We start from the raw sequence: 230686 nt of genomic DNA on the forward strand, positions 1-230686 counted from the left end.
TGTCGCGCCGGCAGTTTTCCCCAAGATCGGTCGGCGCCAAATCGAAATAGCCGCCGCGATCGTTCAGCTCCATCGTCGGGTGTCCTTTTTCGTCCAGCTTGAAGAGGAAGAATTCCGGCTCAGCTCCTAAGTTAAAGGCGTTGAAGCCAAGCGCCTCCATCTCTTTCAGCATCCGCTTCAAGTTATAGCGCGGACAGCCTTCAAACGGCGTGCCGTCCGGGTTGTAAATGTCGCAGATAAAGCGGGCGACTTTTCCTTTTTCTGAAGTCCACGGGAAAATGACGAACGTATCCAAGTCCGGATACAAATACATATCTGACTCTTCGATGCGGACAAATCCTTCGATCGACGACCCGTCAAACATAATTTTGTTGTTAAGCGCTTTCTCCAGCTGGCTGATCGGAATTTCGACGTTTTTGATCGTGCCCAAAATATCGGTGAATTGCAGGCGGATGTACTTGACATTTTCCTCTTTGACGATGTGTAGAATGTCGTCACGCGTATATTTTGCCATGTCCAAACTCCTCCCCGGCTCGGAAATCATTTTCCGTCATTAATGAAAGAAGCGAGCGAGATCTCCTTGGCGAAGCGATGCGCGCTGGAACCGCCCGGCCTGCAGCAATTCATTCCGCAAAATTTCGCGCAGTTCTTCGTCCGACAGCTTCGGTTTTCCTACTTTTTCGACTTTCTCCGCCTGCTGGTGGCGTCCTTCCTCCCGCGCGGCAAAAATTTGCTTAATGCCCGCCAAGTTGACGCCTTGGTCGATCAAATCTTTAATTTCCAGCAAGCGGTCAATGTCATTGAGCGAAAACAGCCTCCGGTTGCCTTCAGTGCGCGCTGGCGAAACGAGGCCGTGCTCTTCATAATAGCGGATTTGCCGAGCCGACAAGTCGGTCAGCTGCATCACAATCCCAATCGGAAACAATGGCATGGAACGACGAATTTGGCTGCTCATGCCAATTCCTCCTCGCTTTTGATACCTTTATTTTACCATAATGTTAGGAAATGAGTCAATGAAACGTGATGTTTCCTCACAAACAAATCAACCGCTGTTCAAGCAAACGCTGAATGGCGGAACAGACGGCGATTTTCACATGCGAATACGTCAATCCGCCTTGCACATACGCGACATATGGGGGGCGCAACGGCCCGTCGGCCGTCAACTCAATGCTTGCCCCTTGGACGAACGTGCCGGCGGCCATGATCACTTTGTCTTCATAGCCGGGCATGTCGCTCGGATACGGAGTGAAATGAGCGTTGACCGGGGAGGAAGCCTGAATCGCTTGGCAAAACGCCACCATTTGTTCCGGATCGTCAAAACGGACGGACTGAACCAAATCCGTGCGCTTCGCCTTCCACGATGGCGAGGTTTTTAGTCCGATCCGCTCGAGCATCGCCGCCGTAAAAACCGCCCCCTTGAGCGCCTGACCCACGGTGTGCGGCGCAAGGAAAAAGCCTTGATACATATCCGGCAAGCTGTAAAGCGACGGACCGACTTCCGCTCCAATGCCCGGCGAGGTCATCCGATAGGCGCACGCCTCCACATATTCCCGCTTGCCGACAATGTAGCCGCCCGTTTTCGCCAAGCCCCCTCCCGGGTTTTTAATGAGCGAGCCGGCCATCAAATCGGCGCCGACATGGCATGGCTCTTTCTCCTCGACGAATTCTCCGTAGCAATTGTCGACAAACACGACGACATCCGGTTTGATCGACTTGACGAATGCAATCATGTCGCCGATCTCTTCGACAGTAAACGACGGCCGGTCCGCATAGCCGCGCGAACGTTGAATGCCGATCATTTTCGTCCGCTCATGGATCGCTTCGCGAACGGCCGGAAAATCGACCATCCCTTCCGCTGTGAGCGGCACGCTGCGATAACGAATGCCAAACTCTTTCAGCGAGCCGACGCCGCGGCCGCGGACGCCGACGATTTCCTCAAGCGTATCGTACGGAGCGCCCGTGATGTAAAGCAACTCATCGCCCGGGCGCAACACGCCAAACAGCGCGATCGCAATCGCATGCGTGCCGGAAATGATTTGCGGGCGCACAAGCCCCGCTTCCGCTCCAAACACATCAGCGAAAATGCGATCGAGCGTATCGCGGCCCGCATCGTCATACCCATAACCGGTTGACGGAATGAAGTGGGCGTCGCTCACTTGATGGCGACGGAAGCTCTCAAGCACGCGGTATTGGTTGACGTCGACCAGTTCATCGATGCGGCGGTGAATCGGCGCGATTTGTGCTTCGATTTCCTCGATGAGAAGAGCGATGGTTTCTCCGTGTCTCCATTGTGTCCAAAACATAGATGAACCCTTTCTACCGTTGGAATGATTGCAGCTCCCCATACAAGGGGTGCGTCGGCAGCACGTACCCTTGGCAGTCGTACGTGCCTCCCTGTTCATTATAATGCCATTCGTGCAAAATGGTGTCCGATTTTAACCGAGCGAGCAATTTTCCTTCACCGCTTGGGATCGACACGTCGTAACGGGCCATTTGCTGTTTCACCGCCTCTTCAAGAAAATAGCGGAGCCGGTCAATGTCGGCGGCGGAAAGCGCGCTGATCATGATGGAAGCAGTCGTTGTCGGAATGAATTCCGACGCTTTTTGATCGCTTTTATTGTACACCGTGACCATCGGAATGGAAGAAGCCCCTAATTCAGCGAGCAGCCGCGACACCGTTCGCTCGTGCGCAACGTAATCCGGATGAGACGAATCGACGACGTGAAGCAATAGATCGGCTTCCGTCACTTCCTCGAGCGTCGAGCGGAACGCGGCGACAAGTGTCGTCGGCAAATCTTGAATGAACCCGACCGTATCGGTGACAAGCACCGTGTAGCCGCATGGCAAGACACATTTGCGCGTCAACGGGTCGAGCGTGGCAAACAACAAGTTTTCTTCCAACGAATCGGCGGCGGTCAGCCGATTGAAAATCGTTGATTTGCCGGCGTTTGTATAGCCGACGAGCGCCACTTGAAACGCTTGGTTTTTTTGCCGGCGCTCGCGGTAGCGCCCTCGATGCTCAGCAATGCGCACAAGCTCAGCTTTAATGTCGTCAATGCGGCGGCGAATATGGCGGCGGTCGGTCTCGAGCTTCGTCTCCCCCGGGCCGCGCGTGCCGATGCCGCCGCCCAAGCGGGATAGCGCCTCTCCTTGACCGCTAAGGCGCGGCAACATATACTCCAGCTGGGCGAGCTCGACTTGCAGCTTTCCTTCTTTTGAGCGGGCGCGCCTTGCAAAAATGTCTAAAATCAGCTGCGTCCGGTCAATCACTTTCACCTCGCCAAGCATTTTCGTCAAATTGCGCGCTTGGCTTGGAGAGAGCTCGCTGTTGAAAATAACCACGTCCGGTTCCAGCTGCTTGACTATGGCGGCGAGCTCTTCCGTTTTCCCTTTGCCGATATACGTCGCCGGGTGCGGCGCTTCACGTTTTTGCGTCAACTCTGCCACAACCTCGCCGTTCGCCGTCGCAACGAGCGAAGCGAGCTCCTCCATCGAATAGCGAAACCGTTCATCATCGACACCAGCGAGCTGGCAGCCGACAAGGATCGCTTGTTCACGGCTCATGGCATCCCCCTTCCTTTCCCTCGCGGCGAACATGTTCTCTACGTTCATGATACCAAATCCCACCGTCGGTCTGCTAGTTCGTTCCAAAAAAACGATTGATTTTCCGCCGCTTTTGCCCCTACAATGATACAAGAACACCGTACGGAAAGGAACAGCACGAATGACGTGGGAAGTATTGAGCATCATCGGCACGATCGCCTTTGCCATTAGCGGGGCGATCGTCGCGATGGAAGAGGAGTACGATTTGCTTGGGGTGTACATTTTAGGGATTGTCACCGCTTTTGGCGGCGGGGCGGTGCGCAATTTGCTGATCGGGGTTCCCGTGTCGGCGTTATGGGAACAGCAGCCGCTCTTTCTTGTCGCTTTGGCGGCCATGACAGTTGTGTATTTGTTCCCAAAGCAAATGCTGCCGCCGTGGAAGCGGTGGGGCAACTTTTTTGACGCCCTTGGGTTGTCCGCGTTCGCCATTCAAGGAGCGCTGTACGCGGCAAACATGGGGCATCCATTAAGCGCGGTCATCGTCGCCGCGGTGTTGACCGGAAGCGGCGGCGGCATTATCCGTGACGTGTTGGCGGGAAGAAAGCCGCTCGTGTTGCGCGCAGAAATTTATGCCGCCTGGGCCATTCTCGCCGGCCTCGCCGTTGGGCTGAAATGGGCCGAATCGCCCATGGAGCTGTATGTGTTGTTGATTGTCGTCGCCGCTTTGCGCGTTTTGTCATACACGTACGGCTGGAAGCTGCCGCGGCGGGCGGTCGGAGAAAAAGCGGGCGAGCAATGATCAAACGGCAAAAGCAACAACTACTCATTGATTTATACGAAAAGATAGACTTTTGTATAAATCGTCCCATTCCGTTTGACAGCCGTTGTATGGCTCCTCTCTGCCCCTGCCTCTTGGTACGAAGGAAGCGAAAAGAAGCAAAACCGTAAGCACGGAAGCGAAGGCGCCCAACGCGGACTCCTCGCTTTTGGTTTGCTGACGCCTTCCTTACGCGCTTTGCTCGCTTCGCACCGCCACGGCCACGCCGGCAGCAATGAGCGCCCCGCCGAGCCAAAACGAGACATCGAGTTGCTCTTGTAAAAACAGCCGGCCAAAGAGCGAGCCGACGAGCGGCTGGAAAAAGAAAAAGAGCGAGCCGACGCCGGCATCGATCATTTCCATCCCTTTGTTCCAAAGAAAAAATGCTCCCGCTGTCGATACAACGCCAAGATACAACACCCCAAGGGCGACGGGAACACTCCAATGGCTCGCAGCAAGCCCCGGCCCTTCGGCGAGCATCATCGGCGTCATGCCAATGAGTGCCACAAAAATGGCATACGTGGTGATCGAAAACACGGACAAGCGGGCCGAAGCGATTTTCACGAGCACCGACAACAGCGCCCAAGTGACCGCCGCGCCGACTAAGCAAACGTTGCCAAGAAACGTTGATTCTTCTCCGCCTCCTAAGCCGACGATGACGATGACGCCGAATGTCGCCAATAGGAGCGCGCCAAGCTTCCGCCATGTGAGCGCCTCACCAATCAGCCAGCGGGCAAACAAAACGACAAACGCCGGCGTCGAGGCGGTGATGAGCGAAGCGGTATGGGCGTTCGACCATTTCGTGCCGACAAACTGCAAGGAAATGGAAACGACGTAGCCGATGATCCCGACCGTGATAATCATTCCCCAGTCACGCCCGTTCTTTGGGGGGCGCTCGCGTTTCGCCACGGCGACGGCGCCCAGCACGATCAAGGCGACGGCGTAGCGCAGCCAGACGAGCGTAAACGGCGGAATGTAGTCCAACACGTATTTGCTCACCACATACATCCCGCCCCAAATGCCAGCGGCAAGGGATAAATAGAAGGAAGCGAGAAAGGCTTGCTTCATGACATCGATCCCCTTTGCTTTCTTCTTTCTGCTGCTGACACCAAAAGCGAAGCCGTTATTTCCAGAGATGGCAGCCAAACAAGGTTGTTCTCCATCAGCTACACATCGCTTTCTTCCCGAGGAAACACGGGGGCGAGCGAAACCGTCAAATCCGGTTGCCAAAAAGAAACCAACTCATCGCTTGGCCCGAAAACCGCTCGCTGTTGAAATCGTCCATCTTGCCAGCTGAGCACTTCGATCGTTCGATTGCTGGGGTCTACAATCCAATATTCATGCACACCATATTTTTCGTATAAATAGTATTTCTGGTTTCGATCACGCAAGGCGGTGCTTGGTGACAGCACTTCCACAACGAGATCGGGAGCCCCTTTCATTCGCCGATTCCCGATTTGCTCAACCCGACAAACAACTGATAAATCCGGCTGAACAACCGTTTTCGCCATCCGTTCCGGCTCCTCAGGATCAAGCTGAACATCAAACGGGGCAAGAATGACATGACAGCCACGCGCCTGAAAATACGAAGCCAATGCAAGGTGCAGTTGTCCGACCACATACTGGTGCTCAAACGACGGAGACGCCAATAAATAGGGAACACCATCGATCAGTTCCCAATTTCCTTCCCAATGTTCAATGTCGCGATACGTGTAAAACGGCTTCTCCTTCTGCACTGCGCTTCCCCTTTCACTTGCTTTTCTTTCATCTTATCACATCGCTCCAGTTCCGTCCCATATTTTTATTTTCTCGTCATGACAGAAAAAACAGCGGCTGCCACCGCTGTCGAGTGTGTGTCAAACAAATGTTTTTTCCACGCGTTGCTCTTACTCCCGCTCGATGATCGTGGCCGTCGCCATCCCGTGGCCGATGCAAATCGTCAATAGCCCATAGCGGCCGCCGCGCCGTTCAAGTTCATGAACAAGCGACGTCATGAGCTTCGCACCGGTGGCGCCGAGCGGATGGCCAAGCGCAATGGCGCCGCCGTTGACATTCACCTTCTCAAGCGGAGCGCCGATTTCTTTTTGCCAGGCGAGCACGACCGGGGCGAACGCTTCGTTGATTTCAATGAGGTCGATGTCATCGATCGAGAGGCCGGCTTTTTTCAGCACTTGCCTCGTCGCCGGAATGACGCCATCGAGCATATACGTCGGGTCGGAGCCGACGACCGTTTGCGCGACAATGCGCGCTTTCGGCTTCAGTCCGAACCGCCTCGCCGCCTCCCGTTCCATCAAAAGCACAGCGGCCGCCCCGTCGCTCATTTGGCTCGCATTGCCAGCGGTGATGAGACCGTCTTCTTGAAACACCGGCTTGAGCGCGGCGAGCGCTTCCGGCGATGTGTCGGCCCGCGGCCCTTCATCATCGGTGACAAGGATTTCGCGGCCATCGCGGTCAAGCCCTTTCACCGGGACGATTTCCGCGCGAAACTTCCCTTCGCGCAAGGCCGCCAAGGCGCGTTGATGGCTTTCGTACGCGTAGGCGTCAAGCTCCTCGCGCGTTAGGCCGTATTTTTTGGCGATCCGCTCAGCCGAGACACCTTGGTGGATGAATTCGTATTTTTCATGAAGCGACGGCGGAATCGTCTGCTCGTTGCCATCGCTTAAAATCGGCACTTTCGTCATGCTTTCGACCCCGGCGGCGATCGTGACATCCATATCGCCGGAGCGGATTTCCTGGGCGGCGAAATGAATCGCCTGCTGCCCCGAGCCGCACATTCGGTTGATTTGCACTGCCGGCACTTCGATCGGGAATCCGGCCTCAAGCGCCGCCAGCCGGCCGATGTTGTACCCTTGTTCGGCGACCGGCGTCACGCAGCCCATGACGATGTCTTCCACCGCCCCTTTGTCCATGCCGGCCCGGCGCACGACTTCATCGAGCACCACCGCGGCCAAATGGACCGGATGAACGTCCCGGAAGACGCCGTTCCGCTTGCCGACCGGCGTCCTGACCGCTTCGACAATGACCGCTTCACGCACCATGCAACTTCCTCCTTTTGCTCTACTTTCGTGATTTCTTCGTTGCCTTGCCTATTCGGGCGCTTCCACACGGGCGAAAGCGGGCGCTCTTTAAGCGCTTGTTGGCGCGCGGCATCAGATGGACGGCGAGCGCTGCTCAATACGTGTAAAACCCTTTCCCCGTCTTCCGCCCTAAATGCCCGGCTTCAACGAGCTTGCGCAAAAGCTGCGGCGCCCGGAACCGGTCGCCGTATGCTTCCGTCATGTTTTCACTCACAAACAAGAGCGTATCAAGCCCGACCATGTCGGCCAGCTCCAGCGGCCCCATCGGATAATTGAGGCCAAGCCGCACCGCTTTGTCGATATCCTCAGCGGAAGCAACTCCTTCTTCGTACATGCGGATGCATTCAATCATATGGGCGGCAAGCGCCCGTGTCGTCACAAACCCTTGCCGGTCTTTCACGACGACCGTTTCTTTGCCAAGCTCCACAGACAGCCGACGGATGGCGTCGACTGTGTCGTCGGAAGTCGTCTCACCTTTCACAATTTCGATCAACTTCATCACTGGCGCCGGATTGAACCAATGCATGCCGATGACGTTCTCCGGCCGGTTGGTCGCGGCGGCAAGCGCCGTGACGCTCAGCTCGGATGTGTTGGTCGCTAAAATGGCGTCCGGCTTCGCCAATTGATCAAGCTGCTGAAACACGTCTTTTTTCAGCGCCAAGTTTTCCGGCACGGCTTCGATGACGACATCCGCCCCGCGCACCGCTTCGGCCAAATCGACGGTCGAGCGGATGCGCCCGAGCGCCGCTCGCGCTTCCGGCTCGGACAGCCCGCCGGTTTTGACAAAGCGGCGCAAGCTTTTTTCCGCCGAAGCGAGCCCATTTTGCAAGGCCGCTTCGGACACGTCATATAAATACACCGTTTTTCCCGCCATCGCCGCCGTTTGCGCGATGCCGCTTCCCATCACCCCGGCGCCGATGACCGCAATCGTTTCTGCCACGGTGTCCGCCTCCTTTACTCCTTCGCCGCATCGGCATAGCGCGCTGCCATCTCATCGCGCAGTTTCCGCTTCAAAAACTTGCCGACGCTCGTTTTCGGAATTTCATCGAGAAACACAATGTCATCCGGCAGCCACCATTTTGTAAATTGCGGGCGCAAAAAGTCGTACAGCTCTTCTTTCGTGACGCGTTTTCCTTCTTTCAGCACGACGCAGGCAATCGGGCGCTCTTGCCATTTCGGATGCGGCACAGCGACGACCGCCGCTTCGAACACCGCCTCATGGGCCATGAGCGCATTCTCCAAATCAACCGATGAAATCCATTCGCCGCCGCTTTTAATGACATCCTTCGTCCGGTCGACAATTTTCACAAACCCTTCTTCGTCCACGGTGACGACATCGCCGGTATGCAGCCAACCGTCGCGGAACGCGTCTTTCGTCCGGTCGTCGTTGTAGTATTCGGCAGCAATCCACGGACCGCGCAAGCAAAGCTCGCCCATTTCCTGCCCGTCCCAACGAACCGGCCCGTTTTGGCCGATCACTTTCATCTCAAGCCCTGGAGCAAGCAGCCCTTGCTTGGCGCGAATGTCCAGTTTCTCCTCGTACGACAGCCCGTCTTGATAACTTTTCGGGCGCGAGACGAGCACAAGCGGGCTCGTTTCCGTCATGCCGTACGCGTGAATGAACGGAATGCCGTATTTTTCTTCAAACGCGCGGATGATCCCTTTCGGCGCGGCTGAACCGCCGCAAATGACGCGCGTCAGGCTGCTGACGTCATAGTTTCCTTTCTCCAACTCTTGCAACAGCCCGAGCCAAATCGTCGGCACGCCAGCGGTGATCGTCACCCGTTCGGAGTCAATCAGCTCGGCAAGCACTTTCGGCGTAAACGCCGGTCCCGGCATGACGATCGTCGAACCGAACCAAGTGGCGGCAAACGGCAGCCCCCAGGCGTTGACATGGAACATCGGCACGACCGGCATGACGACATCGCGCTCGCACAGCCCTTGCGTGTCAGCCAGCCCGAGCGCCATCGCATGCAGAACGGTGCTCCGGTGCGTATAGACGACCCCTTTCGGACGGCCCGTTGTCGCCGACGTATAGCACATACCGGCCGGTTGGTATTCATCGAGATCTTTTAAAAACGGGAATGTTGGATCGCCGTCCGCGAGCAGCTTCTCGTAATGGTACACCGGCGACAGCGTCGTGTCCGGCAGCTCATCCTTATCAGTCATGATAATGAAAGCGCGCACGTTCGGGATCTCGTCTTTCACCGCTTCAATCGCCGGCAGCAAATCATCATCGATCAGCAGCACACGGTCATCGGCGTGGTTGATGATGTAAGAGATATGCTGCGGCGAGAGGCGGATGTTGATCGTATGGAGCACCGCCCCGATGCCGGGAATGGCAAAATACGCTTCCAAATGGCGGTGATGGTTCCAAGCGAACGTGCCAACGCGGTCGCCGACTTCCACCCCGAGCCGCTTCAACACGCTTGACAGCCTGCGCGTCCGCTCGCCGATCTCCTTGTATGTATGGCGGACGACGCCTTCTTTCATGCGCGAAACGACTTGCTTTTTTGGGAAAAACAACTCCGCCCGCTCAAGCATCATGGAAATGTTTAACGGTGTTTTCATCATCGGTCATTCCTCCCCCTTTACCAAATGCGCATGTTCATTGACTTTAGGCGGCTCCCCGCCGCCCCATTGGCCGTCCGGCCCATGTGCGGCCGTCCATGCGCCGCCCGGCTGCAGCCGAACGAGATGGCGGAGCCGGCTGTCAGCAAACAGCGCCTTCGCCTCACCCGTCTCCAGCACCGGGGCAAGGCAGACGTCGACCGCTTCGGCGAACGCGCTCCACTCATCCAATGTCTTTTCACGGAACAAGGCGGCGAGCTCGTCATATACGGCTTCCCCCGATCGCGCCGGCGCCCATTGCGCCTCCGTCCATTCCGGATGGCCGACCGCCTCGCAAAACCGCTGCCAAAAGTGCGGCTCGAGCGCCGCTAAACTCATATAACGGCCGTCTTTTGTCTCATACAGCTGGTAGCACACCACCTCCCCAGACAACTCGGAAAGACCGGTCTTCGGCCCACCGCCGTGTTCAATGGCAAAATGGCCAGCCATCATCGCTGCCAAGCCATCGACAAGCGAAACATCAAGATGGGCGCCTTTGCCGGTTCGCTCGCGTGCAAAGAGGGCAGCCAAAATGCGCTCGGCCGCCGCCATGCCGCCGATAAAATCGGCAAGCGTGATCTTCGGATGAACCGGGCGGCCGCGTTCATCGGCCAGCTGCGCAAGCAAGCCGGAGAGCGCCATATAGTTTAAATCATGGCTGCCAAGCAATGAGCGGCTGCTCTGTTGACCGAAGCCGCTGATCGAGCAATAGATGATTTGTTCGTTCATGCGGCACATATCGTCATAACCGAGCCCAAGCCGCGCCATCACCCCGGGGCGGAAGCTTTCGATCACTACATCGGCGCGGGCGGCGAGCCGCCGGGCTTGCTCGCGACCCGCGTCCGTTTTTAAATCCAACCCGATGCTTTTTTTGCCGGCGTTATAGGCGGCAAACAACCGGCCCTCGGCGAACGGGCGCAGCCGATCGCCGGATGGGGGCTCAATTTTGATGACTTCTGCTCCGAGCTGGGCGAGCCGCCAGCTGGCAAATGGGCCCGGCAAGTAATGGGAAAAATCAACGACTACAATGCCACGAAGCATATCTTTCCCTCTCTCTACAAATCTAGCTGCCGGGCGATGATTGTTTTCATCATCTCGTTCGTCCCAGCGTAAATGGCGCTTACGGGAATGTCGCGATAGCGCCGGGCGATCTCATATTCTTCCATATAACCATAACCGCCGTGCAGCTGCATCGCCTCGGCCGCGACACGTTTTGCCATCTCGGTAATCCACCATTTCGCCATCGACACTTCCGTGACGATCTGTTTTCCCGCCATATGCTCTTCAATGACGCGGTCGACAAACGTGCGGCCAAGGGCGATTTCCGTCGCCATCTCGGCAAGGCGGAACTGGACGGTCTGAAACTCGCTCACCCGTTTGCCGAACGCCGTGCGCTGTTTGACATATTGCTTCGTCAAGGAAAACATCACTTCCGCCGCCGTTTGTGCGGCAATGGCGACAACGAGCCGCTCCTGCTGGAGCTTTTCCATCAAATAGTAAAAACCTTTTCCTTCCTCGCCGAGCAAATTATATGCCGGCACTTTCGCATCTTGGAAAAACAGTTCGGCGGTATCTTGGGCGTGCAGCCCGACTTTCTCGAGCTTCCGACCGCGCGTAAACCCCGGCGTATCCCGCTCCACGACGAGCAGGCTGATGCCGCGGTGCGGCGGCTTTGCCTGCGGGTCGGTTTTGCAGGCGACGACGATCAAGTCGGCATGAATGCCGTTCGTGATAAACGTTTTTTGTCCGTTGACGATGTAGTAGTCACCGTCTTTTACTGCCGTTGTCGAAATGTTGGCCAAATCCGAACCCGCCCCCGGCTCGGTCATGGCGATCGCCGTGATGAGCTCGCCGGTGACGCATTTTGGCAGCCATTTTTGTTTTTGCTCCTCGGTTCCGTACGATGCGATATACGGCGTGACGATGTCGTTGTGCAGGCCGATGCCGACGAGGCTCGATCCGACTTTTTCCAGTTCTTCATTGATGACGACTGAGTAGGCAAAATCGGCGTTTAGACCCCCATACTTCTCATCGACCCACGGGCAAAGAAAGCCGTTCTCGCCCATCTTCGCCCAAAACGAACGCGGAATGATGCCGCGCTTCTCCCAATCGTTATAATGCGGGTACGCTTCTTTTTCCAAAAACTTGCGAAACGCCGCGCGGAACATATGGTGCTCCTCACGCAAATAGCGAGCCGTCACCCGTTCATCCCTCTCTTCTGTTCGGTCACTTTTTCTCTGTTCCGCCCGTCGCCTGTTTTTTCAGCTGTTCGCGCAGCAAAAACTTTTGGATTTTCCCGCTCGCGTTGCGCGGCAGGGCATCGATGAAATAGTAGGCGCGCGGACGTTTGTACGGAGCGAGGCGGTCGCTCGTTTTGCAAAACTGCTCGAGCTCATCGGCGGTCAGGAGGTCATCTTTTTTGACCACGAAGGCGACGACTTTTTCGCCCCACAACTCATCCGGCTCACCGAGCACAGCGACATCGAGCACTTTCGGATGCTCGTACAACACGTCCTCGACTTCGCGCGGATAGACGTTTTCCCCGCCGCTGATCACCATGTCATCGACCCGGTCGGCGACATACAAGTAGCCGTCTTCATCAAGGTAGCCGAGGTCGCCGGAATGATACCAACCTTTGTACAACGCTTTTTCCGTCGCTTCCTCGCGCTTGTAGTAGCCAGCCATCATGCACGGCCCGCGCATCACAATTTCACCGACTTCATATGGCGGCAGCACATCGTCTGGGTCGGACGGCCCGTCTTCACGCGCACGGACGACGCGGATCTCATGGTTCAGGCAGGCGCGTCCAGCGGAACCGGCTTTTTTCAGCTGCTCGTCTTCCAACAAAAACGTCACCGCCGGCCCCATTTCCGTCATGCCGTACGCTTGAATCAGCTCGATGCCGAGCTGCTCTTGGCATTGCCTGACAAGCGCTGGAGCCATCGGAGCGGCGCCGTATAGGCCGAGGCGAAGCGAAGATAAATCGTAACCGCTTACATTCTCCTGCAAGATCATGTTCCACATCGTCGGGGCTCCAAACATGATCGTAATCCGCTCCCGTTCGATCGTTTCAAGCACGAGCTTGGCGTCAAAATGGTGCAAAATGACGCTCGCCGCTCCGGCATGCACGCGCGGCAGCAAGCAGCAATGCAGCTCGGCGCAATGGAACAGCGGCGCTGCCGCCAGCCCGCGATCCGTCTCGCGGATGCGCATGACGCCATGGCAAATGACGCTTTGCTCGATCATGTCGCGGTGACGGTGCATCACTCCTTTTGGACGCCCAGTTGTGCCGCTTGTATACATAATGGCATAAAGATCGCTCTCATCCACATGAACACGCGGCGCTTCCCCTAGGGCCCGCGCGGCCTGCTCGTGAGCGTTTTTGGCAAACGGCGGCGGATCGCGGTCGATCGACCAAAATGACACGTGCGGGAAACGGCTGTGAATCGCGGCAAGTTCCGGTTCCACCGCCCGTTCAAACAGCACGATTTTCGGCTCGGCGTCCGTCAAAATATAGGCGATTTCTTCCGCCCTCAGCCGAAAGTTGATCGGATTGAACACCGCGCCGATTTTGGCGCAGGCAAACAAGGCGGTCGCGAGCTCAAGCGTATTGTACAGCACCGTCGAAACGCGATCTCCTTTGCGGACGCCCGCTTCCAAAAACGCGTTCGCCCACCGGTTCACTTCCCTCTCCCATTCGGCGTACGTATAGCGGCGTCCGGTCGCCGCGTCGACGACCGCCTCCCGGTTTGGAAACTTTCGCACTGTCTGGGAAAACATCTCCCCAATCGTCATGTACAAGCGCCTTTCCCCCTTTTCTCCGAATGGACGCAGGGCGTGCAGATCCACTAGACAGATCATTCAGATAAATAGGTGTATGATGCCCCCGCTGTTTATGTATTCGCTCTTTTTGATCGCATTCCTCTTTTTTGCGGCACAAAAAAGAAAGGAAGACCTCTTTCTTTCGACAAGAAAAAGAAAGAGGAGCCTCCTTGGCTTTTTTATCATCTCGCGCCGAGAAGACCCCCACTTCCACGCGTGAGCGTAGGTGGGAGAGCGTTCAAGCATGAATCACTAAATCGCGGTCACGGATCGTCATCAGCTCTTTTTTGTCGTAGCGCCCTTCATGAAGAAGGCGGACCGCCTGCTTGCGGATCGCTTTTTCGATTAAGTTGCGCACATAGCGGCCGTTGCTGAACTTGAGGCGGCCGGTCGCTTCCAGCGTCCCTTCGAGATGAATGTACAGTTTCCGCTCCGCTTCCGGCGTCATTTCATACTCGCGTTCGCGCAGCATTTGCTTGGCGATTTGCACAAGCTCCTCGACCGTATAATCGGGAAACTCGATCGTGAGAGGAAAGCGCGACGGCAAGCCGGGATTTAGCGACAAAAAGTAGTCCATTTCTTTCGGATAGCCGGCCAAAATCACAACCAAGTCGTCGCAATAGTCTTCCATCCCTTTGACAAGCGTGTCAATCGCTTCTTTGCCGAAATCTTTTTCGCCCCCGCGGGCGAGCGAATACGCTTCATCGATGAACAAAATTCCGCCGCGCGCTTTTTTGATCAAATCGCGCGTTTTGCTCGCCGTATGCCCGATGTACTCTCCGACCAAATCGGCCCGCTCCGCCTCGATGAAATGCCCTTTGGACAGCACGTTCATCTCAAAAAACAGCTTGCCGAGCAAGCGCGCCACCGTCGTTTTGCCGGTGCCGGGATTGCCTTTGAAAATCATATGGAGCGCCTGGCGGTTGGCCTTTAAGCCGTTCTCCTTGCGCAGCCGGTTGATGTACAGCCAGGCGTAAATTTCCTTGATGATTTTTTTGACATGATCAAGGCCGATCAGCTGATCAAGCTCCTTTTGAATATTGCGGAGCGCCTGATGCTCTTCGCCATCGAGCCAGTCGTTTCTCTCTTCTTTCACTAAATGGTTTACCGTTTTGGAGTTCAACACGATGTTGATTTGCCCTTTCGCCTTGTTCATCGTCAATTCTGACAAGGGGCGTCACCTCGCTTCCCGTTTTCTGCCATCCGCACCCGTTCCGACTTGGCTTTTGACGCCTTGCCTTTTCGTTACTAGTATACGTACGCCACCGCCGATCCGTGACAATCGCCCAAACGAACAGCGGGTCGGCTATAGCGGAAAAAGTTTGTATATGTTTATTCACAAAAGCGGCGGTTTACGCATCTGAATTCACCTCGTCCCTCACTTCCCTTCGGGTGACGCAGGAGCTTGTCGATCAAATAGCGGGCGCGGAAGGAAAACGGGAAATGGCAAAAGGCGCCCTCCGCGAAGGAAGGCGCCTTTTTTCGGCGGCGTATGTACCGTCGGTCTTACTGTTCGGTTTCAAAATGGATGTTCCGCTCCGGCGCAAACGTCGAAATGGCGTGCTTGTAAATGAGCTGTTGTTTTCCTTGCACTTCCAAAAGTACGGTGAAGTTGTCAAACCCTTTAATGTATCCGCGCAGTTGGAAGCCGTTCAATAAGAAGACGGTCACTTGAATGCCCTCTTTGCGCAGCTGGTTTAAAAACTGGTCTTGAATATTGATCGTATTTTTCATCAAACGTCCTCCTCTTTTCTCTCTAAGGATATAATTATATATTCGCTTCAAGTTGAAGCTTTCCTGCTACATAGCGAGAAATTTCCTCCACCTTGGCGGCGAACTGCCCAGCGTCGGTCATGTCAAACCATTTCACCGGCATTTGGTTGCGAAACCAAGTGAGCTGCCGTTTCGCATAGCGGCGCGAATTTTGTTTCAGCTGCTCGATCGCTTCATCAAGGGAAACGCGGCCGTCAAAATAGTCGTACAGCTCCTTGTAGCCGATGGCTTGCACCGCCTGGCAGTCGCGCAGGCCGCGGTCATAAAGCGCCCTCGCCTCTTCGATCAACCCTGCGGCGATCATCTCATCGACCCGCTCGTTGATGCGGCGGTAAAGCGCCTCCCGCTCCGCCGTCAAGCCAACGATGGCCGCCTCATACAAAAGCCGCTTTGACTGCCCTTGCTGCCACTCGCTGAACGGCTTTCCGGTGCAATGATACACTTCTAAGGCGCGGATGACGCGGCGGATGTTGTGCGGATGAATGCGGGCCGCACTTATTGGATCAACCGCCTCAAGCCGCCGGTGAAGCGCTTCGGCTCCTTGCTCGGCCGCCAGCTGTTTGAGCGCCCGGCGGTACGCTTCGTCGGAAGGGGCGGCGGAAAATTGGTAATCGTAAAGGGCTGCCTGAATGTACAGCCCGGTGCCGCCGACGATGATCGGCAGCCGGCCGCGCGCCGAAATCTCGGTGATGAGCGCACGGCAAAGCCGCTGAAATTCGACGACGGAAAACGGTTCGCACGGCTCTTTGATGTCCAGCAAATGATGCGGGATTCCTTCCATCTCATCGGGCTTCACTTTCGCCGTGCCAATGTCCATCCCTTTATAAATTTGCATCGAATCGCCGCTGATGACCTCTCCGCCCAGCTTTTTCGCCAACGCGATGCCGAGCTTCGTTTTGCCGACCGCCGTCGGCCCGACGATGACGGCGACTTTTTCAGCCATAGCGCGTCACTGCTTTCTGTTGTGGGACTTGTGTCAACCATCATTATACATAAAAACAGCTGTGCATGGAACCATTTCTTTCATACGTTTTCGCCATCCACAAATCGTTTTATACATGGCAGCGCGAAAAATCGCCTTTCTTCCCTTTCGCCATAACCATATGGAAAAAAATGAACGCCATAAAAGGCGCTCATCATAATGAAAACTTGTTGACAATCGCCTGCAAATCGTCCGCCATTTTCGAGAGCGACGCGGCCGAAGCTGAAATTTCCTCCATCGAGGCCAGCTGTTCCTCGGTCGCCGCCGACACCTCCTGCGCACCGGCCGATGTCGACTCGGCCACGTCGGCGACAAGCCGGACGGAGCGCACCATTTGCTCCGAAGAAGAGACCATGTCGCTGACCGCGGTGGATACGTCGCGGATTTGCGCCGCAACTTCGTCCACGGCGGCGCGAATGCGGGCGAACATTTCTCCCGAGGCGCGAATGACGTTCGTTCCGGCCGTCACTTCGTTGACGACCGACTCCATCGATTGGACGGCATGGACCGTTTCTTCTTGAATGGCAGCGATCAATTCCGCGATTTGCTGGGCCGATTGGGCCGATTGCTCGGCGAGCTTCCGCACTTCGTCAGCAACGACGGCAAAGCCGCGCCCGTGCTCGCCGGCGCGCGCCGCCTCAATGGCGGCGTTTAAGGCGAGCAAGTTCGTCTGCGCCGCGATGCTGCGGATTGCTTCGATGATCGAGCCGATTTGCTCGGAACGGTGGCCAAGCCCTTTAATGAGGTCAGCCAGCCGCTCGACCGTATCGTTGACTTTGTTCATTTGCGCAACGCCCGCCTCGATCGTTTGCCCTCCCTCAGCCGCTTGTCTTGACGCCTCAGCAGCGATGGCGGACACGCTTTGCGCCCGTCCGGAAATTTGCTCGATTCTCTCAGACATCGAATCGACGGCGGCGGACGTTTCTTCCACGCTTTGCATTTGCTTGTCCATGCCGGAAGCAACGCCCTGAATCGTCATGGCGATTTGCTCGGTCGCCTTGCTCGTCTGTTCGGCGCTCGCTGCCAGCTCCTCCGACGAAGCGGCGACTTGCTCGGCGTTTTGCGCCACTTCTTGGAGCACTTCGCGCAAGTTTTTCGCCATTTGCTCAAACGAAGCGGCGAGTGCGCCAATTTCATCGCGGTTGCGAACCGAGAGCCGCCCGTCCGTCAAATCGCCGGCGGCGATCCGCTTCGCCGCTTCCGACAGCGCCAATAGCGGGCGGGAAAGCGAGCGGCTGATGTAATAGCTGACGGTCGCTCCAGCCGCCGCCGTCAACAAGCCGACGATGATGATCAGCCGCTGGACCGCAGCCGCCGATGCGCTCGCATCATCATTAGCTTCCTTCATTTCCCGCTGCTGGAGAGCGACCAATTGATTCACCTTTTCATCAAATTGGGTTGTTAAGTCGCGCCCTGTTGTGGTCACAAGGGCGATGTACTGCTCCGGTTTGTTTTGCGCTTTTAGGTCGAACGTTTTTTGCCCAAGTTCGTAAAACTGCTGTTCAAGCAAATCGAGCTCGGCAAGCAGCTGTTTCGTTTCTTCCCGCGTCAGCTCCGCCGCAAGCTTTTCGCTTATTTTCTTGTACTCCCCATGCGCTTTTTCAAAATTTTTCCTTGACGTCTCATCGCCGGTCAACAAATAGCCGCGCATGCTGCCGACCTCGCGGCGGATCAATACTTCAAGCTCTTTGGCATTGACAAGCTTCGTCACCCGTTTGTCGATCACATCGGTGTATGTACGGTCAAGAGTCGAAATTTCGTAATAAGAAAACCCGACTAGCAGCGCGATCAACACGTAGACGAGGCCGAAGCCAGCCAGCAGTTTTTTGCGCACGGTCATTTTCATGTTCATTGGCAAGTCCTCCGTCTGTGAATCAGTATGTTGTTCCATCTACATTATCGGATGATAACAGCCAATGTTTAGTATTTTTTTTGGCTCTTTCGCCATCTTTGATGAAAAGGCCTGCTTCATTGAGAAAATCAACTGGATTTTCTCAATGAGCCTCCTCTTTCACCGTAAACTCGCAAGGAGAGCAAACCGGCCGCCCCCATGCCGCTTCCCCGCCTTACGCCGTTCCTTCCGGCTGCCACGTGTTTCGGCCGGTTTCGGCTTCATCATGAATGAAAAGCGAGGTGACAAGCGCGGCGATGCTGCCAATGAGGCCGAATAAAAACAAATGATGGATGCCGGTCATAAACGTCGGCGCCTTCGTCAAAAACGCTCCCATGACGGTCACGCCGATCGCCGTGCCGATATTGCGGCAAAACATAAAAAAGGACGTCGCGATTCCTTTTTCATGGACGTCCGCAAGCTGCTGCGAGCCGATGACGCCGACGGTCGAGGTCAACCCAAACGACAGCCCTTGGACAAACATGACGAAAAACACATACCAAAACCCGTGACTTTCGTTCAGTAGCGCCAGAAGCAAGCCGGACGCAACCAGCAGCACATTGCCGATGATGAGAAGCGGACGGTAGCCATAGCGCAAAATCCATTTCCCGGCCGGCACGGCGGCGATCATCCAACCAACGGACGAGCCGAGCAAAGCGACGCCGCTGATAAATACCGATAAATGAGCAACATTTTGCAAAAAGAGCGGAATGTAGCTTGACGTGCCAAACAGCGCGACGCAGCTGACAAAGCCGTTAATGTTCATCCATTTGAGCGTGCGGTGATGAACAAGTGAAAGCGGCACGAGCGGAGACGGCTGCCGTTTTTCGAAAAAGTAAAACGCAACAAGCAAGAGCGCACCGGCCGCCCCGTACCACCATTGTCCGCGCTTCGCAACAGTGACGAGCAAAAGCAGGCTGACTGCGGCGGCAAATAACACCGCCCCCATATAGTCAACCGCCGCCCGCTTCGGTTCATATACTTCTTTATATGGAAACAACGTCACAAGCGAGAGCAGGCAAATGGGAATGTTGACATAAAAAATCCAGCGCCATGTCGCGTATTCGACAAACAGCGAGCCTAAAAGCGGCGCCAAGACGGCGGAAATCCCCCACATGGCGGTAAAAAACGCCTGGATCTTTCCGCGCTTTTCCACCGGAAACAAATCGCCGGCGATAATGGCCGGAAACGGCATCATAAACCCGGCGCCGACCCCTTGTACGGCGCGGAACAGGACGAGTTGCACCATATTTTGCGACAAACCGCAAAGAAGCGAGCCAATCAAAAATAAAATGATGCCAAAGCTGAATACGTTTTTGCGGCCAAACAGGTCGGACAGACGGCCGGCAATCGGTGACAGGACGGTTGTCGTAATCATGTATGACGCAAACGCCCATGCATAAAGGGAGAATCCCCCAAGTTCTTTGGCGATGATCGGCATCGTCGTGTTCATGATCGTCGTATCCATCGAGGCGACGAGCATGGCCAGCACAATGCTCACCATCACGGACAGACGGCTGTTCATACCAATGCCCTCCTTTTTGATCATCTATGAATATCTTATTTTACATGATGAATCATCATGGCACCAAATGATACGCGCCAGAAAGCCGGACTATTTGTACTTGTTGCTGTTTTTTGTTGCCTTAAAAGCAGAAAGCCTCAAAACCGCTAACCCGTTTTTCCGCGGCATCATCCTGCATCTTTGTTGGATTCGGCTTTCACTCGCACGAACAACAAAAAAGCTGTTCACCGAAGCGCCTAAGGCTTCGCACGAACAGCTGCGTTAATCGTCTTTCATTTAGTTGATGACCCGAACCGCTTTTACATACCGCGTTTTCCAATAGGATGACGTCAGCGACGAATACGCAACACCCAACGAAACGGTCGCGTTGATCATTTGCCCGTTGCCAGCGTAAATGCCGACATGGTTGATCGTCCCATTTGAATCGGTGTCAAAAAAGACGAGATCGCCTTTTTGCAATTGGTTAAACGACACCGTTCTTCCGGCTTGCGCTTGAGCGGTGGATGTGCGCGGCAGCGAAATGCCGGCTTCGCTGAAGACGCGCATCGTAAACGATGAGCAGTCAAACACATCGGTGCGCGACGGGCTTGCTCCGTACAAATAACGCGCCCCTAAATATTTTTCCGCAATATCGATGATTCGGTCGGCAAGCGATGCGGACGACTCAGTGGCAGCCGAGTTGGCGGCCGATACTTGCTGCTTGGCCTCCCGGACATCAGTCGTTCCGCCCGCCACTTTAATGGCTTGGCCAATGCGGATGGTGTTCGGGTTTGTAATTTGCGGATTCAGTGCCAATAGACGGTCGACCGTCGTTTGAAACTTGTTCGCAATCTCAAGCAGCGTATCCCCCGCCTGCACGATATACCGGCCGCTTGTCGGCACGGCTGCCGGCTGCACATTGTATGTATTGGAACGTTCCTGTTCCCCTGCTACTTGCAGCTTCTGCCCGGCGCGAATGAAGTCTGGGTTCGTAATGCTTGGATTAAGCTTGAGCAACGCATCCACAGTCGTGCTAAACTTGCGGGCGATTCCGCTTAGCGTATCACCAGGCTCGACCGTATATGTATTCGAAGAAGTTTCGTTCGATTTATTTGGTTCATTGACGCGCAATACTTGTCCGGGAAAAATCAAATCCGAAGACAAACCGTTTTCTTGCTTTAACGCGGCGACCGTCGTGCCGGATTGCCGGGCAATCTTCCAAAGCGTATCGCCTTTTTGCACCGTATAGCTCGCCGCCGATGCCGCGTGGCCGGCCAACAGCGAGCCGATCAACGTGCTTGTCAATACAACCGTCTTTTTCATGCTGCATCCCCCTATGACGTCGATGTATCCATCTTTATGTATCCATGTTTATACAAAATTCGCTATCACTCTACAAAATTCACCACGTATTCCTACACATGAGCCATTATAGTAAAATCAAAGCAATCCGTCTGTAACAGAAAGAATAAAAGTAGATTACAAAACGATTACAAAAAAGCGCCCCCTTTGTCGCGCAAAGGGGGCGCAGGCTACATCACCCGTTTAAATAGTTTTTCAATTTCATATGTCGAAAAATGAACGATGATCGGCCGGCCGTGGGGACAAGTAAATGGGTCCGTTGTCTGCCGCAGCGCCTCAAGCAAAGCGAACAGTTCATCCTGGCGCAAATGTTGGTTTGCTTTAATGGCGCGCTTGCAACTCATTAAGATCGCCGCTTGTTCGCGCAATTGCTTGATGTCGACCGTTTTGGCCGCCAACACTTGTTCGATCATTTCCTCGATGATTTCCCTTTCTCTCCCTTTCGGAAACCACGTCGGATGGGAGCGAACGAGAAACGCCCGCGGCCCAAACGGCTCAAGAAACACGCCGCAGCGCGCCAGCTCATCGCGGCAGGCGGCGATCCGCTCGTACTCGTCGGCTGGATATTCAAACATCAACGGAACGAGCAGCTCCTGCACTTCCTTCGTGGCTTCGCCGAGTTTTTCCCGGAAATATTCATAGTTGATCCGCTCTTGAGCCGCATGCTGATCGATCATATACAGCCCATGTTCGTTCTCCGCCAAAATGTACGTCCCATGCAATTGTCCAATCGGATAAAGCGGCGGCAGGCGATCGGCCGCCGCTTTATCCTCCGCTTGCCCATCTGTCGGCAAGCGGGGAGAGCACCGCTCTTCTCCCACCTCTTCCTCCTGCTTTCGCTCAAAAGCGGGCCCATGTTCGTCCAGTATTCCACATTCATCCGTCTGCACAGCCGCGGATGGCCGCTCAGCCGGTGCGTCACCGGTTAGCGGCGCAAGAGGGGCGGTCGCATCTTCCCCGCCGCCGATGTCGCTCGATAAGACAGACGGCTCGCGGACGCGATGAGTGAACGTCCAAGCCGCCTGCTCCGCCTTTGGTTTTGCCATCTTGCTGTCGGCAGATACGGACGGAATGAGCGTCCGCTTGCGAAATGCCTGGCGGATGGCGTCTGTGACGAGCTCATTCAGCTCTGCTTCCTTGCTAAAGCGGACTTCGAGCTTTGCCGGATGGACGTTGACATCGACAAGCACCGGATCCATTTCAATGGATAAAAACACAATCGGATAGCGGCCGATCGGCAAGAGCGTATGGTAGCCGGCTTCAATCGCTTTCATGAGCGGCACGCTGCGCACATAGCGGCCGTTGACAACAAGCGAGATGTAGTTGCGCGAGGCGCGCGTCACGTCCGGCGGCGAAATGTAACCGCGAATAGTAAAATCGAGCGATTCCGCTTCAATGGGGATCATTTGCCTCGCCGTCTCGGCGCCGTAAATAGCGGCGAGCACGTGCCGAACATCGCCGCTGCCATTGGTGGCAAGCAATGTTTTGCCCTGGTGGCGGAGGCGAAATGATACGTCCGGATGGGCGAGCGCTAGCCGGTTGACGACGTCGGCCGCATGACCGAGCTCGGTGTGGATCGTTTTCATATATTTCAAGCGCGCTGGGGTGTTGAAAAACAAGTTCGATACGGTAATATCCGTTCCTTTGCGCCCCGCCGCCCGCTCGCGGGAGACGAGTGCGCCGCCTTGAAGCACAAGCTTCGTTCCCGGTCCGCTGCCCGTGCCGGTCGTCAGCTCCACTTCGGATACAGAAGCGATGCTCGGCAGCGCCTCACCGCGGAACCCGAGCGTGCGGATGCGGAACAAATCGTGCTCGTCATGAATTTTGCTTGTCGCATGGCGTTCAAAAGCGAGCAAGCAGTCGTCTTCCTCCATGCCGTCGCCGTTGTCGATGACGCGGATTTTCGCCATTCCCGCCTCTTCAAGCTCGATGTTGATGACCGTACTATGGGCATCAATGGCGTTTTCCACCAACTCCTTGACGACCGAAGCCGGCCGCTCGACGACCTCGCCGGCGGCGATTTTGTTTGCCAGCAGGTCATCGAGCTTGCGGATGCGTCCCATCGGGCCTCCCTCCTTTACTTGAGGAGCTTTTGCAGTTCATACAGTTTGTTGAGCGCCTCAAGCGGCGTCATCTCGAGCAAATTGATCTCTTTCAGCGCCGCGAGCGCCTTTTTCTCTTTGCTTGAAAGAGGCGGCTCCACAGGCGCCGGGGCAAGGTCAGGAAACATGCTCAGCTGCTCAAACGCCGCTTCCGCCAAAACGCCCTCCCGCGCCGCGCCGGCTGACGGACGGGAGGCCTTCTCGCGCTCAACCTTGCTGCCGACGTCTAACGCTTCGTTCCCCTGAAAAGCCAAACCCGCTTCCGCCAAAGCGCCATCGTCCATCCTGCCTGCGGCGGCTTCCTGTTTTCCCGCCGCTTTCTCCAGTTCCGCTAAAATGGCCCGCGCGCGTTCAATGAGCGAAGCCGGCAGCCCGGCCAGTTCGGCGACGTGAATGCCGTAGCTCTTGTCGGCCGGCCCGTCGGCGATTTGATGCAAAAAGACGACTTTGCCGTTTTCCTCGATGGCGCGGGCATGGACGTTCGAAAGCCGCGGGAGCGAACGCTCCAAGGCGGTGAGTTCATGGTAGTGGGTGCTAAATAGTGTTTTCGCGCCGATATGGTCGTGAATGTACTCAATGATCGCCTGGGCGAGCGCCATGCCGTCGTACGTCGATGTGCCGCGCCCGATTTCATCAAACAAAATGAGGCTGTTTTGTGTCGCATGAGCGATGGCGTGGCGCGCCTCCAACATTTCGACCATAAACGTGCTTTGTCCTGCCGACAGGTCGTCAGCAGCGCCGATGCGGGTGAACACTTGGTCAAAAATGGGCAGCACCGCCCGCTCGGCGGGAACGAAACAGCCGATTTGCGCCATGACGGCGGTGAGCGCCACTTGCCGCATGTACGTGCTTTTTCCAGCCATGTTCGGTCCAGTGATGAGCAGCATTTCCCGCTCGCGGTTCATGTAGCAGTCATTCGGCACGTACATTTGCGCGCCGAGCACTTTTTCGACAACCGGGTGGCGGCCGCCTTGAATCACCAAGACGCGCTCCGTGGAAAACTGCGGACGCACGTAGCGATACTCGTCGCTGATCGTTGCGAATGATTGAAGCACATCAAGCTCGGCAATGGCTTTCGCCAACGTCTGCAGGCGCGGGATGTATTGCTTCACCTGCTCGCGAATGGCGACAAACAGTTCATATTCGAGTTCGATGCTTTTTTCTTCCGCCTCCAAAATGAGCGCCTCTTTTTCCTTCAACTCCGGGGTGATAAACCGCTCGGCGTTGGCGAGCGTCTGCTTCCGCTCGTAACGTCCTTCCGGAACAAGGGGGAGATTGGGCTTTGTCACTTCAATATAGTAGCCAAACACTCGGTTGTAGCCGACTTTGAGCGATTTGATGCCGGTCGCTTCCCGCTCCTTCGCCTCAAGTTCAGCGATCCACGCCTTGCCGTTGCGGCTCGCATCGCGGTAGCGGTCGAGCTGCTTGTCATATCCGTCTTTGATGAGGTTCCCTTCTTTGACGGAAAGCGGCGGCTGTTCTTGAATCGAGCGCTCGAGCAAATCGACGAGCTCTTCGCACGGGTCAAGGCGCTCGCACAGCTTGTCCGCTTCAGCGAGCGGCAGTGCGCCGACCGTCTGGCGGAGCGCCGGCACTTGAAGAAGCGACTTTTTCAGCTGCACGAGATCGCGGGCATTGGCGTTGCCGTAGGAGACACGGCCGACAAGGCGCTCAATGTCGTAAACGCCGCGCAGCCTGTCGCGCAGCTCCTGCCGTTCAAAATAGCTCGTTTTCAACGTTTCCACAAAATCGAGGCGCCGTTCGATTTCGCGCCGATCAATGAGCGGCCGGTCCAGCCATTGTTTTAAGAGCCGCCCACCCATCGCTGTCACCGTTTCATCCAAAAGCCATAACAACGAGCCTTTCCTTCCTTTTGACCGCACCGTTTCGACCAATTCCAAATGCAGCTTGGAATGTCGGTCCATTTTCATATAGTGGTCAACTTGATACAACTCAGCCGGCTGCAAATGATCGAGCCGCCGCTTTTGCGTGCGGACGAGGTAATGAAGCAAGCGGGCTGCGGCCTGCCGCAGCTTTTCTTGCGCCACATGGCCGATGACGCCGTTCCATTCGTCGCATAGAGATGTGTCGTCCTCATAAGAGACCGCCGCCCCGTACCGCTCTTTCAGCTCGCGCACCCACTCTTCGCCGCTGTCTGTGGCAACGATGATCTCCCGCGCTCCAACGGCGTGCAATTCGTTTGCCGCTTCCTCCCACGAAGAAAGAAGCGTCAACCGGACCTCGCCGGTCGACAAATCGGCGTAAGCCAATCCGTATGTACCATCAGCAAACGGCGTGAGCGCCGCCAAGTAGTGGTTTTCCTTCTCGGTGAGCCCTTTGCCTTCCATGAGCGTCCCTGGGGTGATGAGCTGCACAACTTCGCGGCGAACGACGCCTTTGGCCGTTTTCGGGTCTTCGACTTGTTCGCAAATGGCGACTTTATATCCCTTTTCGATTAACTGCTCAATATATCCTTGCGCCGAATGGTACGGCACCCCGCACATCGGCACCCGTTCATCGCCGCCGTCGCGGCTTGTTAATGTAATTTCCAGCTCTTGCGCCGCCTTGATGGCGTCGTCAAAAAACAGTTCGTAAAAATCGCCAAGCCGGAAAAATAAAAACGCGTCCGGATATTGCGCTTTAATGTGCAAATATTGCTGGATCATCGGTGTGTACGATGGCATCGCTTCTCCCCAACCTTTTCGGCCCGAAGGCTCGTTGATTGCGCTACTATTATAACAAGCGGCAAAAGAAAAAACTAGGAAAGAAATTTCCTAGTTTTATTCTTCTTCGCCAAGCAGCAAATCTGGGCTTAAATCTTCTAATTCTTCATCAAGGTCATCCTCGTCGCAAAAATCGTCGTCCTTGCCGCATCCTTCCGGATTGATGGCAACGCACACCTTCGTTTCGCCGATCACTTCGGCGACAAACTCCCGCTCAACATCGACAACGATTTTATTGCCGTTTGGCGAAATCGTGCATTCGAGGCAGTTCGGCTGCTGGATGACGCGGACGATGACATCGGTGTCATCGCTGATTAAATTATCTTTGTCGCGATATTTTAATTTGACGACGTCCGTATACGACACCGTTTCGGTGACGACTTCGGTTTTTGTATTGTGGTTGTACGAATACCAGACGTTGATGTCATAATGGCCGTGAATTTCGACCGTTTTATCGCATTTTTTCGCTTCATAACGGTGGTTGATGATCCAGCAGCCAAGAATGCTTGACGGGCGGTTCGGCGCCGTCACCGTATGGGTCGATTGTGTAAACTTGCGGCCTTTGCCGACAACGGCTTTCGTAATAATTTCTCTGTATTCAGACATCGAACGGAACCCTCCTCAAATGAATCTTCATTTCATCCTATGCGCCATCTCCGCTAATGTGCACAGCAAATGAATCATTATTCCGTATAGTTCATTGTATGCGCCTGCTCCGTTCGATGTGCCTTCTTTTTTGCCGCCAGGCAGCCGCCCGCGGTTCGGGGAAAGGGAGAGCGCGCCCATAAGAAAAAAAGCGCCCCAAAGGACGCTTTTGAGCCGCATGCCATTAATGGCAGCCGCCGTGTTTGTTGTAGCGAAGCGCGGCGCCGGTTTCGCCGCGCAGCACATCGCCGCCCGTCGAAGCGAGAATTTCATCGGTCACCGTATTCGAAATCGTCGAGGCGACGAGCTGAAGCAGGTCGTTCACATCGGATTGGGACTGCTGGAATTCGCTGACGATCGGGATTTGCGACAACTCTTCGTAAATGGCGTCAATTTTGGCCTCAACCTGTTTCAGCGCTTCATGTTTTCCGTAATGCTGAAGGTTGACCGCTTGCTTTTGCAGCGATTTCAGCTCGTTGATCAACGTGCGCACTTTTTCGTTTTGGTGGATTTTTTCTTCCGCTCGTTTGAAAAAGTCGACTTCTTCCGTTTCGGCGATCATTTTCGCCAGCTGCTTCGCCTGGGCCAAGATATCATCCCGCGTATATTTTGCCATGTTCGTTCACCTCGATCGCTTCATTGACTAGCTCGCCCGTCAGCGTCCACGTCTTTGCCTGCGTAATGCGCACGTTGACCAATTGGCCAATGAGCGATTTGGGGCCGACGAAGTGGACGAGCTTGTTTTTGCGCGTATAACCCGCCAATACATCCGGATTCGTTTTGCTTTCGCCTTCCACAAGCACTTCGACGACTTGCCCTTCGTATTGCTTCATTTTCTTGGCCGCGATTTCTTGAACAAGGTCGTTGAGACGCTTGAGCCGCTCTTTTTTCACTTCCATCGGCACGTTGTCCTTCATGTTCGCCGCCGGCGTGCCTTCGCGCGGTGAATAGATGAACGTGTAGGCCGAGTCAAATTCGACTTCACGGTAAAGCGACAGCGTTTCTTCAAACTGCTCGTCCGTCTCGTTCGGGAAGCCGACGATAATATCCGTCGTCAACGCGACATCCGGAATGGCGGCTTTGATTTTGCGAACGAGCTCCAAGTACTCCTCGCGCGTATATTTGCGGCCCATCATTTTTAAAATTTCCGTGCTGCCCGATTGCACCGGCAAATGGATATGCTCAACCAAGTTGCCGCGTTTGGCGAGCACTTCGATGAGCCGGTCGTCAAAGTCGCGCGGATGGCTCGTTGTGAAGCGGATGCGCGCAATGTCAATTTTGCGCAGCTCATCCATTAAATCGCCAAGGCCGTACTGGATGTCGGTGAAATCTTTTCCGTAAGCGTTGACGTTTTGCCCAAGGAGCGTAATTTCTTTATAGCCTTGGGCGGCGAGCTGGCGCACTTCTTGGATGATGTCTTCCGGACGGCGGCTTCGCTCTTTGCCGCGCGTGTACGGAACGATGCAGTACGTGCAAAACTTGTCACAGCCGTACATAATGTTGACCCATGCTTTAATCTTCCCTTTGCGCACTTTCGGCAAGTTTTCAACAACGTCGCCCTCTTTCGACCATACTTCGACGACCATTTCTTTCGACATGTACGCCTCATGCAAAATGTACGGCAGGCGATGGATGTTGTGCGTGCCGAAAATAAGGTCGACGTATTGGTATTGCTTTAAAATTTTCTTGACAACCGATTCTTCTTGCGACATACAGCCGCACACGCCGAGCAATAAGTCCGGGTTCGTCGTTTTGAGCGGCTTTAAGTAGCCGAGCTCGCCAAACACTTTGTTTTCCGCGTTTTCACGGATCGCGCACGTGTTGAGCAAAATGACGTTTGCCTCTTCCGGACGGTCGGTCGGCTCATAGCCGAGCGCCATGAAAATGCCGGCCATCACTTCCGTATCGTGCTCGTTCATTTGACAGCCATACGTGCGGATGTAAAACTTCCGTCCGCGCCCCATGCCGCGAAACTCTTCAGGAATCGAAAAGTCTTTGACGTACTTGACTTCCTCTTTGCCGCGTTTCTTCGCCTCTTTTAAATTCGGCGGGAGAAACACGCTCGTGAAATATTTCTCATAGTCTTTCGTCGTTTTTTCTTTCAGCCGGTCCAAGGCGGATTTTCTGTCCGCTGGATGGCTTTCGGTTTTGATTTGTCCCGTTTGCTCCAAACGTTGTTTTTCGTTCATAGCAATCTCCTTTCTTCACAAAATCATTCGATCATCCGGGACGAGCGGCCGCCGTTTCCTGTGCAGCCGGCCTCGCCTCGGCAAATTTCTTCCAACCACACACTACCATAGTATATCGCGAGCGGCAAGGAAACACAATGGGGTTTGTTCCGGAGGACCGGAACATGTCATGATAACAAAAAACACCCAATGAGGCAAGCCTCCATCGGGTGCAAATTGTTTCCATTTTTACATAAACTCTGCTACGAGTTCGGCGAACTTTTCTTTGCTCATTTTCAGCTCCGCCTCGGCAAGCGGCGCCTCGCTGTAGCCTGGCACAAGCTCTTGGTACGACTTTTGTTCTTTGTTTTGATAAATGATCCCGGTGACGAGCCCATCGTATTTCATGACCGTCTGCATCGCCATCTCCCGGTCGGACGGGTCGTATCCTTCGATGTCGCTCACCTTGATGAGCCGCTCTTTGAACCACTCGTACGTATTCACTTTGTTGTACGTCACGCACGGGCTGAAGACGTTGATGAGCGCAAAGCCTTTATGCTTGACGCCTTCCTCAATCAAGCTCGTCAATTCTTTTAAATCGCTTGAGAAACCTTGCGCGACAAACGTCGCTCCGGCGCTTAACGCGATCTCGAGCGGCGACAAAGCCGGCTCGATCGACCCGTGCGGCGTGCTTTTTGTTTGGAAGCCGGCAGCACTGCGCGGCGATGTTTGTCCTTTCGTCAACCCGTAAATTTGGTTGTCCATGACGATGTATGTGATGTCGATGTTGCGGCGAATGGCATGAACCGTGTGCCCCATGCCGATCGCGAATCCGTCGCCATCCCCGCCGGCGGCGATGACCGTCAAATCGCGGTTCGCCATTTTCACTCCTTGCGCCAGCGGCAAAACGCGGCCGTGCGTGCCGTGAAAGCCGTAAGAGTGAATGTAGCCGGAAATGCGGCCCGAGCAGCCGATCCCGGAAATGACCGCGAGTTCGTGCGGCTCCAACCCGAGATTGGCGGCCGCGCGCTGGATGGCGGCCTGCACGGAAAAGTCGCCGCACCCCGGACACCAGTTCGGTTTCACATCATTGCGGAAATCTTTAAAGGTGGCCATTGCGCTAACAACTCCTTGCATTTAGTATAGACGTCGCCCGGCAAGAACGGATTGCCGTCGAATTTTAAGACGCTGGCGATTTTATCAGCGTGCCCGACGTTCATTTTCAACAAGTTCGCCAGCTGCCCGGTGGCGTTTTGCTCGACGACGACGACTCGTTTCGCTTTCTCGACAAGCGGCCGCACGTCGTCAACCGGGAACGGATGAAGCAGACGGATGTGCGCATGGTTGACTTTGACGCCATCTTGCTCGAGCCGCTCCATCGCTTCTTCAATGGCTCCGCGCGTCGATAAAAAGCCAACAAGGAGCAAATCCGGTTCTTCGTGGCGGAGTTGTTTGTGCACCGGCGTCGGGAAGTGGATGTGCTCGAGTTTGCGCATCCGTTTTTCCATTTGCGCCCGGCGGTTTGCCGCCGTCTCTGACGGGCGGCCTGTTTCGGCGTGTTCGACCCCGGTGACATGGTGGATGCCGTATTTTGTTCCCGGCAGCACCCGCGGCGAAACACCGTCCGGCGTGATTTCATACCGTTTGAAGTTGTCTTTGTCCGGAAGCGGCGGCAGCTCACCATTCATCAGCTTGCCGCGGCGGATCTCGATCCGATCGTAATCAAGCGGCTCAACCGTCTGCTTGCCGAGCGACAGCTGCAAATCCGACAGGAAAATGACCGGGCATTGGTATTCCTCAGCTAAGTTGAACGCTTCCGCCATATCGTAAAACGCTTCTTCGACCGTGCTTGGCGCCATGACAATTTTGGGAATTTCCCCGTGCGTGCCATAGATCATCGCGAGCAAATCCGACTGCTCTTGCTTTGTCGGCAAGCCGGTGCTTGGACCGCCTCGTTGCGTGTCAACCACAACAAGCGGTGTTTCCGTCATCCCAGCTAGTCCGATCGCTTCGGCCATAAGCGACAACCCGGGTCCGGCGGAAGCGGTGAACGCCCGCACGCCCGCATAGTTGGCGCCGATCGCCATCGTACAGGCTGCGATTTCATCTTCTGTCTGGATGACCGCGCCCCCAAAATCCGGCAGCTTTTTAATCAAATACTCCATAATCTCCGAAGCTGGGGTGATCGGATAGGCGGCCATAAAGCGCGCCCCGCCGGCAATGGCGCCCAAGGCGATGGCGTCGTTGCCAATCATGAACATTCGCCGTTTGCCGTCGGCTTTGGCTAGTTTCATCGTTTTCGTCGAACCATCGAGCTGCTCTTTCATATATTGCGCTCCAGCGCGAATCGCTTCCATGTTTTTCTCAACGACTTGCGCCCCTTTGCGCCCAAATGTATCCACAACAACACTTTCGAACACGGCGGCGTCCAAATCGAGCACCGCACTTGTCGCGCCGATGGCAACCATGTTTTTCATCAGCGGATTGCCAAGCTGTGTAGCGATATCGGTGAACGGAACGGCGTAAAGCGCCACTCCTTTTCCTTCCGGAATCACTGGATTGAATTTGGCGTCCGCAATGACGATGCCGCCGTCACGCAGCTCGTGGAAGTTGAAGTCGATTGTCTCTTGGTCGAACGCCACCAAGATGTCCAAATCATCAGCGACCGCCCGCACCGGTTTCGTGCTGACGCGAATTTTGTTGTTCGTATGACCCCCTTTGATGCGTGAAGAAAAATGGCGGTATCCATATAAGTAATATCCGAGGCGGTTCAGCGCTGTGGAAAAAATTTCCCCTGTACTTTCAATTCCTTCCCCTTGCTGGCCGCCTACCTTCCATGACAGCTGTTCGATCATGAATTACACCCCTTTATATTCACTCCAGCCTTTCGCTACTATTGTACCACTTTTCTGACAAGGAAACTACCATTTTGAACGCCTTTTTCAGCCGGCGCCGCGGATGCCCTGTCTTCTATTCTAGGATACGCAGAGCCGATACTCAGTGATATTCGTCACTCCGGCAAATGGGCGTAGAAGTTGCCGAATAAAAAGCGGGATACTTGCTCGGTGGAGTAATGCTTGTACAACTCGTTGACAAGCCGCGCATATTCCCTTACCGTTCCAAGGCCGGCGACCGTCTCCGTGATGCCATCGAAGTCGGAGCCAAACCCGACGTTGTTTTCCCCCCCGAGCGCGCATATATGGTCGAGATGGCGAAGCACATCAGCGATCATCGCCTCGTTTTTCTTCGCCGTCAAAAAATACGGAACGAAATTAATGCCGATCATGCCGTCTTTTTCGATCAACGCTTTGATCTGCTCGTCGGTTAAGTTGCGTGGATGTGGGCATAGACGATGCACGTTGGAATGGGAAGCGATGGGGAACCGAGCCATCTCGATGACATCCCAAAACGCTTTCTCCGATAAGTGGGACACATCGACCCATCGTTTTGCTTCATTAAGAAGTGCAACGACTTGCCGGCCAAACGCCGTCAGCCCGGCGCCGCGCTTCTCCCACGCTCCGTCAGCGACAGCGTTCGGGAAGTTCCATGTCAACCCTACGGAAGCGACGCCGAGGCGGAGGAGCGTCTTTAGCTTGACAAGGTTGACGCCGATGGCGTCGCACCCTTCCAGCGTCAACATGGCGCCGACTTCCTCTTTTTTAAGGGCGGCGATATCCCGTCTCGTCCGCACGAACTTCACAGACGGAAACGCATCGATAATGCGGGCAAAGAAGATGTCCACCATCTCCAGCGCAACAGTGAACCGGGCTTCCTCCGGCACCGTTTCCGGTATGTAGATGGCAAAGCATTGCACTTTCACCCCTGCTTCCGCCATCCCGGAAAGAGTGACGTGAAGCGAAGCTCCGTCGTAAAACGACAGAGACCGATCTTGCCATAACTTCATCAACACATCGCAATGTGCATCGAAGATCATTCCGTTCCCCCCTTGAAAAAGCAAAAATAACCTGCCTGCCTTCGCAGCCGAAGGCGCCAACAGGTTATAGCCGCCATTGTCTGATCATCCAGTTAACGAGGTTCGACAATCAATTTGATCGCTGTCCGCTCTTCTCCGTCGATGATAATATCCGTAAACGCCGGAATGCAAATCAAGTCCATGCCGCTCGGTGCCACAAACCCTCGTGCGATCGCTACTGCTTTAACGGCTTGGTTCAATGCACCTGCGCCGATCGCTTGAATTTCCGCTGCGCCGCGCTCGCGCAACACCCCGGCAAGTGCACCAGCTACAGAGTTCGGATTCGATTTTGCTGAAACTTTTAATATTTCCATTCCTAGCTCCTCCCTCGTTTCCTTGGAAAATGATTTCGGTAAAAGGTCTTCATTGTAACTATATTCACTGTTTCGACAACTATTCCTGCATGGGAGGAGGACATTTTAAAAAATTTTTAAAAGATGGACTATTCAAAATAAGGGTGGTCATCGTTAATGATCAACCGTTCAATGCGAAACGCCCGTCCGCTTTTTTCGTCTACATCAACAAAGACGGCATTCAATTGGCTTCGTCCTTCCTTGACGTCGAAACGAACTGGCAGCCCGGTTAAAAATTTGCGCAGCACCGCCTCTCGATCGACGCCTAAAATGCCGTCGTATGGACCGGTCATGCCAACGTCGGTAATGTACGCCGTCCCTCTTGGCAAAATGCGGTTATCGGCCGTCTGGACGTGTGTATGCGTGCCGATGACCGCGGATACGCGGCCGTCTAAGTACCAGCCCATCGCCTGTTTTTCACTCGTCGCCTCGGCATGGAAATCGACGATGATGACCGGCGTGCGCGCGGAGGCGGCGGCGATCAGCTCGTCCGCCTTTTGAAATGGGCAGTCAATCGCCGGCAAAAACGCCCGCCCTTGCAAATTGATGACCGCCGCTTCGCCATGCTCGGTCGGCACAAAGACGATGCCTTTTCCCGGCGTGCCGGGCGGGTAATTCGCCGGGCGAATCAATGCCTTCGCCTGATCGATAAACTCAAAAATATCGCGTTTGTCCCATGCGTGATTGCCCAACGTGATCACATGAGCCCCCCAAGCGAGAAGCGCCCGGTAAATCGGTTCGGTGATTCCTTTCCCGCCGGCGGCGTTTTCGCCGTTGATCACAACAACGTCCGGCCGATGTTTTTCCTTCAGCCTTGGCAAATAGTGCTCCACCATTTTTTGCCCCGGCAAACCGACGACGTCGCCGATAAATAAAATTCTCATCCCTGATCCCTTTCTAAACGAAAAATATCGCCTTGCGCCCATCTCCGCATCGTTATACCCTCCTATTTTACGCACAAAAAAAGAAAGTGGCAATAGCCACTTTATTTCGCGTATTCGACCGCCCGCGTTTCGCGGATGACCGTCACTTTAATATGGCCCGGGTAATCGAGCTCTTCTTCGATTCGTTTGCGGATGTCACGCGCCAGCCGGTGCGCTTCCAAATCGTCGATCATATCTGGTTTGACCATAATGCGCACTTCACGCCCAGCTTGAATGGCGTACGATTTTTCAACGCCTTCGTACGATTCGGCGATTTCTTCAAGCTTCTCTAGACGACGGATATAGTTTTCCAGCGTTTCGCTGCGCGCTCCCGGCCGCGCCGCCGACAGCGCATCGGCCGCCGCGACGAGCACAGCGATGACCGACGTCGGTTCCGTATCGCCATGGTGGGAAGCGATGCTGTTGATGACGACCGGATGTTCTTTATACTTCGTCGCCAGCTCAACGCCGATTTCCACATGGCTTCCTTCGACTTCGTGGTCGATCGCTTTGCCAATGTCATGAAGCAAGCCGGCCCGGCGCGCCAGCATTTCGTCCTCCCCAAGCTCGGCCGCCATCAGTCCGGCTAAAAACGCCACTTCCACCGAGTGTTTTAAGACGTTTTGTCCGTAGCTCGTTCGGAACTTGAGCCGCCCTAAAATTTTGATCAAATCCGGATGCAAGCCGTGAACACCGACTTCAAACGTCGTCTGTTCGCCGACTTCGCGGATATGCTCATCCACTTCGCGGCGCGCCTTTTCGACCATTTCCTCAATGCGCGCTGGATGGATGCGGCCATCTTGCACAAGCTTATCGAGCGCGATGCGCGCCGTCTCGCGGCGAATCGGGTCAAATCCGGACAAAATGACCGCTTCCGGCGTATCGTCGATGATCAAATCGATGCCGGTCAACGTCTCGAGCGTGCGGATGTTCCGCCCTTCGCGCCCGATGATCCGCCCTTTCATTTCGTCGTTTGGCAAATTGACGACGGAAACAGTCGTTTCGGCGACATGGTCGGCGGCGCAACGTTGGATGGCAAGCGACAAAATCGCCTTTGCCCGTTTGTCTGCCTCCTCTTTCGCCCGCGTTTCCGCCTCTTTGATCATCATCGCAATCTCATGCGACAGCTCTTTCTCGACGCGCTCTAAAATGAGCTGGCGGGCATCGTCGCGCGTCAGGCCGGAAATGCGTTCAAGTTCGGCTTGTTGTTGTTTGACGAGCGCTTCCACTTTGCTTTCCATTTGTTCAATATGCTGTTGTCTTTCGTTCAACGCTTCTTCCTTTGCCTCAAGCAACGCCTCACGTTTGTTGAGCGCTTCATCTTTGCGGTCGAGATTTTCCTCCTTTTGCATCAGGCGGTTTTCTTGTTTTTGGAGCTCGCTTCTCCGGTCGCGGATATCACGCTCCGCCTCCGTACGCAGTTTATGAATCTCGTCTTTCGCTTCGAGAAGCGCCTCTTTTTTCAAGGCGTCCGCCTCGCGTTTCGCCTCCTCAATCAGCTGTTCGGCAGCGGCTTTCGCCCCGCCGATTTTCGCTTCGGCAATCGATTTGCGAACAAAAAAGCCAACAACGGCACCAATGACTAAGGCAAGCAAAGCGGAGATGATGATCGAACCCATCGTTTCACCTCCTCTTGCTGTTCGGTTTCCTTTCGCTCTCTCTTCTCACCGCCATGACCGGCGCAGATGGACATTCCCGTTTTCAATCCATTAGCTCAGTCGCTTGGCATCACAATCGACCCGCGCAGCCTTCCGCACGAAGGCGGTCCGCCGCAGCGGGCGGGCGTATGGCCCTGCCGCGCGTATGGACAAATATACATGTTCATTGTAAAGGCGGCAATAGGAATTGTCAAGATATTACACCGACGCGCCTAGAGGATGACAACGGAACAAGACCGTTCCGCACGCCGTCCTTTTTTAGGCTTATCGCTCTCCTTGGCAGGCCGAACGGATGGAAAAAGGCGCCCCGGCAGCTTGCCAGGACGCCTTGTCCCGTTATTCTTCAAGCAATCCGAACCCGTCTTGCTGCGGTTCGCTCGTTCCCTCTTCAACGTCGATGCCGTAATGCTGGCGGATGGCGCGGGCGATCTCATCGGCGATGTGCGGGTTTTCCTTCAAAAATTGCTTCGCGTTTTCCCGCCCTTGGCCAAGCCGCTCGTCTTTGTACGAATACCACGAACCGCTTTTTTGCACGATGTCCAATTCGGACGCCATGTCGAGAATTTCCCCTTCGCGGGAAATGCCTTCGCCGTACATAATGTCGACGTCAGCCGTTTTAAATGGCGGCGCAACTTTGTTTTTGACGACTTTAATTTTCGTCTTGTTGCCGACCATATCATTGCCTTGCTTAATTTGCTCGGCGCGGCGCACCTCTAGGCGGACGGAAGCGTAAAACTTGAGCGCCCGCCCGCCCGGCGTCGTTTCCGGATTGCCAAACATGACGCCGACTTTTTCGCGAATTTGGTTGATGAAGATGGCGATCGTTTTCGATTTGTTAATGGCGCCAGACAGCTTGCGAAGCGCCTGGGACATAAGCCGCGCTTGCAAGCCGACATGGGCGTCGCCCATCTCCCCTTCAATTTCCGCTTTCGGCACAAGCGCCGCCACCGAGTCGATGACGATAATATCGACCGCGCCGCTTCGCACGAGCGCTTCCGCGATTTCGAGCGCCTGCTCGCCCGTGTCAGGCTGGGAAAGCAGCAATTCATCGATATTGACCCCTAATTTTTGTGCATAGATGGGGTCGAGCGATAGCGATAGGTAATAGTCACCCTCGGCATTACCCGGAGGGGCTATTTTCCCCCGCTTCACACCGTGCGTGCGAGTTTCCCCGCACACGGCGTTCCATCGAGTACCCCGGTTACTAATCCGCTCTAGACTTTACTAGTGTACGCACTTTCTGTATTCCTCGAGTTTCCTTATTGCGTTTGTTTTTAAGCGACTGAGGTTGACATCACTTAGATCCTTTAAATGGATCAATGTATGACATTTGTCGCAGACCGTTACGAGATTGCTTACCTTATTAATTTCGTTCAGCGGAAGTTTCGTATTGATATGGTGGGTTCTAGTGTTAAATGGCTGCAGAATGTCACCACATATTTTACATTTTCCTTTATCTCTGTTAAACGCATAACACCGATTCATGAAGAATTCGAAGTTGTAAATTTTACTAGACTTAACTCCTTGAATTAGGTTTAGGTAACCACTGTCTAATAACCATTGTGCTCTTACGGTCAGCGGCTTCTTACCCGTGTTTTGAAGCCTAATTCTTCTTCCTTCCGCTGTGTATGGTGTTTCCTTCTGATTTTTCTGGTTTGTTTTAATCCAAGTTGCGAACCCAATACTCATTATACCAAGCCATCTTCCATTTATTTTGATTGCAGGCACTTGTTCTGTTCTATCTGGGTACAGGGGTGCTAAGTTGTAGCATTGATTAGCAGGTATCCATTTCGCTCCATATCTCTTTAGTGCTTTGTAGGACGCATATTTAAGTTTTTCCTTAAATGGCCTTACATCTCTGTTGACGCTAGGAGCACTTGAGTAATAATTAATGATACCTCTAATTTTACTGTTAATTCGGTTGATGTCCGTTATAAGCCATTCTTGATTCGTGGCGAATTTTAGTTTACGCAGATCTTTCCTGATCTGTTCAACTTTCCCTTTAATTTTTTCCGTGTCTGCACTCGCGTATCCGATGTATTTTCCACCTTTACCGTGTGGTATCATTTTAATTTTGAAACCTAGGAATTTCATTGGTTTCTTCTTAATGTTGGTTATGAGTGTTTTGTCATCGGATAGTTCAAGTTTAAGGTTTTCTTTTAGATATTTCTTGATTCGATATTTCCATTTTTCGGCATTCCCCCTGCTATTGGTGAACAGTATCCAGTCGTCTGCGTATCTTACGTAGAACTCTGGTTTGGTTATTGTTGAGTGATCTCGGAGGGACTTGTATTTTGCCGTGCGAATGGTTGTACCATTTCGCATTTTCTTCTCTTCCCATTCTCTTGTTATCCATTGGTCGAGTTTATGAAGATACACATTGGCTAATAGTGGGGAGATAATTCCACCTTGTGGCGTGCCCATTTCATTTATCTTGGTTTCTTTTATAACTCCTGCTTTCAGCATGGCTTTGATAATCATGAGCATTCGTCTATCACGTATACCCATGTGCCAAAGCTGCTTGATCAGGATAGTGTGGTTCACGTTATCGAAGAAACCTTTTATATCTCCCTCTATCACCCAATTGTACCCTATTCGGTTACATATAAATACACATCTTTCGATGGCTTGTTTTGCGTCTCGGTAGGGTCTGAACCCATATGAGTGTTGAAAAAATTGTGCTTCAAGAATTGGTTCAATGACCATCCTCACACATTCTTGGATTATTCGGTCTGCGATCGTCAGAATGCCTAAAGGTCTCTTTTCCTTTTTCCCGGGTTTTGGGATATGGACCCTTCTGATCGGGTTAGGTGTATATTTCTTAAAGCATCTTTTAACGAAGTTTATCGCTTCGTCATAGTTCAGCGTTAGTATGTCGCTGATGGTTTTCCCATCTGTACCCGCTGTACTATTTCCTTGGTTTGATTTGATTTTGTGAATGGCGGATACGATCACGACATCGCTGCTTGCTATTTCGACCAATCCCTTAAATCTTGGAACATCACCTTTTTCCAGACATTCCTTTGTAATGGCGTACATCTTGTCTTGTAGGTCGCGGAATTCCTGCTCCGACCTAGGAATGATTAGTTCTTGAAACGTTTGGTTGATAGTATCAAATCCTTTCTAGCGGATTTGTACCATACACGTTTTTAGTCAGTTTTGCTCACCGAAACCCTTACGGATTTCCTCACGGCTTCCTAATCATTGTCTGGGTTAGTAACCTAGGGTACTCGACTATGCCCCTTCGCTCCGCAGGAGTTACCCTGCTTCATCACTACTACGGGCTGCTGCCCCACCCCTTCAGCAGTCATTTCCTCCTGCTTAGCGGCATCGGGATGCGCATCCCTTGGCATCCGCTGGGGTGGTTCACCTGTACCGCATCACCTATCCTTGCATGCTCCCTTAGGCTCCACCTCTGACCCGTCAGCCGCCTTTCTGCCCATGGTTGGAGGGCTCAAGGCAAAGATCCTCTACGGGATCAATCCAGACTCGGCAAACACGAATACCTCATCCAGGGCTGAACCTCACTTAGGAGGTGAGCGCCTTCTTTTTTCGGCGCCCCACGCCTTACGAGCCGTACTTCCGGTGGTTCGTTCCAACGCTATGCGTTCTCTAGCCATAGGAGCTTTATGGACCCCCGGCTACTTCGCTAACCGCTTCTCAGGTCTGCTTTTCGCCGTCCTCTCCGAGCTTCGTACAGCCATGTTGCGCACCATGACCGCACGTCGGGGTATTAGGGCGGGAATGCCAACCTTCATTCCCGTCTCGGATTTTCACCGAGCTCTCGGTGATGCAGTTAGGACCTACTCATGCTCAGTCCCGCTGACTTTTCGCACGGCGTTTCCGCCATACTTCAGTCAGCAACAGGTCGCACCGTGCTCTGCGTCGATGAAAGCTGCTTGCCCGCCCCGCTTTTGCACTTCCGCGATCGCGTGAAGGGCAACGGTCGTTTTCCCGGACGATTCCGGGCCGTAAATTTCCACAATCCGCCCGCGCGGATAGCCGCCGACTCCTAACGCGATGTCGAGCGCCAGCGAACCGCTCGGCACGACCGACACTTTGCGGTCGACTTGCTCGCCGAGCTTCATGATGGCCCCCTTGCCAAACTGTCGTTCAATTTGTTTTAATGCCTGCTCCAATGCAGCTTGACGATCTTGGTTCACTAACCTACTCCTCCTTATTCTAGGACTACTTATACTATACCGCGTTTTGCGGCCATTGCCAAGCAAAAAAACGAACGTCCATTCGTTTTTTCGGTGGAGAAACTAGCAACAATCGCCATACTCATGCGGTGGAAAAAACGATGTGCGGTGGAGAATGTTCAAGGAAGGGGGCGGCCGATCAGCAGTCGGCCGCGAGCATCTCAAGCAGAAAAAAACAGCCGTATTTGGCGGTGCGGATGCGAATGGCATCACGCGTGCCGGACAGCATCAGACGGTGGACAGTCGCATCGCGCCCGCGGACGGCGATGCCGATATACACGGTGCCGGGCGGGTGGCCCTCAAGCGGATCGGGTCCGGCGACGCCGGTGAAGCTGATGCCGATATCCGCATCGCACATCGCGCGGACGTTTTCAGCAAGCAAACGGGCGCACGGCTCGCTCACCGCCCCTTCTGCCTCAAGCAGCGGGCGCGGTATGCCAAGCACCTGTTCTTTGACGCCGTTTGTGTAGCAGACGACACCGCCCTGCACGACTTGCGACGCGCCGGGGAGGGCGGTGAGCTGTTCGAGGAAAAGGCCGCCGGTCAAACTTTCGGCCGACGCGATCGTCCATCCTCTTTCTTTTAACCGCTCGAGCGTCTTTGTAAACAACGTTTCATCGTTATATCCGTAGCAGTGGCGGCCGACACGCGCCAAAATGGCCGATTCCACTTCGTCAAGAAGCCGCTTCGCCTCCGCCTCATCCTGATGCTTCGCTGTCAGACGAAGCGTCACTTCACCGTCGCCGGCCAGCGGCGCGATCGTCGGATTCGACTGGGCGTCGATCAAATCCGCAATCGCCGTCTCGAGCGCTGATTCACCGATGCCAAAAAAGCGGAGCACGCGCGACTCGATGCGCTCGGAAAGCGAAAACGTACGGCGCAAAAAGGCGTTTCCGTATTTTTTGAACATCGGCCGCATTTCTTTCGGCGGCCCGGGCAGCAGCATGTACGTAATGCCGTCTGCCACAAGCGCCATCCCTGGCGCCATGCCGTGCTCGTTTTTCAGCACCGTCGATCCTTCCAAGACGAGCGCCTGCTTTTTATTGTTTTCTGTCATCGGCCGGTTTGTGCGGGCAAAATACACCTCAATCGCTCGGAGCGCTTCCTCGTCGATCACGAGCCGGCGGCCAAGCAAACGGGCGATCGTCTCCTTCGTCAAATCGTCTTTCGTCGGGCCGAGGCCGCCGGTGAAAATGATGAGGTTCGCTCTCGTTTGCGCCGTTTTCACCGCCTGCTCAAGGCGGCCGGCGTTGTCGCCGACGACGGTATGGAAATAGACGTTAATGCCAAGCATCGCCAGCTGCTGCGACAAAAACTGGGCGTTCGTATTGGCGATTTGCCCAAGCAACAGCTCAGAGCCAACGGCAATGATCTCCGCGTTCAACAGACTTTTCTCCCCCTTTGTGGCCGGCTATTTCGAATGGGAAAACGCATGTCTGTTTTTCGCAAAATAATCCCAGCCAGACCAAATCGTGAAAATGACCGCCACCCACAGCGCCAATTCAGCGAACGGAAACGAAATGAGCGAGAATGGGAAGTTATGTAACAATAAAGCGGAAATGGCGACAATTTGCGTCCATGTCTTGATTTTGCCAAGCATGTTGGCAGCGACGACTTCCCCCTCGCCGGCAAGCACGAGCCGCAAGCCGGTGACGGCAAACTCGCGGCTGATGATGACAATCACCATCCACGCCGGAACGGCCCCGAGCTCGACAAGCACGATAAGCGCCGCCGACACAAGCAATTTATCGGCAAGCGGATCTAAAAATTTTCCTAAATTCGTCACCAACCCGTATTTGCGGGCATAGTAGCCATCGATCCAGTCCGTCGCTGAGGCGATGATGAAAATGAGCGCGCCGGCAAGATGGGCAACCGGAAGCTCTGTCCCGCCGATTTGGATGCTTCCCCACCCGAACGGAACGAGCATCACGATCAAGAAAAACGGGATGAGCATAATGCGCGCTACCGTAATTTTATTCGGCAAGTTCACCACAAATACCTCCGCTCATTCAACATAGTTCAGTCCGTGCGAAAAGCAGGCGCCTTCCTGCGGAAAAGCGCCCTGTTCCATCATTTCTTCAACACGAAATGCAGCTTTTGGTATACTTCCTCTTTCGGGGCAAACGGATAGGCAAACGGCTGGCCGTTTACCTTCATGTCGACGTCCAGCGTACGCCCGATTTTCACCCATACTTCGCTTTCGGCCGACAGATCGAACGTTTTCGTCTGCCCGCTTGTCAAGTTGCCGCGGTAAAACGTATGGCCTTTCGTATTGTATACTTCGACCCATGACGTTCCTTTGGATGAAAGCTCGATGGAAAACGCGCCGGAGCTGGCGACTTCAATCGTCGCCGTGTTGCCGCGCTTTTCCGTCACATTCATCGCCGCAGCCGGCTGTTCTTCTTCGCCAGTCGGCGCTGGCTGTTCATTTTGCTGTCCGTTTTCATTCGTTGCCTTCTCGTCCGTTTCCTTCGCCGACTGCTTTTGTTTCGCCTGCTCAAGCGGCGAATGTTTCGGCTTTTCGACCTCCGCTGTTTTTGGGCTTGTCTTTGTCGGCGGCTCATTTGCGGCGCCGTGCTGGAGCAGCACCCAAACGAGGACAGCCGCCCCGATGACGACCGCCGCGACAATCACTTTCGGCAGCCAATCGAGCCATTTCGCCCCCTCGGCAGACAGTTGCTGGCGCGTCTTCACGCGCGACAGCGTCTGCGGAATGTCATCTTGATAAGACTGGGGAATGTCCTGTTTATACTGTTCAAACAGCTCATCCGGATCAAGTCCGACCGCTTCAGCATATTGCCGGATGAAGGCACGCACATAAAAATTTCCAGGCATGATGGCATAGTTGCCTTCTTCGATGCCGATCAAATACCGCTTTTGAATTTTCGTCATCTCCTGCAACTCGTCCAAACTCATATTTTTTTCTTCCCGTGCTTCCCGCAAACGTTTTCCTAGTTCCGTCAACGGCCAACACCTTCCACTTTTTTAAATTAAAACCCAAATTCGGAAAATCCGTCATCGCCCAACAATGACGGGCGGTCAATCGCTTCGTAGGAAATATCTTCGTCCGGTTCATGGCGCAGCTCAATAATATAATCAAAATCATCGAGCGTGTATTCCGTATGGCGAACAAACATGTCCGGATGCTCGACGACTTTCGTCGCCTCAAGGCGCATGAGCTCACGGATGAGCTGCCAGTGCTGCTCGTTCCCGCGGCGCGTTGAGACGATGCCGTCGATAATGAAAATGTTGTCCTCGCTATACTCATCTTCCATCAACTGCGTGCGAACCGTCTGTTTAATCAGCGTCGATGAAACAAACAGCCATCGTTTGTTGGCGCACACGCTGGCGGCGACGATCGACTCTGTCTTGCCGACGCGCGGCATCCCGCGGATGCCGATGAGCTTATGCCCTTTTTCTTTAAAAAGTTCCGCCATAAAATCGACAAGCAGTCCAAGTTCATCACGGACGAAGCGGAACGTTTTTTTGTCATCGGCATCGCGCTGGATATAACGGCCGTGGCGGACGGCGAGGCGGTCGAGCAGCTTCGGCTGGCGCAGCTTCGTCACCGTAATGTTGTCCATCGTCCGCAAGATCGTCGCCAACCGTTCAATTTGCTCGTTATTGTCGCACAAAAGCAACATGCCGCGGCGCGAATCCCGGACACCGTTGATCGTCACGATGTTAATGGACAACATACCGAGCAGCGAAGCAACGTCGCCGAGCAACCCCGGGCGGTTGACATGAATTTCATATTCCAAATACCATTCCTGCTTGCCCATCCCGTCTCCTCCCTTGCCGGTGTCCGCACGAACGCCTTATGCTAAGTTCATACTACTATAATTATAAATGGAAAAGCAACCGAAAAGGAGGAAGAAAAAAAGAGAGGGAGGCCCCTCTCTTTTACCGGGTGATTATTTTTGTTGGACCAGCTTGACCATCATGTTGGCAAGGGCGTGCTGCTCTTTTTCATCCGCAACGCTCCAAAGATCAGCGAGCACCCGTTCTTCTGGGTTTTTCGGGTCGACGTGTTTCGCCAAATAATCCCCGATTTGGTAAGCGACATCTGTGATCACTTGCTGAGTCAATCCTTGCTGTTGCGCTTGTTCTAAACGTTCCGCCAAAAAGTCTTTCCATTGTTCAAAGTTATCCAGTACCGACATGTCAATCCCTCCTTGTTGAATGTTTCAAGGATAGTTTGCCTGCCGAACCGGAAAATATACGTTCAACAATACCAGCCGCCGTTGACGGAAATGACTTGGCCGGTGATATACGAAGCGGCATCAGACAGCAAAAACGCCACCGTTTCCGCCACCTCATCCGGGGTGCCGAGCCGGCCGGCTGGAATTTCGTCAGTGAGCGCTTCCAGCTCCTCAGGACGAAACACCCGCAGCATATCGGTATCAATCGCCCCCGGTGCAACAGCGTTGACGCGAATGCCGCTTGGGGCAAGCTCCTTGGCCAGCGCCTTGGCAAACGCGTTCTGCCCTCCCTTTGTCATCGAGTACACCGCCTCGCATGAAGCGCCGCACAATCCCCAAATCGAGGAAATGAACACAATATGACCGCGCTTTCTCGCCACCATTGATGGGGTCAGCCTTTTGATGAGCAACGCCGGGCTTGTCATGTGAAGCCGCACCATCCGCTCGATTAATTCATCGTTCATGTCGGTCAACAACCCGTAATAGCTTGCACCGCTGTTGTAAACGATGGCATCAACCGGGCGATCGATTTGCGAAACGAGCTTTTCCACCCCATCCAGTGCCGACAAATCGGCCTCAATCGGCACAATATGCACATCGTTAAGCTCTTCTTTCAGCGCTTCAACAGGCGCCCGTCGCCGATAGTAATGAAGAAAAAGTCCGTATCCCTCCCGAGCGAGCACACGGGCGATGCTTTGTCCGATGCCTCCAGAGGCTCCCGTGATCAAGGCGTAGCGCATGAAACCATCCTCTCCTTTTTGCCGCAAAAAAGCATCCTTCTCAGGAAGGATGCCTTATTGCCCTTTTGGAACGACTTCGCAAACCGCGATTTGCGAATCGCGGAAGCAAGAAGAGGCAACCGCCGCGATATCGTCCATGGCAAGGGATGAAAGCGCCGGCAAAATGTCAAACAAGTTGGATCCGTAAAACGCGTAGCGCGTAAACTGGTTGGCGATGTATTCCGGCGAGTTGAGCGCGCGCAAAAAGGCGCCGATTTTTTTCTTTTTCACCCGTTCAAATTCTTCCTTTTTTATAGTCTCCGCGGCAAACGACAGCAGCACCGTTTGAATTTCCGAAGCGAGCCGTTCAGCGTCCCTTGTATCGCCGCCGATCAACGCGAAGCCGAACCCGCGCTCTTCTGTATAATCGTACATAAATGTATCATCGATCAATCCTTCGCGGTACAGCCGTTCATAATGCGGCGAGCTTTTTCCAAACAAATAGTCCAATGCGACGTGGAAGGCAAGCTCATGCCGAAGTTTTTGTTCGCCGGCTTCAGGAACGGACGGCGCTTTGATGCCGACAAAGCATTTGTTCGTCTGCACATGCATCGGAATCACTTTTTTCTTTTCCGCTACTGCGCTCGGTTCTTCATACGCAAACCGCTTCACTTCCGGGGCTTGCGGGAACGACTTTTTCGCCTGGTTGTCGCGGATTTGCTGCATGATTTTTTGTTCATCGACCGGGCCGACGACAAACAAAAGCATGTTGCTCGGGTGGTAAAACGTTTCGTAGCACTCATACAGCAACTCTTTCGTAATTTGGGCGATCGATTCAACTGTGCCGGCGATGTCGATTTTGACCGGATGGTTGTGATACATGCTTTCGATGGCGCCGAAATAGACGCGCCAGTCTGGGTTGTCGTCGTACATCCGGATTTCCTGGCCGATGATCCCTTTCTCTTTTTCCACTGTCTTGTCGGAAAAGTACGGGCTTTGCACAAAATCGATCAACGTTTCCAAGTTTTTCTCGACGTTGTCGGTGCTTGAGAACAAATAGGCGGTGCGGGTGAACGTCGTAAAGGCGTTCGCCGAGGCGCCTTGTTTGCTGAACTGCTGAAACACGTCGCCGTCTTCTTTTTCAAACAGCTTATGCTCCAAAAAATGGGCGATGCCGTCCGGAACGCGCTTCATCTCCGTTTTACCGAGCGGGACGAACTGGTTGTCGACCGAACCGTAGTTCGTGGTGAATGTCGCATACGTTTTGTTGAATCCTTTTTTCGGCAAAATGTATACGTCAAGGCCGTTGTCCATTTTTTCATAAAACAGCTCTTCGTGCAACGTCTCATACACCCGTTTTTCCATCTTCCGTCGCCTCCATTCCGGTCAAAAAGTACACCGTATCAAGCTCCACCTTGTCAGCGGCGCGCACCACATCCTCGCGCGTCACTTGATCGGTGCCGGCAATCCATTCATCGATCGGGCGCTTTCGCGTTGAGACGACGTTATGGTACAACACCTCCACAAGCCCGCGCGGCGTATCGAGCGTCTCAAGCAGCTGGTTGCGGATGACCGCTTTCGTCTGCGCCATTTCTTCATCTGTGAAATCGCCGTTTTTCATCGCCTGCATTTGCTCATCGATGATGCGGCGCGCCTTCTCATAGTTGGCCGGTTCAATGCCGGACATGACCATAAGCAGCCCTTTATGGCTCTCAAGCCTTGAGGCGGCATAATAGGCAAGGCTTGCCTTCTCGCGGACGTTGATGAACAGCTTCGAATGGGAAAAACCGCCGAAAATGCCGTTAAACAGCTGCAAGGCGTAATAATCGTCATCCTCGTACGTCACATTTGTCCGATAGCCGATGTTGAGCTTTCCTTGCTTCACGTCTTGCCGCTCGATGACTTCGCGAACTTCCCCTTGCGGCTTGACAGAAACCGACGATGCGCGCTCCCGCTTTGGACGATCCGGCAAAGAGAAGCGCTGCTTCACCGCTGTGAGCACCGCCTCTTCAGCCACGTCGCCAATGACATATAGATCCAGCTCATCCTCGGCCAGCGCTCGTTCATAATAGCGATACAGCCCTTCCGCCGTGATGCCGTCCACGTCTTCAAGCTCGCCGTTTGGCGAGAGGGCGTACGGTTCGCCTTTGCACATTTCTTCTACAAGGCGCATGTTCGCATAGCGCATTTTGTCATCATACACCGCCTGAATGCGTTGACGGAGCGCCCGCTTTTCCTGCTCGACAATGTCGGTGACAAACCGCCCGCCATCAAGAGCCGGGCGGAACAGAAGATCGGCCAAGAGCTGAAACGCTTTCGAAAGCAACGGCGTTTGCTCCGGCAAAAATCGTTCATTGGCGACATCGATGCGAATCGTCATGATATGATGTTCGCCTTTTTTCGTTAAATCGACGTTCAGCGTCGCCCCATACAGTTCATCCAAATAGGTGCGCAGCGCCTTAACGCTCGGATAGTCGGCCGTGCCGCTTTGCAAGACGTATGGCAAAAGCGCGCGCAGCGTGACCGTTTCTTTAGCAAGAGGGGCCTTCATTTTCCAAACGATCGTGTTCGTTTTGTACTTATCGGTCGAAATCGTATGGACGCGAACCGGTCCGACCGCTGTGACTTTTTCGTCGACCAATCCAACTCCTCCTTACTTTTTCTCTTTGCAGATATGCACTATCTTTAATTTATTGTAAAGCGTCTTATCAACAATATACCTTTTGCCAATAGAAAAATGCAAATCATTCCATTCAGCAAAAAACGGCCGTCCGTTTTTCGGACAGCCGCTTTCATTACCGTTTTCCTTTGATGTATGGCGTGCCAGCCGCTTTCGGCGCCTCAGCGCGGCCGATGAAGCCCGCCAGCGCCAAAATCGTGAGTGCATACGGGGCGATGAGCAAGTAAACGGTCGGGACGTTTTTCAAGAACGGAATCGTTTGCCCGACGATGCTTAAGCTTTGCGCCAACCCGAAAAAGAGCGCCGCCCCCATCGCGCCGATCGGATGCCACTTGCCGAAAATCATCGCCGCAAGCGCCATAAATCCGTGCCCGGAAATCGTCGCATGGCTGAAATCGCGGGAAATGATCGTCGCGTATACCGCACCGCCCAAGCCGCCGAGCGCGCCGCTGATCATGACAGCGATGTAGCGCATTTTGGCGACATGAATCCCCATCGTATCCGCCGCCATCGGATGTTCGCCGACCGCACGCAGCCGCAGGCCAAACGGCGTTTTGTAAATGACATACCATGATACAAACGCCAGCGCAATGGCGATATATGACGGCGCGTACGCGTTGGAAAACAACAGCGGCCCGATGACGGGAATGTCGCTTAACACTGGCACGTCAATTTTGTCAAACCCAACTTGAATTTGGTCCGTCTGCCCCTTGCCGTACATTTTCTTCACTAAAAACAGCGACAGACCAAGCGCCAAAAAGTTGATCGCCACCCCGCTTACGACTTGGTCGGCGCGAAATGTGACCGACGCGACAGCGTGCAGCAGGGAAAATACAGCGCCGACCACCATGGCAGCCAATAAGGCAAGCCACGGCGTCCATTCGCCAAACCGATCGGCAAACGTCAAATTAAAGACGATGCCGACAAACGCGCCGATGGTCATCAATCCTTCAAGCCCGATGTTGACGACGCCGGACCGTTCGCTAAACACGCCGCCAAGGGCGGTGAAAATGAGAGGAGCCGCAAAGAAAATCGTCGTCGGGACAATCGTTTGCAAGACGTCATACACGCTCACTTACTCCGCCCCCTTTTGCCAACGAGATAACAGCCAGCGGATCATGTAGCTGGATGCAACAAAGAAAATGATGAGCGCGATAATAATATCGACGAGTTCGGTCGGCACGCCGGCGCTTGACGGCATTTCCAACGCCCCGACTTTTAAGGCGCCAAACAACAAGGCGGAGAGCAAAATGCCAAACGCGTTGTTTCCTCCGATCAAGGCAACCGCGATGCCATCAAATCCAAGGCCGGTAAAGCCGGCTTTCGTCGAGATGTTTCCAAATGTGCCAAGCCCCTCCATCGCCCCGGCGACGCCGGCAAAAGCGCCGGAGATGACCATCGCTAAAATGATGTTGGCGCGCACATTCATGCCCGCGTACTGTGACGCATGCTGATTGAAACCGACCGCCCGCAGCTCAAACCCTTTCGTCGTCCGCTCAAGCAAAAACCACATGACAAATGCGGCGGCGACAGCGATGAAAATGCCGTAATGCATGGTGGAATGATGCGTAATGGCATCAAAAAAGTCGGAGTGAAGCGATGCGCTTTCTTTCACCGGCTTTGATTTAAATCCCTCATCAGACAAAACGGAACGGATGATGGCGTTCGTTACATGCAAAGCAATATAGTTCATCATGATCGTAATAATGACTTCGTGCACTTTTAAATACGCCTTCAGCACACCCGGAATCAAGCCCCATAGCGCCCCGGCCAACGCGGCGGCCAACAAGGCAAGCGGCAAATGGATGATTTTGGGCAAATCAAAGGACACCCCGACCCAGACGGCAGCGAGCCAGCCGACGATCAGCTGCCCTTCAACCCCGATGTTAAACAAGCCGGTGCGAAAGGCAAACGCCACCGCCAAGCCCGTTAAAATGTATGGCGTCGTCTGGCGGATCGTTTCGCCGATATAGTACGTATCGCCAAACGCCCCGTACACGAGAGCGCCAAAGCCGGCGATCGGGTTGTAGCCGCTTGCAAGCATCACGATCGAACCGGCGATCATGCCAAGAAGAACGGCCAACAATGGTATCAAAAATTGCTGGAGACGATTCGACTTCATCACGACACACCTGCTTCCTTCCGTTTGCTTCCAGCCATCAACAGCCCGAGCTCCTGTTCGGTTGTTTCTTTCGGATCAACGATGGCGACGATGTTTCCTTCATAAATGACAGCGATCCGGTCGCTGACGTTCATCACTTCGTCAAGCTCAAACGAGACGAGCAGCACCGCTTTCCCGCGGTCTCGCTGTTCAATGAGCCGCTTATGAATAAATTCGATCGCTCCAACATCAAGCCCCCTCGTCGGCTGGGCGGCGATCAACAAGTCCGGGTCGCGGTCGACTTCACGGCCGATGATCGCTTTTTGCTGGTTTCCGCCCGATAGCGCCCGCGCCTTCGTATATTCATCCGGCGTGCGCACGTCAAATTCGCGGATGAGCTGGCGCGCTTTTTCGTAAATGGCTTGAAAATTCAACAGACCCCGTTTCGAGTACGGCGGCTGATAGTACGTTTGCAGCACCATGTTTTCGCCGATCGGAAAGTCAAGGACAAGCCCGTGCTTATGCCGATCTTGCGGAATATGGCCGACGCCGGCTTCGATGATTTTACGCGGCGGCAAATTCGTAATGTCTCGGCCGTTGAGGCGGATTGTCCCTGATTCAGCTTTGATCAAGCCGGTTATGGCTTCAATGAGCTCGGTCTGGCCGTTGCCGTCGACTCCAGCAATGCCGACGATCTCGCCGGCGTGCACCGTCAAGTTCAAACCGTTGACCGCTTTGATCCCGCGCGCGTCCTTGACGACTAAGTCTTTAATTTCCAACACCGGTTTTCCCGGCTCAGCCGGTTTCTTAGCGGTCGTAAACTGCACCTCGCGGCCGACCATGAGCGCCGCCAGTTCGTTCGGATTCGTCTCCGCCACATTGAGCGTCGCAATTCCTTTGCCGCGGCGGATGACGGTGACGCGGTCGCACACTTCCATAATTTCTTTGAGTTTGTGCGTAATTAAAATGATGGATTTTCCTTCGCGGACGAGCGTGCGCATAATTTGCATGAGCTCGCGAATTTCCTGCGGCGTCAACACCGCTGTCGGTTCGTCAAAAATCAAAATATCGGCGCCGCGGTAAAGCGTCTTTAAAATTTCCACGCGCTGCTGCATGCCGACGGAAATGTCGGCGATCTTCGCTGTCGGATCGACCGCGAGTCCATATCGTTCCGACAATTCGCGCACTTCCCGCTCCGCCCGCTTCATATCGATCGTTCCGGCCCGCGTCGGCTCGCTGCCTAAGATGATGTTTTCCGTCACGGTGAACGTATCGACGAGCATAAAGTGCTGATGCACCATGCCGATGCCAAGATCATTGGCGACGTTCGGGTCGGTGATGCGCACCGGCTTTCCTTTCACGCGGATTTCGCCGCCGTCCGGCTGGTATAAACCGAACAGCACGTTCATGAGCGTCGATTTGCCGGCCCCGTTTTCGCCAAGCAGAGCGTGTATCTCCCCCTTTTTCACTTGCAGCGTAATGTTGTCATTGGCGACAAACGTGCCAAACACCTTGCGGATATTGAGCATTTCAATCACGTATTCCAAGCGATTCACTCCTTACTCAAGCAAGGTCAAAATCACAAAATGAAAGGCGACAGCGAAACAGCCGCCCTTCATTTTATGATTTTGAAGAAGGCTAGCGGCGCGCACTAGCCTTCTTGGCCTTTGTTCGTCACTTGATCGTCGCAGCGAATTGCTCGTACTCTTTCCGGTTTGTCGGAACTTTCACTTCGCCTTTGATGATTTTTTGCTTCCATTCGTCAACTGTTTTTAACACGTTCTCCGGAATGTTGTCTTGCGTCGGGGCAATGCCAACCCCATTTTCCGGCAACCCGTACTCAATCGTTTTGCCGCCCGGGAAGTCGCCCTCTTTCGCCCGTTTCGCCGTGTCATAGACAGCGACATCGACGCGTTTCACCATCGAAGTGAGCGTTACGTTGTACGTTTTGCCGCCGACTTTCACTTCTCCCTCCGGCGCTTGGTCTTTGTCAACACCGATGACCCAAATTTCGCGGTTCGGATCTTTCTTCTTCAAATCTTTCGCTTCCGAGAAGACGCCGTTCCCAGTCGCGCCCGCTGCATGGTAGATGATGTCGATGCCAGATGCGTACATGCTCGAGGCGATCGCTTTCCCTTTATCCGCTTGGTCGAACGCCCCGGCGTATTGCACTTCCACAGTCGCCTTCGGATTGACCGCTTTCACGCCGGCGCGGAATCCGCTTTCGAATTTTTCGATCAACGGAATCTCCATCCCACCGACAAAGCCGATTTTATTCGTTTTCGTCATTAGCCCGGCGACAACACCGACAAGGAACGAGCCTTCATGCTCCTTGAACGTGATGCTGGCGACATTTGGCTCGTCAACAACAGTGTCGACGATGGCGAAATGTTTTTTCGGGTTTTGCTTAGCGACTTCTTTCACCGCGTCGCCCATCAAATACCCGATGCCGAAAATCAAGTCAAAGTCGCTGCGCACAAGCTTGTTTAAGTTCGTGGCATAGTCAGCGTCGCTCGATGACTGCAAGTAGTCGTAGCCGCCGCGGCCTTTTTCAAGCCCGTTGTCTTTGCCGAACTTTTGCAGCCCTTCCCAAGCCGACTGGTTGAACGATTTGTCGTCAATGCCGCCGACATCGGTGACCATGGCGACACTGAACGTATCTTTCTGATTGCCGCCTCCCGCATTGTTGCCGGCTTGTCCGCAGGCGCTAAGCAGCGTGCCGGCGGCAAACAGGACGGACAACACCAATCCGATTCGCTTTTTCACATTCACTACCCCCTGGCTTGAAAATTTGTTCTTTAATTAGTTAGTATAAAGCTTCCGCTCTCTTTCTATGTACCCATTTTCACCCCCCTTAAAAGCTGAACCGCTTCCGCATGACATGGAAGCTGAACTTGTCGGAGCGGAAGTAGTTGACGGAATAAAAAATCGGCTCATCGTTTTTATCGAAATGCATTTGCTTGAGCACAAGCAGCGCCGTTTCCGGGTCGCATTGCAAAATCGGCGACACTTTTTCATGATAGCCGAGCGGCACGATGCGCGCGACCGCATAGGCGATATCACGATGCGTTTGGTTGTGCAAGTTTTCAAACAGCGACTCCTGTTCATAGGAGATGCCCTTTGGCAAATATTTGCATAAAATTTTATCCAAGCAATAAACGACCGGCTCCCCATCGGCGGTGCGCACCCGCTCGATGAGCAACAAATTCTCGTCCGGCCGGCATTGGAAGCGGCGCATATCGTCTTCCGTCGGCTGTTGGATGGAGGAAGACAAAAAAATCGTTCCTGGCTTGCGCCCCGCTTGACGAATCATATCCGTGACGCTTGAGAGCTGCTCGATGCCGGACGTAAACAGCGGACGGGCGTTGACAAACGTTCCGACGCCGTGGCGGCGGATGATAATGTTTTCTTCTTCCAGCACCCGCAGCGCTTCCCTCAATGTCGCCCGGCTGACGCCAAGCTGTTTGGCGAGTTCAAACTCGGACGGCAGTTTTTGCTTTTCTTTGTACACTCCCGTTTCAATATCGCGCTTGATGCGATCAATCACTTGCAAGTAAAGGTGGCGGCTGTCTGATTTGATTGACATGACAACGTCCTCCGTGTTACGCATTTCCGTTGAGATCAGACCTCTGACATTAGACATATAACCTTTTTGAGATTACTATATCATTTTTTACTGGGCAAATAAATAGGTGATATCAAATTTTGTCGAAGAAAAAGAAATAGGATTGGCAACGCTTCCAATAAGATGTATGATTGAGCGGGCAGGCTTTTTTCGCCCGCCCTTTTTTCCCATTTATGATTATGATGTCTTTTTTAAATCTTCCTTCGACCAAAGAACGGCGCGCGGCTTGCTTCCTTCATACGGGCCGACGACGCCGCGCTCCTCCATGGCATCAATGAGCCGAGCGGCGCGATTGTAACCGATGCGGAAGCGGCGTTGCAGCATCGAGACGGAGGCGCTTTGCATTTCAACGACAAGACGGACCGCCTCATCGTACAACTCGTCTTCAAGGGCTGAGGAAGAGGGTTCGCTGTCTTCGACGAACATCTCCTCATAATATTGCGCCTGCTGCTGTCCGATGACAAACCGAACGACTTCTTCCACCTCTTGGTCGGAGACAAACGCCCCTTGGACGCGCACTGGTTTTGAGGCCCCCATCGGCAAAAACAGCATATCGCCGCGGCCGAGCAGTTTTTCCGCCCCGCCCATATCCAAAATGGTGCGCGAGTCGATTTGCGATGATACACTGAAGGCGATGCGCGACGGAATGTTCGCTTTGATGACGCCGGTGATGACGTCCACCGACGGGCGCTGGGTGGCGATGATCAAATGGATGCCAGCGGCGCGCGCCATTTGCGCCAAACGGGTGATCGCCTCTTCCACATCCGAGGAAGCCACCATCATCAAGTCGGCCAATTCGTCGATGATCACGACGATGTATGGCAAAAGCGGCTGCTGTTCCGACGCCGTTTCGTTATGGTGGCGGATATGCTCGTTATATCCTTCAATGTTGCGCGTGCCGGTATGCGAGAACAGCTCGTAGCGCCGCTCCATTTCTTGGACGACTTTTTTCAGCGCCTGGGCCGCTTTTTTCGCGTCGGTGACGACCGGTGTCAACAAATGAGGAACACCGTTGTACACACTTAACTCCACCATTTTCGGATCGATCATCATCAGCTTCACCTCATGCGGCTTCGTGCGCATGAGCAGGCTGACGATAATGCCGTTGATGCAGACGCTTTTGCCGCTGCCGGTCGCGCCGGCGATCAACAAATGCGGCATTTTGTTTAGTTCCGCAGCGACGACTTCACCGGAGATGTCGCGCCCAAGCGGAATCAAAAGCTTCGCCTTGTCCCGTGTATGCTCAATGGCTTCCAGCACTTCGCGCAGCGAAACAGTGGCGATCTCTTCATTTGGCACTTCGATGCCGATCGCGGACTTGCCGGGGATCGGTGCTTCAATGCGGATGTCTTTCGCCGCCAAAGCGAGCGCCAAATCGTCGCTTAAACTGACAATTTTGCTCACTTTCACCCCGACGTCCGGATACACTTCATATTTCGTCACCGCCGGACCGAGGTGCACTTGCGTCACTTTCGCCTTGACGCCGAAGCTTTGGAACGTTTTCTCCAGTTTTCGCGCGTTGGCGTAAATGTTCGCATGATCGGCCGATTGCCCGGCCGGCTTCGGCAGGCGAAGCAAATCAAGCGGCGGCAGGTCGTAATTGGTGTTTTCATGCTCGGAAAACGCAAGCGGCGGCGCCGGTTTGTCCTCCTCCCCCCACTGTCGCCTTCCACCAGTGGATTCTTCTCTTCTTCCGGCTCAGCGGCCGACCGGACCGCGGCAAAATCGGAAATGATCGGCGGCGGGGAAAGCAGTTCCTCATCCGGCTCGACGCTGCTTGCTTCAGCCGGCTCGTCTTCCCGCTTTGCGGCCGCCCGCCGCGAGCGTCGGCTTCGGCCGCCGCTTTCCTTGCGCTTCCTCCCCGCCCGCCATTGCTTTATATCTTCGACAAACGCCAACCATTCTTTTCGCACAAACGCTGCGGCAAAAGCAACCCATTTGCCGGCCGTCTCGCGCAGCGATTTCCCGGTCAGCACGACAAAGCCGACGATGAACAGAAGGAAACAAATCCATTTCGTCCCGGGCGAATCGAACAGCTGGTAGCTGGCGGCAAATAACAGGGCGCCGACCATTCCGCCTCCTAAATCCACATCGGCCGCCTTGCCGCTTGCTTCGTTCCAAAACAGCCCCCACGTCGTCCGAATGATGCTCGGATCAAGCTCGCCGCGCCGCGACATGAGTTCAAACAGCTTGTCATGGCTCAAAAGCAGAAGCGCCGCGGCGATGGACGAAGCGCCGACAAACGGGCGGCCCGTCCATGACGGCCACTCCCGCCGCCACATGACGATGAGCGATAATAGGAAAAGTCCGCCTACTAATAGCATGTACCATTCGCCGAAAAAAAAGCGACCCACAAGCACGAGCGTCTCCCCGACAAGCCCGAGGCGGGCCATCGCAACGACAGCGACCGCGAGCAAGCCAAGTCCGATCAATTCAAAGCGGATTGTTTCCGTCCATGGCTGTGTTTTTGACGGCTTCCCTTTTCTTCTTCGCTTTCGTTTCGCCATGATCGTTCACTCCAGCATGAATGAATTGGCAAGCCGGAAAAAAGCAGCCAACAATGGCTGCTTTTTTCCGTTTGTTTACTATTATATCATGAACGGCTGAACAATTCATTACGATGTTGCCGCAGAAGCCGGAAATCTCGCCCCAGGCGCATATTTGGCGTTTAAAAAATGGAACGGATTCGTGCTTAAGTTTTGCACGATTTCATATTCTCCCGTTTCTACAGATTGGACGAGAAACGGAATGCCATCGTAATACACCATTTTCCGCTTCTCATAAACAGCGGCATCGACCGGAAAAATCAAATGTTCGGGCATGATCGTATACAAAATCATTGGATCATCTTCCCTTCCCCGTTTTTCCTCATCGCGATCAGCTCGCGCAGCTTCGCCATCGCTTGGGACACGCCCCCGACTTCATCGATGAGCCCGTACCGGACGGCGTCAGGCCCAACGACGTTCGTGCCGATGTCGCGCGTCAAATTGCCTTTGGAAAACATGAGCTCTTTAAACTTTTCCTCGCTGATCTTCGAATGTTTCGTCACGAAGCGGACGACGCGCTCCTGCATTTTATCCAAGTACTCAAACGTCTGCGGCACGCCGATGACAAGCCCCGTCAAACGGATCGGATGAATCGTCATCGTCGCCGTCTCGGTGATGAACGAATAGTTGCACGACACAGCGATCGGCACGCCGATCGAATGGCCGCCGCCAAGCACAACGGAAACAGTCGGTTTCGAGAGCGAGGCGAGCATTTCGGCAATGGCGAGCCCTGCTTCCACATCACCGCCGACCGTATTTAAAATGACGAGCAGCCCTTCAATTTTCGAGTTTTGCTCGATGGCCACAATCTGTGGAATGACGTGCTCGTATTTCGTCGCCTTATTTTGCGGAGGCAGCTGAATATGCCCTTCAATCTGTCCGACGATCGTCAAACAATGAATGTTCGTATCGGGATCCATTTGCGGGACGTTCGTCTGCCCAAGCTGGGTGATGGCCGCAGTCGCTTCCTCGGCCTTTGTTTCCGGCTGTTCGCCCTCGGTTTCCGCTTGAAAATAACGTTCCTTCTCCATCCATTTCGTCTCCTTTCTTGTCGATCATACGCTTAGTATGGCCGAAAGAAAAAAGAAAAATGCCGGCAACGGCTGACCGTTCCCGGCATTTTCCAGTTGACTTTGAGCATGATTGCATTATACTTCCATAATAATAGGCAAAATCATTGGTCTGCGCTTCGTTTTTTCAAATAAAAACTGACTTAACGCTTCACGGATGTTCGCTTTCAACGACGACCATTCAAGCATGTACGATTCAAGGCAGCGCTCGATGATTGCCGCCACCATTTTCTCTGCTTCCTCCAGCAGTGTCTCAGACTCGCGCATGTAGACGAACCCCCGCGAAATGATTTCCGGGCCGGCGGCGATCGTTTTCGCTTCTTTATTCAGCGTGACGACGGCGATCAAAATGCCGTCCTGGGACAATAAGCGGCGGTCACGCAACACAATGTTGCCGACATCGCCAATGCCGAGGCCATCAATTAAAATATTGCCGTACGGCACTTTGCCGCCAGGGCGGGCGGCACCGCCGCGGAACTCGATCACTTCGCCTTTGTCGATTAAAAACGTCCGCTCCTCCGAGATGCCGACCGCCTTCGCCAACCGGGCGTGCGCTTTTTGCATCCGATATTCCCCATGCACCGGAATAAAGTATTTTGGCTTCATTAAATTGAGCATCAACTTTAATTCTTCTTGGCAACCGTGCCCAGATACGTGCACTTGCCGGTCGCGGTAAATCACGTTGGCGCCGGCCCGATACAAGGCGTCGATCGTTTTCGCGAACCCAAGCTCATAGCCCGGCATGACGGATGCGGCGACGATGACGGTATCCCCTTCTTTGATGTTCACTTGTTTGTTCGCTTGACGCGCCATGCGCCAAAGCGCGCTCATCGGCTCGCCATGCCCGCCGGTTGTCAAAATGACGAGCTCGCGGTCATTGTAGCGATCGATATCGTGCGCAGAAATCGTCACCTTGTCTGGAACATGCAAATAGCCAAGGCGCACGGCGATGTCCATTACTTTATGCAGCGTTTTGCCAATGACTGCCACTTTACGCCCGGATTGGTGGGCGGCGTACAGCACCTGCTGGATGCGGGTGATGTTGGAAGCGTAGCAGGCAACAAACACTCGTCCTTTCGCATGGCCGATCACGTCAGCGATCTCATAGGCGACTACCGTATCGGAGCCGCTGTAGCCGGGGCGTTCGGCGTTTGTGCTGTCCGACAAAAGACACAGCACCCCTTCTTCGCCGATTTGCGCCATTTTCCCTAAGTCGGTGCGGTTGTTGCCGTACGGGGTTTGGTCGAATTTAAAATCGCTCGTGTACACGATCGCACCTTGCGATGTATGCAGACTGATGCCGATCGAATCGGGGATGCTGTGGATCGTGCGGAAAAACGTCACTTTCGCCTTGTCAAACACGAGCTCCGCATCCGGATGAACTTCATTGAGCTTCGCGCCCGACACCCCTTGTTCTTTTAACAGCGCCTCCGCCAACCCGAGCGTCAGCTTCGTTCCGTATACCGGCACAGACAGCTGCTTGAGCACGTAGGCGATCGCCCCCATATGCTCCTCGTGCCCGTGGGTGAGAAAAATTGCCTGAATGCGATGCTGCCGTTCAATCAAATATGTGATGTCCGGGATCACTTTGTCGATGCCGAGCATTTCGTCTTCCGGAAACATCACCCCGGCGTCGATGACAAAAATGTCCTCGTCCAATTCGACAACATACATGTTTTTGCCGATTTCTCCGACTCCCCCAAGGGCAAAAATGCGTATTTTCTCTACCGGCTTTATTTTCGATTTCAAGGCTGCGTCCTCCCAATTGTGATGCTAACCCGCTCAAAGTCACTTGCTTTTATTATAACGAATCGATGCTGAAAAACACAAGATGGTTCATTCACCAGCCAATGGATTTCACAGCCAAGGCAAAAAAAGGCCCCAACGCGCAAGCAAAGCGTTGGGGAATCGTTTCGTTACGACAGCGCATCGAGCAGGCGGCTTAGCTCCTTCCGCTCTTGTTCGGTGAGCGGCACAAGCGGAAGGCGCACCGAACCAACGTCCAGCCCGCGCAGCTGCAGCGCCGTTTTCACCGGCACCGGGCTTGGGGCGGCAAACAAGCCTTTCATGAGCGGCAGCCATTTTCGATGCAGCGCCGCCGCCTTCTGATGATCGCCCGCTAAAAAGGAACGAATCATTTCCTGCATTTCATTGCCAATGATGTGCGAAGCGACCGAGACGACGCCATTGCCGCCGATCGCTAGCACTGGAAGCGTCAAGCTGTCGTCGCCGCTGTAGAGCAAAAAGTCGTCCGGCGTACGCTCAATGATTTCCGCCATGGCGTCCAAATTGCCGCCCGCTTCCTTGACAGCGACAATGTTCGGAACTTCGGACAGCCGGATGACCGTCTCCGGAGCAAGACTCACCGACGTGCGCCCTGGAACGTTATACAGCATCACCGGCAGCGATGTGCTTTCGGCAATCGCTTTGAAATGTTGATACAGCCCTTCTTGGTTCGGCTTGTTGTAATACGGCGCCACAAGCATGACAGCATCGACGCCCGCCTCTTCCGCCTTTTTCGTCAGCTCGATCGACGCGCGCGTATCGTTCGTGCCCGTTCCAGCAATGACCGGCGCCCGGCCGTTGACGACGGAGACGACATGGCGAAAAAGCGCGATTTTTTCCTCGGTCGTCAACGTCGGCGACTCGCCGGTCGTGCCGGCGACAACGAGCGCATCTGTGCCATTGTCAAGCAAATAGTTGACAAGCTCCGTTGTTTTTGCCAAATCGAGATTCCCTTTTCGGTCAAATGGCGTAACCATCGCCGTTATGATGTTCCCGAACTGAACCACGGTTTTCACTCCTCGCTCCAAATCGCTTCATCTTCGCCCGCATCCGCCTCGGATAAACAGAAGGCGTCATGCAGAGCGTTGACCGCCTTTTCCATATCGTCTTGCTTCACTAGCACCCAAATCGTCGTATGGCTGTCGGCGGACTGCAAAATTTGAATGCCTTGCTCCGACAAGGCAGTGACGATTTTCGCCGTCACCCCCGGTACGCCGGCAATGCCGGCGCCGACGACCGACACTTTGGCGCATCGGGGCGTCACGGCCGGTTCGTAGCCGATGCGGCGCAGGGCGGCCACCGCTTTTTTCGTCATGTCGCCGCTCACGGTGTACACAACACCGTACGGGGAAATGTTGATAAAGTCCACGCTGATCCCTTCATGGGCCATCGCTTGAAACACGTCAGACTGCAGCTCATAGTGGCCTTCTTTCGCCAGCACTTTGATTTGTGTGACGTCGGCGACGTACGTAATGCCGGTGACAAGCCGCTCTTTCACATCGCTTCCTTTTCGGCCGCGCACCGATGAAGTGACGAGCGTCCCGGGGGCATCGGAGTACGTCGAGCGAATGCGCAGCGGCACTTTCGCCTGCATGGCGATCTCCACCGCGCGCGGATGGATCACTTTCGCCCCTTGGTACGCCATGTTGCAAATTTCCGTATACGTAACGACGTCAAGCGGCCGGGCGCTCTCAACGATGCGCGGGTCGGCGGTCATGACGCCGTCGACATCGGTGAAAATATCAACCCACTCCGCGTTTAACGCCGCGCCGAGCGCTGCCGCCGACGTGTCGCTCCCGCCGCGGCCGAGCGTTGTTATGTCGCCGTTTTCCGCCATGCCTTGAAAGCCGGCGACAACGACGACGTCGTATTGCCGAAGCGCCTCAAGGAGGCGGTCGCAGCGCATTTCGAGAATTTTCGCGTTCGTATGATCGCTGTTCGTGCAAAATCCTGCCTGGGCGCCGGTGAACGCCGTCGCTTTGATGCCGTGTTCGTTCAACAAGTTGCTGAACACAACGCTTGAGATGATTTCTCCGCACGCCATAAGCATATCTTGCTCTCGTTTTGTGACATGGTGATGAACGCCGCCGATCAAACTAAGCAGCGTATCGGTCGCATATGGATCGCCGCAACGTCCCATAGCCGATACGACGGCCACGACTTTATAGCCATCTTCCAACGCCCGTTCAATATGGCGGCGCGCCAAGTTCCGCCCGCGCTCGTCGCGGACGGACGTGCCGCCGAACTTTTGAACAATGAGTTTCATGCTAACACCTCGATGCTTTTTCAAATGAGCCCGAGCTTCAACAAACTTTCTGCGATTTGCACCGAGTTCGAGGCTGCACCTTTTAGCAAGTTGTCAGCGACAATCCATAGATGGAAGCCGCGGCGGTTGTCCAAATCGCGGCGGATGCGGCCGACAAACACGTCGTACTTACCGACGCAATGGGCCGGCATCGGATACAACTGTTCGCTCGGATCATCTTGAAGCACGACGCCCGGCGCTTCGCGGAGCACCGCCTGCAAGTCAGAGGCGGTGACGCCGTCTTGTTCAATTTCGATGTACACCGATTCCGAATGGCCGCTCGCCACCGGAATGCGCACGCACGTCGCCGCCACTTTCAGCTCAGGCATATGCATAATTTTTTTTGTTTCATTGATCATTTTCATCTCTTCAAACGTAAATCCATTGTCTTGAAACTTATCGATTTGCGGAATGGCGTTGAACGCAATTGGGTAATGCTTTCGGTCCGATTTCACTGGCAAAATGTTCGCCTCCACCGGCTTCCCTTCGAGCACCGCTTTCGTCTGCTCGTTGAGCTCTTCAATGGCCTGCGCTCCCGCCCCGGAGACGGCTTGGTACGTCGAGACAATGACGCGCTCTAGGCCAAACGCCTTCCGAATCGGCTCCAACGCCACAACCATTTGAATCGTCGAGCAGTTCGGATTGGCGATAATGCCGTTATGCCACGTCAAGTCGCTTTCGTTCACTTCCGGAACGACAAGCGGCACGTTTTCCTCCATCCGAAACGCGCTCGTATTGTCGATCACGATCGCCCCGCGCCGCACCGCTTCCGGCGCCAGCGCTTTCGATACGGCGCCGCCGGCGCTGAACAAGGCGATGTCGACCCCGTCAAAGCGCTCGGGCGATGCCGCCTGCACTTCGATCTCCTCGCTGCGAAAGCGCATTTTTTTGCCGGCTGACCGCTCCGATGACAACAAAGTCAATTTTCCAACCGGGAAGTTCCGGTCTTCAAGCGTCCGCACCATTTGCTGCCCGACGGCCCCCGTTGCTCCGACGACAGCGACATGATATTGTTTTTGAGCCATCCACCATTCTCCTTCCACATCGTCACTCTAAGAAGTGAATTCATAGTCTTTATTTTATCACATTCCGCTGTGGACGAGAGAACATTTTTATGCGGAACATGGATTTTCGATTCAGTTGTAGCGGAACCGCTCGATAATGACCGGCTGCAGCTGCTTCCCTTCAAGCGCGGCAAGAATCGTATCGCGCAAAAGCGGCATGTAGGCGACCATGGAGTTCGGCTTCGCCTGCGGGGCGTCTTGGCCGAACGGGATGAAATAAATGTTTTTTGCTGCCATAAGCCGCATTAGATTGACGCCGTTTAAGCCGAGCGCATCGTTCGTCGAAATGCCAAGCACGACCGGGCGGTGGTTGCGCATCGTCGCTTTCGCCGCCATCAGCACGGGGGAATCCGTCATGGCATTGGCCAGCTTGCTCATCGAGTTGCCGGTGAGCGGAGCGATCACCATGCAGTCGAGCGGAATTTTCGGCCCGAGAGGCTCCGCTTTGACGATCGTATCGATCACTTCATGTCCGGTCAGTTGTTCGAGTTTTTTCACCCATTCTTCCCCTTCGCCAAAGCGGGTGTTCGTCGTTTTCACCGTATAGGTGACGATCGGCAGCACCTCCGCTCCTTCGTTGACAAGCTTCTCGATCTCCGGGAACACCGCATCATATGTGCAATGCGACCCGGTGAGGCCAAAGCCGATCCGCTTTCCTTTCAAGCTGTTTCCGCTCATGCATGATTCTCCTCCCGTTTTTGTAAATCTGCATATAATAGTTGCGCCAAGACGTTGGCGATGATTTGCCCAGCTGTCTTCGGCGCGACAATCCCCGGCAGCCCGGGCGCCAAAATGGCTTTCACTCCCCGTTTTTCGGCATAGCGGAAGTCAGTGCCGCCCGGTTTTGACGCCAAATCGATAATCAGCGTATGGGGCGGCATTTTGGCGATGACGCTCGCCGTCACGATGAGATGAGGCACGGTGTTGATGCAGACGTCAATGTCACGCACTTCTTTTTCCAAATCGTTTAAGTGAAACGGCACGAGCCCCATTTCTGTAATGCGGGCGAGATGCTCCGACCGGCGCGCCCCGACTTTCACTTTCGCCCCCAACGCGGCGAACGTCCGGGCGACGGTCATGCCAACGCGTCCAAGCCCCAAGACGGCAACGCATGAGCCGTGGATCGTAAAATCCGTATGCTGAATGACCATCATCACCGTGCCTTCCGCGGTCGGAATGGAGTTGTAAATGGCGACATCGTCGCGCTCAAACAACTGCACGTGCTTGCGCCCTGTTTTTTTCACCAATTCGTCCAAATACGCGTTGCTGATGCCGGAATAAATCGTGCATTGCCGCGCCGTTTTTTGCACCATCTCTTCTGTAAACGGAATCGGTTCGTGGGCAAACACGCTGTTGACGTTTCCGTCCAGCGTCGTGCCGTGAACCGGCAAAATGATCGCATCCAAATCGGCAAAATCGACTTCGCCAATCGGCAGCTTCATCGCCCCGGTGAAATGATGGGCGAGCTGGTCGAAGCCGACAAGCGACAACTTCGCGTCGAGTTCAACGAGTTTGCGGATGACTTCAAGCTGCCTAGCATCGCCGCCGATGATGGCGATATGCATTCCTGTCAGCATCATGTTGTACGCTCACCTTCTTTTCTGGCAAACTGCTCCGTTTCCTTTCCCATCTTATGTTGGAAGGAAAATATAGGTGAATATCCTTGCGGGAAAAAATGGGCGATATACGCCCAAAGCTGACAAGAGGCAGTCATTTTTTCTGTTTTTGTTCCTTACATATAAAGTAAAGAAGCGAAAAAGGAGGAAACCAGCATGAGGCTGAGCGAATTAAGCGGAAAAGAAATTGTCGATGTAAGCCGAGCCGAGCGGCTCGGGGTGCTCGGGCAGACCGATTTGGAAATCAACGAGCAAACGGGGCAGATCGAGGCGCTGCTCATCCCAACGGGAAAATGGTTCGGGTTTCGCAAAGACGGACAGGAAATTCGCGTGCCGTGGAAATATATTCGCAAAATCGGCGCCGATATGGTGATGATCGACGTCCCCGAGGAAGGGTGAAAGAGGCGGAAACGAAAAAGCTAACAACCTAGCGAAAGGTCGTTAGCTTTTTTGGGCTCGGTCTATGAACGGAGCGGGCGCGGCAGCACGCCGTCCGGGCTGATTAAGGCGAGCGCGTAATCGTCCGTGAAAACCGTGCGCGCCAGTTCGTTTACTTTTTCCACCGTGACACTTTCAATCTCTTCAATGATCTCATCAAGCGAGCGGTGGCGGCCGAGAAGGAGTTCATTTTTGCCGTTGCGGCTCATCCGGCTGTTCGTGCTCTCGAGCCCAAGCATCAGGCTTCCTTTCATCTGCTCTTTGCTGTTATGCAACTCTTTTTCGGTCACTCCGTCCTCCTTCAGCTGGCGAATGGTGTGCTGGATCGTTTCGAACAGCACATCAAGCTGGCTGCTTCCTGTGCCGGCGTAAATGGCGAGCAGGCCGCTGTCTTGGTAGGCGGAATGGTACGAGAACACCGAATACGCCAATCCGCGCTGTTCGCGCACTTCCTGAAACAGCCGGCTGCTCATGCTGCCGCCTAAAATATTGTTCAAGATGAGGAGCGGGTACGCGTCCGGATGGCCGATCGGCAACCCGTTGAATCCGATGCATACGTGCGCCTGCTCAGTGTCCTTTTTGCGCGCGATCTTTTGCGGCACAAACGCCGGCGTCCCTGAAGAAGGCGGCTTGCTCTCTGCGGCAAACGAGCCGAAATAGCGCTCGACCTCATCAATAAACCGTTCGTCGACGTTGCCGGCGACCGAAATGACGACGCGATCCGGTGTATAGTAGTCCGCCATATATTGGCGCAGCGTGTCGCCAGTAAACGTGCGCAGCGTCTCTTCCGTGCCCAAAATCGGATAGCCGAGCGGATGACCCGCATAGCACGCTTTGCCGAGCAAATCGTGGACGATGTCATCCGGTGTATCTTCATACATTTTGATTTCCTCGAGCACGACGTTGCGCTCCTTTTGCAGCTCATCCTCCACAAATGTCGAGTGGAAAAACATATCGGCGAGCATTTCAAGCGCCAGCGGCGCGTGTTCATCCAACACTTTGGCGTAGTAACACGTATACTCCTTCGATGTAAAGGCGTTTACTTGCCCGCCGATGCTGTCGAATGCTTCCGCAATGTCCCGGGCCGTGCGCGTCGTTGTCCCCTTGAAAAACATATGCTCTAAAAAATGGGAAATGCCATTGGTTTGCTCCGTTTCATTGCGCGAGCCGGTCCCGATCCATATGCCGATGGCCACCGACCTTACAGTCGGAATTTGCTCGAGCACGATTCGCACACCGTTTTTGCACGTATATTTGTTAATCAACTCCATGTTCCTCCTGTTTGTTTGCCAGTCTTTTCTCATCGAATAAGGCCGTCAAGCTGCCTAGGGCGTAGCCTTTTTGCTTAATCGAGATGATCAGCTCGTCAAGTGCAGCCGCCGTCGGCATCGTTGGGTGCATCAAAATGATGGCGCCAGGATGAACTTTCGATGTCACCCGTTTCACTATAACAGATGGCGACGGTTTTTGCCAATCAATTGTATCGACGCTCCATAGAATCGTTTTCATGCCGAGTTCCGCGGCGACCTCGACGACCTCGTCGCGGTAGCTGCCGCTTGGCGGGGCAAACCATTTGCATTTAACCGATGTCGCCGCCTCAATCACTTCGTTTGTTTTTTCGAGCTCGCGGCGGATGTTGTCGACAGCGAGCGTTTTCATATCGGGATGGCTGTAGGAATGGTTGCCGATTTCATGGCCGGCGTCTGCTATCATTTTTGCCATCTCCGGGTGTTTTTTTACCCATCGTCCTTCCAAAAAGAACGTCGCCTTGACATTGTATTTTTTCATCGTCTCAAGCATGTCGGGGAGGTATTCTTCCCCCCAAGCGACATTGACCGCAAACGCCACCATCGGCTTGTCAGGATGGCCGCGGTAAATCGGCGCCGGCGGCAAATCGTCCAAATGGACGCGCGGGGGCACTTGACGGAACACGAGTTTTCGCTCATCAAACATCCCCGTTTTCTTCATGTTTTGATAGGAGGCGTCAATGTCGACGGCGAGCCCGTTGTAGCCGGGCGTCGCCTTCCATACTTTATCGATGACCGCATCTTGGGCGGGAATTTCATATTGCTTCGCTTGTTTGACGATCGTGTCGTACAGCTTGTCGCGCTCTTTCATCGCGGTTGTTTCCATCGGGCGCCAGCTCGCGATGTAATCGCCAACCGGAGGCCAATGAACCGCCGCCCAGGCGGCAAGAAACATGACCGCTAGCGCCATATAGCGGGCAATTCCGTTGTTCACCCTTGTCCCCCTCCTTTTTTACTACTACAACATATGTCTTAGGGGGACAGGATAGAACATAACAAAAGAGCCTTAAGAAACAAATTCCTAAGGCTTCATGCGATGGCGCTCCGGCCGTCTTCCTCGTTTTTCCCTAGATTCCCGCGGCAGTTCCCCTCCAATGTTGCGGGCATCGCGCAACACCGCTTTGCGCGACAGGTTGACGCGCCCTTGCTTATCGATTTCCGTTACTTTCACTAAAATTTCATCGCCAATCGAAACGACGTCTTCGACTTTGCCGACCCGCCCTTCAGCGAGCTCGGAAATATGGACAAGCCCGTCTTTGCCGTTGAACAACTCAACGAAGGCGCCGAATTTTTCAATCCGTTTCACTTTGCCTAAGTACACTTGGCCGACTTCGACTTCGCGGACGATGTCTTCGATGATTTGCTTCGCTTTTTGGTTGGCCGCTTCATCCACAGACGAGATGAAAATCGTGCCGTCTTGTTCGATGTCGATTTTGACGCCGGTTTCGTCGATGATTTTGTTGATCTGCTTGCCGCTTGGTCCGATCACCTCCCGGATTTTGTCCGGGTTGATGTGCATGATCAAAATTTTCGGTGCATATTTGGACAGCTCTTTGCGCGGTTCGCTGAGCGTTTGCATCATATGATCCAAAATCTCGAGCCGCCCTTTGCGCGCTTGCATGAGCGCCTCTTCCAAAATCTCGCGCGTCAATCCTTTGATTTTAATGTCCATTTGCAATGCCGTCACGCCTTTTCTCGTGCCGGCGACTTTAAAGTCCATATCGCCAAGATGGTCTTCGATGCCTTGAATGTCTGTCAAAATCGTGTAATGGTCGTCGTTTTTCACAAGCCCCATGGCAATGCCGGCGACCGGTGCTTTAATCGGCACCCCAGCATCCATCATCGCCAGCGTGCTGGCGCAAATGCTGGCCTGCGATGTCGAGCCGTTCGACTCCAGCACTTCGGAAACGAGGCGGATCGTATACGGGAATTCGCGCTCCGACGGCACGACCGGCTCGAGCGCCCGTTCGCCAAGCGCCCCGTGTCCGATTTCACGACGCCCCGGCCCGCGCATCGGCCCGGTTTCCCCGACGGAAAACGGCGGGAAGTTGTAATGGTGCATAAACCGCTTCGATTCTTCAAGGTCAAGCCCGTCCAAAATTTGCACATCACCAAGCGCCCCAAGCGTACAAACGCTCAACACTTGCGTCTGCCCGCGCGTAAACAAACCGGAGCCGTGCGTGCGCGGCAGGACGCCGACCGCCGATGAAAGCGGACGGATTTCATCGACTTTGCGCCCGTCCGGACGGATTTTCTCGACCGTGATCAAACGGCGCACTTCCTCTTTTACGAGTTTATGCAAAATTTCCTGTACTTGCTTGAGCTTCTCCTCATCCGCTTCTTCCGCCTCATATTTGGCGATGACGCCAGCTTTCACATCTTCAATGGCAGCATCGCGCGCCAGTTTCTCCGGCACTTGCACCGCTCGCTTAATGTCCGCTTCGGCAAGCTGGCGGATTTCCGCCTCCAGCGCTGGATCCGGCTCGTAAAGGACGACTTCCATTTTTTCTTTGCCGACTTGGGCGGCGATTTCCTCTTGGAAGGCGATGAGCCGCTTCACTTCCTCATGGCCGAACATGATCGCTTCCAAAATCACTTCTTCCGGCACCTCATCCGCCCCGGCTTCCACCATGTTGATCGCATCTTTTGTGCCGGCGACGACAAGATGCAGATCGCTTTTTTCCATTTGCTCGACCGTCGGATTGATGACAAACTGGCCGTCAACGCGGCCGACGATGACACCGGCGATCGGCCCTTCAAACGGAATGTCGGAAATCGTCAGCGCCACCGACGAACCGATTAAGGCCGCTACTTCCGGCGCGCAGTCTTGATCAACGCTCATGACCATCGAGACGACTTGCACTTCGTTGCGGAATCCTTCGGCAAACAGCGGGCGAATCGGTCGGTCGATGAGACGGCTCACCAAAATGGCTTTCTCGCTCGGGCGACCTTCGCGCTTAATAAACCCGCCAGGAATTTTTCCAACCGCATACAACCGTTCCTCGTAGTTGACGGTAAGCGGGAAAAAGTCAACGTTTTTCGCCTCTCGCGACGCGGTGGCTGTGCTCAACACGACCGTATCGCCGTAGCGGACGAGCGCCGCGCCATTCGCCTGTTTCGCCAGCTCGCCGGTTTCGACGATGAGCGGCCGCCCGGCCACATCGATGGAAAACACGCGTTTCTCTTGTTCCATACAGACGAGTACTCCTCTCTATGTACAGATGAAATTTAGATCAGCTGATGATTAGTATAGACGAATTGGCACCATTGTTATCATCGCCGTGTCAATCACGCCTATAAACTAGCAAAAAAGCGGGAATGCTCCCGCTTTTTTATCGACGTAATCCAAGTTTCTCAATCAATTCACGGTAGCGCGCCACATCTTTCTTGCGCAAGTAGGCCAATAAGTTGCGGCGCTTCCCGACCATTTTCAGCAAGCCGCGCCGTGAATGATGGTCTTTTTTATGAATGCGCAAATGCTCGTTCAAGTTGTTGATTTGCTCCGTCAGGATCGCAACTTGCACTTCCGGAGAACCAGTGTCGTTCTCATGGATTTTAAACTGCTCGATGATTTCGCGTTTGCGCTCCTGCGTCAATGCCATCCTTGTTCACCTCCCTAGTCCTAGATCCCCGATTGCCGAGCGGGCGTCGGTGACTCGCCTAGCCAAGCAATGGTTCGCATACATTGATTAGAATACCTCTTTTTCCGGCAAAATGCAAGTCTTTTCGCTGAAACAGCGGAAATACTGCTCCGCCTCTTTCTTGTCGCGGGCGATTTGCGCCGTCAGTTCATCGACACTGGTAAACTTCTGCTCGCTCCGCAGACGGCGGTGCCACTCAATGGTCATCGTTTGTCCATAAACATCGCCGGAAAACTCGAATAAGTGCACCTCAATATTCGGCAATCCTTCGCGCGTTTTATGGAACGTCGGTTTGTAGCCGACGTTCGCCACCCCTTCATATACTTGCCCGCCGATCACCGCCTTGACTGCATAGACGCCGACTGCCGGCAAGGCATAATCGCTGTTTAAAGCGATGTTCGCCGTTGGAAAGCCGATCATCCGCCCGCGCCGTTCCCCGGCAACGACCGTTCCTTCAAGCTCATAAAAGCGGCCGAGCAGGCGGGGAAGCTGTTCGACCGCCCCGTCTTCGAGCAGTTTCCGCACCCGGGACGAGCTCACTTTTTCCCCGTCGACCGCGAGCTTCGGAATGACCGTCTGTCCAAAGCGGCCGCGCGCATGAATCGGCATCGTCTCCATCGTTCCTTTTCCGAACCGCCCATAAGTGAAATCGAAGCCGGCGACGACATGTTTCACGTGCAACCCGTCCAAATATTGGTCAACGAACGCTTCTGGCGACAGCGCAGCAAACGTCGGCGTAAATTCAACGATGTACAGCCGGTTGACGCCAAGTGATGCAATCAGCTGCTCCTTTTTGCCAAGCGGCGTGATCGAGCGCAGCTCGGACTGTTTGCCAAGCACAACAGACGGATGAGGATGAAACGTCATCACCGCGCTTTCGTACCCACGCTCGTTGGCGATCTCGACCGCGGTGCGGATCACTTTTTGATGGCCGAGGTGGATGCCGTCGAAATAGCCCAGCGCCATCACCGTCGGAGGGAGCGCCTGGCGTTCGAGACGGTGGGGATGCGAAAGAAACAGCGTTTCCATGTCCATGACCTACCTTCTTTATTTCCGCGCTGCACCCGCGGCGTTAACGAAACACTTTGAGCGGTTTCATCAAGCCGGGGCGCGCCGGATGCTTCACGTACAGGGCCAGCGCTTCCCGCTCGGGCGAAACAAGCACGACCGGCCCGTCAAGCTTCTCTAAAAAAGCGGGAAGCCGGAGCAGCGCCCCGTTTTTTACCTTCTCTGCTACTTTATCATTGATTTCATATTTCGGCAAATGAAAAAGCGCCCGCTCGATCGGGATGAGCAAGACATCAGCCGTCCCGTCGGCCGCCCGGCGCTCAACGTCTTCAAACGTTACGCAATCTTCAAGCCGAAACGGCCCGGACGCCGTACGGATGAGGTCGGACATATGCGCCGGATAGCCGAGCCGCTCGCCGATCATCACCGCCAGCGTACGCACGTACGTGCCTTTGCTGCACGTGACGCGAAAGCGAAATGACACCGTTTCCCCAAAGAATTGTTCACGTTCATCAAGCAGTTCGAGCTCATAAATGGTCACGCGCCGCGTCGGACGTTCGACTTCGATGCCGGCGCGCGCGTATTCATACAGTTTTTTGCCGCCCACTTTCACCGCGGAGTACATCGGCGGCGTTTGCTCAATTTCTCCGGTCAAGCTGTCAAACACCGCTTCGATTTCCGCGCGCGCAATCGGCCGGTCAACCGGACGGGCGGCGATGATGTCGCCGTCCGCATCTTCGGTTGTCGTCGCGGCGCCAAGCGTCACTTTTCCTTCATACGTTTTCGTCGTCCCGGTCAAAAACTCGGCGATGCGCGTCGCCTTGCCAAGGCAAATGGGCAGCACACCGGACACGTTTGGGTCAAGCGTGCCGGTGTGTCCCGCTTTTTTTACGCCAAGCAGACGGCGCACTTTGGCCACGCAGTCGTGAGACGTCATCCCTTTCGGTTTATTCAGCAGCAATACCCCGTCCATCGACGCACCCTTTCCGTTTCCATGATCATGAATGGAAATGGATAGACGGTTCGTCTATCCATTGTTCGGCTCCCCATCCGCCTCTTTCGCCGGGTGGTCATCGCTTGAAATTTGCCGAATCAGCTGTTCGATGCGGCTGCCGTATTCAATCGTTTCATCGATTTCAAAGAAAATTTCCGGCGTCTTGCGAAGGCGGATGCGCTGCCCGATTTCCGAACGGATAAACCCTTTCGCTTTCTCGAGCGCCTTCAACGTCTCTTCCTGCTGCTTGTCATCGCCAAGGACGCTGATGTACACTTTCGCCTGTTGCAAATCACCGGTGACCCGCACATCGGTCACCGTGACAAAGCCGATGCGCGGGTCTTTCAGCCTGCGGCTGATGATGTCGCTCAACTCTTTTTTCATTTGCTCGCCAACGCGAGTTGCCCGTATATTCATCACCCATCACCTCGGTTACAACCACTCGAATGATGTGGCCGCCCGCTCCAGCTCAGGGAACGAGTCGATCAAAGCAAGCGCCCGCTCGAGCTCCCGTTCGGTCGCCCGGCGGCTGGACGTAATGGCAACAAGGCCGATGGTCGCTCGTTGCCATGCGTCTTGATGATCGATTTCGGCCACAGAGACGTTATATTTTTGCCGGATTCTTGTCATGACCCGCTGCAGGACGGCCCGTTTATCCTTGAGCGAGCGGGCGTTGTAGATGATGCATTCGCACGCGGCGAAGCCGATCATGCCCGGGCCACTTCCTGCATGATGTATGCTTCGATGACATCTCCTTCTTTGATATCATTGAAGTTTTTGATCGTCAGCCCGCATTCATACCCTTGCGCCACTTCGCGCACATCGTCTTTATACCGCTTGAGCGAATCGATTTCCCCTTCGTAGACGACGATGCCTTGGCGAATGAGGCGCACCTTGCTGTCGCGGGTGATTTTGCCGTCCGTGACATAGCAACCGGCGATCGTGCCGACTTTCGATACTTTGAACGTTTGCCGCACTTCCGCCTGACCGATCACTTTCTCTTCGTACTCCGGATCGAGCATCCCTTTCATCGCCGCTTCAATTTCCTCGATGACATTGTAAATGATGCGATGGAGGCGGATGTCGACTTTTTCCGATTCAGCGGCGCGCTTTGCGTTTGCATCCGGACGGACGTTAAATCCAATGACGATGGCGTTCGATGCCGTCGCCAGCGAAATATCCGATTCGGTGATGGCGCCGACAGCCGCGTGGATGATTTTCACCCGCACGCCTTCCACATCGATTTTTTGCAAGGCGGCGACAAGCGCCTCAACCGATCCTTGAACATCGGCTTTGACGATCAAATTCAGCTCTTTCATTTCGCCTTGCTTAATTTGTTCAAACAAATCATCCAAGCTGACGCGCGTTTTGACGCTTCGCTGCTCCTGCAGCTGCCGCTGCGCCCGCGCCTCCGCGATTTGCCGCGCCTTTTTCTCATCCTCAAACACCATGAAGCGGTCGCCGGCTTGCGGCACTTCATGCAGCCCAGTAATTTCGACTGGCATCGACGGAGTCGCCTCTTTGACGCGCCGGCCGCTGTCGTTCACCATCGCGCGCACGCGCCCGTATGTTGTGCCGACGACGATCGGATCGCCGACACGCAACGTTCCCGCTTGAATCAAAAGCGTTGCCACCGGGCCACGCCCTTTATCAAGCTTCGCTTCGATCACCGTACCGACCGCACGCCGGTTCGGGTTGGCTTTTAATTCTTCCATCTCACTGACAAGCAAAATCATTTCCAAAAGATGATCAAGGCCCTCTTTCGTTTTCGCCGACAACTTGCAGAAAATCGTATCGCCGCCCCATTCTTCCGGAACGAGGTTGTATTCCATCAATTCTTGCATGACGCGGTCCGGGTTCGCTTCCGGCTTATCGATTTTGTTGATGGCGACAATAATCGGCACGTTTGCCGCCTTGGCGTGGTTGATCGCTTCCACCGTCTGCGGCATCACCCCGTCATCCGCGGCAACGACAAGAATGACGATATCGGTCACTTGCGCGCCGCGCGCCCGCATCGTTGTAAACGCTTCATGCCCCGGCGTATCGAGGAACGTAATTTTTTTGTCATTGACCGTCACTTGATACGCACCGATGTGTTGCGTAATACCGCCGGCTTCTTGCTCCGTCACTTTGGAGTGGCGGATCGCATCAAGCAACGTCGTTTTCCCGTGGTCGACGTGCCCCATGATCGTCACGACCGGCGGCCGTTCAACCAAATCTTCCGGCGCATCGACAATTTCGATCGCTTCAAAGTTCGTCTCATCGATCGTCACTTTTTCTTCGACTTCAACGCCGTAATCTGAGCAGATGAGCTCGATGGCGTCTTTGTCTAAATCTTGGTTGATTGTCGCCATCACGCCGAGCATAAACAGCTTCTTAATAATTTCCGACGGTTCGCGGCCAAGCTTTTTCGCCAGTTCGGCCACGGTAAGCGAGCCTTCAAACGTAATTTTTTTCGGCAGCTCTTTTTCTTTTTTCGCCGGCTGCGGCGCTTGTTTGGCGGCTGGTGCTGCCTGCTTTTTCCCTTTCGCCGGCCCTTTTCCTTTCTTTTTCGCCGCTTGGAGCAGTTTCTTTTCTTGCTGTTGCGCCTCGGTTTTTTTCGTTTCCTTCCCTTTTGGCGCTCCCTTTTTCTTCGCCGGTTTCATTTTCGCCGCTTCTTTGCTGTCGTCAAAAATTTCCTCATCAGCAAAATCGGCCGCTTTCGCCGGCGTCGGCCGTTTCGGCTTCTCCGTTTTCTTTTCCGCTTTTTTCTCTTCTTTTTTCCCGGTGTTCGGGCGATATTGATGGTCGAGTTTTTCGACGACATCAGCCTCCAGCATCGCCATATGGTTGTTCACTTCAATGTTCATTTCTTTCAATTTATGAATGACGTCCTTGCTTGGAACGTTCTGTTTTTTCGCGTATTCATACACACGCATTTTCGACATACATTCACCCCCATTAAGATCGGTCGAGCATCGTTTGCAATTGGCGCGCAAACCCTTCGTCGATGACAGCGACAACGACGCGGGCGTCCTTGCCGATCGCGCCGCCAAGCACATACCGGTCCGGCACTTTGCAAAGCGGGACGCCATAAAACGTGCATTTGTCCGTCACTTTTTTTTCGGTGTTGACGGATGCGTCTTGCGAAAGCAAGACGAGCCGCGCCCGGCCCCGCTGCACTTCTTTGACGACAAGCTCCTCGCCGGAGACGACTTTGCCCGCCCGCTGCGCCAATCCAAGCAGCGATGCCCAACGGTTATGCTTCATGTCCGGCCTGTTTCTCCTTTTCCGCCAAGGCGAGCAATTCGTCATAAATCGCATCATCGATGTCTGCTTTTAAATGGCGGGCCAAAATGTTTTTCTTTTTCGCCTGCAAAATGCACTCCGGATCAAGGGTAATATACGCGCCGCGCCCCGCCTTTTTGCCGGTTGGGTCGATCGACACTTCCCCCTCTTTCGAGCGGACGATGCGCACCATCTCCCGTTTCGGCTTCATCTCTCCAGTGACGACGCATTTGCGCAACGGAATTTTCTTTTGCGCTGCCATTTTTCATTCCCCCTCACTCGATTTCCGCCGATTGATCAAACGATGGGCCGTTTTCTTCGCTATTTTCATTATCGGCCGCCGCATCGCTGAAATCAAGCGAAGTGGATGGCGCATGCGGATCAATGCCCATCTCCCGCGCTTCCGATTCGCTTTTAATATCAATTTTCCAGCCGGTCAATTTCGCCGCCAGCCGCGCGTTTTGCCCGCGTTTGCCGATGGCGAGCGACAGCTGATAGTCCGGAACGATGACCGTCGTCGCCTTTTGCTCCTCGTTGACAATGACGCGCAACACTTTCGCCGGGCTTAACGCGTTGGCGACAAACTCCACCGGATCGGCCGACCAGCGGACGATATCGATTTTTTCTCCGTTCAGCTCATCAACAATGGCCTGCACGCGTTGCCCTCTCGGTCCGACGCATGCGCCGACCGGATCGACTTCCGGGTTGTCGGAGTGGACGGAAATTTTCGAACGGTCACCGGCTTCGCGGGCGATCGATTTAATCTCGACCGTTCCGTCGTAAATTTCCGGCACTTCGAGCTCAAACAGCCGTTTCAACAGTCCCGGGTGGGTGCGGGAGACGAAAATTTGCGGCCCTTTTGTCGTTTTTTCCACTTTCGTAATGTATACTTTCAACCGGTCGTGCGGCTTATAGGTTTCATTCGGCATTTGTTCGTTTGCCGGCAGGAGCGCCTCCGCCTTGCCGAGGCTGACGTAGACAAAGCGCGGGTCGACGCGCTGAACGATGCCGGTCATAATGTCCTCTTCACGGTCGACAAATTCGGCGTAGATGATGCTCCGCTCTGCCTCGCGCACGCGCTGGGTGACGACTTGCTTCGCCGTCTGTGCGGCGATGCGCCCGAAATCGCGCGGCGTCACTTCGAGCTCGACGACGTCGCCGATTTGATAATTCGGATTGATCCGCTGCGCGTCCTCAAGTGAAATTTCAAGGCGCGGATCGGCCACCTCTTCGACGACATCTTTGCGCGCGAACACGCGGATCGTGCCGGTGTCCATATTGAGATCGACGCGCACGTTTTGCGCCTGGCCGAAATTGCGTTTATACGCTGAAACGATCGCCGCTTCGATCGCTTCCATCACGACTTCTTTGCTGATGCCTTTTTCCCGCATCAGATCGGCTAACGCCTCAAGCAATTGCGTGTTCATGCAACAAAAATCCCCCTTTTGCGATTAGAAGAAAATGACGGCTAATCGGGCGCTTGCCACTTTTTCATACGGAATGGCGACCGTTTTTTGCCGTCCGCGGTCTTTGACCAACAGCGTCACGGTCGTTCCGTCAAAAGCGGTTAGTTCGCCTTCAAACTGCTTTTCTCCTTCAATGGGCTCATACGTTTTGATATATACATTTTTCCCAATGGCCTTGGCAAAATCTTTTGCCTTTTTCAGCGGCCGCTCCGCTCCGGGCGATGATACTTCCAAAAAATAGTTATGCGGAATCGGATCGACTTCATCCAGCTTTTCGCTCAATTTTTCGCTGACAGCACCGCATTGTTCAATATCGACGCCATCGTCAGAGTCAATGAAGACGCGCAAAAACCAATTTTTCCCTTCCTTCACATATTCAATATCGACGAGTTCAAGCCCCATTTCGTCCAAAATCGGTGTGACGAGTTGTTCGACCGTTTCTGTCACCTTTTTGCTCATTGTGTTCCTCCTTACCGAGCAAACGTGCATGCGTGGCATAATGAGAAAATCCCCTGCACAAGGCGGGGAATGAACGAGAGACGGGTGCCCATTCAAGACGAAAGAGTGGGTTTCCCCACTCTCTGCTTGCCATTATCTTTGCCAATTCCACTAAAACTATAACACATTGGGAAATATATTGCAACGGGAAACTGCCGCTCGGGCGAAAGAGCGCTGTCCGCTTCCTTCAGCGGCGGCGTTTCCACTAAAACAGCGACAGCTGGTTATGGTCTGGAAGCGAGTCAAGGCAGCCGCGGCTTTCTAGATACTCGAGCAGCGTTTTCGACAATTTGCCGCGCTGTTGCAAATCCTCCTTCGACAAAAACTCACCTTCCTCGCGAGCGCGCACGATCGCCTGCGCCACGTTCGTCCCAAGCCCCGGAATGGCGTTGAACGGCGGAATGAGAGAATTGCCGTCAATGACGAATTCCGTCGCCTGCGAGCGGTACAAATCGATATTTTTAAAGGAAAAGCCGCGCTCGCACATCTCTAAGGCCACCTCAAGAACCGTGAGCAAGCTTTTTTCTTTCGCCGTCGCCTGAATGCCTTTGGCGTTGATTTCCTCAATCCGCTTGCGAATGGCGGCTGATCCTTTGATCATGGCGTCAAGGTCAAAGTCCTCCGCCCGCACCGTAAAGTACGACGCGTAATACAAAAGCGGATGGTGCACCTTAAAGTAGGCGATGCGCACCGCCATTAACACGTAGGCGGCGGCGTGCGCTTTCGGGAACATGTACTTGATTTTTTTGCATGAATCGATGTACCACTCCGGCACGTCATGTTTGCGCATTTCTGCTTCAAACTCCGGCGTTAAGCCTTTTCCTTTGCGCACGGATTCCATGATTTTAAAAGCGAGCGACGGCTCGAGCCCGCGGTAAATCAAATAGACCATAATGTCGTCGCGGCAACCGATGACTTCCGATAACGTACACGTGCCGTTTTGAATGAGCTCTTGCGCGTTGCCGAGCCACACATCGGTGCCGTGCGACAAGCCGGAAATTTGCACGAGTTCGGAAAACGTTTTTGGCCTTGTCTCTTCCAACATTTGTCGAACGAAGCGCGTGCCAAACTCCGGAATGCCGATCGTGCCGACATTGCACATGATTTGCTCCGGCGTAACGCCAAGCGGCTCGGTGCTGCTGAAAATGCCCATCACATCCGGGTCGTCGGTCGGGATCGTTTTCGGATCGATGCCGCTTAAATCTTGCAGCATGCGAATGACCGTTGGATCGTCGTGCCCGAGAATATCGAGCTTCAACAAATTGTCGTGGATCGAATGGAAGTCGAAATGGGTCGTCCGCCATTCAGAGGACGTGTCATCGGCCGGATATTGAATCGGCGTAAAATCGTAAATTTCCATATAATCCGGGACGACGATGATGCCGCCCGGATGCTGTCCGGTCGTCCGCTTCACCCCGGTGCAGCCAGCCGCGAGCCGGTCGATTTCCGCGCCGCGCAGCTCTAAGTTATGGTCGCTCGCATACGCTTTGACAAATCCGTACGCCGTTTTGTCAGCGACCGTGCCAATCGTCCCGGCGCGGTAGACGTTGTCTTCGCCAAACAGCACTTTCGTATAGTTGTGGGCGCGCGGCTGGTATTCGCCGGAAAAGTTCAAGTCGATATCCGGCACTTTGTCGCCTTTAAAGCCGAGAAACGTCTCAAACGGGATGTCGTGCCCGTCTTTCTTGTATTTCGTTCCACATCGCGGGCAGTTTTTATCCGGCAAATCAAACCCTGAGCCGACTGAACCGTCGTTAAAGAACTCCGAATGCTTGCAGTTTGGGCAAACGTAATGCGGCGGCAGCGGATTGACCTCGGTGATTTCCGTCATCGTCGCGACAAACGACGAGCCGACCGATCCGCGCGACCCGACAAGGTAGCCGTCATCGAGCGATTTTTTCACAAGCTTGTGCGAGATCAAATAAATGACGGCAAAGCCATGGCCGATGATGCTTTTTAGCTCCTTCTCAAGCCGCTCTTCAACAAGTTTCGGCAACGGGTCGCCGTAAATTTCCTTCGCCCGCCGGTAGCTCATTTCCCTGATTTCCTCGTCCGCCCCTTCGATGCGCGGCGTATACAGCTCATCTTTGATCGGCTTGACATCGCCGATTAACGAAGCGATTTTTTGCGTGTTGTCAACGACGATTTCCTTCGCTTTTTCCGGCCCTAAAAACGAGAAGCAGTCAAGCATTTCATTCGTCGTACGGAAATATACATCCGGCAGTTCATGGCGGTTGAGCGGATTCGCCCCGCCTTGCGAATGGATTAAGATTTTCCGGTAAATTTTATCTTCTGGGTTCAAGTAATGGACGTTGCCAGTGGCGACAACCGGGATGTCAAGCTTCTCACCAAGGGCGACGATGCCGCGGATGATGTTTTTGATCATCTCTTCGTCTTTCACATAATCCATCTCGATGAGCGGCTTGTACACGTCCGGCGGATGCACTTCAAGAAAATCGTAAAAACGGGCGATGTCTTCGACTTCTTCCGGCGCCTTTTGGATCAAGTTGTCAAACAGCTCTCCTTTGTCGCAGCCCGAGCCGACAAGCAGGCCGTCGCGGTGCTTGACGAGCACGGAGCGCGGGATGCGCGGCACACGGTGAAAATATTGAATGTGCGACAATGACACAAGCTTGAACAAATTTTTCAATCCAGTCTCGTTTTGCGCCAACAGCGTCACATGGAACGGGCGCGCAAGCCGATAGGACGCTTCGCTGTGCGTGCGGCTGTTTAATTCGTCATGAAACAGTATGCCGCGCTCTTCCGCTTCCTTCAACAGCCGCATAAGCAAATGCCCGGTCGCCTCCGCGTCGTAGATGGCGCGGTGATGCTGCGTCAATTCAATGTCAAATTTTTTGCACAATGTATTGAGCCGATGGTTTTTCAAATCCGGGTATAAAAAACGGGCCAGCTCGAGCGTATCGATGACTGGATTCGCGATTTTGCCGCGCCCCATGCGAGCGAGGCCCGCGTTTAAAAAACCGATGTCAAAGCTGGCGTTGTGGGCAACAAGCGTCGCATCGCCGGCCCAGTCAACAAAACGGGCTAGCACCTCGTCCGGCTTCGGGGCGTCTTTCACCATCTCATCGGTGATCCCAGTCAGCTCCATCGTTGTCACTGACAACGGATGTCCAGGGTTGGCAAACGACATGAACCGGTCGATGATCTCGCCGTCTTTCACTTTCACCGCCGCCAGCTCAATGATCGTATTGTACACAGCCGACAGGCCCGTCGTCTCGACGTCAAAGACGACGTACGTTTCCTCCGAAAGACGGCGGTGCGTTTCATTGTAGGCGATCGGCACGCCATCGTCGACGATGTTCGCCTCAAGGCCGTAAATGACCTTCATGCCGTGTTTTTTCGCCGCGCTGTAGGCCTCCGGAAACGACTGAACAACGGCATGGTCGGTGACGGCGATCGCCGGATGCCCCCATTTTTTCGCTTGCTCAATGAGTTTTGTCACCGAGGTGACCGCGTCCATTTGGCTCATCGGGGTATGCAAATGGAGCTCGACCCTCTTTTCCCCTTCCGGCGCCGTATCTTGCCGTTCGTTTGCGGCGATTTCGTTCAAATCGTTGGCGATGATGACCAAATCACGGACGAACGTATCGTTTTGCACGCTGCCGCGCACTTTCACCCACATGCCTTTTTTGACGCCGCTCATGAGCTCGGCGTCCTCTTTGTCGCGCGAGAACATTTTGACTAAAATCGAGTTCGTGTAATCTGTGATTTTCATGGTCAACAGCGTGCGGCCGCTTTTTAATTCGCTCACTTCGGCGTCAAATACATAGCCTTGCACAACGACGCGCCGCTCTTCTTCGACGATCGTTTCAAGCCGCCGCACCGGCTCCTCGTCGCGGATCGGATAGCCGATGACAAGCGGACCGGACGGCGGCGCAGACGCGGCCTTTTCTTCTTCCCTCGCTAAATCGGTCAGTACAGCAAGCGCTCGCTCTTCGTCCTCTTGCTGTTTTTGCGCCAAAAACTGTTCCATTTCTTGCTTGGACGGCTCGACGCTGACGTCAAGCTGAAGGGGGGGGAACCCAAACGAAGCGTACACATCAGCGATTTTTTTGGCGAACCGCCGTTTGATCGCCAGCGCTTCCGCTTCATGGCGGGCAACGACAAGCAGCTTGTTTCCTTTCAGCTCGGGCGTCTGCCGGCTGAGCCAATCGACAAGCGGCGACATGCCTTCTTGCAGCTCGGCAAGGCAAAGCGGCCAATACGCCTGCACATCCGCCTCAGTTACGCGCGGCGCTTCGACCTCCATCGTATGGCGGACGGCGGCGATATGGCGGAACGCCGTCTGCAGTCGATCGGCAAACGTTTTGTATACATGAACCGGCAGCACGTTGTCGAACTGAAAATAAAAATGCCAGCTTTTCTCCTCTTTATCGATCACGACTTTGCGAATGGCTGCCTCACGAAAATGCGGCATCCATTCGTCCGACGTCATCTTCAACTGCTCAAGCAGGATGAGAAACCGCTCTTTTTGCTCTTTTGTCACCATGACGTCCGTTTGTTCCCCTCTCAACATCATTCTCTTTCTATATCATACCATAACAAAAGCGCCGGCACTCATGATTGAAGGAGACGGCGCGCAGTGTCGACAAGCTCGCTGACCGGCACATCGAACGTCTCGCCTGTTTTCCGCACTTTTACTTCCACAACGCCTTCGCCCGCTCGCTTGCCGACGGTGACGCGGAGCGGAATGCCGATCAAATCGCTGTCGGCAAACTTCACTCCGGCCCGTTCGGGGCGGTCGTCATACAACACTTCAAACCCAGCCTGTCCGAGCTTTTCATACCACTCTTCCGCCAACGCGCGCTGTTCATCGCTTTTTGCGTTCGCTGTAAGCAAATGGATGTGAAACGGTGCGACCGAAGCCGGCCACACAAGCCCGTGTTCGTCAGCAAACTGTTCGGCGATTGCGGCCACCAATCTTGATACGCCGATGCCGTAGCAACCCATGATCATCGTCTGCGTTTGGCCGTTTTCATCCAAATAGACGGCGTTCATCGCTTCGCTGTATTTTGTCCCCAGCTTAAACACATGCCCGACTTCAATGCCGCGGGCAAAGCGGATCGTCCCTTTGCCATCTGGAGACGGGTCGCCTTCTTTTACGAAGCGCAAATCGGCGTATTGACTGACGGCAAAATCGCGGCCCGGGTTGACTCCGATGTAATGGTATCCTTCCTCGTTCGCGCCGCAAACGCCGTTCGTGATGGCGGCGACAGCATGGTCCGCGATCACAGTGACGTCTTCGCTGACGCCGATCGGGCCGAGCGAACCAATTGGAGCGTTCATCACCCGCTCCGTTTCTTCCGGCGTCGCCAATTCGACGACCGTCGCGTCGAGCACGTTTTTCACCTTCACCTCGTTCGCTTCATGATCGCCGCGGACGAGAACGAGCACATAGCGGCCGTCCACATTGAACAAAAGCGATTTGATGCAGCGCTCCGGCGATATTTGTAAGTGCGAAGCGACTTCAGCGATCGTTTTTTGCCCCGGCGTCGCCACTTTTTTCAATTCGGCTGGCGGCTCATCGCTTTTTTCGTACGTCGCCACGACCGGCGCCATCTCGATGTTGGCGGCATAGTCAGACGCATCGGAGTAGGCGATCGTATCTTCGCCGATGTCCGAGAGCACCATAAACTCATGCGTATCTTTGCCGCCAATCGCCCCCGAGTCGGCGATGACGGCGCGGAAGTTCAATCCGCAGCGGCGGAAAATGTTCGCATACGCCTCATACATGTTGTTGTACGTTTCATCCAAGCTTTCTTTCGACGTATGGAACGAGTAGGCGTCTTTCATCATGAACTCGCGGCCGCGCAACAGCCCAAAACGCGGACGCTTTTCATCGCGGAATTTCGTTTGGATTTGATACAAGACAAGCGGCAGCCGCTTGTACGTTTTCACCTCGTCGCGGACGATCGCCGTGATCATTTCCTCATGCGTCGGCCCGAGGGCGAAATCGCGCTCGTGCCGGTCTTTTAAGCGCATCAGCTCCGGCCCGTACGAGTACCAGCGGCCGGACTGCTGCCAAAGCTCAGCTGGCTGCAAGGCCGGCATGAAGAGCTCCATCGCTCCAATCCGGTTCATTTCCTCGCGAATGATGGCTTCCACTTTTTGCAAAACACGCTGCCCAAGCGGCAAAAACGTATAGACGCCGCTTGCGCTTTGACGAATGAAGCCGGCCCGGAGCAGGAGCTGATGGCTTTTCACTTCCGCATCCGCCGGCACTTCACGCAACGTCGGAATAAATGCTTGACTTTGTCTCATCCATTAGCCACCTCGTTTTCTCTCTATAGGAAAAATTTTTGAATGTCATTCCATGTCACCACAAGCATAAGCAACATAAGCAAGGCAAAGCCGATAAAATGAACCATTCCTTCTTTTTGCCGGTCGACCGGCTTGCCGCGCACCGCTTCAATGGCGAAAAAGAGGAGCCGCCCGCCGTCTAGCGCCGGCAATGGCAACAAGTTGACAATCCCCAGGTTGATGCTTAAAATCGCGCCCCATTTCATCAAGTAGTAGATCCCAGACTCAGCCACTTTGCCGGTCGATACGGCGATGCCGACCGGTCCGGACAGCATGTCAAGCTGAAACTGGCCGGTGATCAATTGGCCGAGCCCCGTTACAATTTCCCGCGTCCAGTAATACGTCTCAACCAGCCCTTGCTTGATCGAGCCCAACACCGATTTTTCCATCGGCTGATAGACGCCGATCAAGCCGATCGTCTCCCCTTGCACCGTTTTCGCCTCCGGAGTGACCGTCACACTCCGTTCTTTCCCATTCCGCTCAATTTGAAACTGAAGCGGTTCTCCCGGATGGGCGCGAATCGTGTTGACGATTTCCGTCCATGTTTCCATCCGTTCGCCGTTAATGGCGATCACTTCATCCCCTTGCTTCAAGCCGGCGGCGCGCGCCGCTCCTTCCGGCGTCAGCTCGCCGATCACCGGCTTGTCGACCGGATAGCCTTGCAAAAGACCGATGATGATAAAGACAACGAGCGACAAGAGAAAGTTGGCGAGCGGTCCGGCCAAAATCGTCATCGTTCGCTGCCCGAGCGTTTTTGCCGCAAATTGGCGATGGTACGGAGCAATTTGAATCTCTTGGCGGTCGACGACGAAAAACGCCGGCTCCTTGACCGTAAACCGCTCGAACCGCTCGCCGTCCGTATAGCCGGTCACATACATGCCACGCTCTAAATCGGCCTCTTCCACTTCCACTACGCGGATATTCGGATAATCGTCCTTATGGTTGAGGACGATTTTTTCCACTTGGCCGCTCTCATCAAGCAAAAGACCGACGACTTGCCCACGCTTCAATTCAATCGTCTCCGGGTCTTCACCGGCCATGCGGACGAAGCCGCCAAGCGGGAGCAGGCGGATCGTGTACACCGTTTCGTTTTTCTTGAACGAAAACACTTTCGGTCCGAAGCCGATGGCAAATTCGCGGCACAAAATGCCGGCCCGTTTTGCTAGCAGCAAGTGGCCGAGCTCGTGAAAAAAGACGAGGGCACCAAAGACGACGATAAATGAAATGATCGATTCCAACGTTTCAACCACCTTTATGTTAGTAGTGAGCGGACGTAGGCGCGCGCGTCCGCATCGATTTCACGAATGTCCTCAAGCTGCGGATCGCTCACTGGCCGATGGCGCTCGAGCGCGCGTTCAATCCACTCCTCGATGGCCAAAAACGGAATGCGCCCGGCTAAAAACGCCGCCACCGCCTCCTCATTGGCCGCATTCAACACCGTCGGCAGCGAGCCGCCGCGCTTGCCAGCCTCATAGGCGAGACGCAAACAGCGATAGCGGTCGAAATCAACCGGGGCGAAATGGAGCGCCCCAAGCGAGATTAAATCAAGCGGCTTGGCGGATGGGAGCGGCAACCGCTTTGGATACGCAAGCGCGTATTGGATCGGAACGCGCATATCCGGCGTTCCAAGCTGCGCCAATACACTTGTGTCACGGAACTGAACGAGCGAATGGATGATGCTTTCTCGATGCAAAACAACCTCAATCCGCTCATACGGCAGCCCGAACAGCCAATGAGCCTCAATGACCTCAAATCCTTTATTCATCATGGTCGCCGAATCAATCGTAATTTTTGCCCCCATCGACCAGTTCGGATGGCGAAGCGCCTCCTCAACCGTCACATGAGCGAGCTCTCGGCGCGTCTTGTCGCGGAAGCTGCCGCCGGATGCGGTCAGAATGAGTTTGTCGACTTGCTCCATCCTTTCCCCTTGCAGACATTGAAAAATGGCGGAATGTTCACTGTCAACTGGCAACAGCGGCACGCCGCGCCGCTTGGCTGCAGCCATGACGAGATGTCCGGCGACAACGAGCGTCTCTTTGTTGGCGAGGGCGATCGCTTTTCCCGCTTCAATCGCCTTCAGCGTCGGCACAAGGCCGACGCTGCCGACGACAGCGGTGACGACAACATCGGCTTGTGGGCAAACGGCTGCTTCAATCAATCCTTCCTCTCCGTACACGATCGTCGTCCGCCCGCGGTACTCGCGATAAAGAACTTCATACGCATCACGGTCAGCGACGGCGACAAGACTTGGGGAAAATTCAGCGATCAGCCGCCTCGCCGCCTCGATATTTTTCCCGACCGATGCGGCGGCCAAGCGGAATTCGTCCGGATGGGCGCGGATGACATCGAGCGTCTGTGTGCCGATCGATCCGCTCGCCCCTAATATACTAATATATTTCAATCGTTTCACTCCTCACCCGCTTATCGTGCGATTTCAAGCAATATGTACAATATCGGCAGCACGAACAGCAAGCTGTCAAACCGATCTAAAATGCCGCCATGTCCCGGCAAAATCGCCCCGGAATCTTTGACGCCGTAATGGCGCTTAAATGCCGATTCGATCAAATCGCCGAGCTGACCGAACGCCGACAGCAGCAGCGCGACGCCAAGCGCGGCCGCCAAACTGCCAAACGGCGCCGCCGCCCACTCGTAAATCGCGGCGACAACAGCCGCTGAAGCGATGCCGCCGATGGCGCCTTCCACCGTTTTTTTTGGGCTGATCTCCGGCCATAGCTTGCGCCGGCCAAACGCGCGGCCAAAGAAATACGCCCCAATGTCAGTCGCCCAAATGACAAACAAGGCATAAACGAAGTACACGAACCCAACCAAACGAACAGCGCCGAAACAGAAAAACCCTACGCCGACATAGACGACCGCCAAAACGACAAACGCCGCCTCATCGAACGAGAGCGCATTTTTCGTCACGACTGTGCCGACAAGCAACAAAAAAGCCAAAGCGGCGAGCACGCCAAATTTGGCGGTCCCAGACGCCAACCACTCGCCGCCGTAACGGGCGGGAACGAGCAACAGCCAAAGGGCGATCAATCCAGCCGCCCCGACAAACGACAACGGGTGCATCCCTTTCATCCGCAACAATTCAAACAGCCCAATCGTGGCCAATATATATGTTACTATTATAAACGGAAATCCGCCAAAAATAACAATCGGCAAAAAGAGCGCCGCCGCTATGACTCCGGTGATGATTCGCTGCTTCATCGCGCTGACACTCCTCCAAATCGGCGGTCGCGCCGCTGGTAAGCGGCAATCGCCTCTAAGAAATGTTGCTCCGTAAAATCCGGCCATAAGACATCCGTAAACCAAAGTTCCGTATACGCCAACTGCCAAAGCATGAAATTGCTCAAGCGAATCTCCCCGCTCGTACGGATGAGCAAGTCAGGGTCAGCGAGCCCGCTCGTCATCAAGTACGAGGAAATGAGCGGCTCGGTGATGTCTTCCGGCGCGAGCATCCCGCGTTCAACGTCTTTGGCGATCTGCTTTACGGCGGCAGTGATTTCCGCCCGGCTTCCATAATTAAGGGCAAAGTTTAACACAAGGCCGGTGTTGCCGCTTGTTTCCTTCACGGCTTTCTCGACCGCCCGGCGCGTATGATCAGGCAGCGCCTCCGCATGACCGATCACTTGGACTTTGACATTTTCGGCGACGAGCTCGGGAAGAAACGTCGTCAAAAACTGTTCCGGCAGCTTCATCAAATAATCGACTTCACTTTTCGGACGTTTCCAGTTTTCTGTCGAAAACGCGTAAAGCGACAAAATCTGAATCCCCAGCTCATTCGCAAAACGAGTGATTTTGCGCACAACTTGCATTCCTTCGTAATGGCCGGCCGCCCTTGGCAGCGCCCGCTTTTTCGCCCATCTCCCGTTTCCGTCCATAATGATGGCGACGTGGTTCGGCATCGGATGCCTGAGCACCTCTTCTTTCGTCACCGGGACGTCTTTCTCTTTTGTTTTTCGCATTTTATTGAACATACGAGTCCTCCGGGATCGTGTTTTGCCTTTCCATTATAGCAAAAAAACCCTCCATCAACATAGAGGGTTTGCATGGTTTTGCCTATACTTCCATCACTTCTTTTTCTTTTTCTTTTGTGATGGCGTCAATTTTGGCGATGTGGTCATCGGTCAGCTTTTGCACTTCGTCCGTGTAGCTGCGGAGCTCATCTTCCGTAATCTCGCCGTTTTTCTCGAGTTTTTTCAATTCATCGTTCGCATCGCGGCGGATGTTGCGCACCGCGACTTTCGCGTCTTCTGAATACTTTTTGACAAGCTTCGCGAGCTCGCGGCGCCGTTCCTCGGTGAGCGGCGGAATGACAAGACGAATGACCGATCCATCATTCGATGGCGTCAGCCCTAAATCCGATGCTAAAATCGCTTTTTCCATTTCTTTAATGGCCGATTTGTCGTACGGCTGAATGACAAGCAGCCGCGCTTCCGGCACGCTGATGGAGGCCAGTTGGTTGATTGGCGTCGGCACGCCGTAATAGTCAACGGTTACTTTCTCAAGCAGCCCTGCGTTCGCCCGTCCGGCACGAATGCTTGCCAGCTCGCGGGTGAACGCTTGCACCGCTTTATCCATCTTTTCTTTCGCCTGTTGGATCACTTGCTTTGCCATCGTTATTTCCCCCTTACGATCGTTCCGATGTTTTCACCTAACACAGCGCGTTTAATATTGCCTTCTTCCATAATCGAGAAGACGATGAGCGGAATGTTGTTGTCCATGCAAAGCGAGGAAGCAGTCGAATCCATGACGCCGAGCCCTTGCTTGATGACGTCCAAGTACGACAGCTCATCGTATTTGACCGCATTGGCGTCGACGTTCGGGTCGGCGCTGTAGACGCCATCGACGTTGTTTTTCGCCATTAAAATGACGTCCGCCTCGATTTCCGCCGCCCTGAGCGCCGCGGTCGTATCGGTCGAAAAGTACGGGTTGCCTGTGCCGGCGGCGAAAATGACAACTCGTTTTTTCTCAAGATGGCGAATCGCCCGGCGGCGAATGTACGGTTCGGCCACTTGCCGCATTTCAATCGATGTTTGCACCCGCGTTTCCACACCGAGCTGCTCAAGGCTGTCCTGCAAGGCGAGGGCATTCATCACCGTCGCCAACATGCCCATGTAATCAGCCGTCGCCCGGTCCATGCCCATTTCGCTTCCCGTTTTTCCACGCCAAATGTTGCCGCCGCCGACGACGATGGCGACCTCGACGCCCAGTTCAACAACTTCTTTCACTTGTTTGGCGATCGACTGAATGACCGCCGGTTGAATGCCAAACCCTTGCTTTCCGGCGAGCGCTTCCCCGCTCAACTTTAACACGACGCGTTTGTATTTTGGCTGTTCCATGTCCAACCTCCATGATGCGAATCACTTTGAAAAACAGGGAACACGCGCGTGTTCCCTGTTGCGGTCCGTCATTGTTTTCTGACTTGGCTCATGACTTCTTCTGCAAAATTGTCTTGGCGTTTTTCGAGCCCTTCGCCGACTTCGTAACGGATGAACTGCTTGACTGTTGCTCCGTTCGATTCGACGTATTGGCGCACCGTCACATCCGGGTTTTTCACGAACGCTTGCTCGAGCAGGCAGACGTCTTCGTAAAACTTGTTCAGCCGGCCTTCGACCATTTTTTCAACGATTTTCTCCGGCTTGCCTTCGTTTAAGGCTTGCTGCTTCAACACTTCACGCTCATGCGCAATCTCTTCCTGCGGCACGTCGTCGCGCGAGACGTATTTCGGATGAAGTGCGGCAATGTGCATGGCCACATCTTTGGCGACGTCTTCGCTCGCATTGCCGGCTAATAACGTTAATACGCCGATGCGCCCGCCCATGTGCAAGTACGCACCGAACGTTTCGCCGTCCGCTTTATTGACGACGGCAAAGCGGCGAAGCGTAATTTTTTCACCAATTTTAGCGATCGCTTCGTTGATGTAGTCTTGGACGGTCGAGCCGTTGTCCATCGTTTGACCGAGCGCTTCATCAAGCGAAGCCGGCTTTTGTTTCAGCAAGTGGGCGGCCAGCTCTTTGACAAGCGTTTGGAATGCTTCGTTTTTCGCAACGAAGTCCGTTTCCGAGTTCACTTCCAAAATGACGGCGGTATTGCCTTCCACCGCGATGTACGCCATCCCTTCGGCCGCGATGCGGTCCGCTTTTTTCGCCGCTTTGGCAATTCCTTTTTCGCGCAGCCAGTCGATCGCTTTCTCCATGTCACCGTTTGTTTCGGTGAGCGCCTTTTTGCAGTCCATCATGCCTGCGCCTGTTTTTTCGCGCAGTTCTTTCACCATTTGTGCTGTAATCGCCATAAAAAAATCCTCCTTCTCATTGTCCCGTATATGTATCGGTGCCGGCAGCGGCTTCCCGTTTTGCCCTTATTCGTTAGTATAGCCAAAAGTTGCTCATTTCTGTCTCAAAAAAAGGTGATAAAAGGCTTTCCCCTCTTATCACCTTTCTTGTGCATCGTTACTCTGCTGCGACGGCCGCTTCTTCGCCTTGTTTCGCCTCAAGCACGGCGTCGGCGATTTTCGAAGTCAACAGCTTAACAGCGCGGATGGCGTCGTCGTTGGCCGGAATGACATAGTCAATTTCATCCGGATCGCAGTTCGTGTCGACGATGCCGATGATCGGGATGTTCAGCTTGCGCGCTTCCGCCACCGCGATCCGCTCTTTGCGCGGGTCAATGACAAACAACGCATCCGGCAGCTCTTTCATGTCTTTGATGCCGCCCAAAAACTTCTCAAGACGCTCTTTTTCTTTTTTCAAGCGAATGACTTCTTTTTTCGGCAGAACGTCAAATATCCCATCTTCTTCCATTTTTTCAATTTCACGCAGCCGTTTGATCCGCTTTTGGATCGTAGCGAAGTTCGTCAGCGTGCCGCCGAGCCAGCGTTGGTTGACATAAAACATGCCGCAGCGTTCCGCTTCTTCCTTCACCGACTCTTGCGCTTGTTTTTTCGTGCCGACGAACAAAATTTTGCCGCCATTCGCCGCCAATTCGCGGACGAAGTTGTATGCTTCCTCGACTTTTTTCACCGTTTTTTGCAAGTCGATGATATAGATGCCGTTGCGCTCCGTGAAAATGTATTTTTTCATCTTCGGATTCCAACGGCGCGTCTGATGTCCAAAGTGGACGCCAGCTTCAAGCAGTTGTTTCATCGAAATAACCGACATGTATGCTCCTCCTGTTTCCTTAGTGGTTTTTGGTCCTCCGCCTGCCTCATCTTTCAGCAAGACTGGCGTTGCCAGCACCGTTGCTGAAATCATCAGGCGTGTGTATTCACACCATGAAAAAATATATCACAACTGCAAGCGGCAAATCAAGCTGTTATTCGCCTATTGATTCGTTTTTTGCGCAAATTTGAGCCATAGCTCGACTTCTGTTTTCCCTTTGCCGAGCTGTTTGGCAATTTCCTCGACCGTCGCCCCTTCCGCATATAGGCGGCGAGCAAGCTCACTCGCGTCCGCTGGTCGGGTGAGTGAAAGTTCGAGCACATCCTTGACCGTTCCGATGTCTGGGAAATAGCCCGGAGCGGCGCTTGGGCGGCTTGTTTCTGTGCGTTTTTCGGTTTCTCCCCGCTCCGCCGGCTCGTTTTCCTCCTTTTTTGCTTCCGCTGTTCGCTTTTCGAACCCCCCTCCGATTTCACCGCCTCCTGCCCCCAGCATGGACGCCGTCTCTTTCCCGTTTGCGCCCCGTTGCACACTGGGCGCATCGTTCGTTTCCGGTGCAGAAACGAATGGAGCCGCTCCGCTGCCAAGCAACGAGTCAAGTTCAGCCAAAAATCGCTCGTTTTCTTCCTTCCAAGCAGCGAGATAAGCGGTCATGGCTTCCTCGAGCTCCTCGGCCCGCCTCTCCGCCTCGCCAAGCCGCGACAGGCGAAGGAAAAGCACAATGATCAACCAAAACGACAAGGCGTGCAGCAGCAAACTGATCGTTAGCCAAAATGCCATCATGATGTTCACTATCCTTGAATGTCGATCGTTTTTCCTTTATAAGGGTGTCCTCCAAAACGGGACGCCTCCTGCTCAAGACGGGCGCTCGTTCGTTTATCCGTCACCCGACGGCGCGCACGCTCCGCCCGCTTTTGGCCGGCAGTTGCCATTTGCGCCTGCACTGCATAGGAGTGTTGTTGCGTCGAAGCTTGAAGCCTTTCCGCGTCGGGCGCTTTCGGCATGACGCTTTGCAACGCTGGAAGCTGGATGTCCATCGCTTTTTCTCTCCCCTCATGGCTCTTTTTCAAAAAAGCGGCGCAGTTTCCAAAGCGCTTTCGCATGAATTTGCGAAATTCTTGATGTCGACAAATGCAAAAGGCTCCCGATTTCTGTAAACGTCAGCTCCTCTTTATAAAACAAACTGATGACGAGCTGCTCTTTTTCATTCAGCTGTCCGATGGCTTCAGCCAGCTTTTCGATCATTTCCTGCTTAACGATTTGCTCCTCGGGAAGCGGAGCGCGGTCGTCGCGAACCGAAAGCAGTCCTTCATCTTCGTCGACGGTCGTCTGCCCGAGCGGCAGCCAATGGGAAAAAAACGTTTCACTCGCCGCCGCCTGCACTTCCTCTTCCGTCATCCCGAGCTCAGCGGCGATCTCTTTCGCCGTCACCGATCGCATGTGCCGCTGTTCAAGCCGCTCGATCGCTTCCTCAATTTTTTTTGCCTTATCGCGCATGCTGCGCGGCAGCCAGTCTTCTTTGCGCAAACCGTCTAAGATGGCGCCGCGGATGCGAAACGAGGCGTACGTGTCGAACTTCAAATCACGCGATGGATCAAATTTCTCCAACGCATCGTATAAGCCGACGAGTCCAAGGCTGACGAGCTCATCCTTCGGCACGGAGCTCGGCAGCGTCGCCGAAAGCCGCTGTACGTGGTAGAAAACAAGCGGCATATAGCGCTGCACCAGCTCCTCGGCCGCGTGACGGTCGCGGCCATGGATCCACTCCTCCCAATATTTCCGTTCTTCTCCTTTTAGCGCGCTTCCCATTCTTCTCCCCCTTGCCTTGCGGAAACGGCGCATCCTAGTCATATTTCCTTTATTTCTTGAGCGGCGGTGCGGATGGAGAGCACGCCCGTCTGCGGATTAAATTCGATCGTGCGGCCGCTATGGCCCCCGACATCTTCGGCGACGACTGGAATGTGAAGCCGCTCGAGCTGCTTTTTCACTTCCTCCACATTGCGCGCGCCAATGCGCATCATATCGCCGCCAACTGCCGAAAACGAAAACATTTGTGCCCCGCCAGCCAGCTTCGCTTTCAGCATCCCTTTCCGCCCGCCAGCGGCCATGACAAGCTGAACGAGCGCCTCGACCGCCGTATCAGCGTATTTGGCCGCATTGATGACTCCGCCGCGCGCCATCGAGGAATGCGGAAGCATGACATGCGCCATGCCGGCAACCGCCTTGCCTGCATCGTAAATGACGACGCCGACGCACGACCCAAGCCCGCACGTGCGGATGACATTCGGCGCTATGACGACCTCCATTTCCGCAATGCCGATTTTGACAGCCTGCGCTGTGCTCATAGACCATCCACACCTAACGCTCGAAAGATAGTGGAAAACGACTCGGGGTCAGGCAGAAGAAAGAAATGGCCGTTGATGCTTTCGTCCGGGCGCCGTTCATCATAAATGGCTGTGTCAATCAAAATGGCGTAATCGCCAACGCGCGACAGCTCAAGCAACCCAAACGACAGCACAGCTCCGATCATGTCAATGGCCAATGCCGGCACAGACGGGTGCAAGTTGAGCCGCGTAAAGTCAGCCAATGCCGACAAATACGAGCCGGCTAAAATATTGCCGAGCTCCTGAAGCGCCGAGCAGCCAAGCTCATGGGCTTCTCCTTGAAACGAAAACGAGTCATCGCCAATCATCCGGCGGACAAAACGCTCAGCCTGTTCCGGCGGCAGCACGAAAAACATGTTTCCCGGCGCTTCTCCTTCGATGCGCAAATAGACGCACGCCACTATTTGTTCCGGTCCACCGATTGATTCCATCATTTCGGCAAACGTCGCAATTTGAACGCGCGGCACCGCCATTTCAATTTTTTTGTTTAGCAACGTCGACAAAGCCGTCGCCGCGTTGCCGGCGCCAATGTTGCCGATTTCGCGCAAAATGTCAATATGCATCCCCGTCAAGTTGCGAATATCGTCCAATGTCAATGCTCCTCTCCACGGGTTATCGGTCGAGCACTTTCGCCAAATCGAGCAAAATGAGGAGCCGATTCTCCACTTTCGCCACGCCGTCGATGTAACTTGCCTCAACGGAGCCAATTGCCTCTGGCGGCGGTTCGATGCTTTCCGCCGGCAGATCAAGGACATCATTCGCGGCATCGACGATGAGCCCAACTTCCATATCCTCAAGAGCAACGATAATGATCCGCGTCTGTTCCCCATATGGTTCGGGGGCAAACCCGAACCGCTCGCGCAAATCGATGATCGGCGTCACAACACCGCGCAAGTTGATGACCCCTTTTACATAATGGGCCGTCCCCGGCACGCGCGTGATCGGCTGCATTTTCTCGATGGAACGGACATGCTGCACCGGCAGAGCATATTCTTCTTCTTTCAGGCGAAACGCAATCACTTTCCAGTCTGCTTGCACGCTGGCCGTCATCCAATCCTCCCCCTTTTTTTCGACATGCCACTGAAAACGGCAGATCAACGCCATAGGCGCCCCCGCACCGACACGGCCATCTCCTACTTCACGAGCGCGTTGCAGTCGATAATCAGCGCCACTCGGCCGTCTCCCAAAATCGTCGCCCCCGAGATGGCGAAAACCGAAGATAAATAGTTTCCTAGCGATTTCAACACGACTTCTTGCTGCCCGATAAACGAGTCGACCGCCAGCGCCGCCAGTTTTTCCCCTTTCCGGACGATCACGACCGCCACCGCATCTCCGTCATCGGCTGCTCCAGGAACAGCGAAGACGTCTTTCAGGCGGACGAGCGGCACGATTTTGCCGCGAAAATCGATGACCGGCTGGTTGTGGGCGGAAAAAATCTCTTCCTTTTTCACCAGCGCCGTCTCAATGATCGATGACAGCGGAATCGCGTACGTTTCCTCGGCGATTTGAACGAGCAACACAGAAATGATCGACAATGTGAGCGGCAGCTGAATCGAAAAGAGCGACCCTTTTCCAGGCTGCGAATCGACCGAAACGGTGCCGCCGAGCGACTCAATCGTGCTTTTGACGACATCCAAACCGACGCCGCGGCCGGAAATGTCAGAAACTTGCTCAGCGGTCGAAAAGCCGGGAGCGAAAATAAGCTCGTAAATTTGCTGATCGTTCAAATGCTCCGCCGCCTGCGGCGAGACAATGCCGCGGCTTTTCGCCTTTTGCAGCACCTTCTCCCGGGAAATGCCGGCGCCGTCATCCTCGATTTCAATAAAGACATGGTTGCCGCTATGGTACGCTCGCAATTGAACGGTCCCTTCTTCCGGCTTTCCGCGCGCCACCCGGACGTCCGGCGCTTCGATGCCGTGGTCGAGCGCATTGCGGATCAAATGGACAAGCGGGTCGCCGATTTCATCGATCACCGTCCGGTCAAGCTCGGTATCCGCGCCGATGATGTCAAGGCGCACCTTTTTGCCGAGCTCGCGGGCGAGCTGGCGCACCATGCGCGGGAAGCGGTTGAACACCGTTTCGACCGGCACCATGCGCATATTTAAAATGATCGTCTGCAAATCGCTCGAGATGCGAGACATCCGCTCGACCGTTTCCGTCAATTCGGCATGGTTCAGTTCGCGGGAAATTTGCTCAAGCCGACCGCGGTCGACAACCAATTCTTCAAATAAGTTCATCAACCGATCGAGCCGTTCAATGTTGACGCGGATCGTTTTCGTCGCCTGTTTCGCTGTTTGTTTTTCCGGCGCCTCCGCTTCGGCCTGAACGGCCGCCGCCTGCTCCATAGCGGCCGGTTGTTGGGGCGCAGCCGCTTTCTCGCTTTCTGCCGACGGTTCATTGCTCGATAGCATAGACACCTTGACGTCATCAATTTCCGAAATGCCCATCAGCCGCTTTTGCAACTCATCGGCTGGCGCTTTGGATACAACCGTAACGAGAAACTCCCGGTCAAACTGTTCTTCCTCCAGCATCTCGACCGGCGGCGTTGCTTTCACAATTTCTCCGACTTCATTCAGCTGTTCAAACACCATATAGACGCGCGCTGCTTTCAACAAGCAATCATCGCGAAGCCGAACGCGGATTTCGTAGACGGAAAATCCCTGCTCCTTCGCCTGCTCGAGCACATGGTATTCAAATTCCCCATACGCATGTTCAAGGGGCGGTTCTTCTCTTGCTGCCTGCTTGTTCGGCATCTCCCCTTGCTCGATTCGTTTCAGCTGTTCGACTGTTCTCCTTACATCGCGCGTTCCGTCGCCGCCTGCAGCGATGGAACTGATCATCGCCTCCAAATGGTCGACGGCCTCAAAAATGACGTCAAGCAATTCCGGGGTAACGGAAAGCCGCCGATTGCGGATGCCATCGAGCACGTTTTCCATTTGGTGCGTCAAATTGGCTAAATCTTCAAACCCCATCGTGGCGGACATGCCTTTCAACGTATGGGCCGAACGGAAAATATCATTCACCACAGACATGTCCTCCGGAGTTTTTTCAAGTTCCAACAGCCGCTCGTTGATCGCCTGCAAATGCTCTTTGCTTTCATCAATAAATAAATCCAAATATTGGCTCATGTCCATGCCGTTTCCCCCTCACTCCCCGATCAATTGGACGATGGCAGCGGCGATGCTGTCAAGCGGAACGATGACATCAACGACGCCAGCCTCGATCGCCGCTCTTGGCATCCCAAAGACAACGGCTGTCTCGCGCGCTTCCGCGATCGCTTTTGTGTTCCCGCTTTCCTTCAGCTTTTTCAACCCCGCTGTTCCGTCGCTTCCCATCCCGGTCATGATCACCGCGATTTTCCGACAGAGGCGAATGGCAGCGAGCGACTCGAACAACACGTCAACAGCCGGACGATGGCCGGCGCGCGGCGGCGATTCGTCGAAACGGGCTTTAAGCGCGCCGCCTTCTTCGCGAACGATGAGATGGACGCCGCCTGGCGCGATATAGGCGGTGCCATTTTGCAGCACTTCCCCGTCTTCCGCCTCCTTGACCGTGATCGCGGCAAGCGCATCAAGCCGGTTGGCGAGCGATGTCGTAAATCCTTTGGGCATATGCTGGACAGCGACGACCGGAGCGGCTAGATCGGGCGGAAGCTGCGTCAGCACCGTCTCGAGCGCGCGCGGGCCGCCGGTGGAAGTGCCGATCGCGACGATGGCCTGTTGCGGCCGCGCCGCCGCTTTGAACGATGGGCGCCAAGACGGATGTTGGCGGCGCGGGGCAGTCAAGGCAGCCACGTTCGCTTCGCTCGCGTGCAGCACTTTGCCAATCAGCTCGTCTTTCACTTTGTACAAATCGAGCGAAATCGGTCCGGACGGCTTAGCGACAAAGTCGACCGCCCCGTACTGCATGGCGGCGATCGTGTTTTCCGCCCCTTCGGTCGTCGTGCTTGACACCATGACGACCGGCACGGGATGGTCCCGCATGATGCGCTGCAACGTTTCGAGTCCGTTCATGACCGGCATTTCCACATCAAGCGTCACGACATCCGGCCTTAGGGCGGCGATTTTCTCGAGCGCCTCCCGGCCGTTGCGAGCTGTTCCGATGACTTCGAGGCGCGGATGTTCGGACAAAAAATCACTGATCCATTTGCGCATAAACGCCGAGTCATCGACGACAAGCACCTTGATCGTCTTCATGTTCCGTCTCTACCTTTCTAGCAAAAGTTGACGCAGCTTCGCAAAAAAGCGGGGAGCCCGCTCCGGCTCTTTTTCTCCTCCCGCCGCATAGCGGCACGCCATTTGACGCACTGCCCGGCTCGCCTTCGCCGCTGGATCAAAGAGAACAAACGGCGTTTGCCGGACGACACAGCGCGCGACCATCCGGTCTTCAGGAACGACGCCAAGCAAGGCGATGTCTTTATGGAAAAACCGACTGGCGGCATGCTGCAGGCGCGAAAAGACGCCATATCCTTCCCGCTCGCTGCCGGCGCGGTTGACGATGACGGAAAACGGAGCCTCGCTGCCGGCGGTGTGCATATATTTCATCATGGCGTACGCATCCATCATCGCGGTCGGCTCCGGCGTCGTGACAATAAACACATCGTCGACGGACTTTAAAAAATACAATCGTTCTTCTGAGGCACCCGCCCCCATATCGAAAATGAGATAATCATATCGCGACGCCACCGTCTGCAGCTCGGCCAACAAATAGTCGATAGCGGATCGATCGACACTCAACCATTGCGCGGCGCTCGTCCCCCCAGCAATATACGATAGATGCTCCGGTCCGCTTTTTACCAGCTCGGAAAGCGGCAACCGCGCGGAAAACCAATCCGAAAGCGTCAATGGCGACGACTGGCCGAGCAAAATGTCGATGTTGCCCATGCCGATGTCCATATCAAGCAGCAAGACGCGAAACCCGAGCTTCGAGAGCGACAGCGAAAAATTGAGCGAAAGGTTTGACTTGCCGACTCCGCCTTTCCCGCTCGTCACCGCGATGGTCCGCGGCCCCGCCGCCGGCTGGCGCCGGCGGCCCAGCTCATAGCGCAGCCGTTCTGCTTGATCGCTCACCATCGCTCCGCCCCAAACAGCAGATGAACGAGCCGGTCTGCGGACGCTTCCACCATGTCGTCCGGCACATTTTGCCCGTTCGTGAAATAGGCGGCGGCAAGCCGGCTGTCAAGCAACACATTGACGATCGTTCCAAACGAGTCCGTCTCATCGAGCTTCGTCACGATCAGCCGATCGATCGGCAGGTGGGAAAAGTGGTTGTAAATCGTTTTCATATCGTCATACTTTCCCGTGGCGGCGAATACAAGAAACGTTTCCGTTTCGCTGTCAAACTCGAGCGTTTGCTGCAGTTCATCCACGTATTGCGGATTGCGGAAGTTGCGGCCAGCCGTATCGACGAACACGAGATCGCAGCCGGCCAATTTCCGCTTCGCCGTCCGAAAATCGTCGGCATTGTAGCATACTTCCAACGGAGCGTGCAAAATGTCGGCATACGTCTTCAGTTGGTCGATGGCGGCGATCCGGTACGTGTCGACCGTGATGAACCCGACTTTTTTCCCTTGCTCGAGGACGGCGCGCCCTGCCATTTTGGCGAGCGTCGTCGTTTTTCCAACCCCGGTCGGACCAAGCAAAATCATATACTTTTTTTGCTCCGCCGTTTTGACAAACGGAAGCGTCGACAATAGATCGCGCACCGCTTCTTTCGTCCAGGCGGAGACCGCAGCGGGCGACCGGCCGTCTTTGTCGGCATACCACCGTTCAAGCAGGCGATCCATCACTTGGCGGACGTACACATCCGCCATCCCTTGCCGAACGAGGCGCCGTTCCGCTTCCGCAAGCGGTGGAGGATACAAAAGCGAAGACGAGCGGGCGTTGAACTGACGGATGAGCGCCTTGACTTCCTCGATCTCACGGGCAAGCGAGCCGTCTTCCTCCCGCTCGGCCGCCGGCAAAGGGGCAAAGGACGCAGCACTCGGCTGACGCGTCAAAGACGCGGCGGCACTCGGCTGACGCGTCAAAGACGCGGCGGCACTCGGCTGACGCAGCGGCAGTGGATCCGGATCAACGCCGGCCAACACTTCGATCTTTTTTTTCGCAAACAGACCGAAAAATCCGCCGGTCTGCACGACTTTCGAGTGCAAAATGACGGCGTCGCGGCCAAGTTCGGCGCGAACCATTTTCATCGCTTCGTTCATGGACGGGGCGACAAATTTTTTCACTTTCATTCGATTTCCACCATCCCCACGCTTTGAACTTCGACATCCGCTTCAAGCTCGTTGTACGACAGCACCGGAACAGTCGGAAAATGGCGCTCGGTCAGCTGTCGGACGTACATGCGCACCGCCGGGGAGCAGAGCAAAATCGGCGTCTGGCCGGCGAACGGATAGCGTTCAAGCGCCGCGGCGACCGCTTCCACAAATGCCTGCGCCCGCGCCGGCTCGAGCGCCAAATAGCGGCCGTGTTCGGTTTGCTGCACGGCGTCGGCGATCGTTTTTTCCGCCCTGCCCGACAGCGTAATGACGCGCAGCGGCTCGCCCGGCACGGCGTACTGCGAGGTGATTTGCCGCGCCAACGCTTGGCGGACGTATTCCGTCAACAAATCGGTGTCGCTGGTCAGGCGGGCAAAATCGGCAAGCGCCTCAAAAATGAGCGGCAAGTTGCGGATCGACACTTTCTCTTTCAGCAGCTTGGCGAGCACTTTTTGCACGTCGCCGACAGACAACGGATTCGGCGTCACATCGTCGACAAGCACCGGATACGATTCTTTTAAATGATCGATCAGCTGTTTTGTTTCCTGACGCCCCAGCAGTTCGTGGGCATGGGCTTTCAGCACCTCCGTTAAGTGTGTCGAGACGACCGATGGCGGGTCGACGACTGTATAGCCAAGCATTTCCGCCCGGTCTTTGACGGTCTCGGAAATCCATTTCGCCGGCAGACCAAACGCCGGCTCGATGGTGTCAATGCCATCAATCGAATCATCGTCAACTCCGGGGCTCATCGCCAAATAATGGTCAAGCAGCAGCTCGCCGCGCGCCACTTCCTCTCCTTTCACTTTGATCCGGTATTCATTCGGCTGCAACTGGATGTTGTCGCGAATGCGCACAACCGGGATGACAATGCCAAGCTCGAGCGCGAGCTGACGGCGAATCATGACGATCCGGTCAAGCAAATCCCCGCCTTGATTGGCATCAGCGAGCGGAATGAGCGCATAGCCGAACTCAAATTCAATCGGATCAATATGCAGCAGTTGGATGACGCTTTCCGGGCTTTTCAATTCGTCGGCGGCCGCCGCCTCCTCTTCCGGAGCGGCCAATGCCGCTTCTTCTTGCTTTTGCCGCTCGATAAATCGGTAGCCGCCAAGCGCCAGCAGCCCGGCAATCGGCATCGTCAACAAGTCGTTGATCGGCGTAAACAAGCCGAGCAGGAAAATCGTTCCTGCCGTGACGTACAACATTTTCGGAAACGCGAACAGCTGGCGCATAATATCGCCGCTCAAGTTGCTGTCCGACGCCGCCCGGGTGACGATGATGCCGGTCGCCGTGGAAATCAACAGCGCCGGAATTTGGCTGACGATGCCGTCGCCGACCGTCAAAAGCGTGTAGCGCTTTGCCGCCTCCCCTATATCCATTCCTTTCTCCACAACGCCGATCACCATGCCAAACAACATGTTGATGACGACGATAATGATGCCGGCGATGGCGTCGCCTTTCACAAATTTGCTTGCCCCGTCCATCGCTCCGTAAAAGTCGGCTTCTTGCGCCACTTTTTCCCGCCGCTTTCGGGCTTCTTGCTCCGAAATCATGCCGGCGTTCAAATCGGCGTCAATGCTCATCTGTTTGCCGGGCATCGCATCGAGCGTAAAGCGGGCCGCCACTTCCGAGACGCGCTCCGCCCCTTTGGTGATGACAACAAACTGGATGATGACCAAAATCAAAAACACGACAAACCCAACGACAACATCGCCGCCAACGACGAACGTTCCGAACGTTTCAACGACGCCGCCCGCCTCCCCTTTGCTTAAAATCGAGCGGGTGGTTGACACATTCAGCCCGAGCCGAAACAGCGTCAGCACTAAAAGCAATGACGGAAAAATGGAAAACTCAAGCGGCTCTTTCGTGTTCATCGCCGTCAGCAATACAAGCAAGGCAAGGGAAATATTGATGATGATCAAGACGCTCAACAGCCATGTCTGCAGCGGGATGACGAGCATGGCGACGATGAGCACGACAAGAAACAATACGGATAAATCTTTGATTTGCGCTTGCATGGTTTTCTCTCCTTGTTGCTACACGTTTCCTTTGAGCCGATAGACGTACGCCAAAATTTCCGCCACTGCCTTAAAAAACGCCTCTGGAATCATGTCGCCGACTTCCGTCTGGCGGTAGAGCGCCTGCGCAAGCGGGCGATTTTCGACCGTCACGACGCCATGGGTTTTCGCCACTTCCTTGATTTTCAACGCCATATAATCCGCCCCTTTCGCGACGACGACTGGCGCTTCCATCTTGCCGTCTTCATACTTGAGGGCAACGGCGTAATGCGTCGGGTTGGTAATGACGACATCCGCGTTCGGCACTTCCTGCATCATCCGCCTCATCGCCATCTCACGCTGTTTTTGCTTGATGCGCGATTTGATGAGTGGATCGCCTTCCGTCTTTTTGTATTCATCTTTAATGTCCTGTTTGGACATGCGGATGCTTTTTTCAAATTCAAACCGCTGATACAAGTAATCAAACAGCGCTAAAAACAAGAGCGCCCCCGCGGCGTACAGCCCCATTTTCACCGTCAAGCCGCCGACGACAGTCAAAGCCTCACCCGGCGTCTTGGAAACGAGCGCCGCAAGCTCGCTTCGTTCGGCCAACAGCGCCGCAAACACGACCGCACCGATGATTCCAGCTTTTAACACGGATTTCAACAGCTCGACCAAGGCGCGCAACGAAAACAGCCGTTTCATTCCTTGCACGGGATTGAGGCGGTTCCCATCCATTTTTAACGGTTCAACGGTGAACAAGGCGCCGATTTGCAAAAAGTTGGCCAACCCAGCCGCCAGCACTGCGGCGGCGAACAGCGGCGCCAAAAGCAAGGATGCATGGGAAAGCCAGTCAAGAAACAGCCGGTGAAGCGAGTCAACCGTCAACGAAGGGGAGGCAGAATCGGACAAGGCGCGGGCGAACAACCGCAGCAGACCGTCCCGCTCGTACGCCCCCGCCAAGGACAAAGCAAGAAATGAAGCAAGCAACACGGAAGCGGAGACGACATCACCGCTTTTGGCCACCTGTCCTTTTTCCCGCACTTCTTGCCGTTTGCGAGGCGTCGCCTTTTCCGTTTTTTCCCCAGCGAAAAATTGCAAATCGAGCCGCCACTCGCCCATCTTATCCGCCCCCCAACAGCCGCATCAACTCGCGCAACGAGGCAAACATGAAGTGAAATACACTGCGCGCCGCAAGCAATATCGTCCCAATCCCCGCCAACAGGAGCAAAAACGCCGCCGCCGTTTTGGCGGAAAAGCCGACCGCGAAAATGTTCATTTGCGGCACCGCGCGGGCGATGATGCCAAGCGCCACGTCGACTAAAAAGAGCGATCCGACAAGCGGGGCGGCCATTTGCACAGCGGCGGCGAACATCGCAGCAAACGCCCGCACCGCGTATTCCACCGCCCGACCGTCAGCAACGTGCGGCAGGCGGTCAAGCGGCAACCAATGATAGCTGTAAAACATGCCGTCAAGCAGCAAATGGTGCCCGTCAAGCATAAGCAAAAGCAAAAGCGCCAGCAAATGAAGATATTCGCCAAGCAGCGGGCTTTGCGCTCCAGTTTGCGGGTCGATGACGTTGGCGATGGCAAACCCGATTTGAAAATCGATCAAGCCGCCGGCGATTTGCATCGCCGCCATGAGGATCGCTACCAGCAGCCCAAGCGCCAATCCGACGAGCGCTTCTTTTACGACAAGCAATACATACACGCCGTCAAGCGCCAACACCGGTTTGGGCATCGCCAAAAACAACAGCCAGCTGAACAAAAACGCCAATCCGGCTTTATACGAAGCCGGCACGGTCCGGTAGGAAAACAACGGCATCGCCGCGAAAAACGAAGCGGCGCGGACAAAGACGAGCAAAAACGCCGGAAAATAAGTCCATGCTTGTTCCATCGCCGATCAACCTATAAACGAAGCAAGATTGTTGAAAATATCGTGCGCGTACGACACCATTTTCGAGAGCATCCACGGCCCAAAGAACACAAGTCCAAGCAAGACGGCGACGATTTTCGGCACAAACGCGAGCGTCTGCTCTTGAATTTGCGTCGCCGCCTGGAAAATGCTGACGACAAGCCCGACGGCAAGGGACAACAACAAGAGCGGCCCGCAGACGACAAGCACGATATACACGCCTTGTTCAGCAAGGCGGATGATGAAATCGGCACTCATAAACGCCACCTATCTTTATTGAAAACTTTGCAACAATGATTTGACGACCAAATGCCAGCCATCAACAAGGACAAACAATAAAATTTTAAACGGCAGCGAAATCATCACTGGCGGCAGCATCATCATCCCCATCGACATTAAGACGCTGGCGACGATCATGTCGATGACTAAAAACGGAATAAAAATCATAAAGCCCATTTGAAACGCCGTTTTCAACTCACTGATGGCAAACGCCGGCACGAGCGCGGTCATCGGGATGTCGTTGATCGTTTTCGGCTGTTTGGCGCCGCTGTATGATAAAAACAGCGCCAAATCTTCCTGCCTTGTGTATTGGCTCATAAACTGCTTCAGCGGAACAGCCGCCCGTTCATACGCCTCCTCCAAGTCAATTTTGTCGGCAAACAGCGGCTGCAATGCCTGATCGTTGATGTCTTTCCAAGTCGGCGCCATAATGAAAAACGTTAAAAACAAGGCGAGCCCGACGAGCACTTGGTTCGGCGGCATCTGCTGCGTGCCGAGCGCCGTACGCACAAACGACAAAACGATGACGATGCGGGTAAAACATGTCATCATAATGAGAATGCCGGGTGCGATCGACAAAACGGTGAGCAGCAGAAGAAGCTTCACCGCTGTCGACACGTGCTCGGGAGCCATCGAATCAAACATATGGACAAATTCACTCATCGCCCGCCGTTCCTTTCCCTTTCAGCCGCTTCAGCCACTCGTTCCGTTTTTCAGTCATTTGCTTCATCTCCTCAGCCAACAGCGTCGAAAACGACGGCGGCAAACCGTTTTTCCGCTTTGATTTCCCCGTCCACTCGCCTCGAAGGAAGGAGCCAAGCCGGCCGAACTCCGCCATTCGTTCCAACCGCTCGCGATGCTGCGCTAACAGCTCATTCATTTCTTGTTCGTCTTCAATTTCCGTAAGCAGCTGAATCGAATCGCCGACACCGATGACGAGCAGCCGACGGCCGACTTTAATGAGCTGTACAGAACGGTTCGTCCCGACGCTCGTCCCGCCGAGATGTTCGATGACACCCTTTTGGCTTGAAACAAACGACTGACGGCGGGACATCCACCTTAACACCGCATAAAGGAGAATGAGGACAAAGGCGGTCGCGCCGATGAGCCGAAGCACATCGGAAGCGGAAACCGCATCAGCGGCTTGATTCGCTGTTTGGTTTGTCTGCTGCCCGGAAGGAGCTGACGGCCCGCATGAATCGGGATGCTGCAGGCAGTCGGCGACCGTGGGGCTTTGGGCGGCCGATGCCGGCGTCGGCCCCAAAGCAATGGCTGCTGCCAGCAAAACGGCCGCCCAGCGCCAAATTGCCATCGTTTCCACCTCTGATCGCTCACCCGATCGTTTTGTTGATCGCTTCGATGACGCGGTCGGCTTGGAACGGCTTGACCACAAAATCTTTCGCCCCGGCTTGAATGGCATCAATCACCATTGCCTGCTGCCCCATCGCGGAGCACATAATGACTTTGGCATTGCTGTCGATTTTTTTAATTTCCTTGAGCGCCGCAATCCCATCCATCTCCGGCATCGTAATATCCATTGTCACGACATCGGGCCGCGTTTCCTTGTATTTCTCGATCGCCTGCCGTCCATCGGCCGCTTCGGCGACGACTTCATGTCCGTTTTTCGTCAAAATGTCTTTAATCATCATGCGCATAAATGCCGCATCATCAACGACAAGCACTCTTGCCATGTCCCCTTACCTCCCAAACGCCTGTTTATTTTAGCCGTGTTAGCCGATCGCTTTGGCTGATGATGTCCGTGATGCGGACGCCGAAATTTTCATCGATGACGACAACCTCGCCTTTCGCGATCAGCTTGTTGTTGACAAACACATCGACCGGTTCGCCGGCCAGTTTATCGAGCTCAATGATCGATCCAGTCGACAGCTGCAAAATTTCCTGCACCGACCGCTTCGTCCGCCCGAGTTCAACCGTCACCTGCAGCGGCACATCAAACAGCAGCTCCAAATTGCGCGCCTCCGTTGCCGCAAGCGGCGGGGCATCGAACTCGACGAAATCGGCGGTTTGAATATGCCGAGCGGCTGCACCCTCCCTCTCCTTGTCCGCGCGCCCAGCCGGCGGTCCATCCGTCGAGCGGCTCGCCGCTTCTGAAACGGCCGCACCGCCGTTCGCCTGAGCGTAAGTCGGAACAGGCTGCGGCTCGCTAAACGGCCGCGCGTCCGCCGACGACTTGAGGTTAACTTCCGCAGCCCCCGGCTCCTCAAGCGGCGAGCCGAGCAATTGGGCAACCAATTCTTTCGCGAAATCGATCGGCAACAGCTGCATAATGCTTGAGTCGATCAACTCGCCGATTTTCAGCCGAAATGACACTTTAATGAGAAAATCTTCGTCCGGCAAATATTCCATCCCTTTTCCTTCCGCCAAATCAAGCAGGTGGAGCGTCGGCGGGGAAATATCAACCCGCTTGCCAAAGACGGTCGACATCGACGTCGCCGCTGAGCCCATCATTTGGTTCATCGCTTCTTGAACAGCGCTCAGCTGAATCTCTCCGAGCGGACCATCGGCCGCCGTTCCGTCGCCGCCAAGCATTAAATCAGCGATAATCGCCGCGTCTTTCTGTTTAATGACCAACAAATTTGTCCCGAGCAGCCCTTCCGTATAGTTGACTTGGATGGCGACATATGGCTGCGGAAATTCATCAGCGACGCTTGTGCGCTCGATCATGGACACGCTTGGCGTCGTAATTTCCACCTTTTGGTTCAATAACATCGACAGTGCAGTGGCCGAACTGCCGAAAGAAATATTGCCGATTTCCCCAAGGGCGTCCTGCTCAAGTGGAGAGAGAATATCATGAAGCGCCGGAATATGTCCGTCGCTGTCCATTCCGCGCAACAAAGCATCAATTTCATCCTGCGACAACATTCCATCATTCATCATGGTCGTCTTTGTCCCCCTCGATCATCGCTAAAATTTGCACCGCCAGCTTTTTGTTCCGCTTCCCCGGCTGGCCGATAAACTTTGGAATATGGCCGATTTTGACCACGAGCGGCTCATGAATCGACTGCTCGAGCTGAATGACGTCGCCGGCCTCGAGTTGAAGAAATTCATTGACCGTGATGACCGCCGTTCCCAGTTCAGCGATAATCGGCAATTTTGCCGCGCGGATGCGCTGTTCGATCCGTTTCGCTTCCTCGGGGGAACGCTCCTTTTTTTGCGCCTGCATCCAGTAATGAACCGACAGCCGCGGCATAATCGGCTCCAAGACGACATGCGGAATGCACACATTCATCATGCCGCGCGCTTCGCCGATTTGCGTGTTGAGCGAAATGACGACGACGGTGTCGTTCGGCGCAATCATGCGCAAAAACTGCGGATTGACTTCAAAATCGACAAAGAGCGGGTCGACTTCCGCCACCGATTCCCAAGCGTCGCGCCAATGGACAAACGCCTTGTCAAACAAATTGGACATGATGCGTGTTTCAATCTCAGTCAAATGCTCCACTTTATCCATCCCGACGCCGCGCCCGCCCATCACCCGGTCAAGCATGGCGTAAGCGATGTTCGGGTTGACTTCCAAAAGGACATGCCCGCCGAGCGGCGGCACCTCAAAGACATTGATGATCGTCATTTTTGGGATGGAGCGGACAAATTCTTCGTATGGAATTTGGTCGGCCGATGCGACCGAAATTTGCACATATGTTCGCAGCTGGGCGGAAAAAAACGTTGTCAGCAGACGGGCGAAATTTTCATGAATGCGCGTCAGGCTGCGGATTTGATCTTTGGAAAACCGGAGCGCCCGCCGAAAATCATACGTTTTGACGCGTCGGCCTTCCTCCTCTTTTTTCAGCTCCTCCGCGCTCATCTCCCCTGCAGAAAGCGCCGCGAGCAACGCGTCAATTTCGCTTTGCGACAATACTTCCCCGGCCGTCATTTCATCTTCCCCCCTTCCAATGACAGGGCTACTGGAGGATAAAAGAGGTAATGTAGACGTTCTCCACTCTCCCTTCTTGCATCAATCCGTTGATCTCGCGCTTCAGCCTCTCTTTCAGCGCCGTCAGCCCTTCTTTTCCTTTAAAGTCGGCCGCTTTCATCTGCGAAAGTTGCTCGATGATCACGTCTTTCATCTGAAAATCGCGTTTCTCCGCCTCTTCTTTTCCTTGATCGCTGTCTGTTTCAATTTTAAATGAGATTTTAATATAACGTCCGTCTGCTAAATTGGTGGTCATTTCCGGAATATCGATCGATCGTTCCGCCAGTTCGTCAGCGCTTGGCGCCCCTTGTTTTTCCGCATGCCCCATCTTCATCACCGCGACAAGCGCCGCCGTTCCAGCCAAAGCGATGACCGCCAGCACAATGATCATCGTTTTGATTGCTTTATTCCCTTTCACGGTCCAATCCTCCTGCTTTCGGTAAGCGAAACACACCAAGCTGCTGGTAAAATTCGCTCGCTCGCGCCGCCACTTGCTCGACCGTTTCGCGAACGACGAATTTTTTTCCGTTCGTCAGCGTCACGGTCGTATCAGGAAACGCTTCAATTTGTTCGATGTACAACGCATTGAGCACAAACCGTTTGCCGTTGAGCTTCGTTAACGAAATCATCGGGCAACAGGCGCAAGACGCCGCTCACGCCCTACCTCCTATTCTATTTTTTCAAGTTGACAAGCTCTTGCAAAATTTCATCCGATGTCGTAATGATGCGCGTATTCGCCTGGAAGCCGCGCTGGGCGACGATCATCTCCGTGAATTCCTCAGCAAGGTCGACGTTGGACATCTCAAGCGCGCCGGAGACGATTGAGCCCGCTCCGCTTTCTTGAGGCGAGTAGGCAATCCATTCGTTTTGATTATTTGGATTGATGATTGTGCCTGAGTTGGCTGTTTCTCTAAATAAATTTCCTCCTACTTTTTCTAAACCATCATTGTTGGGGAACTTGGCCAGTCGAATTCTCCCTGCCACTTGCAAGTTTCCAACCGCATCTACATAGTTCACAACCCCATCAGCGCCGATGCTGACGCTTTTCGCATTAGTTGGAATTTGAATTCGAGCCCGTTTTCCCGTAAATGCCCCGTTCTCATATCCTTCACCAACTAAATATAAGCCATCGGTATTGACAATATATCCCTCTTTATCTAAATAAAAATTTCCTGCTCTCGTAAACAACGGATTTATAAGATTTCCATTATTCAACTCGCCGAGAATAAAGAATCCATCTCCTGAAATCGCCAAATCGAGCACGCGGCCGGTCGTTTGCAAGCTGCCTTGCGTATGGACGGTGTCGATCGCCGCCAGCTGCGAACCGAGCCCGACCTGCTTTGGATTCGTCCCGCCGCGGCCGGCACCGGCATTGGGTCCGCTTGCTCCCGAAATCGTCTGGCTCATCAAATCTTTGAAAATCGTTCGTCCTTTTTTAAACCCGTACGTATTGACATTGGCAATGTTGTTGCCGATGACATCCAACTTCGTTTGAAAGTTGCGCATGGCGCCGATTCCGGAATACATGGAACGAAGCATCGGTTTCCTCTCCCCTTTTTATCCTTTTTGTTCGACTTTCACGACCGCATCCGCGGCAATCGTTGTCCCGTTATCAAGCCCAAGAGTCACTTGGCCGTCTTTTTGCATGACCGATTGAACGACGGCGCTCATCGTCGTCTCGCCGTCTTGCCAGTGCACCGTTTTGCCGATCCATTCGCTGTAGCGCAAAAGCGCATCGCGGCTTGACGCTTGCATCCATTGCTGCATCAAATTGGCGATGTTCATCATTTGCTCAAGCGAAGAGAAGCTCGCCATTTGCGCGATAAAGTCTTTATCTTCCATCGGATTGAGCGGGTCTTGGTTTTCGAGCTGAGCGAGCAAAATTTTGAGAAAATCGTCTTTTCCTAAAATTTGATTGCCCGTTTTCCGTTCCGGCTGAACCGCGTTTGTCAGCCATAAGCTCCCGTCAATCGCATTCGTTGTCATCCTCGTTCTTTTCCCCCTTATGCGTCAGCTTCGATCCCGTCTAGCGCAAACGGGAAGGAAGATGATGGCTCCCGCTTTTGTTTTTGCCGCGATTCGCCCTGCTGCTGCCCTCCTTGGCGGTTTCCGGAATATGGCGGCATCGCGGGGCTGTCATAATCCGACCAAACGGTCCATTTTTCGACCGTGATGGAACTCGCATCAAGCTGCTGAGCAAGCTGCGGCAAATGAGCGTAGAGCAACTCTTTCACCGCGTCGTTCGCCACGAGCAGCTTGGCGGCGAGCTTTCCACCTTCCTCTGTCATTTTCACCGTCACCGTCCCGAGATGTTCCGGATGCAGACGGATGACAAGCTGCATGACACCGTTTGGAAGCTTCATCCACCGCGCCGACCTTAGCGCGTGGGCGACTTGATCAGCGACGCTTCCGCCAGCTGACGCCGGCATCTCGCCGACCAACCCGACAGATGAAAAGGAGGGTGATAAAAGCGCAGGAGGAGTAGTGAACGAAGGAGCGGCCTCGCCGCCCTGCCCCTTGTCCCCCCTTTTTGGCAGCGAAACGTCTTTTTCGCCAGCCGGTCGCACAGAAGAAACTCCGTTCGGCAGCGCGACAACCGCCCTGTTGCCTCCCTGCTCACGGAACGGGCGCTGGTCGCCGTCGCTCAGGAGCAGTGGAAACATCCCGGTTTTTCCGCTGGAAGGCGAACCCGATTCAGCATCGATATGACCACGTTTTTGTCCGTCGGTTATGAACGCACGTTCCAATCCCGCTTCATCGGCCGCCGGCTGAGCGGCAATCGTTTCTTCACCATTCATCGCACCGACAAACGGAAATGTCCCATGATCACTCGTTTTCCCTTCCGCCTGCTGATCCGCCGCTAAAAGCGGCGCGCCTGCAGCTGCCGAAATTGGAGCGACAGCCCAAGCAGCCACGAGGGAAGGGGCAAGCCACAATGATTCGATTTGCGCCGGCTTCTTTTCCGCTGAAGATGGTTGTCCGGCTGCGCCCGTTTCCATTCCACCATTTTGCCAATCTGGCTCTTTGTTTTTGCTCGACTCCTCTTGAAGCAAGCTAGTCTCTGCCCCAGCGGGCAATAACTCTTGTTGCTTATCAGCAAGCAACGCCGCAAACACGTTTGCGTTTTCCGCCTCTTTTTTCACCGCCATAGCGCCTGCCGATAGCGGCGCGTTTGCTGTGATCGTTACTTTCATTCGGCCGCCTCCTTCCCCATCGCCCTTTTACTTAACGATGCCAACAGTTTCGCCGCCTGCCCAGCCGGCATTTGTTCCAAAATGGCTGCCGCTTTGTCGCCGTCAATCTGGCTCAGTACACGGAGCGCTTCGCTCTCAGGCAGTTCCGCTAAAATCGCCGCCGCCTGTTTTTCCGACATGGCGTCATACATGCCGACGACATCTTCTTCCGTCAAGGCCGGCTCGTCACCAGGCTCAGCCTGAGCGTCCGTTTTCCCGCTTGGCGCAGACAGCTGGGCGATTTCCTTTTCCTTTGCCGCCAATTCGTTTTTCAACTGCTTGATTTGCTTTTGTTGGTCGGCGATCGTTCGTTTTTGCTGGTTGATCGTCTGCTGCTGAGCTTCAATCGTTTTTTGCAAAGCTTTCTCCCTTTTGCTCCAGTTGATCCACTCGGAGACAAACGGCGCCTTTATGGTCCACTGCTTTGCCGCCTTGGCCACATCAACGCCGGCAATGTTTAAAATCAACAACAGAAAGGAGGCGGCAAACGCACTCGGAATGACAATGACAAACAACAGCCATTGCCACCAACTCGCCTGCATTTCCTGTTCAACTTTGCTCTCCGCCATCTATACCTCTCCTTGCCTTGCAAAACGTTGAACCGCCATTTCATCGAGCAGGCGGCGTTCCGCTTCCCTCTCAAGCTGCTCGGCCCACCGCTTCATGCGCTCGCGCATTTTTTCGTATTTTTTCACTTCGATATTCAATTCCATCAAACGCTGCTGCCGGCGCTGCATCTGCTCGCGCGCCTGCATGACGACGAGCTGATAATGGTCGATCATCCGCTCTAAATTCGCCATATATTGCAGCCTAAGGCGAATGTCTCCAACGGACAGGCCGGCTTGAAGCTGTTCATCCCGAGCCGCCGCGCATTCTTCTTTTTCCTTGAGCAGGCGGTAAAGCGTTTCGGCTGCCTGCTCAAACCGGCGGACCGCCTCCTCGTATTCGCCAAGCGCCTTTTCTTTTTCTTTTTCTTTCATCGCCAGCACTTTTTGCAGCCGAAACGTCGGCGTCACATTTGTTCACCCTTTCATCGTCTGAAAATGGCGCGCGATTTCTCACCGAACCGACAACAAGCGCAACAGGGCATCAATGCTTTCGGCGCGCGTCGTTTTTTCATCGATGTTTTGGCGGCAAAACGCCATCATTTGCGGATAAAATTCGATCGCCTCATCAATTTCTTGGGACGACCCCCGTTTGTACGCCCCGATTTGAATCAAATCCTCCGAATCGATATAAGTGGACAGAAGGCGGCGGAACCGGTTTGCCGCTTCGCGGTGCTCTGCGCTGATCATGTGGGGCATGACGCGGCTGACGCTTTTGAGCACGTTAATCGCCGGGTAATGCCCTTTGTTCGCCAGCTGGCGTTCCAACACAAAATGGCCATCCAAAATGCCGCGCACCGCATCAGCGATCGGCTCATTCATGTCATCGCCGTCAACAAGCACCGTATAAAACGCGGTGATCGTGCCGGAAGCGTTCGTTCCAGCCCGTTCAAGCAGCTTTGGCAGGAGGGCGAAGACCGATGGCGTATAGCCTTTCGTCGTCGGCGGCTCACCGACGGCAAGGCCAATCTCCCGTTGCGCCATAGCGACGCGGGTGACCGAGTCCATCATGAGCATAACATCCGCCCCTTGGTCGCGGAAATATTCGGCGATCGCCGTTGCCGTATAGGCGCCTTTGACGCGCATCAGCGCCGGCTGGTCGGACGTGGCGACGACGACGACCGAGCGGGCCAAGCCGTCCGGGCCAAGGTCGCGCTCTAAAAACTCGCGCACTTCGCGGCCACGCTCGCCGATTAAGGCGATGACGTTCACATCAGCCGACGTATGGCGGGCGATCATTCCCATGAGCGTGCTTTTGCCGACGCCCGAGCCGGCAAAAATGCCGACGCGTTGCCCCTTGCCGACGGCAAGCAGGCTGTCGATGACGCGGATGCCGACTTCAAGCGGTTCGACAATCGGCGGCCGAACGAGCGGATTGGGCGGATCGCGTTCGACCGACACCGGCTTCAGCCCGGGCGGCAACGGGCTCCCGTCAAGCGGTTGGCCGAGCGGATCAAGAACCATGCCAATGAGCGCATCGCCGACGTGCACTTCAAGCGGCCGGCCGGTCGCTTCGACAAAACAGCCGGGAGCGATATGAGACATGGCGGAAAACGGCATAAGCAAGACGTGCTGTTCATGAAAGCCGACGACTTCGGCGGGAATTTTCCGGCATCCGCTCTGTTCATGGATGTAACAAAGATCGCCAATCGAGCTTTTCGGTCCTTTCGATTCCATCATCAAGCCGATGACGCGCGACACTTTGCCAAACCGTTTATACAAGTCGATAGCGTCTATTTCATCAAGAAGCGCCTGCCAGTTCAGAAAACGCTCCCTCCTTCAATCGCCGGTAGAGCGCCTCGCGCAGCCGCTCAAGCTGTACATCGACGCTCGCCTCGATGCGCCCAAACGGCGTCTCCACGACACATCCATATTCAGGAAGCGCATCGTCCGGGTAGATGAATAGATCAACGCGATGCGGAAACAGAGATTTCAACAGCTCCTTTTGCTCTGCCACTATTTCGTAGCCGTGCGGATGCACATAAACGGCCACTTCCGTTTGCCGGCGCACTTCCTGCAACGCTTGGTGCACGAGCGGCAAAAAAGCGTTTCGATCGCCCTCAAGCGCGGCGCCGATAATGCGTTCGGCCGCTTTTAACGCCACCTCCAGCATCGCCTCAGCCGTCGATTCGATGCGAGCGTAAAATTCGGTGTTCGCTCGCTCCGCCAAGCGGCGGGCTTGCTCGATCAACGCGCGGTGCTCGCTCAAAGCCTCCTCGCGCCCAGCCGCATAGCCGTCTTCATACCCGCGGGCGCGCGCTTCCTGCATGAGACGCTCTTTCTCCCGCTGCCATTCCTCTTTTTCGCGGGCCAACTGCTCGCGCACCGATTCGTAATATTGCTCTGCCTGGCGGCGAAGCTTGGCTGCTTCTTCCTTGGCGGCGGCGACCGCTTCCATCTCCCGTTGCCGATCGTCGACGGACGATGGAAGATCGGAAACATGGCGCTGCACGACGATCGTCTTTTTCCCAGCGCGCGCCGCCAATTTCGGCGCTTTAATGACGTTAGACAATAATATCATCTCCTCCCCCGCGCGCGATGACGATTTCTCCGGCCTCTTCGAGACGACGGATCACGGCGACGATGCGCGATTGCGCCTCCTCGACATCACGCAGCCGAACCGGCCCCATATATTCCATTTCTTCTTTGAACGTCTCGGCCATTCTTGTCGACATGTTGCGGAAAATAATGTTTTTCACTTCGTCGCTCGCTACTTTCAGCGCCAACATGAGATCGTTGTTGTCCACCTCGCGGATGACGCGCTGAATGGCGCGGTGATCGAGCGTCACGATATCTTCAAAGACAAACATCCGTTTTTTAATTTCCTCAGCCAGTTCCGGGTCTTGAATTTCCAAGGCATCCAAAATCGTCCGCTCCGTGCTCCGGTCGACTTGGTTCAGCACTTCCACGACCGCCTCAATTCCGCCGGCTTGCGTGTAATCTTGCACGACGGTCGCGGACAGCCGCCGCTCCAAAATTTGCTCGACTTCGTTGATAATCTCCGGCGATGTGCTGTCCATCAGCGCGATGCGCCGGGCGACATCCGCCTGCATTTCCTGCGGCAGCGCCGATAAAATTTGCCCTGCCTGTGCCGGCTCCAAATACGAAAGAATCAGAGCGATCGTTTGTGGATGTTCATTTTGAATGAAGTTTAACAGCTGCATCGGGTCGGCTTTGCGGGCGAAATCAAACGGCCGCACCATCAGCGCTGATGTCAGGCGGTTGATGATCTGCATCGCCTTATCCGGGCCGAGCGCTTTTTCAAGCACTTCTTTCGCATAGGCGATGCCGCCTTGGGCAATGTAATCTTGCGCCAAGGCGAGCTGTCGAAACTCTTCAAGCACTTCCTCTTTTTTGTTCCGTCGTCACTTGACGGACGTTGGAAATTTCTAGCGTCAGCTTCTCGATCTCTTCCTCGGATAAATGTTTATAGACAGAGGCCGACACATCCGGGCCGAGGGAAATAAGCAGGATGGCTGCTTTTTGCCTGCCCGACAGCCCGCCTTTTCGTTCGCGCTTTGCCATACGCCGTTCCCCCTACTCTTCCGATAGCCACGTTTTTAATAGTTTTGCAAACTCATCCGGCTTTTCTTTCGCCAGCCGCTCAAGCTGTCGACGGCGCAACGCTGCCTCCGTCTCCGGCGGCTCCGGCAAATCCGGCTCCGTCGAAAGCGGCGGAGTGAACAAGTGTTCTTCTTCCTCTTCCTCGTCTTCACGGCGGCGGCGCAACCAGAGGAACAACAGCAAGGCAACGAGCAACAGCGCTCCTGCACCGGCCGCATACCACCACCACGCCGGCCGATCCGGCGTTGATTCGGTGAATGTCGGCTTGCCGTTGAATTTTTGCACCGAAACGACGATGCGGTTGTTGATGTCTTGATCAGTGAGCGTTTGCGCCTCGCTTTTGTCAATTGACGTCCGAACGATCGTTCCTAGCAGTTTTTGAATATCATTGACCGTCTCGGGCGGCAGCGAGTTCGGATCATTAGGGTCAGGCGGCTCGACCATCACTTGGATGCCTAGGTCGCGGATTTTATATGGACTTTCGACGATTTGCTTTTTGATTTTGTTTACCTCATTGTTGATCGTCTCTTCGGTTCGTTCATAGTTGCCGTTTGTTGCGCCGTTTGCGTTTTGGTAGCCCGGCACTTCGTTCGCGCCCGTTCCAGCGGCGCCTCCGGGCGGCGCACCGCTCCCGGAGTACGTCTCTTTAATGCGCTGAACGCTGACGGCAATACCTTGCTTCGTTTTCTCGTCCACTGGAGAAACCAAATTTTCTTCTCGTTTCTCCTGCGTAAAGTCGACATCCGCCGTCACGGAAACGACGACTTTATCCTGCCCCATCATCGTGCCGAGCAGTTGCTGCACTTGGCGTTGAATGTCGCGCTCGATCTGCTTTTTGATTTGCTGCTGCGAGGCGAATGTCGTTCCTGTCGAATTTTCGCCGTCGTTTTTTAAATCGTAATACTCAAAAAACTGATTCATAATGACGATATTATCTGTAGAGAGATTCGGAACACTTTTGGCGACGAGATGATAGAGCGCTTTGATTTGCTCGTCGCTGAATTGATAGCCCGGCTTCGTCTTCAGCACGATCGAAGCCGAGGCTTCCCCTTTCTCATCGGAAACGAATACGCTCGGCTGCGGAAGGTTGATCATGACTTTGGCGTCCTCGACGCCGTCGATCGTCTTGATCAAGTTGGCGAGCTCCGTTTGCATCGCCTTCAGCTTCACCATATTGAACTCGTTATCCGTCATGCCGAAGCTCGCGTTTTGGCCGAAAAATGAATAGTCAATGACTCCACTGTTCGGGATGCCTTCAGCAGCGAGCTCGACTTTCAGCGCGTCCACTTGCTCTTTCGGCACTTTAATCGTCGTCCCGCCGTCCGCCACTTCGGCCGGAACGCCGCGCTGGTCAAGCGTTGCTTTAATTTGCCCCGCTTCTTGCGGCGACAAATTGCTGTAGAGGGGCACCATTTCCGTCCTTGTGGCGAAAAAGACGCCGACGCCAACGGCCAAAAGCACGGCCGCTGCCGCAGTGAGCACGAGCCATTTCTGTTTTTTTGTCCGTTCCTGCCAAAACGCGCGAGCGCGGCTCCACCACTCTTTCCATTTCCTTCTCATACAATTCCCCCGATGATCCAATACCTGCCGCCATAGCGCAACAATGGCGGCGGCTTCCGTATGTATTGCGATTCATTGCTGCTACAATGGCATGCGCATCATTTCTTGATACGCCTCGATCGCTTTGTTGCGGATCTCCAGCGTCAGCTGCAGCGTGATGCTCGCTTTTTGCGCGGCGATCATCACATCATGCAACTGAACGTTCTCCCCGCGAACGAGCTTTTCCGTCAGCGCATCGGCTTGAATTTGCGCTTCGTTCACGCGGTTGAGCGCCTCTTTGAAAAATGCGGCGAATTGCTTTTGCGCCTCAGCCGGCTTCGCTGGGGGCGAAACGGCGGAAGACATCGTCAGCCCAATGCGGCTTGCTCCATCAATCATCGTTTATCCCCCTCGCATGCTATTTCCCGATCTCGAGCGCCTTCATGAGCATTCCTTTTGAAGCATTCAACACCGTAACGTTCGCCTCATACGAACGCGTCGCCCCGATCAAGTCCACCATTTCTTTCAGCGGGTCGACGTTTGGCAGACGCACATAGCCGTCGGCGCCCGCATCCGGGTGATTCGGGTCGTAGACGAGTTTAAACGGCGCCGGATCATCGACAATTTCGCGCACCCGCACTCCGCCGTCCACCGCGTCGGCACGGCCGAGCGCAGCCTGCAAATAGCCCGAAAACGACCCGCTGCGCGGTTCAATGATGACCATTTTGCGGCGGTACGGCTCCCATTCGCCGTTGACAAGGCGGGCGCGCGTCGTATCGACGTTAGCGATGTTGGAGGCGATCACGTCCATGCGCAACCGTTGGGCGGTCAACGCCGAAGCCGAAATGTTTAGACTTTGAAACAAAGACACCCGTTATTTCCCTCCTTTAATCACTGTTTTCAACGTTGTAAATTTGCCGTTGAGCCGCTCGATTAAGGCATTGTAATAAATTTGGTTTTCTGCTAGTTTTGACATTTCCTGATCGATATCGACACTGTTTCCATTATGATTGTAACTCACCGTTGTGTCCGTCGTCACGATGATTTTTCCATTTTGTTCGTTTGGAAACGAAAAATGCTTCGGATTCGTCCGTTTGGCCTCAAGCCGAAACGCCCGTTCCAATTCAGCCTGAAAGCGCACATCTTTCGCCTTATAGCCCGGCGTATCGGCGTTGGCGATGTTGTCGGCGATCGCCTGTTGGCGAAGCGCAGCGTAGCGAAGCCCTTGTTCAAGCCAACCGATCGTCGCTGAAAAGAGCGCCAATGGAATCCCCTCTTTTCTCCTATTTTTCGACAATTTCTGCTAGTTTTCATTTTACGGGAAAGAAAACCCAATGTATAGACGGAACTTGGTACTATTTTTCGACGATGCCATTACAGAAAAACGATGCCAAGGATGTTTGTCAAAACAAAAAACCCGCCGGGCCAAAATACCCAGCGGGCTTAGGCGGCTGCGCCGTTCAGCTCGATTTCAATTTTTCAAGTTCGCTTAAAAACTTGTCGTTCAATACTTTAATGTACGTTCCTTTCATGCCGAGTGAACGCGATTCGATCACGCCGGCGCTTTCTAGTTTGCGCAGAGCATTGACAATGACCGAGCGGGTGATGCCGACGCGGTCGGCGATTTTGCTCGCGACAAGCAGTCCTTCCGTTCCGTCAAGCTCCTCAAAAATGTGTTCGATCGCCTCAAGCTCGCTGTAAGAAAGGGAGCTGATCGCCATTTGCACGACCGCCTTGCTGCGCGCTTCCTCTTCAATTTCTTCCGCCTTTTCACGCAGAATTTCCATGCCGACGACCGTCGCACCGTATTCAGCCAAAATGAGATCGTCATTGTCAAACTCGCGGTCAAGGCGCGATAAAATGAGCGTGCCGAGCCGCTCGCCTCCGCCGTTGATCGGAACAATCGTCGTCAAGCCGGTTTTGAACAAGTCACGATTTTCCACTGGAAACGCCGTATATTCGCTATTAATATCAATATTAGGAGACGTTTCCGTAATGTTGAACAAGTTTTTCGTGTATTCTTCCGGAAACTGGCGCTCCTCCAGCATTCGCTTCATCCGTTCGTTTTCAATCGATTGTTTAATGGCGAATCCAAGCAGTTTGCCGCGGCGGCTGACGACAAACACATTGGCTTCAATCACTTCGCAAAGCGTTTCTGCCATTTCTTTAAAATTGACCGGCCGCCCGGCCGCCTTTTGCAACATGGCGTTGATTTTCCGCGTTTTCTCTAGCAAGTTCATTGATTTCATCTCCTCCTCATAAAATAAACTCGCTTAAATCTTTGTTTTTGACGATGCTGCCGAGTTTTTGCTCGACATATTGCGGTGTGATGACGACCTTGTCGATTCCGATGTCCGGCGCCTCAAACAGCAAGTCTTCCAGCAGTTTTTCCAAAATCGTGTGCAACCGGCGCGCACCGATGTTGTCGGTCGTCTGGTTTACTTCAAACGCCACCTCGGCAATCTTACGAATAGCATCGTCAGAAAATTCAAGACTTATACCTTCTGTTGCCAAAAGAGCTTGATATTGTTTAATGAGCGCGTTATTCGGCTCGACTAATATTCTTACGAAATCGTCGACCGAAAGTTTCGCAAGTTCGACGCGGATCGGGAAACGGCCTTGCAGCTCAGGGATCAAATCCGACGGTTTCGCCATATGGAACGCGCCGGCGGCGATGAATAAAATATGGTCTGTTTTCACCGGTCCGTACTTCGTCATGACGGTCGACCCTTCGACAATTGGCAAAATGTCGCGCTGCACCCCTTCGCGCGAGACGTCGGCCGAGCCGGACACCGCTCCGCTGCGGGCGATTTTGTCGATTTCATCGATAAAAATGATGCCGGACTGTTCAGCCAGGCGGACGGCCTCTTGCGTCACTTCATCCATGTCGATCAGCTTTTGCGCTTCCTCGTTGATGAGCACTTTGCGCGCTTCACTCACTTTGAGACGCCGCTTTTTGCGCCGCTTCGGCATGAGGCTGCTCAAGGCGTCCTGCATGTTCATCCCCATCTGCTCAATGCCTGCCCCTTGCAAAAAGTCAAACCATAACGGCGTCTGTTCCTCGATTTCAATCGTCACCATCTCGTTCTCCAACTGCCCGTTTGCCAACTGCCAAGCAACTTGGCGCCGCTTTTGTTCCACCTGTTCATCCTCATGGCTGTAGCTGTTGTCCGCTTGGGCTCCTTGGCCGCCAAACAGCAGCTCAAGCGGATTTTTGATTGTCTGCTTTGGCTTGCCCGGAACAAGCAGTTCAACAAGCCGCTTGTTCGCCTGCTGTTCAGCCCTGTCTTTCACTTCGTTCATTTTTCGTTCTTTCACGAGCCTAACTGACGTTTCCACCAAATCGCGCACCATCGATTCGACGTCGCGCCCGACATAACCGACTTCGGTGAATTTCGTCGCTTCGACTTTGATGAACGGGGCGCCGACGAGTTTGGCGAGCCGGCGGGCGATCTCGGTCTTCCCGACCCCGGTCGGGCCGATCATTAAAATGTTTTTCGGCATCACTTCATCGCGCAATTTTTCATCGAGCAAACTGCGGCGGTACCGGTTGCGAAGCGCGATCGCCACCGCCTTTTTTGCCTCTTTTTGCCCGACGATGAACTGATCGAGCTTTTCGACAATCTGCCGTGGAGTCAACGTTTCCGCCATCATCGGCCTCCTCCTTTTTACAGCTCTTCGACAATAATATGGCCGTTCGTATAAACGCAAATGTCAGCAGCGATCTCGAGCGCCGCCTTGGCAATCTCTTTCGCGGTCATCGAGCCGCCGGCGTACTTCTTCAACGCACGCCCAGCAGCCAACGCATACTGACCGCCCGAGCCGATGGCAAGCATGCCATCATCCGGCTCAATCACTTCGCCCGTGCCGGAGACAAGCAACAAATGCTGTTTGTCCATAACAATGAGCATCGCCTCGAGGCGGCGCAACACTTTATCGCTCCGCCACTCTTTCGCCAGCTCAACCGCCGCGCGCGGCAAGTTGCCATTCCATTGTTCGAGCTTGCCTTCAAACATTTCAAACAGCGTAAACGCGTCAGCGACGGAGCCGGCAAAACCGGCGAGCACGTTTCCTTGGAACAGCCGCCGCACTTTTTTCGCTGTATGCTTCATGACGACCGCATTGCCGAACGTCACTTGGCCGTCTCCAGCCATGGCGGATGCGCCGTTATGGCGGATGGCAAAAATTGTCGTCGCATGAAAGGCTCCCATCATTTCCCCTCCTTGCCGGCGGGTTACGCCCGCGGATGCGCCTGCAAATAAATATGCCGCAGCCGGTCTTTCGTTACATGTGTATACACTTGCGTCGATGACAAATGCGCATGACCGAGCAGTTCCTGCACTGAACGGAGATCGGCCCCTTCGTTGAGCAAATGAGTCGCAAACGTATGCCGAAGCACGTGCGGGCTGATGTTTTGCGTCAGCGCAGCGGCTTCGACAATCCGATCCAAAATATGGCGCACTCCCCGAGGCGTGAGCGGATTGCCTCGGGCGTTGACAAATAAATAGCGGTGGTCCGCCGGCAGCTTTCTTGTCAGTTCGCGTCGGCCCCTATGGATATACCGTTCAAGCGCTTCGCGGGCCGGACGGCCGAACGGAACGTAGCGCTGCTTGTTTCCTTTGCCGTGAATGAGCACGGTTTCCGCAACAAAATCGACATCAGACAGCTGTATGTGACAACATTCACTAACCCGAGCGCCAGTCGCGTACAACAACTCAAGCAGCGCCGCATTGCGCTGGCCTAGGGCCGTATTTTCATCATTGACAAGAAACAATGCTTCTAATTCTTTTGGGTATAAAAAATTAGGAATTTTTTGCTCTTTTTTCGGCAGTGTCGCGAGCGCAAACGGGTTTTCGGCCGCCCGCCCTTCGCGCAACAAAAACTTGTAAAAGCTGCGCAGACTCGAAATTTTGCGGGCGACCGAACGGCTGGCCAACTGTTGCTCGTATAGTTTCGTCAAATATAAACGAACGTCGCTGTAGGACACTTCATTGAGCGCGCCGATTCCTTCCTCATCCATAAACCGGAAAAACTGCTCAATGTCACGCCGGTAACACACAATAGTATATTGTGAATAATTTTTCTCGATTTGTAAATATTCCATGAATAATTGTAACGCAAGTTTCGAATTCTCCATCGCCTCACCCCGCAACGGCTACTACATCGTACCATATTCATCCGCATGAATGCAACTGTTTTTTTATAAAATTCTGAATTGTATCCGATGCCTATTCAAGCTTCTAGCCGCTCTTCATAGTCGCACGCCGTGCATTGCACTTGCACACCTTTTTTCAGCACTTTCTCCACAAGCAGCCCCGCGCATTTCGGACACGGGCGGGCGAGCGGTTTATCCCACGAGACGAAGTCGCAATCCGGGAAACGGTCGCAGCCGTAAAACACCCGCTTTCTTTTCGTGCTGCGCTCGACGATGTTGCCCTCGCGGCATTTCGGGCACTTGACGCCGATTTCTTTGACAATCGGCTTCGTATGGCGGCATTCCGGAAAATTCGAGCAGGCGATAAACTTGCCGAAACGGCCCATTTTGTACACCATCGGACTGCCGCACACCTCGCAGTCAATGCCGGCCGGCTCATCCTTAATCTCAACTGCGCGCATTTCTTTTTCCGCCACTTTCAACCGTTTTTCAAATTCGCGGTAAAACTCGTCGACGACTTTGATCCATTCCACTTTCCCTTCTTCAATTTCGTCCAATTCTTTTTCCATTTTCGCCGTAAACTCGACATCGATAATTTCCGGGAAAAATTCGAGCATCAGCTCTACAACGATTTCGCCGAGCTCGGTCGGGACAAACCGCTTGTTCTCAAGGACGACATAGTTGCGTTTTTGGATCGTATCAAGCGTCGGGGCATACGTCGACGGGCGGCCGATGCCGAGTTCCTCCAACGTTTTGACGAGGCGGGCTTCCGTGTAGCGCGGCGGCGGCTGAGTAAAGTGCTGCTTCGATTCGATCGTTTCGCTCTCAACCGTTTCCTCTTCTTCCAAATCCGGGAGGATACGGTCCTGCTCTTCCGTTTGATCGTCCGTTCCTTCAATATACACTTTCATAAACCCTGGAAATTTCACCTTCGAGCCGCTGGCGCGGAACACGACACCGTTGTTTTCCAACTCGACGCTCATGGTGTCAAGCACGGCGGCCGCCATTTGACTGGCGATGAACCGTTCCCAAATGAGTTTATACAACCGAAACTGGTCGCGCGTCAAATACGGTTTCACTTTGTCCGGATCGCGAAATGCCGATGTCGGGCGAATCGCTTCGTGGGCGTCTTGGGCGTTCGTGCTTTTCTTCTCTTTCCGCTTTTCCTGGTTGACATACATAGCGCCGAACGTCGCCTCGATATATGCCGCCGCCTCTTGCTGCGCCGTCTCGGCGACGCGCGTTGAATCGGTGCGCATATACGTGATCAAACCGACCGTCCCTTCGCTGCCAAGATCGATTCCTTCGTACAGCTGCTGGGCGATCATCATCGTCTTTTTCGTCCGGAAATTCAGTTTGCGCGCCGCTTCCTGCTGAAGCGACGACGTCGTAAACGGCGGCACGGGGCTGCGCTTGCGCTCTCGTTTTGTCACCGTTTTCACCGCAAATGCCGTTCCGTTTAAGCGGTCCAGCACGGCTTTCACATCCGCCTCCGTCTTTAAATCGCGCTTTTGTCCGTCAATACTGTAAAACGAGGCGGCAAACGTCTCTCCTTCTTTTTGAAACGTCGCTTGAATCGTCCAATATTCTTCCGGCTGAAACTCGCGAATTTCTCGTTCCCGATCGATGATGAGGCGCAGCGCCACCGATTGGACGCGGCCGGCGCTTAATCCTTTTTTCACCTTTTTCCATAAGAGCGGGCTGATGTTATAGCCGACGAGGCGGTCGAGCACGCGCCGCGCCTGCTGGGCGTCAACAAGATTCATATTGATCGCGCGCGGCTGCTGAAACGATTGCTGAATAGCATCCTTCGTGATCTCATGAAAGACAACGCGGCAATCAGAGTGAATGTCCAGATCGAGCATGTGGGCCAAATGCCAGGCGATCGCCTCTCCTTCGCGATCGGGGTCGGCGGCAAGAAACACTTTTTTCGCTTTTTTCGCCGCCGTTTTCAACTCTTTGATCACCTGGCCTTTGCCGCGGATCGTAATGTATTTCGGCTCGTAGCCGTGGTCTATATCAACGCCCATTTGGCTTTTTGGCAAATCGCGGACGTGGCCCATCGACGCTTTGACTGTATATTTTTTTCCCAAGTATCGTTCGATCGTCTTCGCTTTCGTTGGCGATTCGACGATAACTAAGTAGTCTGACATCCATCTTCCACCCCTAGGAGGTAAATTGAAATCTTCATTATTATTAATGATTATTGCCGCATTTGTCAAACATGTGCATTACACGTACGGGAATTCATCCAAAATGTCCGCCGCTTCTTGCACTAGTTTTGCCCCGTGCTGAATGAGCGTATTCGGCCCGGCGGATTCCGCCAAACCGATCGGGCCGGGGACGGCGAACACTTCCCGCCCTTGCTCAAGCGCATACGCGGCGGTAATGAGCGAACCGCTTTTTCGCTTCGCCTGCACGACAAGCGTGCCGAGCGACAGCCCGCTGATGATGCGATTGCGCGCGGGAAACTGCCATGCCTGTGGGCGCGTTGCCGGCGGATGCTCAGCGATGACCAACTGTTCGTTCATCAGCCGGGTGGCGAACGGTCGATGTTCTTTCGGATAAATGTGGTCCAGCCCACCGGCGATGACGGCGATCGTCGACCCGCCATGCTGGACGGCGAGTTGGTGGGCGCACACGTCAATCCCAAACGCGAGCCCGCTGACGATCGTAAAGCCGGCGGCAACAAGCGGCGGCACCAATTTGTTCAACGCTTCGATTCCTTCCTTCGTCGGCCGCCTCGTGCCAACGATGCTGATCAGTTTCCGCTCCTGAAGCAAAGCGGAGTCCCCCTTTGCATACAGCACCCACGGCGGGGCGTATATATATTTAAGCAGCGGTGGGTAGTCGGAATCAAATACAGTGATCACACGAATGCACCGGCCCTTATATGTTTTTATCACACGTTGCACATCGATGGAATGCAAATCATGAAAAAAAGCGGTCCATTGAGCGTCGGAAAGCGGAACGAGCGGGCGGAGATCATGAGGAGGCAGAGAAAATGGAGCGGTGAGCGTCGGATCAGCCTTAAGCAAGGAATGAATCGTCTTCCATCCCGCCCCGCGGCAATGATGGAGATGGATAAGTCGGTCGCGGACCGTATCGTACATACTGCTCCCCTTTCTTTTTTCACCTTCAACATGGATCTATAGGTGCAACGAAAACGTTTAACATATCCTTGACGGAAAAGCCGCCTGTCTATTTTTTCGACTGTCGGAGGCAAGCCGCAGGCTTCCTCGTCACGCCTTGGCGTGACGGAAGACCGAACAGCCACCCGCTTCACAGACCCATACATGGGTCTTTAAGCAGCGTTGTTCGGTCGCCCGACAGTCGATCCAATTGCTCTGTAAAAGCGGCAAATGGTAAAGCTTCAAATTGCATCTATAGCATGATATGCAACACCCCGCACGAGGACGTGCGGGGCCAAACCATTAGTGCGTTTTGCATTTTTCGTACAAGCCGCGTTCTTTCAGCACAGAAATGAGCGTTTCGCCGATGACGGCCGGCGTTTCCGCCACTTTAATGCCGCATTCGGTCATTTTTTTGATTTTCTCTGCGGCCGTGCCTTTGCCGCCGGAAATGATCGCGCCGGCATGGCCCATCCGTTTGCCCGGAGGCGCCGTTTGCCCGCCGATAAAGCCGACGACCGGTTTCGTCATGTTCGCTTTCACCCATTCGGCCGCTTCTTCTTCCGCCGTGCCGCCGATTTCGCCGATCATAATGACCGCGTACGTTTCTTCGTCTTCATTAAACGCCTTCAACACATCGATGAAGTTTGTGCCGTTGACCGGGTCGCCGCCGATGCCGACCGCCGTCGACTGGCCGATGCCGGCTTGCGTCAGTTGGTGAACGGCTTCGTACGTCAGCGTGCCGGAACGGGAAACAATGCCGACATGTCCTTTTTTATGGATATAGCCCGGCATAATGCCGATTTTGCACTCTTCCGGCGTAATGACGCCCGGGCAGTTCGGGCCGATGAGGCGCGTCTTTTTGCCCTCCATGTACCGTTTCACTTTCACCATATCAAGCACCGGAATGCCTTCGGTGATGCAAACGACAAGGTCGAGTCCCGCGTCGACCGCTTCCATGATGGCATCCGCAGCGAAGGCCGGCGGAACGTAAATGACCGAGGCGTTCGCTCCCGTTCTTTCGACCGCTTCCGAAACAGTGTCAAACACCGGCACGCCTTCGACTTCCGTGCCGCCTTTGCCCGGCGTGACGCCGCCGACGATGTTCGTCCCGTACTCGATCATCTGCTTTGTATGGAACAGCCCTTGCGAACCGGTAATCCCTTGCACGATCACTTTCGTGTCTTTATTGACAAAAACGCTCACGTGTCTCCCTCGCTTTCTTAACGTACTAGCTCGACGATTTTTTGTGCTCCGTCCGCCATCGATTCGGCCGCAATAATGTTTAAGCCTGACTCTTGCAAAATCTTTTTCCCAAGCTCAACGTTCGTTCCTTCAAGCCGGACGACAAGCGGAAGCGTCAAACCGACTTGCTTCGTCGCCGCGACGATGCCGCTCGCGATGACATCGCATTTCATAATGCCGCCGAAAATGTTGACGAAAATGCCTTTGACGTTCGGGTCGGACAAAATGATTTTGAACGCTTCCCTTACTTTTTCCTCGCTGGCGCCGCCGCCGACATCGAGGAAGTTGGCCGGCTCGCCTCCGTAATATTTGATGATGTCCATTGTCGCCATCGCCAAGCCGGCGCCGTTGACCATGCAGCCGATGTTGCCGTCAAGAGCGATGTAGTTCAAGTCGTATTTCGACGCTTCGACTTCTTTCGGGTCTTCTTCATCCAAGTCGCGGTATTCAAGGATGTCCGGATGGCGGTATAAGGCGTTTGAATCGAAATTCAGCTTCGCATCAAGCGCCATCACTTTGCCGTCGCCGGTGACGACAAGCGGGTTGATTTCGGCGATCGAGCAGTCTTTATCGACAAACACTTGGTACAAGCCCATCATAAATTTGACCGCTTGGTTGACGAGATGCTTCGGAATGTTGATGTTGAAAGCCAATCGGCGCGCTTGGAACGCTTGGAGCCCGACGGCTGGATCGATGTATTCTTTAAAAATTTTCTCCGGCGTTTTCGCCGCCACTTCTTCGATTTCCGTTCCGCCTTCTTCCGACCCCATTAACACGACGCGCGAGGTGGCGCGGTCGACGACAAGGCCGATGTAGTATTCTTTTTGGATGTCGCACCCTTCTTCAATCAACAGCCGTTTCACTTCTTTTCCTTCCGGGCCGGTTTGATGGGTGACGAGCACTTTGCCGAGCAATTCGCTGGCGTATGTACGGACTTCCTCGAGGCTTTTTGCCACTTTCACCCCGCCCGCTTTGCCGCGCCCGCCGGCATGAATTTGCGCTTTGACGACACACACCGGCGCGCCGAGCTCTTTCGCCGCTTCGACCGCTTCATCCACCGTGAACGCGACGCGGCCGTTCGGCACGCTCACACCATAGCTTCGCAAAATTTCTTTTGCTTGGTATTCATGAATGTTCATGCGCCAACCTCCTATGTATAAAATCAAAAAAGTCTTAGCGCTTTCATTTTATACCTAACATTTCGCGCTTGTCCACCGTTTCGCCGCAAAATTAAGAAAGCGGGGAATAGGAAAATTATCCCTTCCCCGCTCTTTCTCCTTTCGCTTCCTGATCAAGCTGATACAAAAACACGAACAATTCAGCCACTAAGGCGTACAGCTCCTCCGGGATCATTTCGTTGATCTCCACTTTCCCCAGTAGCTCAACAAGCGTCGGATCTTGGCGAATCGGCACGCCGTGCTGCCGGGCGGCGGCGATGATCGCTTCGGCGACCTTGCCAACCCCTTTCGCCTTGACGATCGGAGCTGCGTCAAGTGCCGCATCGTAAGACAAGGCGACTGCTTTTTTCCGCTCCTCGTTCATGCTTGGCAATCCACCTCGCTGCAACTGTCGGCAAACAGAAAAACGGAAGGCGGAGGAGGGGCGGAACGCGTTGCCTTTACATCAATGCCTGAAAGCGCATAGCCGTGCGCCTGAAACCGCTCTTTGACAAGCGGAGCCATCCGAGCGGCAGCAACCGCCAACCGCGGATCATCGTGAAAAATGGAGATGTGGACGATCCGTCGTTGCACGCGCATATCAACGATCACCTCTCCCAGCTCTTCAAGCGTCAGGCAACAAACAATGCGGTTGTAATCGGCATCAAGCGGCCCGCCTTGTTTCCTCCTTCCTTGCCAGCACACAGCAAAATCGCTGCTGCGGCCGCCAAGCGGCAATGGAAACGAAATCCATACGTGCTCAATGAGCCCATCGCCGCCAGCAGCGATGGCCATGCCATCGAGCTGGTCGAGAATCGCTTCGGCCGCCCTCTTGGCCCCTTCGCTCCCCGATTCATGAAGAAAGCGAAGAAGCAGCCGTTTCAACGACGGGGCGGAAGGCAAATCCTCGATTTTCCCGACACGGACGAGCGCCGCCTCGTCCTCAAGCCCAAGCCGCACGGCCGCTCGCCTCAGCCAGCAAAACAGCGACAGCGCCGGATCTCTCGTCGCTCGAGCGGCCGCCCACAACTTCGCTTCCGCGGCGGGCAGCGCTCCGCTTTGATAGGCAGCATCGAGAGCGGCCCACCGTTCCAAAAACGCCTCCTCGTCCGTCAAGCCGAGCTGCCGAATGATATCGGCAAACCGGCGGCATTGCACCGCCTCCCGAAGCGCCAAGCGGCGGTCCTCCGGCAACGGGGCGAGCCCAAGGCGGGCAAGAAGCGCGCGGGCCGTTTCGGCCTCTTCCTCCCCTGACAGCAACAAACGCACGGCCGCCTCGTAAGCGGACAGCGGCGGTGAAAGAAACTTCTCCATCGCCCGGATGAGCTTAAGCGCCGCCGGATGGGCGGAAAGGGCGGCAATGGCCGCTTTCAGTTTCCCCAAACCCTCAGCGAGCGGCACCCCGGTTTTGGCTGCCCATAGCGCGCGAAACACGGCTGAAGAGAACGGCAGCCGGCGGCGAAACAAATGGGCGAGCACGTCTTCGGCCGCGTCCGGCTGGCCGGTCTCTTTCACCGCTTCAGTCAGTGCGGCAATTTCCTCTTTCGTTGCAGCCGCGCCAGCTTTCAGCGCTTGGCGGAGCACCGGCAGCGCCGCATCCGGCAGTTTCCACGCTTTTTGCCACCGGCGCACCGCCTCTTCACCTGACGGAGCAGACGCCGGTTCGGAAAGGGGAATGGCTTTCCAATAAATTGTTCCTTGTCGTTCGTGAATTTCAAACAAATACAAACGTCCGACGGCAAGCGGCGCCTCCAAACGGGCGCGCACAAGCTGTCCGCCAGCGCGGACGAGCGCCGCCCGCTCCCCGGTTTCCATCTCCTCGACCCGCTCCACTCGGCCGACGACGGCCTGCCCCGGCTGAAACCGCCGGCTGGATGTCGCGTCGCGGACAGCGGTCGTTGGCATTGTCCGCTCCATGCGCTCGACCATTTCGTCCCATCCCTTCTTCTAGAGCTGCTCGCTCGCCTTCAGCACCTCCCTCACCGGTGCGAACGAACGACGGTGCTCAGGCGTAACGCCGTAGCGGCGGATCGCCTCGAAATGTTCCGGCGTTCCGTAGCCCATATGGCGCGCGAACCCGTATTGTGGATAGCGGCGATCCAGTTCTTTCATCCACCGGTCGCGCGTCACTTTGGCGATGACCGACGCAGCGGCGATTGAAGCGCTGTTGGCGTCTCCTTTTATGAGGCGCTGTTGCGGCAGTGGGCACGGCACCGCCATCGCATCAACAAGCAAATGTTCAGGCGGCGGGGAAAGGGCGTTCACCGCTTTCGCCATCGCTTGCCTTGTCGCTTCGTAAATATTCCTTTCATCGATCTCCGCCGCGCTGACGATGCCGATGCCGATGGCGACGGCGCACGCTTCAATTTGCGCAAATAATGCCTCGCGCTTTTCCGGCGTCAGCCGCTTCGAGTCGTCAAGCCCCGGCAAATAGGCGTCTTTCGGCAAGATGACCGCGGCGGCGACGACCGGGCCGGCCAGCGGGCCGCGCCCGGCCTCATCAATGCCGGCGATCCGTCTAACGCCAGCGGCGTATAGTTCCCTCTCATAACGCATTAGTTCTTCCCACCGCTGCTCGATGGCGTGCCGGCGCGCTTTCTGCCTTTCAAAACGGGCAAGAAGCGCCTGCACGCTTTTTCGCTCATCCTGCCGCAGCATCTCCCAGCGCGGGTCGTCCGCGCCAAGCTTCGGAAGCAGCGCTTCAATGTCTTTCACCGTATACCGCTTCATGCTCCTCTCCCTCTTCTACTTATTACTATCGGCTCTGTTTGGCCGACCGTAAAGCACCGCCGGCAAAAAACGCCCGCCGGACGCGCTACGTCCGTGAAGCGGGCGTTTCAAAGCTTAAGCGGCCTAATTTTTCCGTGCGGATGTCATACAAAACGATGTCAGCCACTTTATCGTAGTCAACAGCGCCGCCTGACGTCAAGCAGCCGCGCCGCCTTCCGATGGTGTCAAACAAGGCGACGATGTCATCAGGAATGTCATCAAGGCCGTAGCGCTCCGCAAGCCGGTTGGGATAGTGAGTCGACAAAAAGCGGAGCGCATAGACGGCGACATCCTGCAAGTTTAAAATTTCGTCCTTAATGGCGCCGGTCACCGCCAACTTGTAGCCCACGTCCTCATCCTCAAATTTCGGCCATAGGATGCCTGGGGTATCAAGCAGCTCCATTTCTTTGCCCACTTTGATCCATTGCTGCGCTTTTGTCACCCCCGGCTTGTCGCCGGTTTTCGCGATATGGCGGCCGGCGAGCCGGTTGATCAGCGTCGACTTGCCGACGTTCGGGATGCCGACGATGAGCGCCCGAACCGGGCGCGGGTTTTTAATCCCTTTCGCCCGCATTTTCTCGAATTTGTCTTTCACCATCTCTTTCGCTGCCGCCGCGATTTGCCGGACTCCTGTTCCGCTTTGAGCATCGATGGGCAAAGCCAGCCGCCCTTGATCGTGGAAATAGCGGATCCACTGTTCGGTCACCGCCTCATCGGCCATATCAGCCTTATTGAGCAAAATGAGGCGCGGCTTTTGTCCGAGAATCTCGTCGATCATCGGGTTGCGCGAGGACATCGGCACACGGGCGTCAAGCAGCTCAAACGCTACGTCGATCAACTTTAATTTTTCTTGCACTTCCCGCTTGGCCTTCGCCATATGGCCGGGGAACCATTGAATCACTGTCATTGGCATCACCTGCCTCGTTTATTTCACAATCCGGGCGTCAGCCAACGGCCAATACACAAGATTCGCCTTGCCAACGACTTTGGACATCGGAATGAAGCCGATATGGCGGCTGTCTTTGCTGAAACGGCGATTGTCGCCCATGACAAACAAATGCCCCGGCGGCACCGTGCTTCGCCCGGTCAGTTCCTCCAAAGTGAACGATTCCGTCAGTGGACCGCCGTCGGACAACTGCTTTTTATACTCGTCCAAATACGGCTCTTCATACGGCTTGCCATTGATATAGAGCGTATCATTTTTGTATTCAATTCGGTCGCCCGGCAGGCCGATGACTCGCTTAATATAGTCTCTCCCTTCTTCGGCGTGAAAAACAATGATATCGAAACGGTGCGGCATGCCGATTTTATACGCCAGTTTATTGACGATCATCCGCTCATGGTTATGTAATGTCGGCATCATCGAATAACCGTCGACGATGATCGGAGCGAAAATAAAGTAGCGGATGCCCCCGGCGAGCAAGACGGCAACGACGATCGCTTTCATCCATTCACGCCATTCGCTTTTTTTCTGTTCCATTGTCCACCCACCTAAATCAAAGTTTGCAGTCGTGGATCACTACCGTAATCATCATTGGCGGTAGTGAAAAAAGGAGCTTGAAAGCAAGCTCCTTTTCCGCTGTGATCCACCGTTGTCCATTATTGCGCTGCGTTCGTATTTTCCTTGATGCGCGCCGCTTTGCCGCGAAGTTCGCGCAAGTAGTACAATTTCGCGCGGCGGACTTTCCCGCGGCGGATGACTTCCAGCTTGGCGATTTTCGGCGTATGCACCGGGAATGTGCGCTCAACGCCGACGCCATAGGACACTTTGCGGACCGTGAACGTTTCGCTGATGCCCGCTCCGCGCCGTTTAATGACGACACCTTCAAACACTTGGATGCGTTCGCGGTTGCCTTCGACGACTTTCACATGAACGCGCACCGTGTCGCCCGGGCGGAAATCCGGCAAATCCGTCCGCAGTTGTTCTTTCGTAATCTCTTGGATTAAATGATGCATCATGATCCACTCCTTCCACAGATGTTCATGCCAATGATCTCTTCATTGCAGCGGAACATCGTTTTCCATCCTCAAGCCAATCGCTTAAGGTCACACAAAAGACATGATAGCATAAACTGTTGACTCAGGCAATAGCTATTCGCGCTCCTTTTCCCACTCTTTCAGCCATTGCTTTTGCTTGTCTGTAAGCGGATATTCATCGAGCAAGTCCGGACGGCGCAAAAACGTGCGCCGGAGCGATTCCTTCTCGCGCCACTCGGCGATGAGCTGATGGTTGCCAGAAAGCAGAATATCCGGCACTTTCATGCCGCGGAAATCGGCCGGTCTTGTGTATTGCGGATACTCAAGCAGCCCGGAGCTGAACGAGTCATCGACCGGCGACGCCTCATTGCCGAGCACCCCGGGGAGAAGACGGACGACGCTGTCGACAATGACCATGGCGCCGAGTTCCCCGCCTGTTAAAATATAGTCGCCGATCGAAATTTCATCGGTTGCTAAATATTGGCGGATGCGTTCGTCATACCCTTCGTAATGGCCGCAAATGAGCACCAAATGCGTTTCTTTCGCCAGCTCTTCCGCCTTTTTTTGCGTGTAGCGCTCGCCTTGCGGGCAAAGCAAAATGATGCGGGCGCCAGGCGATCCAGCCGTCACGTGTTCCACCGCGTCAAAAATCGGCTGCGGCTTGAGCACCATGCCGGCGCCGCCGCCATACGGATAATCGTCGACCGTTTTATGCTTGTTGTCGGCAAACTCGCGAAAATCAATAAGGCGGATGTCGACGGCCCCTTTTTCTTGCGCCTTCTTTAAAATCGACTCGCTCAACACCCCGGAAAACATGCCGGGAAACAACGTTAAAATATCGATCCGCATCACTCGAGCAGCCCTTCCATCGGCCGGATGATGATCGTTTTCCGATCCGGATCGACGTGCAAAACGACCTCGTCAATGTACGGAATGAGCGCTTCCGATCCGTCTTCGCGCCGGACGACCCAGACGTCGTTCGCCCCTGGAGTCAAAATTTCCTTTACCGCGCCGATGGTCTCCCCGCCTTCTGTCACGACAGTGCAGCCGATGATCTCATGGAAATAATATTCCCCTTCCGCGAGTTCGCCGAGCTGGCTTTCCGGCACCTTCAGCATCGCTCCCTTAAACCGTTCCACATCGTTGATGCTGTCATAGCCTTCAAACGACAACAAGTCAAACGATTTATGGACGCGGTGGCTTTTCACCGTGACTTCAATCGGTTCCGTGTCCCGTTCGCGGAAAATGTACAGCTTGTTTCCTTTTTTATACCGTTCTTCAGGAAAGTCGGTGCGCGAAATGACGCGCACTTCGCCGCGAATGCCGTGCGTATTGACAATTTTTCCGACATTAAACCATCGTTCCATCGCTTTCATCCCTTCTTAGCGAATCTCTTTGACGACGCCGTCTTCAATGATGATGGCGCGCGTTTTTGTCACCTCTTCCCAACGGTCGCCGACGTTCACCTCAACGAGCGCCTCGACTTCCCGCTCTTTCAATTCGCTCCCTAACGGTAGCATATGTAATTGTTCGAGCTGAAACTCAAGCAGTTTCATTTTCTCCATCCGCTCGTCGATCTCTTTGGCAAAATATTGTTTCACTAAAGCGGGCGGATAGTTTCCGCTTTTCTCCATTCGTTTCTGTTCAAAACGAAGCTGGTCGCACTCGCGCTCGAGCTGCTGCTTGCGCGCCAAAAACGCGGCGGCAAGCTCTTGTTTGCTCCGTTCGGTGACGATTTGCCGCACCTCAACCGTTTGAATGAGCTTCATCCTCTTCCCCCTTTTGACACGGAATGAACGGCACCCGGGCCATTTTTGCGCCCTTTGGCATCATATCAAAAAAGGGAGAGGAACATCCTCACCCTTTGTCTTTCACTTGCACAACAACCCGCTTTGGCGATCCGGCCGCGGCGGCGGCAACGACCGTGCGAATCGCCTGGATCGTCCGCCCTTGTTTGCCGATCACTTTGCCAGTGTCGTCTTCATGCACGGACAGCTCATAGATGACGGCCGTCTCTTCTTCGCGGCGTTCAACCGCCACCGCCTCCGGATGATCGACAAGCGCCTTGACGATCGTTTCAATGAGCGGCTTCATGTGCATCTCGCTTATTTGCCGTATTTCAAGTTATGGAACTTCTCTAAAATGCCTTGCTTCGACAGCAAGCTGCGCACCGTATCCGATGGTTTGGCGCCGTTTTGCAGCCATTTGAGCGCCAATTCCTCATCGATTTTCACTTGCGCCGGCTCAGCGACCGGATCGTACGTGCCGATCGTTTCGATAAAACGACCGTCGCGCGGCGAGCGCGAATCAGCTACCACGATGCGATAGAATGGTTTTTTCTTTGTCCCCATGCGTTTTAAACGAATTTTTACTGCCATAGTCAGTACGCACCTCCGTATAGAGTTCACACAAGATAGTATATTAACAATTCTTTTTCCGTTTGTAAAGGTTTTTCGCTTAACAGATCTTCATTTACATAAATGGAAAACGGAATCCTTTCTTTTTCCCTTTTGGCATATTCGTCATCATTTTCATCATTTTTTTCATCTCGTCAAATTGCTTCAAAAGCCGGTTTACTTCCTGCACCGTCGTGCCGCTTCCTTTGGCGATCCGCTTTTTGCGGCTAGCGTTGATGATTTCCGGATGCGTTTTCTCTTCTTTCGTCATCGAGCGGATGATCGCCTCAACGCGGGCGATTTGCTTTTCATCGACTTGGATGTTGGCGAGCCCTTTGATTTTGTTGGCGCCCGGCAGCATTTTAATCAGTTCGTCAAGCGGTCCGAGCTTGCGCACTTGGCCGAGCTGCTCCAAAAAGTCGTCAAGCGTGAAGGTGGCCGTGCGCATTTTTTGTTCGAGCTCCTTCGCCTTCTCTTCGTCGACGGCCGCCTGCGCTTTTTCGATGAGCGTCAGGACATCGCCCATGCCTAAAATGCGCGACGCCATTCGCTCCGGATGGAACGGCTCCAAAGCGTCAAGTTTTTCGCCCATCCCAGCAAACTTGATCGGCGCTCCGGTGACGGCGCGAATCGACAGCGCCGCCCCGCCGCGCGTGTCGCCGTCCAGCTTCGTCAAAATCACCCCGGTGATGCCGAGCTGCTCATGGAAGCTTTGTGCGACATTGACGGCATCTTGCCCGGTCATGGCGTCAACGACGAGGAAAATTTCATCCGGCTTGACCGCTTCTTTCATTTGCTTCAGTTCATCCATGAGCGCTTCATCAATGTGGAGGCGGCCGGCTGTGTCGATGAGCACGTAATCATAATGCTCTTCTTTCGCCCGCTCGAGCGCCTGTTTCGCGATTTCAACCGGATTGGCGTGCTCGCCTAACGAAAAGACAGGCATGTCGAGCTGCTTGCCAAGCGTCTCAAGCTGTTTGATCGCCGCCGGGCGGTAAACGTCGGCAGCCACCAGAAGCGGCTTCCGGTTATGCCGTTTGCGCAGCAAGTTGGCCAGCTTCCCGGTGGTCGTCGTTTTCCCGGCCCCTTGCAACCCGACCATCATCACAACGGTCGGCGGTTTCTTCGCGACAGCGATTTGGCTTTGCTCACCGCCCATTAACGCCGTCAGCTCTTCCTTGACGATTTTGATCACTTGCTGGCCCGGCGTTAAGCTTTTCATCACTTCCTGCCCGACAGCCCGCTCGCTCACCTGTCTGATGAAATCTTTGACGACTTTAAAGTTGACGTCAGCTTCCAAAAGCGCAAGGCGCACTTCGCGCATCATCTCTTTGACATCCGCTTCGGTGACTTTCCCTTTGCCGCGGATGCGGTTCATCACCTGCTGCAAACGTTCAGACAGTCCTTCAAACGCCATGGCGGCCACCCCCTTTTTTAATCAAGTTCGTCAAGCTCGCGGACTAGCGCCGCCAATTCGGCGTCAGCACCGTAGTGCCGGCTGATGTAGTCTTTCAGCCGCTCGATGATCTGCCGCCGCCGTTCATATTTTCGCAGCAGCCCGAGCTTCTCTTCATACTGCTCCAGCATCGCTTCTGTACGCCGGATGTTATCGTACACCGCCTGGCGGCTCACCTCATATTGTTCGGCAATTTCCCCGAGGGAGTAGTCGTCCAAGTAGTAAAGCGCCATATAGTTGCGCTGTTTCGGCGTCAACAGCGCTTGGTAAAAATCGTATAAATAGTTCATGCGCATCGTTTTTTCCAGCACCGGACTCTCCCTCCCTCATTGTTAAGTAAAATACCTTTACAAAAATGTAGTGTACCGTCTTTTCGGCAAGGTGTCAAGGGATGGAACGAACAAAGGGCTTATCGGTTACACTCCCGTGGACGTAACAACAAAGGGCGCTCCATTGTTTTGGGAGCACCCTCTGTTGGCTTGTTTATGATTCCAGCAAATCAGCAAACAATCCGTAGACGTACTGTTCTGGATCGAACACTTGCAAATCGTCCATCTTCTCGCCGAGGCCGACGAGTTTCACCGGGATGGCCATCTCGTTGCGAATGGCAAGCACGATGCCGCCTTTCGCCGTGCCGTCAAGCTTCGTCAACACGATGCCGGTCACATCGGTCGCTTCTTTAAACAGCTTGGCTTGGCTCATCGCGTTTTGCCCGGTCGTCGCATCCAACACAAGCAGTACTTCATGCGGAGCGCCCGGAATTTCGCGGCTGATGACGCGTTTCACTTTTTCGAGCTCTTTCATTAAATTCACTTTGTTTTGCAGCCGCCCGGCCGTGTCGCATAACAATACGTCAACGCCGCGCGCTTTCGCCGCTTGAATCGCATCATACATGACCGCCGCTGGATCGGAGCCGGCCGCCTGCTTAATGACGTCGACCCCAACGCGCTCGCCCCACGCTTCGAGCTGCTCGATCGCCCCGGCGCGGAACGTGTCGCCAGCTGCCAACAAGACGGATTTCCCTTCCGATTTCAGCTTATGGGCGAGCTTGCCGATCGTTGTCGTTTTGCCGACGCCGTTGACACCGACGAACAAAATGACCGTCAGCCCGCCTTCTTGTATATTCAAAGCGGAAAGTTCTTTGTCATCGGCGCCGGCGCGGTAAATGTCAACGAGCTTTTCGGCGATGACGTCGCGCATTTGCGCCGGGTCTTGAATGTTGCGGCGCTTCACTTCCATTTTCAGCTCATCGACAAGTTCCATGACGGTCGTGACGCCCACATCCGCGGCGATCAAAATTTCCTCAAGCTCTTCAAAAAACTCTTCATCCACTTTCCGATAACGGGCGATGAGGTCGTTCACTTTCCCGGCGAGCGAATTTCGCGTTTTTGACAGCCCTTCTTTAAACTTTTCGGTTACGGCATCCGCTTGCTTTGTCCATTTTTCTTTCCATTTTTGAAAAAAACCCATCCAAAGCGCCTCCTTTCCATTATGACCGCACGAGCTCCTTCGAATCTTCCAAACGGACAGAAACAAGCTTTGAGACGCCCGATTCTTGCATCGTGACGCCGTACAGCACGTCCGCTTCTTCCATCGTCCCTTTTCGATGGGTGATGACGATAAACTGCGTGTCGCGGCTGAACCGTTTTAAATATTGGGCATACCGCTGCACGTTCGCTTCATCAAGCGCCGCTTCGACTTCATCAAGGACGCAAAACGGCACCGGACGCACCTTTAAAATCGAAAACAAGAGGGCGATCGCCGTCAGCGCCCGTTCGCCGCCGGAAAGCAAGCTTAAATGTTGCAGCTTTTTCCCCGGAGGCTGAGCGACGATGTCGATCCCAGTCTCAAGCAAGTCGTTCGGATCGGTCAGCCGCAAATCGGCGCGCCCGCCGCCGAACAGCTCGCCAAATACCTCGCCAAAATGGGCGCGGATTTGTTCAAACGTCGCGAAAAATCGTTTTTTCATTTCATCGTCCATTTCATCAATGACTTGGTGGAGCGTCGCCTTCGCCTCTTCCAAATCGGTTTTTTGCTCGCTTAAAAAGCGGTGCCGTTCGGAAACTCGTTCGTATTCATCGATCGCCCCCAAGTTGACGGTGCCGAGCTCCTCCATGGCGCGCTTGATCAGCTTCACCCGCTTGCGCGCCTCATCGGCGCCGATCTCAAGCGGGTACGCGGAGCGAGCCGCTTCAAACGACAGCCCATACTCTTCGCGCAGACGGACAAGCAAATTCTCAAGCTCCACATCAAGCCGGTTCAACTTTACTTCTTCGTCTTTCACGACATCGGCGAGCTGTTTATGCTGCCGCTTCGTCTCTTTCCATTCCTGTTCCAAATGTTCAAGACGGCGTTGGAAATCGAGCCGCTGTTCGCGACGGCTCGCAATCAGCTCCAATGTCTTTTGCTTGTCCTCAAGCTTTTGCTTTCGCAGCTGCTCAATCTCTTCCTCGTTCCATTCCGGCGCCTCCATTTCCGCATCCAAAGCGGCTCGTTCGCGCTCTGCTTCTTTGAGCCCACGGATCGTTTCGGCAAGCTCCGCTTCCCATTCTTCCACTTTCCGGCGTGCATGTTTCACGCGCTCTTTCGTTTCCGCCAAGGCGATTTTTTGCTCCGTGATCGCTGCCTGGAGCGCCTCTTTCGTCGTTTGCTCCGTCTGTTTTTGCGCCTGCAGCCGGCTGATGTCGTCATCGATCGCCTGCAGTTTCTCGGCAAGCTGCTCAAGCTGCCTGTCAATGGCGCCGAGGCGGCGGTTGAGCTCTGCCATTTCGCGCTCGTCGTTCGCCTTTTCTTCATCATACAGTGCGAGCCGCTCGTCGATCCGTTTTTTCTGCCATTCGAGCTCGCGTTGCTCGTCCTTTTGTCTTTGCAGGGCCTCCCGAAGCGCCGCAACCTCTTCTTGCAGCGCGGCCGCCTGCGCTTCCTGCTCCGCCAGCTCGTGTCGTTTTGCGGCAACAGCCCGCTCAAGCCGAGCGATCGTTTCATCCATTTCCTGCAGTTTGACCGAAAGCGTCTCAAGCTCGCGGTTTCGACTTAGCAACGACGCGGTCTTTTTCGCCGCCCCGCCGCCGGTCATCGCCCCGCCAGGGCTGACGACATCACCGTCCAATGTCACGAGGCGATAGCGATAGTGAAGAAGCTTGGCCAGCTCATTCGCGCCTTTTAAATCGGCTGTCACGATGACATGGCCGAGCAAATGGGCGATCGCCGCCCTATAGGCGCGGTCGTATTCGACGAGCTCGCTTGCGATGCCGACAAACGCCGGATGGCGGTCAATCGCCGCCCGCTCCCGTTCGGAAAGCGCGCGCGCTTGGATGACGTCAAGCGGCAAAAACGTCGCGCGCCCGTAGCCGTTCGTTTTCAAATAGTGAATCGCTTGCCGCGCCGCCTGTTCGCTGTCAACGACGATATGCTGCATCGCCCCGCCGAGCGCCGTTTCAATCGCCGTCTCATAGCGGTCCGGCACGCGAATGAGCTCAACAATGGCGCCATGAATGCCGGGCAGAAGGTCGCGCGCCTTTAATACTTCTTTTACTCCTTGGACAAAACCGGAATAATCATGTTGCATCTCTTCCAACCATTGCTGGCGCGCTTTGGTTTGCTGCCGGTATTGGCGCGCCTGATGCAGCAACGCTTCATGCTGCTCGAGCTCCGTTTTTTGCGCTGCGAGCGCCGCGGCGAGAGCGGCTTGTCTGTTATGCGCTTCCGTCAGCGCCTGTTCGAGGCGGGTCTGCTCGGCCCATAAAGCCGCCCGCTTCTGCTCGAGCTGTTCACGTTCGGCGAGATGGCGGCGGTTCGCTTCATCGAGCGCCGTCCGTTTGGCATGCAGCTTGCCAAGCGCCTGCTCCACATGTGCGCGTTCGTTTTTCAACGCCGCCTGTTCATGAACAAGGTCGATGTAATCACCTTTTCGCCGCTCGATTTCTTCTTCAATGTCGGCTTCATGCGCCGAAAACAAAGCCTGTTTTTCTTTCAGCTCCCGCTCGAGCGCTGCGGCGCCCGCCTCAAGCCGGGCGAGTTCCTCCCGCTCGGCATGCAGCTGCTCCGTCAAGCGGCGCCGTTTCGCAGCCAGTGCAGCCGTTATGTCGTCCAGCTGCGCTTTTCGCCTCGCGGCATGCTTTTTTCTCTCTTTCAATACTTCTTTCCGCCCTTCGAGCTTCTCAAGCTCTTCGCTGGCTAAAAGAAGCACTTGCTGCAAACCGTCGATCGATTCGTCAATGGCGGTCATTTGATCGCGGAGCTGTTCGATTTGGGCTTCCATTTTCTGCAACGCCGCCGCCAGCGCCACTTCGTCCCGCTGGTGCCCATCAAGCGCTTCCTTCAACTCATTCCATTGCCCGCGCAGCTGCTCGATGTCGTGAACCATCAGCGCCACTTCAAATCGCTCGAGCTCTTCGCGTTTTTCCAAAAACTCTTTGGCGAGCGACGCCTGCATGCGGAGCGGCTCAAGCTGCTGTTCGAGCTCGTGCAAAATATCGTTGACGCGGTGCAAGTTGTCTTGCGTCTCCGCTAGCTTCGCCTCCGCCTTTTTTTTCCGCAGCTTGTACTTCAACACGCCGGCCGCTTCTTCAAAAATCGTGCGCCGCTCTTCCGGTTTGCTGCTTAAAATCTCTTCGACCCGGCCTTGGCCGATGATGGAAAACGCCTCCTTGCCGAGCCCGGAATCGAGAAACAAATCGACGATGTCTTTCAAACGGCACGGCTGGCGGTTGATGAAAAACTCGCTCTCCCCCGAGCGATAGACGCGCCGGGTCACGCTCACTTCCTGGTACTCAAGCGGCAAAAAGCCGTCTTCATTGTCGAGTGTGATCGTCACTTCAGCCACATTGAGCGGCTTGCGCGATTCGCTGCCGGCGAAGATGACGTCTTCCATTTTCGCCCCGCGCAACGATTTTGCTGATTGCTCACCGAGCACCCAACGGATCGCATCGGTAATGTTGCTTTTGCCGCTCCCGTTCGGACCGACGACCGCCGTCACACCAGGGACAAACTCGATCGATACACGGTCGGCGAACGATTTAAAGCCGATCACATCCAATCGTTTCAGGAACATGGTATGACGCCTCACCATCTTTCCACTGTGATCCACCACAAACACCCCGGAGCCCTTTTTGGAAACCGAGACGTTCGATCTTTTCATCCTACCATATGAGCTATCGAAAAAAACGCCTTTCTTCCCCCGCTCAAGGCGCGCATGTTCATCGAAACACCCATGAGCAGCGTTTGCTCTCCATCCCTTCGCACGTTCACAGAAAAAAGACTGACGTAACAGCGCCAGCCTTCACTGCTGATCGGCAGCCCGCAACGTTTCGAGCGCCATTTGCGCCGCATGTTGTTCGGCTTCCTTTTTCGAGCGGCCGACGCCGATGCCAAGCTCTTGGCCGTTTAACGCTACGCGGGCGACAAACTCCTTGTTGTGGGCCGGACCTTTTTCCTCCAAAATGGCGTATTCAAGCGTTCCGCTGCCGTCCCGCTGCACCAATTCCTGCAGCTGGCTTTTAAAATCCATCACATGAGAAAAAGCACCTTCATCAATTTTCGGAAACATCGTTTTCTCCAAAAAGCGGATGACCGCGTCCATTCCTTGATCCAAATACAAAGCGCCGATGAACGCCTCAAAGACGTCTGCCAAGAGCGCCGGACGCGTCCGCCCGCCGGTCAGCTCCTCGCCTTTGCCGAGCAAGACGAGCTCGCCGAACGACAGGGCGTTGGCAAATTTCACAAGCGACGGCTCGCAGACGATGGCCGCCCTCAGCTTCGTCAATTGCCCCTCGCTCATATGCGGGAACTTTTGAAATAAATATTGAGAAACGGTCAGCTCCAGCACGGCATCGCCTAAAAACTCAAGCCGTTCATTGTCTTCGTGAAGCCGCCGCCGATGCTCATTCACATACGATGAATGGGTGAACGCTTGAATCAACAGCTTTTCGTTTCGAAAGGTGATGCCGATTTTGTTTTGCAGCTCTTGAAACTTCGCCCGCCTCTTTTCATGGATGCGCTCTTTATCTTTTTGTTTTGACATAAAAATGCCCTCCGACTTCGTTCCAGAACAAAATGGCCGTGTCTTCTTCTATTATATCCGTTCTCCGGTCCGCTACGCGAGCGGGAATCGTGCGCTTTTTTCCGCAAGGCCCGCCGAGCATCCCTGAAAAAGCAGAGAAAGCCCCGTTCGAAGCAACGGGACTTTGCAAAAAAGCAGCATTACAGACGACTTTTTATGTAGTTCACAGCGTCTCCGACTGTGACGATTTTTTCCGCCTCTTCATCGGAAATTTCCATGTTGAATTCATCTTCAAGTTCCATGACGAGTTCGACGATGTCGAGCGAGTCAGCGCCCAGGTCGTCCTTAAACGACGCTTCGAGCGTCACTTGCGATTCGTCAACCCCCAGCCGGTCAACGATGATTTTCGTTACACGTTCCAATACATCGGCCATTGCGTTCACCTCCCTTCATGATTATAGTCGATTGGCAGAAAAAATACTAGCGCTGTTTTTCTTACGGCATCACCATGCCGCCGTCAACATGAAGCGTCTGTCCAGTCATGTAGCTCGCGGCGTCGGAAGCGAGGAAAGCGACGACGCGGGCGACATCATCCGGCTCGCCAAAGCGGGCGAGCGGAATTTGCTTTAACATTTCCGCCTTCAGCTCCGGGCTGAGCGCTTCGGTCATATCGGTCGTAATGAATCCTGGTGCGACGGCGTTAACGGTGATGTTGCGGCTGGCGAGTTCGCGCGCCGCCGTCTTCGTCAGCCCGATGACACCGGCCTTGGCGGCGACATAGTTCGCCTGCCCCGGATTGCCGATCACGCCGACGACCGAAGCAATGTTGACGATCCGCCCATAGCGCTGCTTCATCATCGGGCGCGTTGCCGCCTTCGTACAAAGAAATACTCCTTTTAAGTTCGTGTTAATCACGGCATCCCATTCTTCTTCTTTCATCCGCATCAATAAATTGTCGCGTGTAATGCCGGCGTTGTTGACCAAAATATCGAGGCGGCCAAAATGGTCAATCGTCGTTTTCACCATGCGCTCAACATCTTCAGCGCGGGCGACGTCCGCCTGCACGGCGATCGCTTCGCGGCCGAGCGAGCGGATGGCCTCGACAACTTCATTCGCTTTCGCCTCGCTGCCGGCGTAATTGACGGCAACGTTCGCCCCTTGGCGGGCAAGCTCCAGAGCGACCGCCCGGCCAATGCCGCGCGACGCCCCGGTCACAAGAGCAATTTTTCCTTCGAGCATCGCTTTATTCCCCTTTCAGCGCCGCAACGGTCGCTTCGAAGGAAGCAAGATCGTTCACCGCATAAACGCGGGCGTTGCGGTCGATTTTTTTCACAAGGCCGGACAACACTTTTCCCGGACCGATTTCGACAAACGTGTCGACGCCAAGCGAAAGAAGCGTGCGCACCGACTGCTCCCAACGCACCGGCGAGTACAGTTGTTCAATGAGAAGGCGGGCGATGTCCTCTTTTTTCGTCACCGGCTCAGCAGTCACATTGGCGACGACCGGAATGACGGCGTCACGAATCACCAAACTGTCAAGAACCGCTTTCAGTTTTTCTGCCGCCGGCTTCATGAGAGCGGAGTGGAACGGACCGCTCACCTCAAGCGGAATGACGCGTTTGGCGCCGCGTTCTTTCAAAAGCTGAGCCGCTTTTTCCACTCCGGCTTTCGAGCCGGAGATGACAATTTGCCCCGGGCAGTTGAAGTTGGCCGGCTCGACCGGATCGCCTTGGGCGGCGATTTCATTTGTCACTGCTTCAAGCGCATCAGCGTCCATCCCAAGCACCGCCGCCATCGTCCCTTCACCGGCCGGCACCGCTTCATCCATCAGCTCACCGCGGCGGCGCACCGCGTAGACGGCATCGGCAAACGACATGGCGCCGGCGGCGACAAGCGCCGTATATTCGCCTAAGCTGTGGCCGGCAACATAGTCCGCTTTCAGCCCAGCGCCGTCGACAAGCTGGAGCAAGGCGATGCTGGCGGTCAAGAGCGCCGGCTGGGCGTTATATGTCAACGTCAGCTCTTCTTGCGGTCCGTTGAACATGAGCTTGGAAAGCGCGAATCCAAGCCGCTCGTCAGCCTCCGCGATGACGGCACGGGCGCGGTCGTCATGCTCGGCAGCGTCTTTCGCCATGCCGACCGTCTGCGATCCTTGGCCAGGAAATAAAAAGGCGATTTTCCCCATTTTTGATTCCTCCTTTACCGATTATGCCCGTTCCAGCTCCGCTCTGATCGTGCCGATGACATCATGAACCACCATCTCTCGCGCCTGGCGGATGGCGTGGAAGATGGCGTTCGCATCGGACGACCCGTGCGCTTTAATGACCGGAGCATTTAAGCCAAACAGCGCCGCGCCGCCATACTCCGAGTAGTCCATCATTTTTTTCAGCCCGGCGAGCTTTGGCTTGAGGACGGCGGCGGCCAGCTTCGCCGCGACGCCGCTTGTCAGCGTCTGCTTGAGCAAGGAAAAGAGCGCCAGCGCCGTCCCTTCAATCGTTTTTAACGCAACATTGCCGGCAAAGCCGTCGGCGACGACAACATCAGCCACTCCTTGCAGCAGATCGCGCGCTTCGACATTGCCGATGAAATGAAGGTTCGTTTCCTTGAGCAAGGCAAACGCCCGTTTCGTTGTTTCGTTTCCTTTTTGGTCTTCCGTTCCGACGTTCAGCAAGCCGATGCGCGGTTTTTCGACGCCGCGCACGTTCTTTGCGTACACATGTCCCATCAAAGCGTATTGCTGCAAATGTTCCGGCTTTGCATCGACGTTGGCGCCGACATCCAGAAAGACAAAGCCGCGCCCATCCAACGTCGGCAGCGTCGGGGCGAGCGCCGGGCGGTCGATGCTGGCTGCCCGCCCGACGACAAACAGTCCGGCTGCCATGAGCGCCCCGGTATTGCCGGCGGAAATGCAGGCAGCGGCGCGCCCTTCTTTCACTTCTTCCGCCATGCGCACCATCGACGAGTTCTTTTTGCGCCGCACTGCCCGCACCGGCTCATCATCTGCTTCGATCACTTCGTCGGTGTGGATGATCGAAATGCGCTCTTCACCCGTCACATGCGGGCGAATTTTCTCTTCATCGCCAATCAGCGTAATCTCGATGTCAGGGAAATGGGCGGCGGCCATAAGCGCCCCGCGCACGATTTCGCCCGGGGCATGGTCTCCACCCATGGCATCAACCGCGATATTCATTGCTGTCCCCATCCTTTTTCTCTATGTTTGAACGATACATTTCAAACGTACCAGAAAAGACGAGCTCCTGGCCGACGTAGCTGTTCACCTCGACGATTGTGCGCCCGTGCGCCGTTTTTCCGGTCACTTTCGCTTTGGCTACGACCCGCTCCCCTTCTTTCACTTGGCGCACAAAACGAATGGTCGCTTTCGCTGTCAGCGCCAGTTCATCATGGATGACAGCGACGGCAAGCGAGTTGGCCTGAGCGAACAAATGATGGCCGCGGGCGATGCGGGTGCGCCGAAAGACGTGCTCCTCTTTCACATCGAAAATCGAAATGGCGCTCGCATCCGGCTCGATGTCAATAATGTCGCCGATCACTTCTTCAAGCGGCAACGCCCGCACTTTATCAGCGAACGACTGGCGGGCGACATTCTTGATGCGCTCACGCAGTTCGGGAATCGACAGCTCAAGCCGATCAAGGCGGATCGTCTGCACGCTGACCGAAAATTTTTCGGCGAGCTCTTCATCGGTGATAAACGGGTTTTCCCGGATCGTCTCCTGCAACAACCGTTGCCGTTCGCGTTTGCTTTTTCTCATCGATTCGTGACACCGTCCGATTTTATGACTAGGTACTAAAAGTAATATATAATATCACAAAACGAAATGCAAGCACAAAAAATGAACAGCGCCACATGCTGTCGGCCGCTGTGGATCCGACGCCCCCCTCGCCAAACGGCTTTCTGCTCCATCCTCGAGGCCCACAAACGAAATAGTGGGACAGGCATCTCCTGCCTCCTCCGTCCGAGCAATAAAAATATAGGCTTCCACTGGCCAAAAAATCAATTACCATAAAAAACAGCGGGGCGCGAATGCGCCGGCGCCTCCTCCCCTGTCTATTAATCTAGCTTTTCCCCATCGAGTATGCCGGACGCTTCCAGCTCGGCGCGCAGCCCGGCGTACGCCTCATCGCGCCAAAACGCGGCCGAGGAAACGAGCTTGGCGGCATCGCGGCGGGCGACTTCCAAAATGCGGTAATCATGCACTGGATCGCCGTAGCGGAATTCCGGGAGCCCGCTTTGTTTTGTACCGAAAAAATCGCCCGGACCGCGCAGCTCCAAATCTTTTTCGGCCAACACAAACCCATCGGCCGTTTCCGTCATGATGCGCATTCGTTCTTTGCCGACTTCCGATTTCGGGTCGGCGATCAAAATGCAGTACGACTGGGCGTCGCCGCGCCCGACCCGCCCGCGCAGCTGATGGAGCTGGGCGAGGCCAAACCGTTCGGCGTCGTAAATGACCATCACCGTCGCATTCGGTACATTCACGCCGACTTCAACGACCGTCGTCGAGACGAGCACATGGATGCGGTTTTCGCTGAACGCCCTCATGACGCGTTCTTTTTCGTCGGCCGACAGCCGGCCGTGCATCAAGCCGATCTCATATTTCCCGCGATAATAATGGACAAGCTGGCTATGGACATCGATGGCGTTTTGCACATCCAATTTGTCCGACTCCTCAATGAGCGGACAGATGACATACGCCTGATGACCACGGCGCAATTCCTTTTCGATAAAATCGAGCACGCGGGAGAACTGATGATGCTTCACCCAATACGTCTCGACTTTTTTTCGTCCGGCCGGCATTTCATCGAGCACCGATACGTCCATGTCGCCGAACGCCGTAATGGCGAGTGTGCGCGGAATCGGCGTCGCCGTCATCATCAATACATCCGGTGCATGCCCTTTCTCACGCAAAACGCGGCGCTGTTCGACGCCAAACCGGTGCTGCTCGTCCGTAATAACGAGGCCGAGCCGGCGAAACTGCACTCCTTCTTGAATCAAGGCGTGCGTGCCTACGACGATATCAATTGTTCCTTCTTCCAGTTCGGCAAGCACCGCTTTGCGCTGCTTTCCCTTCACTGAGCTTGTCAAGAGCGCGATCGTCACATCCGTATCGGCAAACAGCTCGGCGAGCGAGCGGGCGTGCTGTTCAGCCAGAATTTCCGTCGGCACCATCAGCGCTCCTTGAAATCCGGACAAAGCGGCGGCGTAAAGAGCGACAGCGGCAACGACCGTCTTGCCAGAACCGACGTCGCCTTGCAAAAGCCGGTTCATTTGCCGCGGCGAGCGCATGTCCGCCAAAATTTCGCCGATGACACGGCGCTGGGCGTTCGTCAAGACAAACGGCAATCCGGAAAGAAAGGACGAAAGCCGCTCTTCAGAAAACGAATGAACGACGCCGCGCCGCTCATCGCGCATCAATCGACGGAGCGCCTGCATTTTCAGCTGGTACAACAAAAACTCCTCATAGATGAGCCGGCGCCGCGCCTGATGCAATTCTTCGCGCGTGCGCGGAAAATGAAGGGCGCGGAGCGCTTCTTGTTTGTCGACAAGGCGATAAGCGCGGCGCAAAGCGGGCGGCAACGGGTCGGGAATGTGCTCGCCAAACTGTTCGAACGCCGCTTTCATCAACCGGCGCATCGTTTTCACCGTCAGTGGGCTGCGCACGGAGTAAACCGGCTCGATGCCGGTGGTCTCCGGAGCCGGTCCGAACCGAAGCTCGTAGGCGTTGATCGTTTGCCGATGCCGGTCCCATTTGCCGATCACCGTCACCGTCTCGTTCAGGGCGATTTTTTCCTTCAAATAGGGACGGTTGAAACAAACGACGGTGATCAAGTAGCGATCGGCCAGCATGCGGAAGGAAAGGCGCGATTTTTTCTTTCCGTAATACGTCAACAGCGGGGCGCTGTATACTTTTCCTTCCACTGTCACTTTTTCTTCATGGCGGACGGCGGCCAAATCTTTTTGTTCGTAATCATCATAGCGGTACGGGGCGTACGCAAGCAGCTCACCGACCGTTGCGATGCCGATGTCGGCAAGCGCCGCCGCCGTCTCTTCACCGATGCCTTTGACCGCCGTCACCGGCTGCTGCATCGCTTCGTTCACTTCGATGCCGCAGAAGCGCCGAAAATGCGGGCCGCAATGGCGCGGCCAGTCGGCGTCGCGGCCAACCCCCCTTGCGCCGTTTCTTTGAGCGCCACCGGCATGGCTGCACCGATGCGATACATCGCTTCAATCACTTCATCGCACGGGATGCGGCTTTTAATGCCGGCTAGCGCCATATCCGCAGCGATCATGGCGTTCGCCGCCCCCATCGCGTTCCGCTTGACGCACGGCACTTCGACCAGGCCAGCAACCGGGTCGCATACTAATCCCAACATATTTTTTAAGGCGATGGCCATCGCTTCGGCCGCTTGAGCAGGCGTCCCACCGGCCAGCTCAACCAGCGCCGCGGCGGCCATGCCGGCCGCCGACCCAACTTCGGCTTGACAGCCGCCGGCGGCGCCGGAAATCGAGGCGTTGTTGGCGACAATGTAGCCAAACGCCCCGGCTGTAAACAAAAACTCAATCATTTCCATTCTTGTCGGCCGCAGCTTCTCTTTCACGGCAAACAGCGTCCCCGGGACGACGCCGGCCGCCCCAGCCGTCGGCGTGGCGCAAATGACGCCCATCGCTGCGTTCACTTCGTTGGTCGCCATGGCTTTGCTGACGGCGTCTAAAATCGTCTCTCCGGACAAAAAACGGCCGCCCTCAATATAACGCTGCATCCGCACCGCATCTCCGCCCGTCAATCCGGAGCGGGACACAACCCCTTCGAGTCCCCTCTCGACGGCGCGCTCCATGACGGCTAGATGGTGATCCATTTGCGCGATCACCTCTTCCCGGCTTCGCCCGCTCACTTCCACTTCCTGACGAATCATCACTTCAGCGATTTTGATGCTGTCCTTTTCGGCCAACGCCACAAGTTCAGCCACATTGCGAAACATTTGATTCCCACCTGTCCTCTCTCCATCATGGCTTATCTTCTTTGATGCACATCAACATGAAACCGATTTCTTTTCAATCCGCAAGCTTCGCCACTTGAATGATGTTCGGCAGCTGCTCCAATTCTTGAATCAGATCATCGGTCAACGGCTGGTCAACTTCGATCGCCATGAGCGCCTCTTTCCCTTTCTCCTTGCGCGACACTTCCATATGGCCGATGTTGATTTTCTGTTTCGCCAACACCGAAGCCACCGCCCCAATCGTCCCATACCGGTCATTATGCATAATGAGCAGCGCCGGATGGTGGCCAGACAGCTTCAAGGCAAACCCATTCAATTCGACGATTTCGATTTTGCCGCCGCCGATCGAAATGCCGACGAGCTCAAGCTCGCCTTCATCATCGCCAATCCGCAGGCGCGCCGTATTCGGATGATGCGGAATCGCCTCCTCGGCGGAAAACGACACATCTACACCTTCCGCTCGGGCGATCTCAAGCGCATTCGGAAGACGTTCATCGAACGTGTCAAACCCAAGCAGCCCGGCGACAATGGCAACGTCGGTGCCATGCCCCCGATACGTTTCGGCAAATGAGCCGTAAAACGAAATGCGCGCCCACGTCGGCTTTCGGCCAAACAACTTGCGCGCAACCAAACCGATGCGCACCGCCCCGGCCGTATGTGAACTTGACGGCCCGACCATCACCGGGCCAATGATATCAAAGACGCTTTTGTATTTCATCTCCGCTATTCCTCCACAAAACAGAAAAATAAGAAAAATAGAAGGGAATGCTCCCTTCTATTATTCTAACATATTATTCGACGGAAATGATAAATGGATACAGCGGCTGCTTTCCGTTATGCACTTCCACTTCGACCCCGTCATGTTTTGTTTCCAAATAGGCAACGACTGTTTCCACATCGATCTCCGTTGCGTCTTCGCCGTACAAAATGGTCACGATTTCGCTTTCTTCATCAATGAGCGCATCAAGCAGCCGCTTCGTTACGGCGAGTTTGTCTTTGTCAGCGGCAATAATGCGGTCATCCCATAACCCCATGTAATCGCCCTTTTGAATCTCGATGCCGTCAATCGTCGTATCGCGCACGGAAAATGTCACTTGCCCCGTTTTCACTCGCGACAGCGCCGCCGTCATCGCCCGCTCATTTTGCTCGGCCGATTGCGCCGGATTGAACGCCAAGAGCGCCGCCAGACCTTGCGGAACCGTTTTCGACGGGATGACGATCACCCGCTGTTCGGAAAGCTCCGCCGCTTGTTTTGCCGCCATCACAATGTTTTTGTTGTTTGGCAGCACAAACACCGTTTCCGCGTTGGCGAGGCGGATGGCGTCAGCGATTTCTTCCGTGCTCGGGTTCATCGTTTGCCCACCTTCAATGATGGCGTGTGCACCGATGCTCCGAAACAGTTCAGCCACGCCAGCGCCCATGGCGACGGCGACGATGCCGTACGGCTTTGCTTCCTCTTTGGCAACGCCAGGAAGCGTTTTTGCCTCCTTGCCGACGATGTTGGCATGTTGTTCGCGCATGTTTTCAATTTTAATATTGATCAAGCTGCCGTAGCGTTGACCGTATGTCAGCACCTCACCCGGCGTTTCCGAATGGATGTGCACCTTAACAAGCTCTTCATCCGCGACAACGAGCAAGGAGTCGCCGAACTGGCTTAACTCGCGGCGGAACGTTTCTTCGGAAAACGGGTGCTCGGCCAGCTTTTCCGGCTCAAAACGGACCATAAATTCCGTACAGTAGCCAAACTCGATCTCATCGGCATGAATATGGCTTTGCGCGCTTTGATGGTGCACCATTTTCACTAGATCGTCCATCCGCGCCTCAGCGCGTGCGGCGCTCACGATTTCTCCTTTCAAAGCAGCAAGAAACCCTTCATAGATGTATACGAGCCCTTGACCGCCGCTGTCGACGACACCGACTTCCTTTAAGATCGGGAGCAATTCGGGTGTGCGCTGCAGCGCCGCTTTCGCCTCGGCGAGCGCCGCTTCCATCACGGCGATCACGTCGCGTTCTTTTTTTGCCACCTCCACCGCCTTGCGCGCCGCTTCTTTGGCAACGGTGAGGATCGTCCCCTCAACCGGCTTCATCACCGCCTTATAGGCTGTGTCCACCCCCGCCTGCAAAGCGGCGGCGAATTCGAAGCTGTTCACCGCTTGTTTGCCTTCGACTGCCTTGGCAAATCCGCGGAACAGCTGCGACAAAATGACGCCGGAATTGCCGCGCGCCCCCATCAACAGCCCTTTTGCCAGCGCCGCGGCGACGTTGCCGATATGGTCGGAGGCATTCGCCTTCACTTCTTTCGCCCCGGACGTCATCGACAAGTTCATGTTTGTTCCTGTATCGCCATCTGGAACCGGAAAGACGTTCAGCGCATCGACCGTCTTGGCGTTGTTCGCCAAATGTGCGGCCCCTTGCTGCACCATATCGGCAAATCGTCTTCCGTCAAGCGTCCTCATTGTCACCGGCTAACTCCTCCTTACTACGGGTTTGACACCCGAACCCCTTGAACGTAAATATTGATCGACTGAACCGCCAGCCCGAGCGTCTGATCGAGCGTGTACTTCACTTTCGACTGCACGTTATGAGCGACTTCGGAAATTTTCGTTCCGTAGCTGACGATGATGTACATATCGATATGTACCTCGCCGTTTTCTTCGCGGACAATAACCCCTTTGGAAAAATTCTCCCGGCGCAAAATTTCCGACAGCCCATCGCGAATTTGGTTTTTCGACGCCATTCCGACAATGCCGTAGCAATCGACGGCAGCTCCCCCCGCGATCATCGCAATGACTTCATTGGCGACTTCGATGCGCCCGTATTTCGTTTGCCATTCGATCGACATGCTCGTTCCCCCTTTGCGTATCTCGCACAGCTACCCCTATTGTACTATAACGCTTTCTGTTTTCAAAGCGCTTCCCGTCCGCCCACTAGTATTATTTAGCCGAAAACTGAAATATATGTCAAGGACAGTTTCTTGAAAGAAAACCGCACGTCTATTGCAATCCCTACAGTTGTATGGTAAATTATAATAGTGTTTTTAGAGGGATGTGAAAGCAAGGAGGGAAAAACGATGGCGAAGTGCTTCATTACCGGCAAGAAGAAATCGTTCGGCAATTCGCGTTCGCATGCCATGAACGCCAGCCGCCGCACATGGAAAGCCAACTTGCAGAAAGTGCGCATTTTAGTTGACGGCAAACCGAAACGCGTTTGGGTTTCGGCGCGCGCGCTGAAATCTGGAAAAGTGAAACGCGTCTAACGTCCTAACGAAAAGAAGCCGCCCAAAAGGTTGCAACCCTCCTTTTGTTCGGCGGCAACAAAAAAGCACCAAAAATGGTGCTTTTTTCTTATCCTTTTTTAAATGCGTTCAACACCGCCCGCACGATTCCGCCTAAAAATCTCGGCAGCTTGATCGTATAAAACTTCATCCCGATTCCCTCCTCACACCGATCATAACGAGCTTCCCGCCATTTCCTTATCCATTATATTCCGTCATAAGCCAAGCGCGACTACGGGCAGCCGGCAAAATCGCTGCTCCTTATCATCATTAATATGCCTTCTGAAAACGAAAAAGTACCGGAAGATTGGATAAGTTCGTTACTAATACATAATGTCGAACCGCGGGAAATATGACAGTTTGTTAGCGGATATTTAAATCCGGTAAGCGTAAGCTCCGCCACCGTTTCGGAAATCGGGATGTATGACACATAGCGGTATCGATCGTCGCGCGCAACCGTATGCACGCCGGGCAGATGGACGGTGAGCACGTTTTGCCGGTCGATGAGTTCAATGGGCCGCCCGGCGTACTTTAACAGCAGCTCAACGTTGCCAAACAAATGGTCAAGCCGCCCGCCGGTCGCCCCAAACAGACGGATGGCCCCATCTGTCTGCCTAACCGCCCAGTCAAGAGCGATCTCCATATCCGTTTTATCTTTTTCCGCCGGCCAAATGTCAAGCTCCGGCAGCATCTCCCTTAGCCGCTTGACCTCCTCTGCCGGCAGCGAATCAAAATCGCCAAACGCCCGCACCGGACGGAGTCCGAAATCCAGCAGCGCTTTCGTACCGCGGTCGACGCCGACCCACTGCACATCGTTCCCATCATACGAGCGCAAATCGGGAAGAAGGTGGCGCGGACCGCCGCCGACAATATGGATCAACACATGCGTTTCCCCCTTTCAGCAAGGGCCGAGGCGGCCATCTTCCGTCCTTTTCTTTGCTCTCATCACCCTGCGGCTCGATAAGATGGCAAAAGCGGCGCTGCCTTTTTGGCTAGTTGGCGCACACTTCGCGAAGCGTGCGAATGGCGGCGGCTCGATCCCGTTCATTGTAGATGGCCGAGCCGGCGACAAGCACGTTCGCCCCGGCTTCCACGCAAAGCGGCGCCGTTTCCGCATTGATGCCGCCGTCGACCTCAATATCGACCTCTTTATTTTGTTCGCTGGCCATCCGGGCGACCTCACGGATTTTTGGCACGACCGCCGGAATGAACGCCTGTCCGCCAAACCCTGGATTGACCGTCATCAACAAGACGAGATCGACATCACCGATCACATGGCGGATCATCTCGACCGGTGTATGCGGATTGAGCACCACCCCGGCTTTGACGCCTTGTTCTTTGATAAAATGAATCGTCCGATGCAAATGCACGCACGCCTCAACATGGACGGAAATCACATCCGCGCCCGCTTTCGCAAACGCCGGAATGTATCGGTCCGGGTCGGCGATCATCAAATGGACGTCAAGCGGCAGCTTCGTCACCGGTCGAATGGCGGCCACGACCGGCGGCCCGAACGTTAAATTCGGCACGAAATGCCCGTCCATGATATCGACGTGAATCCAATCCGCCCCGCCTTCCTCGACCGAACGAATCTCCTCAGCCAGGCGGGCGAAATCGGCTGATAAAATCGATGGCGCAATTCGAATCATGTTCAATACCTCGGCTTTCGTTCTTTCATTTCGGCAACAAAACTAACGTAGTGGTCATAGCGGTACGACGGAATCTCCCCGGCCTCGACCGCCTCACGCACAGCGCATTTCGGCTCGGCGATATGAAGGCAGCCGCGGAACTTGCACCCTTCCCCGTACGTTCGGAATTCAGGAAAATAATGCGGCAATTCGTCAAGCTCGATCTGGTCGAACTCAAGTGCACTAAACCCTGGGGTGTCGGCGACAAGCCCACCGGCGACCTCAAGCAGTTCGACATGGCGGGTCGTATGCTTGCCGCGCCCTAAATGGGTGGAAATGTCGCCCGTTTTCAACCGCAAATCCGGACGGAGCGCGTTTAATAGGGACGATTTGCCGACGCCGGACTGCCCGGCGACGACTGAGACGCGGCCGCGAAGGCGCAACGCCAGTTCATCGAGGCCGCCCTTGGTCACTGCTGACGTTTCAATCACGTCGTAGCCGATGCGCCGGTAATCATGCACGTAGCGGGCAATCTCTTCTTTTGATTCGCCATCCAACAAATCGATTTTGCTGATGACAATGATCGGCGTGATGCGTTTCGATTCAACCAAGACAAGAAAGCGGTCGAGCAGCTTGGCGCTGAAGTCCGGGCTTACAGCCGAAAAGACTAAAATCGCCTGTTCGACGTTGGCAATCGGCGGCCGCACAAGCTCATTTTGCCGCTCGCCAATCTCCAAAATATAGCCTTCCGTTTCGCTCGTCGCCTGAAAAACGACGCGGTCGCCGACGAGCGGCGTCACTTTTTTCTTGCGGAACACACCGCGCCCGCGGCATTGGAACACGCGGCCTTCGGACAGGACGTAATAAAATCCGCTTAACGCCTTAATGATTTGCCCTTCCGCCATAGCCTCACCCCTTTTTTCCGTTATTTTCTGGGTACGGGATCGATCCTTCCTCTTTGACGACATTGTTGACAATGACGCGGTAATAAGCGGTCTCCCCATATGGAATTTCAAACTCGACCATCTCGGTCGCTGGCGCCGTCAGCCGGTATGTTTTGTATGGCGTTGACATATTGTGGGTGGCATCTTGGATGTAAAGCTGGGCTTCAACCATTTGCCCCGGCATCGCCGGTTCATATGGGATCATAATCTCTTTCACTACCGTTTTGGACGGCTTCGGCTCCGGCCCGCGGGAAATGACGACTGTGATGGTTTCCCCTTTTTTTACCCGCTCGTTCGCCGCTGGAGTTTGCGAAATGACAAGCCCTTCTGGCACCTCGTCCGAATACTCGTACTTCACGTCAATGCGCAGCCCTTGATCCGCGCCGTAGTCGCGCACGCTTTTTTCCGTATAGCCAGTCAAATCTTTAACGGTGACCTTCTCCGGCCCGAGGCTGACGGTGAACATCACTTCCGTTTCATCAGGCACGACTTCATCACCGGCGTACGGGTATTGATCCAAAATCGTCCCTTCCGGCTTGTCGCTGTAGCGGCCGCTACGTGTGATGCGGGTAAATCCTTCGGCGCGCAGCTCCTCCTCCGCCGCAGCAATATCATCGCCAATGAAGCTTGGAAATTCGATTTTCTTTTTTCCAATGCTTTTATAAATAATGACGCCGGCACCTTTCTTCACCGTCATGCCGGCTTCTGGATCGGTGCGCACGACTTTTCCTTCTTCGATTTGATCATCTTCTACATCGATCGTATCTTTGATTTCCAAACCGAGCGACGACAGCTGTTCAACAGCGTCATCATAGTTTTTGTTGACCACGTTCGGCATCGTCACTTCTTTTGGAAAAATGAGGTCCGGAATCCATGTGACCGCGCTGATGCCGGCAGCTCCAATGAACAGCAAGGCAGCCACAAGCCAGGCAATCCATACCCGTTTCCGCTTCGGTTTCGGTTCGCCCGTCGTATGAACCGGTTCGCTCGTTTTTTCCTCGTACACAAGCGTCTCTTGCTCCAACGCCGCGCTTTCCGCATGTTTGATCATCGGAATGGCTTTCGTCGCTTCCTCATCGTCATCGGGTATGGTAAATTTCGGCTCATTGCGCCGCCTTGGATCCAGCGCTGTCCGAATGTCCTCGTTCATTTCGCGCGCGGATTGGTAGCGGTAAAACGGGTCTTTCGCCGTCGCTTTTAAAATAATGTTTTCCACACTTTGCGGGATGTCCGGATTCCACGCCTTCGGCGACGGCGTTTCCGCCTGCAAGTGCTTCAACACGATCGAAACGGCTGATTCGCCGGAAAACGGCAGCCGACCGGTGACGAGTTCAAACATGACAATGCCGAGTGAATAAATGTCTGATTTTTCAGTAGCGATGCCCCCGCGCGCCTGCTCCGGCGACAAATAATGAACCGAACCGAGCACCGAGTTGGTCTGCGTGATCGTCGTGCCGCTCATCGCCACAGCGATGCCGAAGTCGGTCACTTTCACATTGCCGTGCTCATCAAGCAAAATGTTTTGCGGTTTAATGTCGCGATGGATGATGCCGTTCTCATGGGCATGGGCGATCGCTGATGTCAGCTGGTCCATGATGCCAAGCGCCCGTTCGACCGGAAGCGGAGCGTGCTGCTGGATGTATTGCTTCAGCGTCGCGCCGCGCACATATTCCATGACGATGTAATAGACGCCTTCCTCTTCGCCGACGTCATAAATGGAGACGATATGTTCATGGTTTAAGCTCGTCGCCGCTTGCGCCTCGCGGCGGAACCGTTTGATGAACTGATCATCATTGGCAAAATCAAGGCGGAGCACTTTGACAGCAACATCGCGTTCCAAAATCATATCACGGGCCAAATACACGTTGGCCATGCCGCCGCCGCCGATGAGGCTGATGATTTTATAGCGGTCATTCAATCGCTTTCCAATGAGCACGCCGATCACCCACCTTCACGTTCCGCTGAAACATCGATGACCGCCAGCGAAATGTTGTCTTCTCCGCCCCGCCCGTTGGCGAGCTGGATAAGCGCCTCCGCCTTCTCTTCCAGCGTGCCGGCACCCGTCAAAATATGTATCATGTCCGCTTCCGGCACTTTATTGGACAACCCGTCCGAACATAACAACAACATGTCGCCCTCGTCGAGCGCCACTGTTTTCACGTCGATTTTCACCGCCGGTTCCGTGCCAAGCGCCCGCAACAGCACGTTTTTGCGCGGATGATGCTCAGCCGCTTCTTTCGAAAGTTGCCCGCTTTTGACGAGCTCATTGACCAACGAATGGTCGTCGGTCAGCTGCTGAATTCCGCTTTTGTTGAGCACGTAGCAACGGCTGTCGCCGATATGGGCAACCGTCGCAAACGAATTAGCGCAAACGGCGGCGACGACCGTCGTCCCCATTCCTTGACATTCCGGGTGGGAACAGGCATGGCGAAACAGTTGTTCGTTCGCCGCCGCAATTTGCGTCTTGAGCCATTGCTCCGCCTCAGCCGGTGAAGCAAGGCTACTCTCTTTCTCCCATCGCTCCTGCAAATACGCCACCGCCATGGAACTGGCCACATCACCGGCGCGATGGCCGCCCATCCCGTCAGCGACGACCGCTAAATATTGGCCGCTTTGATTGACAAATACGCCGCCGCTGTCTTCGTTATGTTCGCGAATTTGGCCGATGTCAGTTCGGAAAACGGCTCGCATCCGATTCACCTCGTCTCCTCTTTTCGCTCCTTCGCGCGAAGCTGTCCGCAGGCGGCATCGATGTCGTGTCCATGTTCGCGGCGAATGGTGACATTGATTCCATGTTTTTTCAACGCCCGTTCAAAGGCGAAAATTTGGCTGCGCGGCGTGCGCACATAGTTGCGCTCCGGCACGTAGTTAACCGGAATCAAATTCACATGGCATTTCAGCCCTTTAATCAGCTCGGCCAACTGCTCGGCGTGCTCAAGCTGGTCGTTCACCCCGCCGAACAATCCGTATTCAAACGTCACGCGCCGGCCGGTTTTTTCAATGTAATACCGAACCGCCTCCATCAACTTGGGCAGCGGGTACGCTTTATTGATCGGCATGAGTTTCGTCCGCAGCTCATTCGTCGGTGCATGCAACGAAATGGCGAAGTTGATTTGCATTCCTTCATCGGCAAATTGGTAAATTTTTGGGATGATGCCGCTGGTGGAAACGGTGATATGGCGGGCGCCAATGTTCAACCCTTTTGGGTGATTGACGATGCGCAAAAACTTGATGAGCGCATCGTAGTTGTCGAACGGCTCGCCGATGCCCATGACGACGATGCTGCTGACGCGTTCATTCGTGTCATCGAGCGCCTTTTGCACTTGCACGACTTGGGCGACGATCTCGCCCGCCTCTAAATGACGCTTCAGTCCGCCGAGCGTCGAAGCGCAAAACGTGCAGCCGATGCGGCAGCCGACTTGCGTCGTGACGCACACCGAATTGCCGTAGTTATGACGCATGAGCACCGTCTCGATCGAATAGCCGTCATGGAGCTCAAACAAAAATTTGATCGTTCCGTCTTTAGACGTTTGTTTGACCACGGTTTTCAACGTCGTGATCGAAAACGATGACGCTAGCTGTTCGCGCAGCCGCTTCGGCAAATTCGTCATGTCGGCAAAATCGGTGACACGGTTTTGATACAGCCACTCGTAAATTTGCGTGGCCCGAAACGGCTTTTCGCCTTGAGCGACAAGCCATTCCTTCAATTCGTCTAGCGTGAGCGAATAAATCGATGGCAACGGAGGCTGCGTTTCGCCGACAGAGCGGCGGGCAGCCGGACGAACCATTTCCATGCTTTTACACCTTCTTTCGCAGTCGGGCGATAAAAAACCCGTCAGAGTCAAAATGATGCGGCAAAAGCTGCAACATGCCGCCTTTCACATGCGGCCGCACCGGTTCCGGCATCCGTTCGGCAAGGCTGGCGTCGAGGAAAAAGTCCGGATGATCCGCTAAAAAGCGGGCGATGGCTTCTTCATTTTCCTCGCGCTCCACCGTGCATGTGCTGTAGACAAGCGTACCGCCTTTTTTCAAAAGCGGGGCGGCCGCCCGCAAAATGGCTTGCTGAATCTCGACAAGCGCGGCGATGGCGTCTTTCCCTTTCGTATATTTGATCTCCGGTTTGCGGCGAATGACGCCGAATCCAGTGCACGGCGCATCGACCAAAACGCGGTCAAACGATTCCGGGGCAAACCGCTCGCCGAGCCGGCGGCTGTCAAGGGCGAGCGTCGCAACGTTGTCAAGCCCGAGCCGCTTGGCCTGCTGTTCGATCATCATTACCTTACGTTCGTGGATATCAACAGCAACGACCTCGCCGCGCCCGTCCATCCGCTCGGCGATATGGGTCGTTTTCCCGCCCGGCGCCGCGCAGCAGTCAAGCACCCGCTCGCCGGGGGCTGGGTCGAGCGCTCGAGCGACAAGCATTGAGCTTTCATCTTGAATCGTCAGCCAACCGGCGCGAAACGTCTCCGTATGAGCCAAATTCCCTTTTTCCGCCCGGATGGCCTCCGGAGCGACATGGCCAGGGATTGCCTGCATCCCTTCAGCGCGTAGCCGCTCAAGCGCTTCTTCGACAGTCGCACGCAGCCGGTTGACGCGGGCCGTTGATTGCGGCGGGCGCAAATTCGTCTCGCACATGCGCGCCGCTTCTTCATAACCATATTGCTGGATCCAGCGCCGAACGAGCCACTCGGGATGGCTGGTGGCAAGGGCGAGCCGCTTGCCCGCGTCATCAACCGCCTCGATCGACGGCAGCCCCTCGCGGCCGATGGCCCGCAATACGCCGTTGACAAGTGAAGCAATGCCGCGATGGCCGCGCCGTTTGGCGATTTCAACCGCTTCAAAGACGGCGGCGCGGTCGGGAACACGATCCAAATACACCATTTGATACAGCGTCAACCGAAGAAGCACGCGCACCCACGGCTCAAGCCGGCGCGCCTTGCGCAAAAACGGCGCCAAATAATAATCGAGCGTGTCGCGCCGTTGCACCGTGCCGTAGACAATCTCGGTCAACAGCGCCGCATCGCGCCCGTCAAGGCGTCCTTTTTGAATGGCTTCGTTTAATTGCAAATGACTGTACGCTCCTTTTTGTTCAATGGCTAACAGCGTATCTAAAGCAAGTTCACGTACGTTCATGATCCTCTCCTAGCTTCATGCCGACCGCCAGCCGGCTGCCGGCGCCGCGCAAAAATTCGCCCGCCGCCATCCGTTTTTTTCCGGCCGGCTGCAATTCGGTGATGCGAATGGCTGTCTCATTGCCGGTGGCCACGACAATGCCGTTTTCCTCGAGCGCCAAAATCGTGCCCGGCGGCGCCGAACGGGGCGCCGGCACTTTTTCACCCCACCAAACCTTCCAAATGTGCCCATCCTGCGTTGTATACGTGACCGGCCACGGATGGAAGGCGCGAATATGGTTGTAAATGGCTTCGCCGGGCTGCGTCCAATCGATCCGCTCCTGCTCGCGGCGAATGTTCGGCGCATACGTCGCTTTCTCCTCATCTTGCGGAACGGGCGCAATGTTTCCTTCCAATAAAAGTGGAAGCGTTTCTGATAGTAGTTTAGCCCCGGCGGCGCTCAATTTATCATGGAGCGTGCCGACCGTATCCGTTTCGGCAATCGGCACTTCGACTTGCGCTAACATGTCGCCGGCGTCCAACCGCTCCACCATATACATGATCGTGACGCCCGTTTTCGTTTTCCCTTGCCAAATGGCGTAATGGATCGGCGCCCCGCCGCGCAGCTCGGGCAGAAGCGAGGCATGGACGTTGATGCAGCCGTATTTTGGTGCATCAAGCAGCGCTTTCGGCAAAATTTGCCCGAACGCAGCCGTGACAATCAAATCGGGCGCAAACGCCAGCACTTGTTCGTATTGCTCCGGCTCGCGAATTTTTGTCGGCTGAAGCACCGGGATGCCGCGGCGCTCCGCTTCCACTTTCACCGGGGGCGGAACGGGCTCGCGCTTCCGCCCTTTTGGCTTATCCGGCTGGGTGACGACCGCTGCAACATGATAACCGTCATCAAGCAGCTGGCGCAAAATCGGCACGGCAAAGTCAGGTGTTCCCATAAACACAATGTTCGTCATTGGCATCTATCCTTCCAATTCTTCAAGATCGCAATATCGAATCACTTTCGACGTAAACAGCACGCCGTGCAAATGGTCGATTTCATGCTGCAGGGCGCGCGCCAAAAAACCGGTCGCGGAAAGCGTAAACGGGCGGCCGCGCCGGTTTTGCGCCCGCACTTTCACAAATTTCGCGCGCGGCACTTCGCCAAACAAACCAGGAAAGCTCAAACAGCCTTCAACATCCACTTGTTCGCCGCGCGCCTCGATCACGACCGGGTTGATGAGCTCAATGCGTCCGTGCTCATCTCCGACATCAACGACCGCAACCTGTTCCGCGACGCCGATTTGCGGGGCAGCTAGGCCCACCCCGTCAGCGGCAAGCATCGTTTCATACATATCGTCAAGCAGCCGCCCGAGCCGACGGTCAAATATCGTCACCGGCGCGCACGGCTGTTCCAAAATTGGATTTGGATGCATCACAATCGACAAAACGGCCAATGTCATTCCTCCATCTTCACATCATCATATACGGATTCGTGTCGACCGTAATCGTCACTCCGCCATGGGCGGCATCGGCTTGGTAGCGGTCGATGACCGCCTTGAGCGCCGCGGTCAAATTCGGCTCCCGTTTGTATTTTATCATGCATTGGTAGCGATATCTATCGTGAAGACGGGCGATTGGCGAGGCAACCGGGCCGAGAACGACCGCTTCGTGCGACAGATGCTTGCGCAAATAGGCGGCGATCTTTTCCGCCGCTTTGGCCGCAGCCGGCGCCTCTTCGTGGGCGGCGGTAATGAGCGTCAAATAATAGTACGGCGGATAGCCGTGCGCTTTGCGCAGCGCCATCTCCCGCTGGTAAAAGGCGCGGTAGTCGTGGCGGGCGGCCAGTTCAATGCTGTAGTGGTCAGGCGTATACGTCTGAATGATGACTTCGCCGGGCAGCTCGTGCCGCCCGGCGCGCCCGCTCACTTGCGTCAACAGCTGGAACGTTTTTTCCGCGGCGCGGAAATCGGGCAAATGAAGCATCGTGTCGGCCGCCAGCACACCAACAAGCGTGACGTTCGGAAAATCAAGTCCTTTGGCGATCATTTGCGTGCCGAGCAAAATATCGGCTTCCTTGGCGGCAAAACGGGAAAGCAGCTCTTCATGCGCCCCTTTGCGGCCGGTCGTGTCGACATCCATGCGGATGACGCGCGCTTTCGGCAGCAACCTCGTCAGTTCTTCTTCCACTTTTTGCGTGCCGGTCCCGAAAAAGCGGATGTGTTCGCTTCCGCACGATGGACAGCGAGGGACAAGCGGCTCTTCATGCCCGCAATAATGGCATTTCATCCGCTCGCCGGCGCGATGGTACGTCAACGAAATGTCGCAGTGCGGACAGCGGATGACATAGCCGCAGCTGCGGCACATGACAAACGTCGAATAACCGCGTCGATTCAACAGCAACACTGCCTGCTCGCCGCGCTCAAGCCGGCGGCGCAATTCGTCAAGCAACCGGCGTGAAAACATCGAACGGTTGCCGCTTCGCAGCTCCTCGCGCATATCGACGACATGAACGTCCGGCAGGCCGCGGTCGCTGATGCGCTCCGGCAGCTCGAGCAGCTCGTACACCCCTTTGGCGGCGCGGGCGAACGTCTCAAGCGAGGGGTGGCGCTGCCAAGCACGACCGGGCAGCTGTGGCGGCGAGCGCGGTAAATGGCGACATCGCGCGCATGATAGCGCGGCATTTCTTCTTGCTTGTAGCTCGTCTCATGCTCCTCATCGATGATGATCATCCCTAAGTTTTCAAATGGGGCAAACACAGCCGAACGCGCACCGACGACAAGCTGCACTTCTTTCCGGTGAATTTTCCGCCATTCGTCATATTTTTCGCCGACCGACAGCCCGCTGTGAAGCACCGCTACTTTCGAGCCGAACCGGCTTTTGAAGCGCTCGACCATTTGCGGCGTCAGCGAAATTTCCGGCACGAGAACGATCGCTTCCTTTCCTTGGCGCAACGCTTCATCAATCGCCTGCATATACACTTCCGTCTTCCCGCTGCCGGTGACGCCATACAGCAAAAACGTGCGATGCTCCCCAGCGCGCACCGAAGCGGCGATCTTCGCCAACGCCGCCTCTTGCGCCTGGGTGAGCGCCGGCGGCTCGCTCGGCTGAAACGTGCGATGCTCGTACGGGTCGCGGTACACCTCGACATCGTTCAGCACCACAAATCCTTTGTCGACGAGCGCTTTCAGCGGCGCTGAGGAGACGCCAAGCACCGCTTGCAGTTCGGCAACCGACGCCGCCTTCCCTTTTTCAAGCAAAAATGAAAGCACCTCTTTTTGTCTTGCCGGCAGCGACCCGAGCTCCTGTTTCGCCTGTTCCGATGGAATGGCAAGAGCGGCGTGCTTCACCGTTTTCTTGCCCGCTTTTTCTTTCACCTTGTAGACCGCCTCGAGCACGCCCTGCTGCACCGCTTTTTGCGCCGCCCGCCATAAACCGGCCGCCTCAACCTCTTTCCAAGCGGCTTCCGTCCGCCCGGCAAACAGCGGCTTTACCTCATCCGGCAACCTCTCTCTCTTCTCTTCATCTGTCAAACGGAGCGTTTTTTCATATTTCGCCCGCATCGCTGCCGGCAGCATCGCCTGGTACGCCGAAATGGCAAAACAAAGCGTCGTTTCCGTTAAATAGCGGCCAAGATCAAGCAGCTCTTCGTTTAACACCGGCACGACATCAAGCACATGCTCAATCGGTTTCAGTTGTTTGATGTCGGAATGGTCTTTCACATCAACGACAAACCCTTGCAAACGCCGCGCCCCAAACGGCACCGTCACCCGCATGCCCGGCTGGATGATGCCTTGCCAGCGTTCCGGAATCAAATAATCAAACGGGCGGTCCGTCTGCCGGGACGGGACATCGACAATCACGGATGCTACTTTCATCGAATCGCCTCGATATACGCGTGAATTTCTTTTAAAATTTCCTCGGCCGCCTCGCGTTTCGTCATGAGCGGCAGCGGCCGAACGACGCCGTCGCGGCGGAAGATGGTGACGATGTTCGTATCGCCGGCAAACCCTGCCCCTTCTTCGGTGACATTGTTGGCGACGACCATATCAAGCCGCTTTTCTTCAAGCTTTTTTAACGCATACTGTTCAAGGTTGTCCGTCTCAGCGGCAAATCCAACTAAAATCTGTCCCGTTTTCCGCTCACCAAGCGCTTTCAAGATGTCCACCGTCCGCTCCATCTCCACCACATAATCACCCGGTTGCTTTTTGATTTTGGACGCCGCCACATATTTCGGCCGATAATCGGCGACCGCCGCCGCCTTGATCACGATGTCCGTTTCCGCAAACCGAGCCATCACCGCTTCATACATCTCTTCCGCCGATTCAACCGCCACCGTCTCGACGCCATCGGGCGAAGAAAGCGCCGTCGGTCCGGAGACAAGCGTCACCGAAGCGCCGAAGCGGGCCGCCGCTTCGGCGATGGCGTAGCCCATTTTGCCGCTCGAATAGTTGGAGAAATAGCGGACTGGATCAAGCCTCTCCCGCGTCGGCCCAGCGGTGACAAGCACACGCTTCCCGCGAAACAGCGGCGGATCACCGGCAAAAAAGCGCTCGATATGGGCGATGATGTTCTCCGGCTCCTCCAGCCGCCCTTTGCCGATGTAGCCGCACGCCAAATAGCCTTCCGACGGCTCGATGAACCGGTAGCCGAATTGGCAGAGCCGCTCAATGTTCGCCTGGACGGCCGGATGCTCATACATATGGACGTTCATCGCCGGAGCAATCCAGACGGGCGCTTTCGTCGCCAAAATCGTCGTCGTCACCATATTGTCGGCGATGCCGGCGGCCAGCTTCGCCATCGTATTGGCCGTCGCCGGTGCGACCAAAACGAGATCCGCCCAGTCCGCCAAATCGATATGGGCGATGACAGCCGGATCGTTTTCGGCAAACGTATCGACATACACTTCCTGGCGCGACAATGCTTGAAACGTGAGCGGTGTAATGAACTGGCACGCCCCTTCTGTCATGATCACTTTTACTTCAGCGCCGCGCTGGACGAGCTGGCTGGTGAGCGCCGCCGCCTTGTACGCCGCCACCCCCCCGGTCACACAAAGCAAAATATGTTTTCCCTTGATCATGTTGGCCACCCCCCGACATTGAAAAAAATAACAACCTAAAGCTAGGTTGTTATTTTTCCTCCTCCACTAATTCGACCTTGTCACCGGCAATTTCCTCGAGCGCCTGGCCGACAAATTTTTTCGACACCGGCTTTTTCACCATCAGCTCCGCACCGTCCTGCAGCTCGCGCGCCCGTTTGGCCACCACCGTGACGAGCTTGTATTTCGAATCGACTTTTTGCATCAGCAAATCGATGGAAGGATACAGCATCGTCATTCCACCCCCAACATCCGTTTATATCGCTCGGCGACGCGTTCGCGCCGGCAATGTTCGGCGATGACGATCGCCTTGATCCGCTCGCAGGCGAGCTCCACTTCATCATTTTCCACGACATAGTCGTACTCGTCCATCATTTCAAGCTCCTCTTTCGCCGCCCGCAGCCGATTTTCAATCAGCTCTTTCGACTCGGTGCCGCGTCCCATGATCCGCTTTTCAAGCTCCGTGAGGCTTGGCGGAGCAAGGAAAATGAAGAGCGCCTCTGGAAACGCCCGCCGTACTTTCATCGCTCCCTGCACTTCGATCTCTAAAAACACATCTTTCCCTTCGGCAAGCGTCTTCTCCACGTAGTCGATCGGCGTGCCATAGTAGTTGCCGACGTATTCCGCCCACTCGAGCAGCTTGTTTTCCCGAATCATTTGTTCAAACTGCTCGCGCGTGCGGAAGAAGTAGTCGACGCCTTCCACTTCGCCTTCGCGCGGCTTGCGCGTCGTGACCGACACCGAATAATGAAGATTGATGTCCGGCTGCGAAAACAGCGCCTTGCGCACCGTTCCTTTGCCAACGCCAGACGGACCCGACATGACGATCAACAACCCACGTTCGTTCTTCAACGCCCAAAACCCTACCCTTCCTCGGAGAAATCGTCGCTTCCATATAAGCGGTTCGCCACCGTTTCCGGCTGCACGGACGACAAAATGACGTGATCGCTGTCCATAATGATGACGGCGCGCGTCCTCCGCCCGTGCGTCGCGTCAACAAGCTTGCCGCTTTCGCGCGCATCTTGAATGATTCGTTTGATCGGCGCCGAATCAGGGCTGACAATCGTAATGATGCGGGCGGCTGACACCATGTTTCCGTACCCGATATTGATAAATTTCATCATCATGACACGCCCACCTGCCATATCCGATATTGTTGCCGCCAATAAGTCGTTTTAAACAGTTATTCCACGTTTTGCACTTGCTCGCGCATTTTCTCAAGCACGCTTTTCATCTCAACGACTTGCGCGGCAATCAGGCTGTCGTTTGCCTTGGCGCCGATCGTGTTGACTTCCCGGTTCAACTCTTGCACCAAAAAGTCCAGCTTCCTCCCGATCGGTTCGTCCATTTCTAAGGCGTCTGCCATTTGCGCCAAATGGCTGCGGATGCGTTTCAATTCCTCATGAATGTCCGCCTTTTCGGCAAACACCGCCACTTCTGTGAGCAGGCGCGCCTCATCGACCGGAGCGGGCGCCCATTCGCGCAGGCGGCGCGCAAGCCGCTCGCGGTATTGTTCAATAACAAGCGGCGCCCGCTGTTCAATGGCTTCCACCCCGGCTTCGACTTCATGAAGACGGGCGCGCAAATCCGCGGCAAGCGCCTCCCCTTCGCGCCGGCGCATGGCAACAAGTGCCTTTGCCGCTTCATCGACAGCGGTCAAAAGCAGCGGCTCGACCTCCTCGTTCGCTCCTTCCTCTTCCACCACTTCGACGGCCCCATCAAGCCGAAGCAGCTCGGCCGCCGTCACGCTGCCGTCAATGGCAAATCGCTTTGCGGCTTCCTGCACTCCGGCCCAATACTGGCCAAGCAAATCCCAATCGATATGTACGCTCCGTTTCACAAGCCCTTCTCCGGCGATCGTGACGAACACTTCCACTTTTCCGCGCCGCACGTACGGCAAAATTGCTTTCTTTATTTTATCCTCAAACACGAGCCATTGTCTAGGGAGGCGAATGGAAATTTCGCAAAACCGGTGGTTGACCGATTTCATTTCCACCGCCACCATCAAACGATCCGTTTTTTTTGTGCTTGCGCCGAAGCCGGTCATGCTGTAAACCATATCATCACATCCGTCGTTGCCTTGATGAAAAAGAAAAGGTCATAGAGCGTTCCTCTATCACCCTTTTTATTATAACATATCCATCCTTTTATTTTCTCGTAAAAAGCGAGCCTGCAAACAAAAATGTCGGCAAGGCGGACAAGCCAATGATGAGCAGCCAATCGACTGTTGCGAGCGGCTTCGTATGGAACACTGCGGCAAGCGGTGGGTAATAGATGACGACAATGAGCAAAAGCAGCGACACGATCACCGCCGCGACAAGGTATATGTTCCCGAACGGACTGCGGTCAAAAACCGAATGGTCGCAACGGCAGTCGAACACATGGATCAATTGGGCCAACACAAGCGTCGCAAACGCCGCCGTCTGGGCGTAAACGAGATCCTCGCCGCTCCGTTCATAGGCGGTCAGAAACGCAGCCAGCGTAACAACGCCGATCAAAAAGCCGCGGCTTACGATTTTCCAGCCGAGCCCGCGGGCGAACACCCCTTCATCGGGACGGCGCGGCGGCCGCTTCATCACGTTTTCTTCTGGTTGGTCGAGCCCGAGCGCCATGGCTGGCAAACCATCGGTGACAAGATTGACCCATAAAATTTGAATCGGCACGAGCGGCAGCGGCAAGGCAAGCAGCATCGCAAACAACATGACGAGAATTTCCCCGACGTTCGAGGCAAGCAAGTAGCGGATAAACTTGCGAATGTTTTCGTAAATGTTGCGCCCCTCTTCGATCGCGGCCTCAATCGTCGCAAAGTTGTCATCCAACAAAACGAGCGACGCCGCCTCTTTCGCCACCTCTGTCCCCGACCGGCCCATGGCGACGCCAATATCGGCTGCTTTCAGAGCGGGCGCATCGTTCACCCCGTCGCCGGTCATGGCAACAATATGGCCGCGACGCTTGAGGGCGTTGACAATTTTTAACTTATGCTCCGGAGCGACGCGGGCAAACACGTAAATCTCATCAACTACGCGTTCGAGCTCATCGACCGACAGCTTCGACAACGCCGCACCATCCATCACTTTTCCGCCAGGCGGCAGCACGCCAAGCTGTTTGGCGATGGCGGTGGCTGTCAACACATGATCGCCGGTGATCATCACCGTTTTCATGCCTGCCTCTTTGCATCGCGCCACTGCTTGCTTCACCTCAGGGCGCGGCGGATCGATCATGCCGGCGACGCCGAGGAACCGAAGCTTTGTCTCCGCATCCTTCTCCGACTCGATCCGTTCCGTTTCCGCAAGCAGCCGATACGCGACGGCGATCGTGCGCAAGGCGGAAGACGCCATCTGGCGAATCGCCTTCTCGATCGTTTCTTTCCACGCCGGGGTCAGCATCTGCTCGCGGCCGTTCCATTCAAGGCGGTCCGCCCGCTCAAGCAGCACATCGGGCGCCCCTTTCGTCACGACAAACCGACGGCCGTTTCGGTCGCGGACGATCACCGTCATCATTTTCCGCTCGGAATCAAACGGAAACTCCTGTTCGATCGTGTACTCACGCAAAAGCATTCCTTTCGCCAATCCAGCTTTGGCCGCCGCGACCAGCAGCGCTCCTTCCGTCGGATCGCCGTCGACGTAACGCCGGCCGTTTTCCTCTTTCAACTCCGAACTATTGCAAAGCACCCCCATTGTCAACAGGCGAGCGAGCTGGGGAACGCGGTTCGGATCAACCGTCCGGCCGCGTTCAGAAAACTCGCCATCCGTTTCAAGACCAACGCCGCTTACCGCAAATGTCCGCCCGCCTGCCCATACTTGCGTGACGGTCATCATGTTTTCCGTCATCGTCCCCGTTTTGTCGGAACAAATGACCGAAGCGCAGCCGAGCGTTTCCACCGCCGGAAGCTTGCGGACGATGGCGTTTCGTTTGATCATCCGCTGCACGCCAAGCGCCAAGACGACCGTCACAATGGCCGGCAACCCCTCCGGAATGGCGGCGACCGCGAGCGACACACCAGCCAAAAACATTTCATACAGGTCGTGCCCTTGAATGACACCTACGGCCACGACCGCTGCCGTCAGCGCCAATGCGACGACAAGCAAAATTTTCCCAAGCTGCTCGAGCCGGCGCTGGAGCGGGGTTGCCCCCGCATCCGCCTCTTCGAGCATCGTTGCGATTTGTCCCATCGCTGTTTTCATCCCAGTGGCGATGACAATCCCGACCCCATTCCCTCTTGTCACGAGCGTCCCCATAAACGCCATATTGTGCAAATCGCCCAACGACGCCTGTGCTGTATGAAGCGGGGCGGCGGATTTGGCCACCGGCACTGATTCGCCCGTCAGCGCCGACTCCTCGATTTCCAGGCCGGCCGCCTCAATCAAGCGGATGTCGGCCCCGACCCGGTCGCCGCTTGCAAGTCTCACCACATCGCCGACAACAAGCTCGCGCGTGGGGACTTTCACCCACTCCCCGCCGCGCAACACAACCGCTTGCGGAGCGGACAACCGTTTTAAGGCGGCAAGCGACTTTTCCGCCCGCCGCTCCTGGATAAACCCCAGGATGGCGTTCATGATCACGATGACGACAATCGCCACCGCATCCACATACTCGCCTAAAAACGCGGAAATCACCGTCGCCAAAAGCAACACAAGCACCATAAAATCTTGAAACTGGCGAAAAAAGACAACGATGGCCGACTCCTTCTTCCCTTCCGCCAGCTCGTTGTACCCGAACTGCCGCAGCCGTTTTTCCGCCTCCGCCGCAGTAAGCCCGGTCTTGACATTCGTCTTCGTCTCGTGCGCGACATCGCTTGCCGCGAGCGTATGCCATTGCATCTGTCTCCCTCCGTCCTTCCATTTTTTTCGCACGCCGTTCCCGCTTCTCTATGCTTATTCATACATGTCCCAAAAAATGATAGTCCCCGCCATGATGTTTAGCGACACAAACATAAGGAGTCGTGGGGCCCTTTGCCACGCCATCTCCCCCATAAGGGAAAAAATCGTGTCAAAAAAGCGGGCCTCCCCATTTTATGCAACATGTTCGTCGGGCATCTTCGTCCGTCTTCAGGTAATATTCAAAGAAATGTTCAAAACGGCGGGTCGTATGGTAAGATCGAAATAGCAAACAAACGAAATAGAAAGGTGTTTTCCATGTCCTTTGACGGAGTGTTTACGTACGCCATTGTCGGTGAACTCGAAGAGGCGCTTGCGGGCGGGCGGATCACGAAAATCCACCAGCCGTCGGCGTATGAGATCGTGCTGCTTGTGCGCGCCCGGGGCCATAACCATAAAGTGATGCTGTCGGCGCATCCGACGTACGCCCGCGTCCATTTGACAAACGAAACGTACAACAACCCATCCGAGCCGCCGATGTTTTGCATGCGGCTGCGCAAACAGTTGGAAGGAAGCGTCATCGAAGCGGTCCGCCAAGTCGATTTTGACCGCATCATCGTCATGGACACAAAAGGCCGCGACGAACTCGGCGACGTGCAGACAAAGCGGCTCATCATTGAAGTGATGGGCCGCCATAGCAACATCATCCTCGTTGATGCATCGACCGACACGATCATCGACAGCTTGAAACATTTGCCGCCGTCGGTCAACCGCTACCGGACGGTGCTTCCCGGGCATCCGTACGTCGCCCCACCGACGCACGGCAAGCTGAACCCGCTTGAGGCGACGGAAGAAATGGTGCTGAAAAAAATCGACTTTCACGCCGGCAAGCTCGCCCATCAGCTTGTTTCCGCCTTCAGCGGCATTTCGCCGCTATTTGCCAATGAGGCGGTGTTCCGCGCTGGACTCGCCAACCGGACGACGCTGCCGAAAAGCTTCCTCGCACTCATCGATGACGTTCGGCACCGCCGCTTTGCCCCGATGATGTACACGAACGGGGAAAAAGAATGGTTTTACGTTTTGCCGCTTAAGCACTTAAAAATCGAAGGCCAACCGTTTGCGAGTGCAAGCGAGCTATTGGACCGCTTTTATTTCGGCAAGGCCGAGCGCGACCGCGTCAAGCAGCAAGCTCATGACATCGAGCGTCTCATGGCGAACGAAAAGGCGAAAAACGAGAAAAAGCTCCTAAAGCTCGAACAGACGCTCGAAGAAGCAAAGAAAGCCGACGTTTATCGACTGTACGGCGAACTGCTCACCGCCCATTTGTACGCCATAAAGCGCGGCATGACGGAAATCGAGGTCGCAAACTACTACGACGAAAACGGAGGCACCATCACCATTCCGCTCGACCCGCAAAAATCGCCGTCCGAGAACGCGCAACAGTACTTTCAAAAATACCAAAAAGCGAAAAACTCGTTCGCCGTCGTTCAAGAACAAATCGAGCGGACGAAAGAAGACATCGCCTATTGCGACACGATTTTAAGCCAGCTTGAAACCGCCTCGCCGAAAGATGTCGAGGAAATCCGCGACGAGCTCATTGAACAAGGCTATTTGCGCCCGCGCGCGGCGAAAGGAGCAAAAAAGCGCAAACCAACCGCACCCGAGCTTGACCGCTACGTCGCAAGCGACGGCACGGAAATACTCGTTGGCAAAAACAACAAACAAAACGATTATCTCACGACAAAGCTGGCCCATAAGGACGATGTTTGGCTGCATGTGAAAAACATTCCCGGCTCGCACGTCGTCATCCGGAACAAGCAGCCGTCTGACGAGACGCTCTTGGAAGCGGCGAATCTTGCCGCCTACTTCAGCAAGGCCCGCCACTCCGGCTCCGTGCCTGTCGACTACACGCGCATCCGCTATGTAAAAAAACCGAGCGGCGCCAAGCCGGGATTTGTCATTTACGAAAACGAGCAAACGCTCTACGTCACACCGGATGAAGAACTCGTCCGCACCATGAAACAGAGGCAAAAAGAACAAGCGGCGAAACCATCGTAAACGCGCCCCAATGGCCGCCCAACACGGCATCGGGCGATCCGCGCGAACTCCCGCAAACCGAAACGGTCTAGTGCCGCATAAAAGACAGCGGGCTGTCTGTAAGACCAGCTGCATTGGCCTTACGGACAGCCCGCTTTGCAAACTTGTCGAGTCAACCACAAGCCGCCATCACGAATGCAACTCCATGCACGTCTGCCATCCGTCTCAACGAAACATATCCTCAAGAGCCACTTGAAGCCCAGGAAAGCATGCCGACTGCACCACACCCGTTCCCGCTTTCACATCCGCCTGCTCATACAGTCCTTCCTCGTTCAGCGTATAGACGGTAATCGCCTCTTTCATCGGATTGACGATCCAATACTCTTTCACATCGTACGCCATATACAAATTGAATTTGGTCACTAAATCGTGCGCCTGGTTGGAAGGGCTCAAGATCTCAACGATAAGAGTAGGCACGCCGACATACTTCGTTTCCGTAAACCCTTTTGAATCGCAAATAACGCTTAAATCCGGAATGACGACTTTGCGATCGGGAAACTTGTCGCTAGCCAGTTCAATATCGGTCGGCGCCGCAAACACGTTGCACGGCTTCCCACGAAAATAAAGGCCCAATTCGGTATGAAGGTTGCTCGAAACAAGCTGATGCTTGATGCTTGGCGACGGAGCCATATACACAGCGCCATCAATATATTCAAGCCACTCATCGCTTTGTTCCCGCAACGCCCAATATTGCTCGTACGACACATTGGAAAACCGAGGCAAGGACATCGGCATCTTCTCCTTTGTCGCTTACATATTCCCCAAAAGAAGAACGCAACAGCCGTAATGGCCGGCTATTCCTCAAGCATCTTATCCAGCTTCTTATCAAAAGTATACACTTGATATCCCTTCACTTTGTTATAGGCGTATAAAAGGGTATCGACAAAGTCCAAGCGCCTTTTGCCAAACAGAGCAAGCGCCTCCTCTACGACCTCGATATCATCCACCTCGATATTATCGTATTTGAGCAATTCTAAAAGAATATCGCTGATCTCGTCATTTTTTACGTTGTACACTTTTTCAAGAACATTACTTCTCTTAGCAACAATACTTTGTTATCTTCAATAATCGTTGCGGCTTTGCCCGACAACTCATCATGGTCATTAAGCAGATATCTTAAAATAATATTCGCATCAATGATTTTCATATTGATCCACCACAGCTTTAGACCAAGCATCGCTTTCTCGGGCTTGCAAAGTCTCATTTTTATATTTGGACAGAGCCCCTCTTAGATTCCTTTTTTTGGCTGTTCCAAATCTTCTTTATCCGCATAAGGAAGAATAATGACTTCCACTTTTCTATTTTTTAATGATTGAGGCAAATCGATGATCTTTTCTAAGTCATTGCTGTTTTTGATTACTCTTACAAAATCCATAACGTTTTCACTCCTTTCAAGGAAGATGGATCCTTTTAAACATATTATACCCGTTCATTGTACATCATGAGATGAAAATTCACTTTACGATCTATATAGACTCCCATGACAAAAAGATTTCGTCACCATCGAAGGGATGAAAATGCCGCTATGTCGAACTCTGAAACCTTGCACATTTTGAAGTTCGGGTATTTTCAGGATAGAAAAACTTTTTTAACGTCAGATATCCCTTCTTCAATCATACGTGTACTCTTTCTTGTTTCCTTTCTTATCGTACTCGCTTAACAAGTTTCCTACGGCATCATAATTCTTTTTCGCCACATAGCCTTCTTCATCCACTTCTTCCGTGACATCATTTCCGCTGGCATCGTATTTGTTTTTCGTCACCACGTTTCCTTCCATGAGCCGGATCGCGTCAAACCATACCGTTCCCGTGTAATTGCCGCGGAAGACAGCGGATATGTCGATTTTATCAATTGGCTTGGAAGGTTGAATCGAAACGGCGGCACGGTTCCAATCTTGATTGCCAGCAGGGAAATCCGCAGGTGTGAGTAAAATATTTGTAGGTGAAATGGAGAATGCGAATGGTTGCTTGTGATGATGATCGTGACCACTAAGCGAAATGCTGTAAATGATCATTTTATTTGAATGCCAAGCCACCCGTTTTTTCTGTGAACATAACCATCCACGAATGGTTATGTTCATGCTTGGTGGTGAGCGAAACTTGCTCATGTTCAGAAAACCCACGAAATATTGACGACATTAGACGCTGTCGCACTCCGTTTTTCCCCATGGAATGACGCCGATGGCGAGTGAGTCATCTCCCCGCTTCGTCCATGACAAAAGCGCGAACCATCCTTTGGTCCGCGCTCCTCTTTTCCTCTTTTAGCTCCCCCACTCCTCCGGATTCTCCCGCCATTGCCGCAATGTCGCCAGATCGTGTTCGCTGACGGCGCCAAGGCGGACGGCCGTTTCGATGAGGGTGTTGTAGTCCGTAAGCGTGTAGGCAGGCAAATTCTCTGCGGCAAACGCCTGTTTCGCTTTTTCGAGCCCGTATGTGAAAATGGCGGCGACGCCCAGCACCTCGCAGCCTGCCTCTTTCAAGGCGCGGACGGCCGCAAGCGAGCTGCCGCCCGTCGAGATCAAGTCTTCGATGACGACGACGCGCTGGCCCGGTTCGGCTTGGCCTTCGATTTGTTTTCCTTTGCCGTGTGCTTTCGCCTGGCTGCGGACGTAGCACATCGGCAGCTCAAGCCGCTCGCTCACCCAGGCGGCGTGCGGGATGCCGGCGGTCGCCGTGCCGGCGATGAGGTCCGCTTTAGGGAAATGGGTGCGGATGAGTTCGGCGAGGCCGTCGGCGATCAGGCGGCGCACGCCGGGGTAAGCGAGCGTCAGGCGGTTGTCGCAATAAATCGGCGATTTCAAGCCCGAGGACCAGGTAAACGGTTCATTCGGCTGCAGGGCGACCGCCCCGATTTGAAGCAGTTTGGCGGCGATGTCGTGTTTCATCCTATTTCGCGCAGGAGACTCCCACTTCAACGACCAAAGGGAGTAAGTGGGAGAGGAATGCGCGTTCCCCCCTTTCTTTTGTGTATGATATAATAAAGGCGTGGAGAAAACCGTTCAATAAAGGCACTCCAATCACGGCTACTCGATGTATGGAGTTGGTTACAGGAAACGTTGTAACCGTAAAACATCGAGCGTAGGTCCGTCTGTTGTGTGTGGAAGCCAAGTACTGCCAACAGACACACCGAGAGAATCGGTAACGATGCAGGCATGACCTGCGTCGTTGGGTAGTCGTCAACCTGCCCCCTGATGCAACCCCAAGTCAAGGAAGGAGGACGAAGTCCGTTTGCACTTCTGGGGAGTTGCAAGCCCCCACTTCAAGCGTTAGCTAAGTGGGGGTAGTTGACTCTCTCTCCTCCGTTCCATTCGTGTTGCAGGCGGGCATACGCCCCGAGCGGATCGGCGGCGCGGGTGAGGCTGCGGCCGACGACGATGTAGTCAGAACCAAGCGCACGCGCTTTCCTTGGGGTGACGACGCGCACTTGGTCGTGCGCCGCATCATCAGCAAAGCGGATACCCGGGGTGACGGCAAGGAACGAGGCGCCGCACCGTTCTTTGATGAACGCCGCTTCGTTCGCTGAACAGACGACGCCGTCAAGGCCGCTCTCTTTCGCCAAGGCGGCGTAATGGGCGACTGTTTCCGCAAGCGGGCGGGAAATCCACAGCTCCTCATGAAGCATTCGCTCGTCCGTGCTTGTCAGCTGGGTGACAGCGATGCAGCGCGGCCGCATTCTTCCGCTTGGCGTGCCGGCGTCAAGCCCCTCGATCGCCGCTTCCATCATGCGCCGGCCGCCGGCGGCGTGGACGTTCACCAAATCGGCGCCGACACGGGCGAGCCCTTTCATCGCCTGTTTCACCGTATTTGGGATGTCATGCAGTTTTAAGTCTAAAAAGACGGCATGTCCTTGTTCTTTGAGAAACGCGACGATGGCTGGACCTTCCTGATAGTACAGCTCCATGCCGACTTTGACGAACAGCGGCGTTCCGGCAAACGGCCGCAAAAACCGCTCCACCTCTTGTTTTGATGGGAAATCAAGCGCGACAATGAACGGCGTGTGCACCGGTCTTCCAGCTCCTTCCTATGCATTCGGAAATGTGGCCGATCCCGAGGTCGTCCAACAGCGCCGGCAGGTCGGCGATGATCGTCGGGCAGACGAACGGATCGACGAAGTTGGCCGTGCCGACCGCAACCGCGCTCGCGCCGGCGTAGAAAAACTCGAGCACGTCTTCCGCCGTTTGAATGCCGCCCATGCCGATGATCGGAATCGACACCGCCTGGCTCACTTCATAAATCATGCGGATGGCGATCGGTTTCACCGCCGGGCCGGATAAGCCCCCGGTGCCGTTGGCCAAAATCGGCCGGCCTGTTTTCACGTCGATGCGCATGCCAACGAGCGTGTTGATCATCGTCAGGCCGTCAGCACCCGCTTGTTCAATGGCTTTCGCCATCGCGACGATGTCCGTAACGTTAGGCGACAGCTTCACATACACGGGGACAGCCGCCACTTCTTTGACAAGCCGCGTCAGTTCCGCGGCCACGTCCGGCACGGTGCCGAACGCAATCCCGCCTTTTTTCACGTTTGGGCAGGAAATGTTGAGCTCTAACGCATGGACATTGGGCGCTTTGGAAATCGCTTCGGCTACCTCGACGTACTCTTCCACCGTCGAGCCAGCGATGTTGGCGATGATCGGTACGTCAAACTGTTCAAGCCACGGCAGTTCTTCTTCGAGCACTTTGTCAAGGCCGGGGTTTTGCAGGCCGATGGCGTTTAACATCCCGCCCGGCGTTTCTGCCACCCTTGGTGTCGGGTTGCCAAAGCGCGGCTCTTTTGTCGTCGCCTTGATCATAATGGCGCCTAACACGCTTAAATCGTAAAACCGGGCGTACTCGCGGCCAAATCCAAAACAGCCGGACGCCGGCATGATCGGGTTTTTGAGCGAAAGACCCGGCAGTTCGACCGCAAGCCGGTTCATAGCACCACCTCCCCGGCCCGAAACACCGGGCCGTCGCTGCATACTTTTTTATACGCCGTCTCGCTCCCTGGCACATGGCAGACGCAGGCGAAACACGCCCCGACGCCGCAGCCCATCCGCTCCTCGAGCGACAAGTACACCGGCCGGTTCGGAAACCGTTCCGCAAGCGCCCGAAGCATCGGCTTCGGACCGCAGGCGTACAAGACGTCAAACTCGAGCGAGCGCGCTTCGATCACATCGGTGACGCGCCCGGCCGTTCCGTGCGAGCCGTCATCGGTCGCGACATGCGTCTCGCCGAACGCGGCAAATTCCTCTTCGTAAAAGACCGCCGCTTTCGTTTGAAACCCGAGCACGCTCACCACTTTGACGCCGCGCTTTGTGAGCTGTTTCGCCAGTTCATAGAGCGGCGGGACGCCGATGCCGCCGCCGACTAGCAGCGCCCGGCTGCCCGCCGGCGCGGCCTCGAGCGGAAAGCCGTTGCCGAGCGGGCCGAGCACATCGACCGTGTCGCCCGGCTGTTTTTGCGCCAACAGCGCCGTGCCTTTCCCTTCCTGGCGGTAAATGATCGTGCATTGCCCCTGCTTGTGGTCGATATGGCAAAGGCTGAGCGGGCGGCGCAGGAGCGGATCGGCGGATGCGGCCACTTTCACATGAACGAACTGGCCCGGTTGGCGCATCTCTTGCACGAGGCGGCCTGAAAGCGTCAATTCATACGTCCGCTCGGCGATCAACCGCTGGCTTGCGACCGTCATTCGTTCGCGGCCGATCATGACCGCACCAGCCCTTCCGTCATCGCCGTCGTTGAAAACGTCATCGATTCGAGCACTTGCAGCATCGCCCGGGCCGTATCGAGCGACGTCAAGCACGGGATGCCGTTTTCGACCGCTTCGCGGCGGATGCGGAAGCCGTCGCTTTCCGGCTGCTTTCCTTTCGTCAGCGTGTTGATGACGACTTGCGCCTTCCCTTGGCGGATGACATCCAAAATGTTCGGTGACGCCGAGTGGATTTTATTGACGACCGTCACCGGAATGCCGGCCGCTTTCAACGTTTCCGCCGTGCCGTTCGTCGCCAACAGCTGGTAGCCGATGTCGGCAAAGCGGCGCGCCAGCTCGACCGCTTCTTCTTTGTCTTTGTCGGCCACCGTCAACAGCACCGCCCCATGCGGCTGGATATGGATGCCCGAGGCGACAAGCCCCTTATAGAGCGCTTTTTCAAACGTCACGTCCTTGCCGATCACTTCGCCGGTCGATTTCATTTCCGGGCCGAGCGAAATGTCGACGTTGCGCAATTTCGCAAACGAGAACACCGGCACTTTCACGTACACGCCAGGGCGCACCGGGCAGACGCCCGTCTCATAGCCCATCTCGGCGAGCTTCGTCCCTAAAATGGCTTTCGTGGCGAGATTCGCCATCGGCACGCCGGTGATTTTGCTTAAAAACGGCACCGTGCGGCTTGAGCGCGGGTTCACTTCCAAGACGTAGACATCGCTTCCCGAGACGACAAACTGAATGTTCAACAGCCCGACAATATGCAGCCCGCGCGCCAGTCGGATCGTGTAATCCGCGATCTTGTCGATCACTTCCGCGCTTAATGTCTGGGGCGGGTAGACGGCAATCGAATCGCCGGAATGGACGCCGGCCCGCTCGATATGTTCCATGATCCCGGGGATGACGACCGTCTCGCCGTCGGCGATGGCATCGACTTCGACTTCCTTGCCAGTGATGTAGCGGTCGACAAGCACTGGGTGCTGTGGATTGACGCGCACGGCGTGTTCCATGTAATGAAGCAGCTCGCCGCGATTGTACACGATTTCCATCGCCCGGCCGCCGAGCACGTACGAAGGACGGACGAGCACCGGGTAGCCGATTTCTTCGGCGATGGCGACCGCTTCTTCGACCGAAACGGCGGTTTTGCCGGCCGGTTTGGGAATGCCGAGTTCCGAGAGCGCCTGTTCAAATTTGTCGCGGTCTTCGGCGCGGTCCAAATCCTCAAGCGTTGTCCCAAGCAAGCGGACGCCGCGCGCCTCGAGTTCCGCCGCCAAGTTGATGGCCGTCTGACCGCCGAATTGGACGATGACGCCGATCGGCTGCTCGAGGTCGATGACATGCATCACGTCTTCGGCCGTCAGCGGCTCGAAATACAGTTTGTCCGACGTGCTGAAGTCGGTCGAGACCGTTTCCGGGTTGTTGTTGATGATGATCGCCTCATAGCCGGCCTGCTTAATGGCCCAGACGCAATGGACGGTCGCATAGTCAAATTCGATCCCTTGGCCGATGCGGATCGGGCCGGAGCCAAGCACGATGACGCTCGGTTTTTCCGTCACGATCGATTCGTTTTCTTCCTCGTACGTGCTGTAGTAGTACGGCGTTTCCGACGTGAATTCGGCTGCGCACGTATCGACCATTTTGTACACCGGCATGATGCCTCGTTGGCGGCGCAGCGCGTAAATGTCGCGCTCCGTTTTGTTCCATAACGCCGCTATCGCCGCATCGGAGAAGCCGAGCCCCTTCGCTTTTTTTAACACGTCAAGGTCGCCCGGGTGGTTTTTCAAGACCGTTTCCATCTCAATAATGTTTTGAATCTTATGCAGGAAAAAGCGGTCGATTTGGCTCCATTCATGCAGCGTCTCCACCGTCACCCCGCGGCGGAGCGCCTCGGCGATGTAAAAGAGCCGTTCATCGCCCGCCTTGCGGATCCGTTTTTCCATCACGTCGTCGGCGGCCGTTTTCGCCTCGTTCAATTCCAGATGATGCACCCCGATCTCGAGCGAACGAACGGCTTTTAACAGTGATTCTTCGAACGTCCGGCCGATCGCCATCACTTCGCCGGTCGCTTTCATTTGCGTGCCAAGGCGGCGGTTCGCCGATTCAAATTTGTCAAACGGAAAGCGCGGAATTTTCGTCACCACATAGTCGAGCGCCGGCTCGAAGCAGGCGTACGTTTTCCCGGTAACCGGGTTGATCATTTCATCAAGCGTCAACCCGACGGCGATTTTCGCCGCCAGTTTCGCGATCGGATACCCCGTTGCTTTGGACGCCAACGCCGACGAGCGGCTGACGCGCGGGTTCACTTCAATGACGTAATAGCGGAAGCTGTCCGGGTCAAGCGCCAGCTGGACGTTGCAGCCGCCTTCGATGCCAAGCGCGCGGATGATCTTAAGCGACGCGTTGCGGAGCAGCTGGTACTCGCGGTCGCTTAACGTCTGGCTCGGGGCGACGACGATCGAGTCACCCGTATGAATGCCGACCGGATCGATGTTTTCCATGTTGCAGACGACAATCGCGTTGTCGTTGGCGTCGCGCATCACTTCGTATTCAATCTCCTTGTAGCCGGCGATGCTCCGTTCAAGCAAGCATTGGTGCACCGGACTCAGCTTCAGGCCGGTTGACACAATCTCGACAAGCTCTTCTTCGTTCGTGCAAATGCCGCCGCCCGTGCCGCCGAGCGTGAACGCGGGGCGGACGATGACCGGATAGCCGATTTGTTCGACAAACGCATACGCCTCTTCCAGGCTGTGAATAATCGCGCTTTCCGGCACCGGCTCGCCAAGCTCGTTCATGAGGGCGCGGAACTGTTCGCGGTCTTCCGCCTTTTCGATCGCCTCGAGCTTCGTGCCGAGAATTTCCACGCCGCACTCTTCAAGCACGCCGGCCTTGGCGAGCTCAACCGCCAAGTTGAGGCCCGTTTGGCCGCCAAGCGTCGGCAAAATCGCGTCCGGCCGCTCTTTGCGGATGATGCGGGCGACAAAATCGAGCGTCAGCGGCTCCATATAGACTTTATCGGCGATTTCCGTATCGGTCATGATCGTCGCCGGGTTTGAGTTCACCAGAATGACTTTGTATCCTTCTTCTTTTAGGGCTAAGCACGCTTGCGTCCCTGCGTAGTCGAACTCGGCCGCCTGGCCGATGACGATCGGCCCCGAGCCGATGACTAAAATCGTTTCAATGTCGCGGCGCTTAGGCATGGATGACTTCTCCTTTCTTGTTGAACTCGCGGATGAGCGCCAAAAACTCGTCAAACAGCGGATTGGCATCTTCTGGCCCCGGCGACGCTTCCGGATGATACTGCACCGTAAACGCCGGGAAATCGAGATGGCGCAGCCCTTCGACTGTGCCGTCATTTAAGGCGATATGCGTCACCTCAAGCCGGGTGCCAGAAAGCGACTCGTGCGTGACGGTATAGCCATGGTTTTGCGACGTGATGGCGACTTTGCCGGTGCGCAAGTCTTTGACCGGATGGTTCGAGCCGCGATGGCCGAATTTCATTTTCTCCGTATTCCCGCCGCACGCCAACGCGAACAGCTGATGGCCGAGGCAGATGCCAAAGAGCGGCACTTTGCCGAGAATCCCGCGGATCATCTCGATCGCTTCCGGCACGTCTTTCGGGTCGCCCGGTCCATTGGAAAGCATGACCCCATCCGGATGCCAGCCGAGCACCTCTTCAGCGGTGGCGTTGTACGGCAAGACGATCACATCGCAGTTTCGCTTGTTCAGTTCGCGCAAAATGCCGTGTTTCATCCCGAAATCAATCAAGACGATGCGCTCACCGCGCCCCGGGCTCGGGTAGGCGCTTTTCGTTGAGACGCGCCGCACTTGGTCGCGCGGCCACTCCATCGCCCGCAGCTTGGCTGCTGCTTCCACCGGATCGACATCTAGCCCACAGATCATCCCTTTTAACGTTCCGTATTGGCGGATAAGGCGCGTCAGTTTGCGCGTGTCGATGCCGGAAAGGCCAGGGATGCCTTTTTCTTTCAAATACTCGTCCAACGTCAGTTCTCCGCGCCAGTTGGACGGCTTCACGCACGCTTCTTTGACGATGAATCCGTGCACGTACGGGCGGATCGCTTCAAAGTCGTCGCGGTTAATGCCGTAGTTGCCGATCAATGGATACGTCATCGTCACAATTTGCCCGCAATACGACGGGTCGGTCAAAATTTCTTGATACCCGGTCATGCCGGTGTTAAAGACGACTTCCCCGGTCGTCTCTTTCAAGCTGCCAAACGCTTCGCCGACAAAAAACGAGCCGTCTTCCAAGATCAGTTGCCGTTTCATGTTACTCTCTCCCTTTCTCCCATACGAGTGTACCGCCGACAAACGTCATCACCGGCCAGCCTTGGCACACCCAGCCGGCAAACGGCGTATTTTTCCCTTTGGACGCAAACGTCTCGGGATCAATCGCTTCTTCTGTTTCCAAATCAATGACCGCAATATCCGCCGGCGCCCCGACGGCAAGCCGCCCGGCCTTGAGGCCGAAACATTGCGCCGGCTTGATCGTCAGCCAATCGACAAGCTGCTTTAATGTAAACACGCCTGTTTTGACGAAATGGGTATATAAGAGCGGAAACGCCGTTTCGAGCCCAACGATGCCAAACGGCGCCGCCTCGATGCCTTTCGCTTTTTCCGCAGCCGTATGCGGCGCGTGGTCCGTGGCGATAAAATCGATCGTGCCGTCGAGCAGCCCTTCCATGAGCGCTTCACGGTCCGCGCGGCTGCGCAGCGGCGGGTTCATTTTGTAGTTCGCATCAAGCCCTGGAATATCCTCATCGCACAAGAGCAGATGGTGCGGCGTCACTTCGGCGGTGACGCGGATGCCGGCCCGCTTCGCGTCGCGGACGACGCGCACCGATTCTTTCGTGCTGATATGGCAGACGTGATAATGGCATCCGGCTGCCTCGGCAAGCAAGACGTCGCGGGCGATGTGCACCGCCTCGCAGACGGATGGAATGCCGCGAAGTCCATAGCGCCGGGCGAACTCGCCGTCATGCACCGCTCCGCCGTTTGTCAGCGTGTCGTCCTCGCAATGGGCAACGATCGCCATATCGAGCGCCGCCGCCTGTTTCATCGCTTCAAACATCATCCCGGCCGACTGGACGCCGACGCCGTCATCGGTAAAGGCGAACGCCCCTGCTTCTTTTAGCGCCGCAAAATCGGTCAGCTCCTCCCCTTTTTGCCCAATCGTGATCGCCGCGTACGGAAGCACGTTGACGCGCGCCGTTTCGCGGATGCGGGCTTGCAGCCATTCCATCTGCTCTTTCCGATCCGGCGCTGGGTTCGTGTTCGGCATGGCAGCAACCGTCGTAAATCCGCCTTTCGCCGCGGCGAGCGTGCCCGTTTCAATCGTTTCTTTCGCTTCGCCGCCCGGTTCGCGCAAATGAACGTGCAAGTCGATCAGGCCAGGAACGATGAGACGGCCGCCAACGTCGATAACGTCCTCCTCATTCGCTTCCAGCGGCTGTTCATAGAGGATCGCTGCAATGGTTCCGTGTTCGATTTTGATATGTGTCCGCATCAATTCCCCATCTTTATTGAACGACATGCCATTTTTCAGCCATACGCCCATGCTCCATTCTCCCTTCCATTGCCCGTTTTAAGACAGCCATCCGGACGTAGACGCCGTTTTCCATTTGTTTAAAAATGCGCGATGCCTTCGCTTCGACAAGTTCGCTTGCGATTTCGACCCCGCGGTTGACCGGCGCCGGGTGCAAGATGATGGCGCCCGATTTCATCCGCCGCGCCCGCTCAAGCGTCAGCCCGTACCGCGCATGGTACTCTTCTTTTGTCAGCCCCATCGTTTCCGCATGGCGTTCATGTTGGATGCGCAAAAGCATCACGACATCGGCGCGGGCGATGGCCTCGTCGACTTCGACGTACGTCCCGTACGGATTCGTTTCATCTTTCCACTCTTCCGGTCCGGAAAACAGGACGTTTGCCCCCAGCCTTGTCAACACTTCCGCATTGGAGCGGGCGACGCGGCTATGACGGATGTCGCCGATGATCGCCACCGTCAAGCCAGTGAAGGCGCCAAACTCTTGGCGGATCGTCAATAAATCCAAGAGCGACTGGGTCGGATGGTGCCCGCAGCCGTCGCCGGCGTTGATGATCGGAATGCCGACCGCATGGCGGAGCGCTTCGAAATACGCATCTTCGTGATGGCGGATGACAACCGCATCGACGCCGATCGCCTCAAGCGTCCGTACGGTATCGTACAGCGTCTCCCCTTTTTGCACGCTCGAGCGTTCCGGGTCAAATGGAATGACATGAAGCCCAAGCTTCCGTTCCGCCATCTCGAAGCTGCATTTCGTGCGCGTGCTCGGTTCGAAAAACAAGTTGGCGACGTACATCGGCGCCGCCGGGCGCCAGATGCGCCCGCTGCGGAACGCTTCCGCTTCATCGAGCAAACGGTGGATTTCATCAAGCGGCAGTTCACTTAATGCGAAAAGATGGGTCATCGGTCTCGCTCCTTTTCGTTTTTTCGCGAAAAAAAACACCTTGCCGGCCAGGCAAGGTGTGACGATCGGCGCATGGCAGAGCCGAAGAAGGTGCACTCCGGCCCTGGATGCGCCTGTTTTCACACCTTTTTAAGCCTCGCGGGACTTAATTAAAAGGTGCTTTCTCCTATTAGGCGACATGGTCGCTCTGGTTTTCTTCAAATAGGTTTTCCGCGGCTTGCGGACGCCCCGGCAAAATCAAGTTGAGGAGGACGCCGACAATGGCCGAGAGCGCCATCCCGGTAATTTGGAAGCTGTCGCTGATTTTCAGCACCGCTCCGCCGATGCCGATGACCAAGATGACCGAGGCGATGACTAAATTGCGCGTCTGGCCGAAATCGACGCGGCTGTCGATCAACATGCGCAGTCCGGACGAGGCGATGATGCCAAACAGCAAGATCGACACACCGCCCATGACCGGCGTCGGAATCGAGCTGATCAGCGCCGTGATTTTGCCGACGAAGCCGAAAGCGATCGCGATGACCGCCGCGCCGGCCAGCACGTAGACACTGTAGACGCGGGTGATCGCCAGCACACCGATGTTTTCCCCGTACGTCGTTTTCGGCGGACCGCCAAGCAAGGCGGAGATCATCGTCGCCGTTCCGTCCCCTAAAATCGAGCGGTGCAGCCCCGGTTTTTGAATGAGGTCGCGGCCGACGACTTTGCTTAAGACGAGCTGGTGGCCGATATGCTCGGACAAGGTGACGATCGCCACCGGCACCATGAGCATCACGATCTCCCATGTGACGCGCACCGGATAATCGGCAAACGGGATCAAGAAATCCGGCCATTCGAACCATTTCGCCGCCGCCACTTTCGACAAATCGACGAGCCCGACCGCCAACGCGTAGAGATAGCCGACGACAATGCCGACAAGCACCGGAATCAAGCTCAACATGCCGCGCGCGAGCACGGAGCAGACGATCGTGGCCGCGAGCGTCACGAGCGCCACCGAGAAATGGAGCAAGCTGTATTTGCCGTCCGGGCCGTTCATCGCCATCCCGACCGCCGTCCCGGCCAAGCCGAGGCCGATGACGATGATGACCGGGCCGACCACAACCGGCGGCAACAGTTTCATCACCCAGCGGTAGCCGGCTTTTTTAATGATGAGGGCGACAACCCCGTACACCAATCCGGCGAGGAAGCTGCCGATCATGGCCGCTCCCGGGCCGCCAGCCGTTTTCGCCGCGATGATCGGCGCAATGTAGGCGAACGACGAGCCAAGATACGCCGGCACTTGCCATTTCGTAATGAGCAAAAACGCCAATGTTCCAAGCCCGCTTGTGAGCAAGGCGATCGACGGATCTAAGCCGACTAAGTACGGCACTAAAATCGTCGCCCCGAACATGGCGAATAAATGCTGAAGGCTTAAGGTGATCCATTGCCCAACAGTCGGGCGGTCTTGAATGTCCAACACCGGTTTGTTCATCTTTCGTCACTCCTTTGATCAAATGAGCGAGGCTTGCTTTCTAGTGTGCACAAAAAAATCCCTCTTTGCCCGCGAAGACGCAAAGAGGGTGCAGAAACAGCCGAAACGATTCCGCCCCTTTTGCAGCCTCACGGGACTGCGCTTAAAAGGGTGCTTCGCTATTTTTCATGAATGGAGACTTGATCGATGCCGTCCACTTCCGAAAGCTCCACGACGATCAGTTCCGAACGAGAGGTCGGCACGTTTTTGCCGACGAAATCAGCGCGGATCGGGAGTTCCCTGTGGCCGCGGTCAACAAGCACGGCGAGCTGGATGCGCGCCGGGCGGCCCAAATCCATGACCGCATCCATCGCCGCCCGCACCGTCCGGCCGGTGAAGAGCACGTCATCAACTAAAATGACATTCCGCTCGGTCACCGGAAACGGCACATTCGTTCCTTTCACAAGCGGTTCATGGTCGTCCGTCTTCACGGTCAAATCGTCGCGGTACAAGGTGATGTCAAGCTCACCGACGGGAACGGACGCCCCTTCAATTTGCTCGATCCGCTCCGCCAAGCGGCGCGCCAAGTAAATGCCGCGCGTTTTAATTCCGACAAGCACGCAGCCGTCAATGCCTTTGTTTCGTTCGATGATTTCGTGGGCGATGCGCGTCAAAGCGCGGCGAATCGCCTGTTCGTCCATCACGACCGCCTTTTGCATACAAGCCACCTCCGTTGGCACAAAAAATCCCCCGCCTGTGAAGCGGGGGATGGCGCGCTTATCACCAAACAAGATGGGCATACATCGCCCTTCTTTGTCATTCCGACCCCTTTTCAGCCTCACAGGACTGAACTTAAAGGTTCCTGTTCACCTGTTTTCATTGTAAAGGGGGCGTGTTCGTTTGTCAATCGTTTTTTCGCAGCCAGTCAAGCAGCTCGGCAAACTCCGGCGGCAACGGCGCTTCGAATTCCAAATACTCGCCGCTTCTCGGATGACGGAAGCCGAGCACCCCGGCGTGAAGCGCCTGGCCGTCGATGGCGAGCGTTTTTTTCGGCCCGTATTGCGGGTCGCCAGCGAGCGGATAGCCGATGTATTTCATATGGACGCGAATTTGGTGCGTCCGCCCCGTTTCCAGCTGGCACTCCACATACGTATAATGGCGAAACCGCTCGAGCACGCGGAAATGGGTGACGGCTTCCTTGCCGTTTTCCTCGGTGACGGCCATTTTCTTTCGATCGCGCTTGTCGCGGCCGATCGGCGCGTCGATCGTCCCGTAATCGTGTGGAATGACGCCGTGGACGATCGCCTTGTAGCGGCGCGTCACCGTTTTGTTCACAAGCTGCTCGACGAGCGAGCGGTGGGCGGCGTCGTTTTTCGCCACCATCAATAGTCCTGATGTGTCTTTGTCAATCCGATGGACGATGCCGGGGCGAAGCACGCCGTTGATCCCAGACAGGTCGCGGCAATGGGCGAGAAGCGCGTTGACAAGCGTGCCGCGCATATGCCCGGGCGCCGGATGGACGACCATGCCGCGCGGTTTGTTGACGACAAGGACATCCTCATCCTCATAATAAATGTCCAGCGGAATCGGCTCCGGCTCGACATGAAGCGGCTCCGGCTCCGGCGGTGAGACGGCGACCGAGTCGCCCGCCTCGCATTTGTAGTTCGCCTTCACCGTTTGGCCGTTCACGGTCACAAGCCCGTTTTTGATCCATTGCTGCACTTGTGAACGCGACCATTCCTCATTTAACGCCGCGATCACTTTATCAATTCGTTCGCCGTCATATTCGTCTTCAATGTGAAATGTGATCGTGTCCATCTACTCATTCCCTTTCTCTGGTGTCGCGAAAAAAAACATATGGACAAACAGCAAGATGACGCCGACCGTCAGCGCCGAGTCAGCCACGTTGAACACCGGAAAACTGTACGTGCCGATGTACGCGTGGATGAAATCGACCACTTCCTTGCGAAAGACGCGGTCGAGAAAATTGCCAATCGCCCCACCGAGCATCAGCCCAAGCCCTACGCCCGCCAGGCGTTCAGAAGGCTTCAGGCGGCGGATGTAGATCACGATCGCCGCCACGACAATAACCGTAATCAAATAAAAGAGCCAAAACTGCCCTTCCAGCATGCCCCACGCCGCGCCGCGATTGCGGTGCGACGTAATATAGAGCACATTGTCAATGATCGGGATGCTTTCCCCAAGCCGCATATAGCGGACGACAAGCCATTTCGTCCATTGATCGAGGATGACGACCGCCGCCGCAATCCAATAGTATGCCACCGTGCCAAGTCCCCCTGTCCTTCTCATTCATCCTTTTTGCATTGTAGCATAATTCGCCATGGCAAACAAATGAAGCGGCAAGGCTACCTTGGGGCAGCCTTGCCGCTTTTCGTTATGCGGAATAATGTTCGTTCACAATGTGCGCGCAGCGCGGGCAAAGCGTCGGGTGGGACGGATCTTGTCCGACAGCTGGAGTCACCGTCCAGCACCGCTCGCACGTCTCGCCTTCCGCCGGGCGGACGATGACGGCCACGTGGTCGAGCCGCTCGGCTTCGGCCGGCGCGGCGTCATACGGCTCATCGGCGATCGAAAAGGCGGAAACGATGAGAAGCTGGCGCAAGTCGGCATCAAGCGACGCCAATAGCTTCCGCGCCTCGTCTTTCGGGTAGACGATGACGCTGGCCGTCAGCGATTTGCCGATCACTTTTTCATTGCGTGCGTTCTCGAGCGCTTTTAACATGTCATCGCGCACGTCCATAAACGCATCCCATTTCGCCAGCAGCGCTTCTTCGCCGTCGATCGCGATCGGCTCCGGCATATCGGTGAGCTGGACGCTTTCGACGTTTTCTCTTCGATTCGGGATATGCTCCCACACTTCATCGGCGGTATGCGGCAAAATCGGCGCGATGAGCTTCGCCAACGCGACGACCGTTTCATAGAGCACCGTCTGCACGGCGCGGCGGGCGCGCGAGTCGGCCGCTTCGATGTACAAAATGTCTTTCGCCATATCCAAGTAAAACGCGCTCAGCTCGACGGTGCAGAAATGGTTCATCTCATGGTAAACCGCGGCGAAATCGTAGCTGTCATAGGCCTTTTTCACTTTGGCGATCAGCTTGTTCAACTTCGCCAGCATATAGCGGTCGACTTCGCCAAGCTCCCCAACCGGCACGGCGTTTTGGTTCGGATCGAAATCGAACAAGTTGCCGAGCATAAACCGGAACGTGTTGCGGATTTTCCGGTACACTTCCGACACTTGTTTTAAAATATGGTCGGAGATGCGCACGTCCGCTTGGTAGTCAACCGAAGCGACCCAAAGGCGCAAAATGTCGGCGCCAAACTGTTCCATCACTTTCGCCGGCACGACGACGTTGCCGAGCGACTTGCTCATTTTTCCGCCCTTCGCCGTCCAAGACAAAGCCGTGGCTCAACACGCCTTTATACGGCGCTTTGCCGGTGACGGCAACGGCGGTGGACAGCGATGAGTTGAACCAGCCGCGGTATTGGTCGGAGCCTTCCAAGTACAAATCAGCCGGACGCACGAGATCGTCGCGTTCGACCAACACGGCTTGGTGCGACGAACCGGAGTCAAACCAGACATCCATAATGTCCGTTTCTTTCGTAAAGATGCCGTTCGGGCTCGACGGATGGGTGAATCCTTCCGGCAGCAAGTCTTTCGCCTCGCGCTCAAACCAGACGTTCGACCCGTATTGGCGGAACAAGTTCGACACATGCTCAATCGTCTCATCGGTGATGATCGGTTCACCGTTTTCGCCGTAAAAGACCGGAATCGGCACCCCCCAGGCGCGTTGGCGGGAAATGCACCAGTCGCCGCGGTCGCGCACCATGTTGTGGATGCGGATTTCCCCCCACTCCGGAATCCATTTCGTTTCCTTAATCGCTTGAAGCAGCTCGTTGCGGATTTTATCGATCGACGCAAACCATTGCGTTGTCGCCCGGAAAATCGTCGGCTGCTTTGTCCGCCAGTCGTGCGGATACGAGTGGGTGATAAACCCAAGCTTCAACAAAGCGCCGACTTCCTCAAGCTTCTGTGTAATCGCCTTGTTGGCGTCTTCGTAAAACATCCCGGCAAATCCCGGCGCTTCCTCGGTCATGTAGCCGCGTTCATCAACCGGACAAAGGACCGGAAGCCCATATTTTTGCCCAACGAGAAAGTCGTCTTCCCCGTGGCCCGGCGCCGTATGGACGCAGCCCGTACCGGCGTCGGTCGTGACGTGTTCGCCGCACACAACAAGCGAGTCGCGCTCATAAAACGGATGTCTCGCCACGACGTATTCAAGCTCTTTTCCTTTGACCGTTTTGACGACCGACCATGCGTCCCAACCGATTTCTTTCGCCACCGATTCCGCCAAGGCGGCAGCGACGACATACCGTTTTCCGCTGACATCGACAACATGGTAATCCAAATCCGGATGAACCGCGATCGCCAAGTTCGCCGGAATCGTCCACGGCGTCGTCGTCCAAATGACGATTCGCTCATCGCCCTCAAGCACGCCTTTGCCGTTTTTCACCGGGAAGGCGACATAAATCGACGGCGAGCGCTTGTCTTTATATTCGATTTCCGCTTCGGCGAGCGCCGATTCGCTTGACGGCGACCAATAGACCGGCTTCAACCCTTTGTAGATGAGCCCTTTTTTCGCCATTTCGCCAAACACTTTAATTTGCTGGGCTTCGTACTCCGGTTTGAGCGTAATGTATGGGTTGTCCCAGTCGCCGCGCACACCGAGCCGCTTGAATTGCCGGCGCTGGTTGTCGATTTGTTCATACGCATATTGCTCGCACCGCTTGCGGAACTCGGCGACGCTCATCGATTTGCGGTCAACTCCTTGCTTGGCAAGGGCCGTTTCGATCGGCAAGCCGTGCGTATCCCAGCCCGGCACGTATGGGGCGCAATAGCCGCTCATGGATTTGTAGCGGACGATGATATCTTTTAAAATTTTGTTCAGCGCATGACCCATATGAATGTCGCCGTTGGCATACGGCGGGCCGTCATGCAGAACAAACAGCGGCCGTCCTTTCGTCCGCTCCTGCACTTTCCGGTAAATGTCCATTTCCTCCCATTTTTTTTGCATTTCCGGCTCCCGCTTCGGCAAGTTGCCGCGCATCGGGAAGTCGGTCTTCGGCATGAGCAGCGTTTCTTTGTAATCCATCCTTGCTCCTCCTTCGAACGATAGATTCCAAATAAAAAACCGTTCTCCCCCCGGCAAGGGACGAGAACGGTCTCGCGGTACCACCCTTCTTGGCCATGCAAACGACGCACAGCCCTCTTTTCATTCGTAACGGGAATGACGCGCCATGGCCTACTTGATGTTCGGCATGGAACTCCAGGGTGATGTTCACTCTTGCGCCGATGCCAGGCTTCCACCATCCCCGGCTCGCTGCGACCGGTCGTACAAGAGCTACTGTCCCTTTCATCGTCGATGGCTATTTCGCTATTCATCCTGAAAAAAGCCAACCGCCTCCCACGGCGGCTGATGCGGCGATTTTTGCCAATTATTATAACCGAAACGTCTTCGGTTCGTCAAGGCTGTGACAGCGGTTCTCTCGCCCCTTCTTCCAAATCCGGCGCCTCATACTCCATCAACTCGTCCCAATCGCGGCTGTTGATCATATCGAGCTGGGCCTCGACAAGCATGCGGAAACGGGCGCGGAACACTTTCGACTGCCGCTTCAGCTCCTCGATCTCGAGGGCGATTTTCCGCGATTTCGCTAATGCATCGCTGATGATGCGCTCGGCGTTTTTTTCCGCCTCTTTAATGATCAGCTTCGCCTCTTTTTGCGCATTCCGCTTCACTTCTTCCGCTGCTTCCTGTGCAACAAGAATCGACTTATTGAGCGTCTCTTCAATGTTCGCAAAGTAGTTCAGCTTTTCCGTCAGTTCGGCCACTTTTTCTTCCAGCTGCTTTTTTTCACGGATGAGCATTTCATAGTCTTTAATGACTTGATCGAGAAACTCGTTCACTTCGTCTTCATCGTACCCACGAAACCCGCGGCTGAATTCCTTGTTGTGAATATCCAATGGCGTCAACGGCACAACGGCCACCTCCGTCTCCATCATTCCTTTTCTTCACTTTCATTCGACATGGTTTGCCGATTTCCTGCCGTCATTTGCTTATTTTTGTCGGCCAATCTGAACGAGCCAGCGCTCTTTTTTCGTCGGCCCTTCCACCGAAAACAGCTTGCAGCGGCCAAAACCGCGCGCCGACAGGACATCGCCCGGTCCGCAGAGGAAATCCGGCTTGTCCACCACCTTCCAGTTGACTTTGACAAGCCCGCTTTCAACAAGCGCACGCGCTTTCTCGCGCGCAAGGCGAAACGCCTGAGCGAGCACAGCATCGAGCCTTAGAGAAGACACCGTGACCGTTCCTTCCTCCCACGTTTCGGCAAGCGGCATGGCTGCCGACAACGGAAGCGGCTCAAGCGCAACCGGAGCTTTGCCGATCGTTTCGACATGCAAGCGGACGTAGTCGGCGACTTCAGCAGCAACAAAAAACTGAATTTCCCCATCCCGAATGAGAATATCGCCAAACTTGCCGCGCCGCAAGCCAAGCGACATCAGCGCCCCCAACACGTCGCGATGTTCAAGGGAAACGAATTTCGCCGGATAGCGGACGGCAAACAGTACAATGCCATAATCCTCTTCCTCAGGGTCGATATACGGCGGAGCGAGAAACACCCGCTTCCGCTCGACAAACGGGGCGCCGCCGAAAAAGAACGCGCGCACATCTTCCGCACCGCCGGCGATGCTTTGCACGATTTGCTGCTCGCGCGGATCGAGAAAATCGGTCAGCTTCGGAGCGTACTGACGGCTCACCATCTCCTTCCACTCGAGCACTTGATCAATGAACGGATGTTCCTCTTTGCGAAAATGCTGATACAGCTCCACTCGACGTCACCTTGCTTTCATGGAAGAAAGGAACCCACAACGGATTCCTCTCTGCGAGTTTCGCCCTTCCGCCTTTTTGCCTGCCGGGCGGAGAGCGGCGGCGCCGTGCGCGCAAAACGAAGTTAAAACTGCGACTGAAGAATGTCGAACAGGGCGTGAAGCCCTCTCGTCGCGAATTCAAGAACGATAAACGCGACGATTGGGGAGACGTCAATGATGCCAAGCGGCGGAATGACCCGCCGAAACGGCTCTAAATACGGCTCGCAAATAGCGGCCAACATCTGTCCGAACCGCGTTTCGCGCGCATTGGGAAACCATGACATTAAAATATAAATGATCAGCGCATACGAGTACACTTGAATCACTGTCGTCAAAAACGTGAGTACATAATCCAACAGCTACCACCTCTTCATCGGTCTGTCATCCTCGCCGTCGAGCGAAATCGAGCCGCTGACGTCGACGTTTTCCGGGGTGCATAAAAAAATTTTTGTGCCGACTTGCTGAATGTCGCCGCCAATGGCGTACACCGTGCCGCTTAAAAAGTCGACGATCCGCTTCGCCTGCTCATGCTGGATGCGCTGCAAGTTGACGATGACCGCGCGCCGGCTTTTCAAATGGTCGGCGATCTCCTGCGCCTCCGCATACACCCTCGGCTCAGCAAGCACGACTTTCGCCGATTTTTGCACGCTTTGCAGGCTGACGACGTTCGCCTTGCCTGCCGTCTTCGGCAGCGCCTCTTCTTCCGGCTGTGGCGCCTCATATTCTTCTTCATAGTCTTCGTAGTCTTCTTCTAAAAAATAATCACGGAATTTTTTCATCAATCCCATCCGGTTTCACCTCCTACAATGATCCAACAAGCGCGCTGCCTATGCGCACAAACGTCGCTCCTTCCTCGATGGCGATCGTGTAATCGTTTGACATGCCCATTGACAGTTCGGTGCATGGCGCATGGGCCATTCCCATCGCCTGAACGTGTTCCTTCAGCACTCGCAATCGGCGGAAGCAAGCGCGCAATACCGCTTCGTCGTCCGTGTGCGGCGCCATCGTCATCAATCCGACGACTTCGATGCGCGAAAAGGCGCGAAGTTGTTCAATAAACGGAATCGTTTCTTCGGGGGCGAGCCCGTGTTTGGTCACTTCCCCCGACACGTTCACTTGCACAAAACATTTTACTGGCCGCACCGCCCGTTTTTCAATTTCTTTCGCGAGCGACAAGCGGTCGAGTGAATGAATGTAATCGACTTTATCAATAATGTCTTTGACTTTGCGCGACTGAAGCGTCCCAATGAAATGCCACGTCGCTTGATTTCCGATCCGTGCATGCTTTTCAATCAATTGGTCGGAGCGGTTTTCGCCGAGGTCGGCAATGCCGGCGTCAAGCACCTCCATCGCCCGCTCGGCATCGACATATTTAGTGACCGCCACGATGCGCACGCCGGCCGGATCGCGGCCGACGCGAGCGCAGGCCGCCTCGATTTCTCGGCGAATGGCCGCCAAGTTGTCGCGCACCGTCATGCCGTCTCCTCCCTTCGGCCGATAAACGCCAACATCCTTCCAGTCGTTCCGCGGTCGCGGCGGTGGGAAAAAAACAACGCTTCCTCACAGCTTGTACAGCGTTCTGACACATAAATATGGCTGTTCGGAACGCCAGCCGCGATCAACTGAAGCCGATTGGCTTCCTTTAAGTCGAGCGCATATTGCCCTGGGCTTGTTTCCCGCCATGGCAACGGGCTTTCCGGAGGAAGCGTCGGGCGCAGACTGTCCACGACACGGTCGTCAACCGTATAACAGCACGGACCGATGGCAGGTCCGATGGCAACATAGATGTCGCTCGGCGCGATGTGTTCGCGCGTTTGCCAAAGCCGCACCATGTGACCAGCGATGCCGCCCGCCGTTCCCCGCCACCCGGCATGAGCAAGGCCGACTAACCCAGCAGATGGCGCCACAAAATAAATGGGCACACAATCGGCAAAACAAAGCGCGAGCAACACCTCCGCTTCGTCTGTATACAACCCGTCGACCCCTGGAACCGCCGTGGCGAAATCTTGCGCTCCGTTCCCCCGTTCGTTTTTCGTCACCTTCCGAATGTCGGCGCCATGCACTTGTTCACAACATACCCATCGCTCAAGCGGGAATGAGAGCCATTGCGCCAAACGCCCGCGGTTGGCGACAACAACCGTGCGATCGTCGCCGACGTGCAGCCCCATATTCAGCGAAGCGAACGGCCCTTTGCTCTCCCCGCCATGTTTCGTCGTCAATCCAGCGACGGCTCCAGCAAACGGAGGCGCACCGCAGCGGAGCCAGCCGCGGGCTTCTTGTTGAAAAATGTCCGGCATTCGCGTCAACCTCACGCTGTTTTTTGTAGTTTTTTATCACTTTTTTTCCTATTTTATCATAGTTTGTTTGTCCATGATAACCTTTATTTATGATTTTGTCGAAACATTGCCGCAGAAATTGTCCAACCCTTATTGCCGCCCGAAAACCGCGCTGGCGGCATAGCCGATCTGCCCACGAAAAGCGGAAAGGTCTGCAACATCGTCCTGCCGCGTTGCAAGCGACGGGGCCAATCGTTGCACCAGCCGTTTAATCGGAATCATGAAGGCGGACTAAAATAACATCGGCTCCGATTTTGACGATGTTCTGCCATGGAATGACGACCGCCTCTTCGCGGCCGAACAGCCCGAGCATCTTTCCGGCGCCTAAAATAATGAGTGAGCGGATTTTTCCAGTATCTAAATCAATATCAATGTCCCCAATATTGCCAAGCTTCTTCCCATTGGCTACATTGACGACATCTTTCGTCTGAAATTCGGAAATTCTCATCACGGTTTTTCTCCCCGCCTTTCCTCTCTCCCTCTTTTTCATCTATATGAAGCCAAATGTGCAGTTATGTGCCAAAGAAAAAGGCTGCACCTGCAGCCTGTCACACTTGGATGTTTTTATTCATTTGCCGGATCGCCGCTTTTTCGAGCCTCGACACTTGCGCTTGGGAAATGCCGATTTCCTCGGCCACTTCCATTTGCGTCTTTCCTTGGAAAAAGCGTTTGCGGATGATCATTTTTTCCCGCTCATTCAACCGCCGAAGCCCTTCCTTCAAGGCGATTTCTTCGATCCATTGGCTGTCGCGGTTGCGCTCATCGCTCAGCTGGTCCATCACATAAATCGGGTCGCCGCCGTCGTTGTAAATCGGCTCAAACAACGAAACAGGATCTTGAATGGCATCGAGGGCAAAAACCACTTCCTCATGGGCGACGCCGAGTTCTTTGGCAATTTCCTCGGTTGACGGTTCTTTCGCCGTCTCGCTCATGAGCCGCTCTCGCACTTGCAACGCTTTGTAGGCGATGTCGCGCAGCGAGCGCGAAACGCGGATCGGGTTGTTGTCGCGCAAATAGCGGCGGATTTCGCCGATGATCATCGGCACGGCGTAAGTGGAAAACTTCACGTTTTGATTGAGGTCAAAATTATCAATCGATTTCATAAGTCCGATGCAGCCGACTTGAAACAAATCATCGACAAATTCGCCTCGGTTGTTGAAGCGCTGAATGACGCTCAACACGAGGCGCAAGTTGCCGTTTACTAATTTTTCTCTTGCCTCCAAATCCCCCTCATGCATCCGTCGAAACAGTTCACGCATTTCCTCATTTTTGAGGACGGGAAGCTTCGAAGTGTCTACGCCGCAAATCTCGACTTTGTTCCTCGTCAAGTTGTTCCCTCCCATCAGGAGATGCTAAGTCGTCAGTTTTCAGTATCTCCTTGGAAGGGAAAAATATGCACAGCCTGTCCGACGCGGAAAAAGCGGCGGAATTTCGCTCCCGCCGCCCGCTACATCATTTTATTGAATTCTTTGCGCAACCGTTTAATGATCCGCTTCTCGAGCCGCGATATGTACGATTGCGAAATACCGAGCAAATCAGCGACGTCTTTTTGCGTCTTTTCTTCGCCGCCGGAGAGGCCAAAACGCAATTCCATAATTTGCTTCTCGCGGTCGCTCAGCTGGCGCAAGGCGTTTAAGAGCAAGCGCCGGTCGACATCCGCTTCCAAATCTTTCGTAATCACGTCGTCATCCGTTCCCAACACGTCGGAAAGCAACAGCTCGTTGCCATCCCAGTCGATATTGAGCGGTTCATCAAACGACACTTCCGCCCGCACTTTGTTGTTGCGGCGCAAATACATTAAAATTTCGTTTTCAATGCAGCGCGACGCGTATGTCGCCAGCTTGATCTTCTTCTCTGGGTTGAACGTGTTGACCGCCTTAATGAGGCCGATCGTTCCAATGCTGATCAAATCTTCAATGTGAATGCCGGTGTTTTCAAACTTGCGCGCAATGTAGACGACAAGACGCAAATTGCGTTCGATCAAAAGCGATCTTGCCGTGTCATCACCGGCGGCGAGCCTGGCAATCAGCTGCTCCTCTTCTTCTTTTGTCAGCGGCGGCGGGAGGGCTTCGCTGCCTCCGATATAATAAATTTCATCCGCCTTCAGGCCAAGCTTGGCCAAAAGCTTATACAGCCAGTTCATGAAGCGAAGTTTCCATTTTCTCATGAAAATCCCCCTTCTAAACGGATCAAAAGTGAGTATGATATACTAACAAAACCTACGAAGCGGTCAGCTTTCTTCCCGCCTGCACCATTTTCGGATGGACGATGCAGTCGTACTCCCCATCCGTCGACAGCGGATCAGCGCTTAGCGCCACAAGCCCTTGCGCTACTTCCAACCATTCGTTTTCGTACCGCAGCATAATGCGGTCTGGCTTAACCGCCGCCATCATTTGTGGACCGCTGCCGACCGCACGGTACGGAATGAGACGGAGGCGATGGACCCACCGCTCCGGCGGGGAAGCCAGCATCATGGGAGAGCTGAGACAACCCAGTAGCTCCTCAGGAAGCACGGCCTTTGCTTTTTCCTGTTCGACTACCATCACCGGCGTTTTTGTCAACGGATCGACGAGCTGGTTGCCGCTGTCAATCAAGCCGCGCAGCATAAGCGGCCGCCCGTCCCATACGATCTTGACCTCAATGATATATTCAAACCGCAGTTTTTTTTCGCGAATCGCCTCCACCCTTCGGCGAGAAAAAAGCCATAAAACCGGAAACCCGATGACAACAAACAGCCAACTGACCGGATCGCCCGCTCCGGGATGATGCATGAGAAGCATTCCTTGGCGGACGGACAGTTGGTGCGCGAAAACATAGTGAACCGCCAGCATGCCGCCGCCGACGGCGAACGTGGCAAAGTAAAACGCCAGCATATTCTCAAGCAAATAGCGCGGGCGCTTAAACCCGAAGGCGGCCCACACGATCAACACGGAAACAGCTACTTTTACCAACGGGTGCTGGGCGATGGCGGAAAACGGGGTAAACAGCAATATGACAAGCAGCGAACCGATCAACGCCCCAGCCAACAGACGCCACCAGACGATCGGCCGCTTGAGCATGAGCGCCGTCAGCCAAAGAAGCAACGCGTCAAAACAGACGTTCAACAGCCAAATCACATCGAGATAGACGACCAACCGTCAAGCCCCTCCCCCGCCCATATCGGCTTTGTCTGAAACAAGTATATAGCACCTTGCGAGGGAAAGTCTGTCAATCGGTGGCGGTGAAAAAGGAGATGTTTTGTCAAAACAGGGGGAACCACGGCGGATCAAATCGGCCGGCACGAAAGCCTAGCCCGCCTTCTCTTTTTCGCCCTTTCGTTGCGAGAGAGCGGGCGGCCAACGCGAGAAGTTTTTGGTCCTAATCGGAAAAGCGAGGCTGTCTCAAAAGATCGTCTTTCTTTAAGAGAGATACAATATATTGTTTCACCAAAGTGCTTCGTGCACGTTCGTGCATGCATCTTGTGATGAAGAAAGGGTGTCCCGTTGCTTTTGGGACACCCTCGTTTCGCCATCTAGCGGCGGCGGTTGCGGTTGCGCAAGAAAGCGGGAATGTCAAGCGGATCTTCTGCTTGCCCCGAGCGGAGCGCCGCATAGTCTTGTATCGGCTCTTCGCGCTTCTCCCGCTTTGGCGCCGGCGCCGCTTTCGGCACAGTGCCGATGCCAATGCGCGGCGGCCGCGGCTGCGAAGCGACGTTTTCGTTGAATCCGGTCGCAATGACCGTCACGATGATCTCGTCCTTTAAGTTCTCATTAATAACGGAGCCGAAGATCATGTTCACTTCTTGGTCGGCCGCCGAAGCGACGATGTCGGCAGCCTCCTGCACTTCGTACAAACTTAAGTTCATGCCGCCGGTGATGTTCATGAGCACCCCTTGCGCGCCGTCGATCGACGTCTCCAACAGCGGGCTGGAAATGGCTTTTTTTGCTGCCTCAGCAGCTCGGTTTTCGCCGCTGGCGATGCCAATCCCCATCAATGCCGAACCTTTATTCGACATGATCGTCTTCACATCAGCGAAGTCAAGGTTGATCAACCCCGGCACGGCGATCAAATCGGAAATGCCTTGCACCCCTTGGCGCAGCACATTGTCCGCTTCGCGGAACGCCTCAAGCATCGGCGTATTTTTGTCGACAATCTCAAGCAATCGATCGTTCGGAATGACGATGAGCGTATCGACCGCCTCTTTCATGGCGGCGATGCCGCTTGCGGCCTGCGTCGCCCGCTTGCGCCCCTCAAACGTAAACGGGCGCGTAACAACGCCGACCGTAAGCGCCCCTAACTCGCGCGCAATTTGGGCGATGACCGGGGCAGCGCCAGTTCCCGTGCCGCCGCCCATGCCAGCGGTGACAAACACCATATCGGCGCCGCGAAGCGCTTCTTCAATTTGCTCTTTGCTCTCCTCAGCTGCTTTTTTTCCAACTTCTGGGTTTGCCCCCGCGCCCAAGCCGCGTGTCAGCTTCGCCCCGATTTGCAGCTTGATCGGCGCCTTCGACAAGTTGAGCGCCTGTGCATCCGTATTGACCGCAATAAACTCTACACCTTGCACCCCATGCTCAATCATCCGATTGACGGCGTTGTTGCCGCCGCCCCCGACTCCAATCACCTTGATCGTTGCCAACTGATCGACTGTTGTCTCAAACTCCAACATGGCCAAATCCTCCTAAAATTTCAATCTCTATTCAAAGAAAGAACCAAAAAATCTCTTGACCTTCTTCCCAAAATGGTCTTCTTTCTTTTTCGGTTTCGACTGCTGTTTTGGCGAGGAGCGCTCGACCGGCTCCACCGCAGCGGCAACCGGGACCGTTTTCCCTTGCAGCTGCGCCTGCCGGTAGGCGAACTTGAGCAAGCCAACGCCGATCGTATACTGCGGGTCGCGCACACCGATATAATCCGGCATGGCAATGCGGACGCTCGTCCCTAAAACGACGTGGGCCAGCTCAAGCAACCCTGGCATATTGGCGACGCCGCCGGTCAGCACATAGCCGCCGGGGAGATCGCGAAACCCGAGACGACGCACTTCCTGCTGAACCATTTGCAAAATTTCTTCCAGTCTCGCCTCAATAATATCGGCGATCTCCAGCTGGCTGAACTGCTGGTGTTGATCGGTGCCCATGATCGGCACGCTGAACACTTCTTCCTCCGAAGCGTAGTCGTAAAATGCATGTCCGTGCTTCAGTTTGATTTTTTCGGCATCGTCCGTTGTCGTCCGCAATCCGATGGCCAAGTCTTTCGTAATGTGCTCCCCGCCGACCGGCAGCGAAGAGACAGCTTGCAACGTCCCTTGCTCAAAGACAGCGACCGTTGTCGAGCCGCCTCCCAGGTCAACGAGCGCCGCCCCCAAATGCCGTTCGTCATCGGACAGCACGAGCGAACCGGCCGCCAGCGGCTGAAGACAAATATCGCTGATTTCCAAGCCTGCCCGCTCCACACAGCGAAGAAGATTATGTAATACCGTCTTCGCACCAGTCACCATAGTGCCTTCCATTTCCAAGCGAACGCCGAGCATGCCGCGCGGATCATGAATGCCGTCCAACCCGTCGACGATAAACTGGCGCGGAACGACGCCGATGATTTCCCGATCGGGAGGAATAGAGACAACTTGCGCGGCATCGATGACGCGGGCGACATCTTCATCGCTGATTTCCCGGTTTTCGCTCGCGACGGCGACAATGCCGTGGCAGTCATGGAGCTGAATATGGCTGCCGGCCACCCCGACGATCACACGGCGGATCGATAAACCGACCATCCGCTCCGCTTGCTCGACGGCCCGTCTGATCGACTGCACCGTTTTATCTATATCAACAATCGCCCCTTTTTTGAGCCCTTCCGCTTTGACATTGCCCACCCCGATAATATTGATGGAGCTGCCTAGCATTTCCCCGATGATGACTTTCACGCTCGATGTTCCGACATCCAGGCTAACGACGATCTCATTGCTGCTCATTTTTTGGCATCTGCCTACTAAAAACGCGCCGGTGCCGGCCGGCGTTTCAGTAAGCAGCGACACCTCCTTTTTCGGCTGAAATTTCCCATCTCTTTGTCTATTGGTCTATGTCTAGTTTGCGAGTTTCGCAACAACACTATATTTTGTTTTACCCTATATAATTCAACACGCGAAAACACTTTCCCTGTCTTTTGCCTAACTTTTTTCGCGATTGTACCGCCGCTTGGCCCACTCAGCAAGCCAAAGGCGGCGGATGATGGCAATGTTTTGAAACAAGCGGACGCCGAAGGCGAACACAGCCGCTAAATACAAGTCTACACCAAGATGCACCCCAAGAAAAGTTAAAGTTGCGGCCAGAACAATGTTGAAAAAAAACCCGGTTATAAATACGGTTTCGTCGTACGTCCGCTGCAGGTGGGCGCGCCATCCTCCGATTAATGTATCAAAGGCGGCCAAAATGGCAATCGACAAATAATTGGAATATTCATCGGGAACTTCCCAGCCGGCGAAAACGCCGATGGCAAACCCAAGAAGCAATCCGAGAAGCGGAAGCCACATGCTATTTCTCCTCCTTGCCGCCGTTCGCTGTCTCCATGTATTTCACATCAGGGCGGCTAGCCGCGGGCGGAATGACAACGAGCGGCTGGGGCTTGGATATTGACAGCTCCAAGTTTTCCACGGCGAAATCATCGCGGATCGGCGAAACGGCGAGCCCGCTGTACAGCTTGTCCGCATCATCGGCGATTGCTCTCACTTCGACTGGCAGCCTCACTGAGCGGCTCCCGACTTTCGTTGCGCCATTGACATCGCGAATGGCCGTCCGGTTCGTCAGTCGCTCACCGTCGATGGCGATTTCTTTCGCCCCGTATTTGTTCAACTCATTCACTAACCGTTGCAATAGCTCGGGCGATACGGCGGCAACGGCCGGACCAACGTAGCCGGCCGCCGAAAGCGGCGCGATCGTCAACACGAGACCGCTTCCTCTCACTTCTGTCAGCCCGGCTTCTTCCCTCAGCTTCGCGACTGTCGCTTCAAGCTCTGTCGCGCCGCCCGCCTCGTGTTCCCGCCGGTAGCGGCGCAATGTTTCCTCGTAACTCTCTAGCTCCTCAAGCAGCCGTTGTTCAAGCTTCTGCTCTTTTGTCAAATCGGCGCGCAACTCCCAAATGTCGCGCGTGTCGCGTCCTTCCGGATGCAGCGTCGTCCGAAGCCCGACGGCCAGCATCACACCGAATATGGCAGCTACGCCGGCAAAATAGAATCGATTTTTCCGTTCCAATGCGCTTCACCGCCCCTTTCCGCCCGTTTTACGGCTCGGGCGCAAACACCGGATCCAACACGATCGCTCCTTGCTTTTCCACTTTTACGTCGATATGGTCTTCGACAAGTTCGTCGACGATGCCGCCGGGAAGCTCTAGAGCGGACATGAGCACGTCCGGATTGCCAATGGCCGAAATGACAAACGGAGCGGCATGCTGCGTTCCATCGACCTCAATGACTGGGCCGTTGCAGACGATGTATGAACGGTGGGAAATGCGCTGCCCATTAATAGCGACCGCTTCGGCGCCGGAAATGAGCAACTCGTGAACAACTTTCCATACGTGCTGTTCATGAACGATATAATTGGTAGCGCTCGCTTCAGAGGGGATATAAGAGGAATCGGAAAGGGTGACTGCTACACCTTTCCCTTTCACCCTCGCTTTTCCGACATGCATGCGCAGCTGTTCCGCTTCTTTTGCCAATCCGGCCTCGTTCTCCTGCTCCTCGGCCAGCTTCTTCTCCCACGCAGCCAGCTCCTCCTGCTTTTTGACAAGCTGCTGCTTGAGCGACCGGTTTTCTTTTTGCAAAGCAAGAAGCGCCGAGCGATATTCGTACTCTTTTTTCCACTCGCTGTCGCTCCATTCGCGGCGGGATGCTTCGTTTTTCGCATGTTGGTACGAGAACCCGAGCATGGCGCCGAAGATCAAGCAGATCAACGTCAGCAGGAGGCGGCTACGGGCTTGTCGTTTCATCGCCATCCTCCTTTTTCGGGGGGGAATAAGGAACAAAATAGCTGCCGACTTCCAAATGAATGACTCCTTTGACGTTTCGGTCAAGCGCGGCGGCAATCGCAGGATAATGCGACAGCTTGTCCGCAAATTGCCGGATTGTCGCGCTTACTTCATAACCGTCATTCATGTAGACGATGACGCGGTCTTCATATTCCCTCGTCGGCTTGTAGTGAATTTCCGACATGGCGCCCAGCACGGCCGCGGGCAGTTCGGCGAGCTGCCCCGTCATTTCAGCAATGGCGTCGCCGTCTTTCCAGCCGACAAGCACCGGCGCATCGCTTGGCGCCGTCTTCGTCCCTTCTTGCTTTAACAGCCGCCCGTTTTCAAGCAATGGAAAAAACGTTTGCCGGTCATACACATAAGCGATTCGCCGCCATTCGCGGACGTGGATGGCGATCGTGTTCGGCAGCTGCTTTTCCACTGTGGCCTCCTTAATTTCTGGATGGCGAGTGAGCTTTTTTTCCACGTTTTGTTCATTCACTTTCCAAAAGCTTGTCCGCTTCGTAATGCCGCTTAAGCTGATGATGCGCTCCGCTGTGAGATGACGGTTGCCGCTCACTTCCACATGCCCGACAGCGCCAAGCGGCGACTGGAAGTAAAGGACGCACAAAATAAATAGAAAAAAGAAAGATAAGTACGCAATGAGCCGGCGGTTCGCTTTCTGGCGGCGCCGCTCCTTCAGTTTCGGCACGCGGTCCTCCAAGACGACGACTTTTCCCTTTTCCATCGCATTCCCCGCTTTCTTCTTCAAAGCCCGCGCTGAAACGACCGGTATAAAAACAAACGGCATCCGCTGCCGTTTCTTTGTTTTTGCACTTATTTTCATTATATCACAAATGAATGCAAGAGAGAGCCTGTTTTTATCGCATTTGCCGGCACCGTTCGACGATGGGCTGCGTTCGAGAGACGCCAAAAAAAACGGCGGACATCCGCCGCTTGCCTAATACCGGGCATGCCTGCTGATATTAAGCAGCACGCCGATGGCCATCAACATCAACGTCAGCGACGATCCACCGTAGCTTAAAAACGGGAGCGTGATGCCGGTAACGGGCATCAGTCCCGTCACAACGCCGATATTGATCATCACTTGAATCGCGATCATCGAAACAATGCCAAGCGCCAAAAAACTTCCGTACAAGTCAGGGGCGCCAAGGGCAATGCGCACACCGCGCCAAAGAAGAAGAGCAAAGAGCAGGAGAACGAGTGAACCACCGATAAAGCCGAGCTCTTCAGCTAAAATGGCGAAAATAAAGTCGGTTTGCGGCTCCGGCAAATAAAAAAACTTTTGTCTGCTCTGCCCGAGCCCAAGGCCGAACAAGCCGCCAGGCCCAATGGCGTACAGCGACTGGATGATTTGAAATCCGCTTCCAAGTGGATCTTCCCATGGGTTTAAAAACGATGTAATCCGCTTGATTCGATATGGAGCCGACAGGATGAGGGCGGCAAGCCCAGCGAGCCCCAAAACGCCAAGCCCGGCAAAATGGCTGAGACGGGCGCCGGCGACGAAAATCATCGTCACGCACGTACCAACCATAACGGTGCCCGTTCCTAAGTCCGGCTGCAGCATAATCATGCCGAACGCGGCAAACACAAGCAAAAGCGCCGGCAACAATCCTTGTTTAAATGACGTAATTTTTTTTTGGTTTTCCGATAAATATTTGGCCAAAAAAGCGATCATAGCCAGCTTCATAAACTCGGACGGCTGGATCGAAAACGCCCCGACGCCGATCCAGCTGCGCGACCCGTTGCGAACCATGCCGATGCCGGGAATGAGCACAAGAACGAGCAGCACAAAACAGACGCCAAGCAGCACTTTCGACCAGTCGCGCCACACCCAATAATCGATGTTCATGACAAAAAACATAGCGATAATGCCGACGCCCGCAAACAATAGCTGGCGCTTGGCGAAGAAAAACGAATCGTTGAATTTGTATTCCGCCCAAATGGCGCTCGCGCTGTACACCATAATAAGTCCGATGGCCAAGAGCGAAAACGTCAAAAGAATGAGCAAAAAATCCGGCGCAGACTTTTTCCGCGGCAATGCCCAACACCTCTATTTTTGTAAACTAGAGGGGAAGGGCTGTCCCTTTCCCTCTATTTCAACTTATGCACGGCATTGATAAAAATGTCCCCTCTCTCCTCGAAAGTTTTGTATTGATCCCAGCTGGCGCATGCTGGAGAGAGCAAAATGACGTCGCCCGGCTCGGAAAGCTCGAAAGCAACCGGGACGGCTTTTTCCACATTATCGACATATCGGATCGTTTCTATTCCCGCTTTTTGGGCGATGCGGCCGATTTTATCCGCCGTCTGGCCGAACAGTACGACCGCCTTCACCTGTTGCAAATACGGGAGAAGATCATCAAACTCATTGCCGCGGTCAAGCCCGCCAGCGAGCAAAATGACCGGCTCGCCGGCAAACGCTGAAAGCGCCTTTTGCGTCGCTAAGATGTTCGTCGCTTTCGAGTCGTTGTAAAACCGCCGGCCGTCAATTTCCGCCACATACTGAAGCCGATGTTTCACGCCGGAAAACGTCGCCAGCACCTGGCGGATCGCCTCATCACTGGCGCCGGCCAGCTTGGCGGCCGCCACCGCCGCTAAAATGTTTTCCAAATTGTGCTGTCCAGGAAGAACGATGTCAGCGATTCTGATAACTGGATCACCGTTCCAATAGATGGCGCCATCTTGAACGTACGCCCCTTCGCCAAGAAGCTTCGTCGCCGAAAACAGCACTTTTTGCGATCGAACCGAGGAGGCAATGTTCATCACGAGCGGATCGTCGGCATTGACGACGGCATAATCGCGCTCCGTTTGATTGCGGAAAATGTTCGCCTTTGCCGCTGCATACGCCTCTTTCGTTCCGTGGTAGTCCAAGTGGGCGTCGAAAATATTGAGCAAAACCGCAATGGCTGGGCGAAACTTGTCAATGCCGGCAAGCTGGAACGAAGACAGTTCCGTGACAAGCCATTGCCCCGGCTTCGCTTCCCTCGCCACCTCGCAGGCGACAAGGCCGATGTTGCCGGCAAGCAGCGGATCTTGGCCGTCCGCTTTTAACATTTCGTAAATGAGCGTCGTCGTCGTCGTTTTTCCGTTGGACCCGGTGATGCCGATAAACGGCCCTTCGGAAATGTGATAAGCAAGCTCCACTTCGGTCACAACCGGAAGCCCCTTCTCAAGCGCCTTTTTCACCATCGGGTTCGTGTACGGAATGCCCGGGTTTTTCACGACAAGGTCAAACGGCTCATCAAGCAGTTCAAGCGGATGACCGCCGCAAACGACGCGAATGCCCAGCGGTTCAAGCTGCTTGGCCTCCATGTTTTCCGAAAGCGGCTTTTGATCATTGACGACGACCTTAGCGCCTAACTCCGCAAGAAGCCGAGCTGCCGCCGCTCCGCTTTTCGCCAATCCAATGACAAGCACACGACGATGTTGATAAAAACGAGTCGGTTTCAATTACATCCACACCTCGATATAAATTCCTAGCATCGCAAATAAAAGGCCGACGGCCCAAAACGTCACAACGATCCGCCATTCTGACCAGCCGACAAGCTCATAATGATGATGAAGCGGACTCATGCGGAACACGCGCCGTCCCGTCGTTTTGAACGAAGCCACTTGAATGATGACCGACAGCGTCTCGATGACAAACACACCGCCGATGATGACAAGCAACAGCTCAAGCTTCGTCAGGACAGCGACAGCGGCGATCGCCCCGCCAAGTGCGAGCGAGCCGGTGTCGCCCATAAACACTTTCGCTGGGTGGGCGTTAAACACTAAAAAGCCAAGCACGGCGCCAACAACAGCGACGCAAAATACAGCGACATCGTACTGGCCTTGATTCCAAGCCAAGACGGCATAAGCGCCAAAGGCGATCGCCGCCGTTCCGGCAAGCAGCCCGTCAAGCCCGTCGGTCAAGTTGACAGCGTTCGAACCGCCGACAAGCATGAACAACAAGAGCACGCCGTACGCCCATCCGAGGTCGACCGACCAATCGGCGCCGGGAATATGTAACACCGTCGAAAAGCCGCTTTGGCGGTAGACGGCAAAAAAGATGGCTGCGATAAGGAGCTGGCCGATAAATTTTTGCCGGCTCGTCAAGCCAAGATTTCGCTTCATCACGACTTTGATCATATCGTCGAGGAAGCCGAGCACCCCATAGCCGACGGTGACCAACAACAGCAAATACGTCCTCGTCGACAAGCCGGCGATTTTTGGTGTGATCCATAAGGTCGTTGCCACAATCGCCAACAAAATCATGATGCCGCCCATCGTCGGCGTGCCTGATTTTTTTTGATGCGACTTCGGCCCTTCCTCGCGGATGCTTTGTCCGAATTTCAACCGCCGCAAAAACGGGATGAACAGCGGCGACAAAACGACAGTGATGAGAAAGGAAACCGCCATGGCAATCACGATCGCTTGTTCTGGCATGCATCGTCACATCCTTTAAACGGCCGAGCGTCCAGCCATCGCTTCTCCAATTCCGCCAGTCGGCGGCGCACAGCCTCGCCAGCAAGGGGGCTGTCTTCAGGAAGAGCGAAGAAAAACTGCACACCCTCTGCACGGTCTTGCTCCAAGTATCGCTCGAACAATGCCGCTGCCGCCTCGAGCGGCGACGGAACGAAAAAGATCGGAAATTGATTTGGAATGTAGCGCGGCAACGGCTCTCCCAGACGCCAAAATGAAGCGATCGCTCCGTGTTCAATCGCCGTTTTCAATGTTTCCGCCCCGTTTTCGAGCGGAACGAACAACCCTTTTTTCACTTGTTTGGCTGGGTTGACGAACACGGCGTGAAAGCGGATCGTTTCATCAACAATGCCGCGCGCCTCCACCGCCATCGATTGCACCGTCCTGTATGCGATCATGGTCATCCTCTCTCCTTCACTGCCGCTCGGGCAACAGCGCGATCGTCAAACTCAATCACATCGTTGCCAATGATTTGATACGTTTCATGCCCTTTGCCGGCAATCAACACAACATCGCCTTCCTGCGCCTGGCCAATGGCGTAGCGGATCGCCTCTTCACGGTCAGGAATCGTCACATGCTTTCCGATCTCAGCGCTTACTCCCGCTTCCATGTCGCGCAAAATTTGCTTCGGGTCTTCCGAACGCGGATTGTCGGAGGTAAAAATAGCGACATCCGCATACCGCACCGCCACCTGCGCCATGAGCGGCCGTTTCGACGGGTCGCGGTCGCCGCCGCAGCCGATGACGACATACACGTTTCGCTTCGCCAATTGGCGCACCGTTTTTAAGGCATTTTCTAAACTGTCCGGCGTGTGGGCGTAATCGACGATGATCGTAAAGTTTTGCCCTTCATCAACCGTTTCAAACCGCCCCGGCACCGGCTCGACATCCGCAAGCGCCGCGGCGATCGTTTCAAGCGAAAAGCCAGAGGCAAGGCAGGCAGCGGCAGCGGCGAGAATGTTATAGACATTGAACGAGCCGACAAGTTTCGTTTCGACCGCCGCCGATCCGTGCGGCGTGCAAAGCCGAAACGCCATGCCGCCTGCGGTCATGCGGATCTGTTCCGCCATCACATCGCTTTTTTCCCTCATCCCGTATGTGACGATCGGCGCGGCCGTCATATGTTTATAATACTGCGAAACCGGATCGTCATGATTGAGAACGGCAAATTTCGGCCGCCGTTCGTCGTAGCGGTTGCCGAGCTGGGCAAACAAAAGCCCTTTGGCGTTCCGATATTCTTCCATTGTCCCGTGATAATCCAAATGGTCTTGCGTTAAGTTCGTAAAGACGGCCACATCGTAATCGCAGCCATGCACCCGCCCTTGGTGCAGCGCGTGCGACGACACTTCCATGGCGACAAACTCCACTCCTTCATCGACCATCTGTTTAAACATGCGCTGCAAAATGAGCGACTCCGGCGTCGTATTGGCCGCCGGATAGGAGCGGTCGCCGACCTTGATGTGAACCGTGCCAATGAGCCCTGTTTTCTTGCCGGCTTTTCTCGCGATTTGTTCGATGATCGACGTTGTCGTCGTCTTGCCGTTTGTGCCTGTCACTCCGATTAAATGTAGGCGGTGGGTCGGCCGCCCGTAAAACGCGTCCGCTAAAATCGCCATCGTCCGCCGGCTGTCCGACACAAGAACGACGGGAACATCAACGGAAAGCGGCCGCTCGGCCACGATCGCCGCCGCTCCGCGCGCCACCGCTTCCTCGGCAAAGTCGTGTCCGTCTACTGTAAACCCTTTAAGGCAAAAAAAGAGAGAACCGGAGGCAACGCGGCGCGAGTCCATTTCGAGCGCCACGATATCGGGATTGCCTCCATGGTGCACCCAAAAACCGGGCAAGTGTGACAGCAGCGTCAGCAGTTTCATATTTCGTTCATCCCTTTCGCTTCGAAATCGTCCGCTCCGTTAGGCAGACAGCGGAAAAAGGGGCACAACCAACCCGATGTGTCATCGCATCGGTCGCCCCTTGCGCGTTCGTCTTACCGTTCTTCTACCGCTTCGCGTTTCGCCAAATAAATGCGGACCGTTGAACCTTCTTTCACTTTCGCCCCTGGCTTCGGGGATTGTTCAACAACGACATCTCCCTCGCCACTAACATCTAATTTTAAGTCAAAAAGCTGCTCTTGCAAATCATTTTTTGTCATTCCGATCAAGTTTGGCACTTCAATGACTTTCGGCTCGTTCCAGTCGCGCTCCTTCTCGAGCTGGTCTTTGCGGGGCTTCACGCCCAACGTGCGCAAACTATCTTCCATAATTTTTCCTACAATCGGGGCAGCGACCGTGCCGCCGAACTGAACCGTTCCTTTCGGGTTGTCGACGGCGACGTACACGACAAGCTTCGGGTCATCCGCCGGAGCGAAGCCGATGAACGAAACGATATGGTTGTTTTGCAAATAGCGGCCGCCTTGCGCCTTTTGCGCCGTTCCCGTTTTGCCGCCGACGCGGTACCCTTCGACATACGCCTTTTTCCCTGTTCCTTGAGCGACGACGCTCTCAAGTGCGTAGCGGACTTGTTTCGATGTTTCCTCGGAAATGACGCGCCGTTTCGCTTTTGGCGTGTTGCGGCGGACGATCTCTCCTGTTTCCGGGTCGACCCACTGCTTGGCAATGTACGGAGTGTACAAAATACCGCCATTGATTGCCGCCGACACGGCAGCGACTTGCTGGATCGGCGTCACCGACACTCCTTGGCCAAACGCCGTCGTTGCCAGTTCCACCGGCCCGACCCGTTTCAAATCAAACAAAATGCCTGTTCCTTCGCCTTGCAAGTCGATGCCCGTTTTCTCACCAAAACCGAATTGCTTAATGTAACGAAACAACGTCTCCTTTCCAAGCCGCTCGCCAAGCTCGACAAACCCCGGGTTGCACGAGTTTTGCACGACTTCCAAAAACGTCTGATCTCCGTGGCCGCCTTTTTTCCAGCAGCGAAGCGTAGCGCCGGCTACTTTGGCGTAGCCCGGGTCAAAGAAATGGTCTTTCAGCAAATTCACCTTATGTTCCTCAAGCGCTGCGGCCAGCGTAATGATTTTAAACGTCGATCCCGGTTCGTACGTGCTCCAAATCGGCAAGTTGCGGTTGTAAATTTCCGGAGGAACGCTCCGGTAATCCGCTGGATTGAACGTCGGCCGGCTCGCCATCGCCAAAATTTCACCGGTGTTCGGGTCCATGGCGATCGCGATGATGCCGTCCGGATTGTATTTCGCCTCCGCGATGTCAAGTTCGCGCTCAATGATCGTCTGAATGCGCGAATCGATCGTCAACACCAAATTCAAGCCGTCAGTCGGCGGCGTATAGTCATCAGCGATATCGGGCATGCGCCGCCCTTTCGCATCGGAATAAAACTGCACGGAGCCGCGCTCGCCCCTCAGTTCCTTGTCATAATACAGCTCCAACCCGGTGAGCCCTTGGTTGTCAATGCCGGTGAAGCCGAGCACGTGCGACAAATAGCTGCCAAACGGATAGTAGCGCTTCGTATCTTCCGCGATATACACCCCATCCAAGTCGAGGGAGCGCACATTCGCCGCTTTTTCATCGGAAATTTTCCGCCCTTCTTTCAGGCGGACGATCGACGTTTTTTGCGTGATTTGTTTATAGATGGATTCGATCGAACCGCCCAGCACCCCGGCCAACTTTTTCGCCGCCTCTGCCGGGTTTTTGACTTGCCGCGGAATGACATACACCGTCGGCGCGCTCATGTTCGTCGCCAGCGGGACGCCGTTGCGGTCCAAAATTTCGCCTCGCTTCGGCTCAAACGGAATGTTCCGGCCCCATAGCCCTTTCGCCCGTTCCGCTAATAGATCGCCGAGCCAAAATTGGACGTAGCCGAGACGGAGATCGATAATGGCAAAGATCAAAATCCCGATCAAAAACACGATCGTCAACCGCTTGCGCACGGTAACGTACGATACGCGCATATGGCGGAACCTCCTTCATGGTGGGCTCGTTCCACTATATGCTTGTACGCCCCGTTATAGAACGGCAAAAATCATTCATGCGGCTCGGCTTCTTTCCGTAAAGCCGCCTCTTTCTCCTTCTCCGCCGCCTCTTTCTCCCATTGGCGCGGCGGAGCCAATTCAACAATTAAATAATCGCCTTTGCGCACCTCCGCTCCCGGACGAATGTTTTGGCTGACGACATAGCCGGTCCCTTTCGTGCTCGGCCGCAAGCCGAGTATATGAGCCACTTTCATAGCGTCGCGCAGCGAGAAGCCGCGCAAATCCGGCATCGTTGCCGCCCCGTCCGTTTTCAACACGACCCGTTCGCCCAAAAGAACGTGATCGCCGCCTTGCGGAAGCTGCTGCTCAACATATTTGCCGCGGCCGATCACGACCGGCACATATCCCTTTTCCTTCAGCTGCTCTGCTGCCGAAGCCGCCGGCTGGCCGATCCATGAATCAAGCGCCTGCGGTTGGGCAGTCTTTGCTTTCATTCGTTTTTCCCCGTTCGGTTCAATATGCAAATATTGCAAACTGCTTTTCATCACCGTCGTAAAAATTTGCGACACCGGCGCCGCTCCGGTTTCAGTCACATCGAGGTGCGGCTGTTGGACCGCGACATACATGAGAAGCTTCGGATCATCCGTCGGCGCCATGCCTAAAAACGAAAAAATGTAGTTTTCCCGTCCGGTCAAATAGCCCCCGGAAGCCGACGGAATTTGCGCCGTCCCCGTTTTGCCGGCGACGCGGTAGCCGTTGATTTGGTACGGACGGCCGGTGCCGTGCTCGGACGTGACGACCGTCTCTAAAATGGCGCGCACTTTGCGCGCGGTTTCCGCCGTAATCGGCTCGCCGACCACGGTCGGCCCATGATCGAGCACGACTTTGCCGCTGTCTGGGTCGACGACTTTCTCGATGACATACGGCTTCATCATTTTCCCATCGTTGGCGATCGCCGTCGCCGCTTGGATTTGCTGGATTGGCGTCACCGATGTCCCTTGGCCGAATCCGGTCGTAATTCGTTCAATCGGGTAGCGATAGCGGATTTGTCCGACCGCTTCGTTCGGCAAATCGATGCCCGTTTTCCGGTCAAAATGGAAACGGTGCAAATATTGCAAAAACCGATCTTCACCAAGCTTTTCTTTCACTAAAATCGAAAAGGCGACGTTTGAAGAGCGCTGCACCCCTTCATTAAACGTGATCGTCCCCCAGCCGACATCGTTATGGTCGCGGATCGTGTTCGGCCCCACTTTGTAGGAACCGGAGCGATACGTTTCGTTGCCGTTATACACTCCTTCGTTGATGGCCGCCGCGAGCGTGAACACTTTCATCGTCGATCCCGGCTCATACGGATAGGAAATGGCGTCATTTAAAAAGTTCGTAATATCACGCTTGTTTGGGTCAAAGCTCGGACGCGTCGCCATCGCCAAAATTTTCCCTGTTTTTGGATCAGCGACGATGGCGATCATTTTTTTCGGCTTGTATTGCTTCTCGACGCTGTTCATCGCATCTTCCAAAAACGATTGAATCTTTCCGTCAATCGTCAAATAGACGTTTGCCCCATTGTCCGGCTTGACAATGCGCTCTTTCCCCCCGGGGAGGCGGAAGCCGTTTATGTCGCCGGCAAACGACACATAGCCGTCTTCTTCACGCAAATACCGGTCAAGCTCTTTTTCCACTCCCATTTTGCCGACCGTTTCGTTGGCTGCATTTTTTTGCGCATAGCCGATGACGTGCGACGCAAACATGCCGTTCGGATAAAACCGGCTCGTGTCGCGGATGAAAGCGATGCCTGGCAAATGGAGCGCTTCGATTTTTCGCTTCAGCTCAAAACTGATGTTGCGGCCGTAGGCCCCAAACTCGACTTGCTTCGCTTTTTTGGTCAAAATGCGTTCCATCGCCTCGACGTCCATGCCAAGCAACGGGGCGAGTTGTTCCGCTGTTTTTTTCGGATCGACCACATGGTGCGGATGATCTGGATCGGTTGTCATCTTCGGATCCAAAATGGCCACAACCGTATACGACGGTACATCTTCAGCCAAAATGGCGCCGTTGCGGTCGAAAATCGTTCCGCGCTTCGCCTTGATCGTCCGCGTTTGTTGATGCTGCCGCTCCGCGATCACAGCCAGCGTTTGGCCGTCCGCTTTGCCGGTCCATTCAAGCTGCACAAAGCGGGCGAACAACAGAGAAAAGAGAAAGCCGAACAGGCAAAACAGGATGAACGCTCCCTGATGGGTGTTGCGATGCTTTCTTGCCTCCATCGCCGATCATTCCTGCACAACTTTCACATGGTTTTCGTTGAGCGACAAACCGAGCTCTTTTGCCTTTTGCAAAATGCGCTCGTACGCGCTCAGCCGTTGCACCTCGACATATAGGTCATTGTTCTCCTTTTTCTGCTCGTCAATCGACGCCTCGAGCTTTTGCACCCCTTTGTTCAATTCGTAAATGCGCACTTGGTTCGAGACGATATGAACCGCCGCATAGAAGACAAACAAGAAAAACAACACAAATAGCATCTTTTCAGCCAGCGACAGGCGAAAGCGCTGCTTCCGCCGCGTCTTCGGGCTTGGCGGTGCCGCCGGATGTCGTTGTTCACGCGCGACTTTGACTGCTGCATCGTTCACATTTTTCCCCTCCTGTTTCTCCATGCATTCGTTTTTCGCCGCAATGGGCGGCGCCCGCATTGAAATTGGTTGTGTTTCCCCGCTATTTTCGTCATCTACAGCTTTTCGGCAATGCGGAGTTTGGCCGAACGGGCGCGGTGGTTTCGTTCGAGCTCTTCCTCGGAAGGAACGATCGGTTTTTTTGTAATGATTTTCAGCACGGGGCGGTAGTCGTCGGGGAGAACCGGAAGCCCCGGAGGCAATGGCGGACTTTCGCTCGCCTTTTTAAACGTTTCTTTGCAAATGCGATCTTCAAGCGAATGAAACGTAATGACGCTCACCCGTCCACCGGGTGCAAGCAGTTCGATCGCCTGCTCGAGCGCCTCGCGAAACGCCTCAAGTTCGTCGTTGACCGCGATGCGGAGCGCCTGAAAAATGCGTTTGGCCGGGTGTCCGCCGCTGCGGCGAGCCGGGGCGGGAATCGCCGCCTTGATCACATCAACGAGCTCCCCCGTCGTTTTAATCGGCCTCGTGCGGCGCACTTCCTCGATTTTGCGCGCCACTTGCTTCGAAAACCTCTCTTCGCCGTAACGGAAAAAGATGCGGACGAGCTCCTCGTATGGCCAGCAGTTGACAATCTCCGCCGCCGTCAGCCGCTGCTTGCGGTTCATCCGCATATCAAGCGGCGCATCGTGCTGATAACTGAAGCCGCGCTCGGGTTCGTCAAGCTGCGGTGAAGAAACACCCAAATCAAACAAGACGCCGTCGACGGACTTGACGCCAAGCGCCGAAAGCTCCTCTTGCAAAAACCGGAAGTTCCGGTGCACAAACTGCACTTGCCGGCCGTAGCGGGCGAGCCGTTCGCGCGCATGCATGATGGCGGCTTCGTCTTGGTCAAAGGCAAACAGCTTCCCATGTTCCGACAAACGGGAGAGCAAATATTCGCTATGGCCGCCGCTGCCCAGCGTACAATCGACGTAAATGCCGTCAGGGCGGATGTTCAGCCCATCGACTGCCTCTTTCAGCAACACTGTTGTATGTTGAAACACATGTCCACCACCTTCGTTGCGTAAAGCCACACTCACATCGGCCAGTGGCCGCCTCCTTATTATATCGCAAAGATGGACAAAATTTTAGCTTTTTTTGTAAAAAAACGTCCTTTTTTGTTTCTTTTTGTCGGACGGGCCAATCACAGCCATCCTGGCGGCTTCACCCCTTTACTTTTATTTCCATTTAATGAATGTTGTTTTTTTACAATTCATTTCACAAAAAAGAAAATCCTGCTCAAAGCAGGATGTTTCTTTTCGACTTTTTCTTTGAAAAAGCCTCACATATATACAATTTTATGCATTCCATTGCCAGGACTGCGAATGGCCAAAAGTTTTTCTACAAAATCAAATCCGTAGCGGTTGATGTAATAAAACACGTTCCAAACCCGCTCCTGGAGCGCGCCGTTCGGCCGAAGCGACGTCTCGATGCGCCAAAATTTCCGCCACTCCGTCTCATGTTTGCGCAACAGCGCCCGCTCGAGCGCGTGCTGAAGAAACTCGATTTGCGCCTGAAGGATGGCGGCATTTTTCGCCACCAATCCCTCCAATCCGCGGTCAATCGCCACCCCAAGCTCACGAAGCGGCCGGTGCGCCGCGTCAATGTCCGCCTTCGCTTTGGCAAACGCCGAAGCAAGCGGCGCTTGAGCGGTCGCCTCCCGCCACTCCCGCTTTGCTTCATCGAGCCGCCCAGTCAATACATCAGCCACCTCAAGACCGATATCGGACAGGTCGGTTTGCAGCGAACGGCTGACAATCGTCGCCTGCAGACGCGGCACGACTGGAGGCATTTCTAGGTCGAAAAGCGGGAACGCCTCTTTCAATTCCGCCCAATAAGCGATCTCCCCCGGTCCGGCAACGAAAGCGAGCGTCGGCAGCAAATGCTCTTGCATGAGCGGACGGGTGACGACATTGTTGCTTAAACGGGCCGGATTCGTTTCGGCAAGCTCAAGCAGCTCTTCTCTTGTCCAAACGAGAGTTCCCGCTTTATTGTGAAACAGGCCGCGTTCCTCATCATACTGCAAAAGCGAACGTTCACGGCCGTCGTAATAAAACAAGTTGGCCGCGTCACGACCGATTTCAATCAGCGGCGCATATCCGAGCGTGCGCAACGCCTCTTGCTGAGCGAGCACCGCGGCCGTCACATCGCGATGGCGTTCAATGAGCGCAGCGAAAAAGCGGCGCTCAAGCGGCCGCACCGCCGCATCGCCAGCGTTCAAAACAACTAAACCGTGATCAGCGAACAACCGGAGCACAATGGCGGCAAAAAAGTCGACAAACGTGCGCGCCTCATCAAGACACGATGACAAAAAGAAGAGCAGCTCATTCGTCACGTCCGTTTCCCCATATGTTTTGACGACGCGCTCGATCCACTCTTTCGCAGCCATCCGGTCCAGCAGCACATCGGCGGCCATCCGTTTTTCGTTCGTTTTGTGTGGGTACGCTGCTTTTTTTACTTCTCCTTCCTCAACGACATAGACATGATCGATTTCCGCGATGTCATGATCTTCGCCGGCGATCCAAAACAGCGGCACGACCGGCACGCCCAATTTTCGTTCCTGCTCTTTGGCAAGCTGGATGATGGTGATGATCTTATAAATCGTATACAGCGGCCCAGTCAACAGCCCGGCTTGCTGCCCGCCGACAATGACGACGCTTCGCTCATTGCGCAGTTTCTCAATGTTTGCCATCGTAGCCACACTCGCCGAGAAGCGCCGGTGATAAGCACGCAAATAGTCGGCAAGCCCTTCTCGGTCATAGGTTCTTCCTTGCAAATAGGCCAACCGCCGACAAAACGCTTCATCGTCCGCCTGGGCATAAGCGAAGCCGCTCTCTGCTGGAAACGCGCCGGTTATGTAATCAGCCGCCAATTTCGTCGCTGCTGGCAACGGAATTTCGCGAACTTCCATGGCTAAAAACTCCCTTTCTTATGTATTCTTTCATGAGTATAGCACGTTTATTGCCAAGAGAAAAAAGGCTTGCTCGGCCACACTAAAGGCTCATCGCAACGCGAATGGCCATTCCGTATACAAGCAGCCCGGCGTAAAGGGAGGCAAAAATGAGAAAACTCGCCCGCCAAAAGACGCGGAACACCGTCCGCAACCGAAAGTCCGCCTTTTTCCGCCAATAGCCAAGCGCGATCGCCGCGTGCAGACCAAACAAAAAGAGAAGAAGAGGAACGAAGTACGATTTCCCAAACAGCACTGTCAGCAAAAAATAGACAGCGGCGATGAAAAAAACAGTCGCAGCGTTGACCGCGGCGTAAAACGCTGCCCGCCTCCGCCTGCCGACCAAGCGTGCTCCGAAGTAGACGAGCAAAAACAGCAGAAGCGGCGCGGTCACAAACGTCGCCAGCGTTGAAGCGAGCCAATCACCCATCCGTCTCTCTCCCTTCCTTCCCTTTCACCGCGCAAAAGACAAAGCGGACGACCGGCAGCATAGCGCCGCGCGCCTCCCCTTGTTTCAACACATAGCCCAAAATGGCGTCAATCTCCGTCCGGCGCCCGTTCGCCAAGTCCATATACATCGACGAATAGTTGTCCGCTGTTTTTTGGCATATGCGGACGACGCGCTCCCACGCCCGATTGGCGTCTTCAAGAGGCAGCACGTTCCGCACCTCATCAAACAGCTGCCTCATCATATCGCGGTACGGAGCCGTTTCTAGCAGCGCTCCGTTTTTCACTTGCAATAGAGCGGTGAGCGGATTGATGACGGCGTTGACGACAAGCTTGTCCACAAGAATGCGCTCCCAATCATCGGCCCATTCGATCGGAAAGCCGCGCTCCCCTTCCCGAAGCTCCCGGGCGTCGCCAAGTGAACCGTAGCGGGAAGCAAGTGTCAGCTTTCCGGCGCCCGTATGCGCCACCGTCCGGTCATCTAACTTCATTGCGCCATGCTCCACGACGCCGACGAGGACATTTTTGTCGGCAAACATCGTCAACTGCTCGAGATGCCCCATGCCGTTTTGCAAAAAAACGAGCGTGCGAACGCGGCGAAACGCGTCGATTTGCGCACAGACGGAAGCGAGATCGTACTGTTTGACGGTCACAAACACGAGCGGCTCGTCCAGCTCCGCTCCAGCAAACGGCTGCGCGCGCACCGCCACGACCGATGTCTCGCCATCTTTTTTTAGCGCCACACCATGCTCGGCAAGCTGCCTTGCTTGGGACGGACGCCTCGTATAGACCGTCACCCCATGGCGCCGCCCAAGATAAGCGGCGAGCAGCAATCCGACTGCTCCGCCGCCGACAATCCCAATGTTCAATCCTTCTCCCCCGCTTTCTTGCAACATGGCGTTAGCCTTATTTTAGCAGAGATCTTCTTCTTCCGTTAAGAAAAAAAGCCGGCGAAAAGCCAGCCTTTACCCTTCGTCGACGCCTTCAGCCACTGCATTCGGAGCCGGTTTCCCGCTGTCTGTCACCATTTTGCGCGCCCGCTCCATAATGGAAAGCAGCGTTTTATACTCCTCCTGGATCGCAGCTAGTTGTTTTTGCAGCGATTCTTTTTCCATTTGCAACTTCGTTACCATTTGCTGCAGCTGCTCCATATCGTTTTTGAGCGCCCGGTTTTCATCGGCCGTCCGTCGAGCGTCGCGCGCCTTTTGCTCCTCAGCTTGCAAAAAGGCCAGCACTTCCGCCCATGACAAATGGCTTTTGACTGCCGCTTCCACCTTCTCCTGCCCCTCGCTTTCCTTTGTTGATGGGGTTTCTTTTTTTCGCATCTTCCGTTCTTGCTTGGCTTGCTCGATCTCCTCCTTGTACTGCTTGCGAACGCACGAATTCCAGCGAAATCCGCACGCTGCCGCCGTCCGCGACAAGCGCCGCCCGACTTCGGCAAACGCCTCCAGCTGGGTGCCGCCTTCGCGAATATACTGAAGCACAACATTCGCCAACAACTCATCCTCTTCTTTCGTCCATGCATCTTGACGTACTCCCGTCATCCCCTTCCCCCCTTATCGCCGCTTTGTCATTATATGTATGCGGCTAGTAGAAACGGTAGAAGGAAAAAATTACTTCTTACACAAAAAAGGACGCAATGCCTGTTCATGTTCAGCCGACCCCCACAGCTCGGCGCAACGGGCGATCTCGGCGAAAAACCGCTCTCGAAACCAAGCTGTTCGCCATTTTTCGCCGGCTGCGGCCTTATATGCCTGCAAGACGGAAAGCGACCGCTCCGCATAAGGCGCCAGCCGTTCACGCCATTGTTCGCGCCAATGTTCGGCTGGCAGGATGGCGTCAACCCAACCGCACGCTTCCATCGCCTCCGCCGTCATCGGCTCGGCGCGCAGCAATAAGTCAAGCGCCCGCCCGTACGGAAGTTTGGCAAACAGCATCGACGCTCCTCCCCAGCCGGTTGTAATGCCAAGCCGGCCTTGCACAAATCCGATCCGGCTTCCTTCTTTGGCAAAGCGAAAATCGCAAGCGGTCGCCAGCTCGCAGCCGCCCCCCATCGCTGTTCCGTTGACAAGGGCGGCCGTCAGCTTCGGAAACGTCAGCAGCCTGTACAGCAGCTCTCCCATGCGCATGAGCATCTGTCTTGCCTCCGTGCCGCGCAAATGCCCAAACTCGCTCAAATCGCCGCCGGAGCAAAACGCCTCGCTGCCGGCGCCGGTAATGGCGAACACTTTCACCTGTGGATCAGCCGCCGCCTGTTCCATCGCCTCCTCAAGCGCCCCCATCACGGCAAAATTGATCGCATTCCGTTTCTCTGGACGGCAAATCGTAAACAGTGCAATGCCGTCATGATGCTCCAACATTGCTTCCATCAGCACGTCTCTCCTTTCTTCATCACATCAATGAATTGGGCGCGTTCTCTTCAATTTCCTGCCTCACGACGAAAAAAACTGCCGCCTAGACGAACAGCGTTGATTTTTTGCAGACAATCAAAAAGGCTGTCCTCTTTTCGGACAGCCTGTCGTTCGATGTCGGCCATTATTTGTTGACGACATCTCTTCCTTTGTATGTTCCGCATGCTTTGCAGACGCGGTGCGCCAATTTCCATTCGCCGCAGTTCGGGCATTGCACCATGCCTGGCACTTGCAGTTTAAAGTGCGTGCGGCGCAGCCGTTTTCTCGTTTTCGATGTTCTTCTAAAAGGTACTGCCATCATTCCCACCTCCTTGTCGGGCGCATTTTGGCATATCCATGCCGGCGAATCAGTCAACCTCGAGGCCGCCGTCCGCCGGCACACAAGGCGGCTGCCGGACGGTGCGCAATATTCGGCGCCATCGGCCGGCAACGCCGACTCACGATCATTCCTCTCGTTTTTCCTCGAAAAACTTGGCCAGCCCTGCAAGGCGAGGATCTACTTTCTTTTCCCGCTCTTGCATCGCTTTCTCCCATTCTTCTTCCGACAGAACGTCCCATCCTTCCCCATGTTGCGGCGCTCCGCCGGCAACCGGTCCTTCGGCGATCAGCTGCAACGGGATTTCAAGCAAAATCAACTCGCGGATGATGGGATTCAAATCAATCGTGTCCCCCGCCACCATATGGGTGTCCTCATCGGTCTTCACGATGCCGCTGCCATCCGCAAAAAACGTCTCCGTCGTCTGAATGGAAAACGGATACGTCACATCGACAAGCGTCCGCGAACAAGGCAACACCATCGTTCCGGACAACGTCAAATGAAACGTGAATTTTGTCGACCCGACATCCGCTTTTCCTCGGACGTGCACCGGCGAAATATCGCGGATCAACGTGTCAATTTGTTTTAAATCGGACACATCGACCGTCTCATCAATCGCCATTTCCTTATGTTGAAAACGGCGAAGCTGTTGGACCGTCCATTTCATATCATCACCTCAAGGCAACGAATAAAATTATACGTTTCGTTTCTAGTTTTGTCAATGTTTTTTCTTTACAACCACTCATTCCTTGGGAAAAGAACGGCATACTCCCATCATTTCCAAATGCCATTTTGAACATGCACGGTCGGCGCGCGGACATCGGAAAACGGTCGACCGCTTCGTTTCTTTTGCTGTCCTCACCGCATGTTGCCGTTGATCTTCGCCGCTTTCTATTCCATACTAAGTTCAGATAGAATAGACAGCCATTTCGTTGCGGCCAAGCCGCGCGAATCGCCATGAAAGGAGCGAAAAAAGGTGAAAGCCGTCGGCGTGATCGTGGAATACAACCCGTTTCACAACGGTCATTTCCACCATTTGAACGAAACGAGACAAAAGACAGATGCGGACTGTTTGATCGCCGTCATGAGCGGAAACTTCTTGCAGCGCGGTGAGCCGGCCATCGTCTCCAAATGGGCGCGGGCAAAAATGGCGCTCGCCGCCGGCGTAGATGTGGTCATCGAGCTGCCGTACGCCTTCGCTGTGCAAGCGGCTGAACAGTTCGCACATGGGGCGGTGCAGCTGCTTGCGGCGATCGGCTGCCAAGAGCTTTGCTTTGGCAGCGAATCGGGGGAAATTTCCGCTTTTTTATCCGCGGCCAAAACATGGCTTGAACAGAAGGAAACGTTCGATTCCCTCATCCGCACCGGGCTGGCGCGCGGACAAAGCTTTCCGAAAGCCGCCGCTGAAGCGTGGCAAAAGTTCGGCGCCGCTCCGCTTGATTTGTCCAAGCCAAACAACGTGCTTGGTTTTGCGTATGTGAAAGCCATTTGGCAAAACAAGCTGGCGATGATGCCACGCACGATTCCGCGGCTGGCCGCCGGCTATCATGACGAATCATTTTCCCACCCGTCGATTGCGAGCGCCACCAGCCTGCGGAAAACATTGCGACAAACCGGTCGTCTCGAGTCGATCGCGGCGTACGTTCCGCCCGCTGCGCTCGAACAACTCCGCCAATATCGGGAGACATACGGGCGCTTTCACGATTGGGAAGTGTATTTTCCGCTCCTAAAATATCGGCTGTTGACCGCCACAGAGGCCGACTTGCGCCGCATCGCCGGCGTGGAGGAAGGGATCGAACACCGGCTGAAGCAACACATCGCCCACGCCGAAACGTTTGCCGCCTTCATTGCCGCCGTCAAAACGAAGCGATACACCTGGACAAGGCTGCAACGCCTATGTGCGCATGTGTTGACGAATTTCACAAAGGAGGAGCAAGCCAAAGCGGCCAACCCGACCTATATCCGGCTGCTCGGCATGAGTGAAGCCGGCCGCCGCTACTTAAAGCAGGTGAAAAAAAGCGCTGCGCTCCCGCTCGTCGCCAGAGCATCCAAACTCAACGGCGACTCTCTTTATGAGCAAGAAAAAAGAGCGGCAGCTGTGTACGCCGCCGCTTTTCCGGAGCCGCTCTACAGCGCCGCGCTGAAAGAAGAATACGCCACGGCGCCGATTTACGTTTCCGGCATCGAACGCAAATAACGAACTGCCTCGTCGAACGTATCGACCGGGACGATTTTCATATGCGTCCCGATTTTTTTCGCCGTCCGCACCGCCTCGCGATAGTTCGACGTCGGCGCACCATGTTCGTTCGGGGCGAAAAACACCTCGGCTCCTTCGCGGTCAGCGGCCACGACTTTTTGCGAAACACCGCCGATCGGCCCGACGTTTCCGTCAAGATCAATCGTTCCGGTGCCAGCGATTTTATGACCTTTTGTAATATCTTCATCGACAAGTTGGTTGTAAATTTCAAGTGAAAACATGAGCCCAGCCGACGGTCCGCCGATTTGTTCCGACTCCACGTCAACCGGCGGGTCGGTGCGGACGTCATAATCGGTCATGAGTGTCACCCCAAGGCCGACTTGGTTCGGGTGCTGTCGAAACGGCTTCAGCTCGAGCTCTGTTTCCTGCCGCTTCCGGCCGCGAATGAATGCGACGCGGACGCGATCACCCGCTTGTTTTCCGCGAATGTAGTTGACCATCTGCTCCGATGTGCCGAGCGGCTTTCCGTCGACCGCGACGATGCGATCGCCGGTCTCTAGACGGCCGGCGGCCGGCATATCAGGGAGGACGCTCATGACATAAACGCCATGAGGTTCATACGACACCGGCTTTCCGGCGTGGCGATAAGCGACGACGATCGCCGCTTCCTTCGACTGTTCCATGAGCTCAAGCTGGCGCATCGTATATTCCTTGTCGCTCTCCCCTTCCTGCTTGATTTCCTCGACCGGATGAAGCTCATAAAAAGGGCGGATATGGGCAAACAAATACGCTATCACATTCGCCCGCCCCATCCGCACCGTCGTAAGCATAAACGTTCCCTTATCGCGGTCGCCGTTTTCCACGTGAACGAGCGGCTTTAAACTTTGCGCGCTTCCCGGCATCGTCACATAATACGGCAGCTTCATAAAAATAAGCAGAAAGGTGAGGGCGGCGCCAAAGAAAAACAGGGCAATATACGTCCGTTTTTTCATTCGTGTGATGGCTCCTTCCACTGTTCGATCGCTTGACGGATCGCTCCCACTTGCTTCCGCGCCTCCTCTTCCCCGCGAGCGATGATTTCCTCAATATCCTTGAACGCCCGCGAGCTATACTGTTCGACTCGCGGCCGGATCATAACGTCTGAGGCGAGCTGACGGTGAGCTACCAGTTCCGCTTGCAAAATATCGAGACTCTGCCAAATGACATCGGCGATCGACGCAATTTCCGCCTTTGTGTTGAGCGGAGAGACATCGACGGCGATGACAATATCCGCTCCCATCGCTCGGACGACCGACACTGGCACCCGGTCAACGACGCCGCCGTCGACAAGCAGTCTGCCATTCACCTCCGCCGGCACAAAAATGCCAGGAATCGAGATGCTCGCCCGCACCGCCTGGGCTGCTTCCCCTTGCCGAAACACGACTTTCTCCCCTGTCTGCAAATCAGCGGCGACAACAGCCACAGGCGGGGACATCTCCTCGATTCGTTTCCCTTTCGTCAACAAGCGAATAAACTGCGTGATGCGCTCGCCAGCGATCAGTCCCATTTTCGGCACCGTCCAGTCAAGAAAATCGTTGCGTCGAAACGATTGAGCCAACCGATAGAGACGATGGAGGCCATGGCCGCTTGCGTAAAGGACGGCGACGAGCGCGCCGATGCTGCTGCCGGCCAAATAGGAAATCGGAATATGCTCCTCCTCGAGCACTTTCAATACCCCAAGATGGGCGAACCCGCGCGCTCCTCCCGACCCGAGCGCCAATCCGACTTTTGGCGGCACGCCTCCTCCCCCTTTGTCGCAGCGCTATCCGCTTTCATCTTATGGTCTAAAACGCCCCCCTATGCTCGTATATTAGGTTATATGAGGTTGTACTACAAGAAACCGCACGGCAAAAAAGGGGGGGGGGGAAAAGTGAAACAAAATTGGGGGGCGAAATGGAAAACCGTATTGCTCGCTTCCGCCGCCACCTTGTTTGCGTTTTCGCTCATTTGCTATCCAAAACAGTCGCTTGAAGCGTCCATTCGCGGTTTAAACATGTGGTGGGAGGTCGTCTTTCCATCGCTTTTGCCGTTTTTTATCGTCTCGGAGCTGCTCATCAGCTTCGGCGTCGTCAGCTTCCTTGGCGTCTTGCTCGAGCCGCTCATGCGCCCGTTGTTTCGCGTCCCGGGCGTCGGCGGATTCGCCTGGGCCATGGGAATGGCGTCCGGCTACCCGTCTGGAGCCAAGCTGACCGCCCGCCTGTACCAGGAAAAACAGCTGACGACGATTGAAGCCGAACGGCTCTCGTCGTTCACCAATTCATCCAACCCACTTTTTATTTTTGGAGCTGTATCAGCGGGATTTTTCAACAACCCGCAACTCGGCCTTGTGCTGGCCGTTTCCCACTATTTAGGAAACATTAGCGTTGGGCTGATCATGCGCTTTCACGGCATCCGAAAAGAACGGAGGCAATCGAAGCGGCAGCCACGCTCATTTTCGCTCCCGTATGCGCTGCGCACACTGCACCGCACGCGACTGAAAAACGAACAGCCGCTTGGCAAACTTCTTGGCGACGCCGTGCGCTCTTCTGTCCAAACACTGTTAATGATCGGCGGTTTTATTATTCTCTTTTCGGTTATGAATAAACTTCTGTATATGATGCATTTGACCGAACAGCTTGCCCCATTGCTGCGCCATCTGCTCCGCCTTGCCCAGCTGCCGGAGCAGCTTGACATCCCAGTGTTTTCCGGCTTGTTTGAAATTACACTCGGCAGCCAAATGATCAGTCAGACCGATGAGGCGATGCTGATGGAAAAAGCAGTGGCAACAAGCTTCGTCCTCGCTTTTGGCGGTTTTTCCGTCCAAGCGCAAGTCGCCAGCATTCTCGCCGAAGCGAACATCCGCTTTCAGCCGTTTTTCATCGCGCGCTTGCTGCACGGAGTGTTTGCCGCTTCCTTTACATACTTGCTTTGGAAACCGTTGTACATCAAAACAGCCGGCGGGATGCCGACCCACATCCCAGCGTTTCTTCACGCCGCAAAAGACAGCGCTTGGAATGAAGGCTGGCGGTTGCTGCAGCAATACGGGCCGCTCCTGACACTGTTGTTCCTTTGCCTTTATATATGGCTCGTCATCAAGGCGGTCAGTAAATCGCGCGGGCGCTCATAAGACGCTTGAGCGCCCAGCTTTTTGGCAGCAAAAAGCCATCGGGGCGGTTCGCGTCGTCTCAGCCGTGAGCCGCCCTTGACGGCAAAACCGGGCCGGCGCCGACTGCAATGTTCGCTTAAGCGGCTTTCATAAGGAAGCGTCAATCAGCGGCCGTGGACGCAAATTTCCGCTTCAGCGCCTGCTCAACAACCGGGGGCACGAGCTCGGAAATATCGCCGTTGTATTTCGCCACTTCTTTGACGATGCTCGAGCTTAAAAACGCATACTGGCTGTTCGTCATCATAAAAAACGTTTCAATGTTTTCATCAAGAACGCGGTTCATCGACGTAATTTGCATTTCGTATTCGAAATCGGACACAGCGCGCAAGCCGCGCAAAATGGCATTCGCTTTTTTGCTGCGGGCGTAATCAACAAGCAGGCCGTGAAACGCTTCGACATGGACGTTCGGAAGCGTCCGCGTCACCTCACGAAGCAGCTCGATCCGCTCCTCGACAGTAAACAGCGGCTTTTTCGACGAGTTGTTCAACACCGCCACATACACTTGATCAAACACTTTCGCCCCTCGTTTAATAATATCCAAATGCCCGTACGTCACAGGGTCAAAGCTCCCGGGGCAAACCGCAATGCTCGCCATCGCTTCCATCCCCTTCCCATCTATAAATCGTCACACCGGTGATACCGTATGTTTCCCGCTTCCATCGTGTCAGGCCGCCGACCTCCTCCGGCAGCTCCGCCTCCGCCGAGTGTTCAGCGACGACGACGCCGTGCGGTTCCAGCAACTGACGCCCGGCGATCGACGACAGCAACGTCGGCCACTGTTTCTCTTTGTACGGCGGATCAAGGAAAATAACCGCAAAGCGGAGGCCGCGCTTCGCTACCGCCTTCAGCGCCCGCTCGGCGTCGTTGCAGTAAATTTCCGCCCGCTTCTCAAGCCCGCAGGCCGCCACGTTTTTTCGGACCGTCTGCACCGCTTTCCTGTCTTGATCGACGAAAATGACGCGCTCGATTCCTCGGCTGAGCGCCTCGATGCCCAAGCCGCCGCTGCCAGCAAACAAATCAAGACCGTTGCCGCCTGAGAAATATGGCCCGATCATATTAAATATCGCTTCTTTGACTTTATCGGTCGTCGGCCGCGTCGACATCCCTGGAACCGCTTGCAGACGCCGTCCTTTGCATGTCCCGGAAATGACTCTCATCGCCTTCACCCAATTCACCGTTTCAAGGTGGCCTTGTCATCCATTTGATTCGTTGTTTTCATGGTAATCTTACCATAAAGTTGATGATCGTCAAACTACGGAATTTTTTCGCCATTCATGTATAGAAATCGGCAAACGGTCCATAATGAGTAATGGCAACACGCTTGACGCGTTGTTGCCAGTGACGGAGAAGACTTACGTTTCCCCATAAGTTCTTCCTCCGGTTTCTCCTCTCCCTTTTCTTTATTCTTTCCGATCCTTGTTCCGCCCTGCGCGGAGGCAAGGAACTGGAAAGGGCCTTGCGGGTTCATTTCCGCAAGGTTTTTTTTGATTGCAATTCGCGAGGATGGCCGGTAAAGTTAAGGGTGGACGATGCTTGCAAGGGGGAACGATTCATGATCCAACGATTTATCGAACTTGGCGAAGGATATTCCGATATATATGAGCTGATTGCATTGGCGAAGGCCAACCGCCATCGTTTGTCCGGATTCTTTGTCTTTCATACGGTGAAAAAAGGCCAGGCGGTCGTCTCCTTGGCCGTTGTCCTTCATCCGACGGATCCCGGCGATTTCCAACCACTTTACATTTGCCGTGAAGGCATTCCCGATCCGTCCGTCAAGCCAAACAAACGGTACGAACTATTTATGGAAACCGCAAAGGAGCTGGGCATGGACGTCATTCACCTTGATGTTAAGCCATCGACGATGTTCGCTGAACCCGATTTATATTACCAACATTTGATCGGCATTATGCGGATGAATCGCTTCATCCCGCCGCTGCAGTAAACAAAGAAACAGCGGGTCGAAAAGCCGGTGCCGGCTTTTTTTCGACCCGCTGTTTTCCTTCATCCAAGCGGATACGGGGAGTCTTTTTCCTTCTCCCCTTTCGATTCAAATTCCAGTTTTAAAAATGGGCGGTACGACGGCTCGACCCGCTTGACGAACGGAAGCGAGGCGAGCTTTTTCATTACATGGTCGACTTGCTCCATATCACAATACAGAACAGCATACTTCAGCCGTTTGGAAATGTAATGAATGTTGCCGAACTTGCGCAACTGTTTCCCATATTTCAGCGAATGAAGCCAAACGATAATCCCTTGCCGTTTTGGAAACATAGTCCCTTCCCCTTTTTTATGTGCGGCAGCCGCAGCTTCCGCCCGCCCCGCAGCCACCGGAACAGCCCGCCGACAAAAAGTACGGATTTCCGGTCGGCACTTTCACATGTTCGGACACCGCTTTGCCGATCAGCACGCTGATCTCATCAAGCAACTCTTGCATCGCCTTCTCCGCCTCCTTAAAGGCGGCGACCGTCTCATGCAAATCGAGCTCCCGCTTCGCTTCGCGCACTTCTTTCATCACGTCGCGGTAATCAGGATGGTATTTTCCGAAGCGCTGCACTTCTTCGTAGCGCTCCTTCAGCTTGACAAAGCGAGCGATCAGCTGCTGGGCGCGGCGGTCTTGCTTCAGCCGCCAAAAGGCGCGGCGGTATTCGTCCGCCACGTCCGACTCGACAATCATTTTGGCCAACGCTTCTGCTTTATCTAAAATCTCGATGCGCTCGAGAGTCGCAATCTTCACCAAATGGCACCTCCATTATCCATCATACCATGAACGAAAAGAAAATGAAAAGGAAAGAGATAGCAAAGAAGCAAACAAAAAAGGCGATCCAGACTGTGCCGAATCGCCTCTGTTCGCCTTTTAAACGATCGTCGTCATCTCTATCGGATGGCGACGTCAAATTCGTGCGTCATGCCGGTTGCTTTCCCATCATTGTAGACGAGCTCAAGACGGATGGTATGTTTCCCGCTCGGCAAACCGCGCACGATAAAGGCGGCCGTGTATACTTCCGTCATTTTTTGCCCGTTGACATAGACATTAATGTGTCCGCCGCCGCTCCCTTTGCGGAACGGAAAGTGGACGGCAACACATTCAATGAATACGTCGCTTCCTTTCACTTCATGCTTCACCTGAAGCGGACCGCCCACTGCTTCGGCGTGAGCGGAGGACGACGGCGCCGGCTCAAAGAAGGCATACGCCGCAAGCAATATGACAGCCGCAAACCATGCAAACCACTTTGGCAAAGACATCACTCCCTTTCGAAACTAGTCTTTGCCATTGGCCGCCCGATTAGTCGCGCATGGCTTTAAACATTTGCCACATAAGCGACGCCATTTGCAACGATTGGGAGATTCTTTCCACTTTGTCAGGGATCGTCAGCTCATAGTGGCGCAAGGCGGCCAATTGGAACGTCGACAGTTCATGCGGACGGCGGGCAAGGAGCCGGTACCAGCGCGGCTGTTCGCGCAAAAACGCGCGCAACATCGGTGTTCCTTGTACATATTGCCATACATCTTTCCTCATCGCCACCACCCTTTAATCTTTGCGGAACGAAAACGGATGCGCTTCTTTGTTTCTTTGTTCTTGACCGGCCCCTTGAAATTCGGAAAGAATGCTTTGGATCGCCGCGATCGCCTGCTGGACGTTCGCCAAATGTTTTTGCACATCGGCTGCATCGATCTGTCCAAGCATAGACGCGAGCTTATCGAGCCATTTGTTCGTTCCTTTTTCCTCCTCTTTTGCCGCACCGTTTGTTTCCCGATACGGCTCCCATATGTCATCGTCTTCCCCGAACAAATACCAATCCTCATACACTTGTTTCCACGTCTTTTTGCCACTGCGCACCTCTTGGATGATTTTTGGATGTTTTTTCACAAACTGTTTAAACTGTTCAACGGAAGGATGCAGAGGCTTGACCATGGCGGTTCTCATCCCTTTCGTCCACTCATGCCTATCTGCCATATCATATCGCATCCAACAAAGAGAGGTGCGCCCAATTTTTAGAGCGGCGTAAAGAAGTTTTGCGTATAGTAATCGGCGTAGACGCCAACGCCCAAGCGGGTGAACTCTTCGTTCAACATAATTTTCCGATGGTTTTGGCTGTTCAGCCATCCGATGGTCGCCTCAACGCCATCGACTTGATGGGCGGCGATATTTTCCCCGGCAAGCTGGAACGGAATGTGAAGCGCGCCAAGCCGCTTCGATAAATCGCCATACTGCGGCGACTCGTGGGAGAAAAACCGGTGATCATGCATATCTCGGCTATGTTTTTCCGCAGCGGCAGCGGCCTTGTCATCCCACATGAGAGAGGAAAGCCCATGGCGACGGCGGATCAAATTCGTCCAGTCAAAAATTTGCTTCGCGTTGGCCGCATCAACAGCCTGTCGCTTTTCTTCCGACAGCGGCGCGGCCGCCGGCAGGCTGCCGCGGTAAACGAGCTCGTACGGCCGCAACTTGACGAACGTTTCTGCATCCATCAGGCGGATCGCCGCCACCTCGCCGGTAAAGCGGTCAACATACAGCTGAGCGTAGACGCTGCCAACTTTGACAACCGGCCTTGATGAGTAATCTTGTTCAGACAGCTCAAACCGGTATGTCCCGTTGCCTAGCTTAATCTCAATGTTCGATAGCACCGGCATCGTTTGAAAAATCGTCTGCAACCGCTGGCCGACCGCAAACGGTTCAACGTTCACCTTCTCTCCGCCGACAAGGGCGGTGACGACGCGACCGCGCAAGATGCCAATCTGCACGTACGACTCGGGTCGACGGCTGTACACCCACCAGTCATATCCGTAAGCTGACGGGTCGATTCGGTCTGGGGCGCCAAACAGTTTTTTCGCCTCTTGCGCCGATTGCCCGATCAACGCAACGATGCCGGCCGTCGCCTTCGGCTCTTTCAACATGTATCGATTCGTCTCTGGCTGCTTCGGGGGGCTCGGGGGCGGCGGACTCGGCACAAAATAATACAATCCAATCAAGAAAAACAAAAAAAGGAAAAACCATTTCACACGGCAACTCCCGCTTTCTGCGCAATCTCCTTATTGCCATTATAGCCGTTTTTTAGAGGCAAAAAAAAGAGGACACCCAAAAAGAGCGCTCCTCCTCGAAAGAAGCCGTGTCCGTTGCATTTGTCAATGGATGGCGCCTTGTTCGGAAATCTCGCTTAACGCACGACCCGCGCGTTCATCAGAATAGCGGTTCGTCGCCAAATCGCCGAGCGAGATGATGCCGACCAAACGCCCGTTTTCTACGACCGGGAGGCGGCGAATTTGGTGACGTGCCATCATATCTGCTGCCTTTTGCACCGAATCGTCCGGAGAAAGCGTGACGAGATCGCGGCTCATCACTTCCGTCACCGCAGTCGAACCAGGACGTTTTTCAGCCATGCCGCGCACGACAATATCGCGGTCGGTAATCATTCCGACAAGGCGGCCGTCATCGACAATCGGAATCGCCCCGACGTTGAAATCGCGCATTTTTACCGCCGCTTCGTAGAGATTGTCAAGGGGGGTGCAATATTGCACATCCGTTGACATGACGTCCCGTACCGTTTGCATTCTTCGTCTCTCCTTTCTACCCGTATTGTGCGCCGGATCACACAAAAAAATGCGTGCGAAACGGAAACAACGGCAAACAATTCGTTGAAAAGCAAACCGTTTTCGTACTATTATAAATGAGGGGATGATTTCCTGTTTGGCGCTTTTACATACTGTGTTGTTAGGAGGAAGAAGGATGAAGTTTGAAAATACCGGACTGGAAAATCAGACGGTCGAACTATCCCGCCTTGATGACATTATGGAGCGCCTCGGCTTTGTACGCGCGGCGCAATGGGATTATGAACGGGTCACATACGACCGGAAATACGTCGTGAAAGAAGGCACCTACTATTTGCGCGTTCAAGGATACGCCATTGAGGGAAACGTCGATTCGCGCTATGCACTCATTAAGCTGCTCACGCCGATTTTAGGGAAACATTACTATCCACACGGCGTCGAATACGGCGATGATGAGCATTTTCCGTCCTCTCTTGTCAGCCAATGCCAAAACGTGTTGGCGCAGGTCAAAAGCGAGCTTGAAAAAATCAAAGAATAATCAAAAAACGCATGAGAGCGCGGTTCTCATGCGTTTTTTTCCGGCATGACAAGCCGTTTGACAACAATGTCGACCGCCTCGGCGACATATGGCGTCATCGCGGCGATCTCCTCGGCAATATGCTGTTGCAGCTGGCGGCAAACTTCCATCACCGGCGCCCCATATCGAATGGACATCTTTACCGTGACGCGGCACCGCCCGCCTTGAGCAACGGTGATGAACACCTCACAATCGTCAAGGGCGACCTCCGTCTGGCCGCGCACACACATC

At 54.9% G+C, this 230686-nt stretch carries 225 protein-coding genes, 6 pseudogenes and 1 other annotated feature (2 of these 232 only partly in view); of the genes and pseudogenes, 8 read left to right on the forward strand and 223 right to left on the reverse strand.

What is annotated here, in order from left to right; all coding sequences use genetic code 11:
- From glnA to hflX, 4 genes are all read right to left on the reverse strand, one after another.
- Window positions 1-514, reverse strand: partial view of a type I glutamate--ammonia ligase gene (glnA, locus tag ACVX3G_RS13780; protein ID WP_011230826.1) — the 5' end (the start) only. The gene continues 821 nt to the left of window position 1, outside the view; the window shows 514 of its 1335 coding nt (coding positions 1-514); the start codon lies at window positions 512-514; its stop codon lies beyond the left edge, outside the window.
- A 39-nt stretch (window positions 515-553) separates the two neighbouring features.
- Window positions 554-955 (reverse strand): MerR family transcriptional regulator, encoded by a 402-nt coding sequence (locus ACVX3G_RS13785; RefSeq protein ID WP_011230825.1) that lies wholly within the window; start codon window positions 953-955, stop codon window positions 554-556.
- Between the two features lie 76 nt (window positions 956-1031).
- Complete coding sequence (locus ACVX3G_RS13790) at window positions 1032-2303, reverse strand: methionine gamma-lyase family protein (RefSeq protein ID WP_011230824.1); 1272 nt, start codon at window positions 2301-2303, stop codon at window positions 1032-1034.
- A 13-nt stretch (window positions 2304-2316) separates the two neighbouring features.
- Entirely contained in the window at window positions 2317-3564 is a 1248-nt protein-coding gene (gene hflX / locus ACVX3G_RS13795; RefSeq protein WP_014195508.1) for a GTPase HflX, read from the reverse strand.
- 160 nt (window positions 3565-3724) lie between these two features.
- Between hflX and ACVX3G_RS13800 the strand changes: the two genes are divergently transcribed.
- Window positions 3725-4342 carry a trimeric intracellular cation channel family protein gene (locus ACVX3G_RS13800; RefSeq protein WP_014195507.1) on the forward strand — a complete coding sequence of 206 codons (618 nt, stop codon included), beginning with the start codon at window positions 3725-3727 and terminating at the stop codon, window positions 4340-4342.
- Between the two features lie 207 nt (window positions 4343-4549).
- On the opposite strand, the gene ACVX3G_RS13805 is transcribed toward ACVX3G_RS13800, so the two are convergent.
- The 50 genes and pseudogenes from ACVX3G_RS13805 to dpaA form a co-directional block, all read right to left on the reverse strand.
- Window positions 4550-5428, reverse strand: a complete 879-nt coding sequence (locus tag ACVX3G_RS13805) for a DMT family transporter (protein WP_011230821.1) — start codon at window positions 5426-5428, stop codon at window positions 4550-4552.
- A gap of 98 nt (window positions 5429-5526) precedes the next feature.
- Window positions 5527-6096 carry a Uma2 family endonuclease gene (locus tag ACVX3G_RS13810; RefSeq protein WP_014195504.1) on the reverse strand — a complete coding sequence of 190 codons (570 nt, stop codon included), beginning with the start codon at window positions 6094-6096 and terminating at the stop codon, window positions 5527-5529.
- A gap of 150 nt (window positions 6097-6246) precedes the next feature.
- Entirely contained in the window at window positions 6247-7398 is a 1152-nt protein-coding gene (locus tag ACVX3G_RS13815; RefSeq protein ID WP_014195503.1) for a thiolase family protein, read from the reverse strand.
- A 133-nt stretch (window positions 7399-7531) separates the two neighbouring features.
- On the reverse strand, window positions 7532-8377 hold the full coding sequence (locus ACVX3G_RS13820; RefSeq protein WP_014195501.1) for a 3-hydroxyacyl-CoA dehydrogenase family protein: 846 nt from the start codon (window positions 8375-8377) through the stop codon (window positions 7532-7534).
- Window positions 8378-8391: 14 nt separating this feature from the next.
- Complete coding sequence (locus ACVX3G_RS13825; RefSeq protein WP_014195500.1) at window positions 8392-10011, reverse strand: long-chain fatty acid--CoA ligase; 1620 nt, start codon at window positions 10009-10011, stop codon at window positions 8392-8394.
- Window positions 10012-10014: 3 nt separating this feature from the next.
- Window positions 10015-11088 carry a CaiB/BaiF CoA transferase family protein gene (locus tag ACVX3G_RS13830; RefSeq protein WP_011230816.1) on the reverse strand — a complete coding sequence of 358 codons (1074 nt, stop codon included), beginning with the start codon at window positions 11086-11088 and terminating at the stop codon, window positions 10015-10017.
- A gap of 14 nt (window positions 11089-11102) precedes the next feature.
- The gene (locus tag ACVX3G_RS13835; protein ID WP_011230815.1) at window positions 11103-12248 is read right to left on the reverse strand and encodes an acyl-CoA dehydrogenase family protein; all 1146 of its coding nucleotides are present in this window, start codon (window positions 12246-12248) and stop codon (window positions 11103-11105) included.
- 25 nt (window positions 12249-12273) lie between these two features.
- Entirely contained in the window at window positions 12274-13848 is a 1575-nt protein-coding gene (locus ACVX3G_RS13840) for a fatty acid--CoA ligase (RefSeq protein ID WP_021322296.1), read from the reverse strand.
- Between the two features lie 259 nt (window positions 13849-14107).
- Entirely contained in the window at window positions 14108-15040 is a 933-nt protein-coding gene (gene spoVK / locus ACVX3G_RS13845; protein ID WP_011230813.1) for a stage V sporulation protein K, read from the reverse strand.
- Between the two features lie 335 nt (window positions 15041-15375).
- On the reverse strand, window positions 15376-15603 hold the full coding sequence (gene hfq, locus ACVX3G_RS13850) for an RNA chaperone Hfq (RefSeq protein ID WP_011230812.1): 228 nt from the start codon (window positions 15601-15603) through the stop codon (window positions 15376-15378).
- Between the two features lie 34 nt (window positions 15604-15637).
- A complete protein-coding gene (gene miaA, locus ACVX3G_RS13855; protein ID WP_011230811.1) occupies window positions 15638-16585 on the reverse strand; it encodes a tRNA (adenosine(37)-N6)-dimethylallyltransferase MiaA in 948 nt (315 codons plus the stop codon).
- 193 nt (window positions 16586-16778) lie between these two features.
- Window positions 16779-18476, reverse strand: coding sequence for a methyl-accepting chemotaxis protein (locus tag ACVX3G_RS13860; RefSeq protein WP_025039094.1), 1698 nt, complete (start codon window positions 18474-18476; stop codon window positions 16779-16781).
- Between the two features lie 214 nt (window positions 18477-18690).
- The gene (locus ACVX3G_RS13865; RefSeq protein ID WP_011230809.1) at window positions 18691-20040 is read right to left on the reverse strand and encodes an MDR family MFS transporter; all 1350 of its coding nucleotides are present in this window, start codon (window positions 20038-20040) and stop codon (window positions 18691-18693) included.
- 276 nt (window positions 20041-20316) lie between these two features.
- The gene (locus ACVX3G_RS13870) at window positions 20317-21342 is read right to left on the reverse strand and encodes a C40 family peptidase (protein WP_011230807.1); all 1026 of its coding nucleotides are present in this window, start codon (window positions 21340-21342) and stop codon (window positions 20317-20319) included.
- 209 nt (window positions 21343-21551) lie between these two features.
- On the reverse strand, window positions 21552-23444 hold the full coding sequence (gene mutL / locus ACVX3G_RS13875; protein WP_011230806.1) for a DNA mismatch repair endonuclease MutL: 1893 nt from the start codon (window positions 23442-23444) through the stop codon (window positions 21552-21554).
- Window positions 23445-23458: 14 nt separating this feature from the next.
- On the reverse strand, window positions 23459-26167 hold the full coding sequence (gene mutS, locus ACVX3G_RS13880; RefSeq protein ID WP_014195494.1) for a DNA mismatch repair protein MutS: 2709 nt from the start codon (window positions 26165-26167) through the stop codon (window positions 23459-23461).
- Window positions 26168-26263: 96 nt separating this feature from the next.
- Window positions 26264-26812 (reverse strand): outer spore coat protein CotE, encoded by a 549-nt coding sequence (locus tag ACVX3G_RS13885; protein ID WP_011230804.1) that lies wholly within the window; start codon window positions 26810-26812, stop codon window positions 26264-26266.
- A 223-nt stretch (window positions 26813-27035) separates the two neighbouring features.
- Complete coding sequence (locus ACVX3G_RS13890) at window positions 27036-27467, reverse strand: YlbF/YmcA family competence regulator (RefSeq protein ID WP_011230803.1); 432 nt, start codon at window positions 27465-27467, stop codon at window positions 27036-27038.
- Window positions 27445-29040, reverse strand: coding sequence for a tRNA (N6-isopentenyl adenosine(37)-C2)-methylthiotransferase MiaB (miaB, locus tag ACVX3G_RS13895; RefSeq protein WP_011230802.1), 1596 nt, complete (start codon window positions 29038-29040; stop codon window positions 27445-27447). The genes ACVX3G_RS13890 and miaB overlap by 23 nt, the downstream gene beginning before the upstream one ends.
- 228 nt (window positions 29041-29268) lie before the next feature.
- Entirely contained in the window at window positions 29269-30135 is an 867-nt protein-coding gene (locus ACVX3G_RS13900) for a 2-oxoacid:ferredoxin oxidoreductase subunit beta (protein WP_011230801.1), read from the reverse strand.
- Window positions 30102-31874: a 2-oxoacid:acceptor oxidoreductase subunit alpha gene (locus tag ACVX3G_RS13905; protein WP_011230800.1), complete on the reverse strand. Its 1773-nt coding sequence runs from the start codon at window positions 31872-31874 to the stop codon at window positions 30102-30104. Before ACVX3G_RS13905 ends, ACVX3G_RS13900 begins: the two co-directional genes overlap by 34 nt.
- Before the next feature lie 155 nt (window positions 31875-32029).
- The gene (locus ACVX3G_RS13910) at window positions 32030-32953 is read right to left on the reverse strand and encodes a dipeptidase (RefSeq protein ID WP_014195492.1); all 924 of its coding nucleotides are present in this window, start codon (window positions 32951-32953) and stop codon (window positions 32030-32032) included.
- Window positions 32954-33045: 92 nt separating this feature from the next.
- Window positions 33046-33306, reverse strand: coding sequence for a stage V sporulation protein SpoVS (gene spoVS, locus ACVX3G_RS13915; protein WP_003251598.1), 261 nt, complete (start codon window positions 33304-33306; stop codon window positions 33046-33048).
- 128 nt (window positions 33307-33434) lie between these two features.
- A complete protein-coding gene (locus ACVX3G_RS13920; protein ID WP_011230798.1) occupies window positions 33435-34229 on the reverse strand; it encodes a TIGR00282 family metallophosphoesterase in 795 nt (264 codons plus the stop codon).
- A gap of 101 nt (window positions 34230-34330) precedes the next feature.
- Window positions 34331-35887, reverse strand: a complete 1557-nt coding sequence (rny, locus tag ACVX3G_RS13925; RefSeq protein ID WP_011230797.1) for a ribonuclease Y — start codon at window positions 35885-35887, stop codon at window positions 34331-34333.
- Between the two features lie 375 nt (window positions 35888-36262).
- A pseudogene (gene recA, locus ACVX3G_RS13930) lies at window positions 36263-37018 on the reverse strand (recombinase RecA); the annotation flags it as partial.
- A gap of 132 nt (window positions 37019-37150) precedes the next feature.
- Window positions 37151-38965, reverse strand: a complete 1815-nt coding sequence (ltrA, locus tag ACVX3G_RS13935; RefSeq protein WP_021322289.1) for a group II intron reverse transcriptase/maturase — start codon at window positions 38963-38965, stop codon at window positions 37151-37153.
- Window positions 38966-39801: 836 nt separating this feature from the next.
- Window positions 39802-40089 (reverse strand): annotated as a pseudogene (locus tag ACVX3G_RS13940) (recombinase RecA); the annotation flags it as partial.
- Window positions 40090-40267: 178 nt separating this feature from the next.
- Complete coding sequence (locus tag ACVX3G_RS13945) at window positions 40268-41512, reverse strand: competence/damage-inducible protein A (RefSeq protein WP_011230794.1); 1245 nt, start codon at window positions 41510-41512, stop codon at window positions 40268-40270.
- Between the two features lie 27 nt (window positions 41513-41539).
- Window positions 41540-42118: a CDP-diacylglycerol--glycerol-3-phosphate 3-phosphatidyltransferase gene (pgsA, locus tag ACVX3G_RS13950; RefSeq protein ID WP_011230793.1), complete on the reverse strand. Its 579-nt coding sequence runs from the start codon at window positions 42116-42118 to the stop codon at window positions 41540-41542.
- Window positions 42119-42198: 80 nt separating this feature from the next.
- The gene (locus tag ACVX3G_RS13955) at window positions 42199-43092 is read right to left on the reverse strand and encodes a helix-turn-helix domain-containing protein (RefSeq protein WP_011230792.1); all 894 of its coding nucleotides are present in this window, start codon (window positions 43090-43092) and stop codon (window positions 42199-42201) included.
- A 26-nt stretch (window positions 43093-43118) separates the two neighbouring features.
- On the reverse strand, window positions 43119-43910 hold the full coding sequence (locus ACVX3G_RS13960; protein WP_011230791.1) for a DUF3388 domain-containing protein: 792 nt from the start codon (window positions 43908-43910) through the stop codon (window positions 43119-43121).
- 132 nt (window positions 43911-44042) lie between these two features.
- Complete coding sequence (locus tag ACVX3G_RS13965) at window positions 44043-44291, reverse strand: DUF3243 domain-containing protein (RefSeq protein ID WP_011230790.1); 249 nt, start codon at window positions 44289-44291, stop codon at window positions 44043-44045.
- A 62-nt stretch (window positions 44292-44353) separates the two neighbouring features.
- On the reverse strand, window positions 44354-45070 hold the full coding sequence (ymfI, locus tag ACVX3G_RS13970; RefSeq protein WP_021322287.1) for an elongation factor P 5-aminopentanone reductase: 717 nt from the start codon (window positions 45068-45070) through the stop codon (window positions 44354-44356).
- A 54-nt stretch (window positions 45071-45124) separates the two neighbouring features.
- Window positions 45125-46414, reverse strand: a complete 1290-nt coding sequence (gene yfmH, locus ACVX3G_RS13975; RefSeq protein WP_011230788.1) for an EF-P 5-aminopentanol modification-associated protein YfmH — start codon at window positions 46412-46414, stop codon at window positions 45125-45127.
- Window positions 46395-47690, reverse strand: a complete 1296-nt coding sequence (gene yfmF / locus ACVX3G_RS13980; protein ID WP_011230787.1) for an EF-P 5-aminopentanol modification-associated protein YfmF — start codon at window positions 47688-47690, stop codon at window positions 46395-46397. The genes yfmH and yfmF overlap by 20 nt, the downstream gene beginning before the upstream one ends.
- A 154-nt stretch (window positions 47691-47844) precedes the next feature.
- On the reverse strand, window positions 47845-48804 hold the full coding sequence (locus tag ACVX3G_RS13985) for an ABC transporter permease (protein WP_011230786.1): 960 nt from the start codon (window positions 48802-48804) through the stop codon (window positions 47845-47847).
- Window positions 48805-49851, reverse strand: coding sequence for an ABC transporter permease (locus tag ACVX3G_RS13990; RefSeq protein WP_013145711.1), 1047 nt, complete (start codon window positions 49849-49851; stop codon window positions 48805-48807).
- Window positions 49851-51377 carry an ABC transporter ATP-binding protein gene (locus ACVX3G_RS13995; protein WP_011230784.1) on the reverse strand — a complete coding sequence of 509 codons (1527 nt, stop codon included), beginning with the start codon at window positions 51375-51377 and terminating at the stop codon, window positions 49851-49853. The genes ACVX3G_RS13990 and ACVX3G_RS13995 overlap by 1 nt, the downstream gene beginning before the upstream one ends.
- A 127-nt stretch (window positions 51378-51504) precedes the next feature.
- Window positions 51505-52596, reverse strand: coding sequence for a BMP family lipoprotein (locus ACVX3G_RS14000; protein WP_014195487.1), 1092 nt, complete (start codon window positions 52594-52596; stop codon window positions 51505-51507).
- 88 nt (window positions 52597-52684) lie between these two features.
- Window positions 52685-53416 (reverse strand): GntR family transcriptional regulator, encoded by a 732-nt coding sequence (locus ACVX3G_RS14005; protein WP_011230782.1) that lies wholly within the window; start codon window positions 53414-53416, stop codon window positions 52685-52687.
- 216 nt (window positions 53417-53632) lie between these two features.
- Window positions 53633-55962: pseudogene (locus ACVX3G_RS14010) on the reverse strand (FtsK/SpoIIIE family DNA translocase).
- Window positions 55963-56070: 108 nt separating this feature from the next.
- A complete protein-coding gene (locus tag ACVX3G_RS14015; protein ID WP_011230780.1) occupies window positions 56071-56295 on the reverse strand; it encodes a YlzJ-like family protein in 225 nt (74 codons plus the stop codon).
- Window positions 56292-57032: a ClpP family protease gene (locus ACVX3G_RS14020; RefSeq protein ID WP_021322285.1), complete on the reverse strand. Its 741-nt coding sequence runs from the start codon at window positions 57030-57032 to the stop codon at window positions 56292-56294. Before ACVX3G_RS14020 ends, ACVX3G_RS14015 begins: the two co-directional genes overlap by 4 nt.
- A gap of 117 nt (window positions 57033-57149) precedes the next feature.
- Window positions 57150-58820: a ribonuclease J gene (locus tag ACVX3G_RS14025; protein WP_011230778.1), complete on the reverse strand. Its 1671-nt coding sequence runs from the start codon at window positions 58818-58820 to the stop codon at window positions 57150-57152.
- Window positions 58821-58987: 167 nt separating this feature from the next.
- A complete protein-coding gene (dapA, locus tag ACVX3G_RS14030; RefSeq protein WP_011230777.1) occupies window positions 58988-59863 on the reverse strand; it encodes a 4-hydroxy-tetrahydrodipicolinate synthase in 876 nt (291 codons plus the stop codon).
- Between the two features lie 5 nt (window positions 59864-59868).
- Complete coding sequence (dapG, locus tag ACVX3G_RS14035; protein ID WP_479454552.1) at window positions 59869-61122, reverse strand: aspartate kinase; 1254 nt, start codon at window positions 61120-61122, stop codon at window positions 59869-59871.
- Between the two features lie 20 nt (window positions 61123-61142).
- Window positions 61143-62186, reverse strand: a complete 1044-nt coding sequence (asd, locus tag ACVX3G_RS14040; protein ID WP_014195482.1) for an aspartate-semialdehyde dehydrogenase — start codon at window positions 62184-62186, stop codon at window positions 61143-61145.
- A gap of 111 nt (window positions 62187-62297) precedes the next feature.
- On the reverse strand, window positions 62298-62903 hold the full coding sequence (locus ACVX3G_RS14045) for a dipicolinate synthase subunit B (protein WP_011230774.1): 606 nt from the start codon (window positions 62901-62903) through the stop codon (window positions 62298-62300).
- Entirely contained in the window at window positions 62900-63805 is a 906-nt protein-coding gene (gene dpaA / locus ACVX3G_RS14050) for a dipicolinic acid synthetase subunit A (RefSeq protein WP_013145722.1), read from the reverse strand. The genes ACVX3G_RS14045 and dpaA overlap by 4 nt, the downstream gene beginning before the upstream one ends.
- 192 nt (window positions 63806-63997) lie before the next feature.
- Here dpaA and ACVX3G_RS14055 point away from each other — a divergent pair, with 192 nt between their 5' ends.
- The gene (locus ACVX3G_RS14055; protein ID WP_011230772.1) at window positions 63998-64240 is read left to right on the forward strand and encodes a YlmC/YmxH family sporulation protein; all 243 of its coding nucleotides are present in this window, start codon (window positions 63998-64000) and stop codon (window positions 64238-64240) included.
- Window positions 64241-64302: 62 nt separating this feature from the next.
- Here the strand turns inward: ACVX3G_RS14055 and ACVX3G_RS14060 are convergent, their stop codons facing one another.
- The 90 genes and pseudogenes from ACVX3G_RS14060 to ACVX3G_RS14505 form a co-directional block, all read right to left on the reverse strand.
- Window positions 64303-65550, reverse strand: a complete 1248-nt coding sequence (locus ACVX3G_RS14060; protein WP_014195480.1) for a M16 family metallopeptidase — start codon at window positions 65548-65550, stop codon at window positions 64303-64305.
- A complete protein-coding gene (locus tag ACVX3G_RS14065; RefSeq protein WP_011230770.1) occupies window positions 65537-66520 on the reverse strand; it encodes a polysaccharide deacetylase family protein in 984 nt (327 codons plus the stop codon). Before ACVX3G_RS14065 ends, ACVX3G_RS14060 begins: the two co-directional genes overlap by 14 nt.
- 87 nt (window positions 66521-66607) lie before the next feature.
- The gene (gene pnp, locus ACVX3G_RS14070; protein WP_013523420.1) at window positions 66608-68779 is read right to left on the reverse strand and encodes a polyribonucleotide nucleotidyltransferase; all 2172 of its coding nucleotides are present in this window, start codon (window positions 68777-68779) and stop codon (window positions 66608-66610) included.
- A gap of 139 nt (window positions 68780-68918) precedes the next feature.
- A complete protein-coding gene (gene rpsO / locus ACVX3G_RS14075; RefSeq protein ID WP_011230768.1) occupies window positions 68919-69188 on the reverse strand; it encodes a 30S ribosomal protein S15 in 270 nt (89 codons plus the stop codon).
- A gap of 87 nt (window positions 69189-69275) precedes the next feature.
- Window positions 69276-70256: a bifunctional riboflavin kinase/FAD synthetase gene (gene ribF / locus ACVX3G_RS14080; protein WP_025039097.1), complete on the reverse strand. Its 981-nt coding sequence runs from the start codon at window positions 70254-70256 to the stop codon at window positions 69276-69278.
- A gap of 43 nt (window positions 70257-70299) precedes the next feature.
- Window positions 70300-71208, reverse strand: coding sequence for a tRNA pseudouridine(55) synthase TruB (truB, locus tag ACVX3G_RS14085; protein ID WP_014195478.1), 909 nt, complete (start codon window positions 71206-71208; stop codon window positions 70300-70302).
- Window positions 71209-71262: 54 nt separating this feature from the next.
- Window positions 71263-71646: a 30S ribosome-binding factor RbfA gene (gene rbfA / locus ACVX3G_RS14090; protein ID WP_014195477.1), complete on the reverse strand. Its 384-nt coding sequence runs from the start codon at window positions 71644-71646 to the stop codon at window positions 71263-71265.
- Between the two features lie 15 nt (window positions 71647-71661).
- Entirely contained in the window at window positions 71662-71940 is a 279-nt protein-coding gene (locus ACVX3G_RS14095; RefSeq protein WP_011230764.1) for a DUF503 domain-containing protein, read from the reverse strand.
- Window positions 71937-74156 (reverse strand): translation initiation factor IF-2, encoded by a 2220-nt coding sequence (gene infB, locus ACVX3G_RS14100; RefSeq protein ID WP_013523417.1) that lies wholly within the window; start codon window positions 74154-74156, stop codon window positions 71937-71939. Before infB ends, ACVX3G_RS14095 begins: the two co-directional genes overlap by 4 nt.
- A gap of 13 nt (window positions 74157-74169) precedes the next feature.
- Window positions 74170-74478, reverse strand: a complete 309-nt coding sequence (locus ACVX3G_RS14105) for a YlxQ family RNA-binding protein (protein ID WP_011230762.1) — start codon at window positions 74476-74478, stop codon at window positions 74170-74172.
- Complete coding sequence (rnpM, locus tag ACVX3G_RS14110) at window positions 74468-74758, reverse strand: RNase P modulator RnpM (protein WP_011230761.1); 291 nt, start codon at window positions 74756-74758, stop codon at window positions 74468-74470. The genes ACVX3G_RS14105 and rnpM overlap by 11 nt, the downstream gene beginning before the upstream one ends.
- 13 nt (window positions 74759-74771) lie before the next feature.
- Window positions 74772-75923 (reverse strand): transcription termination factor NusA, encoded by a 1152-nt coding sequence (nusA, locus tag ACVX3G_RS14115; RefSeq protein WP_011230760.1) that lies wholly within the window; start codon window positions 75921-75923, stop codon window positions 74772-74774.
- 24 nt (window positions 75924-75947) lie between these two features.
- Window positions 75948-76421 (reverse strand): ribosome maturation factor RimP, encoded by a 474-nt coding sequence (gene rimP / locus ACVX3G_RS14120; protein ID WP_011230759.1) that lies wholly within the window; start codon window positions 76419-76421, stop codon window positions 75948-75950.
- A 244-nt stretch (window positions 76422-76665) separates the two neighbouring features.
- Window positions 76666-80970, reverse strand: a complete 4305-nt coding sequence (locus tag ACVX3G_RS14125) for a PolC-type DNA polymerase III (RefSeq protein ID WP_033007501.1) — start codon at window positions 80968-80970, stop codon at window positions 76666-76668.
- Window positions 80971-81038: 68 nt separating this feature from the next.
- Window positions 81039-82742 carry a proline--tRNA ligase gene (locus ACVX3G_RS14130; RefSeq protein WP_011230757.1) on the reverse strand — a complete coding sequence of 568 codons (1704 nt, stop codon included), beginning with the start codon at window positions 82740-82742 and terminating at the stop codon, window positions 81039-81041.
- A gap of 23 nt (window positions 82743-82765) precedes the next feature.
- A complete protein-coding gene (gene rseP, locus ACVX3G_RS14135; protein ID WP_020278204.1) occupies window positions 82766-84031 on the reverse strand; it encodes an RIP metalloprotease RseP in 1266 nt (421 codons plus the stop codon).
- Between the two features lie 2 nt (window positions 84032-84033).
- A complete protein-coding gene (gene dxr / locus ACVX3G_RS14140; RefSeq protein WP_020278203.1) occupies window positions 84034-85182 on the reverse strand; it encodes a 1-deoxy-D-xylulose-5-phosphate reductoisomerase in 1149 nt (382 codons plus the stop codon).
- Window positions 85183-85202: 20 nt separating this feature from the next.
- Complete coding sequence (locus ACVX3G_RS14145) at window positions 85203-85997, reverse strand: phosphatidate cytidylyltransferase (protein WP_014195473.1); 795 nt, start codon at window positions 85995-85997, stop codon at window positions 85203-85205.
- Entirely contained in the window at window positions 85994-86767 is a 774-nt protein-coding gene (locus ACVX3G_RS14150) for an isoprenyl transferase (RefSeq protein WP_014195472.1), read from the reverse strand. Before ACVX3G_RS14150 ends, ACVX3G_RS14145 begins: the two co-directional genes overlap by 4 nt.
- An 82-nt stretch (window positions 86768-86849) precedes the next feature.
- The gene (frr, locus tag ACVX3G_RS14155; protein WP_011230752.1) at window positions 86850-87407 is read right to left on the reverse strand and encodes a ribosome recycling factor; all 558 of its coding nucleotides are present in this window, start codon (window positions 87405-87407) and stop codon (window positions 86850-86852) included.
- Between the two features lie 2 nt (window positions 87408-87409).
- Entirely contained in the window at window positions 87410-88132 is a 723-nt protein-coding gene (pyrH, locus tag ACVX3G_RS14160; RefSeq protein WP_011230751.1) for a UMP kinase, read from the reverse strand.
- Between the two features lie 68 nt (window positions 88133-88200).
- Window positions 88201-89085, reverse strand: a complete 885-nt coding sequence (gene tsf / locus ACVX3G_RS14165) for a translation elongation factor Ts (RefSeq protein ID WP_011230750.1) — start codon at window positions 89083-89085, stop codon at window positions 88201-88203.
- A 157-nt stretch (window positions 89086-89242) separates the two neighbouring features.
- Complete coding sequence (gene rpsB, locus ACVX3G_RS14170) at window positions 89243-89950, reverse strand: 30S ribosomal protein S2 (RefSeq protein ID WP_013145737.1); 708 nt, start codon at window positions 89948-89950, stop codon at window positions 89243-89245.
- 162 nt (window positions 89951-90112) lie between these two features.
- Entirely contained in the window at window positions 90113-90730 is a 618-nt protein-coding gene (locus ACVX3G_RS14175) for a hypothetical protein (protein ID WP_014195470.1), read from the reverse strand.
- Between the two features lie 8 nt (window positions 90731-90738).
- Complete coding sequence (locus ACVX3G_RS14180; protein WP_011230747.1) at window positions 90739-90984, reverse strand: hypothetical protein; 246 nt, start codon at window positions 90982-90984, stop codon at window positions 90739-90741.
- 16 nt (window positions 90985-91000) lie between these two features.
- Window positions 91001-91756: a FliA/WhiG family RNA polymerase sigma factor gene (locus ACVX3G_RS14185; RefSeq protein WP_020278197.1), complete on the reverse strand. Its 756-nt coding sequence runs from the start codon at window positions 91754-91756 to the stop codon at window positions 91001-91003.
- 38 nt (window positions 91757-91794) lie between these two features.
- Entirely contained in the window at window positions 91795-92292 is a 498-nt protein-coding gene (locus ACVX3G_RS14190; RefSeq protein ID WP_014195468.1) for a chemotaxis protein CheD, read from the reverse strand.
- A complete protein-coding gene (locus ACVX3G_RS14195; RefSeq protein ID WP_014195467.1) occupies window positions 92289-92921 on the reverse strand; it encodes a chemotaxis protein CheC in 633 nt (210 codons plus the stop codon). Before ACVX3G_RS14195 ends, ACVX3G_RS14190 begins: the two co-directional genes overlap by 4 nt.
- 22 nt (window positions 92922-92943) lie before the next feature.
- The gene (locus ACVX3G_RS14200) at window positions 92944-93381 is read right to left on the reverse strand and encodes a chemotaxis protein CheW (protein ID WP_011230743.1); all 438 of its coding nucleotides are present in this window, start codon (window positions 93379-93381) and stop codon (window positions 92944-92946) included.
- An 83-nt stretch (window positions 93382-93464) separates the two neighbouring features.
- Window positions 93465-95465 (reverse strand): chemotaxis protein CheA, encoded by a 2001-nt coding sequence (locus ACVX3G_RS14205; RefSeq protein ID WP_021322275.1) that lies wholly within the window; start codon window positions 95463-95465, stop codon window positions 93465-93467.
- Between the two features lie 12 nt (window positions 95466-95477).
- The gene (locus ACVX3G_RS14210) at window positions 95478-96527 is read right to left on the reverse strand and encodes a protein-glutamate methylesterase/protein-glutamine glutaminase (RefSeq protein ID WP_021322274.1); all 1050 of its coding nucleotides are present in this window, start codon (window positions 96525-96527) and stop codon (window positions 95478-95480) included.
- Window positions 96528-96536: 9 nt separating this feature from the next.
- Window positions 96537-97403: a MinD/ParA family protein gene (locus ACVX3G_RS14215; RefSeq protein ID WP_014195464.1), complete on the reverse strand. Its 867-nt coding sequence runs from the start codon at window positions 97401-97403 to the stop codon at window positions 96537-96539.
- Window positions 97397-98566, reverse strand: coding sequence for a flagellar biosynthesis GTPase FlhF (flhF, locus tag ACVX3G_RS14220; RefSeq protein WP_033845468.1), 1170 nt, complete (start codon window positions 98564-98566; stop codon window positions 97397-97399). Before flhF ends, ACVX3G_RS14215 begins: the two co-directional genes overlap by 7 nt.
- Window positions 98563-100608 (reverse strand): flagellar biosynthesis protein FlhA, encoded by a 2046-nt coding sequence (gene flhA, locus ACVX3G_RS14225; RefSeq protein WP_014195462.1) that lies wholly within the window; start codon window positions 100606-100608, stop codon window positions 98563-98565. Before flhA ends, flhF begins: the two co-directional genes overlap by 4 nt.
- An 18-nt stretch (window positions 100609-100626) precedes the next feature.
- Entirely contained in the window at window positions 100627-101709 is a 1083-nt protein-coding gene (gene flhB, locus ACVX3G_RS14230) for a flagellar biosynthesis protein FlhB (RefSeq protein WP_013523406.1), read from the reverse strand.
- Between the two features lies 1 nt (window position 101710).
- Window positions 101711-102484, reverse strand: coding sequence for a flagellar biosynthetic protein FliR (gene fliR / locus ACVX3G_RS14235; protein WP_014195461.1), 774 nt, complete (start codon window positions 102482-102484; stop codon window positions 101711-101713).
- 6 nt (window positions 102485-102490) lie between these two features.
- Window positions 102491-102760, reverse strand: a complete 270-nt coding sequence (fliQ, locus tag ACVX3G_RS14240; RefSeq protein WP_011230735.1) for a flagellar biosynthesis protein FliQ — start codon at window positions 102758-102760, stop codon at window positions 102491-102493.
- 15 nt (window positions 102761-102775) lie between these two features.
- Complete coding sequence (gene fliP, locus ACVX3G_RS14245) at window positions 102776-103444, reverse strand: flagellar type III secretion system pore protein FliP (protein WP_013145748.1); 669 nt, start codon at window positions 103442-103444, stop codon at window positions 102776-102778.
- Window positions 103437-104093, reverse strand: coding sequence for a flagella biosynthesis regulatory protein FliZ (gene fliZ, locus ACVX3G_RS14250; RefSeq protein ID WP_025039352.1), 657 nt, complete (start codon window positions 104091-104093; stop codon window positions 103437-103439). Before fliZ ends, fliP begins: the two co-directional genes overlap by 8 nt.
- A gap of 19 nt (window positions 104094-104112) precedes the next feature.
- Window positions 104113-104472, reverse strand: a complete 360-nt coding sequence (locus tag ACVX3G_RS14255; protein WP_013145750.1) for a response regulator — start codon at window positions 104470-104472, stop codon at window positions 104113-104115.
- Between the two features lie 25 nt (window positions 104473-104497).
- The gene (fliY, locus tag ACVX3G_RS14260; RefSeq protein ID WP_025039351.1) at window positions 104498-105679 is read right to left on the reverse strand and encodes a flagellar motor switch phosphatase FliY; all 1182 of its coding nucleotides are present in this window, start codon (window positions 105677-105679) and stop codon (window positions 104498-104500) included.
- Window positions 105669-106673: a flagellar motor switch protein FliM gene (gene fliM, locus ACVX3G_RS14265; protein ID WP_014195457.1), complete on the reverse strand. Its 1005-nt coding sequence runs from the start codon at window positions 106671-106673 to the stop codon at window positions 105669-105671. Before fliM ends, fliY begins: the two co-directional genes overlap by 11 nt.
- Window positions 106674-106701: 28 nt before the next feature.
- Window positions 106702-107130 (reverse strand): flagellar basal body-associated protein FliL, encoded by a 429-nt coding sequence (gene fliL / locus ACVX3G_RS14270; protein ID WP_011230729.1) that lies wholly within the window; start codon window positions 107128-107130, stop codon window positions 106702-106704.
- Window positions 107117-107341, reverse strand: coding sequence for a flagellar FlbD family protein (locus ACVX3G_RS14275; RefSeq protein WP_014195456.1), 225 nt, complete (start codon window positions 107339-107341; stop codon window positions 107117-107119). Before ACVX3G_RS14275 ends, fliL begins: the two co-directional genes overlap by 14 nt.
- 43 nt (window positions 107342-107384) lie before the next feature.
- Window positions 107385-108251, reverse strand: coding sequence for a flagellar basal body rod protein FlgG (gene flgG / locus ACVX3G_RS14280; protein WP_014195455.1), 867 nt, complete (start codon window positions 108249-108251; stop codon window positions 107385-107387).
- Window positions 108252-108269: 18 nt separating this feature from the next.
- A complete protein-coding gene (gene flgD / locus ACVX3G_RS14285) occupies window positions 108270-108698 on the reverse strand; it encodes a flagellar hook assembly protein FlgD (RefSeq protein ID WP_014195454.1) in 429 nt (142 codons plus the stop codon).
- Window positions 108699-108715: 17 nt separating this feature from the next.
- On the reverse strand, window positions 108716-109906 hold the full coding sequence (locus tag ACVX3G_RS14290; protein WP_025039350.1) for a flagellar hook-length control protein FliK: 1191 nt from the start codon (window positions 109904-109906) through the stop codon (window positions 108716-108718).
- Entirely contained in the window at window positions 109903-110514 is a 612-nt protein-coding gene (locus tag ACVX3G_RS14295; RefSeq protein ID WP_014195452.1) for a MotE family protein, read from the reverse strand. Before ACVX3G_RS14295 ends, ACVX3G_RS14290 begins: the two co-directional genes overlap by 4 nt.
- Window positions 110515-110961: a flagellar export protein FliJ gene (fliJ, locus tag ACVX3G_RS14300; RefSeq protein WP_014195451.1), complete on the reverse strand. Its 447-nt coding sequence runs from the start codon at window positions 110959-110961 to the stop codon at window positions 110515-110517.
- 42 nt (window positions 110962-111003) lie between these two features.
- Window positions 111004-112314, reverse strand: coding sequence for a flagellar protein export ATPase FliI (gene fliI, locus ACVX3G_RS14305; protein ID WP_075261431.1), 1311 nt, complete (start codon window positions 112312-112314; stop codon window positions 111004-111006).
- On the reverse strand, window positions 112292-113071 hold the full coding sequence (gene fliH / locus ACVX3G_RS14310) for a flagellar assembly protein FliH (protein ID WP_020278189.1): 780 nt from the start codon (window positions 113069-113071) through the stop codon (window positions 112292-112294). The genes fliI and fliH overlap by 23 nt, the downstream gene beginning before the upstream one ends.
- Window positions 113055-114075 (reverse strand): annotated as a pseudogene (gene fliG / locus ACVX3G_RS14315) (flagellar motor switch protein FliG). Before fliG ends, fliH begins: the two are co-directional and overlap by 17 nt.
- A 12-nt stretch (window positions 114076-114087) precedes the next feature.
- Entirely contained in the window at window positions 114088-115674 is a 1587-nt protein-coding gene (gene fliF / locus ACVX3G_RS14320; protein WP_011230719.1) for a flagellar basal-body MS-ring/collar protein FliF, read from the reverse strand.
- Window positions 115675-115755: 81 nt separating this feature from the next.
- Window positions 115756-116052 (reverse strand): flagellar hook-basal body complex protein FliE, encoded by a 297-nt coding sequence (fliE, locus tag ACVX3G_RS14325; protein ID WP_011230718.1) that lies wholly within the window; start codon window positions 116050-116052, stop codon window positions 115756-115758.
- A gap of 19 nt (window positions 116053-116071) precedes the next feature.
- Window positions 116072-116524: a flagellar basal body rod protein FlgC gene (gene flgC / locus ACVX3G_RS14330; protein WP_011230717.1), complete on the reverse strand. Its 453-nt coding sequence runs from the start codon at window positions 116522-116524 to the stop codon at window positions 116072-116074.
- A gap of 3 nt (window positions 116525-116527) precedes the next feature.
- Complete coding sequence (gene flgB / locus ACVX3G_RS14335) at window positions 116528-116917, reverse strand: flagellar basal body rod protein FlgB (RefSeq protein ID WP_011230716.1); 390 nt, start codon at window positions 116915-116917, stop codon at window positions 116528-116530.
- Between the two features lie 196 nt (window positions 116918-117113).
- Window positions 117114-117893 (reverse strand): GTP-sensing pleiotropic transcriptional regulator CodY, encoded by a 780-nt coding sequence (gene codY, locus ACVX3G_RS14340; protein ID WP_011230715.1) that lies wholly within the window; start codon window positions 117891-117893, stop codon window positions 117114-117116.
- 16 nt (window positions 117894-117909) lie between these two features.
- Window positions 117910-119304, reverse strand: coding sequence for an HslU--HslV peptidase ATPase subunit (hslU, locus tag ACVX3G_RS14345; RefSeq protein ID WP_013523393.1), 1395 nt, complete (start codon window positions 119302-119304; stop codon window positions 117910-117912).
- Between the two features lie 17 nt (window positions 119305-119321).
- Window positions 119322-119864 carry an ATP-dependent protease subunit HslV gene (gene hslV, locus ACVX3G_RS14350; protein ID WP_011230713.1) on the reverse strand — a complete coding sequence of 181 codons (543 nt, stop codon included), beginning with the start codon at window positions 119862-119864 and terminating at the stop codon, window positions 119322-119324.
- A 23-nt stretch (window positions 119865-119887) separates the two neighbouring features.
- Window positions 119888-120790, reverse strand: coding sequence for a tyrosine recombinase XerC (xerC, locus tag ACVX3G_RS14355; RefSeq protein WP_021321701.1), 903 nt, complete (start codon window positions 120788-120790; stop codon window positions 119888-119890).
- A 95-nt stretch (window positions 120791-120885) separates the two neighbouring features.
- Window positions 120886-122961 carry a type I DNA topoisomerase gene (gene topA / locus ACVX3G_RS14360; RefSeq protein WP_011230711.1) on the reverse strand — a complete coding sequence of 692 codons (2076 nt, stop codon included), beginning with the start codon at window positions 122959-122961 and terminating at the stop codon, window positions 120886-120888.
- Between the two features lie 78 nt (window positions 122962-123039).
- The gene (gene dprA / locus ACVX3G_RS14365) at window positions 123040-123921 is read right to left on the reverse strand and encodes a DNA-processing protein DprA (protein WP_014195444.1); all 882 of its coding nucleotides are present in this window, start codon (window positions 123919-123921) and stop codon (window positions 123040-123042) included.
- A 321-nt stretch (window positions 123922-124242) separates the two neighbouring features.
- Entirely contained in the window at window positions 124243-125145 is a 903-nt protein-coding gene (gene sucD, locus ACVX3G_RS14370; RefSeq protein ID WP_011230709.1) for a succinate--CoA ligase subunit alpha, read from the reverse strand.
- A 17-nt stretch (window positions 125146-125162) separates the two neighbouring features.
- Complete coding sequence (sucC, locus tag ACVX3G_RS14375; RefSeq protein WP_011230708.1) at window positions 125163-126323, reverse strand: ADP-forming succinate--CoA ligase subunit beta; 1161 nt, start codon at window positions 126321-126323, stop codon at window positions 125163-125165.
- Between the two features lie 115 nt (window positions 126324-126438).
- The gene (locus ACVX3G_RS14380; protein ID WP_020278183.1) at window positions 126439-126726 is read right to left on the reverse strand and encodes an EscU/YscU/HrcU family type III secretion system export apparatus switch protein; all 288 of its coding nucleotides are present in this window, start codon (window positions 126724-126726) and stop codon (window positions 126439-126441) included.
- A complete protein-coding gene (locus ACVX3G_RS14385; protein ID WP_025039274.1) occupies window positions 126723-128270 on the reverse strand; it encodes a flagellar hook-length control protein FliK in 1548 nt (515 codons plus the stop codon). The genes ACVX3G_RS14380 and ACVX3G_RS14385 overlap by 4 nt, the downstream gene beginning before the upstream one ends.
- An 18-nt stretch (window positions 128271-128288) precedes the next feature.
- Complete coding sequence (locus ACVX3G_RS14390) at window positions 128289-129071, reverse strand: ribonuclease HII (protein WP_011230705.1); 783 nt, start codon at window positions 129069-129071, stop codon at window positions 128289-128291.
- Window positions 129072-129156: 85 nt separating this feature from the next.
- Window positions 129157-130023, reverse strand: coding sequence for a ribosome biogenesis GTPase YlqF (gene ylqF, locus ACVX3G_RS14395; RefSeq protein WP_021321697.1), 867 nt, complete (start codon window positions 130021-130023; stop codon window positions 129157-129159).
- Between the two features lie 12 nt (window positions 130024-130035).
- Entirely contained in the window at window positions 130036-130590 is a 555-nt protein-coding gene (gene lepB, locus ACVX3G_RS14400; protein WP_011230703.1) for a signal peptidase I, read from the reverse strand.
- Between the two features lie 119 nt (window positions 130591-130709).
- The gene (rplS, locus tag ACVX3G_RS14405; RefSeq protein ID WP_013145772.1) at window positions 130710-131066 is read right to left on the reverse strand and encodes a 50S ribosomal protein L19; all 357 of its coding nucleotides are present in this window, start codon (window positions 131064-131066) and stop codon (window positions 130710-130712) included.
- Between the two features lie 135 nt (window positions 131067-131201).
- Complete coding sequence (gene trmD, locus ACVX3G_RS14410) at window positions 131202-131936, reverse strand: tRNA (guanosine(37)-N1)-methyltransferase TrmD (RefSeq protein WP_011230701.1); 735 nt, start codon at window positions 131934-131936, stop codon at window positions 131202-131204.
- Window positions 131936-132454: a ribosome maturation factor RimM gene (gene rimM, locus ACVX3G_RS14415; protein ID WP_015374399.1), complete on the reverse strand. Its 519-nt coding sequence runs from the start codon at window positions 132452-132454 to the stop codon at window positions 131936-131938. The genes trmD and rimM overlap by 1 nt, the downstream gene beginning before the upstream one ends.
- Window positions 132455-132469: 15 nt before the next feature.
- On the reverse strand, window positions 132470-132856 hold the full coding sequence (locus tag ACVX3G_RS14420; RefSeq protein WP_011230699.1) for a YlqD family protein: 387 nt from the start codon (window positions 132854-132856) through the stop codon (window positions 132470-132472).
- An 88-nt stretch (window positions 132857-132944) separates the two neighbouring features.
- The gene (locus tag ACVX3G_RS14425) at window positions 132945-133181 is read right to left on the reverse strand and encodes a KH domain-containing protein (RefSeq protein ID WP_011230698.1); all 237 of its coding nucleotides are present in this window, start codon (window positions 133179-133181) and stop codon (window positions 132945-132947) included.
- 11 nt (window positions 133182-133192) lie between these two features.
- Window positions 133193-133465 (reverse strand): 30S ribosomal protein S16, encoded by a 273-nt coding sequence (rpsP, locus tag ACVX3G_RS14430; protein WP_011230697.1) that lies wholly within the window; start codon window positions 133463-133465, stop codon window positions 133193-133195.
- A 94-nt stretch (window positions 133466-133559) separates the two neighbouring features.
- Window positions 133560-134900 carry a signal recognition particle protein gene (gene ffh, locus ACVX3G_RS14435; RefSeq protein WP_011230696.1) on the reverse strand — a complete coding sequence of 447 codons (1341 nt, stop codon included), beginning with the start codon at window positions 134898-134900 and terminating at the stop codon, window positions 133560-133562.
- A 17-nt stretch (window positions 134901-134917) separates the two neighbouring features.
- Complete coding sequence (locus ACVX3G_RS14440) at window positions 134918-135250, reverse strand: putative DNA-binding protein (RefSeq protein WP_013523384.1); 333 nt, start codon at window positions 135248-135250, stop codon at window positions 134918-134920.
- A 172-nt stretch (window positions 135251-135422) separates the two neighbouring features.
- Window positions 135423-136409: a signal recognition particle-docking protein FtsY gene (gene ftsY, locus ACVX3G_RS14445; RefSeq protein WP_013523383.1), complete on the reverse strand. Its 987-nt coding sequence runs from the start codon at window positions 136407-136409 to the stop codon at window positions 135423-135425.
- Window positions 136410-136428: 19 nt separating this feature from the next.
- Window positions 136429-139992, reverse strand: coding sequence for a chromosome segregation protein SMC (smc, locus tag ACVX3G_RS14450; RefSeq protein WP_021321696.1), 3564 nt, complete (start codon window positions 139990-139992; stop codon window positions 136429-136431).
- 228 nt (window positions 139993-140220) lie between these two features.
- Window positions 140221-140961: a ribonuclease III gene (gene rnc, locus ACVX3G_RS14455; protein ID WP_011230692.1), complete on the reverse strand. Its 741-nt coding sequence runs from the start codon at window positions 140959-140961 to the stop codon at window positions 140221-140223.
- A 179-nt stretch (window positions 140962-141140) separates the two neighbouring features.
- Window positions 141141-141374 (reverse strand): acyl carrier protein, encoded by a 234-nt coding sequence (locus tag ACVX3G_RS14460; RefSeq protein WP_011230691.1) that lies wholly within the window; start codon window positions 141372-141374, stop codon window positions 141141-141143.
- Window positions 141375-141435: 61 nt separating this feature from the next.
- Window positions 141436-142179: a 3-oxoacyl-[acyl-carrier-protein] reductase gene (gene fabG / locus ACVX3G_RS14465; protein ID WP_013523380.1), complete on the reverse strand. Its 744-nt coding sequence runs from the start codon at window positions 142177-142179 to the stop codon at window positions 141436-141438.
- Between the two features lie 4 nt (window positions 142180-142183).
- The gene (gene fabD, locus ACVX3G_RS14470) at window positions 142184-143125 is read right to left on the reverse strand and encodes an ACP S-malonyltransferase (RefSeq protein ID WP_011230689.1); all 942 of its coding nucleotides are present in this window, start codon (window positions 143123-143125) and stop codon (window positions 142184-142186) included.
- A gap of 21 nt (window positions 143126-143146) precedes the next feature.
- The gene (gene plsX, locus ACVX3G_RS14475; RefSeq protein ID WP_011230688.1) at window positions 143147-144130 is read right to left on the reverse strand and encodes a phosphate acyltransferase PlsX; all 984 of its coding nucleotides are present in this window, start codon (window positions 144128-144130) and stop codon (window positions 143147-143149) included.
- Window positions 144114-144710, reverse strand: coding sequence for a transcription factor FapR (fapR, locus tag ACVX3G_RS14480; protein ID WP_011230687.1), 597 nt, complete (start codon window positions 144708-144710; stop codon window positions 144114-144116). The genes plsX and fapR overlap by 17 nt, the downstream gene beginning before the upstream one ends.
- A gap of 299 nt (window positions 144711-145009) precedes the next feature.
- On the reverse strand, window positions 145010-147058 hold the full coding sequence (gene recG, locus ACVX3G_RS14485; RefSeq protein ID WP_011230686.1) for an ATP-dependent DNA helicase RecG: 2049 nt from the start codon (window positions 147056-147058) through the stop codon (window positions 145010-145012).
- On the reverse strand, window positions 147055-147939 hold the full coding sequence (sdaAA, locus tag ACVX3G_RS14490) for an L-serine ammonia-lyase, iron-sulfur-dependent, subunit alpha (protein ID WP_011230685.1): 885 nt from the start codon (window positions 147937-147939) through the stop codon (window positions 147055-147057). The genes recG and sdaAA overlap by 4 nt, the downstream gene beginning before the upstream one ends.
- Window positions 147940-148012: 73 nt before the next feature.
- Window positions 148013-148675 carry an L-serine ammonia-lyase, iron-sulfur-dependent subunit beta gene (sdaAB, locus tag ACVX3G_RS14495; protein ID WP_011230684.1) on the reverse strand — a complete coding sequence of 221 codons (663 nt, stop codon included), beginning with the start codon at window positions 148673-148675 and terminating at the stop codon, window positions 148013-148015.
- Window positions 148676-148748: 73 nt separating this feature from the next.
- Complete coding sequence (locus ACVX3G_RS14500) at window positions 148749-150419, reverse strand: DAK2 domain-containing protein (protein ID WP_014195419.1); 1671 nt, start codon at window positions 150417-150419, stop codon at window positions 148749-148751.
- A 17-nt stretch (window positions 150420-150436) separates the two neighbouring features.
- Window positions 150437-150799, reverse strand: a complete 363-nt coding sequence (locus ACVX3G_RS14505) for an Asp23/Gls24 family envelope stress response protein (protein ID WP_011230682.1) — start codon at window positions 150797-150799, stop codon at window positions 150437-150439.
- Between the two features lie 228 nt (window positions 150800-151027).
- Here ACVX3G_RS14505 and rpmB point away from each other — a divergent pair, with 228 nt between their 5' ends.
- On the forward strand, window positions 151028-151213 hold the full coding sequence (rpmB, locus tag ACVX3G_RS14510; protein ID WP_011230681.1) for a 50S ribosomal protein L28: 186 nt from the start codon (window positions 151028-151030) through the stop codon (window positions 151211-151213).
- 88 nt (window positions 151214-151301) lie between these two features.
- Here the strand turns inward: rpmB and spoVM are convergent, their stop codons facing one another.
- The 17 genes and pseudogenes from spoVM to ACVX3G_RS14595 all read right to left on the reverse strand — a co-directional run bounded on the left by spoVM (window position 151302) and on the right by ACVX3G_RS14595 (window position 168823).
- Window positions 151302-151382 carry a stage V sporulation protein SpoVM gene (spoVM, locus tag ACVX3G_RS14515; RefSeq protein ID WP_011230680.1) on the reverse strand — a complete coding sequence of 27 codons (81 nt, stop codon included), beginning with the start codon at window positions 151380-151382 and terminating at the stop codon, window positions 151302-151304.
- 81 nt (window positions 151383-151463) lie between these two features.
- The gene (locus tag ACVX3G_RS14520; protein WP_011230679.1) at window positions 151464-152114 is read right to left on the reverse strand and encodes a thiamine diphosphokinase; all 651 of its coding nucleotides are present in this window, start codon (window positions 152112-152114) and stop codon (window positions 151464-151466) included.
- Window positions 152115-152223: 109 nt separating this feature from the next.
- Window positions 152224-152880, reverse strand: coding sequence for a ribulose-phosphate 3-epimerase (rpe, locus tag ACVX3G_RS14525; protein WP_014195417.1), 657 nt, complete (start codon window positions 152878-152880; stop codon window positions 152224-152226).
- Between the two features lie 2 nt (window positions 152881-152882).
- Entirely contained in the window at window positions 152883-153764 is an 882-nt protein-coding gene (rsgA, locus tag ACVX3G_RS14530; protein ID WP_014195416.1) for a ribosome small subunit-dependent GTPase A, read from the reverse strand.
- A 4-nt stretch (window positions 153765-153768) separates the two neighbouring features.
- Window positions 153769-155739 (reverse strand): Stk1 family PASTA domain-containing Ser/Thr kinase, encoded by a 1971-nt coding sequence (gene pknB / locus ACVX3G_RS14535; protein WP_011230676.1) that lies wholly within the window; start codon window positions 155737-155739, stop codon window positions 153769-153771.
- 5 nt (window positions 155740-155744) lie between these two features.
- On the reverse strand, window positions 155745-156494 hold the full coding sequence (locus ACVX3G_RS14540) for a Stp1/IreP family PP2C-type Ser/Thr phosphatase (protein ID WP_011230675.1): 750 nt from the start codon (window positions 156492-156494) through the stop codon (window positions 155745-155747).
- Window positions 156495-156499: 5 nt separating this feature from the next.
- On the reverse strand, window positions 156500-157597 hold the full coding sequence (gene rlmN, locus ACVX3G_RS14545; protein ID WP_011230674.1) for a dual-specificity RNA methyltransferase RlmN: 1098 nt from the start codon (window positions 157595-157597) through the stop codon (window positions 156500-156502).
- A gap of 4 nt (window positions 157598-157601) precedes the next feature.
- A complete protein-coding gene (gene rsmB / locus ACVX3G_RS14550; protein WP_011230673.1) occupies window positions 157602-158936 on the reverse strand; it encodes a 16S rRNA (cytosine(967)-C(5))-methyltransferase RsmB in 1335 nt (444 codons plus the stop codon).
- On the reverse strand, window positions 158923-159882 hold the full coding sequence (gene fmt / locus ACVX3G_RS14555) for a methionyl-tRNA formyltransferase (RefSeq protein ID WP_014195414.1): 960 nt from the start codon (window positions 159880-159882) through the stop codon (window positions 158923-158925). The genes rsmB and fmt overlap by 14 nt, the downstream gene beginning before the upstream one ends.
- 6 nt (window positions 159883-159888) lie before the next feature.
- Complete coding sequence (gene def, locus ACVX3G_RS14560) at window positions 159889-160362, reverse strand: peptide deformylase (protein ID WP_011230671.1); 474 nt, start codon at window positions 160360-160362, stop codon at window positions 159889-159891.
- Between the two features lie 16 nt (window positions 160363-160378).
- A pseudogene (gene priA / locus ACVX3G_RS14565) lies at window positions 160379-162783 on the reverse strand (primosomal protein N').
- Entirely contained in the window at window positions 162780-163985 is a 1206-nt protein-coding gene (gene coaBC, locus ACVX3G_RS14570; protein ID WP_014195413.1) for a bifunctional phosphopantothenoylcysteine decarboxylase/phosphopantothenate--cysteine ligase CoaBC, read from the reverse strand. The pseudogene priA and the gene coaBC overlap by 4 nt, the downstream one beginning before the upstream one ends.
- Before the next feature lie 49 nt (window positions 163986-164034).
- Entirely contained in the window at window positions 164035-164235 is a 201-nt protein-coding gene (gene rpoZ, locus ACVX3G_RS14575; RefSeq protein WP_011230668.1) for a DNA-directed RNA polymerase subunit omega, read from the reverse strand.
- A 2-nt stretch (window positions 164236-164237) separates the two neighbouring features.
- Window positions 164238-164855, reverse strand: coding sequence for a guanylate kinase (gmk, locus tag ACVX3G_RS14580; RefSeq protein WP_011230667.1), 618 nt, complete (start codon window positions 164853-164855; stop codon window positions 164238-164240).
- A gap of 11 nt (window positions 164856-164866) precedes the next feature.
- Window positions 164867-165130 carry an extracellular matrix/biofilm regulator RemA gene (gene remA / locus ACVX3G_RS14585; RefSeq protein ID WP_011230666.1) on the reverse strand — a complete coding sequence of 88 codons (264 nt, stop codon included), beginning with the start codon at window positions 165128-165130 and terminating at the stop codon, window positions 164867-164869.
- Window positions 165131-165186: 56 nt separating this feature from the next.
- On the reverse strand, window positions 165187-166062 hold the full coding sequence (locus ACVX3G_RS14590) for a YicC/YloC family endoribonuclease (RefSeq protein ID WP_014195411.1): 876 nt from the start codon (window positions 166060-166062) through the stop codon (window positions 165187-165189).
- An 88-nt stretch (window positions 166063-166150) separates the two neighbouring features.
- Window positions 166151-168823 (reverse strand): cation-translocating P-type ATPase, encoded by a 2673-nt coding sequence (locus ACVX3G_RS14595; RefSeq protein WP_014195410.1) that lies wholly within the window; start codon window positions 168821-168823, stop codon window positions 166151-166153.
- Window positions 168824-169138: 315 nt separating this feature from the next.
- Here ACVX3G_RS14595 and ACVX3G_RS14600 point away from each other — a divergent pair, with 315 nt between their 5' ends.
- Window positions 169139-170878 (forward strand): Rqc2 family fibronectin-binding protein, encoded by a 1740-nt coding sequence (locus ACVX3G_RS14600; protein ID WP_021321690.1) that lies wholly within the window; start codon window positions 169139-169141, stop codon window positions 170876-170878.
- 204 nt (window positions 170879-171082) lie between these two features.
- Here ACVX3G_RS14600 and ACVX3G_RS14605 read toward each other — a convergent pair whose 3' ends face one another.
- From ACVX3G_RS14605 to ACVX3G_RS14850, 50 genes and pseudogenes are all read right to left on the reverse strand, one after another.
- Window positions 171083-171646, reverse strand: coding sequence for a Uma2 family endonuclease (locus ACVX3G_RS14605; protein ID WP_014195408.1), 564 nt, complete (start codon window positions 171644-171646; stop codon window positions 171083-171085).
- A gap of 65 nt (window positions 171647-171711) precedes the next feature.
- The gene (locus ACVX3G_RS14610) at window positions 171712-171933 is read right to left on the reverse strand and encodes a PIN domain-containing protein (RefSeq protein ID WP_014195407.1); all 222 of its coding nucleotides are present in this window, start codon (window positions 171931-171933) and stop codon (window positions 171712-171714) included.
- Window positions 171921-172064: a PIN domain-containing protein gene (locus ACVX3G_RS14615; protein ID WP_021321689.1), complete on the reverse strand. Its 144-nt coding sequence runs from the start codon at window positions 172062-172064 to the stop codon at window positions 171921-171923. The genes ACVX3G_RS14610 and ACVX3G_RS14615 overlap by 13 nt, the downstream gene beginning before the upstream one ends.
- 81 nt (window positions 172065-172145) lie before the next feature.
- A complete protein-coding gene (locus ACVX3G_RS14620; RefSeq protein WP_287465270.1) occupies window positions 172146-172292 on the reverse strand; it encodes a hypothetical protein in 147 nt (48 codons plus the stop codon).
- 234 nt (window positions 172293-172526) lie between these two features.
- On the reverse strand, window positions 172527-173024 hold the full coding sequence (locus tag ACVX3G_RS14625; protein ID WP_190304882.1) for an RHS repeat domain-containing protein: 498 nt from the start codon (window positions 173022-173024) through the stop codon (window positions 172527-172529).
- Between the two features lie 153 nt (window positions 173025-173177).
- Complete coding sequence (pyrE, locus tag ACVX3G_RS14630) at window positions 173178-173801, reverse strand: orotate phosphoribosyltransferase (protein ID WP_014195405.1); 624 nt, start codon at window positions 173799-173801, stop codon at window positions 173178-173180.
- A 374-nt stretch (window positions 173802-174175) separates the two neighbouring features.
- Window positions 174176-174919: an orotidine-5'-phosphate decarboxylase gene (gene pyrF / locus ACVX3G_RS14635; RefSeq protein ID WP_014195404.1), complete on the reverse strand. Its 744-nt coding sequence runs from the start codon at window positions 174917-174919 to the stop codon at window positions 174176-174178.
- Window positions 174891-175832, reverse strand: coding sequence for a dihydroorotate dehydrogenase (locus ACVX3G_RS14640; protein WP_014195403.1), 942 nt, complete (start codon window positions 175830-175832; stop codon window positions 174891-174893). The genes pyrF and ACVX3G_RS14640 overlap by 29 nt, the downstream gene beginning before the upstream one ends.
- A complete protein-coding gene (locus tag ACVX3G_RS14645; RefSeq protein WP_014195402.1) occupies window positions 175829-176602 on the reverse strand; it encodes a dihydroorotate dehydrogenase electron transfer subunit in 774 nt (257 codons plus the stop codon). The genes ACVX3G_RS14640 and ACVX3G_RS14645 overlap by 4 nt, the downstream gene beginning before the upstream one ends.
- Entirely contained in the window at window positions 176599-179796 is a 3198-nt protein-coding gene (gene carB / locus ACVX3G_RS14650; RefSeq protein ID WP_014195401.1) for a carbamoyl-phosphate synthase large subunit, read from the reverse strand. Before carB ends, ACVX3G_RS14645 begins: the two co-directional genes overlap by 4 nt.
- On the reverse strand, window positions 179789-180883 hold the full coding sequence (locus ACVX3G_RS14655; protein ID WP_014195400.1) for a carbamoyl phosphate synthase small subunit: 1095 nt from the start codon (window positions 180881-180883) through the stop codon (window positions 179789-179791). The genes carB and ACVX3G_RS14655 overlap by 8 nt, the downstream gene beginning before the upstream one ends.
- A gap of 1 nt (window position 180884) precedes the next feature.
- Window positions 180885-182171 (reverse strand): dihydroorotase, encoded by a 1287-nt coding sequence (locus ACVX3G_RS14660; protein ID WP_020278155.1) that lies wholly within the window; start codon window positions 182169-182171, stop codon window positions 180885-180887.
- Window positions 182134-183060 carry an aspartate carbamoyltransferase catalytic subunit gene (locus tag ACVX3G_RS14665; protein ID WP_021321521.1) on the reverse strand — a complete coding sequence of 309 codons (927 nt, stop codon included), beginning with the start codon at window positions 183058-183060 and terminating at the stop codon, window positions 182134-182136. The genes ACVX3G_RS14660 and ACVX3G_RS14665 overlap by 38 nt, the downstream gene beginning before the upstream one ends.
- Window positions 183061-183229: 169 nt before the next feature.
- On the reverse strand, window positions 183230-184528 hold the full coding sequence (locus ACVX3G_RS14670; RefSeq protein ID WP_011230648.1) for a solute carrier family 23 protein: 1299 nt from the start codon (window positions 184526-184528) through the stop codon (window positions 183230-183232).
- A 158-nt stretch (window positions 184529-184686) separates the two neighbouring features.
- Window positions 184687-185226 (reverse strand): bifunctional pyr operon transcriptional regulator/uracil phosphoribosyltransferase PyrR, encoded by a 540-nt coding sequence (pyrR, locus tag ACVX3G_RS14675; RefSeq protein ID WP_011230647.1) that lies wholly within the window; start codon window positions 185224-185226, stop codon window positions 184687-184689.
- A 184-nt stretch (window positions 185227-185410) separates the two neighbouring features.
- The gene (locus ACVX3G_RS14680) at window positions 185411-186325 is read right to left on the reverse strand and encodes an RluA family pseudouridine synthase (RefSeq protein ID WP_011230646.1); all 915 of its coding nucleotides are present in this window, start codon (window positions 186323-186325) and stop codon (window positions 185411-185413) included.
- Window positions 186326-186817, reverse strand: coding sequence for a signal peptidase II (lspA, locus tag ACVX3G_RS14685; protein WP_080997780.1), 492 nt, complete (start codon window positions 186815-186817; stop codon window positions 186326-186328).
- An 85-nt stretch (window positions 186818-186902) separates the two neighbouring features.
- Window positions 186903-189678 (reverse strand): annotated as a pseudogene (gene ileS / locus ACVX3G_RS14690) (isoleucine--tRNA ligase).
- 53 nt (window positions 189679-189731) lie between these two features.
- Window positions 189732-189952: a binding site (T-box leader), on the reverse strand.
- Between the two features lie 97 nt (window positions 189953-190049).
- Entirely contained in the window at window positions 190050-190562 is a 513-nt protein-coding gene (locus ACVX3G_RS14695) for a DivIVA domain-containing protein (protein ID WP_011230635.1), read from the reverse strand.
- Between the two features lie 78 nt (window positions 190563-190640).
- A complete protein-coding gene (locus ACVX3G_RS14700; RefSeq protein ID WP_021321516.1) occupies window positions 190641-191414 on the reverse strand; it encodes a YlmH family RNA-binding protein in 774 nt (257 codons plus the stop codon).
- A 122-nt stretch (window positions 191415-191536) separates the two neighbouring features.
- Entirely contained in the window at window positions 191537-191809 is a 273-nt protein-coding gene (locus ACVX3G_RS14705) for a YggT family protein (RefSeq protein ID WP_011230633.1), read from the reverse strand.
- A 3-nt stretch (window positions 191810-191812) separates the two neighbouring features.
- The gene (locus ACVX3G_RS14710) at window positions 191813-192241 is read right to left on the reverse strand and encodes a cell division protein SepF (protein WP_011230632.1); all 429 of its coding nucleotides are present in this window, start codon (window positions 192239-192241) and stop codon (window positions 191813-191815) included.
- Between the two features lie 13 nt (window positions 192242-192254).
- On the reverse strand, window positions 192255-192929 hold the full coding sequence (locus ACVX3G_RS14715; RefSeq protein ID WP_014195381.1) for a YggS family pyridoxal phosphate-dependent enzyme: 675 nt from the start codon (window positions 192927-192929) through the stop codon (window positions 192255-192257).
- Window positions 192926-193750 (reverse strand): peptidoglycan editing factor PgeF, encoded by an 825-nt coding sequence (pgeF, locus tag ACVX3G_RS14720; RefSeq protein WP_011230630.1) that lies wholly within the window; start codon window positions 193748-193750, stop codon window positions 192926-192928. The genes ACVX3G_RS14715 and pgeF overlap by 4 nt, the downstream gene beginning before the upstream one ends.
- A 247-nt stretch (window positions 193751-193997) precedes the next feature.
- The gene (locus ACVX3G_RS14725) at window positions 193998-194240 is read right to left on the reverse strand and encodes a YlmC/YmxH family sporulation protein (RefSeq protein ID WP_025039063.1); all 243 of its coding nucleotides are present in this window, start codon (window positions 194238-194240) and stop codon (window positions 193998-194000) included.
- A gap of 97 nt (window positions 194241-194337) precedes the next feature.
- Window positions 194338-195117, reverse strand: coding sequence for an RNA polymerase sporulation sigma factor SigG (gene sigG / locus ACVX3G_RS14730; RefSeq protein ID WP_011230628.1), 780 nt, complete (start codon window positions 195115-195117; stop codon window positions 194338-194340).
- Between the two features lie 119 nt (window positions 195118-195236).
- Window positions 195237-195956 carry an RNA polymerase sporulation sigma factor SigE gene (sigE, locus tag ACVX3G_RS14735; RefSeq protein WP_011230627.1) on the reverse strand — a complete coding sequence of 240 codons (720 nt, stop codon included), beginning with the start codon at window positions 195954-195956 and terminating at the stop codon, window positions 195237-195239.
- 52 nt (window positions 195957-196008) lie between these two features.
- Window positions 196009-196923, reverse strand: a complete 915-nt coding sequence (gene spoIIGA, locus ACVX3G_RS14740; RefSeq protein WP_014195377.1) for a sigma-E processing peptidase SpoIIGA — start codon at window positions 196921-196923, stop codon at window positions 196009-196011.
- A gap of 377 nt (window positions 196924-197300) precedes the next feature.
- Complete coding sequence (gene ftsZ / locus ACVX3G_RS14745) at window positions 197301-198434, reverse strand: cell division protein FtsZ (RefSeq protein WP_011230625.1); 1134 nt, start codon at window positions 198432-198434, stop codon at window positions 197301-197303.
- Window positions 198435-198461: 27 nt separating this feature from the next.
- A complete protein-coding gene (ftsA, locus tag ACVX3G_RS14750; RefSeq protein WP_011230624.1) occupies window positions 198462-199730 on the reverse strand; it encodes a cell division protein FtsA in 1269 nt (422 codons plus the stop codon).
- Between the two features lie 195 nt (window positions 199731-199925).
- Complete coding sequence (locus ACVX3G_RS14755) at window positions 199926-200288, reverse strand: small basic family protein (protein WP_011230623.1); 363 nt, start codon at window positions 200286-200288, stop codon at window positions 199926-199928.
- Between the two features lies 1 nt (window position 200289).
- Window positions 200290-201006 carry a DUF881 domain-containing protein gene (locus ACVX3G_RS14760; protein WP_011230622.1) on the reverse strand — a complete coding sequence of 239 codons (717 nt, stop codon included), beginning with the start codon at window positions 201004-201006 and terminating at the stop codon, window positions 200290-200292.
- 28 nt (window positions 201007-201034) lie between these two features.
- Window positions 201035-201739, reverse strand: a complete 705-nt coding sequence (locus ACVX3G_RS14765; protein ID WP_011230621.1) for a DUF881 domain-containing protein — start codon at window positions 201737-201739, stop codon at window positions 201035-201037.
- Window positions 201720-202505: a cell division protein DivIB gene (divIB, locus tag ACVX3G_RS14770; RefSeq protein ID WP_011230620.1), complete on the reverse strand. Its 786-nt coding sequence runs from the start codon at window positions 202503-202505 to the stop codon at window positions 201720-201722. Before divIB ends, ACVX3G_RS14765 begins: the two co-directional genes overlap by 20 nt.
- A gap of 213 nt (window positions 202506-202718) precedes the next feature.
- A complete protein-coding gene (gene spoVE / locus ACVX3G_RS14775) occupies window positions 202719-203819 on the reverse strand; it encodes a stage V sporulation protein E (RefSeq protein ID WP_014195373.1) in 1101 nt (366 codons plus the stop codon).
- Between the two features lie 53 nt (window positions 203820-203872).
- Window positions 203873-205228 (reverse strand): UDP-N-acetylmuramoyl-L-alanine--D-glutamate ligase, encoded by a 1356-nt coding sequence (gene murD, locus ACVX3G_RS14780; protein WP_013145847.1) that lies wholly within the window; start codon window positions 205226-205228, stop codon window positions 203873-203875.
- The gene (mraY, locus tag ACVX3G_RS14785) at window positions 205229-206203 is read right to left on the reverse strand and encodes a phospho-N-acetylmuramoyl-pentapeptide-transferase (RefSeq protein ID WP_011230617.1); all 975 of its coding nucleotides are present in this window, start codon (window positions 206201-206203) and stop codon (window positions 205229-205231) included.
- On the reverse strand, window positions 206182-206643 hold the full coding sequence (locus ACVX3G_RS14790) for a hypothetical protein (RefSeq protein ID WP_011230616.1): 462 nt from the start codon (window positions 206641-206643) through the stop codon (window positions 206182-206184). Before ACVX3G_RS14790 ends, mraY begins: the two co-directional genes overlap by 22 nt.
- On the reverse strand, window positions 206640-208109 hold the full coding sequence (locus ACVX3G_RS14795) for a UDP-N-acetylmuramoyl-L-alanyl-D-glutamate--2,6-diaminopimelate ligase (RefSeq protein ID WP_014195372.1): 1470 nt from the start codon (window positions 208107-208109) through the stop codon (window positions 206640-206642). Before ACVX3G_RS14795 ends, ACVX3G_RS14790 begins: the two co-directional genes overlap by 4 nt.
- 113 nt (window positions 208110-208222) lie before the next feature.
- Window positions 208223-210157: a stage V sporulation protein D gene (locus ACVX3G_RS14800; RefSeq protein WP_011230614.1), complete on the reverse strand. Its 1935-nt coding sequence runs from the start codon at window positions 210155-210157 to the stop codon at window positions 208223-208225.
- 71 nt (window positions 210158-210228) lie between these two features.
- Complete coding sequence (locus ACVX3G_RS14805; RefSeq protein ID WP_011230613.1) at window positions 210229-212439, reverse strand: penicillin-binding protein; 2211 nt, start codon at window positions 212437-212439, stop codon at window positions 210229-210231.
- 6 nt (window positions 212440-212445) lie between these two features.
- Window positions 212446-212802 carry a cell division protein FtsL gene (gene ftsL, locus ACVX3G_RS14810; RefSeq protein ID WP_011230612.1) on the reverse strand — a complete coding sequence of 119 codons (357 nt, stop codon included), beginning with the start codon at window positions 212800-212802 and terminating at the stop codon, window positions 212446-212448.
- Between the two features lie 95 nt (window positions 212803-212897).
- Entirely contained in the window at window positions 212898-213830 is a 933-nt protein-coding gene (gene rsmH / locus ACVX3G_RS14815) for a 16S rRNA (cytosine(1402)-N(4))-methyltransferase RsmH (RefSeq protein WP_011230611.1), read from the reverse strand.
- A gap of 278 nt (window positions 213831-214108) precedes the next feature.
- A complete protein-coding gene (gene bshC, locus ACVX3G_RS14820; RefSeq protein WP_011230610.1) occupies window positions 214109-215737 on the reverse strand; it encodes a bacillithiol biosynthesis cysteine-adding enzyme BshC in 1629 nt (542 codons plus the stop codon).
- A gap of 82 nt (window positions 215738-215819) precedes the next feature.
- Window positions 215820-216206, reverse strand: coding sequence for a DUF3397 domain-containing protein (locus ACVX3G_RS14825; protein WP_011230609.1), 387 nt, complete (start codon window positions 216204-216206; stop codon window positions 215820-215822).
- Window positions 216199-217119 carry a 2-dehydropantoate 2-reductase gene (locus ACVX3G_RS14830; protein WP_014195370.1) on the reverse strand — a complete coding sequence of 307 codons (921 nt, stop codon included), beginning with the start codon at window positions 217117-217119 and terminating at the stop codon, window positions 216199-216201. The genes ACVX3G_RS14825 and ACVX3G_RS14830 overlap by 8 nt, the downstream gene beginning before the upstream one ends.
- 69 nt (window positions 217120-217188) lie before the next feature.
- Window positions 217189-217767, reverse strand: coding sequence for an RsfA family transcriptional regulator (locus ACVX3G_RS14835; RefSeq protein WP_011230607.1), 579 nt, complete (start codon window positions 217765-217767; stop codon window positions 217189-217191).
- Window positions 217768-217836: 69 nt separating this feature from the next.
- Window positions 217837-218592: an enoyl-CoA hydratase/isomerase family protein gene (locus ACVX3G_RS14840; RefSeq protein ID WP_033025035.1), complete on the reverse strand. Its 756-nt coding sequence runs from the start codon at window positions 218590-218592 to the stop codon at window positions 217837-217839.
- A 166-nt stretch (window positions 218593-218758) separates the two neighbouring features.
- On the reverse strand, window positions 218759-218932 hold the full coding sequence (gene rpmF, locus ACVX3G_RS14845) for a 50S ribosomal protein L32 (protein WP_011230605.1): 174 nt from the start codon (window positions 218930-218932) through the stop codon (window positions 218759-218761).
- 145 nt (window positions 218933-219077) lie between these two features.
- Window positions 219078-219617 carry a YceD family protein gene (locus tag ACVX3G_RS14850; protein ID WP_011230604.1) on the reverse strand — a complete coding sequence of 180 codons (540 nt, stop codon included), beginning with the start codon at window positions 219615-219617 and terminating at the stop codon, window positions 219078-219080.
- A 309-nt stretch (window positions 219618-219926) separates the two neighbouring features.
- On the opposite strand from ACVX3G_RS14850, the gene ACVX3G_RS14855 reads away from it, so the two are divergent.
- Window positions 219927-221147 carry a nucleotidyltransferase gene (locus ACVX3G_RS14855; RefSeq protein ID WP_014195366.1) on the forward strand — a complete coding sequence of 407 codons (1221 nt, stop codon included), beginning with the start codon at window positions 219927-219929 and terminating at the stop codon, window positions 221145-221147.
- Here the strand turns inward: ACVX3G_RS14855 and ACVX3G_RS14860 are convergent.
- Together ACVX3G_RS14860 and ACVX3G_RS14865 are read right to left on the reverse strand one after the other, a co-directional pair.
- Window positions 221120-222139: a SepM family pheromone-processing serine protease gene (locus tag ACVX3G_RS14860; protein WP_033012709.1), complete on the reverse strand. Its 1020-nt coding sequence runs from the start codon at window positions 222137-222139 to the stop codon at window positions 221120-221122. The two genes, ACVX3G_RS14855 and ACVX3G_RS14860, sit on opposite strands and share 28 nt — an antisense overlap.
- Window positions 222136-222924 (reverse strand): patatin-like phospholipase family protein, encoded by a 789-nt coding sequence (locus tag ACVX3G_RS14865; protein ID WP_011230601.1) that lies wholly within the window; start codon window positions 222922-222924, stop codon window positions 222136-222138. The genes ACVX3G_RS14860 and ACVX3G_RS14865 overlap by 4 nt, the downstream gene beginning before the upstream one ends.
- A 132-nt stretch (window positions 222925-223056) precedes the next feature.
- On the opposite strand from ACVX3G_RS14865, the gene ylbJ reads away from it, so the two are divergent.
- Window positions 223057-224292 (forward strand): sporulation integral membrane protein YlbJ, encoded by a 1236-nt coding sequence (ylbJ, locus tag ACVX3G_RS14870; protein ID WP_011230600.1) that lies wholly within the window; start codon window positions 223057-223059, stop codon window positions 224290-224292.
- A gap of 139 nt (window positions 224293-224431) precedes the next feature.
- Here the strand turns inward: ylbJ and coaD are convergent, their stop codons facing one another.
- Together coaD and rsmD are read right to left on the reverse strand one after the other, a co-directional pair.
- Window positions 224432-224926, reverse strand: coding sequence for a pantetheine-phosphate adenylyltransferase (gene coaD / locus ACVX3G_RS14875; protein WP_011230599.1), 495 nt, complete (start codon window positions 224924-224926; stop codon window positions 224432-224434).
- Entirely contained in the window at window positions 224892-225488 is a 597-nt protein-coding gene (rsmD, locus tag ACVX3G_RS14880; RefSeq protein WP_011230598.1) for a 16S rRNA (guanine(966)-N(2))-methyltransferase RsmD, read from the reverse strand. Before rsmD ends, coaD begins: the two co-directional genes overlap by 35 nt.
- Window positions 225489-225883: 395 nt before the next feature.
- Between rsmD and ACVX3G_RS14885 the strand changes: the two genes are divergently transcribed.
- Window positions 225884-226273 (forward strand): DUF7147 family protein, encoded by a 390-nt coding sequence (locus ACVX3G_RS14885; RefSeq protein WP_011230597.1) that lies wholly within the window; start codon window positions 225884-225886, stop codon window positions 226271-226273.
- Between the two features lie 59 nt (window positions 226274-226332).
- Here the strand turns inward: ACVX3G_RS14885 and ACVX3G_RS14890 are convergent, their stop codons facing one another.
- The 7 genes from ACVX3G_RS14890 to ACVX3G_RS14920 form a co-directional block, all read right to left on the reverse strand.
- Window positions 226333-226602: a YlbG family protein gene (locus ACVX3G_RS14890; protein ID WP_011230596.1), complete on the reverse strand. Its 270-nt coding sequence runs from the start codon at window positions 226600-226602 to the stop codon at window positions 226333-226335.
- A gap of 16 nt (window positions 226603-226618) precedes the next feature.
- Window positions 226619-227065 carry a YlbF/YmcA family competence regulator gene (locus tag ACVX3G_RS14895; RefSeq protein WP_011230595.1) on the reverse strand — a complete coding sequence of 149 codons (447 nt, stop codon included), beginning with the start codon at window positions 227063-227065 and terminating at the stop codon, window positions 226619-226621.
- A 140-nt stretch (window positions 227066-227205) separates the two neighbouring features.
- Window positions 227206-227574: a hypothetical protein gene (locus tag ACVX3G_RS14900; RefSeq protein WP_015374350.1), complete on the reverse strand. Its 369-nt coding sequence runs from the start codon at window positions 227572-227574 to the stop codon at window positions 227206-227208.
- 40 nt (window positions 227575-227614) lie between these two features.
- On the reverse strand, window positions 227615-227848 hold the full coding sequence (locus ACVX3G_RS14905) for a YlbE-like family protein (protein WP_011230593.1): 234 nt from the start codon (window positions 227846-227848) through the stop codon (window positions 227615-227617).
- 12 nt (window positions 227849-227860) lie between these two features.
- Window positions 227861-228244 carry a YlbD family protein gene (locus ACVX3G_RS14910; RefSeq protein ID WP_014195361.1) on the reverse strand — a complete coding sequence of 128 codons (384 nt, stop codon included), beginning with the start codon at window positions 228242-228244 and terminating at the stop codon, window positions 227861-227863.
- Between the two features lie 80 nt (window positions 228245-228324).
- Entirely contained in the window at window positions 228325-229332 is a 1008-nt protein-coding gene (locus ACVX3G_RS14915; protein WP_014195360.1) for a CAP domain-containing protein, read from the reverse strand.
- Between the two features lie 123 nt (window positions 229333-229455).
- Complete coding sequence (locus ACVX3G_RS14920; protein ID WP_014195359.1) at window positions 229456-229881, reverse strand: CBS domain-containing protein; 426 nt, start codon at window positions 229879-229881, stop codon at window positions 229456-229458.
- A gap of 175 nt (window positions 229882-230056) precedes the next feature.
- Between ACVX3G_RS14920 and ACVX3G_RS14925 the strand changes: the two genes are divergently transcribed.
- A complete protein-coding gene (locus tag ACVX3G_RS14925; RefSeq protein ID WP_011230589.1) occupies window positions 230057-230416 on the forward strand; it encodes a YugN family protein in 360 nt (119 codons plus the stop codon).
- 26 nt (window positions 230417-230442) lie between these two features.
- Here ACVX3G_RS14925 and ACVX3G_RS14930 read toward each other — a convergent pair whose 3' ends face one another.
- A protein-coding gene (locus ACVX3G_RS14930; RefSeq protein ID WP_011230588.1) for an Asp23/Gls24 family envelope stress response protein crosses the window boundary here: on the reverse strand, window positions 230443-230686 show its 3' portion. 62 nt of this gene lie beyond the right edge of the window; only the last 244 of its 306 coding nucleotides appear in the window; the start codon falls outside the window, past its right edge; the stop codon is at window positions 230443-230445.

This window comes from Geobacillus sp. PLS 41, assembly GCF_056494105.1.

Bases quoted from the DNA above. Each gene is read 5' to 3' on its own strand.
- carB (WP_014195401.1), bottom strand. From the start codon at position 179,796: ATGCCTAAGCGCCGCGACATTGAAACGATTTTAGTCATCGGCTCGGGG.
- rpsO (WP_011230768.1), bottom strand. From the start codon at position 69,188: ATGGCATTGACGCAGGAGCGCAAACGCGAAATCATCGAGCAGTTTAAA.
- ACVX3G_RS14600 (WP_021321690.1), top strand. From the start codon at position 169,139: ATGTCCTTTGACGGAGTGTTTACGTACGCCATTGTCGGTGAACTCGAA.
- ACVX3G_RS14910 (WP_014195361.1), bottom strand. From the start codon at position 228,244: ATGGTCAAGCCTCTGCATCCTTCCGTTGAACAGTTTAAACAGTTTGTG.
- lspA (WP_080997780.1), bottom strand. From the start codon at position 186,817: ATGAGAAGGACAGGGGGACTTGGCACGGTGGCATACTATTGGATTGCG.
- ACVX3G_RS13865 (WP_011230809.1), bottom strand. From the start codon at position 20,040: ATGAACAGCCGTCTGTCCGTGATGGTGAGCATTGTGCTGGCCATGCTC.
- ACVX3G_RS14105 (WP_011230762.1), bottom strand. From the start codon at position 74,478: ATGAAGCATAACCGTTGGGCATCGCTGCTTGGATTGGCGCAGCGGGCG.
- ACVX3G_RS14055 (WP_011230772.1), top strand. From the start codon at position 63,998: ATGAGGCTGAGCGAATTAAGCGGAAAAGAAATTGTCGATGTAAGCCGA.
- nusA (WP_011230760.1), bottom strand. From the start codon at position 75,923: ATGAACACGCAATTGCTTGAGGCGTTAGCCGATCTGATGCGGGAAAAA.
- ACVX3G_RS14825 (WP_011230609.1), bottom strand. From the start codon at position 216,206: ATGGGTGATTGGCTCGCTTCAACGCTGGCGACGTTTGTGACCGCGCCG.
- mutL (WP_011230806.1), bottom strand. From the start codon at position 23,444: ATGGGACGCATCCGCAAGCTCGATGACCTGCTGGCAAACAAAATCGCC.
- pnp (WP_013523420.1), bottom strand. From the start codon at position 68,779: ATGGAACAAGAGAAACGCGTGTTTTCCATCGATGTGGCCGGGCGGCCG.
- ACVX3G_RS14805 (WP_011230613.1), bottom strand. From the start codon at position 212,439: ATGGAGGCAAGAAAGCATCGCAACACCCATCAGGGAGCGTTCATCCTG.
- rlmN (WP_011230674.1), bottom strand. From the start codon at position 157,597: ATGGAAATGGTTCGTCCGGCTGCCCGCCGCTCTGTCGGCGAAACGCAG.
- ACVX3G_RS14850 (WP_011230604.1), bottom strand. From the start codon at position 219,617: ATGAAATGGACGGTCCAACAGCTTCGCCGTTTTCAACATAAGGAAATG.
- ACVX3G_RS13790 (WP_011230824.1), bottom strand. From the start codon at position 2,303: ATGTTTTGGACACAATGGAGACACGGAGAAACCATCGCTCTTCTCATC.
- ACVX3G_RS14835 (WP_011230607.1), bottom strand. From the start codon at position 217,767: ATGACGGGAGTACGTCAAGATGCATGGACGAAAGAAGAGGATGAGTTG.
- ACVX3G_RS13965 (WP_011230790.1), bottom strand. From the start codon at position 44,291: ATGTCGGTACTGGATAACTTTGAACAATGGAAAGACTTTTTGGCGGAA.
- ACVX3G_RS14175 (WP_014195470.1), bottom strand. From the start codon at position 90,730: ATGATGGCATTTTGGCTAACGATCAGTTTGCTGCTGCACGCCTTGTCG.
- ACVX3G_RS14425 (WP_011230698.1), bottom strand. From the start codon at position 133,181: ATGAAGCCGCTCATTGAAACGATCGTCAAGGCGCTTGTCGATCATCCG.
- ACVX3G_RS14790 (WP_011230616.1), bottom strand. From the start codon at position 206,643: ATGACCATGATCGCATACAGGACGGTGCAATCGATGGCGGTGGAGGCG.
- frr (WP_011230752.1), bottom strand. From the start codon at position 87,407: ATGGCAAAGCAAGTGATCCAACAGGCGAAAGAAAAGATGGATAAAGCG.
- ACVX3G_RS14830 (WP_014195370.1), bottom strand. From the start codon at position 217,119: ATGTTGCAAGAAAGCGGGGGAGAAGGATTGAACATTGGGATTGTCGGC.
- ACVX3G_RS14275 (WP_014195456.1), bottom strand. From the start codon at position 107,341: ATGATTTCGTTAACGAAGCTCAACGGCAAACGGTTTGTGCTCAATGCG.
- ylqF (WP_021321697.1), bottom strand. From the start codon at position 130,023: ATGCCAATGACAGTGATTCAATGGTTCCCCGGCCATATGGCGAAGGCC.
- codY (WP_011230715.1), bottom strand. From the start codon at position 117,893: ATGAACTTGCTAGAGAAAACGCGGAAAATCAACGCCATGTTGCAAAAG.
- ACVX3G_RS14615 (WP_021321689.1), bottom strand. From the start codon at position 172,064: ATGAAAATCATTGATGCGAATATTATTTTAAGATATCTGCTTAATGAC.
- sdaAA (WP_011230685.1), bottom strand. From the start codon at position 147,939: ATGTTTCGCAATGTGGCTGAACTTGTGGCGTTGGCCGAAAAGGACAGC.
- ACVX3G_RS14005 (WP_011230782.1), bottom strand. From the start codon at position 53,416: ATGTCAATCAAATCAGACAGCCGCCACCTTTACTTGCAAGTGATTGAT.
- ACVX3G_RS14045 (WP_011230774.1), bottom strand. From the start codon at position 62,903: ATGAGCGGAAACAGCTTGAAAGGAAAGCGGATCGGCTTTGGCCTCACC.
- ACVX3G_RS14190 (WP_014195468.1), bottom strand. From the start codon at position 92,292: ATGAGCACAGCGCAGGCTGTCAAAATCGGCATTGCGGAAATGGAGGTC.
- ACVX3G_RS14710 (WP_011230632.1), bottom strand. From the start codon at position 192,241: ATGGGATTGATGAAAAAATTCCGTGATTATTTTTTAGAAGAAGACTAC.
- rpsP (WP_011230697.1), bottom strand. From the start codon at position 133,465: ATGGCAGTAAAAATTCGTTTAAAACGCATGGGGACAAAGAAAAAACCA.
- ACVX3G_RS13870 (WP_011230807.1), bottom strand. From the start codon at position 21,342: ATGAAAAAGACGGTTGTATTGACAAGCACGTTGATCGGCTCGCTGTTG.
- rpmF (WP_011230605.1), bottom strand. From the start codon at position 218,932: ATGGCAGTACCTTTTAGAAGAACATCGAAAACGAGAAAACGGCTGCGC.
- fapR (WP_011230687.1), bottom strand. From the start codon at position 144,710: ATGAGAAAAAGCAAACGCGAACGGCAACGGTTGTTGCAGGAGACGATC.
- ACVX3G_RS14625 (WP_190304882.1), bottom strand. From the start codon at position 173,024: ATGAGCAAGTTTCGCTCACCACCAAGCATGAACATAACCATTCGTGGA.
- rbfA (WP_014195477.1), bottom strand. From the start codon at position 71,646: ATGAATATACGGGCAACTCGCGTTGGCGAGCAAATGAAAAAAGAGTTG.
- ACVX3G_RS14920 (WP_014195359.1), bottom strand. From the start codon at position 229,881: ATGCAAACGGTACGGGACGTCATGTCAACGGATGTGCAATATTGCACC.
- rpsB (WP_013145737.1), bottom strand. From the start codon at position 89,950: ATGTCGGTTATTTCGATGAAACAACTGCTTGAAGCTGGCGTCCACTTT.
- ACVX3G_RS14840 (WP_033025035.1), bottom strand. From the start codon at position 218,592: ATGGAAGCAATGTTGGAGCATCATGACGGCATTGCACTGTTTACGATT.
- rpoZ (WP_011230668.1), bottom strand. From the start codon at position 164,235: ATGCTGTATCCTTCCATCGATTTGCTGATGCAAAAAGTCGATTCGAAA.
- lepB (WP_011230703.1), bottom strand. From the start codon at position 130,590: ATGGAACAGAAAAAAAGCGAATGGCGTGAATGGATGAAAGCGATCGTC.
- rplS (WP_013145772.1), bottom strand. From the start codon at position 131,066: ATGCATCATTTAATCCAAGAGATTACGAAAGAACAACTGCGGACGGAT.
- ACVX3G_RS14595 (WP_014195410.1), bottom strand. From the start codon at position 168,823: ATGCAATGGCATACGCTCGCGGCAAGCGATGTCGCGCACGAGACGAAG.
- fmt (WP_014195414.1), bottom strand. From the start codon at position 159,882: ATGACGAACATTGTGTTTATGGGAACACCTGACTTTGCCGTGCCGATT.
- hslU (WP_013523393.1), bottom strand. From the start codon at position 119,304: ATGGCGGAAACGTTGACTCCACGGCAGATTGTCGAAAAGCTCGATCAG.
- ACVX3G_RS14715 (WP_014195381.1), bottom strand. From the start codon at position 192,929: ATGACGGTGCGCGACAACTTGGCGGCCATTCGCCGAGAAATCGAGGCG.
- ACVX3G_RS13960 (WP_011230791.1), bottom strand. From the start codon at position 43,910: ATGGGCAAGCAGGAATGGTATTTGGAATATGAAATTCATGTCAACCGC.
- ACVX3G_RS14295 (WP_014195452.1), bottom strand. From the start codon at position 110,514: ATGGCGGAGAGCAAAGTTGAACAGGAAATGCAGGCGAGTTGGTGGCAA.
- divIB (WP_011230620.1), bottom strand. From the start codon at position 202,505: ATGGAAAAGGGAAAAGTCGTCGTCTTGGAGGACCGCGTGCCGAAACTG.
- fabD (WP_011230689.1), bottom strand. From the start codon at position 143,125: ATGGGGAAAATCGCCTTTTTATTTCCTGGCCAAGGATCGCAGACGGTC.
- ACVX3G_RS14900 (WP_015374350.1), bottom strand. From the start codon at position 227,574: ATGTCTTTGCCAAAGTGGTTTGCATGGTTTGCGGCTGTCATATTGCTT.
- fliR (WP_014195461.1), bottom strand. From the start codon at position 102,484: ATGGAACAAGCATGGACTTATTTTCCGGCGTTTTTGCTCGTCTTTGTC.
- ffh (WP_011230696.1), bottom strand. From the start codon at position 134,900: ATGGCGTTTGAAGGACTGTCTGAACGTTTGCAGCAGGTGATGAACCGC.
- ACVX3G_RS14390 (WP_011230705.1), bottom strand. From the start codon at position 129,071: ATGAAGCGGTATACGGTGAAAGACATTGAAGCGCTGCTTCCGAAGCTT.
- ACVX3G_RS13800 (WP_014195507.1), top strand. From the start codon at position 3,725: ATGACGTGGGAAGTATTGAGCATCATCGGCACGATCGCCTTTGCCATT.
- pyrR (WP_011230647.1), bottom strand. From the start codon at position 185,226: ATGCAAAAGGCGGTCGTGATGGACGAACAGGCGATTCGCCGCGCTTTG.
- yfmH (WP_011230788.1), bottom strand. From the start codon at position 46,414: ATGGAAAAACGGGTGTATGAGACGTTGCACGAAGAGCTGTTTTATGAA.
- pyrE (WP_014195405.1), bottom strand. From the start codon at position 173,801: ATGAAACACGACATCGCCGCCAAACTGCTTCAAATCGGGGCGGTCGCC.
- flhF (WP_033845468.1), bottom strand. From the start codon at position 98,566: ATGAAAGTGAAAAAATTTGTCGCCCCGTCCATGAACGAAGCGATGAAA.
- ACVX3G_RS13990 (WP_013145711.1), bottom strand. From the start codon at position 49,851: ATGAAGTCGAATCGTCTCCAGCAATTTTTGATACCATTGTTGGCCGTT.
- ACVX3G_RS14885 (WP_011230597.1), top strand. From the start codon at position 225,884: ATGATCCAACGATTTATCGAACTTGGCGAAGGATATTCCGATATATAT.
- ACVX3G_RS13805 (WP_011230821.1), bottom strand. From the start codon at position 5,428: ATGAAGCAAGCCTTTCTCGCTTCCTTCTATTTATCCCTTGCCGCTGGC.
- miaA (WP_011230811.1), bottom strand. From the start codon at position 16,585: ATGGCTGAAAAAGTCGCCGTCATCGTCGGGCCGACGGCGGTCGGCAAA.
- ACVX3G_RS14505 (WP_011230682.1), bottom strand. From the start codon at position 150,799: ATGTCGATCGAATGGCAAACGAAATACGGGCGCATCGAAGTCGCCAAT.
- ACVX3G_RS13785 (WP_011230825.1), bottom strand. From the start codon at position 955: ATGAGCAGCCAAATTCGTCGTTCCATGCCATTGTTTCCGATTGGGATT.
- topA (WP_011230711.1), bottom strand. From the start codon at position 122,961: ATGTCAGACTACTTAGTTATCGTCGAATCGCCAACGAAAGCGAAGACG.
- mraY (WP_011230617.1), bottom strand. From the start codon at position 206,203: ATGCCAGAACAAGCGATCGTGATTGCCATGGCGGTTTCCTTTCTCATC.
- ACVX3G_RS14905 (WP_011230593.1), bottom strand. From the start codon at position 227,848: ATGAGGAAAGATGTATGGCAATATGTACAAGGAACACCGATGTTGCGC.
- rny (WP_011230797.1), bottom strand. From the start codon at position 35,887: ATGGGTTCGATCATCATCTCCGCTTTGCTTGCCTTAGTCATTGGTGCC.
- ACVX3G_RS14605 (WP_014195408.1), bottom strand. From the start codon at position 171,646: ATGTCCTTGCCTCGGTTTTCCAATGTGTCGTACGAGCAATATTGGGCG.
- ACVX3G_RS14795 (WP_014195372.1), bottom strand. From the start codon at position 208,109: ATGAAACTGCTGACGCTGCTGTCACACTTGCCCGGTTTTTGGGTGCAC.
- plsX (WP_011230688.1), bottom strand. From the start codon at position 144,130: ATGAATATCGCGGTTGATGCCATGGGTGGAGACCATGCCCCGGGCGAA.
- ACVX3G_RS14540 (WP_011230675.1), bottom strand. From the start codon at position 156,494: ATGCGAGCCGTTTTCCGAACTGACATCGGCCAAATTCGCGAACATAAC.
- ACVX3G_RS14125 (WP_033007501.1), bottom strand. From the start codon at position 80,970: ATGGTGACAAAAGAGCAAAAAGAGCGGTTTCTCATCCTGCTTGAGCAG.
- sdaAB (WP_011230684.1), bottom strand. From the start codon at position 148,675: ATGAAATACAAAAGCGTCTTTGATATCATTGGCCCGGTGATGGTCGGG.
- coaD (WP_011230599.1), bottom strand. From the start codon at position 224,926: ATGGCGAGCATTGCGGTTTGCCCCGGGAGCTTTGACCCTGTGACGTAC.
- ACVX3G_RS14800 (WP_011230614.1), bottom strand. From the start codon at position 210,157: ATGCGCGTATCGTACGTTACCGTGCGCAAGCGGTTGACGATCGTGTTT.
- xerC (WP_021321701.1), bottom strand. From the start codon at position 120,790: ATGGAGAATTCGAAACTTGCGTTACAATTATTCATGGAATATTTACAA.
- ACVX3G_RS14665 (WP_021321521.1), bottom strand. From the start codon at position 183,060: ATGACCCATCTTTTCGCATTAAGTGAACTGCCGCTTGATGAAATCCAC.
- ACVX3G_RS14185 (WP_020278197.1), bottom strand. From the start codon at position 91,756: ATGGGAAGCGCGCTAAAAGGAGAAGAACGGAAATATTGGGAGGAGTGG.
- rsmD (WP_011230598.1), bottom strand. From the start codon at position 225,488: ATGAGAGTCATTTCCGGGACATGCAAAGGACGGCGTCTGCAAGCGGTT.
- ACVX3G_RS14015 (WP_011230780.1), bottom strand. From the start codon at position 56,295: ATGATTTTGTATACGATCATGCCCGAACATTTGATTTTTCCGGTCGAT.
- rnc (WP_011230692.1), bottom strand. From the start codon at position 140,961: ATGTCAAAACAAAAAGATAAAGAGCGCATCCATGAAAAGAGGCGGGCG.
- spoVM (WP_011230680.1), bottom strand. From the start codon at position 151,382: ATGAAGTTTTATACGATCAAGCTGCCGAGATTTTTAGGCGGAATCGTG.
- ACVX3G_RS14660 (WP_020278155.1), bottom strand. From the start codon at position 182,171: ATGGGCGTATGGCTGAAAAATGGCATGTCGTTCAATAAAGATGGGGAA.
- ACVX3G_RS13920 (WP_011230798.1), bottom strand. From the start codon at position 34,229: ATGAGAATTTTATTTATCGGCGACGTCGTCGGTTTGCCGGGGCAAAAA.
- ACVX3G_RS14590 (WP_014195411.1), bottom strand. From the start codon at position 166,062: ATGGTTTACAGCATGACCGGCTTCGGCGCAAGCACAAAAAAAACGGAT.
- ACVX3G_RS13890 (WP_011230803.1), bottom strand. From the start codon at position 27,467: ATGGCAAAATATACGCGGGATGATATCTTGGCCCAGGCGAAGCAGCTG.
- ACVX3G_RS13905 (WP_011230800.1), bottom strand. From the start codon at position 31,874: ATGATCGAACAGCTGTCATGGAAGGTAGGCGGCCAGCAAGGGGAAGGA.
- ACVX3G_RS14200 (WP_011230743.1), bottom strand. From the start codon at position 93,381: ATGACGGCCAGCGTGCAAGCAGACTGGAAAGTGATTGCGTTTCGCCTG.
- ACVX3G_RS14210 (WP_021322274.1), bottom strand. From the start codon at position 96,527: ATGAAGACGATCAAGGTGCTTGTCGTCGATGACTCGGCGTTTATGCGC.
- ACVX3G_RS14765 (WP_011230621.1), bottom strand. From the start codon at position 201,739: ATGAAACGACAAGCCCGTAGCCGCCTCCTGCTGACGTTGATCTGCTTG.
- rpmB (WP_011230681.1), top strand. From the start codon at position 151,028: ATGGCGAAGTGCTTCATTACCGGCAAGAAGAAATCGTTCGGCAATTCG.
- ftsA (WP_011230624.1), bottom strand. From the start codon at position 199,730: ATGAGCAGCAATGAGATCGTCGTTAGCCTGGATGTCGGAACATCGAGC.
- fliE (WP_011230718.1), bottom strand. From the start codon at position 116,052: ATGATTGATGGAGCAAGCCGCATTGGGCTGACGATGTCTTCCGCCGTT.
- ACVX3G_RS13860 (WP_025039094.1), bottom strand. From the start codon at position 18,476: ATGAACATGAAAATGACCGTGCGCAAAAAACTGCTGGCTGGCTTCGGC.
- ACVX3G_RS14290 (WP_025039350.1), bottom strand. From the start codon at position 109,906: ATGAAAGTAACGATCACAGCAAACGCGCCGCTATCGGCAGGCGCTATG.
- fliM (WP_014195457.1), bottom strand. From the start codon at position 106,673: ATGACGGCCGGGGAAGTATTGTCGCAAAGCGAAATTGACGCGTTGCTC.
- ACVX3G_RS14215 (WP_014195464.1), bottom strand. From the start codon at position 97,403: ATGGTGAGCGATCAAGCAGAACGGCTGCGCTATGAGCTGGGCCGCCGG.
- ACVX3G_RS14640 (WP_014195403.1), bottom strand. From the start codon at position 175,832: ATGAACCGGCTTGCGGTCGAACTGCCGGGTCTTTCGCTCAAAAACCCG.
- ltrA (WP_021322289.1), bottom strand. From the start codon at position 38,965: ATGTACGCCATTACAAAGGAATGTCTGGAAAAAGGTGATGTTCCAAGA.
- ribF (WP_025039097.1), bottom strand. From the start codon at position 70,256: ATGGAAACGCTGTTTCTTTCGCATCCCCACCGTCTCGAACGCCAGGCG.
- sigE (WP_011230627.1), bottom strand. From the start codon at position 195,956: ATGAGAAAATGGAAACTTCGCTTCATGAACTGGCTGTATAAGCTTTTG.
- remA (WP_011230666.1), bottom strand. From the start codon at position 165,130: ATGATGATGAAATTTATCAATATCGGGTACGGAAACATGGTGTCAGCC.
- flhA (WP_014195462.1), bottom strand. From the start codon at position 100,608: ATGCAAGCGCAAATCAAAGATTTATCCGTATTGTTTCTTGTCGTGCTC.
- flhB (WP_013523406.1), bottom strand. From the start codon at position 101,709: ATGGGCGAGTGGCGGCTCGATTTGCAATTTTTCGCTGGGGAAAAAACG.
- bshC (WP_011230610.1), bottom strand. From the start codon at position 215,737: ATGGAAGTTCGCGAAATTCCGTTGCCAGCAGCGACGAAATTGGCGGCT.
- fliF (WP_011230719.1), bottom strand. From the start codon at position 115,674: ATGAGAAGGAAATGGAAAGAGTGGTGGAGCCGCGCTCGCGCGTTTTGG.
- ACVX3G_RS14150 (WP_014195472.1), bottom strand. From the start codon at position 86,767: ATGTTCAATAAAATGCGAAAAACAAAAGAGAAAGACGTCCCGGTGACG.
- rsgA (WP_014195416.1), bottom strand. From the start codon at position 153,764: ATGGCGGAAGGGCAAATCATTAAGGCGTTAAGCGGATTTTATTACGTC.
- ACVX3G_RS14020 (WP_021322285.1), bottom strand. From the start codon at position 57,032: ATGGAGAAGGAACGTTATTTTCAAGCGGAAACCGAGGGCGAACAGCCG.
- pgeF (WP_011230630.1), bottom strand. From the start codon at position 193,750: ATGCCGGACATTTTTCAACAAGAAGCCCGCGGCTGGCTCCGCTGCGGT.
- ACVX3G_RS14060 (WP_014195480.1), bottom strand. From the start codon at position 65,550: ATGGAGTTGATTAACAAATATACGTGCAAAAACGGTGTGCGAATCGTG.
- ACVX3G_RS14680 (WP_011230646.1), bottom strand. From the start codon at position 186,325: ATGGACACGATCACATTTCACATTGAAGACGAATATGACGGCGAACGA.
- ACVX3G_RS14095 (WP_011230764.1), bottom strand. From the start codon at position 71,940: ATGATCGGCTTCGCCGCGTGCGAATGCATCATCTACAACGCCCGCTCG.
- ftsY (WP_013523383.1), bottom strand. From the start codon at position 136,409: ATGGGTTTTTTTCAAAAATGGAAAGAAAAATGGACAAAGCAAGCGGAT.
- rsmB (WP_011230673.1), bottom strand. From the start codon at position 158,936: ATGAACGTACGTGAACTTGCTTTAGATACGCTGTTAGCCATTGAACAA.
- coaBC (WP_014195413.1), bottom strand. From the start codon at position 163,985: ATGATCAAGGGAAAACATATTTTGCTTTGTGTGACCGGGGGGGTGGCG.
- ACVX3G_RS13900 (WP_011230801.1), bottom strand. From the start codon at position 30,135: ATGGCCACCTTTAAAGATTTCCGCAATGATGTGAAACCGAACTGGTGT.
- fliY (WP_025039351.1), bottom strand. From the start codon at position 105,679: ATGATGAATGATGGAATGTTGTCGCAGGATGAAATTGATGCTTTGTTG.
- ACVX3G_RS14645 (WP_014195402.1), bottom strand. From the start codon at position 176,602: ATGATCGGCCGCGAACGAATGACGGTCGCAAGCCAGCGGTTGATCGCC.
- ACVX3G_RS14890 (WP_011230596.1), bottom strand. From the start codon at position 226,602: ATGTTTCCAAAACGGCAAGGGATTATCGTTTGGCTTCATTCGCTGAAA.
- ACVX3G_RS13830 (WP_011230816.1), bottom strand. From the start codon at position 11,088: ATGCTTCGTGGCATTGTAGTCGTTGATTTTTCCCATTACTTGCCGGGC.
- ACVX3G_RS14670 (WP_011230648.1), bottom strand. From the start codon at position 184,528: ATGAACAAACCGGTGTTGGACATTCAAGACCGCCCGACTGTTGGGCAA.
- ACVX3G_RS14145 (WP_014195473.1), bottom strand. From the start codon at position 85,997: ATGAAGCAGCGAATCATCACCGGAGTCATAGCGGCGGCGCTCTTTTTG.
- rnpM (WP_011230761.1), bottom strand. From the start codon at position 74,758: ATGGCAGCGCAAAAGAAAATTCCGTTGCGCAAATGCGTCGTCACTGGA.
- ACVX3G_RS14655 (WP_014195400.1), bottom strand. From the start codon at position 180,883: ATGAAACGGCAACTGATCTTGGAAGACGGCTCGTTTTTTGTCGGCGAA.
- ACVX3G_RS14385 (WP_025039274.1), bottom strand. From the start codon at position 128,270: ATGGTCGAGCGCATGGAGCGGACAATGCCAACGACCGCTGTCCGCGAC.
- spoVS (WP_003251598.1), bottom strand. From the start codon at position 33,306: ATGGAAATATTAAAAGTTTCAGCAAAATCGAATCCGAACTCTGTAGCT.
- hslV (WP_011230713.1), bottom strand. From the start codon at position 119,864: ATGGGAGCCTTTCATGCGACGACAATTTTTGCCATCCGCCATAACGGC.
- ACVX3G_RS14380 (WP_020278183.1), bottom strand. From the start codon at position 126,726: ATGAACGAGGAGCGGAAAAAAGCAGTCGCCTTGTCTTACGATGCGGCA.
- fliQ (WP_011230735.1), bottom strand. From the start codon at position 102,760: ATGAGTGCCGATTTCATCATCCGCCTTGCTGAACAAGGCGTGTATATC.
- sucC (WP_011230708.1), bottom strand. From the start codon at position 126,323: ATGAACATTCATGAATACCAAGCAAAAGAAATTTTGCGAAGCTATGGT.
- mutS (WP_014195494.1), bottom strand. From the start codon at position 26,167: ATGCCATCGTACACACCGATGATCCAGCAATATTTGCACATTAAAGCG.
- ACVX3G_RS13815 (WP_014195503.1), bottom strand. From the start codon at position 7,398: ATGGTGCGTGAAGCGGTCATTGTCGAAGCGGTCAGGACGCCGGTCGGC.
- fliP (WP_013145748.1), bottom strand. From the start codon at position 103,444: ATGAGTGAATTTGTCCATATGTTTGATTCGATGGCTCCCGAGCACGTG.
- flgD (WP_014195454.1), bottom strand. From the start codon at position 108,698: ATGACAACGAATGCGATTGACGGGAGCTTATGGCTGACAAACGCGGTT.
- ACVX3G_RS14860 (WP_033012709.1), bottom strand. From the start codon at position 222,139: ATGAAAAAACGGACGTATATTGCCCTGTTTTTCTTTGGCGCCGCCCTC.
- pyrH (WP_011230751.1), bottom strand. From the start codon at position 88,132: ATGGAACAGCCAAAATACAAACGCGTCGTGTTAAAGTTGAGCGGGGAA.
- fabG (WP_013523380.1), bottom strand. From the start codon at position 142,179: ATGCTCGAAGGAAAAATTGCTCTTGTGACCGGGGCGTCGCGCGGCATT.
- ftsZ (WP_011230625.1), bottom strand. From the start codon at position 198,434: ATGTTGGAGTTTGAGACAACAGTCGATCAGTTGGCAACGATCAAGGTG.
- smc (WP_021321696.1), bottom strand. From the start codon at position 139,992: ATGTTCCTGAAACGATTGGATGTGATCGGCTTTAAATCGTTCGCCGAC.
- fliH (WP_020278189.1), bottom strand. From the start codon at position 113,071: ATGATATTATTGTCTAACGTCATTAAAGCGCCGAAATTGGCGGCGCGC.
- ACVX3G_RS14205 (WP_021322275.1), bottom strand. From the start codon at position 95,465: ATGGACATGAGCCAATATTTGGATTTATTTATTGATGAAAGCAAAGAG.
- ACVX3G_RS14255 (WP_013145750.1), bottom strand. From the start codon at position 104,472: ATGGCAAGAGTGCTTGTCGTTGATGATGCGGCATTTATGCGCATGATG.
- rpe (WP_014195417.1), bottom strand. From the start codon at position 152,880: ATGATTCGAATTGCGCCATCGATTTTATCAGCCGATTTCGCCCGCCTG.
- ACVX3G_RS14925 (WP_011230589.1), top strand. From the start codon at position 230,057: ATGAAGTTTGAAAATACCGGACTGGAAAATCAGACGGTCGAACTATCC.
- miaB (WP_011230802.1), bottom strand. From the start codon at position 29,040: ATGAACGAAAAACAACGTTTGGAGCAAACGGGACAAATCAAAACCGAA.
- ACVX3G_RS14460 (WP_011230691.1), bottom strand. From the start codon at position 141,374: ATGGCCGATGTATTGGAACGTGTAACGAAAATCATCGTTGACCGGCTG.
- hflX (WP_014195508.1), bottom strand. From the start codon at position 3,564: ATGAGCCGTGAACAAGCGATCCTTGTCGGCTGCCAGCTCGCTGGTGTC.
- dpaA (WP_013145722.1), bottom strand. From the start codon at position 63,805: ATGATGCTGACAGGAATGCATATCGCCATCATCGGCGGCGATGCTAGG.
- ACVX3G_RS14180 (WP_011230747.1), bottom strand. From the start codon at position 90,984: ATGGACATCCAGCTTCCAGCGTTGCAAAGCGTCATGCCGAAAGCGCCC.
- ACVX3G_RS14130 (WP_011230757.1), bottom strand. From the start codon at position 82,742: ATGAGACAAAGTCAAGCATTTATTCCGACGTTGCGTGAAGTGCCGGCG.
- ymfI (WP_021322287.1), bottom strand. From the start codon at position 45,070: ATGCGCTACGCCTTGATCACGGGAGCCTCTGGAGGCATCGGACAAAGC.
- fliZ (WP_025039352.1), bottom strand. From the start codon at position 104,093: ATGGCAATTTGGCGCTGGGCGGCCGTTTTGCTGGCAGCAGCCATTGCT.
- dapG (WP_479454552.1), bottom strand. From the start codon at position 61,122: ATGAAACTCATTGTTCAAAAGTTCGGCGGCACGTCCGTCCGCGACGAG.
- ACVX3G_RS14420 (WP_011230699.1), bottom strand. From the start codon at position 132,856: ATGAAGCTCATTCAAACGGTTGAGGTGCGGCAAATCGTCACCGAACGG.
- ACVX3G_RS13910 (WP_014195492.1), bottom strand. From the start codon at position 32,953: ATGATCTTCGATGCACATTGCGATGTGTTGATGAAGTTATGGCAAGAT.
- trmD (WP_011230701.1), bottom strand. From the start codon at position 131,936: ATGCGGATCGATATTTTAACGTTGTTTCCCGGCATGTTTTCCGGGGTG.
- ACVX3G_RS14755 (WP_011230623.1), bottom strand. From the start codon at position 200,288: ATGTGGCTTCCGCTTCTCGGATTGCTTCTTGGGTTTGCCATCGGCGTT.
- rimM (WP_015374399.1), bottom strand. From the start codon at position 132,454: ATGGAACGATGGTTTAATGTCGGAAAAATTGTCAATACGCACGGCATT.
- rimP (WP_011230759.1), bottom strand. From the start codon at position 76,421: ATGAGCAAAAAGGTGACAGAAACGGTCGAACAACTCGTCACACCGATT.
- asd (WP_014195482.1), bottom strand. From the start codon at position 62,186: ATGGCTCAAAAACAATATCATGTCGCTGTCGTCGGAGCAACGGGGGCC.
- dprA (WP_014195444.1), bottom strand. From the start codon at position 123,921: ATGTACGATACGGTCCGCGACCGACTTATCCATCTCCATCATTGCCGC.
- hfq (WP_011230812.1), bottom strand. From the start codon at position 15,603: ATGAAAAATACGATCAATATTCAAGACCAGTTTTTAAACCAGCTGCGC.
- flgG (WP_014195455.1), bottom strand. From the start codon at position 108,251: ATGCTTCGTTCCATGTATTCCGGAATCGGCGCCATGCGCAACTTTCAA.
- ACVX3G_RS13825 (WP_014195500.1), bottom strand. From the start codon at position 10,011: ATGATGAAAACACCGTTAAACATTTCCATGATGCTTGAGCGGGCGGAG.
- infB (WP_013523417.1), bottom strand. From the start codon at position 74,156: ATGTCGAAAATGCGTGTGTATGAATACGCGAAAAAACAGAACGTTCCA.
- truB (WP_014195478.1), bottom strand. From the start codon at position 71,208: ATGGACGGGGTATTGCTGCTGAATAAACCGAAAGGGATGACGTCTCAC.
- tsf (WP_011230750.1), bottom strand. From the start codon at position 89,085: ATGGCGATTACAGCACAAATGGTGAAAGAACTGCGCGAAAAAACAGGC.
- ACVX3G_RS14620 (WP_287465270.1), bottom strand. From the start codon at position 172,292: ATGGATTTTGTAAGAGTAATCAAAAACAGCAATGACTTAGAAAAGATC.
- ACVX3G_RS13885 (WP_011230804.1), bottom strand. From the start codon at position 26,812: ATGTCTGAATACAGAGAAATTATTACGAAAGCCGTTGTCGGCAAAGGC.